Genomic DNA, 221,896 nt, shown 5'->3' on the forward strand with positions numbered 1-221,896 from the left:
GATCCAGCCGAGGAAGCGGATCATCACGGCCGAATCGCCGACCTCCACGATCCGCGCCTCCGGCGCCGGCTCTGCCAGCATGAAGGGCAGGGCCTCCAGCGTGGTACGGCCCAGCTCTGCCGCGGCGGTCGCATCGTCGTCAGCATCCACGCCCAGCGTGAAGTCGAAGCGGCGCTGCGGATTGCGGGTGAAGTTGACGATCACCGCCTTGAACACGGCCGAGTTGGGGATGCGCAGATGGTTGCCCTCCAGCGTCATCAGCACGGTCGCGCGGCTGGTCAGGCGCACGACGCGCCCCTCGAACGCGTCGATCTGGACCAGATCATTGGCCCGGAACGGCTGGCGTAGCGAGAGCATCAGCGAGGCGACGTAGTTCTCCACCGTGTCGCGCATGGCGAAACCCAGTGCGATGCCGATCACGCCCGCCCCGCCCAGCACCGCGCCGAGCAGCGCGGTCGCCCCGATGATGTCGAGCGCGATGACCGCGGCGAAGATGATCGCGATGAAGCGGATCGCGCTCGCCACCAGATCGGCGAGGAAATCATTGGGCGTGACGAGCCGCCAGAGGAACTTGAGCGAGGCGAGCAGGTATCCCACCAGCAGGATCGCAAGCCCGATCAGCAGCGCGACCCCGATCAGCGGCAGCATGCCCGCCGCGGCGCGCAGCCGGTCGATCAGCGCGGTGACGATATCCGCCGTCCCCTCCAGCGAGGTGTCGCGCGCGATCTCGTTCTCGACCGTCACCACATCGAAGCGCGCGGCGATCGCGCCGGCATCGTCGATCGCTTCCTGGCTGGGGGCGGAGCCGGTCAGGCGCACCACGCCCTGATTCACCGCGACCTCGACGCCGGAGAACGCCTCGACCTCGGCATAGATGTCGCGCAGGCGAGTGGCGATGCGGCTGTCGGCCTGCGGATCGCGCTCGTCCGACAGCGCGCCGGTGGCGGTGGGCGTGGGCTGCGGCTCGGCCTGTTCGGGCACCAGACCCGGCAGCGCGGCGGCCAAGGGCGTGGCCACGGGCGCGGCGAGACATGCCAGCCAGAGCGCGGCGAGGAGTCGCAGCAGCATGGTCAGCCCCGCATAACCCGGCCAAGGCCGCGTGCGGGCATCAACCGGGGAAGGCCGTGCCGAATCCCAGCGCGAGCAGCATAGGCACGCCCACGGTCAGCAGCCACAGCGCCACCTGATCGCGCCGGAACGCGCCCTTCAGGGCTGGATCGTGCGCCTTTGCGTCGTCGATATCGGTCCACCGCTTTTCGAAAAATCGCAGCACAGGGATGAAGGCGCCGACCATGATGACCAGCAGCAGGTAGACAGTGATTCCGTCGAACGCGTGCTTCATCTTGGGCATGGTGATGAAGATCAGCAGCGCGGTGGTGATCAGCAGCGCCCAGGCGATATTGTCGCTGATCGCAGCGGGCCAATCGGCCTCGGGCCGCGTGTCAGCTGCAGTCTTGGTCCAGGTGTTCATGTGCGGCATCCTCTCGATCGCCCCCGTGCCGGGCACGATAGGGCGAGTGGCCCGCGCGCTCAAGCATGGAGGCCAAAGGCAGGCGCTTGCCTATTGCGACTTTCGCCGCGCGCCCCATCTGCTAGGCGTATTGCCATGGCAGAGATCGACCCCGCCGACATTGTCCAGAAGCCTTCCGAAGTGGAGGCCAACGCCGCCCCGCCGATTCCGCAGGGCGGGCTCGAAGTCGTGTCGATCGCCAAGAGCTACGACAAGCGACCGGTGCTGACCGATATCTCGCTGTCCGTCGGCAAGGGCGAAGTGCTCGGCCTGCTCGGCCCCAACGGCGCGGGCAAGACGACCTGCTTCTATTCGATCATGGGGCTGGTGAAGCCCGATAGCGGCCGCATCCTGATGGATGGCGAGGACGTGACCGGCCTGCCGATGTATCGCCGCGCGATCCTGGGCCTCGGCTACCTGCCGCAGGAAACCAGCATTTTCCGCGGGCTGACCGTCGAACAGAACATCGCCACCGTGCTCGAACTGGCGGAGCCCGACCGGCAGGCGCAGCGCGACGGGCTGGAGCGGCTGCTCGACGAATTCGGCCTGACCAAGCTGCGCAATGCGCCCGCGATGGCGCTTTCGGGTGGTGAACGGCGGCGGTGCGAGATCGCTCGCGCGCTGGCGGCGAACCCTTCGATCATGCTGCTCGACGAACCTTTCGCGGGGATCGATCCGCTCTCGATCAGCGACATCCGCGATCTGGTGATCGACCTCAAGAAGCGTGGGATCGGCGTTCTGATAACCGATCATAACGTTCGGGAAACGCTCGATATCGTAGACCGCGCCTGTATCATCTACGGAGGCCAGGTTCTGTTCGCGGGCACCCCGCAAGACCTGGTCGCAGACGAGAACGTGCGCAGGCTCTACCTTGGCGAGAATTTTACCTTGTGATTTTCCGGCGGTCCGAAACGTGATCGCGCATGGAAAACTCGGGTCCGCCGGGGCGGCACCAGCCGGGCGCAAGGGTCGGCGCAAGTCGAACCCGGATGGACGCCAAACCTGATGTCACTCGCTCCGCGCCTCGACCTGCGCCAGTCGCAATCGCTGGTGATGACGCCGCAGCTGCAGCAGGCGATCAAGCTGCTGACGCTGTCCAATCTCGAGATCGAGGCATTCATCGGCGATGCGCTGGAAGCCAATCCCCTGCTTGAACTGGGCGAGGCACCGCGCGCGGAGCGCAGCGATGGCGACAGCGGCGACATGGCTGAAACCCCGCGCGAGGAACGCGAGGCCGATACGCTGATCGCGGAAGGCGCGGGGCAGAGCGACGCACCGACCGACCTTTCCTCCGCCGAGCTGGAGATCGACCGGGATACCGGCGACGGCAGCTGGGGCGCGGCCGAAGGCTTTGCCGGCGACGGTGAGGAGGGGCTGGGGATCGACCAGCGCGGCGCGGTCGAGCTCTCGCTGGCCGAACATCTCCATGCCCAGGTCGGGGCAATGGCCTACAGCCCTGCCGAGGCCTTCATCGCGCGCGCACTGATCGACCGGCTGGACATGGCTGGATACCTGCCCGATCCGCTGCGCGAAGTGGCCGAGGCGCTGGGCGTCCCGCTGGCCGAGGTGGAAGATGCGCTGATCCTGGTCCAGTCGCTCGATCCATCGGGCGTGGGCGCGCGGGATCTCGCCGAATGCCTCGCCATTCAGGCGCGCGAGGCGAATCGTTACGATCCCTGCATGGCGCGGCTGATCGACAATCTCGATCTGGTTGCGCGCGGCGAGATCGCCCGGTTGCAGAAGCTGTGCGAGGTCGATGCGGAAGATCTGGCCGAGATGCTGGCGGAACTGCGCGGATACGACCCGCGCCCCGGACATGCCTTTGGCGAGCAGGCTGGCGGCGCGGTGGCACCCGATGTGCTGATCGACCGCGCGCCATCGGGTGGCTGGCGAGTCGCGCTAAACGAGGCGACGCTGCCGCGTCTCGTGGTCAACCGCCCTTATCTGGTGGAGCTGCGCGACGGCTGCCGCGATCGCTCCAGCCGCGCATGGCTGAAAGACAAGCTGGAAGATGCGCGCTGGCTGATCCGCGCGCTCGACCAGCGGCAGAAGACCATCCTCGCCGTGGCGAGCGAGATCGTCACCCAGCAGGAAGGCTTCTTTCTCCACGGCGTCAGCCACCTGCGCCCGCTGACGCTGAAGCAGGTCGCCGAAAAGATCGAGATGCACGAAAGCACCGTCAGCCGGGTGACCAGCAACAAGTTCCTCCACTGCCCGCGCGGCACCTTCGACCTCAAATACTTCTTCACCAGCGGTGTGGGTGGCGGCGAGGACGGCGAAGGCGCGAGCGCGGCGGCGGTCAAGGCGCGGATCAAGGCGCTAACCGATGCCGAGGATGCCAAGGCGATCCTCTCGGACGACAAGCTGGTGACGCTGCTCAAGGCCGAAGGGTTCGACATCGCGCGGCGCACGGTCGCCAAATATCGCGAGGCGATGGGAATCGGCTCCAGCGTGGAGCGGCGCCGGGCGAAGAAGCTCGCCGCGATCGGCTGAGCCGGGCTTCAGTCGCGCCGCAACACCGCGAAATAGGTCACATTGTCGTCGGTGTCCTGCACGTCCGCTGCCAGCACATTGAGGTTGTACAGCTGCGCCGCACGGGTCGAGGCGAGTGCGGCGCGGGTAAACTGCCGTGCTTCAGCCACCTCGCTTGCGGCCCCGGCGGTGTCGCCCGCTTCCTCTGCCCGTGCGCCGATCTGCGCCAGGAAGCGCGTGCATTCGGCCAGCGCCATCGGATGGCTCGCGACCACCTCCACCTCTTCCAGCCGGGTGCCGGGCACTGCGAGGCAGTGGAACACGACCGGCTGGGGATGCACGTCGAGCCGGGTGACGGGGAGCGAGGCGAGCAATTGCTCCACCCCCGGCACCGCGCCCGCAATCGAGTTTTCGAACGGGATGACGGCCCTGTCGCAGGTGCCCGCGATCAGCGCGTCGCACGCGGCGCGGAAATCCCTGTAACCAACCGGCTCGGCGCCGGGGAAGCGGCCAAGGCACGCAAGTTCGCCGAAGGCACCGGGGTGCCCTCCATACGCAATACGCATCTCGGTGTCCGGATCAGGCGGCGCGGCGGGCCAGCGGGACGACCCGCTCGATCGCGCACAGGTGCAGGTCGCCGGAAACTGCGATCGGGCACACTGCTTCGCCCCGGCCCAGCCGGGCGGCGAGTTCGCTCTGTTCGAGCACGGCGTAGCTGCGATCCTTGCACAGCCGGTCACGCGATAGCCGTCCGACTGCCAGCGCGGAACCACGCCCGCCTTCGCCCAGCAACCCGTCGATGATGGTCAACTCGGGGTCGCCGGCCAGCGCGGTCCACCAGTCGCCATCGCCGATCTCGATCATGGCGATCGCCTTGCCCGTGCGCGCACGCTCCAGCGCCGCTTCGGGCGAGGCGCTCTTGCGCACCGGGATGATCGTGCCGAACCGGGCGCGTGCCATCAGCTGCATGCGTTCCGGGTGGCGGGTGGCGTGCAGCGCGATCTCGATCGGGCGCTGGGCCTGCAGATTAATCGCCATCAGCTCGCGCCAGATCGCGGTCAGACTGACTTCGGGGATGCGGCGGGTCATTGCGTCGAGCCGGGCGATAATGCTCGCCTCGCGTGCGGGCCGCAGCAGCAGCTCGTCGCTATCCTCGTCTGTAACATCTTCCGATTTGGCGCTGGCGATCGAGGCGGCAAGGTCGAGCCGCTTCTCGATCAGAGCCAGCAGTTCCTCGTCGAGCGTATCGATCTCCTGGCGCAAAGTATCGATGGTGCGGTGATTGGCGGCATTGGCAGACATGGTGAATTCGCTTTCGGTTCGTCACCGGCGCGCGACGCAATGGGTCGGCACGGGTGGTTATCGTTCGTTTGTCTCGATGGTGGCCGCTTTTCGCGCAGGGCCTCGCGCGGGTCCCGATACGCCGCTCAGGCGTACCGGCCGCTAAACGAACCGAAATAATAGCCGTAATAGGAGAAACGCGCGCCAAGCGGCACGGAAAGCTGTGTCGGGGCCGAAGCGGGGATTGCGAGATCCCGATGCTTGGTCATGACCAAATTGCTCCCGAGGCAAGGATTGAAATCAAAGCGCTGCCTCCCACGCCTTGTGCGTAACGAAATAACGCAAGCTTTGCCGCACTGCAACCTCGTATATCGCACAGGCGCGATGCTGTGGCATTCGGGTGACTCACGCAGCGCCCGACCCACCCGACTCGCAATTCTGCCGTTTCTTCGTGCGACTCGCCGGTTTTTCACGCTTTACACGATGTTAACCTTTTCCGTTCAGACCTTATGTGGTTAATAAGCGCAACACCTTCTGCGGGGGGCGTTGCAGCACATTCATCGGGCCAAAGGGGGCGACCCAATGCGCGTATTGCTGATCGAAGACGAGCCGAGCACGGCGAAGGCGATCGAGCTGATGCTCACGACCGAGGGGTTCAATGTCTACAGCACCGATCTGGGCGAGGAAGGCCTCGATCTGGGCAAACTGTACGATTACGACATCATCCTGCTCGACCTGAACCTGCCGGACATGCACGGTTACGACGTGCTCAAGAAGCTGCGCGTCGCCAAGGTGCAGACGCCGGTTCTCATCCTCTCGGGGATTTCCGAGATGGACAGCAAGGTCCGCTCCTTCGGCTTCGGGGCCGACGATTACGTGACCAAGCCGTTCCATCGCGAAGAACTGGTCGCCCGGATCCACGCCGTGGTCCGCCGTTCCAAGGGCCACAGCCAGTCGGTCATCCGCACCGGCAAGCTGGCGGTGAACCTCGACGCGAAGACCGTGGAAGTCGACAGCGCGCGGGTCCACCTGACCGGCAAGGAATATGCGATGCTGGAGCTGCTCAGCCTGCGCAAGGGCACCACGCTGACCAAGGAAATGTTCCTCAACCACCTGTATGGCGGGATGGACGAGCCCGAACTCAAGATCATCGACGTGTTCATCTGCAAGCTGCGCAAGAAGCTCAGCCATGCGTGCGACGGCGAGAATTACATCGAAACCGTGTGGGGCCGCGGCTACGTGCTGCGCGATCCCAACGAAGAGGCCGAAGCCGCGTAAACTACGGCATCGCTAGGTTTTCAGGACATTGATGGGGGCGTCGTGGTTTCACGGCGCTCCCATTCTTTTAGCGTGCGCGGGCTGGAGAGGCGGGCGAAGTCGACCCCGCTGGGCTCCTGAAACACGCGCAGCCCGAATTCGGGCAGGATCGCCAGCAGGTGGTCGAAAATGTCCGACTGGATCGATTCGTATTCCGCAAACTGGGTGGTCGCCGCGAAGGTGTAGATCTCCAGCGGCAGGCCGGCTGGCGTCGGCTCCAGCTGGCGGACCAGTGTCGTCATCTCGTGATTGATCTGTGGGTGGGTGCGCAGAAAGGCGAGCACATAGGCGCGGAAGGTGCCGATATTGGTGATCCGCCGCGCGTTTACCGGATTGTCCTCCCCCGCCATTTCACGCGCGTTCCAGTCGCGCAATTCCTGTTCCTTGCGGTCCAGATAGTCGCGCAGCAGGCGAAAGCGGCGCAGATCGGCCAGTTCCTGTTCGGTCAGGAAACGCAGCGTGTTCTGGTCGAGATGGATCGCGCGCTTGATCCGCCGCCCGCCCGATTCGGCCATCCCGCGCCAGTTGCGGTAGCTCTCGTTGATCAGCTTGTAGGTCGGGATGGTGGTGATCGTCTTGTCGAAGTTCTGCACCTTCACCGTGTGCAGCGCGATATCGATCACATCGCCATCCGCATTCTGCTGCGGCATCTCGATCCAGTCGCCGACCCGTAGCATGTCCTGTGCGGACAGCTGGACCGATGCGACCAGGCTGAGGATCGTGTCCTTGAACACCAGTAGCAGCACCGCCGCCATCGCGCCGAGGCCTGACAACAGCAGCAGCGGCGACTGCTCGATCAGCGCAGCGACGCCGAGGATTGCGGCGGCGGCGAAGACCAGGATCTTCACGACCTGGAGGAAGCCCTTGATCGGACGATTGCGCGCTTCGGGACGACGCTTGTACAGCTCGTTGACGTAGGTCAGCCCGGTCGTGATCGCCAGCGCGACGACCAGCACGATGGTCGCATTCGCGACGTTGGAGATCACCGCCTCCAGCTCTTGCGGAAGGTGGCGAACGAACACGATCCCGCGCGAGATGATCAGCAGCGGAATCGTGGTGACCAGCCAGCCGACCGCCTTGTCCGGCGTCTTGGTCCGCTTGTCGAGGAAGGGTGCCGCCAGCCGCAGCACCACCTTCTTGAGCACCAGATTGACGAGGAAGGCGATCCCCAGCAGCAGCGCCACACCGCCCAGTGCCTCGACCAGCGGGGGTTGCCCTTCGAGATAGGTGAACATTTCGCGCATCGTGCACGCCGCCTAACGCGAACCGCCCGGCTGCGTCACCCCCGTCCGTCGGCGCACACAAGAAATGCTTTGCGCGCAGCCAGCCGATTTCGCTTGGAAACCCCTGTCGCGTCTGCGCATTTGCTTGGCGCTACACAACCTTTCGCAGGGCCCTATGTCGTTTCTGTCTGACTATTCGGCCCAGATCGGGCTGGTGGTGCTGGTCCTCACCTTCATCGCATTCCTGATGGAGCGGCGCCCGCCGGTGGTGATCGCAGTGGTCTCGGGCGCGGTGATGCTCGCGCTCGGCTATCTTCCGCCCAAGGAAATGCTGGCGACCTTCGCCAACTCGGCACCGATCACCATCGCGGCGATGTTCATCCTGACCGGCGCGCTGCTGCGGACGGGCGCGCTGGAGGAAGTCTCCGGCTGGGTCATCCGCCGGACCACGCAGAGCCCCCGGCTGGCCACCGCCGAGATCGGGCTGGGCACGATCGCCGCCTCGGCCTTCATGAACAACACGCCGGTGGTCATCGTGATGATCCCGGTGGTCAAGAAGCTGGCGCAGGTGCTGAAGACGGGCGCGACCCGGCTGCTGATCCCGCTGTCCTACCTGTGCATTCTCGGCGGCACGATGACGCTGATCGGCACTTCGACCAACCTGCTGGTCGATGGCGTCGCGCAGCAGGCCGGGCAGGCGCCTTTCGGCATTTTCGAGATTACCGCAGTCGGTTTCGTCGGGATGATCGCCGGGGTCGCGGTGCTGCTGGTGCTGGGCCCGCTGCTGCTGCCCAACCGCGGCCCGCGCATGGGCGACGAGACGCGCGAGAGTGACATCTACCTCACCCACCTGACGCTGATGGCGAGCAGCAAATATGTCGGCCGCGCGCTGGCGGAGAGCAATATCGGCAGGCGCCCCGGCGTGCGCGTGGTCGCGATCCAGCGCGGGACCGACCTCTACCGGCGGGATCTGGGCGCGTTCGAACTGGCCGCCGACGACCAGCTGATCGTCAGCGCCAGCCCGGAGGAGATCACCTCGCTCGCCGAAGCGCCCGATTTTCGCACCGGGCTCGTTGGCCTCGGAGGCGGGGTCGAAACCGCCCGCGACAAGCGCCCGGCGGACCTCAAGGTGATCGAAGCGGTGGTTTCCGCAACCCACCCTGTCGTCGGCCAGCGGCTGAAGGAAATCCCGCTGCTCTCACGCCTGAGGGTCCGCGTGCTCGGCATCGCGCGTCCGCACCATCTGCCCGGCCCGTCTTTGGGCGAGACGCGGGTGCGCGCGGGCGACCGGCTGCTGATCGCGGCGGGGCCGGACGCGGCGCAGGCGCTGCAGGGCAATGTCCAGCTGACCAATGTCGGCCTCACCTCGGCGCAGTCCTTCCGCCGGACGAAGGCCCCGATCGCAATTGCCACGCTGGCCGCAGTGGTGGTGGGCGCGGCGGTGTTCGGCCTGCCGATCGAGGCGCTGGCGGTGGGCGGCGTGGCGCTGGTGCTGGCGACCCGCTGCATCGAGCCGAGCGATGCCTGGGCCAGCCTCGACGGCAGCACGCTGGTGCTGATCTTCGGGATGCTCGCGTTTGGCACCGGGCTCGACAACGCGGGCACCGTCAAGCTGATCGTCGACACGCTCCAGCCGCTGCTCGGCACGAGTTCGCTGCTGGTGCTGATCCTGCTGGTCTATGGCGTCACCAGCACGCTGACCGAGGTGATCACCAACAACGCGATCGCGGTGATCATGACCCCGCTCGCCATCGGCCTCGCCGATGCCGCGGGGCTCGATGCGCGGCCGCTGATCGTGGCGGTGATGTTCGGCGCCAGCGCCAGCTTCGCGACCCCGATCGGCTACCAGACCAACACGCTGGTCTATGGCGCGGCCAACTACCGATTCTCCGACTTCGTGAAGATCGGCCTGCCGATGAATATCGTGGTCGGGCTGGCAGTGTCCTTCGCGATCTGGATTTACTTCGGCTGAGGCGCTAGCCGCACCCGCATGACCGCATACAAGGACGGCGATCCCACCACCCTCAGCCGACTCTACGGCCGCAGCGTCGGCAAGCCGCTGCGCGCGCGCCAGCAGGCGCTCGTCGACGATCTGCTGCCCAAGATCTCCGTGCCCGAAGAAGGCCCGGTGACGGCAGAGCGCCTGTTCGGCGAGGATTGCCCGCTGCATTTCGAAATCGGCTTCGGCGGGGGCGAACATCTCGCCTACCGCGCCGACCTGCTGCCCAATCACGGCTTCATCGGGGCCGAGCCCTTCCTCAACGGGGTCGCGCAGGCGCTGACCCATGTGGAGGAACAGCGGCTCCCCAATATCCGCCTGCACGCGGGCGACGCGCTGGAGGTGCTCTCACGCGTCCCCGACGGCGCGCTGACGATGGCCTATCTGCTCCACCCCGATCCCTGGCCCAAGGCGCGCCATGTCAAGCGGCGGATGATGAACGACGGGCCGGTGCAGATGATCGCCGACAAACTGAAGCCCGGCGGCGAATTCCGCTTCGGCACCGATCACCCGGTCTACGTGCGCCATGCGCTGATGGTGATGCGGCGCTTCACCGATCCGGCGACCGGCCCGTTCGAGTGGGTGGTCGATGGCCCGAAGAGCTTCCAGCAGCGCCCCTCTGGCTGGTGCGAGACCCGCTACGAGAAGAAGGCGCGCGAGCAGATGGGCCACGAGGTGTGGTACTTTCGATTCAGGCGACGCTAGACTACGCTGATGTTGTAAAAACAACGACTTAGCGCAAAACACTTACGCCAGAATTGCCTCCAATTCGCCCCTTTTTCCGCTTGCGTGATTACCCGGTGATTGCCAGAAAAGGCCACGAGGTATCGCATGGCAACAGGAAAAATCAGCAAGCGCACGGTCGATTCGCTCCCGGTTGGACCAAAGGAAAACTATCTTTGGGACACCGATCTCAAGGGCTTTGGCGTCAAGATTACAACTGCTGGATCAATCAGTTACATAATCCAGTTCCGAATGGGCGGACGAGAAGCGAAGACCCGTCGTTTCACGATCGGATCACATGGATCGCCTTGGACACCGACTACTGCACGCTTGGAAGCTGAGCGATTGTTGGTGATTGTTGCGCAGGGCATTGATCCGGTTGATGCGGAAAAGCAGCGCCGCCGGGAAGCTGTCGACCTCGCCTTCTCGAATTACGCTGACCTCTTCACTCGCTCCTGCAAACGCGAGGGATGGCGTCGCCTCGTGGAGCGATCCATTCGCCTCTACCTCAAGCCCACATTCGGAATGAAGGCGCTGCCAGCGATTACGAAGATCGACGTCGTTTCGGTTCTCGATCAGATGCCGCCCAAGCAGGTGGCAAACCGGCGAAATGTCTTTGCCGTTATGCGCCGCCTGTTTCGCTGGGCCGTCAGTCGCGGAGATATCGATCGCAATCCGATGGAGGGCATGGAAACGCCGCCTCCGGTCAAGCCACGAGAGCGCTGGCTCAAGGATGGCGAACTCCGCCATATCTGGAATGCGGCGCCGGAATGTCATCGCTGCTTTGGTCCAATTGTCAGGCTTCTGATCGTAACCGGACAGCGCCGTGAAGAAGTCTCCGGGATGCACTGGCAGGAGCTCAGTCGCAGCGAAAGATTATGGACCCTGCCCGGATCTCGAACCAAGAACGGAGAACCTAACTCCATTCCCCTCAACGATCTTGCAATCGCCGAGCTCGACCGGGAGGCTCGCGGCGAGAGGTGGCCGCGTAAGGGCCGTGTTTTCGCGACAGCTAGCGGGGCGGGCTTTACGGGATACGCCAAAGGGAAGGTGAAGCTCGACAGCCTGATTGAGGAACGTTGCGAAGAGCCGCTCGAAGCCTGGCGCCTTCATGATCTACGACGAACCCTCGCAACGAACTTCCAGCGGCTTGGCGTTCGGTTTGAAGTCACCGAAGCCGTTCTCAACCATGTGGGCGGATCTCGCGCCGGAGTCGCCGGCATCTACCAGCGCCACGACTGGAAGGACGAAAAGCGCCAGGCGCTCGATGCCTGGAATGACCACCTCGCGACGGTTCTGTCCGAGAGTGGGGAGACGACCTAAAATATTGGCGAGGGCTAGGGCGTCTGCTGGTTCAAACGTCCGACAAGAGCGGGTACCAGATCCTCAATGTGTTGATGATATGCGCGTACCGCTCGGTTTGAGCCATCGAACCCTTGCTGCGCTTTTCGCTCAATTTGCTCAAGGGCATGCGGCGCGCCAGGCCAAATCACCGGCTCGAGTTCACGTAGCGGCTGGAGTCTGTCGCTAATGCGTTCGACCAAATGTACGCGAAACCGATTGCCTGAGCTTGCCGCGATGTCTCTGAAGGCGCGCGCCAATCGGTCGGCATAAGCACCTCGCGTGTCGTTTGATCCTTCGTTGATTGTCAGTGATTTGTGATCGTTGTCGGGAGCCTGCTCCAAAAGCAGGGCGTTGACTTGCAGAATGTCGCGCAAGGCCTGTTCGGTAAGCAGCGGTACGCGAAATCCTTCGCCGGGCGTGAGGTCGACCAGCCCTTCACCGACAAGCTGGTTCAGGCTGTCTCTTACCGGCGTCATGCTCACTCCGAAATCGTCAGCGAGTCGCATCGCCTCAAGCTTCGTACCGGCCCGGAAGCGCCCTTCCAGCAATGCATCTTTCAACCGCCTGTACGTAGGCTCGAGGACGTGAGCGGGACTCATCGTCCGCCGCGGCGCGTCTTGGCGAACTCACGAACCGCTTCTTTCTGGTCGGGGCGCAGACTATCGGTTGCCTGAGGGAATTCGGGCACCTTGTCGCTCAGCAAAACCGACGGGCATTGCCCTTCGAAATTACCCAGGTTCGGACGGTGCTGCACATATCCGGCGAGCTCGGCGAGTTCGGGAGAGAACTCTTTTGCTACTGCTGGTGGATAGGCCAGCCAGAGATTCTCGTAGGGTTTGAGCCAGCCGAGACTGTAGCCGATTACGACACCGCGGCGGACATCCTCGGTCTGGTTTGGTCCCGCTCCATGGACGGTGGAGCCGAGAAAGCAGATCGCATCGCCGGGCTTGCAAACAGCTACTATGGGATCGTCGAGACTTTCGAGATTGTCGACAGGCTTCCTGTGCGTCCCGGGGTAGATGCGTGTCGCGCCATTGAGGCGAGTAAATTCGGTCAGCGGCCAGATGACGTTGAGAAGATATTCGTGATCGCCCTTGCGGCCTGCCCACATATCCTGATCGCAATGCGGAAACTGTTCTATCTCGCCGGGATGGATCGCGATCGCCTGGGCGACATTGAGCTGTATCCGGTCGCAGGCGCTGCCGAGAATTGCGCGGGCGAGCGATAGGACTAGCGGCTGCAGGACTAGATCGCCTGCGACCTGCGACCGGCGAAGCAGGCTTCCAAACCGTTTGGTCCGATGGCCATAGAAGTCTCCCTTGCCGAGGGGCGCCTGCGCAAATGCACCTTCCAGGTCGGCATCGAGTGCGGCGATCTGTTGCTCGGCGACAAGCTGCGGAATGATGCAATAGCCATCCTCTTGCAGCTGATCGAGCCAATGCGCCTCCCTCGGCCCAGTCATGCTGCCAGCTCCATGCCGCCATAGGCTTCCGGCTTAGGATTGCGGCAGTAGATCCCTGCGTTGGCGAGTTGCGCGCGTGTATCTTGGTCGATGTCGATCCGAAGAGCGACAAGCTGCTGCCCATCGATAGAAACGCACGGTCCAAGCTGCTGGCAGCGCCAGCCGAACTGGGCGATCTGACGGAACCAGGGCACTGGGGCGACCGCCGAATAACCAGAGATCCCTTCCGATATTGCAAAATCGGCGAGTGCGGAGACGAGCTGGTTGCGGACACTCCGGCGATCAGCGCGCGGCAACGTGGGATCGATACAGAATCGGGTAATCTCGCGAAATGCCTCATCCTGCGGAACAGGTCCGGTGCACAGCTGCGGAAAGAGATCGCGTAAGATATGAGGTCCATCAGAACGCAGGAGCCGGGCCGATGCGCGATGCTCGCACTTTTCGCCGGTGAGGACGAGATAGGCGGCCGAGGGCGTATCGAACTGGTCGATTTCAAAGGTCCCGTCGAGCACCGGAACGTCCCACCCAAGAAGATCCACGAACACGCGCTTGCGCGCCTCGAACATGGCGCGAAGTGCCGGATCGACCAAGTTTGCACCATTTATACCGCTGCTTTGCTGCATGAAGATTACCTGTGAACTTGATGACTGCTCGCATCTCATCAAATCCGGATAGGCAGCGACATACCAAGAACTGGGGAGGGCCACATCTGGCGCTCTACAGGGGAGAGTTTACTGGCCATCCCACCTTTGCGATGAGCGTCAGCGTTTGAAAATCATCAAGATACGACAGGTATCTTATCGGTCCGATTCTGTTCATCCCGGGAAGGTCACAAGCTGGCTATGAATGCAAAAGTCATCACGAACTTCCAGCTTGGCAGCCGCGAATCCTCTTCGGCGCCTGATGTCTTGCCCCTCGCTACAGAGCATGCGCTGCAATCCGCCGGAGCTGCTTTCCATGCGCTCGCCGACACCATGCCGCAGATGGTATGGTCGACTCTTCCCGACGGCTCCCACGATTATTACAATGCGCGCTGGTATGAATTCACGGGTGTCCCTGTCGGATCAACCGACGGCGAAGGATGGGCCGGGATGTTCCATGAGGATGACCAGGCCGACACATGGAAGAAATGGAACCACAGCCTCGCTACCGGCGAACCGTACGAGGTTGAATATCGCCTGAGGCATCACAGCGGCGATTATCGCTGGATGATCGGTCGTGCGCTGCCGATCCTCAACGAGGAGGGTGAGATCCAGCGCTGGATCGGCACTTGTACGGATATCGACGAGCAGAAGCGCACCGCCCTCCAAAACGAAATCCTGAGTCAAGAGCTCAGCCATCGCATCAAGAACATCTTCGCGATTGTTTCCGGTTTGATCAGCCTGACAGCGCGCGCAAATGAAGCGTTCGGTGAAGCGTCGCGCGACCTGCTGGGCCGGATTTCCGCGCTGGGGCGCGCGCACGAATTCGTCCGGCCCCACAGCGAAAAGTCCCAGCCCGAGGGCAAGGAAGTGACCCTCGCCACGCTGCTTGCGACGATCTTCGAGACCTATCCTGCCTTTTCCGAAAGAAGGATTGCTATTTCCGGCCCCGATATCGCGGTCGAAAGCCGCGCCGCCACGCCGGTTGCATTGGTGTTCCACGAGCTGGCTACCAACGCGATGAAGTACGGAGCTCTGTCCAATCCCGAGGGAAGGATTTCGCTGGACCTTTCAACCGAGGACGAGATGGTCCGCTTCCGCTGGAGGGAACACGGAGCTCACATCGACAAGGCGAGTGAGCCTCAAACGGGTTTCGGAAGTCGCCTCATCGAGTTGGCCGTGAAGCAACAGCTAGGAGGCAATTACGAGAGAACCTGGCATGACGATGGCGTTGAACTCGTCATGGATGTCCGAAAAAGCAGGTTGCAGGAGCCTAGTTAAAGAAGAGCCTAAGACGGGCTGGCGGATCGATTTTTTCGCCCTTCCGGACCGCAATGACATAGTCGAGAACCTGCTTGAGAATGCTAAGATCGACCGGTTTTTCCAGCGCGCCCAGCGTTCCGCTCACCCCTTCGCCGAGTTGTGCGGGATTGGCGGTTACGAAAATAACCTCGATCCCGAAATCCGCAGCAAGCTTCTCGCCGATCCTCGGACCAGTGGCTCCATCGGCCAGATTGACATCGACGAGCGCCACATCGATCGCGTCTGAAGCCTTTGCCAATGCCGATTGCATGTCGTCGGCTATGCCTGCGGATTCATGACCGAGATCGTGAACCACCGCCTCCATTTCGACAGCTATGAGGAATTCGTCTTCGACAATCAGAATGGTGGTCGGCATGGAAAGCTATCAAAAGTTAAATGACGAGGCTCTGTAGTGAGGGGACGGACAGGGCGCATATTCGTTCCCTCGCCTCGTCGCATCCGGCTTCGATCGAAATAGCTTCAAGACGCGCACCCGTTCCGACGGCATAGCTTCACTATCGGGCGCCAGGACCACGACCAAAGAGCGTATCTATGATGGGGCATTCCGGAACATCACCGCCTTCGCAGCGGGCTGATACATCGGCTAGCGTGCGCTCCAACCTAGTCAAATCAGCAATTTTAGCTCGCACGCTGGCCAGATGGTTATTGGTCAGATCCCGAACCTCGCCGCAGCTGTAGGGGTGCGAATCAACGAGGCTGAGCAGGCTTTTGAGCTCCTCGATCGAAAAACCCAGATCGCGGCCGCGCAAGATAAAGCCGAGCCGCGCCTGGTCGCCGGGTGGATAGAGCCTGTGCCCGCTTGCCGTACGCTCGGGAGGCTGAAGCAGACCGATGTTCTCGTAGTAGCGGATTGTCTCAAGGTTGCAGCCCGACCGTCTGGCCAGTTCTCCCCGTTTGATCACTTGCGATGCTGTCATGAGCCATATGCCAATTAGTGCTTGAACCTGTAGTTACTACAGGGAGTACATTGGTTTCCATGGTCGATCAAATGCACAAGAACGCGCAGCGCTTATGGGCGAGCGGCGGGACGCTCGGCGCGATACTCGCCTCGTCCTGCTGTATTGCCCCGCTGTTATTGCTGAGCCTTGGCATCAGCGGCGCGTGGATCGGCAATCTCACTGCGCTCGAACCGTACAAATGGGTATTTATCGCCATTGCGGTTGTCTTTTTGGCCCTTGGATTCCGGCACGTCTATTTTCGGCAAGCCGAACCTTGCGAAGACGGAACATATTGCGCGCGGCCCGGAGCAAACCTGCTCGTCAAAAGCTCCCTGTGGCTGGCGACCGTATTGGTCGCTGCCTCGTCCACGGTCGAGTGGTGGGCGCCGCAATTCTACTAGGAGTTCGAAAGATGAAGAAGACGATGATCGTCGCAGTTGCGATACTGGGACTGGCCGGAGCGGGTATCTGGGCAGCGACCTTGTTTCCGCCAAACTCCGACGAACGGGTTCAACAAAATTCCGCGCATCTGCAATCGGCAAGTTTTGCGGTCGAGAATATGACCTGCGCGACCTGCCCGATAACGGTTCGGCGCGCGATGGAAGGCGTGGCAGGCGTGCACGAGGTGACTATCGATTACGAGACCAGGACGGCGACTGCGCAGTTCGATCCTGAGCGAACAACCACAAGCGCGATCGCCGCGGCGTCGACCGAGGCCGGATATCCGGCGATCCTTTCAGAGAGCGCGCTATGATCGAACTGAAGTCCGAGATCACATGCCCTACTTGCGGGTACAAAAAGCTCGAAAGAATGCCGACGGATGCCTGCTGGTTTTTCTACGATTGCAATGGTTGCGGTGTGAAACTCCGCCCCAATGCGGGCGATTGCTGTGTCTTCTGCTCATTCGGCACCATCCCCTGCCCGCCGATCCAGGAAACGCGTGCCGATCGCAAGGGCGCCACATGTTGCGGAGGGCGGTGAGATGAGTACGCGAAACTTCGATCTTATAGTGCTGGGTGTTGGTATGGCGGCCGTAAATGCCGCCAACAAATGCGCCTCAGCCGGTTGGTCGGTCGCGGTGGTCGACGAACTGCCTTATGGCGGCACCTGCGCCCTGCGCGGCTGCGATCCGAAGAAAATGCTCCGCCGCGGGGCGGAAATCATCGACGCAGCGCGGCTCATGCACGGCAAGGGCATCGAACCGAACGACATCGCCATCAACTGGCCCGATCTGGTCGCCTTCACGCAGACGTTCACCGACAAAATGCCCGGTCGGATCGAAAACGGTCTGGAGAGCAACGGCGTCACTACCCTTCACGGGAAAGCGCGCTTCGTCGGCGAAGATACCGTCGAAATCGACGGCGAGGGGCAGTTTCAGGCAAACCATTTCCTGATCGCAACGGGTGCCAAGCCGCGGACGATAGATGTTCCCGGCTCCGAACACCTTACCGACAGCACCGAGTTCATGCGGCTCGATGCGCTGCCCGAACGCATCCTGTTCATCGGCGGCGGCTTCATCTCGTTCGAGTTTGGCCATATCGCAGCACGCGCCGGCAGCGAGGTGTGCATGATCGATCGCGGCGAGAGACCGCTTAAAGGTTTCGATGCCGATCTTGTTGAAAGACTCGTCGCGCGAGGCGAGGAAGTCGGCGTCCAACTGCGACGGCGCACGTCACTCAAATCCATCAAGAAGGACGGGACGGACTTTCTTGTCACGGTAGAAACGGGTAGCGAAACGAAAGATTTGCGCGCCGATCTCGTCGTCCAAGGCGCGGGCCGCGTCGCGGCAATTGATCAGCTCGATCTGGCCGCAGCCAATGTCGAGGCAGGTGACAAGGGCGTTGCGGTCAACGCCTACCTGCAAAGCACGTCCAACCCGAAAATCTACGCTGCCGGGGATGCCGCCGATACGCAGGGTGCCCCGCTTACGCCTGTCGCGGTTTTCGAGGGCAAGGTAGCTGCGTCCAATATGCTCAAGGGCAACCGGACCAAGCCGGATTATTCGGGAGTTCCGAGCGCTGTATTTACCGTACCGGAGCTAACCCGCGTTGGCATGCTCGAACAGGATGCACGAGAGGCCGGGCACGATATCCGCGTCGTCGAGAATGACACCGGCGACTGGTATTCCAACCTTCGCGTTGGCGAAAGCTGCGCTGCAACCAAGGTTATAATCGATAAGGACAGCGACACTATCCTGGGCGCCCATCTGCTCGGACCCGAATATGGCGAAATCATTAATTTCTTCGGTTTGGCCATCCGACTTGGACTGACAACAAGCGATCTCAAGAAAATGGTATCGGTGTATCCGAGCGTGGGCTCCGATCTTGGCTCCATGCTATCGTAGTTGCGCCTCGCTTGGTCCAGTAAAGCCATCAACCGGGTAATCCCGTTTGCGATCGACAGTCGAAATCTCGATAGAGGTCAGATGATGACCTTTCTCGCATATCTCGGTGCTGCAATTGCTGAAATTGCGGGCTGTTTCGCTTTCTGGGCGTGGTTGCGTATGGACAAGTCGGCTTGGTGGCTCGTTCCGGGCGTGGCTTCACTCGTCCTTTTTGCCTATTTGCTAACGCTGGTCGATGCCGAGCATGCAGGTCGAACTTATGCTGCCTACGGCGGGGTCTACATTCTGTCCGCGCTTTTGTGGCTTTGGATCGCAGAAGGCGTGAAGCCCGATCGGTGGGACACTCTGGGCGTGGCGATCTGCCTTGTAGGCGCCGGCGTCATCTTGCTCGCCCCCAGACCGGTATGAGGCACATCCGCATCAAGCCAAAGGGAATATACCACGCGTCCGATTGGCGATCGCTACCAGCGACAACATGACAGGCACTTCTACGAGGACGCCTACCACCGTAGCCAAAGCAGCTCCGCTCCCTAGGCCGAACAGGCCGATCGCAACCGCCACCGCCAGTTCGAAAAAATTGGACGTGCCGATAAGAGCGCAGGGCGCGGCTACTGCGTGCGGGACCTTCCACGCTTTGGCCCAGCCATAAGCGATGAAGAAGATGCCGTAGCTTTGGACAACAATGGGCGCTGCAATCAGCGCGATCAACAGCGGTCGGGCGACAATGGTTTCCGCCTGGAAGCCGAACAGCAGCAACACCGTCAGCAGCAGGCCGATGATCGAGAGCGGCTTCATGCGCCCCGTGAATTCGGACACCGCCGCTTCATCGCCGCCATGGGTCGCGAGAAGCCGATGCCGCACAATGGCACCGGCTGCGAGCGGCACGACCACATAGAGCGCGACCGAGAGCAGCAGCGTCTCCCACGGGACCGCAATGTCGGTCACGCCCAGCAGCAGCGCGACAATGGGCGCGAAGGCCACGATCATGATGAGATCATTCGCCGCGACTTGCACCAGCGTATAGGCAGGATCGCCCCTGGTGAGCTGCGACCATACGAAGACCATCGCGGTGCAAGGGGCCGCACCCAGCAGGATCAGCCCGGCGATGTATTGCTGGGCATCGGCAGGCGCGATCAGGTCGGCAAAGACGACCTCGAAGAACAACACGCCAAGTGCAGCCATCGTGAAAGGCTTGATGAACCAGTTCACTACCAGCGTGATGATCAGGCCCTTTGGCTTGTCACCGACGCGACGCACCGCGCCGAAATCGACCGCCACCATCATCGGGAATATCATCGCCCAGATCAGTACTGCGACGACAAGATTGACCGAGGCGTATTCGATGCCCGCTAGCGAGGCGAATAGCTCTGGCGCTGCATTGCCGAGCGCAATCCCGGCGAGGATCGCGCCGCCGACCCAGACCGAAAGCCATTTCTCGAACAGGCCTAGCCCCGCCGCGCGGGCGTCCATGTCAGCAGCTGCAGCGGTCATTGTTCATCCGCCTCGTGGCCAATGGCTTGCAGCTTTTCGCGCAGGGCAATCTGCTCGAAGCTGGCAATCGGCAGCGCCAGCATCAGGTCGATACGGCGCTTCAGCATGCGAAACGCATCGAGGAAGGCCGCTGCCTTCTCTGCATCGCTGCCCTCGACCGCCGCCGGATCAGGAATGCCCCAGTGCGCGGAAGTCGGACGACCCGGCCATACTGGGCAAGTCTCGGCCGCCGCGCTGTCGCAGACGGTGAAGATCAGATCGAATTCTGGTCCTTCGGCAAACTCGCTCCAGCTCTTTGAGGAATAGCCATCTGCCGGATAGCCCAGTGTCTTGAGCGTATGGATCGCCCAGGGATTCACTGTGCCGATCGGATTGCTTCCGGCGCTGTAGGCCTTGAATCGACCCTCACCGTCTTGGTTGAGGATTGCCTCACCCAGGATCGAACGAGCGGAATTGCCCGTGCACAGGAACAGCACGTTCAGCGGTTGATCTAACATCAGTTACCTCAGCAGCAGGACGTCTTGGCAGGTGCCAGTTGCGGCGCGCAGCAGGCGCCCAAAGTGGCAATGGCAGATGCGAGCTGGTCGAGGTCAGGACTGCCGCCATAGGTCGTGCTCTCGCCATCGGTCAGAAAAGCTTCCCAGACGACGCCATCTGGATCGGCGATCCAGCTCTTTTCCGACTGCGCGTAGCAGCAAGTCGTCGCGCCTTCTTCGAGCACCGGGCGGTCAGCAGCCTTGAGGCGGCCATAGACCTCTTCGAGTTCGCTCTTGTCCTCGACCTGCAAGCCGACATGCTCGATGCCTTTGGCAGCAGCCTCGCGCATCGAAATCGCGAAGTTGATGCGCGGATCTTCCAGCATCCACTTGGCATAGTCGGCCTTCACCACGTCGGGCTCGGCACCGAACAGGCTTGAATAGAAGGCAATAGAGTGGTCGATGTCGGTCACGCCGACATGCACGTGAAAGCGTTTCATCAGGCGCTCTTTCGTTGAGGAGAAGGAAAGCATTCGGTATCCTGGGAACAGGACATGCCGCCGCAGCAGTTCTCGGTGAGGTAGCCCATCAGGCCATTCATCGCGGCATAGTCCGCCGAATAGATGATCGAGCGGCTTTCGCGCCGCTGGGTGACCAGCCCCGCATTGCCCAGTTGGGCAAGGTGAAAGCTCATTGAAGACGGAGGCACTTGGAGTTTCTCAGCTAGCACCCCAGCGGCAACGCCTTGCTCCCCGGCCTGCACGAGCAGGCGGAATGCGGCGAGGCGATGCTCCTGTGCCAGAGCAGATAGGGCTCGGATCACGCGGTCGGCTTGCATCGCTCACTCCAATGATTCGATAACTATTAAAATATCGAAATGCCGAGAGAAGTCAAATTGCTTTCTGAACGGTTGCGAAATAGGCAGTACGGCCATGTTCGAGTGATTGAGAGGCAGTGGCGCGAAAACTAGCCTGTGTCCCGCCAACGGATAATGTCGGCAAACCCGATCAACCCGTCGAACAGCGCCGCGACGACGAGGGACTGTTTACAATGGACCTGGTAGCGCTCGCGGGCCATCTTAAGATGCTGAATGACGGTTTCGGTGCTGATTTCGAGTATCATGGCCGTTTCAGCTGCAGTCTTCCCTCTTGCAACCCAAAGCAGACACTCCCGCTGCCGATCGGTCAGGGAAGGGACCTTCTCATCGAACTTTTCTGAACTCAGGCCCAGCGCACAGCTCAAAGCCAGCGTCCCGATCATTTCCGCGACGGCGAAGCGCCGTCGGGGCAGTTCTCGCTCGGGTCGAACAGCAAAGGTGCAGGTGCCGCGCCCTATCCCGGGCAAATGCCGCGGAACAGTATAACCATTGCCAATTCCGCATTCCCGGCCGACATTGAGCATTTGACGGTCGCCGCGCGTGAGAGGGACGAGTTCGTCAATCCAGTCCCAGGCGAAACCGATGATGGTCTTGTCACAGGCTCTTCGCACCGGATCCTGCCCTGCGAGGTCGAAGGCAATATAGACTTTCGCCCATTCGTCGGGATAGTCGTGCAATAGCAGGCCCGGTGCCTCGCACGATGTCGAACGCATCTCCAGGCTAAGCGCGAAGTGGTCGAAGCCAAGGCGCCGGGAAACCTGTTTAAGCGCACCGTCGAGTTCAGTGTCCGAACGGACATTGATAAGTTCAGTTGCGAATTCCTCCGCGAGATATGCGTACATAGACCTGCCGTTCGATCGGCAGCACGCAATCCAACACGCCGCCACCTGACCGCCTGCTCGGTGCCGGATCAGACGGTTCCATTCCACCTGTTCCAGCAGTTGCAGTTGCGACCCTCAAGGTCCGGTTCCAATCCGGGCGCGCCGCAAAATTCAGCAGCATGCCCCACGAAAAACCATAGTGCATTCAGTGCGTTTGAAAAGAGCGGAGCCGGCTTTGGCGAAGCAAGCCGAGATAGCCGTGCGACGCCATTCGCCGCGCCTCAACCACGAGACGCTGGGTCTGGCGGCGTTGCGATGACGATTTCCAGTCAATGGCGCGCTGCGCGGACAATCCCCGATAAACAATGGTTCCAGCGATATCTTTTAGCATAACACCCTCAGGCGCCCGGGATAAAGCATCAAGTATGGCGAGCAGCAAGTGGAAGCGGTGGGACTGATAGGCAGTGGGCTGCAACTGGTTTCGCACGCTGGGAGCAGCGGAACCATCTACACAGCAGTGAAACGCATCGAGCGCCGCCAGCCTGATCGGAAACGACTGGTCCCGAGGGATCAGATAATTGTCTCCACCCAACCGGGCGGAGGCCATAACGAGCAGCCGATGGCGAGCGCCACCACCGGCGAGGACCAGATGATCTCCCGCATTGCTGGTTCGCTTGGAGATCAGGTCGCACGTTGCGCGCGCCGCCTTGACTGCGCGCCCACCGCCAAGAATTACCACATGAGCGTTTTCCTCGGCTTGCCAGATCGCCGGATGGCTGCGAGCTGAAAGGTCGGGATCAATCGGGAAATTCAAGGCCCCATGAACGCGCCATTCGGCGGCAAGCTGGGGATTGCGGGTCGAAACCGCTTTCGCTGGCGATCCGTGCGTATTGTTGCCGGTACGCGGCATTGCGGCGCAGGAATTCCTGCGCGAAATCCGAATAGTCGAATGCGCCTGTCCGGTCGTTGCTGTCAAATGGTCGATCCATGGAGCACCTCCTTTCTCGCCGATTTCGCTAGAGGCGCCAGCACCGCGCCGACATTCCATGACCTAGGGGGCCGCCTCCCCAATATTGGGCATATTTGATCAGGCGCTCGCCGAGACCGTTGCTTTCTTAGGGAAGGCGACGACCGCCGCCACAAGCGGGTCCAAAACGGCTCTACTTACCTCTTGCAAGCCATTCCTATGTTGGGCAGATTGACAGCGCGCGGATTGATATTCTGGCACCATCCGCGTGGATCTTTCCGCCGGACATCATGCACGCCGGTCCATCGCAGGCCCGGCGGCCGGACCGATCAAGGGGCACAAACTAGGCCCCGGACGGCGGCACAGACCTGGAACCCGCACGCAGTTCGCCACGGCGAACTCAGGTTGCGGTCGCCTCCAAGTTCGAAGCATGACTCAAATTGCCGCCGAAATTCGGCACCAATCTCCCCAGTGCGTGGGTCCCGCATATTGCGCTGCAAAGGTAAGCCGAACGGTCGGTCGCCGCCGCACACTCGATGCCCTCTACCGCGAGGAACGGGCTGGACTGATCGCCTATCTTGCGCGCCGCGTGGGCTCCGAACGCGCCCGCGACCTGGCACAGGACGTGTTCCTGCGTGCGGCGACCAGCAAGCAGCTGACGGAACTCGTCAATCCGGCGGGCTTTCTGAGGCGGATTGCATTCAACTTGATGGTGGACGAGGCGCGGCGGCAAAAGTGCCGGGTCAGGACCCAGCCACTTCTGGAGAACGCAGACGCGCCAAGCCGTGCTGCGCAAGAAGATGCCGTGCATGTCCGTGAAACCCGGCAAGCGCTGGAAATCGCGCTCGCAGAGCTCCCCGAAAAGTGCGCGCGTATCTTCGCGATGAACCGCTTCGAGAAGAAATCCTACCGAGAGATACATATCGAACTCGGCATCGCACTGCCGACGGTCGACTATCACATGATGAAAGCTCTTGCGCATTTGCGTCAAGCGCTGGGTCACAGTTGGTGACTGCAGGCATCCGGCCAAAAGGGACCACTCAAAATTTAATTTCAATTGAAACTAAGGTGCTCGCAAAAGTGAGCGTCATCTTCTGTAGCGGCCGGTCCGCGCCAAAACAGGGAGATATCAATGTCGTCGACAATTCGCACACTTTCCGTCCTTCTAACCGGGGCAGCATTTGCAGGTGCCGCTCCTCCTCTTTTCGCCCAAGACAGTCCAGGCGAACAGGCACAAGATGACGCTGCCGAGGTTGGCGATACAGCTTTGGACGAAGAGAGTTCCGCGATCGTTGTCACGGGAACGCGTATCCGAGGCGCACGGGTCGTAGGTGAAGTCATCGAGCTTGATCGCGAGACGATCGTCGAGACGGGCCAGGTGGACCTCGGCGAAGCGATCCGCAACCTACCCCAGAATTTCTCGGGCGGTCAGAACCCTGGGGTTGGTTCGGGCGGCGGCATCGGCAATGAAAATGTAAATTCAGCATCGTCTCCCAATCTGCGCGGGCTTGGGCCCGATGCGACGCTGACATTGCTCAACGGTCATCGCCTTCCATACAACTCGGCGTCCCAGGGCGTCGACATCTCCGCCATTCCGCTCGCCATTGTCGACCGGCTCGAGGTCGTCCCCGATGGAGCTTCAGCGCTCTATGGCTCGGACGCGGTTGGCGGCGTTGTGAACGTCATCCTGCGCCGCGACTTTGAGGGCGTGACAACCTCGGCCCAGATTGGAGCGAGCACCGATGGAGGCAACTTTCGCCAACAGGCCGACATAGTCGCAGGCACAATCTGGAACAGTGGCGGCTTCGTCTTCGCCTACGACTTCGCGAACAATTCCGGGATTGAGGCGAGGGAGCGCGCCTATGCAGGATCACTGCTACCGGAAACCTTGCTTTATCCCTCAAACCGGCGCCACGCCGTAACATTTTCGGCGCACCAGAGCTTGTCAGAAGGCGTGGAGGCCAATCTCGACGCGCTCTATTCGTATCGCGAATCAACCACCATTGATGGCACGCCGGCCCAGCGCATTCGGCGTGAGCCCGACCTCGAGACCTTTTCCGTAGCGCCGTCGCTGCAGTTTGACCTTGGGCCGAGTTGGAAGGCCAATCTCGCGGGTGTCTTCGGGCGCGATCGAACCCGCTTCCAGACCAGTTTCATTCCAGAGACAGGTCCGGCGCGCGTCTCTACGGGAAGCTACCTGCATCAGATCACCTCGCTGGAAATGGGTGCGGAAGGCCCGGTTATCACTCTTCCCGGCGGCGAGACGCGCTTGGCTGTCGGCATCGGATTTCGTAACAATCGACTCGAGTACTCTCTGGAAAGCGCGATCCTCAATGCGCAATTCGATGCAACGCAGCGGGCTCGCTTCGCCTATGCGGAACTGTATGTTCCATTCGTGTCGGGTCGGAACGCCGTCGATGGAATCGAGCAGCTAACGCTATCCGCTGCAGTTCGCTACGAAGACTATCCCGGACTCGACCAGCTCGCCACCCCGCGCCTTGGGATTACCTATTCGCCAAGTGGTGATCTGATGTTCAGAGCGAGTTGGGCACGCTCGTTCAAGGCTCCCACGCTTTTCCAGCAAAACATCTTTTCTCAGGCCATTCTGGTGCCTGCTGCGGTGTTCGGAGCGGGCACCGGCTCCGACACAGTCTTTCTGAGCGGGGGCGGCAATCCCAACCTCCGTCCCGAGCGCGCCCGAAGCTGGACGGCGGGATTCGAGTTCCAGCCTGCGGCAGTCCGAGGATTGACCGCCTCCGCGACGTGGTATGATATCCGCTATGACAACCGCGTCGTTGCGCCGATCGCTGGATCGATCGCAGCTGCTATCAACAATCCGGGCTATGCCAGCCTCATCGATTTTTCACCTGATCCGGCCGATTTGGCCGAACTCATCGCGGGTGCCCAGTTCGGATTGGAGAACTTTACAGGCCGCCCGTTCGATCCTGCAGATGTTGTCGTTCTGTTCGATAACAGGAACATCAATGTCGCGGCGTGGAGCGTAGAAGGGCTGGATGCCAGGATTGCCTGGAACCGCGATCTCGGGAATGACCGCTCGATAGGATTGGATCTCAACGGCAGCTGGTTGCGCAGCAGGCAAACCATCACATCCGAACTACCTGAAGTCCAGCTTGCCGGTACGACTTTCAACCCGCCCCGCTACCGCGCGCGTGGAGCAGCAAGATATCGGGCAGGCCGCCTTACCGCCAATGCGGCAGTCAGTTATATCGGTGCGCTCGTCGACAGACGGCTTGCAACCGTGCAGCGGCTGTCACCAAGCGCAACTGTCGATCTTGGCATGCACTATGCGGTCATTCGCGGCGACGACCGTGATCCCGGCCTCGAGTTCTCGTTGACCATTCAAAACCTGTTTAACGATAAGCCGGACGTGATCGGCCAAACCGGTCCCAACACAACACCCTACGATTCAACCAATTATTCTCCGATCGGGCGCTTCATCGCGTTTGGCGTAAGGAGGCATTGGTAATGACTGCGCTCCTTACCCTAGCGCTCAGCCTGACGATCGTGCCGACAGCTGAAGATCCGCCATCGGCCGAAGATCCGTGTGATGCACTGCCCATCGCCCAGGAAACGGCAAATGCGGAATTAGGTGAGTGGACAGTGGACGGACAAGTCCGGATTGCGGATATTGGCGCACCGGTCGGAACTCCCAATCGAAGTGTATTTGGCATCTCGCCTGACGACAGCCAAATTGCCTTCACCGTCCGTCGCGCAATTCCCGAGACGAATAGCTATTGCCAAAGACTGCTGGTCGCGCCGTTGAACGGCGAAGGTTCTCCAATCGAGGTGGCGCGCGGCGGGGAATTCATTCGCGACGATTTCCGGCTTCGCGACTTCACCGCGATACTGGCCGGTTGGCCTAGGACAAGCGCGCCGCGATGGTCGCCGGATGGCATGCGAATTGCGTATCTGAGGAGAGAAGCCGGTTCGACACAGGTTTGGTTGGCCAGCCCAACCGGGCAAACGGGTGCGGTCCGAGCAACCAATCTGGCCGACGATGTCGACGATTTCGCCTGGGCTCAGGACGGAATGGGTCTCATTGTCAGCACAAGGCCTGCAATTCGCCTCGCCGCCGCGGCAATCGCCAGCGAAGGCAGACGCGGCTTTCTCTTCGACGCGCGGTTTGCGCCGCAGGCAGCCGACCGACCGATACCGACCGGCCATGCCGATCCGATCTATACATGGGTTTCGCTTCGGGACGGGTCATCGCGACCTGCAACCGAAATGGAGCAGGTGCTTATTGCCCCGCCGCGACCGGCAGCGATACCGGACAACGCACGAAATGTTCGATCAGGAGAGGGCGGATTTTCGGCCTGGCTCGAAGCAGAGTTCCCCGAGCGTCTCCTCAGCCCGACGCGGCTGGTTCTGGCCGCTCCGGACGGCAGCCGAAAAGTCTGCCCTGTCACGCAATGCGACGGCATCCGAGAACTGTTCTGGTCGGCCTCGGAGCGCGCCCTTTTCCTCGTCCAGCGTACTGGATGGGCCGACAGCCAGACGGCATTGTTGCGCTGGGATCCCCGCGATGCTGCGCCTCGCCAAGTCCTGATTTCCGATGATGTGTTCATCGGGTGCGCCCCTCATGCCAACGAACTTATTTGCGGGCGTGAGGGCAGCACACAGCCTCGCCGATTAGTGGCGCTCGACATGCGAACGGGATCAGAACGACTGATCCACGATCCAAACCCGCAGCTTGAGAACATGGAGTATGGCTCCGTCCAGCGTTTCCGCTTCCGCCTGGCAAGCGGTGTCGAGAGTTTCGCCGACCTTGTCCTGCCGCCCACTCATCGACCTGGCGAACTGCATCCCCTGATCGTGGTGCAGTACCGGAGCCGGGGCTTCCTTCGCGGAGGAACCGGGGACGAGGTTCCGATCCAGCCTCTCGCCGCACGCGGATTCGCGGTCCTCAGTTTCGACCGGCCTGATTTCCCGCCAGAGGCGTATCTGGCAACAACCGATGCAGAAATACGGACATTGAGCGAAGATGACTGGGCGGACCGGCGCCAGGTGCAGGAAGCACTAGAGCTCGCTGTACGACGCGCCGTCGAGACTGGTGCGGTCGATCCAACGCGCATGGGGATCAGCGGATTCAGTGATGGCGGATCGACCGTCCAGTGGGCGCTGATCAACTCGGACCTTTTCCAGGTCGCTTCGATGGGATCGTGCTGCGAGGATCTCTACTCCTTCGCTCTCGCTGCAGGGCCACGGTTTACCGAGTATTTGCGGGACATGGGTTATCGCTATTTCGAGCCCGGTGCCGAAACATTCTGGGAGCCCATGTCGCTCATACTCAATGTGGACCGGATCGATGTTCCAATTTTGATCCAGGCAGGGGACAGCGAGTACGAAGGCAGCCTCGATGTCGTTGAAACCTTCTCGCATAACAATAAGGCTATCGAACTCTACGTGTTCCCCGATGAGTCTCATGTCAAATGGCAATCGTCGCATCGCCTGGCGATGTACGAGCGCGTCGTCGAATGGTTCGAGTTCTGGCTTATGGGCAGGCTGAACTGCAATCCTTCAAGAGAAGCACAGTACGCCCGCTGGAGCGCCATGGAGGGTGCCCCGCCCACACGCGACCTTCGCTGCCATGCTGAACCATTAGCGGGTCCATGAGCGAGCCCAATTCTCGGCTTCGAGCAGGTCAAGTATGCGACCGAACATGCTGTTGTCGTCTCGTTCATCAGTGCGCAGCGCGGCTTCCACGGCATGGCGGTCGATTACCCCGTTCGCGGCGAGCAACCCATCCAGCAAGCGCTCGGCGATCGAATTTCGGTTCAGGGCGAAAATTTGCCTTACGAAGCTGTCGGGTCCGGCCTTCGATGTTCTGGCCAGCACGGCAGGCGGCAATTCCTGTGCGAATGCCGCCCGGGCCAAAGCGCGGTTCCTGCCGCCGTGTGCCCATATCCAAGTCGGAACACCGAGACAAAACTCCATGAGCGGCTGACTCATTAGTGGCGAAAATCGAGGCGGGCCGGCGGCCAGTCCATGAATGTGGTTCTGTGCCCGCATGATCAGGACCATATGGTCGCGTTTTCCCGAACCTGAGATCCCTAGAGGACTCAGCCAGGGCACGAGTGGCTCGCTGTACGCAGCGTCAGTTCCGCAGGTAAGCAGACTCGCATCGACCGGCCAGCTTTCCCTCGTTCCCTTACCAAGCCGTCTGCGAAGAACTGCGGCGACCATGGTGGGGACCGAGCATCCGGTGATATGGCACATGTCAATCAGGGAGCGCAGCACGCCTGTCCCCAGACCCTCCGCTGCCAGCCGGTCGGCTACCGGCGCAGAGGAATGGAGGAAACAGAACAGATTGTCGCCTCCGTTGCCATCGTAGATGACCGAGGCGCCGAGGTCCGCCATCGCATCGACAAGCAAGGCGTCAAGAATGTGCTGGAATGAACGTCGGGCCGGTCGCGGCAACCCCCGGGAGGAAGACCTCGAAGGATCGTAAAACGCCGGGTCGTATATCCGTTCGACACACCGAACCCCGAACCATTCCGCCACGCGATTGGCGTATATGCGCTCGTCGCCGGACGGATCCGGAGTGGCGAGAGTAACGCAATCGAAGCGTTCGCCCGAATGGGCCAGAGCAGCGCAAATGAATGACGAATCGACGCCGCCCGATGCCGCTACGCTTGCTCTTCCAAACATGCCGCTCCAGCTTTGCAGCACTGCGGCGCCGAGCTCCTTCAGTTGCGCGGCGTAATCCGTGAATGCCGGGATCGGCATTCGTGGGAGAAAGTCGGTTGCATGCCATATCCTACGGATCTGCAAACCCTGGCGCGCGGCTTGGTGCGGCTGATGTCGGAGGGCGGGACGACGAGATAGAGTGTGACCGGTCGGCCCTGTGCCACCAGGTCCGCGATACGCCATTCGCAATGCCGGGTGACCCTGGCGATCACCGGATCGCGGTACAGCCCAAGGAACGACATGGCGGTCGAGAGCACGCCCGAGCGTTCGTTCTCCGACTTGTTGAGCAATTCTCTCGCCGCGCTCGCGACAACCGGATGGATGCCGTCTTCCCCCAGATGCGGCGTGTGCATCATGGCGGTCAATGTCGCCTCGATCGATCGGCGCGGATCGGAGAGGAAGTTCGCCACACCGGCGAGCGTCTTGTCAGGCTCGGCATAAAGCACATGCAGAATGGCCCCGACGAGAAGCGCATGGCTGGTCTTTTCCCAATGGTTGCGCCGTTCGAGCGAGCCTTCCGGGTCGACCAGCACGTCGGCAATGTTCTGGACGTCGCGCACCTCGTTGATGCCGCGCCGCACTTCCATCAGCGGATTATAGGCTGCCGACGCTTCATTGGTCGGATCGAACAGAAGCGTGCGGCTGAAGCTGGACCGGAAACCAGCGGTCAGCTCCCAGTTCTCGCCCTTGATGTCATGGACGATCGCCGAGTGCGGCCAGGTCAGCAGCGTCGGCACGACAAGGCCGACCCCCTTGCCGCTGCGCGTCGGTGCGAAACAGAGTACATGTTCTGGCCCGTCGTGGCGAAGATAGAGATTGGCGTGTTGGCCGATAATGACGCCCTTGCCCGCCAGAAGGCCAGCGCGCGCGATTTCGGAACGGGTCGCCCAGCGCGCCGAGCCATAGGTCGCGCTGTTCCTGATTTCTCGGGCGCGCCAGACCGACATGCCGATCGCGACCACGACCGACACGAGACCGCCCGATGCAGCAATCATTCCGCCGGTTTCGAAGATGCGCGGCGCATAGGCTTCGTAGCTGAACCACCACCAGAAGATGGCATAAGGCGGATAGACAGGCGCTCCGGAAACACTGAACCACGGCGCGCCCAATTGCGCCTGATAGCCGAGCGCGTATGCCGTCCACTGAGTGCCCGCCCAGACGCCTGCGAGCGTGAGAGCGAAGACGACGAGTATCTGACCCCACAATATCCGGGTTGCCGACAAGGCTGTCTCCTTTCGTGAAAGGCAGCACGGCGGCTTTGCATCGCATATTCAAGTCAGAAGCTGCGTGATCGCAGGCTGGCGTAGCGAAAGCGGGAAGCGGCTAGATTGCTTCCCAATCAAAGGCAGGATTGCCGGACCAGGTCAGGCGATACATCGCCCCTTGCGCGACCGATTGCACGACATTGGGCCACAAGGCCGCGATGCAGGTTCCGCCCGCATGGCGGACCGAAGAATAGATAATCCCGTTATGGCCGGCGGCGCGCGCCTGCGCCGCTAGAGCATTGCCGACCGGATAGCCTTTCGTCTTGTCCGGATCGAGTGCGGGGTGATCAGGCACGCCGCGCAGATCGATAAAGACCCCCGCCATGCTGGCGATCATCTCGCCATATTCGACAACGGCATCGAAATCGTCGGCATCGGCGAGCGCCTGCGTCAGGTGATGACCGACCTCGGCGATGCAGGTCTCGACATCGAGCGCGGCATACCATGCGCCGCGGTTCGCGGGGTTGAAGCGATTGGGCTCGCGCGGCTTGGCATAGGCGAAGCTCGCATTGATAAATCTGGCATGCGGCACGCCGTGAACCAGCTCGTCGGCTGTCAGCCCGCCAAGCCCGCGCTCTTCGGCGATCAGGCGCGAACTCGTCGCCCCCTCGATTTCAGCGAGCAGCGCAAGCTCTTCACCATTGTCGGCTAGCGGAGCCATGACCGCTTCGCGCAAACGCGCGCTGGAAACGAGCCGGACCGTCCGCTCGAAGGCTTCGCGGATCTGCGGCGGCTCGCCCTCCTCCTCAGAGCCCGCCACGAAGCGCGTCGATATATTGCCTAGTCTCTAACATGCGCGGAATACCGCCTTCGATCATTGCCTGGATGGGCGAGCGGCGATCGAAGACCGGAGCCCTGTTTTCGAGTTTCGGCCAGCGGTCGGCCATGTCGTTGGCAAACAGCAGGTGCAGCCCCTTGAACAGGCCGATCAGCGCCGACGCGCGGGTCAACTGGTCCTGACCGAGCGAGCCCTCCCATGTTCCGGCTTTCATCCGGTCCCAGGTGCTTTCGGACACGCCGAGCAGTGCAGCACCGTCGGCGTTGCTCGCACCCCAAGCCTCGATGAGCCGCAGCACGGCTTTTACCGCAGCGCTGGTGAGGCGGCTGCGATCACCGTCGCTTGCAAAGGTCTGAAGCCCCGGGGGAGCTTCGGCATGTTGAATCGCTGCACTTACCATATCGCATCTCCTGATGCGTTTATAAGCATCATATGGTGCGTTTGTCAAGATTTCCGTTTAGATGCCGGTGCTCATCAAACCGCCGGCCCGCGCGAGCGCGCAAAGTTCCAATCGACACCGCCGCGTGCATTAACCTTGCCAGCGACTTCTTTTCCAAGATGCCGCTCGAGGTCTTGCCTCCAGGGCACGAGCTGGAAACCCACTCCGTCATCGATCATGGCGAAGCGACCCGACGCCAGCGAAATGCGCTCGCGGTAGATGCCGGAAATGTGATCGCCTTCCGTTACCGGATTTGCCAGACGACCATGACGCGCAGCCAGCGCTTTACCTGCCGCGTCCAGTTCCTGCTTGCGGAGCGCTCCGAGAAGGTTGCGCACCAAGGTCACGCTCCTACCATGTCGCTTCGCAAGACTTTGATCGACGAGCCAGTCACGGCGCTCGTCAAGAGCCTTCCGGACTTCATTGCCGAAGCCGCCTCCCAGCGACGCGGCTCGTGCCGACAGCAGCTGCCGGTCGAGCCAGGTCGCCCCGCGCGCGTCAATCTGCCGCTCGAGCGGCAGGTCCGAGCGCACCAGCAGGCTTTCGCGCCGCCGCCCCTTGCGGTCGGTCCATTCGCTTGTCTCGACGATCGCGCCGGGTGCTGCATCGCTCGTCTGGTCAAGATCGGGGAAGCGAAGATAGTGGGCGCGACCGTCCACTCCTTCGACGATCGCATAAGCCTCGCCTGTCAGCTCGTTATGGAGACCGCGCTCGACCAACCTGCCGATGACTCGGCGGTTCTCGTCTTCTCCATGCAGCGCTAAGGATGCAAGGGCGCCTTGTGCGCCGCGTCCACTCATCGCCTTGTGCAAGGTCTTGATGATGTCGCCGCGCTCGCCAAGCGCGCGCAAGGTCGGTTCGAGATCTGCGGCCAAGGTCCAGCGCGCCGCCCCGATCCGCTCGGCCAATCCCATGCGTTCGAGCGTTCGTGCGCGGCCGATAAGGAATGCGCGGTTGCTGCGCCGTGTCGCATCGACTTCGGGGGACAAATCGACCACGCCGAGATCGTCGCGTTGCTTTTGCAGCCGGCGGTCGAGTGAGGTCCAGCGCTCGGCATCGACCTCGCGGCGAAGCGCTAGCTGAATATCGCGCTCGCTGCGCGGCCCGAGTTCGATAGTGACGCGCTCCTGGGCACGGGCCCGCATGCCTTCGCTGATATAAGAGCGATCAATCACCAGGTCCCTGCCATCCGAGGCAACGCCGCGGACCAGAACATGGACATGCGGGTTGTCGGTATTCCAGTGATCGACCGCCACCCAGTCGAGGCTGGTGTCGAGGTCGCTCGCCATATCTTCAAGGAGCTCGCGCGTGAAAGCGCAAAGGTCAGCCATCTCGCTCGCGTCTTCCGGCGACACGATGAAGCGGAAGTGATGCCGGTCGTCTCCGCAGCGCGCGGCGAAGGCATCGCCATCGACCTCATCCGACGAGGCATCGAACATCTGGGCATCCGATCCGTCACGGGTGACGCCGTCGCGTTCGAGATAGGCGATGTGGCGAGCGAGCGGTGCAGAGCGGAAGCGGCTGCCGCCATGACGAACGACGCGCGCCTTGATGATGACCCGCCGCTGGAAAGCATGGGGGCGGCCTCGGAACGCAGCCCTTTTGCCGCGTCCCAGATGTCCGGTTCCGCCGCCAGCCCGGCCTCGCGTGAGCGGTGTATAGCCTGACCGGCGCGAAACCTGCAGCACGCGTCCGACCAGCGAACCGGCCTTGCGATAGGCGCGCGCATCGCTGTCTCGCGACTGACCCGGCCTGATGTTGATTTCATCGTCAGCCATAGACAGGAAAATCGGCAGACGGCGCTTTCAGCATTGAAAAGCCTAAGGATTTCGGTCCAAGCGCCTGCAGGCGCACAGCAGAGATGGCGCATAATCTCCCGCAAAACCAACCACCTGCACCCCGACCGACGGCGGTGCTTTTATCTCGCCATCCCTCCTTTCTTTTGATGCGTAAGTCTCCGCTTATACGCCCGGTTTCGCCTGGAAACGCATGCCTGCGCGAAGGTGCGAGGCTCGCTTTCATTGGGAGGAGACCGTCGAAGCAGGCGCGAATAGATCGTGCGCGGGCTGTTCCGGACGCGCGAAGGGGTTCGCTGCGGGACCGGGCATAGCCACCTCGTCCAACTCTTCTCGCCCAGCGCGGGGCGCCTGCAAGACGCCAGCCGGAGCATTCCCGGCTTGTAAAGGCACCGCCGCAAACATGCGCTCGGACTGCAACAGCGGCGCAATCCGGGCGACATAGAGGCGTGTTTCGAGTGGCAGCGAACGCCGTCCGGCAAGCCAGTCTTCGTAGCGTCCCGGACCCGCATTGTATGCAGCGAGGAAGCCTTGCGCGCCGTAGCGATCGTACATTTCGCGCAGGTAAGACGTGCCGGCCAGAATGTTGTCGCGCGGGTCGAACGGGTCTTGCCCGAGGGAGAACCGGGCGCGCTGCCGCGACCAGGTTCCGGGCATGAGCTGCATGAGACCCATCGCTCCTGCTCTGGAAACCGCCCGCACCCGGCCCGCACTTTCGGCGCGGATCACCGCGTAGATCCAGTGCTCGGGAATGCCGAATTGCTGCGATGCTTCGCTGACATGCGTCGCAATCTCGACGCGCGGGGAAGGTCGGACAAACTGCTCCGATTGTGCAAAAGCCTGCCCGGGACTCGCCGCCAGCATGGCGGCCAGGATCCCCGGCAGAAGATGCGGGCGGAGCACGGAATCAGTCCTTTGCCGGGCGGCGCGCGCCGCGCGACCATATCAGGACATGGCTCTGGTCGTCAGAACTGAACAGATTGGCGCGCAGGGGCCGCGGCAATACCGGATCGTCGATGACGAGCGTGACGAAATCGCCTGCCTTGTCGCCGACATGTTTCCAGCCTGCACCCACCTCGTAGGTTTCCTCGCCTTCGCCTGCCATGATGCGATAGTCCGGGGCGTTCTCGGTGTCGCCGGGGTCGGCGGCCACCAGGGTCAGCGGTGCGTCGATGGTCAGGGTTTGCAGCCGCCCTTCAAAGCCGTCGGGTGTGGCTGCAAAAGTGCCGATACAGGTCATTGTGCGTCTCCATCATTTACGTTGGGAATGGGAAAGTCGGCGGGCGAGGCGAGCAGGACATAGTCCCCGTCGCCCGCTTCGTTGGTCCAGACGGGCCGCGCGCGCCCGATGACATCGGCGCGTGCGACCGGGCCGAAATAACGCCCGTCAAAGCTGCCGGGGGCGCGCCTGTTCATCACGAACAGTTCATCCGCAGCGATAGTCCGGCATCCTTTCCAGACGGGCAGTTCGCGTCCAAGGCTGTCGCGCCGACGCGCCGAGCCCGCAGGTGTCCCATTGATCTCGATGAGCAGGTCGCGCCGGCAGACCGTATCCCCGCCAAGCGCCGCAACCTCCTTGATGAGCGGAACGCCCGCAGGAAGATAGCCGCGCGAGGCGAGGTATTTCTGCAGCCTGAAAGCAGGATCGATCGCGACGCGGTCGCCCCTCTGGAGACCGGTCTTTCCGCCGATTGAGTACAGTCCAACCGGCACGCTGGCCGTCACGTTCCAGACCAAAAGTCGCGAGAACGGGATTGCGATGCTGGCCAGTGTCGCTGCCGCGACCATGCCTGCCAGAAAGGCGGTGCGCCGCCTCATGATTGCAGCTTTCGCCGCCGCAGCCAGTCGCGATGGCGCGCAGGGGAATAGAAACGTACTTGCATGCCCCCTGCCAGCCTGTTGTGGACATGATGCCAGTGGTCGGGAGCTACATCGCAGGGATCGATGCCAACGTCCTCGATCGCATCGATCAGCGCAAAGACCTGGCGAACCTTTGGCCAGCTTCGCACCGAGAGCAGGATTTGCGCGCCAGGATCGACCTGCGGCAGAGTGGTGAACGGCTCGCCGAAACCGGCGGCTTGGGCGATCGTGAGTGTGGAGCCAACGGTCCCGTAGTCGTTCGAAGCCCACCGAACCAAGGCAAAGACCTGTCCCGGAGCATAGCTTTCGATACGCGTCCGGCGATCGAGGATGCGCTCTGCAACGGGCTTGCCGAACCGAAGCCAGTCTTCCTGCACGCCGCCGCGCCACACCAGCGTGACATGCGTAAGTGGCGGATCACCGGAACCTGCCTCGACCGGTTCCGGAGGCGGAAGCGAAGCGCGCGCTGCGCTTTTGCACAGGCGTGGCTGTGTTAGCAGGAATCTGAAAGATTCCTTGTTAGCATTGTTAAGGGCTTCGCAGGCGCCGCGTTTTCGGCGAGTCGCGCAGGCTCCCGGTTCCCGATAGTCCGGGAATAGGGTTCCCGATCGTCCGAACGTCATGGTTCCCGATAGTCCGAACATCACGCACCCTTTTCCACAGGGGGCAGCCCGATACGGCGCCGCGCGGACGCGAAGGGATCGACAGGCGCTGCAACGAACAGGAGCCGCTCGCGGCCGAACTGGTGCTCAAGAGCGAGATTGTAGCCGGGGAGCGACTGGCGGCGAACGATGGCCCGCACTTCGAAAGCGAAACGCTTCAATGGCGAGAGCGCGCCGGACTTCAAATGCAGGTGCGAAATGTCGAAACTCCACCCGCCCTTCTGCTTCCCGCCATGCTTGCGTACGATGCGATAGAGCCAGCGCTCAAGACCGCCGGTAAGCGCGAAATAGGCCGGGTCGATGGTCAGGACGAGCGCACGATCGAGCACGCCCTCGTAGAGCCAGTCCGGCACGATCATTTCGATGCCGAGCGCGCGCCCGTTGTCGTCGAGCCGTTCGCGCCATTCGTTGATCCAGGAAAATCGTCGGCGGCGTCGCGCCCCGGCCTGCCGGATGGAGGTGGCAATGCTGGTCGACTGCAAGCGGTCGAGCGCCGCCTTCAGGCGCTCGTAGCCAGCCTTTCCGGTTCCGCGCCGGGTGAAGGTAAGGATTTCATGGGGCGTCGCCGCGATAAGGCGCGAGGTGGCTTTGCCGGCATCGCGCGCCTCGACGATCTGGCTCGCTACCCAGATCAGTACATCGGCGTCCCAGATGGTGGCCATGCCATGTTCGGCGGTCGCTTCGACCAGAATGGCGACCTCGCCCATACGAAAGTCGATCGGCTGCACCCGCTTCGTCTTGGCGAGGCTGAAGAAAGGCCAGGCCATCAGATCCTGCGCATCGCGCGCGGCGATGTCGCTGCCCGCGCCGACGAACAGGTCGAGCTGTCCGGCCCCGCCGTCCGATGTCTTCAAGGAGCGCATGGTACCGCTTCAGCGCCGGACCGGACCGGTGTAGCCGTCGATCCGCTTGGCAGGATGAACGACGCCCTTGCCCGGATCGCTGGTGGAACGGCGCAAGCCCTGCTCGGCCCAGGCGTCGAGATCTTCGGGCCGGTAAACGATGCGGCCGCCGAGCTTGTGGTAGACCGGCCCTGTTCCATAGCATCGGTGCTTTTCGAGCGTGCGCGGCGAAAGCCCCAGATGCACCGCGGCATCCGGGGTGCGCAGGTAGCGGGGACGGACCGGATCGGGAACGGCGGGCATGGGGTTAGCTCCAGGAGGCTTGGGTGGCTGCGGCTAACTGCCGCTGATTGCGGAGGGTGATGGCGCATGCCCTGGCAATGGGGGGAGCGACACGATGCCGCGTTCGGATTTGTCGCCCCTACCGATCTGAGCTCGGCAGGATCGAGGAGGGGCGGCATCCGCGCAGAACCCGACGCTATCGCGCTGCCCGGCAGGCTTTCGGCTGCAATGCCGAAGGCTCAGAGCAATGAACCGCACCTGCGAGAGAGGCAGTGGCCAAGGGCCTGTGGGAAGCAAGGCAAGCGGGACCTGTCGCGGCCGTAGCTTCCCGCTCGCCCGACCCGCTGCCGGTTCGCAAGTGCATGCGGGGCCCCAAAAACACGTAATGCCGCACCCTCAGGAGCGTATCGCCAGATGCGCGGGACAGAGTGCGTCCCCAGCCCCGCTCCATTTATCCCGATCGCCAGTTGGCCAAGCCGATGTTTGGAGAACCGCCGATTGCTGCTGGATCGAAACTTGAACCTGTAGCTCAGCCCATAAGAGACACGAAAAAAGGGCAGGAACCGCTGCCGGTCCCTGCCCTGCAGAATGCCTCAGAATTCGTCGAGCATTCCGCCATGGACGGTATGAACGACCCGGATCGCAAGATGCGGGGGCAGCGCATTGTAGTCGCCTTCGTCGACCGCGCGATATCCGAGTTCGTCATCCTCGATAACATGCTGGTCGAAGAAGCTGTGCAAGGCCCGTTGCTCAGCTGTTTCCAGAGCCTCGAAATAATTGCGCGAAGGCAGTGTGCATTTCGTGAAATAGGTCATGATAATCCTCCTGAAATCTGTCGCGAGACGACAGGAGGTTGGCCGATGGGCCCGGGCAGACCGGGTCACAGGATCGCCTGACAGGGCGACCGCGAAGCGGCGCAGGGGGAAACGGTTTTGTCCGGTGCCGGATGCAATCCGGCGGCGGACAAAATGGTGGGGCCCCTGCCGTCCTTGATGCGGGCGGCGCGGGACCATCATGCTGGAAATGCGGTAAGCCAGGCCAATCCAGTCCACCTCAAACGACCGTTTCAGATGATCGCTGCCATAATGGGTCGGGCCCTCCGGGCAGCGCCTGGCTATTCCCCGGAGAAAAGACCGAGCGAAAGGAAGGGTGAACAGCGAAAGAGGCCCTGCCGTTTCCGGCAGAGCCTCCTTTGGCTGGTTCGATGGCGCCGGATCAGTCGATCGGAGGGGCGTCCTGGTTGTCGCCGCCATTGGCCCGCGAGAGGAAATCGACCTTGTCGGCAAGGATCTCCGAGCCATACCGCGTCACACCGTCCTGGTCTTCCCACTGCGTGTAGTGGATGCGGCCCTGGACCGAGACCAGCTGGCCTTTCGAGCAGTACTGACCGACGGTCTTGGCGAGGCCGTTGAAGCAGGTCACACGGTGGAATTCGCTGTCCTTGGCGGTGTAGCCGTTCTCGTCCTTGTAGGTCTTGCCGTCCTTGTCGCGTGCAGGACGATCGGTGACGACGGTGATCCCGGTGACGCTGGTGCCGCCCTTGGTCTCGCGGGTGTCGGGATCGCGGGCGATGCGGCCGGTGAGGATTGCGATATTGGTCATGATGAAATTCCTTCAGTTCCTCAAACCGGAGACCATCTCCGGCTTGCGAACATCCAGAAGAAGCAGGGCATGGGAGGACTGCACCGCAGGCCTGAAGGGCCGAAGGGAAACCTGTTCATGACGAGTGGTGCGGGCAGGCGGCGAAGCCGCCAACACGGCCGGAAAGGAACGGGTTGCGGCTCCTCAGCTGACCTGGTTCAGGACTGTTCGCGAAGAAAGCCGGATGGGTATCGGGTGCGGGTCTGAAGGTGCCAGGACCCTGCTGCAATCAGCTTACCTCATTGCCTTCCGATGCCGCCAGGAGATCCATGAAGTTGCGGGCTGCTTCCCGGTCTTCCTCGTTCTCGAAGGCCACGTCGAGGTCGGGGGCAGACCCGAGCAGGTAGAGCATGGCCCACAGGGCAAAGCGTTTTCCCCGGTCCTGCTCCAGACCGAGATCGACCTGGCATCGCTCGATCCCCGAGGCCAAGGTTTCTGCGCCAACCGCTCCAGGATCGGCAGTGCCAAAATAGCGCATGAGAAGCGTATCGAGGTCCATCGCACTCTTTTCGGATCATCGGTCGGGCCGCGGCGAGGAAGGCCAGCATTCGTGGCCCGGTCATGCGTCGCTCAATCAGCGGTGGGTTGCTCGCGAAGCCGCCGGGCGCGCTCGACGAAGTGCTCCATCTGGGTGGCGGCATGCAGGGTAAGCGGATGCGGCTTCGCATCGGCACGCGGGGATATGAATTCCGCGATTTCTTCGATTGCTGCAAGCTGATCGGCGCTGGCCTTCGACAGAAGGCCGAGCACCATGTTCTCAAGGGCGATCACCCTGATGCGCAATTGGATGATCTCGGCATCGGAAAGTGGCGGAATATCCCATTTCTCGCAATCGGCAGCGAGCGCTTCCTGCGGCCCGCAGGGCAATGCCCCGCCTTCGTCTTCCCAGCGCGACAGCGCCCCGGCTTTTCCCGTTTCCGACATATGCGGTTCCTTTCATAGCCAACGAGGCGATCGTCTGCACGCTGCTCACATAGCACAAAGCCCTACCGGGATGCGCCTGGCACGGCGACAGCGAAGCCGGGCAAACGGAACCCCGCGCGGGTTGGTCTTCACGCGGGGTTCCTGAACGACCCCTTGGGGGCACCTGCGACCCGCAGGGCTTCGGGGGGAGGCGGGGCCGTCCTTTCCTGATCTTGCGTTGTTCGTTGCGGTTTCCTGCCCAGGGTATCTCCTGAATAGCCGTGTCACCGGGGAACGCGCCCGATCACATGCTGTCCATGTCGTGATCGGCCATCGAGGACATGTCATGGCCCGCATGGGGATCGGCGGGCGGGGTCGCCTCGCTCGCGGGTTGCGTGCGCGTTGCTGGCGCTGCGGGTGTGGCAGTTGCGCGTGATGCGGGCGGGACAGCGCGCCGTGACGCAGGCGTGGCGGCGCCAATTGTCGAAAGAGCGTCCTGACGTGCGGCCGCTGCCTCATTTTCGGAGGGAGAGGTTGCCGGGTCTGCAAGACCCGCCTCGGGTGCCGTGCCAGGCATCACCGCAGTTCCGCCCATAGGCGAAACCTCAGCAGCCGGTGTGCTCTCCTGCGCTTGGTCACAAGCGGCGAGAGCGAACGTCAATGGCGCGGTCGCGAGAAATGCTATCGCGGTGTTCGATTTCAGAATTCGCATGTTATTCAACTCCTTCAGAGCCACGAAACGCCAAGATGGTCCGGTCCGTGCGCGAGCTCGCCGCCAAGGAACCCCTGGATGAGAACGAGTGCCGCCATGGAGAAGATCGACGCGCGCAACCATGCGCGGCTCTGGCTCGGCCTGCTCGCGAGGTATGCCATCGCAATACCGAGAACCGCGATCAGCATACCGGTCCATCGATGGACTTGCATGACAGTATCGCCGCCGAACCACAGACCGGTGTGAATCCATCCGAACAGAACTGCGACGACTGCGCCGATTGCTCCGCCGTAGACGAGTACGCGCACCGCACTTTCCAGGCCCGCTCCTTTCCGGCGCATCACGAACAATTCGGTGGCCGCAGCCATGAGAAACAAGGCGATCGGGAAATGGATCGTTGCCGGATGCAGCTTCTTCAGTACGGCCATGACGCCGGCTTCGCCCTCATTCGCATGGCCACCGGCCTCGTCATGACCTCCGCCCGCTTCATCGTGCGCGCCGGAGGACTCGCCAGCATCCGCAGTCTCGCCCATCTGCGCCATGGCCGCCTGGTCGTGCACATCGCCATTGGTGGCAGCAGGCGCGGCGCTCGCCTCTTCGCCGTGCTTTTCGTCGCCATGAGCCTGAACTGGTCCGACGAAGAGCAGGCTTGCGGCGAGCAGCGCCAGAAATGAGGGGGCTTTCATGTCTCGTATGTCTTCCGACCCTGCAGTTAAAGTGCGACCTATGTGCCTGATACGCACGGCAGCCGCGTGCCCCTCACATTAATTTGATGGTATTGGCGCGACAGAAGAGCGTCTGCGGGATCAGGTCCGATGCCGGCACGATCGCGATCGTCGAACGCATTCGGCTCCTGGCCCGTTGGGCCTGGCGAACGGGGGTAAGGCGTTCGCCCACGCACATTAGCCCCATGGGCTCAGGCGAGCTTGCTCTTCTTTGCGCGGCGGCGCAGCCTCGGCATCCGGTTCGCCAGCAGGACGAAACCCGACAGGGCTATGATCGTGCCGCCAATACCGAACAGGAGCAGCCACCAACTGTTGATGCGGTCGCGCTCGGTCCAATCCATGATGTGGAGGCCCCAGATGAAATCGAACAGGCGCCATGTATCACTACGCGCCGGCCCGAGGGTACCGCTGCTGGCATCGATGTAGAGGCGCGTCGAAGCCTCGTCAGCATAGGTGACCTGCCAGGCCGGAAAAGGGCCGCGAAACTCGGTTCCGACGGGGTCATCGACGATCCGTGCGGCCTCGATGGTCGTGCGCGGCCCGGTCCATGCGCGCAAGGCGATGGATTTTGCCGTTGCCGCCGAGATGGGGGAGAGTTTACGCCCAGTCACCGGATCGTGGAGGCTCACGCTACCGTCAACCTTGCGGACCTCGGTCACGGCATCGCCGTCGAGCGAACGTGTCGTTACCGCTGCAAGAGTACCGTCGTTTGCGACCCAGGCCGGGAGCGGGGCATCGGCGGGCAGCGCCTCTTGTTCACGCGAAACGACATGTTCGGAGCGAACTTCTTCCAGGTCGAGAAACGACATGAGGGCGCCGGTTCCCATCCACAAGAGAACCTGGACACCGACGAAAATCGCCAGCCATTTGTGGATCTTGCTGCCGAGCACATGCAGGCGCAGCTTCAGCGACGGCGTTGCCAACCGGTGCTACCTCTTCGAAAGCCGTAATCAGTTGCGCGGCGCGCGCGACGAGGAATGGTACTGGACGATTCTCCAGCCGTCCGCATCGTGAGCAAGCACCGATGTCGCCACGCCGTCGCGCTCTATCACCCGGCCATCGGTAAGTTCGATGCGATAGCCATACGTCTCATTAGCATGGGCCATGTGCCCCATCCGGGTGACGGTCAGCGTGGGGTCGGTAAAGGTGAAGCTCACAATCGCGTCGAGCTCGGGGCCCAAATGGTGCTCCATGTAATTGGCAAAGCTTCCTTCCGCCTTGCCATTCTCGAAGATCGCCGAGTCCTCGTCGAAGAGCGCACGCATTGCCTGCGCGTCGCGCGCTTCAAGAGCGGTGCGATAGGCCTTGAGGGTTTCTTCAGCGCCCGCGACATCGTCCGCCGAAGCGTCCATCGCGTGCATCTGATGGTTCGCATGGGAAGAGTGGTCCATCTGCTGCGCGAAGGCTGGCAGCGGTATCAGCGTGGCAACAAGCGCAGTCGCCGCGATGCGTGTCAAAGTCTTGGTCATGGAAGTTCTATCCTTTTTGAGATTTCAGAACCAGAATCGCACACCGACGACATAATTGGTGACGCTCGGATCCTCTCCGGCGGCCCGCGCAAAATCCGCGCTGTCGCCGATGCGCCATTCCTGGGAAACGCCGACATAGGGCGCGAATTCGCGTGCGAACTCGTAGCGAAGACGCAGACCTGCCTCGATCCGGTCGAGGCCAGCGCCAATGCCGAGTTCGGGAATATCCTGAGCGGAAAGTGCGATTTCGGCACGCGGTTGAAGGATCAGCCGCTGCGTGATGCGCTGATCAAGTTCGCCCTCAAAACGCGCCGTCACATCGCCCTTGGTGGAGACGAAGGCCGCGGCATCGACCTCGAACTGGTAAGGCGCGATCCCTTGGATACCGATAACCGCGTGCGTGCGTTCCGGACCGGTCAGGTCCTGGCGAACACCCGCCTGGAAATCGAAGAAGGGCGCAATGGCGCGGCTCCAGAGCGCCTGGACCTCGGCGCCTTCTATGGGTTCGCCGAAGCTGCCCTCACCCTCGGACTTGAACCAGAATTTGTCTGTGTCGCCGCCATAATATCCCTGGATGTCCCACAGATATCCATCCTTCCCCTCGCGGGCGCGGTACTCGAGCCGGTCGCCCTGAAACCAGAAGCGCATTCCTCCGTCGGTCTCGCGGACAAGCTCGCGGCGCGCTTCGTTCATGGCTTCCTCGCCCCAGATGGCGACCGCCGCGCGCGCTGGGCCGCTCCCTGCTTCTGGAGGAGGCGGCAGCAGCGGGATATCATCGTCCGAGCCCATCTGCATCGCCGAATGGTCCATGCCCTGCCTGTCCTGCGAAGGCGTCTCCCCATGGTTCATCTGGCTGTGATCCATCTGCCCATGGTCCATCGACGAACTGGCCTCCGCCTGACCCATCTCGCCGTGATTCATCTGCGAATGATCCATCGCGCCTTCGGCGGGCTTGCCCTGCGGCATCGAGCCGTGATCCATTCCTTCATGACTTTCGGGCGATGCCTGTGGACGGGCAGCGTCCACAGGCATTGTCATGCCAGAATGGCCATCCTGAGCGGTCATCGCACCATGATCCATGGTTGAGTGATCCATCTGCGAGCGGTCCATGGCGGCTTCAGGTTGAGCAGCCGGTTCGCATGCTCCATCTGCAACCGGATGCCCCATCGCGCGATGGCGCTCGGCTTCTTCCTCGCACTTCGTCTTCGCGTCAGCCTGCGCCTCGGCGCTTTGCTGCGGCTCCGCCGGCGAATGACCGGCATGCTGCGCCGCCGCGGGGGAGGCGAGAACTGAGCCGGCTGCGACCGATGCGAGCAGGCTGACAATACGAATTTTCATGCTTCGCTCCCGTCGGGATTGGCGACCGTGACGATCTGAAACATCCCGGCATGCATGTGGTAGAGAAGGTGACAGTGGAAGGCCCAGTCGCCCGGCTCGTCCGCCGTCAGGTCGAACTGCGCGCTGCCACCCGGCTGCAGGATTACCGTGTGCTTGAGCGGTTGACGATCGGCCGGCGCGCCATTGACCAGCTCGAAGAAATGACCGTGCAAGTGAATGGGGTGCGCCATCATCGTGTCGTTGACGAGCTTCACGCGCACGCGCTCGTTATAGGCGAAACGGATCGGCTCGTCTGAGACGGCGGAGAACTTCTTGCCGTCGAACGACCACATGTAGCGCTCCATATTGCCGGTCAGATGAATTTCCATTCGCCGGGACGGCGTGCGGCCCTCGCGGTGTGGAGTCAGAGCGCGCAGCTTGCGATAGTCGAGCGTACGATGCGGCACATCGGCGAGACCGATGCCGGGATCGCCCATGCGGTCGACCGGGTTCATCGAGACCATGTCGAGACCGGGCCCGACCTTCACATCGGGCGGCAGAAGCGACGTGTCGCGCATCTGCATCCCCGACATGCCGGCCATGCCTGCCATCTCGGATTGGCCGGACGAACCATGATCCATCCCCGCCATGTCGCCGCCACTTCCGTGGTCCATGCCCGACATGCCGGCATCGCCAGACGAGCCGTGGTCCATGCCGCTCATGCCCATGTCGGCCATGGTCAGAAGCGGCGGATCGCGCAGCGGCGGAATGGCGGCGCGCGCGCCGGGTGCGCTCGCGAGTGTGGCAATACCCATGCCCGAGCGGTCCATCGACTCCGCGACCAGCGTGTAGGCTTGTTGCGCGCCCGGCGTCACGACGACGTCGTATGTCTCGGCCACACCGATCTGGAACTCGTCGACCTCCACCGGCTCGACGTTCTGCCCGTCCGCCTGAACGATGGTCATCGGCAGGCCGGGAATGCGAATATTGAAGAAGGTCATGGCGCCGGCATTGATGAAGCGCAGCCGCACGCGTTCGCCCGGGCGGAAGAGGTATTCCAGATTGTCGAGCGGGCCATGGCCGTTCAGAAGATAGGTATAAGCCGCGCTCGACACGTCGAGGATGTCCGTCGGCATCATGCGCATTTTCGCCCACATCCGGCGATCCTCGCCCGAAAGCGGGTAATCGTCGGTCCAGGTGTTCTGGTTGTAGTTGAAGTAGCCTTCGCCCTTCTTGAGCTTGTCGAAAATCGTGTGGGGCGACATTTCGCTGAATTCGCTCAGCACCACGATATATTCGCGGTCGGCCTGGACCGGATCGGGTCCGGCGGGGTCGACCACGATCGCGCCGTAATGCCCGGCCTGTTCCTGCAGGCCGCTATGCGAGTGCCACCAGTAGGTACCCGACTGGCGAACCGGAAATTCGGCGGTGAAGGTCTCTCCCGGTTTGACGCCGGGAAAGCTCACGCCAGGCACTCCATCGAGCTGAAACGGCACGAGCAGACCGTGCCAGTGGATCGAGGTATCTTCCTCGAGCTGGTTATGGACATTGAGCCGGACGGTCGTGCCTTCCTGCAATCGCAACAGCGGACCGGGGATCGTGCCATTGACGGCGATCGCGCCGCCGCGCCTGTTGCCGGTCGCGAAGGCCGATCGGGCAACGGTGAGGTCGATATTGGGGCCGGATATCTCGTCCAGCCCCTTGCGGGCGTTACCTGCGAGGATGTCCGCGCCCCGTGCCCAGGCAGGCATCGCCCCGGCAAGGCCGAGCAGACCCATTCCTCCTGCTCCGGCTCCGAGAAACTTGCGTCGATTGACGGCGATCATAAAGGGCTCCTGACTTGGCGTTTACCGTTACTTACGCGCGCGCCCAGCCAACCCCTCAAAGTTTTTCGAAGCGCTCCTTCAGCCTGTTGCGCGCGCGATATACGCGGGTTTCGATCGCCTTTTCGGTCGTTCCGAGAAGATCGGCCGCCTCGGCCTGGCTACGCCCCTCGATGGTCACGAGCACAAGCGCTTCGCGCAGCCTTACAGGCATTCGCGCGATCTCGGCCTGAACGAGATTGAGCTCTTCCCTGGAAACGGCCAACGCTTCAGGACCCGGCAAATCGTCGGCGATGGAATGGAGTTCGTCATCACCCGACAGTCCGAAAAAGCCCGCGACCTTGCGCCTGCGCAAACGGTCCCGGCAGCGGTTGAGGACGACGGTTGTCAGATAGGGTCCGATCGGCTTGTTCGGATCGAGCCGATGGCGCGTCAGCCACACCGAAGCGAGGCTGTCCTGAACAACGTCCTCTGCCTGAGAAGGAGAGGAAAGCATGCGTGTCCCCAGCGCGAGAAGCCGACCCGTTTCATACTCGACGAGTTGGCTGAAAGCCCGCTTGTTTCCAGCCCTCGCCTGCGAAACAAGGGCCTCATCTGGATTGTCGCCCGCCCCCGACATGGCGCTTCAGTCGCGCGGGTCGCGGGTCAGGGCGTCGGAGACCTTGCGGTCGAACTGGCGTTGCTGCTCGGGTTCGAGAATTGCACGCATGTCGAAGACATGGCGCACCGTTGCCTTCTGCAGATCGCCCATGCGTGCATGCACCTCGTCGATCGCGGCCGAGACCTCGGGGCCGTATTCGTGCTCGCTTTCCATCGCCTGGGCGAGCCGGGCATTGGCTGCGCGCGCCGATCCTTCGAGCCGTGCCCTTTCGACCGCGAAACGGGCCTCGAGCGCATCGAGACGCTGCTCCTGGTCGGCCGTCAGGGTGAGCTCGTCGTGCACGAAATCGTGGAGGCCGGAGCCAGCCTCGTGATTGGCCCAGCGATCCGCGGCAATCGCGCCGAGGCATCCTGCAAGTGCTGCGAGAAGCACCGCGAGAACGATATGCGTCGTCTTCAAACCTTATTGCTCCACATGGAGGAGCGCCGATGGGGACAGCTGTTCGCCGAGGATAAGACTCTCGCCAAATGACGCGGAAGACGTGCCATAGCCGCCGGGCCAACCGCTCGTTCCGGCGCCAGCTCCAAGCCCGACGACGAACAGACCGACGAACAGAGCCGTCCTGCGGCGTCGGTCGGCGATTTCGCCAAGCTGTCCGGCGCGCTGCCAAACGCCATCCATGAAGTCGGCGGGGACCTCGCTGGTGGTGGTGGCGGAAAGGGTTCCGAGCACCGCATCAAGAGAGTGATTGTCACGCATCCGAAAAACTCCTGTGGGTTCCACGTGCCCTATACGCGCTCGCCTGCACAATCCCTTAGAGCCTGTCTTCAAAAGTAGTTGGGAGATATCAGCTGGTTGCGCTTGACGCGCTGGTGCATCGCTGATTCCGGGGTTTCGCCAGAAACGACCGAGGAATAAGCGATGTGGACCGATACCTCCCGGCAGCAGCATAGCCGCCCGGGTCTACGTTATCCAAGCGATTTGCGCGATGCCGAGTGGGCCTTGATCGAGCCTCTGTTGCCGCCCGCGAAACCTGGCGGCAGGCCGCGCTGCGCCGACCTGCGCGAGGTGATGAACGCGATCCTCTATCTGGCAACAAGCGGTTGCCAATGGCGGATGCTGCCCAAGGATTTCCCTCCGCTCTCGACGGTTCAACGCTATTTCTATGCCTGGCGCGACAGCGGCCTATGGCAGACGATCAATCACCTGCTGGTGATGGCTGCGCGCCAGATCGAAGGGCGCGAGGCCAGCCCCAGCGCCGGGGTGATCGATAGCCAGAGCGTCAAGACCACCGAGAGTGGCGGCCCACGGGGCTACGATGCGGGCAAGAAGATCATGGGACGCAAGCGTCACATCATCACCGATACGCTCGGACTGATGTTGTTCGTCACCATCCACGCTGCCAGCATTCAGGATCGCGACGGGGCGGTCGATCTCATCAAGGCAATCCGCTACCGCTTCCCGTGGCTGCGCCACCTCTTCGCCGATGGGGGCTACGCAGGCGACAAGCTCATCGGCGCGCTTCAAGGGCATGGGCAATGGACGCTCGAGATCGTGCGCCGCTGCGACACCGCCAGGGGCTTTGTTCTGCTCCCGCGCCGCTGGGTGGTCGAGCGCACCTTCGCCTGGCTCGGCAGATGTCGACGGCTCGCAAAGGACTGGGAAAGAACTATCGAAAGTTCCACCGCATGGACTACCATCGCCCACATCCGCCGCCTCACCCGCCTCATCGCAAGCCACTGCCAGATCGCATAAACTTCTGAGTCAGGCTCTTAAACTTCTTTTTTTTGAGGGAATGTCCCCCGCCATACGTAATCGAGACGGGTCTGCCAGAATCGGGTCGAACCCGGGATGAATGGGAGCGAACGCGTGAACAATATCACCGCGCCTGAAGATCACGGCGAATTCACGCCTCTTCTTGGCAAGAGCTTTCTGACGCCGCTTTACGACCGGGCGCTCGGTCTGTTCACCCGCGAACATCTCTGGCGACAAAAGATTGTCGAAGAGCTGCACCTTGTCCCCGGCGACCGGGTGATCGATGTCGGCAGCGGAACCGGTACACTTCTCAAGGCCTTGATGACGGATTGCCCGGAAGCGGGTCTGATCGGTGTCGAACCCGACCAAGAGGCGCTCGCGCTTGCGCGGCGCAAGTTTGGGGCGGGAGCCGATCTCGTCAAATGGCACAATGGCTTTCTCGAAAGCCTCGAGCTGCCCGCAGGGTGGCAGCCGAACAAGATCGTCAGCAGCCTCGTCCTTCACCAAGTTCCCTTGCGCAAGAAGCAGGCAATCCTGGAAATTATCGAAAGCTTGCTCGTGCCAGGCGGAACCGTCTTGATCGCCGATTATATGAAGCAGGAGAGCCCACTCATGCGGAGCCTCTTCCGGGCGACCGTCCAGTCGCTTGACGGCATTAGCGACACGCAGCCCAGCGCCGACGGCGAAGTCGAAAAACTGTTCGCCGAAATCTTCACCGAGCCATGCCTGCTCCACCGGCTCCCGACGGTGACCGGGACGATCTCGCTATGGCGCGGATACAAGAAAGGAATTGCACAATGATCTGGAAAAAGCCTGCCCTGTTCCGGCGATCGGTTAGCGGCGCGGCCTTGCTCGTGCTGGCAGCCTGTTCGAACGTGGCTCAGGCAGCGACCTATACGATGTTTAGGGACCCCGGATGTGGATGCTGTCTCAACTGGGCAGGCCATCTTGAAGATGGGATGAACGCGAAGGTGGCATCGGTCGATAGCAACGACATGGCGGCGATCAAGACAGCGCGCGGCGTACCGGAAGAATTGTGGTCGTGCCACACGATGGAGGTCGATGGATACATCATCGAAGGTCACGTGCCCGCCGAAGCCGTCGCCCGACTTTTGCGCGAGCGGCCCGACGGCGTTGCCGGTCTAGCGGTTCCGGGAATGCCTCTGGGATCGCCCGGCATGGAGGCCGGAAACCGGATCCAGCCCTATGAGGTCATCGCCTTTGGTCCGACCGGACAGAGCGTCTTCGCATCTTATCGGTGATTGTAAGGAACTGACGCCAGTGGCCGCGCGAGAAATAAGGGCGATGTCTCGTTGAAGAACAATCGCGCGAGAATAACACAGAAGCCCGGGACACCGGGACGGGCGCTAAGATGCCTGTCGATCATCCCGCTGGGTCCGGGGCCGGCTGCCCCGACGGTCCCGGACCCTTCCGTTTGCATAATTTTAGGACGCACGAAGTGGGAGAAATGCGATGGTAAAAGGATCAATCAAGAACTCGATATTCGCATGGGGCTGGACGCTCAGCGTGTTCCTGCTTGTCAGCTACCTCCTATGCATTGCCTTCGGAGTCCTCGCACCCGAGCGGTTTCACATGCACCAAGCCTGGGCTCCGTTGCTGCCATGGTTCGAATGGCTGACCCTGTCGGGATTTCTCGCAGGAGCGGTGGGCAGTTTTCTCTACGGCTGGTACATCGCACTCATCGCGGTCCCGCTGCACCGGTTTTTCCAGGCCCGGTTTTCCTGATTTGACGCGCTGAATATTAGGCGCACTCAGCGTGGACTGCCGTGCCTTGACGCGCCGCCATCGGCATCGCTGCAGGAAGAAAGAGCGCGCCGCCGGAAATCGATAGCTCATCGCGATTCCGGGGCCAGCCCAAGGATGGCTCATGCCCCGCCAGAAAATTTTTTGAGGGGTGAGCCGCTTCGCAACGTACTGCTTGTCGTGATGTTTCTCGGACGGGAGGACATCGACAGGGGAAAGACTTGCAGACAGATGGCAACGATCAACATGGGAAGAGTGCTGGATCGATAACGCTGCTTGGCGGTGTCGCAATGGGAACCGGCGTCATGATCGGCGCTGGTATTTTCGCACTGACCGGCCAGATTGCCGAACTGGCTGGACCGCTATTTCCGCTTTCTTTCATAGTCGGCGCCCTGGTCACTTCCCTAGCCGCCTACAGCTACATCAAGATGTCGAACCGCTGGCCCTCCTCTGGCGGCATCGCGATGATTCTTCAGAAGGCCTACGGACCGGGTGTTGTTGCAGCATCGGCATCGCTCCTGATGGCGCTGTCGATGGTCATCAACGAAAGCCTGGTCGCTCGGACCTTCGCGACCTATGCCTTGCGGCCCTTTGGGCTCGAGAGCAGCGGCATTCTGGTTTCCGTCGCAGCGCTTGCGCTCATCGTCTTCGCCTATTTCGTGAATGCGGCAGGCAACAAATCGGTCAGCGGTTTCTCTCTCGTCATGTCGGCGATCAAGATCGGCGGCATCGCCCTGTTCGCGATTGCGGCGATCTGGGCCAGCGGCTTTTCGGGCGGCGCCTTCTCAGAGCCAGTCGCGCTTTCAGGTCTCGACGCGTTGCTCGCGTCGGTCGCCTTCTCGATCCTCGCGTTCAAGGGTTTCACCACCATCACCAACAGCGGCGGCGAAATCATCGATCCGCACCGAAATGTTGGCAGAACCATTATCATTTCGATCACAGTATGCGTGGTCGTCTACCTTCTGGTCGCGGTGGCGGTCGGAGCCAGCCTCGGCACTTCGGAAATAGCCCAAGCACGCGATTACTCGCTTGCGGCAGCTGCGCGCCCCGCGCTCGGAGAGCTTGGGTTCTATTTCACAGTCGCAATCGCGATCGCAGCCACGACCTCGGGTGTCATCGCCAGCGTTTTCGCCGTTTCGCGAATGCTGACGATGCTGACCGAAATGAAGATGATCCCGCATAGCCATTTTGGGATGAAGGGACCGATCCGCAGTCACATGCTGGTCTATACCGTCGTGGTCGCCGGCACGCTCGCGGTCCTGTTCGATCTTTCGCGGATCGCCTCGCTCGGAGCGTTCTTCTATCTCGTAATGGACATGCTCGTGCATTGGGGCGTGCTGCGCGGTTTGCGGGAAGAGATAGGCGCGCGTGCCTGGATCCTCTGGTCGGCGCTCATGGCGGACGGCGTAGTCCTGACAGCTTTTGCCCTCGCCAAGCTTAAAACCGACCCTGCGGTCGTTGCCTATGCGGTCGCAGGTATTGCCGCAGTGTTCGGAGCCGAATGGTTCTATCTACGTCGGAATCCTGCGCTGCGTGAAATGCCCGCCACAGACGATGGAGATCATCGATGATCGCCGCACTAATTCTCGCCATTGCACTTTTCCTGGCCTCGGTCGGCGTGCATCTGTCGATCCTCGGCGCCGGGCATCGCCTGCTCCACGCACCCGGAAATTTCTCCGCCAAGCTTCGGGTCGCGCTTCTCGTCCTGGCATCGCACCTGCTTGTCGCGACGCTCTTCGCTGGCGGTTTCTGGCTGGGCGCGGAGCTGGGCCTCGGCGGGTTCGACAAGACGCCGGCGATGAGTGCGATGGACTATTTCTATTTCTCGCCGATCAACGTGACCACGCTGGGGCTCGGCGACATCTACCCGACCGAGCACCTGCGCGTCATTGCCGGCGTCGAAGCCTTGACCGGCTTCGCGCTCATCAGCTGCTCGGCACAATTGTTCTGGACCATGATGAAGGAAGGAGAAAACGCATGACTGAAAGCTCATCCCACTCGGATAAGGGAGGGGGCGGCAACTACTGGCGGTTTATGGCCATGGTATCGACCTCGACCGTGATCATGTTCTTCCTGATGTACGCCAACAGCTTCGACATGGACGACGTGTTCTGGAGCGAGACGCGCTTCTGGATGATGTTCGTCATGGGCGCGATGATGATGGTGGTCATGCTGCTCTTCATGTGGGGCATGTACAAGGACCGGACCAAGAATTTAATCATCCTGGGTGTCGGAGCCGTCGTTTTCGCACTCGCGCTATGGCTCGTACGCAGCCAGACCACGGTCGACGACACCGAATACATGGCGGCGATGATCCCGCACCACTCGATCGCGATCATGACCAGCGAGAGAGCGAGCCTGAAGGATCCGCGTGTCCGCGAACTTGCTCAGGCCATCATCGTCGCGCAGCGGCGCGAGATCGCCGAGATGAAATATCTCATCCAGGACATCGAGGAGAACGGTCCGCGCACCGAAGAACGCCTGCCCGAGGAGATGCAGCAATGAACAAGATCGCACTTCTGACGCTTGCAGCCCTCCCGCTGGCGGCCTGCAACACCAATACCGCCATCGGCAATGATCGCGAAGCGCAGCTCGATCCTCCGGCAACGGCGGCGCCGATAGAGAGTGCTGCGAGCGCTCTTGCCAATCTCAGCCCCGGCCTCATGTTGCCCGAAACGATGAGCGACGCGGATCTTACCGCGCTGGGAGCCGAGAACACGTGCCAGTTCCGCCTGACCGAGGTCGCGTTCCCGTCGTTCGTCTACGACAACAGCGGTCGCGGGGCGATCAAGATCAATGGCAAACTGATCCCGGTCACGGCAAGCGCTTCGGGTGAGTATGCGGATGGTGAGCTTCGTATCCGTACGCGCCTTCTCGATGACGAGGGAGACGCGGGCCTGCAGATGCAGGAGCTGATCGTCGCCGGACCCCGGATGAAGGACGAGTTCGGGTTCTGGGGTTACACGACCTGTGGCAACAGCGAGGCGTGAAGACGAGCGAGCGGGCGCTAGCGTCCGTCGGTGCCCGCTCCACGATCACGATCAGCCCGGCACGCGCCGCCGAATTCATAATGAGGTACGACCGTGGAAGCTGAACCTGTGACCGATGCAGCCCCCCTTGCGGTCTTCGGTGCCGGAGGAAAGACCGGCACGGAAATATTGCGCCATGCGGTCCGCAAGGGCATCGCGGTACGAGCGTTCGAACACACCCTGCCCGAACCATCGGACAGGGTCGACAATGTCGAGTATTTCCAGTGCGACGTTCTCAATGACGACTTCAGCAGCGAGCTCGAAGGTTGCCGTGCGGTCATTTCCGCACTCGGTATAGGATTTAGCCCATCCACGGCGATCGATCCGCCTCCGCTTTACACGGAGGGAACCCGCAGGCTGGTGGAAGCGATGTCGGCGACCGGCATTTCCCGGATCGTCGTGATATCGGCGGCGTTCGTAGAGCCGCAGCCCAGCGTTCCTGCATGGTTCGAGCTCACAGCAAGACCAGCCTTGCACAATATTCTCGAACAGATGCGCGCCATGGAAGATCTTCTGGAGCGCGCGACAGGCCTGGAATGGACGGCGGCGCGACCGGGCTGGCTCCTCGACGAACCCTATACGGGCGAAGCCGTCATTTCCGACGAGCGTCTTGCCGAGGGTTGCTTTCGTTGCCGGCATGCCGACCTCGCGGCAGCGATGCTCGAATTCGTCTGCGAGAACACCTGGGTCAACGCCAAGCCCGCTATCGCCCGGCCAGAAGCAGACCGCTTCGAGAATGTCTCGGCACTCAAAGCCGAACTCGGGATCGACTAGATCGACGCGGTCTCACGGAAACACTCCAACAACGAGGCAAAATATGCTGCTCGAGAAGATAAAGACCCCCGGTCTCTCCCACCTTTCCTATCTGATTGGTTCGCAGGGCAAGGCAGCGGTCATCGATCCGCGCCGGGACTGCGAGATTTATGTCGAGCGTGCCCGCGCCGAAGGGCTGGAGATCACGCATATCTTCGAAACGCACAGGAATGAGGATCTCATCACGGGATCGCCGGTATTGGCCAAAATGACCGGTGCCCGCGTTCTGCACGGTCCAAACCCTGCGGACGAGATTGTTTTCGCCGACACCGCGCGAGAGGGCGACGCTTTCGAGATCGGGAAGTTGCGGATTTCGGTGCTCGAAACTCCCGGTCACACCGACGATCATCTCGCCTTCGTCTTTCACGACGACGATTATCCCGAAGGACCGGTCGGCGTCTTCACCGGCGATGCGCTCTTCGTGGGCGACGTCGGCCGAACCGATTTCTATCCCGAGCGCGCGCGGGAGGTCGCGGGCCTCCTGTACGATTCATTGCAAAAGATTTGCGCTCTGGGTGACCAGACGATCATTTACCCCGCGCATGGTGCAGGCTCCGTCTGCGGTTCGGGAATGGCGGACCGCGAATTCTCGACCATAGGCCACGAACGTCGCAATAATCCGCGGCTCCAGATCGCCGATCGCGAGGAATTCATCGAGGCGAAGCTCGCCGAGCATCATTATCAGCCGCCCTATTTCAGGCTGATGGAACGCCTGAATGTCGAGGGAACATCTCCCGCGCCACGGATCCTGCGACCAAAACGCCTCATGCTCTCGGACATTCGCGAAATCGACGCCGATCATGTCGTCGACGTGCGGGATCCGCTTGCATACGCAAGCGGGCATCTGCCCGGTTCGATATGCCTTCCGGTCGGCATGATTTCGGCGTTTGCGGGCTGGTTCATCGGAGAAGGCGACACAATCGCACTCGTCGGATCGGCGGAAGACCAGCTGGCATCGGTCATGACGCACCTCGTGAGGATCGGGCTCGATTCGATCGTCGGCGGCTATGTCGGTATCGTCCCGGCTGCTGCGCAAGGAATGGAGATAGCGAGCCTGCCGATGATCGGGACGAGCGAGGTTCAGGATCGTCTCGAGCGCAAGCGCGACAACTGGACCTTGCTCGACGTGCGTGACCTCGATGAGCGGCGCAGCGGCGCGATCGAGGGATCGAAACACATCTACGTGGGCGAGCTCAATTCCCGCTTCGCCGAGCTCGATCGCGAACGCGCCTATACCGTCATGTGCGCCAGTGGCATGCGTGCCAGTGTGGCTGCGGGCTGGCTGCAAAGCAAAGGATTCGAAAAGCTCGACGTATATCTGGGCTCGATGGGTGCCTGGCAGCACGCGTCGTGATGAACCAGCGCACCGGACTGGAGGTCCTTGTCTTGCGCTCCTCAAAGCTTTACGCCCTTTTTATGCGAGTCTTGCGCTCCCTTGGACTGTTACTGATCGCTTGCGGGCTGTTCGTTCAATCGGCAGCGCATGCGTCTGCCCTGCCTCAGGCGCTCGATGCAGGCAAACCGACCTGCGCCGAGATGGAGATGATGGCGGGAGCAGCTTCCATGGACGATCATGACGGCGTGCCTTGCAAGAACCTTCGGCTGGATTGTCTCGTGGCATTCGGCTGCATCCCGCCCCTCGTTCCAGGGGGTGATGCGAGCCTGGTCGGAGAAAGACCGGCGCAGGCTGCTCAATTCAGCGGTTTGATCTCCAATTCGCTCGCAGCCATAGGACTGGGGCCAGAGCCGCCACCTCCGCAATTTCCGGCATGACCCGCGTGCAGGCTTAAGCCTGCGCGCTCCTGCCTCTGGATGAACGGCCTGCGCTTGACGCGAGCCGGTGATCCGGAACGCGTGCCTGACGCGCTCCTTTTGCGGATGAATGATCATGAAACGAATAAGCTGGACCGCGCTTCCGGTCCTGCTGGCCCTCGCGCCGGCGAGTAATGCCCAGTCGGTGGGCTATGAAGAAGCTTTGCGAGCAGCAACGAGCAACCAGCCCCAGGTTCGAACAAGTGAGCTGCGACTGGACGCCCGGCGCGAGATCGCCGACGCTGCCGATGAACTGCCAGACCCGCGCCTTCGCGCGGGCATCCAGAACCTGCCGGTAAGCGGGCCGGCTGCGTTCGAGCTGGATCGCCAGCTCCCTACGCAAATCCAAGTCGGTATCGAACAGGAGATCCCCAATCTCGCGAAACGTCGGGCCCGGTCCGGAATCGCGGACGCCGACATCGACCTTGCCGCAGCACAGTTGCGTCAAACAAGTTACAGGGTGCGCGTCGGAGCAGGAATGGCATGGATTTCGTTGGCTTATGCCCAACGGGCTCTGACGGTCGCCGACGATGCACTTGCTGAAATCGAGAGGCTCCTACCATTCGCGCGCAGTTCTGTCGCCGCCGGTTCGGCCAGACCCGCCGAAAGTCTGGAAGTACGCCGTGCCGTGCTCGAAGTCGAAGACATGCGGACCAGGATCGAAGCCGACCGAGAGACCGCTCAGGCCATGCTGTCGCGCTATACGGCTCTGTCGAACGCTACCGCGACCGGAACCATTCCTTCGGCCGATCTCGATCCCGAAGGTTTGCGGGCCATGCTTCAAAGCAATCCGGAGCTTGTCGTGGCGCTTGCGCAGGTCCGTCAGGCGGAAGCGAGAAGTGATCTTGCACGATCGGAAAGGCGTCCGGATTTCGGCGTCAACGTGAGTTATGGGCGGCGCGATCCCGACTTTGGCGATGCGATCTCGCTGATGGGTTCGATCACGCTCCCGATTTTCGCCGACCGGCGCCAAAACCCGCGCATAGCCGCCGCCGAAGCCGAAGCGGCTGCGGCACAGTCCGCCAGAGCCGACCGGCTGCGTGAACTCGAAGCCCAGTTCGAGACCGATCTCGCCGCATGGCGCAGCGCTTATCGACAATGGCAGCGCGCGACGGACGAATTGCTCCCGCTTGCCGAAAGCCGCGTGGACCTCGAGCGCGCGAGCCTTGCCGCGGGCCGGGCCGAACTGCTCGATGTCGTCGACGCCATCAAAACGCTCGCCGTGCTGCGGGTGGACATTCTGCAACGCGAGGAGGCGACCGTCGAAGCCGCCGCGCACCTGCGACTGACCTATGGGGAGTATGGCCGATGAGAGCCACAATGGGAGCCGCGTGGCACAGGCTGTCGCCGCGCCAGAAATCCTGGACGATGGCAGGCACAATCGCGCTCATTAGTCTTGCCGCCGGCTATGGTCTCTCGCAGCTCGGTGAAGGCCAGGGTGGTGCAGGCGACGCGGGCGGCAGTGCGACCGAATGCGAGGAGGTCCTTTACTGGTACGACCCGATGGTACCGGGGCAGCACTTCGACGAGCCGGGCAAGTCGCCCTTCATGGATATGCAGCTGGTGCCAAAGTGCGCGGGCGAGGAGGCAACCGCAGGTGTCAGGATCGATCCCGGCCTGGTGCAGAATTTCGGCATCCGCACCGCCGAAGCCGAGTACGGTGTTCTCGAGCCGGAAGTAACCGTCACCGGCGTTCTGGCCTACAACGAACGCGACGTCGCGATCGTCCAGCCACGTGCCGGAGGCTATGTACAAAGAACCTATGGCCGCGCGCCCGACGATGTCGTTGGACGGGGCGCTCCGCTCGCGGATATTTTGGTTCCCGAATGGGGCGGAGCGCAGCAGGAGTATCTGGCTGTCCTGAATAGCGGTGATCAAGAACTTGCGCAGGCCATGCGCGAACGCATGCGCCTTTTGGGCATGCCTCCAGGCCTGATCTCATCGGTAGGGCGCAGTGGACGTCCGCAGTCCACGATAACCGTTACCGCGCCGATTGGAGGTGCTATCACATCGCTCGGCGTGCGACCGGGGATGACAGTCATGGCCGGACAGACGCTCGCCGAGATAACCGGTTTCTCACCGATCTGGCTCGAAGCCGCGGTGCCTGAAACGCAGGCGGCGAATGTACGCGTCGGGCAACCTGTCAGCGCGACGCTGACCGCATTCCCCGAGGAACGCTTCTCCGGACCCATTGTCGCTATCCTGCCGAGCGCGGAGGATGCAAGCCGTACGATCACCGTTCGTGCGCAACTGCCCAATGCATCCGGTCGCCTCAAGCCGGGCATGTTCGCACAGGTCTCGCTGACCCCGGACACACGCCGCGCGCTGCTGGTGCCGTCCGAAGCCGTTATCAGGACCGGACGTCGAACCATCGTGATGGTGAAGCAGGACGAGGGCGGTTTCATGCCCGCCGAGGTCCGGATCGGCCGCGAAGCGGGTGGCAGGACCGAGGTTCTGGCCGGTCTGTCGGCCGGCGAACAGGTCGTGACATCGGGTCAGTTCCTGCTCGATTCCGAAGCAAGCCTTACCGGACTCGACGTCCGTCCGGTCGATCAGGCAGATGACGCTTCCACCGGCGGCGAGGACGAACCAGCGACCTTCGGTGCCACCGGCACGATCCAGTCGATCGCCAATGGTTCGGTGACGCTGCGGCATGGTCCTGTGCCCCGGCTCGATTGGCCCGCGATGACCATGACCTTCCGCACGAAGAGCGCGGCGCAAATGCGCGGGCTCGAGACGGGCGACAGGGTGCGCTTCACCTTCACCCAGCAGGATGCCGGCCCCCGGATCGAGTCTATCACGAGGGCCGGACAATGATTGCTCGGATAATTGATGCCTCGATCGCCAACCGCCTGTTTATCGTTCTCGCCGCCGTCGCGGTAACGCTGGCCGGTTTCTGGGCGGTGCGCACGACGCCGGTCGACGCGTTGCCCGATCTGTCCGATGTGCAGGTTGTGGTCCGGTCAAACTATCCGGGGCAGGCCCCCCGGATCGTCGAGGACCAAGTCACCTACCCCCTGGCAACGACCATGCTTTCGGTGCCGGGGGCGAAAACCGTCCGCGGCTACTCGATGTTCGGCGACAGCTATGTCTATATCATCTTCGAGGACGGTACCGACCTCTACTGGGCGCGATCGCGTGTGCTCGAATATCTCAACCAGGTGCAGAACCGCCTGCCCGATGGCGTCACGAGCACGCTTGGGCCCGATGCAACCGGTGTGGGGTGGATCTACGAATATGCGCTCGTCGACCGGACCGGCGGGCACGACCTTGCCGGACTGCGCAGCCTGCAGGACTGGTTCCTGCGCTACGAGCTCAAGACGATTCCCGGCATTGCCGAGGTCGCCAGCGTCGGCGGAATGGTCAAGCAATACCAGGTCGTGCTGGAACCTTACCGGATGGCATCGCTCGGCGTGACTCACGCCGAGATCGTGAGCGCAATCCAGGCCGCCAACCAGGAAGCGGGCGGCTCGATCGTCGAGATGGGCGAAGCCGAATATATGGTCCGCGCCTCGGGCTATCTCGGCGACCTCGAGGATTTTCGGCAGATTCCACTACGCACTGCGAGCGGCGGCATTCCGGTCACGCTTGGCGACGTAGCGACAATCCAGGTAGGCCCCGAGCTGCGCCGTGGCATCGCCGAGCTCAATGGCGAAGGCGAGGTTGCCGGGGGCATCATCGTTCTGCGGCAGGGCGCGGATGCGCGAAGCGCGATCCAAGCCGTGGAACTCAAACTCGACGACTTGCAGGCAAGCCTTCCCGAAGGCGTCGAGATCGTCACGACCTACGATCGCTCTCAGCTCATCGATGCGTCTATAGAGAACCTCACCACGAAGCTCATCGAAGAGTTTATCGTCGTGGCGCTCGTATGCGCGCTGTTCCTCTGGCACGCGCGTTCGGCACTTGTCGCCATCATCACCCTGCCTTTGGGCGTGCTCGCGGCCTTCATCGTGATGCGCATCCAGGGCGTTAATGCCAACATCATGTCGCTGGGTGGAATAGCCATCGCGGTCGGTGCGATGGTCGATGCCGCCGTCGTCATGATTGAGAACGCGCACAAGCATCTCGAGCGATGGGAACACGAGAATCCCGATACCGCGCTCGCGGTGAAGGAACGCTGGCGGATCATCGCCGATGCATCGAAGGAAGTGGGACCGGCGTTGTTCTTCAGTCTGCTGATCATTACGCTGTCGTTCCTACCGGTCTTCACCCTGCAGGCGCAGGAAGGGCGGTTGTTCGCTCCGCTCGCTTTCACCAAGACCTATGCCATGGCGGCCGCGGCCATTCTGTCGGTAACGCTGGTGCCGGTAATGATGGGATGGCTGATCCGTGGGAAGATCCCTTCGGAGGATTCCAATTTTCTCAACCGCTGGCTGACGAAAATCTATCGTCCGGGGCTCGACTGGGTCATGCGGCGCCCAAAGGCAACGCTGGTGATCGCGGCGCTGATCTTCCTGACCACCGCGATCCCCTTCACCCGGCTTGGCGGCGAGTTCCTCCCGCCGCTCGATGAAGGCGATTTGCTTTATATGCCGAGCGCGCTGCCCGGCCTTTCCCCCGGCGAGGCTTCGGCGCTGCTGCAGCGCACCGATCGCCTGATCAAGTCGGTCCCCGAGGTGGAAACGGTGTTCGGCAAGGCGGGGCGCGCCGATACAGCGACGGATCCGGCTCCCCTGACGATGTTCGAAACGACGATCCGCTTCAAGCCGCGCGAGGAGTGGCGCGAGGGAATGACGCCCGATCTGCTGGTCGAGGAACTTGACCGGGTCGTTCAGGTGCCGGGCCTCGCCAATGTCTGGGTGCCGCCGATCCGCAACCGGATCGACATGCTCGCGACCGGGATCAAGAGCCCGATCGGGGTCAAGGTTTCAGGCGACGATCTCGATCAACTCGAACGCGTTGCACTCGATGTGGAGCGTATCGCCAAGACCGTGCCTGGCGTGAGTTCCGCCCTGGCGGAGCGCCTGTCGAGCGGTCGCTATGTCGATGTCGATATCGACCGGATGGCGGCCGCGCGATACGGGCTCAACATTGCCGACATCCAGCAGATCGTCTCTGGTGCAGTTGGCGGTGCCAATGTCGCACGGACGGTCGAGGGGCTGGCGCGCTATCCGATCAATGTGCGCTATCCCCGCGAAATCAGGGACAGCGTCGAGGAACTCAGGGCCTTGCCGGTTCTGACGCCGTCCGGCCAACAGATCACGCTTGGCACTGTCGCCCGTATCGCCGTCAGCGACGGTCCGCCCATGCTCAAGAGCGAACAGGGCCGACTGACCAGCTACATCTACGTCGACGTCCGGGGCCGCGATCTTACTTCGGTGGTCGCCGATCTGCAGGAGGTCGTCGCCGCGGGTGTCGATCTTCCTGCCGGCGTCAGCCTGTCCTATGCGGGCCAGTTCGAATATCTGACGCGCGCCTATGAGCGACTGAAGGTCGTGGTTCCCGCGACGCTTGCGATCATTTTCCTGCTGCTCTATCTCATTTTCCGGCGCTGGGACGAAGCCTTGCTGATCATGGGCACGCTGCCCTTCGCGCTGACGGGCGGATACTGGTTGCTCTATCTGATGGGCTACAACCAGTCGGTGGCGACTGCGGTCGGTTTCATCGCGCTTGCCGGCGTCTCCGCCGAATTCGGCGTAGTGATGCTGATTTACCTGAAAGCCGCACTGGAGCGGCGACGCGGTGATCTGAGCGCCGAAGAAGTAGACGAGGCCATCCGGGAAGGCGCGCTCCTGCGCGTGCGGCCCAAGGCGATGACCGTCGCAGTCATCCTTGCGGGTCTCTTTCCGATCCTGATCGGCACCGGCGCGGGCTCGGAAGTCATGAGCCGCATCGCCGCGCCGATGGTTGGCGGCATGATCACCGCCCCGCTCCTGTCCATGTTCCTGCTTCCCGCCGCCTATCTGTTGTTGCGGCGCCCCCGTCCGGAAAAACCGGCCAACCCTCAAGGAGAAGAAGAGTGCGTACCCCAACCTACATGATCCTGCTCGCGGCACCGCTGGCGCTTGCAGCCTGCGACGCTGCAGACGACAGCTCAGAGACCATGATGTCAGACGACATGGCGAACTCGGACAGCATGCCCATGTCAGGCGAAATGCCGATGGCGGAGGAGACCGGCGGCGAGCAGAGCGCCAGCGCGGAGGGAACGGTTACAGCCATCGATTCCGAGGCGGGCACGGTGACCATCGAGCATGGTCCGGTCGAAAGTATCGGATGGCCCGCGATGACCATGACCTTCGAAGCCGACGCGCAAATCCTCGAACAGGTCAGTGTCGGTGAGGGAATAGCCTTTGAATTTCGTACTGGAACCGAAGGCAGCGTCGTTACCTCGGTAACGCCGCGATAGGACGGTGGGTGGGAGGCGCTCGGTTGCGCCGGTGCCTCCCACGCAAAAACAGGTGAATATGCCAGGTATCGACAGGCCCGACTTTAAGGATCGCCGCGACTTCATCAAGAGCGCCGGCCTCGCGGCGACGGGTTTCGCCGCGCTGCCGCTGCTGGGTTGCGGTACGCAAAGCAGGATGTCGCTCGATCAGGGAGGCGAAAGCAATCCTCTTGCCATACCTCGGCTACAGGCAGGAACGATCGAACGGGGCGAGCGTGTCTTTCGCCTGTCCCTGACACCGGGCGAGAAAGAATTCGTGCCCGGCACGGCGTCACCGACGATCGGTATCGACGCATCCTATCTCGGCCCGACCCTCGAAATGCGCCGCGGCGAACAGGTTCGCTTTCACATCGACAACAAGCTTGCCGAAGATGCGACCGTTCACTGGCATGGTTTCGAACTTCCCGCCACAGCGGATGGCGGGCCGCACCAGCTCATACGGCCCGGTGAGCGCTGGAGCCCGTCCTTCGAAATACGCCAGCGCGCTTCGTTATACTGGTATCATTCGCATCTGCATCGCCGGGCCGGACCACAGGTCTATGCCGGACTTGCTGCCCCGATCTACGTGCGCGACGAGGAAGAGGATCGCCTCGATCTGCCGAGCCGGTACGGTGTAGATGACATACCGCTCGTCGTGCAGGATCGCGTGATCGACGGCGCGGGCCGCCTTGTTTACCCGCTCGATATGCACTCGCGGATGATGGGGGTGATGGGTGAGCGCATCTATGTGAACGGAACGGCCAATGCCGTTTTCGAGGCCGCCGCCGGTCCGCTGCGCCTGCGGCTTCTCAATGGATCGAATGCGCGGTTCTACACCTTCTCGCTCGAAGGTGATCGTCCGATGCAACTCATCGCAAGCGATGGCGGCCTGCTTGCCGCGCCAAGCGAGGTTCGCAGTCTTACCCTTGCCCCAGGCGAACGCGCACAAGTGATCGTCGATCTTTCCGAAGGGCGCCCGCTCCGGCTGATTGCCAGCAGCCCTGCTAACGCCATGGGCATGATGGGCGGGCAAGGCGGGGGTATGATGGGCGGCGGAATGATGGGAAACCGGGCCGATCGCGAGAGGCAGGGGCGCACGTTTTCGATCCTCGATATGCGCCCCTCAGGCGCGTCAACTCCAGTAATGCTCCCGCCCACTCTGGCCGCGCTTGCTGCGCCAGACCCCTCACTCGCCGTTCGCAGCCGCCGTTTCGTGCTCGATATGGGCATGATGGGCCGGGGCATGTCGATCAACGGCGAAACCATGGACATGGACGTCATCAATCAGCGCGTACCGGTGGGTCAGTGGGAAATATGGGAAATCGCCAACGCATCGATGATGGCCCATCCCTTTCATATTCATAACGTGCAGTTCCGCTTGCTCGACCGGGACGGTCGGCCTCCGCGGGCGGAAGAGGCGGGCTTCAAGGACACCGTAATCGTCAACCCGCGTGAACAGGTCAGGCTGCTGTTGCGGTTCGAAGAAAATACCGATCCCGACACTCCCTACATGTATCACTGCCATATCCTCGAGCACGAGGACGCAGGCATGATGGGGCAGTTCGTGGTGATGGCCAATTAGGGGAGAACGACAGATGAGCGATGGGCACAATGCAATCGAGGGTATGGCGACCGACCCCGTTTGCGGAATGAGCGTGAAGATGGACGGCGCCCGCTTCGTCGATCGACACGAGGGTGGCGACCATTACTTCTGCTCCTCGCGCTGCCTCGACAAGTTCCGCGCGGATCCGGAGATGTATCTTTCGAAGGCGCACCTCGATGCTGTCGAGGATGTCCCGGAAGGTACCATATACACCTGTCCGATGCATCCGGAGATCCGGCAGCCGGGGCCGGGCTCTTGCCCGATATGCGGGATGGCCCTCGAACCCGAAACGGTCACTCTGAACGAGGGCCCCGATCCCGAACTCGTCGACATGCGGCGAAGGTTCTGGTGGAGCGCGCTCTTCACGCTGCCGCTCTTCGCCTATGCGATGGGCGACATGATCCCGTCGCGACCGTTCGATCAGGTCATCGAACCCGCTATCGCGCAGTGGCTGCAGCTCCTGCTGGCAACTCCGGTGGTGCTTTGGGGCGGCTGGCCCTTCTTCACCCGCGCGCTGCAATCGGTCCGGACCATGAACCTCAACATGTTCACCCTGATCGGCTTCGGCGTCGCCATCGCCTATCTGTTCAGCCTTGTGGCAACCCTCGCCCCGGACATCTTTCCCGAGGCATTCCGCGATCATGCGGGCCGGGTCGGCGTCTATTACGAGGCCGCAGCGGTTATCACGACCCTCGTGCTGCTCGGGCAGGTGCTCGAGCTCAAGGCGCGCGGATCGACATCGAGCGCCTTGCGAGCGCTTCTCGAACTCGCACCCCCGACCGCGATGAAGATCTTCGGTCGCGGGGACGAGCGCGAAGTACCGCTCGATGAATTGACGTCGGGGGACCTGCTGCGCGTGCGTCCGGGCGACAAGGTCCCCGTCGATGGCACGCTCGAGGATGGAAGCAGTGCCATCGACGAATCCATGATCAGTGGCGAACCCATTCCCGTCAAGAAAAGCGCGGGCGATCCCGTGATCGGGGGCACCGTAAACCAGACCGGCAGCTTCACCATGCGCGCGACGCAGGTCGGCGCGGACACCATGCTCTCGAAGATCGTGCAGATGGTCGCGGAGGCCCAGCGCAGCCGGGCACCGATCCAGCGGCTCGCCGACCAGGTCACCGGATGGTTCGTACCCATCGTCGTCCTTGTCGCTATCGTGAGTTTTGTCGTCTGGGCCATCTGGGGACCGGCACCGGCCCTTGCCTACGCGCTCGTCAACGCGGTCGCCGTTCTGATCATCGCGTGTCCCTGCGCGCTCGGACTGGCGACGCCGATGTCGATCATGACCGGTACCGGCAAGGGCGCGCAGCACGGGATCCTGATCAAGAACGCCGAAGCGCTCGAAACGCTGGAAAAGATCGATACGCTGGTCGTCGACAAGACCGGAACGCTGACCCGGGGCAAGCCTGATCTTGTCGACGTAAAACCGCAGCCAAATTTCGACGAGCAGGAATTGCTGAGCCTTGTCGCTGCCGTTGAGAGAGGAAGCGAGCATCCGCTCGCCCACGCGATCGTGGAAGGGGCTCAAAACAGGGGCGCTGCCATTCTCGACGCTTCCGATATCGAATCCGTGACCGGCGAAGGTATCCAGGCAAATGTCGACAAGCGCCTGGTCGCGATCGGGAATGAAAAGATGATGGAGCGTATAGGGGCGCTCGAAGAAGGCTGGCGGTCAACGGCGGACGAAGGCCGAAGCCTCGGACAGACGGTGATGTTCGTGGCCGTGGACGGGGCACCGGCAGGCCTTATCGCGGTCGCCGATCCGATCAAGGCAACCAGCCGCACCGCTATTGCCGCGTTGCATGAGCGCGGCATCAAGATCGTGATGCTTACCGGCGACAGCGAAGCCACCGCGCGTGCGGTAGCAAGCCAGGTCGGTATCGACGAAGTCGAAGCGAACGTCTCGCCCGAGGACAAACATCGCAAGATCGAGCAGTTGAAGAGCGATGGTCGCCGGGTCGCTATGGCCGGCGACGGCATAAACGACGCACCCGCGCTTGCCGCTTCGCATGTCGGCATCGCGATGGGAACGGGTACCGATGTCGCGATCGAAAGCGCGGGCGTGACATTGGTGCGCGGCGACCTCGTCGGCGTTGTTCAGGCGCTCGTCCTGTCTCGGGCCACTATGCGCAACATCAGGCAGAACCTGTTCTTTGCCTTTGCGTATAATGCGCTCGGCATACCGGTCGCAGCAGGTGTCCTCTATCCATGGACCGGGTTGCTTTTGAACCCGATGATCGCGGCCGCAGCGATGAGCCTGTCTTCGGTATCGGTGATCGGCAACGCCCTGCGCCTGCGCGGCCTCGCTCTTCCCAAATTCGATACCTGAGCGATGGGGACGGGACGGAGATCGCAGGAGTGACGAATCAGACGATGCAGGATCAGGACCAAATCTCTGAGGAATCGCGCGAATGGCGCGGTGCTCATCCAGCCCTCTGGATCGCGATATTCGGAATTCTCATCGCTTTCGCCTGGGAGATGCTCCAGCTTCCTTTCTACCAGTCGGGAGGTCTGTCGCCTGCCGAGGCAGCACGTCGCTGCGGCCTGGCCTCGTTCGGCGATGCCGGGATCATGGTGGCCGCTTATCTCGGCGCCTCTGTCGGCAGTGGTAAAACGCCGTGGCTCGTAGACTGGCCGATCTCGCGTTTTGTCGTGTTCCTGGGAATCGGCCTGGGCATTACTGCCATGGTCGAAGTGCTGGCTGTCGGTGCCGACTGGGGGTGGTCCTATAGTGCAATCATGCCGCTGGTGCCCGGAACCAAAATCGGTCTCATACCGATCGCGATGTGGGTCGCGGTTCCCACAGCCTCCTTGTGGCTCGCGCGCCGTCTCGGCACCGGACCCCGCTGATCGCAAACCGGGATCACCTATCCCTCGACAGCTGCCGGCTGCGGTCCCGATGGTGATCGACTTATCCGAAATCCGGCAATCAGAGCGAGCAGCGTGAGCAATTGCGCGCCGATCGTCTCGACAGTCGGGAAGAAGCCGAGTTCGGCGAGGCGCGGCAAGCCGGCAATGAAAGTGGCGGAAAGAACTCCGGCCTCCTGGAAAGCGCCCACGCCCTTGCCCGCGAGAATGACCGCAAGGATCGCAATCAGGATAGCACTATAGCGGAAGAACTGGGTGATCGGCAGTTTGCGGCTGTAGCGCAGCATAACCCATGCGATGAACGCTAGCAGCGCGACTGCGGACAAGGCACCTGCCAATATGATGCCGCTGCTCTGCGGGTTCCACAGGGCAGCGTAGAACAGAATAGTCTCGAACGCTTCCCGGTAGACGACCACGAATGCAAGACCAAAGAGAAACCATGCCGATCCGCGCGAAAGCGCCTTGCCCATTTTTTCCTGGATATAGCGCCGCCACTCCTCGGCCTGGGATTTGCCGTGCATCCAGATCCCGACCGATACGAGAATGACAGCCGCAAGCAGCGCGCCGATCCCTTCGGTCATCTCGCGGCTCGCCCCGCTGATGCTTACGAAGTAGGTTGCTACGACCCAGGTGGCGACACCTGCGAAAAGAGCAGCGATCCACCCACCATGGATATAGGGCAATACCTCGGAGCGCTGCGACTTTTTCACAAAGGCGATCATGGCGATCACAACCAGAATTGCTTCGATCCCCTCGCGCAGGAGAATGGTGAACGCCCCGAGAAAGGTCGAGATTTCGCTGGCCGCCTCAGGAGCCAACGCTTCCTCGGCTCTTGCCAGCAGACTATCGATGCGAGCCCTTAGTTGCTGTAGTTCGGATGGATTCGCACCGGACTCTATTCCGGCCCGGAATTGCCCGAGCGCCTGTTCTACCTCCCGCATCAAACCGCCATCGCGCGTTGCCAGGAGGGCCTCCAGGGGTTCAAACCCGTCGAGATAGGCAGACAGGGCAAGCTGCCGCGCTTCCTCTCGGTTGCCAGCCCGATAAGCTGACAGGCTGCGATCGAGCGTATCGCGAACGAAGGCGAGCGAACCTGCGTCATTTGCCTGTCCCACCGCATCGGGATTGGCGCGAAGATAGGCCATGACGGCGAGCGCACGGTCCTCACCGATCTGCTCGGCCAGACTTTCCGGTGTGAGCGCGGCGAGCGTCTCGAGATCGGGGACAAGCTGGCGTATGCCATCATCTTCCCGCCAAATACGCTCGCCCTTGGCCACATCTTCAAAAGCAATGCTGCCGGCATGGAATGCAAGCGCCCAGCGATCCTCGTCGGACAGCGATGCGAAGCTGGCCATGGACGTTCCTTCCAGCCCTTGCGTGATGACCTGGTAAAGCCCGAACGCACTGCGCTGCCGCGCCCGGTCGATATCGGTGAAGTCGATCGGCGGGGGATCAAGTGCCTGCATTGCGGCCGGTGGCGCACTTCCGGCGGCGCCGTGACACGAGGCGCAGTTCTGCGCGAAGAGAGTGCGGGCGCGGTCAAGGTCGGGCGCTTGCGAAGGGGCAAGCGGAACCGGGTAGGCTGTCAGCAACGAGGCTGCCAGCGCGCGCGCTAAGCGCCCAACTCGCTCGGCGGGTTCCTTATTGGCGATCAGAGCTCGCAGCTGGTCCGATCGGCGGATGAGTGCTTGATTGTCTTTAGTATCCGGCAATGCAGCGATCTGCCGCGCCACGACATCGGAAAACTCCACCATTTCGCGATATTCGAATTCGTCGGCAACACGTCCCTCGGAAACGGCGGAGGCGTAGTCGACCGCGATATAATCGAGCAGACGCCATGTGGTTCGCACGTCGGGTTCTTCCGCGTTCGCGGTGACGGACAGACACAGCGCAAGCGCCAGCAGAATGAGCCGCAGTGCCGGATGGACGGTGGCGGAGACGATGCGATGCATGAGGGGTCTCTATATCTGTTGCAATTAATTCGCAATAGCAGGGTGTAGACGGAAATGTATTTCCTCCAACCCCCGATCGCGGGGATATTCTGGAGTTTAGGTAGAGCGCAGTTCGCCACGGGCCTGTTTGGAGACTTCGGCACTTCCCCACACCGCCAGTCCTGCCATGATGCTCGCCACAACCAGATCGGGCCACGCACGGCCGGTGCCGAAAACGCCAATCGCTGCCGCCAGCACGGCGATATTACCGATCGCGTCGTTGCGCGAACAGATCCACACCGAGCGCATGTTCGCATCGCCCGAGCGATACCGGAACAGCATCGCGGCGACGGCGAGATTTACCGCCAGAGCAAGAGAACCGATGGCGCCCATCGTTCCCGGGTCGGGCGACGCCCCGACAAAGAAACCCCAGATGGCCGAGCCGAGCACCCACAGGCCGAAAGCCAGCATGGTCGCCGCCTTTACGAGAGCCGCACGCGCGCGCCAGACGAGCGCCATCCCCGCTACACCGAGACTGATAGCATAGTTTGCCGCATCACCGAGAAAGTCGAGCGCGTCGGCCTGCAAGGCGCGCGAATCCGCAGCAATGCCTGCCACGATCTCCACGCCGAACATGATTGCATTAAGGCCCAGTGCGATCCACAGAATGCGCCGCCATGTCGGATCGTTGTTGTTTGCACCGGCCTCATCGGGGCCGCAGCAGGTCTTTCCCATTTACTCGACTCCTTGCGTCGATCCGCCCTATGCGCCTTGTAGTAACTACAAGGTCAAGCGGCAGGAGCCTTTGTCATGAGAATTGGTCAACTTGCCCGGATAACCGGCGTCAAATCCGAAACAATCCGCTTCTACGAGCGTGAGGGTATCCTCGCTGCCCCTCCACGCACGCGGGCCAATTATCGCGATTATGGACCAGCAGAGGAAGCGCGCCTTAACTTCATACGGCGCGCGCGTGATCTCGGCTTCTCCATGGCACGCATCAGGGAATTGCTCGATCTCTCCGATGATGCCGACCGGTCCTGCGCGGGCATCGACGCTCTGGCCAGAAGCCATCTCGGCGAGGTCGAGCGCAAGATCGCGAGCCTGGAGGCGTTGCGGACGGAACTTGGGCGTATGATCGCTGCCTGCGAGCAAGACACTGTAGGCGATTGCCGCATCATCGATGCACTTGCGGGTACCGCCGAGCCTTGATGTCCGCGCCTCGTGCGCCAGTTCGGTCAGGCTCGCCAATGCACGGCTTTTGTCGGCCGCCCATAAGAGACTTAACTTCGGGAAAGGCCGACGAGTGCGAAGCTGCCCGTGTCGCCATCCCGGGTCTGTCGAACGGGCTATGATGCCGCCGCAGGCCAGTTCCAGACGGCCATTTTTTCAATGCTCATATCCGCCATAGTGTAGGGGATCCCGCCGACGCCAAGCCCGGAGCGGCGCAGCCCTGCAAAAGGCATCCAGTCCACGCGGAATGCCGTATGGTCGTTCACCATCACAGCCGATCCCGCCAGAGACTGTATGCAATGATTGGCGATTGACAGCCGATCGCTGAATACAGCGGCCTGAAAGGCGTAAGGCAGGGCATTGGCCTGCTCGATAGCCAGGTCGATATCGTCATAGCCATACACGCAGATCACGGGGCCGAAGATTTCTTCCCGGGATATCTTGGCACTTTCGGGAGGATCGACAATGACGGTCGGGGAGAAAAGAGTGTCACTCAGACGGCTTCCCCCGCACACCAGGGTGCCTCCTGCTGCGATGGCTTCATCGACCCAGCGTTCGACGCGGTCAACTTCCTCCGTTCGGATCAGGGGTCCGCATTGGGTCTCAGCATCGGCGGGATCGCCCACTACCAGCTTTTCGGCAGCTCGCCTTAGGTCATGAGCGAAGTCTTTCAATTCTGCAGCAGGGACGTACACGCGCTGCACGGAAACGCAGACCTGACCCGAATGATAGAACCCGCCTTTGAGCAACGAGGCGATCACTGCTGCGCGCTCCACGCCGCTGTCCACGATTACCGGCGCCGCGCCGCCGTGCTCGAGAGCAATGCGGGTTCCCGGCGCCAGCTTCGAGCGAAGCATCCAGCCGATCTTCGCAGAACCGATGAATGAGAAGAACTCCGTGCGCGGATCGGTTACCATTCTTTCGGCAATATCGTTGCCGCAAGGTGCGAACCGGCACCAGGCCTCGGGCAGGCCGGCTTCATGAAGAATGCTCACAAAGCTCTGGCATGACAGAGGCGTTTCCAGCGCAGGCTTGATGAGAACGGGGCACCCGGCTGCTACCGCCGGTCCAACCTGATGGACGATCAGGTTGAGCGGGTGATTGAATGCCGAGATCGCCACGACAGGACCGATCGGCTCGCGGAAGGTATATGCCGTCCTTCCCGCACCCGCTTCTGTCAGGTCCATGGGGATCTCGTGACCGCCGCCATCGCTGAGCGCCTGAACGCATAAGTCGACGCTGTTGATCGCGCGACCGGCTTCCACGCGCGCATCGACCAGCGGTTTGCCGCCCTCCCTGACGATCTGGAGAGCCAGATCCTCGGCTCGTTCGCGCATGATATCCGCAGCCCGCCGGAGGATGGCGACACGCTCGTGCACGGCAAGCCAGCCATGGCGGTCGCGGTGGAGCAACTGCGCTTCATTCAGCCATTCATCGATTTGAGGCCAGTCGACAAGCGGCACTTCTGCAACCGGCTCGCGGTCGAACGGATTGTGAACGATCGTCTTCATAGCTCGCACACCTTTGCGCCGAGTTCGTCGATCAGCACCTTCTTGTTTTCGGAGTAGTCGACGGGCAGATCGACAAGGTGCACGCCGCCCGCCTCGAATGCGGCGTTCAGGACCGCCACAAGATCTGCGCTCCGCTCGACCCGGTGACCGGTCGCTCCATAGCTTTGTGCGTAGGTGACGAAGTCGGGATTGGAAAAGGTTAGGCCGTAGTCCGGAAAGCCGAGCTGGTCCTGCTTCCAGCGGATCATGCCGTATGCCGCATCGTTCAGGACGAGTACGACGAGGTTCAGGCCCAGCCTGACGGCCGTTTCCAGCTCCTGCGAGTTCATCATGAACCCGCCATCGCCGCATACCGCGAGCACTCTGCGCCCCGGCGACAGCATCGCCGCCATCATGGCCGATGGAAGGCCTGCGCCCATCGTCGCCAATGCATTGTCGAGAAGGATGGTACCCGGTTCATTCGCAATGTAGTTTCTGGCGAACCAGATCTTGTAGATACCGTTGTCGAGCGCAACGATATCATCGCGCGCCATTACGCTGCGTACGTCGGCAACCACGCGCTGGGGGACCATCGGAAAACGTTCGTCGTCGCTGGTCTCGGAAATGTGCGAAGCAATCTCGTGGTGCAGCACAGTGTAATAGCTGCGATCGCACTGCAGCTTGCCATCCAGACGGTTTCCCAGCCGCTCGACCGATCCGGCGATGTCGCCGATGACCTCGAGCTGCGGGAAGTAGACCTGATCGACTTCGGCTGCCTTGTAATTGATATGGATGACGGTCTGCCCGCCCGGCTCCATGAAGAAGGGCGGCTTCTCCACCACGTCGTGACCGATATTGACGATCAGATCGGCCTTTTCGATTGCGCAGTGAACATAATCGCCCGACGATAGCGCCGCGGTGCCCAGATAGAGCTCGCTATCTTCATCGACCACGCCCTTGCCCATCTGGGTGTCGAAGAATGGAAAGCCGGTATCAGACACGAACTTGCGCAACGCTTTCGAAGCGCGGCGGCGGTTCGCTCCGGCACCGATCAGGAGCAATGGCCGCTCAGCCGCGATGATGCGCTCGGCCGCTTCGTCGAGCGCAGCATCTCCGGCGACCGCATAACGCCTGTAATGCGGAGGTATGACCGGTTCGATCGTTTCCTCTTCAGCGATATCTTCCGGCAGCTCGAGCAGTACAGCGCCCGGCCTTTCTTCCTGCGCCAGACGGAAACCTTCGCGAACGAGCGAGGGAATGCGATTGCCGTTCACGATCTGGGTCGAAGCCTTGCAGAGCGGCGTAAACAGGGAAACGACGTCGACAATCTGGAACTGGGCCTGTTTCGATGTCTTGATCGGTTTCTGCCCAGTAATAATGACGAGCGGAAAGGCCCCGAGCGCGGCATAGGCCGCCGGTGTGGTCAGGTTCGTGGCACCAGGCCCGAGCGTTGCCAGGCACACACCTGCCTTGCCGGTCAGGCGGCCATAGGTCGCCGCCATGAAGCCAGCGCCCTGTTCGTGACGGGCCAGAACCAGCGTGATGGCGGAAGTTCGCAGCGATTCCAGGAGATCCAGGTTCTCTTCGCCTGGAACGGCGAAAACATATTCGACGCCCTCGGCCTCGAGCGCGGCGACCATAAGATCGGAAGCTTTCATTCGTTGGTCCTCATTTTACGGGTTGCAGGGCGGTTCATGTCGTGCGCTGCCAAGCAGCTTACCCACAGCGACCGACCCGATCGCCGCGCTTGTCAATGGTCGCGGTCATGGTCGTGATGATGGTTCTTCTCGACCTGATGGTCCGGGATCATGTCGGGATCACAGTCTGCAGCGAGACAGGCTTCGAACGTTGCATGGGCGATGGCGTGCTGCGTCTCGAGCATACCGCGAGCCCGCGCCTTCACATCCTCGAAAGCCTGCAACGAAGATTCGGCAGGAACGATATGCGCCTCAAGCGCGCGATAATGCTCACTGATGCTCCAGACATGGACGTGATGGACGTCGGCCACGCCTTCTGTGTCACGCAGGTCGCTCACAATGCGATCGAACTCGCTTTCGTCCGGCACCGCACCCATCAAGAGCCGCACCGTGCGAGGCAACAAAGTGACGCCCTGCCAGATCACATAGGCAGCAATGACCACAGTGATGATCAGATCGGCAATATAAAGTTCGTATCGCAGAATGAGTACGCCAGCCACGATCACACCGACCGACGCCAGCGCATCGGACACATTGTGCAGAAAGGCGGCTTTCATGTTGAGGGAGTTCTTCGAGCTGGCGTAAACCATCACCGCCGTAACCACGTCGATCACCAGCGCTATCCCGGCGACCCAGATTACGGTCCACCCCTCAACGGGTTGAGGGTCTGCGAAACGGTTGATCGCCTCGACGAGCAGATAGAAACCGATGATAAGCAAAGTCGTCAGATTGATGAGCGCCGCCACGACTTCCGCACGAGCATAGCCGAAGGTCATAAGCTTGTCGGCTGGCCGGCGCCCGATCCGCCTCGCAAACAGAGCCAGTCCAAGCGATGCCGCGTCGCTGAAATTGTGCAGCGCATCGGCGATCAGTGCGAGCGAACCCGACAATATCCCCCCGATGATCTGGGCGACAGTCAGCAGGACGTTGAGGGCGACGGCCAATACAAGGCGGCCGTCGCTCATGCTTTCTTCGCCGTGACTGTGCCCGGCATGACCGCCCGATTGTGCCACTACCTGCCTCCTTTTTCTGTTCTCTTGGTCGTCGTAACGGACTGCGCGGGGGAATGCTGGAACGTGCTGTTCGAGACATCGAGTTCGCGCGACAGTTCTCCAAGCGCCGAGATCGCGAGGCCGAGCAGCGCGAACCCTCCGACGAATGCCAGGAGCGTAATATGATTGGCGGCGACCGATCCGGTTCCCATGCGAAGCAGCGCGCGCGCCGATGCAACTATAAGAAAGCCCGGGATAATAGCCGCTAGCCAACCTCGCCCGTTGTCGGTGAATCCGTGCAGCGCCCAAAAGGTCAAGAGAGCGATCCCGATGAAAAACAGGGAAAAGAGGACAAGTAGCGCAAGCTGGTCCATCCTGCTCACTTGGGCGGATCGGTATTCATCGATCGCCTGGCGTCCTATTTCCAGGTTCGCAAAAACAAGCGCTGCAGACACCGCCATTGCTGTCGTCGCGGATGCAGCAGCGGCAGCACCCAAGATAACGCTGTAAGGCAGGATATCGGACGCCATCGACACCGAGATGCGACGTACCAGGGTTGGCCTATCGGAGCATCGCTCAGGTCCGTCATCATCCGGTCTGAGTTTTGCGTATCGACCAAGCTCGTTGAAAATCAGAAGCAGCAGGCCGCCCGCCAGCATCAAACCAGTGAGTGTCCAGCGGGTGAGAGGAGATTGTCCCAGCGGAAGAGTTAGCAAGACGGCAAGGGCGGCAAAAGCACCCGAAACGCCGCCCGGCAGGAGCGGATGCAGGAAGCTCCAACTGCCTTTTGCCAATTTGCCGCCAATCATGACCCCGATGCCTGATAGCATCGCCAGGACAAGGACCCGCGAAAGGTCCTGCGCGGCAAACAAGGTATCGATTAGCGTCAATTCCTCTTCTCGCCGTGGACGGTTCCCGCCTCGTCGTGCACATCCATATGCGTATCGCGCAGGATCTGCACTCCGCCGTAAAGCGCTATGCAGGCGACCGCTATTCCGACCACTAGGTCGGGCCAGTTGGCACCGGTAATCAGCACAACGATGCCGGCGATGATGATCCCGCCATTGGAGATGAAGTCGTTGAAGCTGAAGGTTGTCGCCGCCCGCATATTGACGTCCTTGTTCTCCACCTTCTGCAACAGGCGCAGGCAATAGAGATTCACCAGTCCCGCGACGAACGCCATCGCCATCATCAGCATGCCGCCCGGATCGGAACCTTCCACGAACCGTCGGTAAGCATCGAAAATGACCCCAGCGGAGAAGACCAGCAGCATGATGCCGGAGAAACGCGCGGCCCCGCGTTTCCAGGTCCGCGAGCGGGTTAGCGCAAGCAGGCTGAGCGCATAAACGATTGCATCCGATGAATTATCGAGGCCGTTTGCCAACAGCGCGTTGGAATCGGCAAAATATCCGACCGCGAAGAAGCCGATCGCGATGGCGACGTTAAGCCACAGGACAACCCACAGGGTCTTGCGCTTTTCGGGCGACCCGGCATCGACCTCATGACCGCCACTCATGCTGTGTCCTCCCCGGTTCGTACCCAGCTTTCCGCATGACTACGCTGTGATGGCCGGAAGAACTTCATTTCGGCGCGGAAGAGCGAGGATGACATTTTCGTGCCCCACTCTTCCCATTTGCTGTCGCCGATTATGGCGATCCGGCCGAAGCAGTCCTTATGCCGGACGTCGAACTTGAGATCGCGCCAGAGACCTCCGAGGTCCCAGCCCGAAAAGTCAGGCGCGAGCTCGATTACCATCGGGACGGTGCCGGCCTCGCGCTCTGCGATACGTTCGAATTGGGGAACAAAGCGGTCATAGTCTTCATCCCCAAGCCTGCCTCCGGCGCGTATCCAGAGCAGTCCGTTCTCTTCCTTCAGTGCCAGCACCGTATTCTCCTTTCCCGATCGGTCATGCGATGTCCTTCAGCTCGGCCTCTTCATCGCTCGTCACATTGCGACGCGGACGGTCCCACCACTTCTCGCGCCAGCTCCGCCCGTCGTCGGAACGGTGCAGTACAAGCCGCGCGATTGCGGGTAGGACGAACAGCGTGAGCGCGGTCGCCGTGATCAGACCGCCAATGACGACCGTAGCCAAAGGACGCTGCACTTCGGCCCCTGTTCCGGTTGCGAGAGCCATGGGTACAAAGCCGAGCGAGGCCACCAGCGCGGTCATCAACACCGGCCTCAGGCGCGCGAGCGCACCATCGGCGATTGCCTCATCAAGCGGCATACCGCTTTCAAGGCGCTGCCGGATTGCAGTCATCATGACGAGACCGTTGAGCACAGCCACACCGGACAGGGCAATGAAGCCAACCGCCGCCGATACCGAGAAGGGCATGCCTCTCAACACGAGAGCAAACACACCGCCCGCCAAGGCCATCGGGATGGCGCTGAACACCGCCAGGGCCGGAACCCATCCACCAAGCGCCATGTACAGCAGGAGCAGGACAACGGCGAAGCAGATGGGCACCACGATCGCGAGCCGAGCCTGCGCTTCCTGCAGGTTCTGATACTGCCCGCCCCACTCGATGAAGGAGGCAGGGGGCAGATCGACCTGGGCCGAAACACCTTCCTGCGCTTCTTCGACGAAGGAACCGAGATCGCGTTCGCGGACGTTGGCGGAAACGATGACGAGCCGGCGACCCTGTTCGCGCCGGACTTCGGCGAGACCATCAACAACCTCAAAATCGGCCAGCGTTCGCAGCGGAACCGTGACGCCGTTTTCAAGGACGATCGGCAGGGCTCCTAGCTGGTCGAAATCGTCGCGCGTTGCGTCTGCCAAGCGGACGACGACATCGAAGCGGCGGTCGCCTTCGAACACCAGGCCCGCCGGTCGGCCGCCAAGCGCGATGGCAACGGATTGCGCCACGTCCTCGACCGTGAGACCGTACCGCGCGATGGTGGGACGATCGAAAGCGATGTCGAGCGTCGGAAAGCCCGTCACCTGCTGCACCTTCACATCGGCCGCACCCTCGACAGCGCGAAGTACGCCTGCAACGTCGCCCGCCGCTTCGGTCAGTGCGGTGAGATCGTCGCCGTACAGTTTGACCGCCACATCGCCGCGTACGCCTGCGATCAGTTCGTTGAAACGCAGTTCGATAGGCTGACTGAACTCGTACAGGTTCCCGACAAGACCGCCAAGTGCACTCTCCATCTCGCCAACGAGTTCATCCTTTGGCAAATCCGGGTCTGGCCACTCCTCACGCGGTTTCAGAATGACATAGGCATCCGATGCGTTGGGCGGCATGGGATCGCTGGCGACCTCTGCCGTACCGGTTCGCGAGAAGACCAGCTCGACCTGCGGAAACTCCTCGAGCCTGTCTTCGACCCGCCGCTGCATCGCCAACGAGCGTTCAAGCGAGGTCGAAGGAATCCGAAGCGATTGCACCGCTATGTCGCGCTCGTCGAGCTGGGGAGTGAACTCACTGCCAAGAAAGCCGAACATTATTGCCGCGACTGCAAACAGGCCAGCACCAGCACCGATAACCGGCCAAGGGCGCGCAATGGTCTTGCGAATAGCGGGACCGTAGCGACCCTTTGCCATACGGATCGGTTTCACCTCCTTCTCGGTCAGCTTCTTGTTAAGCAGGACCGCGATCATGGCGGGCACGAAGGTGAGTGACAGCACAAAGGCCGAAGCCAGCGCTAGCATGACCGTAATCGCCATTGGCGAAAACGTCTTGCCCTCGACCCCGGTGAAGGTGAGCAGCGGCGCATAGACCAGCAAAATAATTGCCTGTCCGTAGACCGTCGGCTTGATCATCTCCTGCGCGGCAAGCCGCGTCTCGGTAAGGCGTTCGCCCAGGCTGAGCAGCCGGCCTTCGCGATGCTGGCGCGCGGCAAGCCGCGCGACACTGTTCTCGACGATGATCACCGCGCCATCGACGATCAGGCCGAAGTCGAGCGCGCCGAGGCTCATCAAATTGCCCGAGACGCCCAGCCTGTTCATGCCGATGGCCGCCATCAGCATCGAGATCGGGATGACCAGGGCCGCGATGATGGCGGCCCGGATATTGCCGAGCAGGAGGAACAGCACCGCGATAACCAGCAAGGCGCCCTCGACTAGGTTTTTTTCGACCGTGGCGATCGTCGCATCGACAAGCGAAGAGCGGTTATAGACAATTTCTGCCACCACGCCGTCGGGTAGCGATGCGCGCACCTCTTCCAGTCGGTCTGCCGCCTGAGCCGATACGGTGCGGCTGTTCTCTCCGCTGCGCATCAACACAGTGCCGACGACCGCTTCCTCGCCATTCAGCGAAGCAGCCCCCGTGCGCAGATCGCCCCCGATTTCGACATTCGCTACATCGCCGATGCGGATGGGTACACCCTCGCGCGTCGCGACGACAGCCTCCTCGATATCGGCGATTCCGCCCAGTCGGGCATCGACGCGAACGAGCAGGGCTTCATCGGCCCGGTCCACGAAATTGGCGCCCGCCGCGAGATTGGCGGCCTCGAGCGCATTGATCAGGGAGTCGAAAGACAGGCCGTAGCCTGTAAGCCGTGCCGGGTCGGGCTGAACGAGGAATTGCTTCTCGAATCCACCGATGGAATCGACCCCGGCCACGCCGTCGATCGAGCGCATGAGGGGTGCCACGACCCAGTCCTGCACAGTGCGCAGATAGGCAGCCTTGGCGACCTCGCTTTCCAGCCGGTCGCCGCGCTCGGTTATGAAGCTGCCATCTCTTTGCCAGCCAGTCTGGCCGCCTGTGGTCGCTCCCTTGCCGCCGGGATGCTCGTATTCGATCGTATACATGAGCACTTCGCCAAGCCCGGTGGAAATTGGCCCCATGGTCGGCTCCGCCCCTTCAGGCAGCGAGGCGCCGATCGGCGCGAGACGTTCGTTCACCTGTTGGCGAGCGAAGTAGATGTCGGTGCCTTCCTCGAAGATGGCGGTGACCTGGCTGAAGCCGTTGCGCGAAATCGATCGGGTCATCTCCAATCCCTCGATCCCGGCAAGCCCGGTTTCGATTGGAAAGGTCACCTGCGTCTCCACCTGCGAAGGCGAAAGCGCAGCCGCGCTGGTATTGATCTGCACCTGTGTGTTGGTGATATCCGGCACCGCGTCGATCGGCAGGCGCAACAGATTGAATGCGCCATAGATTGCCGCGAAAATGGTGAGGACGATAATCGCCCAGCGGAATCGCACGGCAACATCGAGAATCATCCCGATCAGGCCATGGTGGTGGCTACCCTCGTCCGAATGGGACGACGTTTGATCAATGGCCATGTTCTGCGCCCTCCTTTTCGAGCTCGGCTTTCAGCAGGAAGGCGTTGGCAGTTGCGATCTGCTGGCCCGGCTCAAGCCCGGACAGGATCGTCACCATTCCAGCGGAACGGCTGCCAGTTTCTACCGCGCGCGCCTGGAAGCCGCGACGCGTTCGGACAAACACGACGTCGCGTCCCTCGAACGCCTGCACTGCATCTTCAGGAACCGCGATAAGGGTCTGATCCACTTCTCCCGAAGGGCGGATACGAGCCTGAAGGAACGAGCCAGGCTGAAGACCTGGAACAGCGCGCGAGATGCTGAGAACAGCTGTCGCGCTTCGGCTTTCAGGATCGAGCGAAGGCGTGACAGAGCGTACGCGCGCGCCGATCTCGCGACCATCGCCAACAATCAGTGCTGCCTCATCGCCGGGCTGGATGCGCGAGGCATCTTCCGAAGGTAGTGCGACTTCGACCTGGAGACCGTTCGGATTGACGATCTGATACAGTTCCTCGCCGGCATCGACGAAGGAGCCGAGTACGATCGGCGCAGCCGTGACGCGTCCGGATAGGGGACTAGTGACGGCGAGCGACCGACCGTCACCGCTTACCCCGGCAGCGCTGACCGCGGCCTGGGCCCGGTTAAGCTCGGAACGGGCAACATCGAGGTTGGCACGGGCAGCTTCGAGATCCTGCCGGGCAGTTACATTCGCTTCGAAAAGGCGACGTTCACGATCAAATGCCGACGACAGTTCGGTCACGCGAGCACGAGCTGCACTGAGCTGCGAGGCGAGCGCAGCAGCATCGGCGCTTTCAATCCGTGCAACGGTCTCGCCCTGGCGGACATAATCACCAAGCGTCTTGCCCACAGTGCGTACCACACCCGATGCGCGCGCATCGATACGCGCACTTGCGGTCGGACTAGCGGCTATCGTGGCCGGAAATACCAGGTCGACGGATGCACCATAACGTACAGTACCGATTACAATTTCGGCAGCCCGAATCTGTTCTTCGCCGATCAGAACGAGGCCCTCTGGCAATTCTGTGTCGGCTGCTTCTTCGACGCCACCGGTTTCGACTTCACTGTCAGGCCAGAGCATCAGCAGCAAAGCTGCAGCGAGAATGACGATTCCGGCGATGATCGCCAGTTTCTTGCGGTTCATTTGAATATTCCTCATTGTGCGGCCAGCCGGATCAATTCGGCAGCAGCCTGCCCCCGGTCCTGCTGGGCAGCGATCAAGGCTTCACGAATTGCATCGCGCGCTTCGGCAGCGCTCAACACCTCGATCAACGGAAAGCGGCCGTTGCGGTAGCCGATGCGGACAAGCCGCAGCGCCTCTTCGGCCTGGGGCAGCGATGTCCGGGAAAGCGTTTCGACGCGCGCCTCAGCAGCGAGATACTGCGCCCGCGCCCGGGTTACTGATTGTTCAAAATCCGCCAGTGCCACGGCCTCGCGTGCATTTGCGGCTCGAAGCCTCGCTTCTGCAGCCGCGATATTGCCCTGATTGCGATTGCTGAACGGAAGCGGGATCGAGACGCCTACAAGGAATGCGCTGTCGTTGCTTTCTTCGAAACGGCGCACACCGGCGGAGACGACCGGATCGGGAACGCGCAAGCTGCGCTCACGATCGATATCTGCCGCAGCAGCCCTGCTTTCAGCGCGCGCCACCCGCAACTGGAGCCCGCTCGCCGCAGCCAGTGCAGCTCCAGGTGGCCGGATGTCCGGAAAGTCCGCCGGGACTACAGGGGGCACGTCCTGAACGCCCCAGAGAGAAGCGAGAGCAGTGCGCGTCGCGAGACTGGCCGCTTGAGACGCTTGCAATTCGGCGCGCGCCTCTGCCAGGGCCGCCTCTGCACGCAAGGCGCGCAAAGGTGGCTCACGGCCTACTTCGACCAGCAGTCCTGCAATGCGGGCGAGCTCTTCGTTCCGTTCGACCACATCGCGGGCCAGTTCCACGCGCGATGCAGCGGCCGCCGCTGCGACATATCGCTCGCGGACGAGGTAGCCGAGTTCGACATCGGACAGGTCGGCGCGAAGGTTTGCAAGCTGTGCTTGCGCCCGGGCAGCTTCGACCCGGGCCCCCCGCTTGTTGCCAAGTTCAAGGCGCTGCCCCACCGCAAGCGTGTATTCGGTAGCCCGCAGTCCGGAAAAAGCGCCGCTTCCGGCGATATTCTCGACCTCGAGCGAAACTTCGGGGTTCGGTCGGAGACGCGCCTGCCTGACGAGCGAGCGAGCGGCATCCGCTTCGGCGCGCGGTCCCACCATACGCGGGTTCGCGGAGATTGCATCGACTTCGCCCGTTACACCTGAGCGGCTCAGCGCGTCTTCAAGCGTCAGAAGCTCCTGCTCCTGCGCGGCCACGGACGTGGCTGTTGCGACGAGAAACAACCCTGCAATCAGGGTGTCTCGCCAATAAATGGCTGACATTTTGGAAGAATTCCTCTGCTAACAATCGAACGGGCGCTGCACCGGGGCAGCGCAACGACGATTGTCAGTCGCGAGGAGGACGTTTCAGTCGGGTACTGACATCCGAGACGGATGCCGCAACAGGAGGCGCTGCAAGAATGACCGACGCAAGTGGAACCTGTTCTTTGTGGATTCCGCCAGCAAAGCTCGCGCCGTGATGACAATGACCATGACCGCAAACGCCGTGTTGATCGGCTGGCACTTCGGGATCGCCCTGATCGCCATCGACATCTGAGGTTGCCGATCCCTCGTCAGCTGCAATCCATGCCGCCGCATCGCCCGGAGCCACTTCCGAGCCGCAGGCAGCTGCATCCGCCGCAGTCGCAAAGATCATCGCGACCAGCATGAGCAGGACGACGAGCGGGTTGAGGACAAGGCGGCGATAACTGTAAGTCATGAATTTGGGCCGCCATTAGCAAAGACAAACCGAGCTGCCTAGTGTAATATTCTGTCAGCGTAGATCCATTATTGTGATACTATAACACAACACCAGTGCTCTTATATTGTCGAAGGAGGACCCGGCGGGGGCGTAAAGCCAGGCGAATTTGCATCGGACTGCAAGAGGCAGCTGGCCTACCGCACGAAACAAGAACCAATTAGCGCGCCAGCGACATAATCGTCGCCGGCGCGTAGCAAGTTCGACGTTCAATCATATCGTTTTGGGATGCTTGCACCCAAGCTGCGCCGGTCAACGACGGTGATACGCCGGGCCTTGGCGTCAATCACTAGACGCTCAAGAACGCCATTGCCGGGAAGCGCGACCACATAGCGCGGATTCATCTGAAGCATCTGCTCATTGCGCTTGAACCCGGCTCGTGCCCCCAGCCGTCTGTCGAGTGAAAATACCAATTGCTGTATATCGTGCCGTTCGGCCCAGCTGGCCGCAAGCCGATCAACGCCTTTGGTGTCGCCGCCGTGCACCAGAAACATGTCGGGCACATGATCACGTACCTTGTCGAGCGTTGACCAGACCTTGGAGGCGAAAGCCTTGGCGTCTTCCGCGGTGGCAAACGAAGACCGGCCACCGGAAAAGACGATTGGCGTGCCTTGCGGTGTATTGGCATCCCGGCGGCGCTCTGCACGAGCCCGCAGGAAGTCACGTGCATTGACGACAGCGGACGTCATATGGGCAGCGTGGTTCGAACGCGAACCGGTCGTGGGACGCCAGGACGATCCGATCTCTTCAAGATAGAGCGTAGCGGCGGTTTCGCGCATTTTCTCGAATGCGACCATGCTGGCTTCGGCGGCCTGGGCACGTTCGACCTGCTCTTCCAGATTGCTCGTGTGTACTTCCGAGCCGTCGGCAGAAGCTAGCAATGCTCGAATTTCGTCGCTGGCGCGGTCGAGCCGCGAAGACTTCCGACTTGCTGCACGGTGGAAGAGATTGACGAAACCCCAGGCGATATCCTCGGCATCCGCCTCCAGGGCCGTGTCGGAAAAGATCGCGAAGAGGTCGGACCATACGGCGCCAAGCGTCTGCTCGATCGCGTCCTCGCACGGAAAGTCGGTCTGGTTGAAGGGGGCCGGCCTGATGCTGAGGCCTGAAAGGTCAAGGCCGCTCAATTGATCAATGAAGCTGTCGTACATGGGGTGTCTCCTGATCGCGCGGACATGGAGAGGAGGCACCATTGCCTCGGCCCTGTCCGCCGGAGCCCGATCAGGGCCGGGACAAGGGGCATGACGCACCGCGTAGCGGGAAACCTGCGGCCCTAAGGCTGGCGCGGGCAACACGGGCCGACGGGCCGCAGGTTGCGGCGCGCCCCGACCGGCCCAAGGGCCTCTCCCGGCGGACAGGGATGAGGCAGGATCAGGACCCGACGTCGCTATCAGGGCAGGAGCGCTCGAAGATCGCTTCGCCATTCGAGAACCGACCTACCAGGCGCAGCTCGCCGAACAGGTCGATGAACCTTCCTGACACCTGGGCGAGCCAATGCCGTGCCCTCGGCACGCGCGGGTTGTAGAGATCGGCTTCCCAGTAGCGAGCGTCATCGCGCTCGGCGAGCCAGATCGCGGCGAGCCCGCAATATGTCGATATGCCGCAATCGGCGAAGGCGTTCCGCAGGAGGATGCAATCCTCGCGGCCGCGCCATCCTTCGAAGCGTTCAAAGGAAGGAAAGGTCGCCTTCGCAGTATCGATGATCTCGTCGACGAGGCACTCGTAGGCCCAGTCGACATCTGCGTCTTCGCCGTCGTCGAGCAGACGAAAGGCAACCACGGATCCGGCCGGATAACTGACAGAACGTCCCATCTCACTGCTCCTCAGGCTGCATCAGCGAGATCAATGTCGGGCTCGCTTTCGTTGGATTGGTGACCCCCAAGGTCAAGCAACAGGCTGGCCGCTTCCTCGGCCTTGGCCGCAGCGGTCAGGATCGCGCGCTCATCCGATTTGAGGATCTTGAGCCAGGACGCGATGTAGCTGGCGTGATGGTCGAGGTGGGTGACCGGCAGACCCAGTTCTGCCCCAAGGATGGCCGAGGACAGTTCGGCGATCAGTTCTTCGGCAGCATAGGCGTCGCTGCCGAAGCGGTTCTTGAGATCGCGGTCGAGCCGCGAGGAATGCCCCGTCCAGTGCGACAGCTCGTGTGCAAGCGTCGCGTAGTAGTAATCATAGGCTTCGAAGAGTTCGGCTGGCGGCATCGTGACGCGGTCGCGCAGCGGTTCGTAGTAGGCCTGGGCACCATGATGGCGCAGGTCTGCGCCGACTTGACCGAAGAAGGCATCGAGCCGGTCTTCGCGTCCTTCAGGCTCGAGCGCGGCAACCAGCGGCTTGGGATGATAGAATGCGGGGAGGCCGTCGCACTGGTCCGCGTTGAACACGGCATAGGCCTTGAGCACGCGCCGGTTCTCGGTGTCCGTGTCGCCTTCGGCGTTCTCGACCTCCTTGGTATAGCTCTTGTAGAAGATCGCGATGGTCGATTTCTCGCCCTTGCGGACCTGTCCGCCTAGCTTCTGGCACTGGCGGTACGTCATCCAGTACGGCGAAGCGAAACCGCAGCCATCGGCCACCATCCAGAGCCAAAAGGTGTTCATTCCGCGATAAGGCGTCCCGCAGGAGCGCAAGGGCCGCGAGACGGGCACACCGCGCCACGGCTTGACCCAGGGCTTTGTGCCTTGCTCGAGCTTTTCGATGATCGCGGCGGAGATGCGCTGGGCAGGCGATGTCGAAACGGTGCGGCGGGACTTGGTCATGGGAGATCTCCTGATCGCCGGAACGGAGTTGTCCCGGCTCAGGAAGAGCAAAGCTCCCTCCTCTCTCCTTCAATGATGACCGCAATGCGCCCTCAATTCGGGACGTTCAGGCTTCCTGCGGATGCCTGAAAGCGGCCCGGCAGCTTTGCTCCGGTAATGATTACCGCGAATGTCCGATTAGGACTCGTTTGCAGTCGGGCCGCTTTTGCAGTCGGGCCGCTTTTATCGTGTGTGTGCGATTAGCGGACAATCAGCTTTGAGGCGCTCCGACAACACGCGGAAAGGTCTGAAACGGGGGGAACGGAATGTCTAATTTGTTGTTTATTTTGGTCAAAGCAGACATAAAAACACCTACCAGTCAGTTTTGAGGACCTACAGTGAACATCGAGATCGAGCGGAACCCTTCGAAAGCTGAGGCGGACCTGCTCAGTCGCGGGATTAAGTCATTCAACGAAGAAACCGTTCGCGATCTCGAGCCGGCCGAGGAAGAGAAGCGGTTTCACGTGATGGCTCGAGATGACGAGGGATCATTACAAGGTGGCATCCGCGCAACATGCTATTGGAATACCCTTCACATCGAACTTCTTTGGATTTCCGAGACTGCGCGCGGCAGTGGAATCGGGCGTAAGCTGATACAGAAAGCCGAGGCTTTTGCGCGCGACAATGGTTGCGAAAATGCTTTAGTTGAAACGACCAGCTGGCAGGCAAGGCCATTCTACGAAAAGAACGGCTACAACCACATGGCGACCCTTTCCAACCGACCCAAGGGACACTCTTCGCACTATCTCAAGAAGGTGCTGATTTGATTTTCGGGCGTCCGCTTTCGAGGTAGTTTCCGCTCAAGTTAAACAACCGCGCTTAGGGTCGTTAGCCGAACGGCAGCTTTCAGCATTCAGCCACCTAAAAGCGGACCGTCTTCAACCGGCCGAAAATTTGACATGGAAAAGGCGGCCCGTCCCGATTGGGACGGACCGCCCGCCGAGTGACCTAGACCTGTCAGGAGGGGTCAGGCAGCCTGCTCGGCAATTTCGTCAGTCGCGTCGTCGCTGACCGGCTCGTCACCTTCAGCGGCAACCGGTGCGACCTGCTCGGAACCGGCGAAACGCATCATCGGCGGAACCCAAGCCTGTGCCCGTTCCTTGACCTCGGCCTCACCGATGAAGTTGCCGGAGAATATGCGCTCGGCAGCGCTCGCCAGTTCGGCCTTCTTCGATGCGGCATAGCGACTGACGAGTTCGGGACCACCGGCGGCATCGAGCGCCTCGAGCGTGCGAGCCTTGGCCACACGATCGAAGTAGTTCGCCGCCGTGGGACGCCACCAGTGTGCGGTCTCGATTTCGAGCAGTGAGCCCAGCTCCTCGTGCAGTGGCACCGAGCGCTCCCCTTGGCAGGCAAGGCTGGCAACCAGAGTGCGCGAGACGACATGGCCAAGCCAGTCCGAGCGTGCCTCGTCGGAAAGCGCCCGGAACCTGGCAAACCGCTCGACATCGCTTTCACCAGCACGCCAGCTTTCATCGAGCGACCCGGCGAACTCGGCCAAGGCAGCGCTCGCCGGTGCATCCTTGGCCTCGAACCCGGTGACAGGCCCAGCCGCAACCGATCCGACCAGCGTCGACGCATTCTTGGCGCGCCAGTCGTGTCCATCTGCATCTGCGAGCGTGAAGACCATGAAGTCGAGCGCCAGTGCCGGATCGTTGGCGAGGTGGATCGCCAGGATATCGCGGCGCTGCATGGCCAGTTCGTCGAGTAGGCGTTGCGACAGCGAACTTCCTTTGGGCTTTGCCGCGCCACTTTCCTCGATGGCCTCGACAACGCCTTCGTCAGCGATGACTTCGGTTTCGGTGTAGTACTGTGGGACCAAGGTCGGCTCGCCATTGCGCGAGAGGACGAGGAAGGCGCCGGCCTCCGGTTTCAGTTCGTCGGCGAGTACCGGCGGCCGGTCATTGATCGCGCGCATGGCGCGGTCGATGACGACGAGTTCCTGTTCTGCCTTGGCGACCTGGTCCTCATCGCTTTCCTCGTCTTCGAGCACGGCGGCGACGCGGTCGCAGTCGGCCTCGAGCTCGCCGAGCTCCTGCACTTCCCGGTCGGTCATTGGCGCAGGCTCGCAGGGCAAGCGATTGAGGCCGTCGACAAGGTCATGACTGACATAGGTGCCAAGCGTCGGCCGAACCCAGGCAAGGCCATATTCGATCGCGACCTTTTCTGCGGCTTCTTCCATGGCCTTGTGTGCGAGGTCCTCGAGCAGCGCGACATCGATCCAGCTTTCGCTGGCATCGTCGTCGAACAGTTCGCGTTCGATCCGGCCACCCGCAGTGAGGTAGGCATCGCGTCCGACGAGAACCGCTCGCGGATCGGAGCCACGAACAGTTGCGTCGAGCACCATGCGGCGGATCGTGTCAGGCGTGATCTGGTACCAGGCGTCCTGCAGCTCGGCATAGACATGCGCTTGGCGCTCCACGTCGGAGATCGCGCCGTAGGCTTTGGCCATGTCGAGCGTAATCGTGCCTTCGGCGAGCGCTTCGAAGACGCAGGGTGCGAGACTTGCTAAGCGCAGACGCCCTTCGACGAATCGGACGGTGAGGCCGAAGCGGCGCGCCACGTCTTCGGTGGTAGCGCCTGCCTCGATGATCGCCGCGAAAGCCTGCGCTTCGTCGGCCGGGTTCATCGCGAGACGCTGGAAGTTCTCGGCAAGGCTGGCCTCGCGAACTTCGCTTTCCTCGCCTTCGATGACGAGGCAGGTGACCTCATGGCTTTCGGACAAGGGGCCCTCTTCGGCCAGTGCCTGCAGCGCGGCGAGACGCCGGCCGCCGGCCTCGACCTCGAACTTGCCGCGCTTTCCTTTGCGCACGACGAGGTTCTGCAGCAGACCGCGCGCACCAATGTCTGCCCGCAGCTGGAGGTCAGCCAGCACATCGCTCGACTTGCGAACGTTGCGCGGGCTCGGGACGAGCTTCTTCAAGGGAATCGACTGGATCATGGGTGTTCTCCTGATGGAATGAAGGCGCAGGTGAGGATCACGAGGCCCACAAGCCCAAAGGGCTCCCTCCACTCTCTTCAATGGCTGTGGCGACCATCTATACGACCGGGATGGGGCGATCAGGGATCGGCTGAGATCCGTCCATGAGAGCAGTTGTTCTCGATGCGCGAACTCATCCGCAGGCCAGTCAGCACCGGGCACAGGCAGATTAGTCGCCCGGACTTAAGGAAGGACGTGATCAGGCTCTGACGCTACGCGACACGGGAACTTGTCGATTCATTCAGTCACACGGAGGGGAGGAGAGGAAGGGAAACTAGGGCGCAATCGGAGGCAGCGCTCAGATTCATTCGGACCCTGACCTCTTTGGCGGAGCCTATGCCTGTCCGCTGCTGAGCAAGCGCTCTTCGAGAAGCGTCCGAAAATCCCGACGCGCATCAGCAATTACGAACACGGTCACCTGACCGGGTGCTGGCTCAGGCTGATACCCGTAGATGATGCGGAACGGAAAGCGCGACAATTGCCGAAAGTCGGTGATCCCGAGAGCCTCAAGTTCCGGTGGAACCGGTCCTTTCTCAGGATTGTTCACAAGGGAGCCGATAGACGCGACAAGGTCATCGAGCAGTGCGTCCGCACCATCGTCGCCATCCGGCCCGCGCTGCGTCAGGCGGCGCTGCCAGATACCCACCAGATCGCGCTCCGCACCGGAGGTGATCTCGATCGCTACAGCGGCCGCCATCATTCAGTTTGACTTACCTCGTACGCGATCCGCGAGGCCTGCCACCGGGCGGGTCCGACCGGCGGCAACATCGGCCTGTCCGAGCGCCAGAAGTTTAAGCAGAGCGAGCGTTTCTTGTGCGCGCTCGTAGCTGGCGACATCCTGCAGAACTGCCTTGGCTTCGCCATTCTGCGTGATGACCATTGGCCCGGCGCCATCTCCAATCTCCCGGATAATTTCGGCGCTGTGGGCCTTCAGATAGCTGATCGGTTTGATGCGCTGGTCCAGCTTCATAGAACACCTTAGGACTGAATTTGGTCTCTATATAGACCAGTTTAGGGCAAATGAGAAGTTCAAGGCTCGATTGCGATGCTTTGGAGGATCTCGCTTGCTCTCGACACCGGTGCAAATAGCCGCGTGCGGTAACGGATGATCTCGGTGAAGCAGCCCTTGCCCTTGTACCAGTCGAGGCGTTCCGGCGAGAATCCGGTCAGTTCAAGGCGCTGCTCGCCTCCCACCAGCGAGCGCTTTACGGTCAAGGCATCGTGGCTTGCGAGGCCCAGCGGTTTGCCGCTGACGAGGACGAGGTCGCCGATTTGCTCTGCCGATGGTCCGGTAACTCCGGAAAGGCCAAAGGTATCGGCGATCGAAGCGAGATCGATATCGAGCACTTCGCGGCCGATGATCGACTGGCCGTCCTCGGCAACGAGCCGGGTGACGCGGACATGATCGCCGGGCAACCGTTTCCAGACTGGCAGCAGCAGCCCTGTGGCGAGATGGACGCGCTCGGTTACAGGCGAGGTGACAGCCTCCTCCTCCTCAGCCCGCCAGGCGCTGGTGAACGCGGTGACGCCGATTTCTTCCCAGGGGCTCTCACCGAGTGCCTCAAGGGTCCAGTTGGCTGACTTGAGCGGTCGGAGCAGGCGCCGACGTTCAATCACGGCCCCGTCGTCGGCGATGAGGAGCCGGGCTGGAACAGACAGTGCGACCTTGCCCGAGCGCGCATTGCGCATCGGGATTGCATGCGGGCCCCCGATCTCATGCATCCGCATCAGGCGCTGCAAGCGCAGAGGGCGCAGGTGTCTGGTCACTTCGAGCGAGACGAGGCGGGTTTCCGCTCCAGTCACAGAGTCTGTGCGCAGGAGTTCATCGGCGAGGACCGTAAAACGATCGACCCTCACGGTTTCCAGTCCCTGGTCGAGCGTTCCAGCCTCGCGCGCGGCTTCGATCCGCGCTTCGACGAGGCCGAGATATTCATCGAATATGGCGTTCTGGAGCGCAATCGGCAGCGCGAGGATGCGATTGAGCCAGCGCTGGATCGTGGGGAGACTGTCGGTCAGCCCGCCATCGGGGTTTTCAAGCCGGAGGCCGGTGCGCTCGACGAAGTTGCCAAAGGTGGTGGCTTCGAGCTTACCGTCATAGAGCAGCTGGAACCAGCGGCTGAGCGCGTCGCGCGCATAGTGGCTTTCAAGATTGTCGGCCGGGTCAAACAGGTTCTGTCCGCCGGTCTGGCGCTGGCCGCGCGTGAGCGCGCCCAATGCGTCGAGCCTTCGCGCAATGGTCGATATGAAGCGGCGCTCGCCCTTCACGTTGGTGGTGACCGGGCGGAACAGCGGGGCGGAGGCCTGGTTGGTACGGTTGGTGCGGCCGAGCCCCTGGATCGCGTTGTCGGCGCGCCAGCCCGGCTCGAGCAGGAAGTGAACCCGGCGCTGCTGGTTCCGGCAGCCAAGGTCGGCATGGTAGGAACGCCCCGTGCCGCCCGCGTCCGAGAACACCAGGATGCGCTTGGTTCCTTCCATGAAGCTTTGGGCTTCGGCAACATTGGCGCTGGGGCTACGCCGTTCGAGGCGCTGCTCACCATCGCGGCCCTGAACCAGCCTCCGGGTCCGGCCCGTGACCTCGGCGACGGCGTCGGTTCCAAAGTGCTCGATAATCGCATCGAGCGCAGTGGCGATGGGCGGCAGTGCGCAAAGCTGTTCGATCAGCGCTGCGCGCGCAGCAATGGCGCGCGGGCAGAAAACGGGATTGCCCTTCTCGTCGCTCATCGCTTCCGAGCGGAGGTTGCCGTCCTCGTCGGCGAAGACCTGCATCAGTCGCACCGGGAAGCTCTTGGCGAGATAGTCGATGACGTATTCACGCGGGGACAGGTCGATATCGAGCGCTTCGCGTTCTTCCAGGGTGAGATCGGCAAGACGTCGATCGAGCATGGCCTCGGCGGTCGAGACCAGCTGCACGACAACCGAATGGTCTTCGCCAAGCGCTGCTTCCATCGCAGGGATCAGGCTCGGCAGTTTCATCGAGAGCAGGAGCTGGGCAAAGAAGCGCTGCTTGGTGCCTTCGAAGATCGACAGCGTTGCCGCCTTGGCGTTGCGATTGAGCGTATCGCCGCTGTCCTCGTCGACCACGCGGGTTGCTTCGAGCGCAGCTTCGAGGTTGCGGTGAATGATTGCCCAAGCATCGGCATAGGCATCATAGATCCGCACCTGTGCTTCGGTCAGGCTGTGTTCGAGGATTTCGTGCTCGACCCCGGCGAAGGACAACGCACGGGCGAGATAGAGGCCCTGGGCCTTGAGGTCGCGGGCGACAAGCTCCATCGCCGCGACGCCGCCGGCGCGAATTTCGGTCATGAACGCTTCGTGGGTCGGAAAGGCGGTCTCGGGTCCCCAAAGGCCGAGCCGGGAGGTGTAACCGAGATTGGCGATATCCGAGGCACCTGTGGCAGACGCGTAGAGCACGCGGGCGCGCGGGAGATGGTTCTGCAGCCTGAGGCCCGCCATCCCCTGTTCGGAGCCCTTGACCTTGCCGCGGGCCGACGAGCCGCCGAGAGCATTGGCCATGGCGTGGGCTTCGTCGAAAGCGATCACGCCGTCGAAATCCTCGCCCGCCCAGGCAAGGATCTGGTCGAGCCGCGTATCCTCGGCGCGGCCCGAGCGCAGCGTCGGATAGGTGACGAAGAGAATGCCTTCGGACATCGTTACGGGCTGGCCGAGTTTCCAGCGCGAGAGCGGCTGGAGATCGAGCGGCAGCCCGCCAAGCGCTTCCCAGTCGCGGCGTGCATCTTCGAGCAGCGCCTCGTTCTTGGTGATCCAGACATGTCGGCGCTCGATTGCGAGCCAGCGATCCATGATGACCGCGGCGATCTGCCGTCCTTTGCCCGCTCCGGTTCCGTCGCCGAGGAAGAAGCCTTGGCGGTAGGAGTGTCCGTCCTCGGAGAGTTCCAGCGAGGTGCCTTCCTGGCTCACCTTGAACTGACCCGGAAGATCGCGCGCAAATGCCTGGGCAGCGTAGACCAGTGTCTCGCATTGCGCTTCGGACAGCAGGCCATCGGCCTGCCAAAATGCGGGAAGGCGCGGGCAAACATCGGGCTGCGGTGCCGCGACCGAACCCATGGCGACCGATTCCACGAGCGGGGTGGGATGAACCGGCGCGCCTTCGAACGTGATGCGACTGGGCCGGTAAGGTAGGTAGATGCCGGTCTGTTCAGGTACCGGCGCGGGGTCGGCCAAGACCGAATAGGCAAGATTGGTCGCATTCGCTTTAGCTGCTGGTGTCGCGGCGAACGGCGCCACCGGCCGGACCGGCGCGCGATGGGTCGACGTCTTGCCCACGAGGCGCACTGGCTTGCCGACTGGCAGGCGATGAGTCCTGGCGGATGTCTGCGCACGGGGCGGAAGCGCAGTGACAAGCTCGTGGAGCGCGATCAGGTCGGCAGTATCTCCGTTGATTGCGGGGGAAGACGCAACCGGCGTCTTGCCGAACACGACCAGGCGAACGGCTATCCCCGTCCCTGCGCGGCGAAACATCTGCTGCAGCCGGACATCGAGGAACAGCGACGCTTCATCCTGTACCTTGGCGAAGGTGGAAGCGTCGAAGCCTTCAGGCATGATGGCGACAATCCTCGCCCCATTGGCAACGGCCCGGATCGCGCTGCGCAGGTGGCGCTGCGCCGTCTCGCCGTCCTTGCCGCGTTCCTGGCTGCGGGCGAACGGCGGGTTCATCAGCACGACCGACGGAACATGGCCGCGAAGAAGGTCGGCAATCAATTCCCCGTCATGCGCAGTGGTTGTGGCCAAAGGGAAGATGTGCGCCAGGCCGTCTCGTCTTGCCAGGTCGATCTCGTTGAGGAGCAGCGAAGCGTTCTGAACGCTGCCCCAAAGGGCAAGGGCGCCATTGCCTGCGGACGGTTCGAGCAGCGTGTCTTGCGAAGAAACAGCTGCGGCCTTCGCCATCAGCCAGGCCAGCATCGGCGGGGTCGAGAACTGCTGGAGCTCGACCTGTGCTTCGCTGCGCACATGCCGCGGCGGCAAGGCTGATTCGAGCCAGTCGAACCGCGCTTCGGCTTCGTGCACGCTTGTTGCCTGATCGATGCGTGAAGCTTCACGTAGCCAGAGTAGTGCGCCGATCTCGACTGCGTTGTTGTAGTCATCGGTGGTCCAGGCGCTTCCCCAGTCCAGGGCGCCGGTTTCCGCGGCGAAAAGCCCGGAAATGTCGGCACGGGTAAGATGACGCCCCGAGGCAAGAAGCTCGGCAATCCTGACGCCGACGGCGTAAGCCAATGGCACTGACGAAAACTGCTCGCCGGCGGGAAACAGGTCTGATTGAAACATGGCAATTCGTCCTCCTGATGAGGGCATCGGGACACGCCCTCTGCCGGATCAGGAATTCGAGAAGCCCACTCTCCTCTACGGCGCCGCCTTGCGGCGCAGCCATGCTGCCAGTTCATCGTTCCAGTCGGTGTCGCGAGAGGATGGTTTGCGGACTTGGATCGTCCGTCCATCGCGGGCATAGGCGGCCAGTCCACGCGACGCGGCCAGCTCGCCGCCCGCATCATGATCGACGAAAAGGTGAAGCTCGGTCACGCTCTCGGGCACGCTGACGAGACCGAAGCGCTCATTGCCCAGGGTCGCCCAGACGGGAATACCGGTGAGCGCATAGGCCGACATCGCGCTTTCGATGCCCTCGGCGAGGCCGAGTTTGCCGGAGGCCGGAGCAAAAAGACGGACAGCAGCTTCACCGAGCGCGCCGAGCGCGCGCTTCGGCTTGTCGAAATCGGCCTTGGCATTGCCCGAAAGGAATGTGCGATGGACGGCGATCGGCCCCTCGTCGAGGCTAACTGCCGCAATCATGGCGGGCAAAAAGCGAGTGCTTCCCTTTGGACCAAGCGGCGTTCGTGGATGGAAGCGGAGCGCCGGAGATGCGGCGAGGATGCCGCGGCTCTCAAGATATGCCTTTGCCGGGCTGGCACGCAGTGGTTGAGCATCGCGCCAGATCCTCAGCGCTGCCGCCGAGGGCTTGCGCGTTCTGGTCGGCTCGGGACCGCCGGTAGTCGCAGAACTTGAAAAGAGCGAGGTTGCGTCGACACCTTCACTCGCCAGAGCAGCCAGCACGCTCTGCTGATCACATCCCGCAAAACAATGGAAAAGGATCGCTTTTTGGCCGAGCGACACACCGAGTGACGGCGTACGGTCGTCATGCGCAGGGCAGCAGGCCATGCCCTTTGTGCCGGACCATTTGCCGCCCCGGTTTTCACAGATGCGGCGGGCGGCTTCTTCCAAAGAGCTTATCTTGGCGGAATATAGGTGGGACATGGCACATCGCGATCCTTTCGGCTCGCTCACAAAGGCCCTCCTCCCCTCCAGCCTTCCTGTATTGTGAGAGCAGGTTGGAAAGGAGTCACTTCTGCGTTTCGACCCCGTCGGTTTGAGCGTCGCATCGCCATTGCCGCTCAGCCGCGAGGTATACCTATCTGCCGCGGCGGCTTCTCACTTGCGCCATTGATTCTTATTGCTGCCCCATGTCTGGGTCAGTTCAGATCATGTGATAACTTGGGCCCCCTATCGAGAATTTCGATCCGATCTTTCCTTCTGTAAAGCGCGTCGCGCCTTCGGAAGGTAGTCACGCCAAGTCCGCAGATGAGTGATATGGCTGATTTTTTTGGGCTTGCTCATTCCCGCCATCGCAGCAATCGCCATTCTGCCATGACCAACCTTACCTGCCTCACGAGCGAATAATGTCTTCGCGCGTTCGATTTCCTCGTCTGAATAATGCATTCGATGCTCCATCGGGTTGAACCTGCAAGAGCGTTCGAACGAAATTCGGCGAACCCTCTGCAGGGTCCGCCGGTTAACCTCCAACTGGAGGACGGGACCTCGGAATTCTTCCGAGGCTGTCGGCTTGTGCCGACATGCGTGACGTTTGCGATATAGTCGCCGAGACAATTCGTGCAACTGCACAGCGACTTTTGAAGCACAATGGTCAAGCCACGGCCTAGCGACCGCTCACCAGCGCCTCTCCACTCAGCCATGGCCATTGTAAGCCTCGTGCAGGAGGCGTTGAAGCATCTTCCTTCGGTAAATCTGCTTCGAGCGAAAGAGCACAAAAACATGACATATCATTTCCATTTGCGGAATTTCACATGATATGTCATATATCGGGTCATGCCCCGTTCGTCTCGTGCTGCTAGCGGACTACCGCCCCAGAGCCAACGTGCGATTACACGGCTAGGCAAGGATATCGCCCTGGCTCGCCGCCGGAGAAAACTTCCCCAGCGTTTAATGGCCGAGCGCATGATCGTCTCGGTTCAAACGCTGCAACGCCTCGAAGCGGGAGATCCTACCGTGGGCCTCGCGGTTCTGGCGAGCGCCCTACATGTCCTTGGGATGACACAGCGCCTTGCCGAGCTGGTAACCCCAGACAGTGACCGGGCTGGCATCAGCGAGGATTTGTCCCGCCTGCCCCAGAAGACCCACGCTGTCAGCGACGATGATCTGGATTTCTAGCAAGCCGTGACGACCATCCGCACCTATGTCTTCGTGCATCTTGAGGAGGGGCCTGTTCCGGCAGGCCTTCTCACGATGACCGACGAACCGCGCAACCAGTTTGCTACCTTCGCTTACGGGCGGCGTTATCTGGAACGCGCTGACCGTATTGCGGTCGATCCTGTAGCTCTGCCGTTGCACGAAGCTGGAACTTCTCGAACATTCAGGACGGAAGAAGGCTTTGCCGTGTTCGGTGGCATTCGGGATGCTGCTCCCGATGGCTGGGGCCAATACCTGATGTACAAGGCGATGGGCGATCGCTTGCCGAGCGAAATCGATCTCATTCTGGCCTCGGGCGAACATCGTGTAGGGGCGCTCGCCTTTGGGCCGACATCCGCCCAGCCGGAGAGAATTACGCCATGGGGGGGTGGCCCTGCTCCGGGCGAAGAGTTCACGCTCGCAGAGCTAGCGGAAGCCGCCGAACGCGCGCAGCATGTCGACGAACTCGACGAGAACTTAAGAGCCTTGCTGGCAGCCGGATCATCTCTGGGCGGCGCCCGGCCGAAGGCTGCTACAAAAATCGGCGACCAACCCTGGATCGCGAAATTCCAGAAGCGGGGAGACAGCTTTCCCGAATGCAGGGTCGAACTAGCGACAATGCGGCTTGCCAGCGAGTGTGGTCTCGACGTTCCGCCACTCGACTTCCGCTGTGTCCTTGATCGCGACATCTATCTGATCGAGCGGTTCGATCGGATTCCTCACGGCAACTGGCTGGAACGCAGGCCCTTTGCTTCGGGGCTCACAATGCTCGGGGCGCATGAGAGCGAGGTCAGCAGCTTCAGCTATGCGGATCTCGCAGGAGCGATCCGGCAATTCGGAACCGAAGTGCGCCAGGATCTACATGAGCTATTTCGTCGAATGCTGCTCAATATCCTCGTCACGAATGATGATGATCACCTACGTAATCATGGCTTCCTGTTCGATGGTGAGGGTTGGCGGCTATCGCCGCTTTACGATGTAGTGCCGAAACCGCAGCTGGGACTGGAGCGACGGCTCGTCCTCGGCGTGGGGCCGGAAGGCCGCAATGCAACGATCGAGAATGCTCTCGCCGGTGCCGCGGTCTTCGACCTCAGCCATGATGACGCGAAAGCAATCGCCGAAAACATGAGCAGAACCGTAGCGACACGGTGGGAACAGCTGTTCACGGAGGCTGGGATAAGCGCGGCTGACCGCAAGCGTTTCGCAACCTGCTTCCGATTGGCAGCGCCTGCATCATGATCGCAATCGCAGAAATCCGTTCATGGCGGCGCGTGCTTACCAAATTTGGCATGGTGATTACCCGGTGATTGCTAGCCGAAAAAACAGGGATCAAAAAATGCTGATTAGTGATTATATATCAGTGTATTATGATAGTATGATCACTAAGGTGTGGTACTTCCGCTTCCGGCGAGTTTAGGTCAGTGACTTAGCTTAAAACGCTGCGTCAAAACCTCGAAAACGGGGAGGCCGAAGCTCTGCGGGAGCACCCGCCGACCATCAGCCGGCAGAAGGCATCGTGAGATAGCCAAGCACTGCGCGCCGAACCCGCTTCGCCAGTGCGTGCTGGTCGGTTTCGCCCCGTTCGCCGGCGGTGTCGACCATTCCGCGCAGGATCGCCGCCACATCGGCGGTGACGACATTTAGATCCTCTTGGCGCGGCATATCCTCTCGGGCGAGGATGCCGCCGAGAATGGCAGAAAAACGTGCCCGGACGGCTTGGGTATCGGCATCGAGCGGCAGGCGAGACTCCTCGAAGTCGAGCAGCCGCGCCAGGCGTGGGCGCCGGACCTGGTGGCCGACCGCGGCCCGGATCACGGCGTCCAGCGCTTCGCGTCCCGAAAGCGCCCTTGCCGCGCTTTCCACTTCCGCTAGCAACCGTGCGGTCTCGCGCCCGATCAGCGCGCCGAGCAGCGCATCCTTGTCCGGAAAATACTGATAGAGCGTGCCTATGCTGACGCCGGCGCGCTCTGCCACGGCATTGGTGTTGAAGCCGCCATGGCCATGCTCCTCCAGAATGCGAGCCGCGGCCTCGACAATCGCGTCAACGGTGTGACGCGCGCGCGCCTGCGAGGGCTGTTTGCGAGGGCGTGCGCGCTGATCGGTGGCATGATTGGTCATGAGGTCCAATGCGAGTAGCGTAACTGAGCATCCGCTCGCATTTTAATCGTGGCAATCAACGACACAAGGATGCTCCAATGAACACGCAACCCGCGCAGTTCGAAGCTGCGCTCACCACCTTCTTCATGGTCAAGACCTCGCCCGAATGGCTGGGCTTCTCGTTCGAGACGCGACTGTCGCACGCCCGCGAGACGTTCCAGCCCATTCTCGACGAGTTTCGGGGCCGGATCCGGCTGAACTGGTACGATGTCGAATTCTACACCGCGAAAATCAGCGATATCTGGACGATCGAAGCGGCCGACCACCACAGCTATCAATTGTTCTGCGAGAAGCTGCGCGAGACCCCGTTCTGGGACCGGTTCTTCCTCGTGCATGATATCTTCCCCGGCGAGCTGAACGCCTGGGCGAAGAATTACGAGGTGGAAGCGCTGCGATCTTGAGGTCGGGTACGTCCGCTACCGCTGCACATGACGCGAAAGGCCGCCCGGTTGCCCGGACGGCCTTTTCGTAACTGCTGAAATGGCGATGCGTCAGAAGCGCAGGCCGACACCCGCGACCACCTGATTGGTGGTCACATCGCCAACATCGCCGCCTACATCGCCATAGCGCGAACGGCGATATTCCATCCGCGCCTCCAGCGGCCCGGGCAGATCCAGCTGCACGCCGCCGCCGAAGCGGAAGCCGGTGGCGTTTTCCTCGACATCGGCGAAGGAACCAGCGGTAGTGAACGAACGCGTGTCGAGCGCGGTATAGCCGACCTTGCCATAGGCCGAGATCGCCCCGGTGATCGGGACACCCGCGCGGGCACCGAGATAGTACTGCCCATCCGATTCCAGCCCGTCGCGCGCCCCGGCGAAGCTGTCCGGAAATTCGGTCGAGCTGCCGCTGGCCGAATATTCACCCTCGACCCCGACGAACACGCCGCCGAGCGAGAGATCGTAGCCGGCAGCAATACCATAGACGACCGAATCCGCGTCTGCGGTCACGGTATTGCCGCTCGATTCGACCTCGACGCCTTCATAACCGGCGATGGCCTGGACGTAGAGACCGCTAGGTGCAGCATTCCCGTCCTGCGCCAGCGCCGGTGTCGCAGCCAGCGCAGCGGCGATGCCGGCCATCGCTGTGCCAATCTTTGCAGTGGTGCTTTTCATCTGCGTCCCTTTCGCATGGAAGTATCGCTTGGCCGCACTTGTGAACGAAGATGGTTTCCAGGCGGTTAACCAGTGCCCGCCGCGCGCCGCGCCGATCCCGCCGTTTCGGAACAAGCAACCGGGTTCATGCGCTTTTCAGGTATACCCCCAAGGAGAGAGACACATGGCCCTCAACACCCTCAAAGACGTCTACATCGACCAGCTGCAGGATCTTTACAGCGCCAATCGCCAGTCGATCGAGGCGACCCGCAAGCTGGCCGACAAGGCAAGCGACGCCGAGCTGAAATCCGCGCTGAAGGATGGCGTCGACGGCATCGAGCGCGGGATCGAGACCCTGAAGCCGATCATCGAAGGCCACGACGCCAAACCGACCGGCGAATTCTGCAAGGGCATGGAAGGCATCGTCAAGGAAGTCGACGCGCATGTCCTGAACACCGATTTCGGGGACGATGCGGTGCGCGATGCGATGATTATCAGCCAGTACCAGCGGATGACCCACTACGCGATCGCCGGCTACGGCTGTGTGCTCGCGTTCGCCAAGCGGCTCGAACTGGCGGGCGAAGTGACCAAGCTCGCCGAATGTCTCGATCAGACCTACGAAGGCGACCGGCGGATGACCGCCATCGCGGTCAACGACGTCAACAAGGTCGCCGCCTGATCGGGCCTGACCGACATTATCTCGCGGGCGTCCGGCAATCCGGGCGCCCGCTTCGCATCCAGCAACCGAAAGGATCGGCATGAGCGACACCAGGAAAATTCTTATCATCGGCGCATCGCGCGGCATCGGGCTGGGCCTGACCCGCGAATTCGCGGGCCGCGGCTGGCATGTCGTGGCGAGCGAACGCACGCCCAGCGATGGCCTGCGCGATGCGGCGCAGAGCCACGAAAACGCCGTCGAAATCGTCACGGTCGATGTGACCAAGCCCGACACCTACCAGGGGCTGGCGAGCAAGCTGGGCGAGGGATCGCTCGACGCGATCATCGTCAATGCGGGGATCACCGGCGCAAAGCACCAGTCCGCCGAACAGGCGACCGACGAAGAGATCGCCCATGTGATGCAGACCAATGCCTACGGCCCTGCAAGGGTCGGCAAGGCGCTGCTCCCGCTGCTCAAGGACGGCGGCACGCTCGCCTTCATGTCCTCGCTGATGGGATCGATCGCGGACAGTTCGGGCGGGTACGAGTTCTACCGCGTGAGCAAGGTGTCGCTCAACATGCTCGCCAAGGGCATTTCGGAGCAGCAGGCTAAGGAGCGCAGCATCGAAGTCCTCTCGCTCCATCCCGGCTGGGTGCAGACCGATATGGGCGGGCCCAATGCGTCGATCACGGTTGCGGAAAGCTGCACCGGCCTTGCCGATGTGGTCGAGAAGGCCGGTGGCGGCGGTTATCGCTTCGTCGACTACAAGGGCGAAGCGATAGCCTTTTAGCTTTACGAGCGGTTCCTGCGGCTCCCGCTGCAAACCGCCTAGTCAGTCGAGAGGATCGGCGGCAGGCAAGTCCCCAGGCGGAGGATACCCGATCTTGAAGATCGTTCCGCCTTGGGGATCGTCGGCGAAGCTGATCAGGAACGCCTCGCTCTTCCCGCAGAGATCAACGTCCCAACGCTCGTAGGCGAACGCATCTTCGGTGCGATAGGTGGTGTTGGCCGGGACGTAATCGGGCAAGGTCTTCACCGCGACCGTTCCGATATCCCGGCAGCCGTCCCTCGCGAAAGCGAACTCGGCGATCGTCTGCAGAGTATCCTTGAGCAATACCGAATCCGCAGTCGTCGTCCCGACTATCCTCACCTGTTGCTGGGCTAAAAGAGGGGCGGGTGCAGCGAGCGCAACGCATGCTGCCATGACCAAATTCGCCCCGCTGCGCCTCACTCCACGATCCCCGCCGCCGCCAGCACTGCCAGCGTCAGCACGTCGGGCACGTTGGCGGTCACGGGGACGATCTGGACCGGCTTTTCCATGCCGACCAGGATCGGGCCCACCGTCGCATCGCCGCCCAGTTCGCGCAGCAGCTTGGCCGAAAGGTTGGCCGATTGCAGGCCGGGCATGATCAGCACGTTGGCCGGGCCCGACAGGCGGCTAAAGGGATAGAGCTTCATCACCTTCTCGTTCAGCGCGGCGTCGGGGGCCATTTCGCCCTCGTATTCGAAGCCGGGCTGCATCTCGTCGAGGATGTGGACCGCGTTGCGGATGTTCTCCAGCCACTTGCCCGACGGATTGCCGAAGGTGGAGTAGGAGAGGAAGGCGACGCGCGGTTCATGCCCCATGCGCCGGGCAACCGCTGCGGTCTCGCACGCGATATGGGCGAGATCTTCCGAACTGGGCCGCTCGTTGATCGTGGTATCGGCGAGGAAGGTGGTGTGGTTCTTCCCGATCATCATGTGGATGCCGAAGGAAATCCCGCCCGGCTTGGGGTCGAGCACCCGGCCGATCTCGCGCGCGGTCTGTGCATAGGTGCGCGTCAGGCCCGAGATCAGCGCATCGCCGTGGCCCAGCGCGACCAGCAGCGAGGCGAAGACGTTGCGATCCTGGTTGACCATCCGGCGCACGTCACGCTCGGTATAGCCGCGCCGCTGGAGGCGCTTGTACAGGAACTCGACCATTTCGGGCACATGCTCGCTGTCGGCCGAGTTCTGGATCTCGAAACTGCCCGGGTCGGAGACGCCGAGCATATGCATCTTGTCCGCGACCGCCTTGGTCCGCCCGACCAGCACCGGGGTGCCGTAGCCGAAATCGCGGAACTGGATCGCGGCGCGCAGCGCGACGTCCTCTTCCGCCTCGGCGAAGACAACCCGCTTGGGATTGGCCTTCGCCTCCTCGTACACCTGTGTCAGCACCGAGGTCGTGGGGTTGAGGCGCGACTTGAGCGCGAGGCGGTACGCCTCCAGATCCTCGATATGGGCCTGCGCTACGCCCGACTTCATCGCCGCTTCGGCCACTGCGGACGACACGACTTCCATCAGACGCGGGTCGAACGGGGCGGGGATGATGTAGTCCGTGCCGAACTTGTGGCTCTTGCCATAGGCGGCCGCGACTTCCTCCGGCACGCGTTCACGCGCCAGCGCGGCGATCGCTTCGGCGGCGGCGATCTTCATCTCTTCGTTGATCGCGGTCGCCCGCACGTCGAGCGCGCCGCGGAAGATGAACGGGAAGCCGAGCACGTTGTTGACTTGGTTGGGATAGTCCGACCGGCCCGTGGCGATGATCGCATCGGGGCGCACGGCCTTGGCGTCTTCGGGCATGATCTCGGGCACCGGGTTGGCCATCGCGAAGATGATCGGCTGGTCGGCCATCTTCTTCACCCACTCCGGCTTCAGCGCGCCGGCAGCCGACAGGCCGAGGAAGATGTCGGCCCCCTCCAGCGCCTCTTCCAGATTGGTCGCCTCGGTCGGCACCGCATGCGCGCTCTTCCACTGGTCGACATCCGCGCGGCCCGGCGTGATCGGGCCCGAACGGTCGCACACGATCACGTTTTCATGCGGCACGCCCATCGCCTTGATCAGCGCGGTGCAGGCGAGCGCGGAGGCACCCGCCCCGTTGACCACCATCCGGCAGTCCTTGAACTTGCGCCCCGTCAGGTGGCAGGCATTGATCAGCCCCGCCGCCGCGATGATCGCGGTGCCGTGCTGGTCGTCATGCATGATCGGGATGTTCATCCGCTCGCGCAGAGCCTGCTCGATGATGAAGCATTCGGGCGCGGCGATGTCTTCCAGATTGATCCCGCCGAAGGTCGGCTCCATCAGCGCGACCGCTTCGATGAACTTGTCCGGGTCTTCGGTGTCGAGCTCCAGATCGATCGAATCGACGTCGGCGAAGCGCTTGAACAGCACCGACTTGCCTTCCATCACCGGCTTGGCCGCGAGCGCGCCGAGATTGCCCATGCCCAGGATCGCGGTGCCGTTGGTAATCACCGCGACGAGGTTGGAGCGCGCGGTGTACTTTGCAGCATTCGCCGGATCATCGGCGATCGCCTGCACCGGCACGGCGACGCCGGGCGAATAGGCCAGGCTCAGGTCGCGCTGGGTCGCCATCGGCTTGGAGGCGATGATCTCGATCTTACCGGGCCGCCCGCTCTCGTGATAGAGCAGCGCCTCGCGCGTTTCGAAATCGGCGTTGGGCCCGGCGGCGGGCGCAGCCCCGGGTTCGGTGTTGGGTGCCCCGTTGTCGCCGGTGCTCTTTTCGTCAGCCATGTCCGCCCTCGTGCAATGCGTGTTCGGCCCCGCCCTAACCTCGCAAGCCGTAAAGGCATAGGGCCAAAGCCGGTGTTTGCATTCGAATGGCGTCCGACCGGACGAACGAAACGCGACAGCCCGATTTTTCCCCAAGACCAAGCATCGGGGCGATGACCGCACGGCGCGGACGCGGTAGGCCACGATCCGATGGCGGCCAGCAAACCCACTCCGATGATGGAACAGTACCACGCGCTCAAGCGCGAGGCGGGCGAGTGTCTGCTGTTCTACCGCATGGGCGACTTTTTCGAACTGTTCTTCGACGATGCGAAGATCGCCGCCGGCGTGCTCGACATCGCGCTGACCAGCCGGGGCGAAAGCGGCGGGGAGGCGGTGCCGATGTGCGGCGTGCCGGTGCATTCCGCCGACGGCTATCTCGCCCGCCTGATCCGCGCCGGGCACCGCGTCGCGATTGCCGAGCAGGTCGAGACGCCCGACGAAGCCCGCGCGCGCGCCAAGGCAGAGGGCAAGCCTTCGTCCAAGGTGCTGGTCGCGCGTAAGATCATCCGCTTCGTGACCGCAGGCACGCTGACCGAGGATACGCTGCTCGAACCGCGCCGCGCCAATCAGCTGGCGGCATTGTGCGAGCTGCGCGGGCGCGTGGGAATCGCGGCCTGCGACATCTCGACCGGACGCATGGAGCTGGAGGAGTGCGAGGCCGACGGGGTGGCCGCCGCGCTCTCCCGCCTCGGCGCGCGCGAGATCGTTGCGCCCGAAGACTGGGCCGATGCGCCTTACGAGGCCATCGCGCGCGCGCCCGGCGACTTCGCAAGCGAGCGCGGGCGCAAGCGGCTGGAAGAGCTGCACGGGGTCGCCACGCTCGACGCGTTTGGCACGTTCTCGCGCGCGATGCTCGCCGCGGCGGGAGGCCTGCTCGCCTATCTCGACCATGCCGGGCGCGGGTCCATGCCCTTCCTGCTGCCGCCGACGGTCAACGAAACCGGCGCAGTGATGGCGATCGACGAGGCGAGCCGCACGAGTCTGGAGATTACCGCGACCCAGAACGGAGAGCGCGCGGGCAGCCTGCTGGGCACGGTGGACCGCTGCGTGACCAGCGCGGGCGCGCGCCTGCTCGCCGAAGACCTCTCCGCCCCGCTCGCCCGCCGGACCGCGATCGAGGCGCGGCTCGCGCTCGTGCGCCTGTTCCACGAGGACCCGATCCTGCGCGGCGACACGCGCGAGGCGCTGCGCGCGATCCCCGACATCGCCCGCGCGCTGGCGCGGCTGGTCGCCGACCGGGGCAGCCCGCGCGATCTGGGGCAGGTGCGTGACGGGCTGGCGCAGGCGCGCAGGCTCAACGATGCGCTGACCCGGCTGCGCGATCACCCGCCGCTGCTCGACGAACTGCTCCCGCAGCTGACCGGCCACGGCGCGCTGGTGGACGAGCTGTCGCGCGCGCTGGTCCCCTCCCCGCCGACCGAGCGCGGCAATGGCGGATTTATCGCCGCCGGATACGACGCCGCGCTCGACGCGCTGCGCGAGACAAGCGGCAATGCGCGCCGCGCCATCGCGGCAATGGAGGCGCGCTATCGCAGCGAAACGGGGATCTCCGCGCTCAAGATCAAGCATAATGGCGTGCTGGGCTATTTCATCGAGGTGCCCGCGCGCCATGGCGACGCGCTTATGGGGCCGGACAGCGGCTTCACCCACCGCCAGACGATGGCCAACGCGGTCCGCTTCAACTCGGTCCACCTGCACGAGGAGGCGAGCCGAATCGCCGAGGCGGGCGGGCATGCGCTGGCTGCCGAGGAGGCCCATTTCGAGGCGCTGGTCGAAACCGTGGTCGCCGCACGCGAGCGAATCGCGCAGACCGCCGATGCGCTGGCGCGGATCGATGTCGCCGCAGCGCTCGCCGAGCGCGCGGCGGAGGGGGACTGGTGCGCGCCGCAGATCGACGATGCGCCCTGCCTCGAAATCGTCGCCGGGCGGCATCCGGTGGTCGAGGCAGCGCTGGCCAAGGCGGGCGAGCGCTTCGTGCCCAATGATTGCGGGCTCGCAGAGACGGACCGCCTGTGGCTGATCGGCGGGCCGAACATGGGCGGTAAATCGACCTTCCTGCGCGCCAATGCGCTGATCGTGCTGCTAGCGCAGGCGGGCAGCTACGTGCCCGCGACATCCGCGCGGATCGGGCTGGTCGACCGCCTGTTCAGCCGCGTCGGCGCGAGCGACAATCTCGCGCGCGGACGCTCCACCTTCATGGTCGAGATGGTCGAGACCGCCGCAATCCTCGCCCGCGCGAGCGAACGCAGCTTCGTGATCCTCGACGAGATCGGGCGCGGCACCTCGACCTACGACGGGTTGGCGCTGGCCTGGGCCGTGGCCGAGGCGATCCACGAGAACAATCGCTGCCGCTGTCTGTTCGCGACCCATTACCACGAGCTCGCCCGGCTGGCGGAAAGCTGCGACGCGCTCTCGCTCCACCATGTGCGTGCACGCGAATGGCAGGGCGATCTGGTGCTGCTGCACGAAGTGGCCGAAGGGCCTGCCGACCGCAGCTACGGCCTCGCGGTGGCCAAGCTGGCCGGCGTGCCGCCCGAGGTGGTCGACCGCGCCAGCGCAGTGCTCGCCAAGCTGGAGAAGGGGCGCGAGGAAACCGGCGGGCTCGCCGCAGGGCTCGGCGATCTGCCACTGTTCTCCGCTGCGGTTCAGGCCGAGCAGCAAGAGTGCGACAGCCTGCGCGACACCCTGAGCGCGCTGGACGTCGATGCGCTGTCCCCGCGCGAGGCGCTCGACATGCTGTACCAGTTGAAGCGCGAGGCGGGCGAAAGCTGATCTTGCGCAGATTTGCCATCGCGCGCGAGGCCGCTAGGTTCTGAACGCATGGCACAGGACGATCCCCCCGAAGATCCGGACAAGAGCACGCAGTGGGCGGAATTCCGCACGGATCTGGCTGAGGATCGCAACATCATGGCGATGGAGCGGACTTTCGCGGGCTGGATGCGCACCGCCTTCGCCGCGATCGGCATCGGGCTGGGGTTTCGTGCATTGTTCGGCAGCTGGGACCCGTCATGGATGCCCAAGCTGATTGCCAGCCTGTTCATCCTGGGTGGCGGATGGCTGGCAATCACGGCGGAAAGGCGCGCGTGCAAGACGCTGGAGCGGCTCAGCACGCACGAATTCGCGCCGATCCCGACCCCCAATTTCCGCGTAATGGCATATGGGGTCGCGATCGGCGCGATCGTCGTCACGGTCGGTCTGTGGATTTTGGTGGAAGGCTGAAAAGCTCCCCGGCGCGTATCAGGTGCCGTCGCCGCGCAGACCGTCGAGCTTCGCAGGCTTGCCGTACTTGTCGACATTGTCGTCGTGGTTCGGCTCGCCCCGATAGGCCGACATGTCGACCGTGTTGCCGCGCTCCATCTGGTTCATGTGGTCGACCACATCCTGCGCGTCCGGCGCGGTCAGGCCGCTGGGCGCATGCTCGCTGTCGGAATTGAGGATCGAGGTCGAAACACCCTGCGCCTGATCGGCGACGGTCTGGGCCTGGTCATAGGCACCGACCTGCTCCGAATTCTCGTTCTCGGGCGCAAGATCGTCGGTCTGGCGACGCTCGCCGTCGAAGTCGGAAGGCAGGGTTTTCTTGTTGTTGTCGGCCATGAGGAATCTCCTTTCCTCATGAACGGGCGGAGGGTTTGAGCGGTTCCTTGCGGATTCAGTGTCGCGGTACCAGCCCTCGCCCCTGCCCGGCCGACCCATCGATGGTATCCTGTGGGTTGGCCGGGCGGGGGTGAGGGCTGGTACCGTAAAAATCAGCGCGTCGGCACGGGCGCATCGCCCGTATAGTCGTAGAAGCCGCGGCCCGTCTTGCGACCCAGCCAGCCGGCTTCGACATATTTCACCAGCAGCGGCGCCGGGCGATACTTGGTGTCGCCGGTGGTGTCGTGCAGCACGCGGATGATGTCGAGGCAGGTGTCGAGCCCCACGAAGTCCGCCAGTTGCAGCGGGCCCATCGGGTGATTGAGGCCTAGGCGGCACCCCAGATCGATATCCTCGATGCTGGCGGTCGACTGGCCGAGCACGAAGATCGCCTCGTTGATCATCGGCAGCAGGATGCGGTTGACGACGAAGCCCGGCTCGTCCTGGCTCAGCACCACTTCCTTGCCCAGCAGGTGGGCGAATTCGATCGTCCGGTCGGTCACGTCCTTGTTGGTCGCGAGGCCGGGGATCACTTCGATCAGGCCCATCACGGGCACCGGATTGAAGAAGTGCAGGCCGATGAAGCGGCCCGGATCGGGCGACCAGTTGGCCATTCGCGTGATCGGGATCGAGCTGGTGTTGCTGGCGAGGATCGCGCCCTCGCCCAGCACCTTGCCCGCGTTCTCGAAAATGCCCTGCTTGATCGCTTCCTTCTCGGTCGCGGCTTCGATGATCAGGTCGGCCTCGGCCATCGGCGCAAGTTCGCCGGTGGGGGTGATGCGGGCGAGCGTGGCTTCGGCCTCGGCCACTTCCATCTTGCCCTTGCCGACCAGCTTGCCGAGCGCGCGCTCGATGCCCTTGTGCGATTCTTCCGCGATGGCGAGATCGCGGTCGCTGAGGAATACTTTGAGCCCGTGCTGGGCGATGGTCTGCGCGATGCCCGAGCCCATTTGGCCCGCACCGATGACACCGATGGTCTGCATGAGATTGTCCGTCCTTCGCAACTGCAGCAAGGACGGCTGGCTAGCGATCAAGCCGCCCGCTGGCTAGCTGTCAGTTTTAGCGATTGGCTCCGGGCGTCCAGGTGATGTCCGCCTTGCCACCATCATTGGCCGCACGGGCAAGCACGAACAGCAGGTCCGACAGGCGGTTGATATAGTGCAGCGCCGCCGGGTTGACCGGCTCCAGCTCCGCCAGCGCGGTCATCGCGCGTTCCGCCTTGCGTACGCTGGCGCGCGCGACATGCAGCCGTGCCGCGGCCTCGCTGCCGCCGGGAAGGATGAAGCTGGTCAGCGGTTCGAGATCTTCATTGGCCGTATCGATCGCGCGCTCGATCCAGTCGACTTGGCCGCCCACGATCCGCAGGACCATTTCGCCCGGTTCGAACCCTTCGCCATCGAGCGCGCCCTTGGGCGTGGCGAGATCCGCGCCCAGATCGAACAGGTCGTTCTGCACCCGGCGAAGAGCCGCGACCCCATCATGCCCGGCGTCCAGCGCGCAGATTGCGAGGCCGAGCGCGCTGTTCGCCTCATCAACCGCGCCGATCGCTTCTATACGGGCGGCGTGCTTGGGGCTGCGCGAGCCATCGACGAGGCCCGTCGTGCCGTCGTCGCCGGTGCGGGTGTAGATCTTGTTGAGCTTGACCATGCGGGCCGAATGGCCGCGTTACTGCGACACTGCAAGCAGGATGGCGACCACCAGGATCGCCAGACCCTGATACTTGATCCGGTCGAACATCGCCTTGTTCTGCATCAGCTGCATCTCGCTCACCGTCTCGCCGGTGTTGTTTTCCAGATCGATCTTGGTGGTCTTCAGGAACGCGACGACGCCGCGGATCAGCGACACGACGACCATGATCGCAAGGAAGATGATGGCGATGACGAGAAGTGTTTGCATATCCTATATATGGGGCTTTCCGAGCGAAATTCCAATCGGCCATTCCCCCCGCCTCAGCCGCGCTGCCCACGCGGGCCCATCCTCGCCCGCTTCGCGATGGTCCGCAAGGGCGGGTGAGCCACGGCGCTTGGCGAGTTTGCGCCCCTCTTGGTCGAGCAGCAGCGGGTGATGATGCCAGCGCGGCACCGGCAGGCCGAGCAGCGCCTGCAGCACGCGGTGGACCGGAGTCGCGTGGAACAGGTCGAGCCCGCGGGTGACCAGCGTGACGCCATCCGCCGCGTCGTCCACCGTCACCGCGAGGTGGTAGCTCGCGGGCAGATCCTTGCGGCGCAGCACCGGATCGCCCAGCCCGTCCGGATCGAGAGTCTGCTCGCCCACGATGTCGTCATGCCAGCAGAGCGGGCCGGTGATCGCCAGTGCCTTGCTCAGGTCCATGCGCAGCGCGGCGGGGGCATCGGTCGGCACGTCCCGGTGCCTGCAGGTGCCGGGATAGATCGGCCCCTCCGGCCCCGCCTCGCTCGCCGCAGCCGCGATTTCGGCGCGGGTGCAGGTGCACGGATAGAGCACGCCGAGCGCATCGAGCTTGTCCAGCGCCGCCTCGTACCGCGCCAGCCGCGTGCCCTGTGCGGGCACCTCGTGCCATTCGAGACCCAGCCAGGCGAGATCCTTGCGGAACTCCTCTGCCAGTTCGGGGCGACTGCGCGGTCCGTCGATATCCTCGATCCTCAACAGAAAGCACCCGCCCGCCGCGCGCGCCAGATCGTGCGCGACGATAGCCGAATAGGCGTGCCCCCAGTGCAGGGGGCCGTTGGGGCTGGGGGCGAAGCGGGTCACGGTCATGGCTTGACGTCTTTAGCGGGCATCGCGGCCAAGTCGTCAAAAAGGACTGTGGAAACCATCTTTGTAACAGGCTTGACGCTTTTGCGAGCAAATGGTCCTTTCATCGCATCAGGGAGGACACAAGCAAGTGTTCAAAGCCGATCTGATCGACCGCGCGGCCACGTTCCGCAGCGTAGATGAAGACCCGACGAGGAATTTGTCGGCGTGCCCGACTCTGGTTCTCAACGCGGACTACACCCCGCTGTCCTATTACCCGCTGTCGATCTGGCCGTGGCAGACCGCGATCAAGGCGATCTTCCTTGAGCGGGTCGATGTGGTCGCGAGCTACGACCGGCAGGTGCATTCGCCCTCGCTCGATATGAAGCTGCCCAGCGTCATCGCGCTCAGGCAATATGTGAAGCCGTCTGAATTCCCCGCCTTCACCCGCTTCAACCTGTTCCTGCGCGACCGCTTCATCTGCCAGTATTGCGGCAGCCCCAGTCACCTGACCTTCGACCACGTCGTCCCGCGCCGCCTCGGCGGGAAAACCACGTGGGAGAACATCTCTACCGCCTGCGCGCCGTGCAACATGAAGAAGGGCGGACGCACGCCGAAACAGGCGGGCATGAAGCTGATGGTCGAGCCGATCAGGCCGACCAACTGGCAGCTGCAGCAACACGGCAAGAGCTTCCCGCCCAACTACCTCCACGAAACCTGGCGGGACTGGCTCTACTGGGACATCGAGCTGGAGGAGTGAGAGGACCGCTGCGTCCGCTTCCAATCCGCCGATTCTTGCGGGTGGCAACCGATCCCATTACCCTTCCTCCCAACAGGAGGTAATCGTGACACAGCACCCCATCCTTGTTGCTACCGATTTCAAACCCCGTTCGGACCGCGCCGTGGATCGCGCCGTCCAGCTTGCCCGGGAAACCGGACGCGAACTGGTGGTCGTCCACGCGGTCGAAGACCCGGACGTCATCCGGGTCGGGCCTTCGCTCGAGGAACGGGTGGCCTCGGTCATGCCGGAGAATGTGGGCGATTATCGCTGCCTGTTTCCCGAGGGATCGGCGCCCGCCGCCATCGCGCAGGCGGTGGAGGACGAGGATCCCTTCTGCCTCGTCATCGGCGTCGCGCGCTACAATTCGGTCGGCGACTTCTTGCTCGGCACAGCGGTCGACATGCTGCTGCGCCGGTCGCCCTATCCGGTGCTGGTCGCCAAGGAACGGCCGCGCGCAGCTTACGAGCATATCGTCATCGGGACCGACCTGTCCGACGCCTCGAAACGCGGCGTGGAGGCGGTCGTCCGCATGTTCCCGCAGGCGCAGCTGCACCTCGTCCACGCATTCCACGTCCCCTATGAGGCGTGGCAGAACGCCGAATATGTGCGCAATGAACTGGCAGCCGCGGCGCAGGAACAGTGCGACGGCTTCACCGAGCAGCTGGATATTTCGCAGGCATGCCGTGAGCAAATGACCATGGAGCAGGTCGAAGGATCGCCGCTCACCGCCATCAACAGGACGATTCGCAAATACGACGCGCATCTGTGCGCGCTGACCTCGCATGGCTACGGCGGCTTGCGCCAGGCGCTGATCGGCAGCACGGTCAGCGATCTGCTGAAGACCCTGACCATCGATACGCTGGTCATCCATCCGGAGCATGAGAGCGCGGCCTGACGGAAATCTGGCCCGCCCGGCTGGTGCCGCCAGGCGGGGATAGAGTGGCCTCGCCCTACAAGCGCACCATCCGCATCCCGCGTTCGCCGTAGCGATCGCCCTGCGCAGCGCCGGGAGGGACCGCTGCCGACAATTCCGCCAGGTCGGCGTCCGACAGTTCGAGATCGGCGGCGGCCACCGAGTCGCTCATCGTGGCGATGCGCTTCACGCCGGGGATCGGCACGATGTGGTCGCCCTGCGCGATCAGCCAGGCGAGCGCGACCTGAGCCACGCTGGCCCCGTTGCGATCGGCGATGGTGCGGATCGTATCGACGATCGCGAGATTGGCGTCGAAGTTCTCCTCCGACCAGCGCGGGTCCTGCCGCCGCCAGTCGCTCTCGCCCAGATCGTCGCGGCTGCGGAAATTGCCGGTCAGGAACCCGCGGCCGAGCGGGCTGTAGGGCACGAAGCCGATGCCCAGTTCCTCGCAGGAGGGCAGGATGCCGTCCTCGACGCCGCGCTCCCACAGCGAGTATTCGCTCTGCAGCGCGGTGATCGGATGGGTCGCGTGCGCGCGGCGCAGCGTTTGCTCGCCCGCCTCGGACAGGGCGAGGTGGCGGATTTTCCCCTCCGCCTTCAGGTCCGCCATCGTGCCGACGACATCCTCGATCGGCACGCTCGGGTCGACGCGGTGCTGGTAGAACAGGTCGATCGTGTCGATCCCCAGCCGCTTGAGCGATGCCTCGCAGGCGCGGCGGATATTGGCCGGGCTGCTGTCCGCACCGGTGATCTGGTCGCCTTCGAAGCGAAAGCCGAACTTGGTCGCGATGACGAGGTTGTCGCGCTTGCCGCGAATCGCGCGGCCGACCAGTTCCTCGTTCTGGAACGGCCCGTAGATTTCGGCGGTGTCGAAGAAGGTGACGCCCAGGTCGATCGCGCGGTGGATCGTCTCGATCGCGTCGTCCGCGTTCGCCTCGCCGTAGACGATGTTGCCGCCCGCAACCATCGGCATGCAGCCGATCCCGATGGCGGATACTTCGAGGCCCTGGCCCAGCGTGCGGTACTTCATCGGTCTTTTCCTCAGGTAACGGCGGCTCTGGTCGCAAATTCGTCGCGCTGCCACTCGCCGCTTTCCAGCACTTGCGCGAGATGGCGCGCGGCTTCCGCAATATCCTCGAACCGCAGGTACGCCGGAGCGAAGCCCAGCCGCAGGATATCGGGATCGCGAAAATCGCCGATCACGCCGCGCGCGATCAGCGCTTGGCTCAGCGCGTAGGCGTTTTCGTGGCGGAAGCTCAGCTGGCTACCGCGTTGCGCAGGGTCGCGCGGGCTGACCAGATCGAGATCGAGGCCGGCCACGCATTCGCGGAAGAACTCACTCAGCGCGCGCGATTTGGGGACCAGCGCCTCCATTCCGATCTCTGCGATCAGCTCCACGCCCGACTCCAGTGCCGCCATCGCCAGTACCGGCGGCGTGCCCGCGAGCAGGCGTTTGACGCCTTCGCCCGGCTCATACTCATCGGAAAAGGCGAAGGGCTGCGCGTGGCCGAACCAGCCGGTCAACGGCTGCGAGAAATCGCCGTGGTGCCGCTCGGCCACGTAGGCGTAGGCGGGCGCGCCGGGGCCGCCGTTGAGGTACTTGTAGCCGCATCCCACCGCGAGGTCGGCATTCGCGCCGTTCAGATCCACCGGCACCGCGCCGCCCGAGTGCGACAGGTCCCACAGCACGATCGCGCCGACATCGTGCGCGGCCTTGGTCAGCCGCTCCATGTCGAACATTTCGCCGGTCTTGTAGTGGACGTGCGTCAGCAGCAGCAGCGCGACGCTTTCGTCAAGCGCCTCGATTATCTTGTCGCGCGCGGCCAAGCGCTGTTCGACCTGCGGCTGACCCTGGATCATGTAGAGGTCGGTCGGGAAATTGCCCGGCTCGCTGAGCACCACCTTGCGGCCCGGATTGAGCGACAGAGCCGCGCCGATCAGCTTGGCGAGGTTCACCGAGACCGAATCGCACGCGATCACTTCGTGCGTCTGCGCGCCTACCAGGGGCGCGATCTTGGCACCCACACGCTGGGGCATTGCGATCCAGTCGCCGCCGCCGCCAGGCAGTTCGTTCCAGCTGCGGATCAGACCCTCGCCCCACTCGGCATCGATCACTTTATGCAGGCGTTCGCGGCTTGCCTTGGGCAAAGGGCCGAGCGAATTGCCGTCTAGGTAGATCACCCCCTCGGGCAGATCGAACCGATCGCGGAAATGCGCGATGGTATCGGCGGCATCGAGTGCACGCGCACGCTCAAGCATCGGGCAGCTCCCGCAAAATCGCGCGGCACAGGCCCGCATCGCCGCCGCCGACCTTCAGCGGCAGAGCGATCAGTTCGTACAGGCCCGCAGGCACGTCATCGAGCACCAGCCCTTCGAGGATGCGCATGTCGTGCTTCAGCACCGCGAGATGCGCGTCCATCGTCTTGCTTTCCTGCGGATCGACCGAGGGCGCGTCGGTCCCGATCAGGACCACGCCCTGCGCCGCGAGCCATTCGATCGCCTCGGCCCCGATGGGGAGCCAGTCGCTGCGCCATTCCTCATGCGGGAAAGCATCCCAGGTGCGGAACAGCACACGGTTGGCATATTCGAGATCGGGCAGGTCGCCGATATCGATCTCCCCTTCGACGCCGCGCGCATCGACCACGATGCAGGTGCCGAGATACGGATCGAGGCTCATGCTGGCTGCATCCGCACCATCCGCCGCGTAGTGCAGCGGCGCGTCGGCATGGGTGCCCGAATGCGTGCTCATGGTCATCCGGCCCACGTTGACCGGCGATCCGTCCTCCATCTTCCACGTCCGCTCGAACGCGAAGTCGGTATCGCCCGGCCACACGGGCAGGCCCGGACGGAGCACCTGCGAGATGTCCCAGATCTTCACAGAACTGTCCTCACGGACAGCAGCTCGGGGAAGAACACCTCCTTCAGCACGCCTTCGAGATAGCCGACGCCCGAGGTGCCGCCGGTGCCCTTCTTGAAACCGATGATCCGCTCGACCGTCTTCAAGTGCCCGAAGCGCCAGCGCTGGAAGTGGTATTCCAGATCGACCAGCTTTTCCGCCAGCTCGTACAGGTCCCAGTGGTCGTGCGGGTTCTGGTAGATCGTCACCCATGCCGCCTCGACCGCATCGGATTTCTCCCACCGCTCTTCGCGGTCGCGGTTCAGCACATCTGCGGGAATGTCGAAGCCGCGCTTGGCGAGCAGGCGCACGGTCTCTTCGTAGAGGCTAGGCTTGGCCAGCTCCGCGCGCAGCTTCGCAGCCACTTCGGGCACCGCCTCGTGCATCGTCACCATGTTCGGTTTTCGCCCGCCGAGGATGAATTCCATCAGGCGGTATTGCGCGGACTGGAAGCCGCTGGAGGTGCCCAGATGCGGGCGGACCAGCGAATAGTCGTGCGGGGTCATCGTGCTCAGCACGTTCCAGCTCTGGATCAGCTGCTCCTGCGCGCGCGCCACGCGGGCGAGCATCTTGAACGCGGGGCGCAAGCGGTCCTCCCGAATCGCCTCGCGCGCGGCCTCCAGCTCGTGCAGGCACAGCTTGAGCCACAGCTCGCTCGCCTGATGGACGATGATGAACAGGAGCTCGTCCTGCGCATCGGAGCGCGGATGCTGCGCGGCGAGAATCCGGTCGAGATCGAGATAGGAGGCGTAAGTGACGCCGTCATTGTCGGTCGTGTCTGGCATTCACCCGCCCTAGCGGCTTGCACGCGCGGCGCAAAACCCGCTCAACGATCGACCACCGTTACGTGCGGGTGATGCTTGGACAGGTAGTTCTTCACGATCTTGAGATTGCGCGAGTTGGAACGGAAGGCGAAGTCGGCCACGTCGCCCACCAGCGGGACGAAGCCGATCACCCCGTCGACCGCGACGTTCCCGATCATCCGCGACATGTGCCACTTGGACATGCCGAGATTGCGGGCCTCCCACACGATGTAGGCGCCCATGGCGACACCGAAAATGTCGCCCACCACCGGGATCAGGCCGACGATCGCGTCCATCCCGACATCGTAGTTGATCCCCGGGATGGTCATGCTGCGTTCGGTCAGCTGTTCCATCATCTGGATCCGCCGATAGACCGATGCAGGGTCTTTTCCGGCAGGCATCTCGATGCCCATCAGGTTGATCGTCTGCGTCTCACCCATTGGAAATGTCCCCGTTCTACCAGGCCTCTACCCCTGCCAACGCATAAATGGGGTGTCTGGACCACGAGTTCTCGGAAAAACCTTCCAGCCCGCTGCGGACCAGCGACCAGCGGACCGGCGCGCCCAGCGGAATATACACCTCGCGCGCGATCAGCGCACCCTCGGCCTCGGCCAGAAGCGTCGCGGAGCCCTCGCCCGGCTCCGGCCGCAGCGACTGCGTCACCAGCTCGTCCGCTTCGGGCGAGCAGGGGCCGCGCAGCAGCTCGCAATTGAACTGGTTGAGGAACCAGCGTGCGCTGGGATAGCGCGCCACCCGGTCGATCATCACCAGATCCGCCCCTTGCGGAAACTGGACCCGGCGAAGCTCCACCCCGATCGTCGCCAGGTCGAGCGAGAGCGCGCGCACCAGCACGTCGCTGCCCGGCCCCTCGGGCACCCACAGGCGGACGCGCGGTGCCTGCCCGGTGCGGCGCTGCCAGTCGACCACCTGCTGGCGCGCGCGATCGCGCCGCTGATCGATCGAGAGCGACGCCCAGCGTTCTCCGGGCGACACCGTATTGCCCGGCAGGCCGACGGGCACGACTCGGGTCGAGGGCTGCCATCCACCCAGACTGAACCCCTCGGCCAGTGCCGCGCGGTCGATCGCCATGGACAGCGCCTCGCGATTCTCGACCTCGGCGAAGAAGCCCTGTTCGTTGCTCACCAGCATCCCGAACAGGCCCAGCGCGGGGTCCAGCCGGATGGTCCCGCGCGACAGCGGGCCGGTATCGGCCAGCGGGAGGGTGAAGACCGTCCCGTCGAGCAGCGCCGCCGCCTTCCCCTGGCTGAATGCCTCGTTGGCCTGCACCCCGGGCAGCGCCCGCAGGCGGACGGTCTTGCCCAGCTCCTCGGGCTCGCGCTCGGGCAGACCGATCGATTCGGGCGGGGTCGGACGCAGGATCGCGAGGTCGCCTTCACGCTCCAGCCGCATCGGCGCGATCGATTCGCCGTCATGCATGATCGCCAGTTCGGGCTGAGCGAGCAGTTGCAGGAATTCGGGCATCGGCCCCGTCAGGCGGATTTCGATCACCCGCGCGGTCATCGCGCGCACATCGTCGATCTTTCGCAGGTCGAGGCCGAGCGAGGTGCCGCGCAGCTGGCGGATCGTCGCCAGCAGGCTGGCGCGAGCGTCCTCTGCGGTCAGTGGTTCGCCATCGGACCAGGTTAGCTGGCGCAGCCGGAAGATGTAGCTGCGCCCATCCTCGGTCACGATCCAGCTTTCGCCCAGCGCGGGCACGACCTCACCCTCCGCATTGAGCGCGACGATGCCCGACGCGGTCGCATCGCGGACCAGCTGCGCCCCGGGCGAGAGGCGCAGACCGTCTTCGAAAATCGAATCGGGGGCACCGATGACCACCACCGGCAGGCCGTCTTCTTCCCCCGTATCGCCGCATGATCCCAGCGCGACCGCCATCAGCGCGGCGGCAAGCCACCGCAAGCCAGGTGGGGGACGCCCGGCGGGCGCGAAACGATTGGGGATGAACTGGCTCGGCACGGCAACCGGCCCTTAGCAGGCCGACGCGCCGGGGTCAGCGCGGTTTCGTGCTAGATCTTGCGGATCGAACGCGGCGAGGCCTGTTGGGCCGACGGCGGCGCGATCGAGGAAGGCCGGGTATAGCGCGGCGTGCTGTCGCCCGCGGGTGCCGGAGCCTCGCGAACCTTCTTCGAATCGATTTCACTGTCGAACACGATGCCGAAGCGGTTGTCCTGCGTCCACGCGACCGAGCCGGTGACGCGGCCCACATTGCGCAGGTCCACGGCCAGACGCATGCCCCGTTCGACGTACAGATCGGCCTCTGCCATCATCCCGCCGTCGGAAAGGTTGCGCACCTTCACGCGAGTCGACTGGCCTCCGTCGGCCAGGGTCAGTTCCGCCGTCAGGAACAGGCTGTCGCGCTTCACAGATCTGGTATCGATGGCGTTCATTCGGTCGTCTCGGTCTGTCCGGGTCGCAGTGAGGGGCCTGTGACGGCCCTTTGCTGCATCTAGCGCGAGACAGGCTAAGAAAGTTTAAACACCGCTTTACCGCAATTCCCCGCGGCCCGTGGGCGGGATCAGTCGTTGCGGGAGATTTTCTCGCGCCGCTCGTGCGCTTCCTGCGCCTCGACCGTCATGGTCGCGACCGGGCGCGCGATCAGGCGCTGCAGGCCGATCGGATCGCCGGTGACTTCGCAATAGCCGTATTCACCCGCGTCGATCCGGCGTAGCGCGGCGTCGATCTTGGCGATCAACTTGCGCTGGCGGTCACGGGTACGCAGCTCGATTCCCCAATCGGTCTCACTCGACGCGCGATCGGTCAGGTCGGGTTCGCGCAGCGGCGCATCGGCAAGGTTCTGCAAGGTGCCGCCCGCTTCGGTGCGCAGCGAATGCTTCCATTCGATCAGCAGCTTGCGAAAGAACTGCTGCTGCCGCTCGTTCATGTATTCTTCGTCGTCGGAGGGCGTATAGTCGTCCGGCAAGGCCTTGTTCGCCTTGGCCAGAATTTCGCTTTCGCTGAGCGCTTCTGCGGCCATCACGTCCTCTATCTCTTCCGGTCCCACCCGTGACCGGCTCCTCTCATTGCCGTCAAGGCAAGCAGCGGAGCCTATGGCGGCGGCTCTTAGCAGGCATGCGATGCCGAACAAGCGCTTATCCCCGAAAGTGAAACTAAGTGTCGCTGCGCGAACGAATGCACGCCGAACCGAACCTGCGCATCCGTCGCGGCTGTACCTTGCGCAACCGGCAGAAAGAGGCGCGGCCATTAACGGCCTGTTTACCATGACCAGCAAGAAGTGAACGGGCGGGCTGCAACCCGTCTAGAAGGGGATAATGAGGACAGGGGAATTACCATGCGACTGACCAGTGTAGAAATCGAGACGGCCACACCGGCCACCGACCAGATTGCCGACCTAACGATCGCGCGGCTGATCGCCGCTGCCGCCGATGGCGATGGGCAGGCGTGCTACGAACTGGGCGTCATCTGGTCGACCGGGGGCCACGGGCTCGACTGCGACCTGATCGAAGCGCACCAGTGGTTCAACCTCGCCGCCGCAAGGGGCCATCAGGAAGCGGCCTGGTGCCGGGCTGACATTTCCGACGAGATGACCGCCCGCGAAATCGCCGAAGCACAGCGCCGCGCGCGCCAGTGGATGATCGAACATCGCAAGAGCGCCTGACGACTAGCTTTTCCTGAAGGGCGTTCGCTCTTCGAGGAAGTTCTGTTCCGCCGCGATGCCCTGCCGCTCGCGCTCGAGGAACTCAGCCACCGCGGCGCGCAGGCCCGGATCGGCTATATAATGCGCCGAGCGTGTCTGCACCGGAGCATATCCGCGCGCGAGCTTGTGCCCACCCTGCGCCCCTGCCTCCACACGCGACAGCCCGCGCGCGATCGCCGCGTCTATCGCCTGATAATAACACAGCTCGAAATGCAGGAAGGGGATGTCGACCAGGCACCCCCAGTAGCGCCCGAACAGCGTGGTCCCGCCGATCACGTTCATCGCGCCCGCAACCGGCTGTCCGTTCAGATACGCGAAGATCAGCAGGATCTGCTCACCCATCCGCTCGCCCAGCAGGGTAAAGGCCTCGCGCGTCAGATAGGGCGTGCCCCATTTGCGCATTCCGGTATCCTGATAGAATTCCCAGAACGCGTCCCACACATCCTCGGTCAGGTCGGCGCCGGTGAGGTGGCGAATCTCGACCTGCTCTTGCGCCTTCGCGCGCTCCTTGCGCAGATTCTTGCGCTTGCGACTCGCGAGCGTATCCAGAAACGCGTCGAAATCCTTGAATCCGTCGTTTTCCCAGTGGAACTGCAGGTCGCTGCGAATCAGCCACCCGGCACGCTCGAACAGCGGGACCTGATCGGGTGAGAGGAAGGTCGCATGCGCGCCCGACAGGGAATGTTCGTGGCACACCTGCTCGGCCGCGTTCAGCAGCGGCGCGGCGAACGCCTCGTCTTCGAACAGCAGGCGCGGGCCCGTGGCCGGGGTGAAGGGCGCGGCGATCTGGAGCTTGGGATAATAGCGCCCGCCCGCGCGCTCGTACGCGTCGGCCCAGCCCTGGTCGAACACGTATTCCCCGCGGCTGTGGGACTTGAGGTAGGCAGGCAAGGCGGCGTGGATCGTGCCGCCGTCGTCCGCAATCGTGATCGGTGCAGCCTGCCAGCCGGTGCCCGGTCCGACGCTGCCCGAATCCTCCATCGCGGAGAGGAACGCGTGGCCGACGAAGGGATTGTCCTCGCCCGCCACCCGGTCCCACGCCGCCGCGTCGATACCGGCGACCCCGCCGTGGATGCGTGCCGTGAGCTCTCTATCCGCCATTATCGCCGATATGGGAACGCATGGGGCGCTTCGCGAGCCGCTAGTGCTGCGGGCGCAGCGCGATGATCGCGTCGACCTCGACCGCCGCACCCAGCGGCAGGACCGGCACGCCGACCGCTGCGCGGGCATGGCGGCCCGCTTCTCCGAACACGTCGAACATCAGTTCGGACGCGCCATTGGCGACCTTCGCCTGATCGGTGAAATCGGCGGTAGAATTGACGAACGCGCCGAGCCTGACGACACGCTCCACCCGGTCGAGCGAGATGCGCGCGCCTTCCAGCTGGGCAAGAATCATCAGCCCGCATGCCCGCGCGGCTGCAACCCCGTCTTCCAGGCTCACGTCATCGCCCAGCCGCCCGGTGACCAGTTCGCCATCGACGAAAGGCAATTGCCCGGAAAGATAGGCGAGGCCGCCATGCACCGCGACCGGCACATAGCTGGCAACGGGGGCGGCAGCCTTGGGCAGGGTGATCCCCAGTTCGTCGAGGCGGGCCTGGATGGTCATGCGGGCTTCTCCAATCGGTTGAGTATCCATGGCAGCGCTTCGTGCCACGTATCGATTCGGGCGTGCGCATCGCCCGCCTTGGCTCCGCATGCAATATGCGGGGCGAGGCCGGGCTCGCCGCACAGGTGCAACCGGGCAATATCGGGCGCATGCTCGCGCGCCGAGCTGTGGTGCTGCGACAGATCGTCGATGAACACCGCGCGGCTGGGGGAGTATTCCTCCAGAATCCGGGCGATCGCCCCGCCCTTGGGGCCTTGGTTGGTGTAGACCTTCACGTCGATACCGTGGCGAGCGAGCTGGCGCGCGCGATCCTCCTGCCGGTGGTCCAGCAGGTTGGTCAGCACCACCACATCGGCCTGCTCGGCCAGCGTGCCATAGGCCTCCACCGCGCCCGCGATCGGCTCCTGCCGTTCCATTTCGGTATCGAAGAAACCGTTGAGCAACCGCCAGATGTCCTTCTGCTCGACCGTCTCGCCGCTCTCGCGGCGGGTCAGCGCGGTGGTGAAATCGGGCGCGTCGAAGGCGAAGTCGATGGCGTGCGCCTCGCCCAGCCAGTCGCGGAAAGGCGCGACCATGTGCAGCAGCACTTCGTCGCAATCGGTGATGACCAGCGGGCGGCTCATGCAGACAGCTCCCGGTGCGCGGCGATGATCACCGCCGGATCGACATTGAGCGCATCGGCGGCGAGGACCAGATCGGGCTCGTGCGCGGCGAGGAATTCGAGGACCGCAGCCTGCACGCTCTTGTCCTCGATCCCGTGGCGCAGCCGTTCGGGAGTCAGTCCGGTCAGCGAGAGGAGACGGTCGGCCCGCCGCTCGTCGGTCAGGATCCAGCCCAGCGCGCCCAGTGCCAGCGCTTCGGCATCGCTATGACCGCCGTGGGAGGGGTCCGGTGTCGTGGGCGTTGTCATAGGGGGGGCTGGTGGCCTATCCGATAGCGGGGGAAATCAGGAGTTGGGCGAGACGTGGCAAAACGCATCCTTGTTGTCGAGGACAACGATCTCAACCGCAAATTGTTCTGCGATGTGCTGCGCGCCAAGGGCTACGAGGTGCTGGGCTGTGCGGATGGCAATTCGGTGATCGCCTCGGCGCACCAGTTCCGCCCCGATCTCGCGATCATGGACATCCAGCTGCCGCATGTCTCCGGCCTCGACCTGATCGCGCAGATGAAGGCCGATCCCAAGCTCGCGGGCGTGCCCGTGCTCGCGGTGACCGCCTATGCGGGCAAGGGCGACGAAGACCGGATCCGCGCCGCAGGCGCAGAGGATTACCTTGCCAAACCGGTCTCCATCGGGCCCTTCTCGGCCAAGGTTCTCGCGCTGATCGGCGAGTAGCGCCGCCTCGCGAAAGCTTGACAAATCCGGGCCGAAAGCGCTTTGGCGGGCCCTTCCCCAATTCTTCTTAGAGGATGCCCGCGATGGACCGTGCCGAGATCGACCGGCGAATCCGCGACCTGATCGAACCGTTCAACAAGAACGGGGTCACGATTACCGATGCGACCACCTTTCAGGGCGACCTCGAATTCGACAGCCTGACCGTGATGGACTTCGTCGCCGCGATCGAGGACGAGTTCGACATCATCATCTCGATGAACCAGCAGGCCGAGATCGAGACCTATGGCCAGCTGGTCGATGCCGTGAAGAAACTGGTCGACGCAGGGTGATCGCACGATGAGTGAAGGCATCAGCCAGCCGGACGCGCCCGTAGTGCGTGAAGGCCGCGCCAAGGGCGATCTTTTCGCCAAGTTCGACGATCTGATCGCAATGCGCGAAGGCCTGCTCGCCAGCGGGGTGGAAGATCCCTTCAACCTGGTGATGGAAAAGGTCCTCTCGCCCACCCGAGCGATCTGCAACGGGCGCGAGACGATCCTGCTGGGCACCTACAACTACATGGGTATGACCTTCGATCCGGACGTGATCGAGGCGGGCAAGCAGGCGCTGGAGGAATTCGGTAGCGGGACCACCGGCAGCCGCGTGCTCAATGGCACGTATCAGGGCCACAAGGAGTGCGAGGACGCGCTCAAGGAATTTTACGGAATGGACCATGCGATGGTCTTTTCCACCGGCTACCAGGCCAACCTCGGGATCATCTCGACCATCGCCGGCAAGGGCGATTACGTGGTGCTGGATATCGACAGCCATGCCTCGATCTACGATGGCTGCGCGATGGGCCGGGCCGAGATCGTCCCCTTCCGCCACAATGATATCGAAGCGCTCGAAAAGCGTCTGAAGCGCATTCCCGCCGACGCGGGCAAGCTGGTCGTGCTCGAAGGCGTCTATTCGATGCTCGGCGACGTCGCTCCGCTCAAGGAGATGATCTGCGTCTCCAAGGATGCCGGCGCGATGGTGCTGGTGGACGAAGCGCACTCGATGGGCTTCATCGGCGAGCATGGCCGCGGCGTTGCCGAAGCGCAGGGCGTTCTCGAAGATGTCGACTTCGTGATCGGCACTTTCTCGAAGAGCGTCGGCACGGTGGGCGGCTTCTGCGTATCCAACCACCCCGATTTCGAGATCATGCGGCTGGTCTGCCGCCCCTACGTGTTCACCGCCAGCCTTCCGCCGAGCGTGGTCGCCACCGCCGCGACCAGCATCCGCAAGCTGATGCACGGCGGCAACAAGCGCGCGCACCTGTGGGAGAATTCCCGCACGCTGCACAAGGGCTTGAAGGACCTCGGCTTCCAACTCGGCACCGACGAGCCGCAGAGCGCGATCATCGCCGTCATCATGCCCGACCTGACCAGGGGCGCGCAGATGTGGGAGGCGCTGCTGAAGGAAGGGCTCTACGTCAATCTCGCCCGCCCGCCCGCAACGCCCGCCAACATGACGCTGCTGCGCTGCTCGCTGTGCGCCGAACATAGCGAGGAAGAGGTCGCGACCATCCTCGGCATGTTCGAGCGCGCGGGCAAGGCGACCGGGATTATCTGATCAGCCGGCATCCAGCGCATGGCGCACCGGCTTGATCGGAATGCGCAGATAGGAAACGCCGTTGTCGGTCGCTTCGGGGAAGCGGCCGGCGCGGATATTGACCTGGACCGAGGGTAGCAGCAGCCGCGGCACGGCAAGGTCGCTGTCGCGCGCCTCTCGCATGGCGACGAACTCGTCCTCGCTCACGCCGTCGTGCACGTGCACGCTGCTGCGCTTCTGCTCGCCGACGGTGGTCTCCCACGCATAATCGTCGCGCCCCGGTGCCTTGTAGTCGTGGCACATGAAGAGGCGCGTCTCGGCCGGCAGCGCCAGCAGGCGGCGGATCGAGTGGTAGAGCTGGTGCGCATCGCCGCCGGGGAAGTCCGCCCGCGCGGTGCCGAAATCGGGCATGAACAGCGTATCGCCGACGAACACCGCGTCGCCGATCTTGTAGGCAATATCCGCCGGGGTGTGGCCCGGCACATGCAGCACCTCGACGGTGAGCGAGCCGATCGCGAAGGTCTCTCCATCGGCGAACAGGTCGTCGAAATCGGACCCGTCGGCCTTGAGGTCGTCCATCCCGAAGACCGGGCGGAAGATCTTCTGCACGTCGCGAATATGCGCACCGATGCCGATACGCGCGCCGGTCTTCGCCTTGATGAAGGGTGCCGCGCTCAGATGGTCGGCATGGGCGTGGGTTTCGAGCACGCGCTCGATCGTCACGCCTTCCTCTTCGGCGGCGGCAAGGATCGCTTCGGCAGAGCGCACGTCTGCCTCGCCCGAGGCGAGATCGAAGTCGAGCACCGGGTCGATCACCGCGCCGTGGGCGGTGTCCGGATCCCAGACCAGATAGCTGACCGTGTTGGTCGGTTCGTCGAAGAAGGCGCGAATGCGGGGGTTCGTCATGATGAGTCTCCGTCGGGCTTGCTGTTGACGCTTGACATATATTAGCGATTGCTTATTTAGCAAGTGCTAATGGAAAACGATACTCTTCTCGCCCCCGCAGACCTCGCCACGTTCGAGGCCAATGCATCTTCCGTTGCCGAGCTGCTCAAGGCGCTCGGCAACACGCGTCGCCTGATGGTGATGTGCAAGCTGGCCGAACATGGCGAGATGCGGGTGAACGCGCTGGCCGAGGAGGTCGGCCTGTCCCAGTCCGCGCTCTCGCAGCATCTTGCGAAGATGCGGGCAGAGGGCCTGGTCGACTCCCGGCGCGAGGCGCAGACCGCCTGGTACCGCATCGCCGACCCGCGCTGCCGCACCCTGCTGGCGACCCTTCACGATCTCTATTGTCAGGAGTGACCCCCATGACTTCTACCCCCAACACCCCCAAAACCGTCTCCCCCACCGAGGCACGGCGCATGATGGCCGAAGGCGCAAGACTGGTGGATATTCGCGGGACCGACGAGTTCGCCCGCGCCCGCGCTCAGGGCGCGGAGAATCGCCCGCTGGACCAGATCGAGCGGATCGATTGCGACGGCCCGATCGTGTTCATGTGCCGCTCCGGCATGCGGACCGGCAGCAATGCGCAGCGGCTCGCCGCCTGCCATGATGGCGAGGCCTTCCTGCTCGAAGGCGGGCTGGAAGGCTGGCGCAAGGCCGACCTGCCGGTGGAGGAAGACCGCAGCCAGCCGATCGAGATCATGCGGCAGGTTCAGATCGCTGCCGGATCGCTAGTCCTGCTGGGCGTGATCCTGGGCCTCGTGGTCGCGCCGGGATGGTTCGCGCTGTCGGGCTTCGTCGGCGCGGGGCTGGTCTTCGCAGGCACCACCGGCTGGTGCGGCATGGCCTACCTGCTCGCAATCATGCCGTGGAACCGGCAGGCCGCAGCGGCCTGACGCGATCCATGGACCTGGCTCATATCCTCATCACGCTGCTTTCCGGCGGTGTCATCGGCTTCGTGCTGGGGCTGGTCGGCGGCGGGGGCTCGATCCTCGCCGTCCCGCTGCTGGTCTATGCGGTGGGGATGAAATCGCCGCACATGGCGATCGGCACCGCCGCGGTGGCGGTCGCGCTCAACGCGCTGGTCGGGCTGATCGGCCACGCGCGCAGCGGCAATGTCCGCTGGCAATGTGCGCTCAGCTTCGCGCTCGCCGGGTCGGCGGGTGCAGCGCTGGGCGCGGAGGCGGGCAAGGCGGTCGATGGTGAAAGCCTGCTCGGCCTGTTCGGCGGGCTGATGGTGGTGGTCGCGCTGCTGATGCTGCGCGGTCGCTCGGCAGCCGAGAACCCGCTGGTGCGGATGACGCGCGAGAATGCGAAATCCATGCTCTCGCGCATCCTGCCGATCGGCTTCGGCACCGGTCTGCTCGCGGGTTTCTTCGGGATCGGCGGCGGCTTTCTGATCGTGCCCGGGCTGGTCTTCGCGACCGCAATGCCGCTGTCCCTGGCGATCGGTAGCTCGCTGGTCGCGGTCAGCGCCTTCGGGATCACCACCGCCGGGTCCTACGCGCTCTCGGGCATGGTCGACTGGACGATCGTCGCCTGGCTGGTCGCGGGCGGGATCGGCGGCAGCGTGCTGGGTCGCGGCGCCGGGGCGAAGCTCGCCACGCACAAGCGCGCGCTGGAGATAGGATTTGCCGTTCTGGTCGCGGCGGTGGGCGTGTGGGTGATCGTCAAGTCATTCGGCTGAGATAGCGCGGAACCGCTCGCGCCGCCTTTCGTCTGACAGGGCAGAAGGAGATTCTCTAATGGCGAATATCAGCACTGGCAGCGCAAAGTACGAAGGCTTCGGCAAGGACGGCAAGGGCCATGTCTCGACCGGGTCGGGCGCGCTCAAGGACCAGCCCTACGGCTTCAAGACCCGGTTCGAGGATGAGCCGGGCACCAACCCCGAAGAACTGATCGCAGCGGCGCATGCCAGCTGCTTCACCATGGCGCTGTCGTTCCAGCTGGCGGGCAAGGGCCACTCGGACGGCACGATCGAGACGACCTGCAAGGTCACGCTCGAAAAGGATGGCGAGGGCTTCAAGGTGAGCAAGTCGGCGCTGTCGGTGACCGGCGGCGGCGACGGGCTCGACCAGGCGACGTTCGAGGAATGCGCCAAGACCGCCAAGGAAAACTGCCCGCTGTCCAAGCTGCTCGATACCGAGATCACGCTGGACACCACTTTTAACGGCTAACCGTCTTCCCCCGTGGGCGGGTCGGCGCTGAGCCATCCGCCCACACCCACCGCGAGCATCATGCCCACCAGCTGCGCGGCGATGAAGCCGGGCACGTCGACCGGCGCGATCCCGGCGAAGGTGTCGCTGAGCGAGCGGACCGCGGTGATCGCGGGATTGGCGAAACTGGTCGAGCTGGTGAACCAGTAGGCGGCGGTGATGTAGAGGGCGACGCTCGCAGGGACGGACCCGGGCAGCCGCTTCAATGTGACGAGGATGGTGAGGACGAGGCCGAAGGTCGCGATCGCCTCCCCCGCCCATTGGCCAACGCCCGTGCGCGCCTTGGTCGATAGCTGCAGGATGGGCAGGTCGAACATCAGGTGGACCGCCAGCGCGCCCAGCGCACCCGCCAGCAGCTGGACGAGGATATAGAGCAGCGCGATGCGCACCCGCGTCTCCCCGCGCAGCGCGAAGGCCATGCTGACGGCAGGGTTGAAATGCGCGCCCGAGATCGGCCCCAGCATCGCAATCAGCACGTAAAGGATTGCCCCGGTGGCGATCGTGTTGGCGAGCAGCGCGACGGCGACATTCCCGTCCATCAGGTTTTGCGCCATTACGCCCGAGCCAAGCACGCCGGCGAAGAGGAAGAAGCTGCCGATCGCCTCCGCGGCGAGGCGGCGTGACAGGGCGTGCTCCGCTGGCGGAGCCGCCTCGGCGACGGCGCTCACAGATCCTCGATGCTGTGGACCGCGGCGCACGGATCGTTGGCGTCGGTTTCGTCACCATGGCCGACTTGGGTCAGCACCAGCACTCCGCCGATCACCAGCGCGACGAACGCGGCGGTAACCCACGGCAGGTATTTGTCGATGAAGACCTTGATCGGCGCGCCGAAGATGCGGAACAGCAGGCCCACGGTGAAGAATATCATCCCGCGCCCCACCAGGCTGGCGAGGATGAAGGTGACGATATTCATGTTCACGAACCCGGCGGAGATCGTCAGCAGCTTGAAGGGCACCGGAGTCGATCCGGCGACCACGATCGCCTCCCAGTCGTATTCACGCAGGTAGCAGGCGGCGCGCGGGAAGCTGTCGGTCATCCCGATCACGCCGATCAGCCATTCGCCGACCAGATCGTACAGGCCCCAGCCGATGAAATAGCCGAACAGCCCGCCCACAACCGAGGCAAGCGTGGCGATCACGCCGAAGCGAATCGCCTTCTTCGGCTCGGCAAGGCACATCAGGCCCAGCAGCGGGTGCGGCGGGATGGGGAAGAAGCTGGCCTCGACGAAGCAGAAGAACGCGAGCCACCACTGCGCATAGGGATGCGCCGCCTTCTCCATCGTCCAATTGTACAAACCGCGCAGCATCGCCGCTCCCTCCCAGATTTCGCCAGCGCTTAGGCCAGCCGCCCACCCCGCGCAAGCGCGTGCGTGGATCGGATAATTTACCAGATAGGTTATTTTAGCATTGACATCGTGACGCTCTTTGGTTAGAGGTAGGCGATTGCGTACTTTACAAACCCAACCCTTCCCGCTATAACCAAACGGGTAAGGAGCAAGCAGAATGTCGGTACTTTCCAGCCCCCATTTCCACGACGAAGCCAAGGCGTTTGAATACCTTGAAAGCATCGTGTGGGCGGATGGCGTAACCTGTCCGCATTGCGGCACGGTTGGAGGCCGCGTTTACGACCTATCTGGCGTTCGCACGAAGCCGAGCAAGAAGAACCCGGAAGGCAAGCTGCGCCACGGCCTCAAGAAGTGTGGCGAGTGCCGCAAGCAGTTCACGGTGAAGGTCGGCACGGTATTCGAACACGCCCGCCTGCCGCTCTACAAGATGCTACAGGCCGTTCACCTCATGGTGTCGAGCAAGAAGGGCATCAGCGCCCACCAGATGAGTCGCATTCTGGAAGTCCAGTACAAGAGCGCGTGGTTCCTGATGCACCGCATTCGTGAAGCGATGCGCTCCGGCGATCTGGCGCAGCCGTTCGGTAACGGCGGTGGCGCTGTCGAAGTTGACGAAACCTACATCGGCTTCAAAGCTGGCGTATCCACCCGCCGTGGTTGGGCGCACAAGCGTGCTGTTGTCGCGCTGGTTGATCGCGACAGCGGCAAGAGCAAGTGGTTCCACGTTTCCGGCACCACCGCTGCCGACATTCACCCGATAGTGCTTGATAACATCCACCGCGAAGCCCGTCTCATGACGGACGAAGCCAAGATGTATCGCAAGATCGGTCGCCGCTTTGCCGAGCATGGCACCACCATCCACGCGACCGGCAACTATGTGGACCTCAAAGACCGCACCATTCACACCAACACGGTTGAAGGCGCGTTCTCGATCTTCAAGCGCGGTATGCGCGGCGTGTACCAGCACTGTGCCGAACACCACCTGCACCGCTACCTCGCTGAATACGAGTTCCGCTACAACACCCGCACCGCCAACGGCTTCGATGATCGCCAGCGCGGCGCGGAAGCGGTGAAGGGCATCGTCGGCAAGCGTCTCACGTATGGGGTCGCTAACTGATTGCGGCCAAGACAGCCGGAAGACTGAACGCAAGACTGCCAGAAGAGCGCGACGGAATGGAAGATGGCGAACGGCGCGACGGTTATAACCGAAAGTTAGTTCTGGGGACTAGCGCGTGGAAGAAGTGCAGACACGCGCTTGACCGCTCGCGCGAATCATGCGTAGATGCATGAAAGCCCCAAATCCCACTTAGGGACTCGGGGCTTCCATACGGTCAAAGCGCTGTCCGGAAAAACGACGCGATGACCGGCTTGTTCTAGCGAGGTTATTATGCCCGATGCGCTTGACTCCGTCAAGGCGTTCGCCCTTGAAATGCGCCGTTCTGCCCAGTCTGTGGAAATCGAAGACCCGCCGCGTGGTAAGCGCCTTTTGGAGCGTGCTGACCACTTGGACTCGGTCGCCTCCGAACTGGAAAGCGCCCGCAAGCGCTTACGCGCCGTGCCGACTGATTACGGCGACTTGTCGGACCTCCCCCCAGAAGTGATGGAACAACTCAACTTGTCCAAGGTGGATGAGCTTGAGCAACAGATGCGCGATATCATCGCTTCAGCGAATGGTGAGGAAATCGGCATCGATCCAATCATCATCGAACTCTACCGCCGCCACAAGGTGGTGCAGGAGCGTCGCTTCATCATGAACAAGCTGTACCGAATGGGTCAAAAGGGCCTCATCCATAGCGTCGATGGCAAGAAGGGCGTCTACTACATTCCGAAGGCCCCCGCCCAATGGGGGGCAACCAACTACGACGATCTAGACGAGGATATACCCTTCTGATGTGCGAACGCCCCGTCACTAGGACGGGGCGCTCTAGAGTGGGGCTGACCTGGTGTGGGGTAGTGACTTCCCATCTCCGACCCCGGGGGTTCGATTCCCCCCAGCTCCACCGCTCTGGCTCCTATATAGACGAACCATTAATGCCCCGCAACGCGAACAAGGACACCTCACCGTGACGGAGAAGCCACAGATCGAGAAGTTCAAGGAAGCTGCACGCGAGCTTGAATGCGACGATGACGAAAGGCGGTTTCGCGAGCGCCTTGGCAAATTAGCCAAGTCAGATAAAACAGCCGCCCAAACGAAAAAGCCCCGGCATTAGCCGGGGCTCCCGCTAACCTGAGAGCAGGTCAGCATCGATGCTGGGGCATATAGCGTGAGTGATTCGGAAGGTCAAGAGTCGAAAGAGCGGAGGGCGGCGCTCTACGTGGATGGATTCAACCTATATCATCCGATCAAGGAAAGCGGCCAGAATCACCTAAAATGGGCATGCCTCTGGAAGCTTGGCGAGATGCTAGCGACTGGCGAAAACTGCCGATTGGTGAAAGTGGTGTTTTGCACTGCCATGCCCCTGCATCTGCCAGAATCTCTAGCCAGACATCAGTTGTTCAATGCGGCACAAATTGCCCGCGGTGTGGATGTAATAAAGGGGCACCATGTGCCTGTAGGTGATGGGTACTCCGAAAAGCAATCTGACATAAACGTGGCCCTATCGCTCATCTGCGACGGGGAAGACGACATTTATGATGTCGCCTTTCTTCTATCCGCAGACTCCGATCAAATCGCCACCGCGCGGTTCTTTCGGAAACGCTTGGCCCCCAAGGGCAAGGCCCTCTTCGCAGCGATACCACCCGACAAGACAGTTCCTGTGGAATATAAGAGTCTCGGGGTGCCGAAGCGTCAAATCTCCTTCGTGATGATGGAGCGCTGCGTAATGCCCGCTCAAGTCCAAGGGAAAGCTGGCTTGATTAATCGCCCCTCGGAATACGAGCCTCCGCAGGGCTGGGTGCATCCGGCTGACCGGCCTAAAGTCAGGCCGCCCAAACTGAAAGCCGGAACTCGATGGAAAACCGTCGCCAAAGGATAGCGCCTAACCGCCCTTGTAAAAAGTTCTGTCCTACAGCGTCACGTTCGGGTCTGGATCGCGCGATGTGCAAACCTGACCGATCCGAACTTGAAGCGACGATGCTGGCATTCATTCTGCTGGCACCGCTTGGGTACTGGATAGTGCGGACAGCCTTTAGCCTGATTGGTTAGCTGACTCACGCATTTCTGCCATTCTCAGGCTTGGGTTCGTAAAAGACACAATCGCCTAGAGGTACGGAACATCGCGATGGTGCGGGCGGCAGCGGGATCGACCGCCGTACCAATCGCCAGCCCCCGGGGTCATCATGTCATGACAAAAACACCACTGGGCGCGCCTGCAAGGGAGCGCGCCAAACGCTCGCGCCTGATCGACCGACAGACGGGCGCGCCGGCGGAAGGCCCGGTCAGCACCCACTGGCGGACCTATTTCCTCGAAGCGCTGGCCGCGACCTCCAACGTGTCCGCGTCGGCAAGGGCGGCGGGCGTCTCCCCCAGCCGCGCCTACAAGACCCGGCGCGAACATGCGGATTTCGCCGCCGCATGGCGTGGCGCGCTGTACGAGGGATACGAGCATCTGGAGATGGAAGTGCTGGCAAGCCTGCGCGGCCACGATCCCGACCGCAAGCTCGACATCACCAGCGCAATCCGCCTGCTCGCCGCACACCGCGAGGCCATCGCCACCGAGAGGGCGAAGCGCCACGGGCAGGACGAGGCGGAGGTGTTCGCCTCGCTCGAAGCCAAGCTTGCCACGATCCGCGAGCGCCTCGCCAAGGACGGCGCCGCATCGCAGACCGATGGCGGCGATGGGCGCTGACTGGCTGGGCGACCTGCTCAAACTTGCCCCAGAGGCGCGGCTCGACTGGTACGCCTCGCTGAGCAAAGGAGATGCCCACGCGATCGCCCGCTACTGGCCGCTCTGGGCGCGGGCGGAACAGATGCCGCCGACAAGCGACTGGCACACGTGGCTGATCTGCGCCGGGCGCGGCTTCGGCAAAACGCGGGCGGGTGCCGAATGGGTGCGCATGCTCGCGCGCACCGATCGGCACGCCCGGATCGCGCTGGTCGGTGCCTCTCTGGCCGAGGTGCGCAGCGTCATGATCGAAGGGGAGAGCGGCATCCTCGCGGTGTCGCCGCCGGATTATGCTCCGCAATGGGAGCCGAGCCTGCGGCGGCTCTCGTGGCCTGGCGGCGCGCGCGGCTATTGCTACTCCGCCGCCGAGCCCGAATCCTTGCGCGGTCCACAGCACAGCCACGCGTGGTGCGACGAGATTGCCAAGTGGGACAATGCAGGCGAGCGTGCCACGGCGGCGTGGGACAACCTGCAGATGGGCCTGCGCCTGGGTGAGCACCCCCGCGTCGCTGCGACCACCACACCGCGCGCCGTGCCGCTGGTCCGGCGACTGCTGGAGGAGGCCGAAACCGGCGACGTCGCGGTAACGCGCGGGACGACATGGGACAACGAGGACAACCTCCCCACCCGCTTCGTCGACCGGATGCGCCGCCAGTTCGCCAGCACCACGCTGGGGCGGCAGGAACTCGACGGCGAACTGCTGAGAGATATCGAAGGCGCGCTGTGGACCCGCGCCATGCTGGAGATGTGCCGCATTCCTCCCCCTCCCCTTCAGGGGAGGGGGTCGGGGGGTGGGGCAGCGACCAAGACCAACGGTCTCACCCGCATCGTCATAGGCGTAGATCCCCCCGCCAGCGCCCACGGCGACGCTTGCGGCATCGTAGTCTGCGGCATCGACGAAGAAGCGCTCGCCATCGTCCTCGCCGACGAAAGCGTGGAGCGCGCCTCGCCCGAAAAATGGGCCCGCGCTGTCGCACGAGCCGCCGAGAAGTGGGAGGCCGACCGTGTGATCGCCGAGGCCAACCAGGGCGGCGCGATGGTCGAAAGCGTGCTGCGCGCGGCGGATGTGTCGCTGCCGGTGAAGCTGGTCCACGCCAGCCGCGGCAAGGCCGCCCGCGCCGAGCCGGTCGCCGCGCTCTACGAAGCAGGCCGCGTGCGCCACGCCGGGCTGTTCGCGAAGCTGGAGGACCAGCTGTGCGGGCTAATCGTGGGCGGCGGCTACGAAGGCCCGGGCCGCTCCCCCGACCGCGCCGACGCGCTGGTCTGGGCGCTGAGCGAGCTGATGCTGGGGAAGAGCGGAAGGCCGCGGGTGCGGGGGATGTGAAAGAGCCTACCTCGCAGCTAGCCCTTCAGACCTTCCACACACGTCCGGAACGCCTTGAACTCGGGAATGTCCTCGCTCGTGTCCGCCTCAATGCGCTGCGCCGTTCCGCCGACCGCGTAGGAAAAGCGCCCGGGCGTCTCGCTCAGCATCCATGCGAGGTCGTCCACGCTCATGTCGGCGATGTAGCCCTGGGCGTAGTCGCCCGCGAAGCCGTCGCGGTAGGTCACCGGGCCGCCGGTCGAGAAGTCGAGACGCATGTAGAAATAGCCTTCGCGCTGGCGTCCGGGCGTGTCGACCGCGGCCTTGAACATGAGGCCGATGATCGCCGAACCGTCCGTATCGGCGCGCATCAGCAGCGCCTTGGACCCATTGCCCACCTCGATGCGGCACGTGGCATCGGAGACCTCGACCACGCGGTCCTGCGCGAGCGCAGGCTGGGCCATGGCCGCTCCAGCCATCGCTGCCAGAACGATTGATAGACCTAATTTCATCGCTTCCCCCTTTCGGGCCAACCGCCCGGGGGACTGCCTGATCCCGGGAGACGCCATGTCCATGTTTACCGACCTGATCTCCGCCTTCAAGGGCGGGGGGAGCGCCCGTGTGCCTATTGCGCGCGGGTTCGCCTCGCCTTGGGCGAGCGCGCTGGAAAGCCACGCGCCGCCGTTCGATTATTCGACCAGCCTGCAGGCGGGCTATGCCTCCAACCCCGTCGCGCAGCGCGCGGTGCGGATCGTGGCCGAGGGCGTCGGGGCCGCACCCGTTTCCACCGATGCGGACGAGCTGCTCGCGCTCGTCACCGCGCCCAGCGCGGGCCAATCGCTGGTCGAGACGATCGCGGCGCACCTGTTGCTCCACGGCAATGCGTTCATCCAGATCCTGAAGGACGCAAGCGGCAGGCCGGTCGAGCTGTTCGCGTTGCGGCCCGAGCGGGTGGCGATCCGCCAGCGCGCCGATGGCTGGCCCGAAGCCTTCGCCTATCATCTCGGTGCGCAGACGCATGTGATCCCGCTGGAGGACGAGGATGGGTGGCTCGAGCTGATCCACCTCAAATGCCTCAACCCCGGAGACGATCACTATGGCGCGGGCGCTCTGTCTGCCGCCGCGCAGGCCATCGCGATCCACAATGCGGCGAGCCGCTGGAACCATGCGCTGCTGGAAAACGCGGCGCGACCCTCGGGCGCGCTGGTCTACCAGCCGGGCGACGGACAGGGGCTGACGGCGGACCAGTTCGAGCGGTTGAAGGCCGAACTCGCCAGCGCCTTCCAGGGCCAAGGCAATGCCGGGCGGCCCATGCTGCTCGAAGGCGGGCTGAGCTGGCAGAGCATGGCCCTGAGCCCCGCCGACATGGACTTCGCCACGCTCAAGGCGGCGGCGGCGCGCGACATCGCGCTCGCCTTCGGGGTGCCGCCGATGCTGCTCGGCCTGCCGGGCGACAACACCTATTCCAATTACCGCGAGGCGAACCGCGCGCTGTGGCGCCTCACCCTCCTGCCGCTGGCGGACAAGATCTTCGGTGGGATCGCCGCGGGGATGGCGCCGTGGTTCTCCGATGCGCAGATCGCGGTCGATCTCGACCGGGTGCCCGCGCTTTCCGAAGATCGCGAGCGTTTGTGGAAGCAGGTTAGCGAGGCGGATTTCCTCACGCCCGAGGAACGCCGCGCAATGCTCGGCCTCGCTCCGCAGGAGAACCGGTCATGACCACCGAAGACATGCTTACCGCGCTGCTCTCGCAGGCGCGGGCCGAGGGCGCGGAGCTGGTCACGCTGCGCGCGATTGCCGAGGAAGCGGGTGAGCTGGGCGCGGCGCGCGCGCTCGCCCGGATCGGCCTGTCGGACGAGGCTGCCTCGGGCGATATCGACGAGCTGCGCGAGCTGCTGCAGGCCTGGCGCGATGCCAAGGCGAGCGCGTGGAAGGCCGCGATCGAGTGGCTGGTGCGCGGCGTGTTCGCGGCGCTTCTGGTCGGGATCGCGGTGCGGCTCGGTGTCGCGGAGCTGGTGCGATGAGGATCGCCGGCTATGCCGCGCTGTTCGACATTGCCGATGCCGCGCGCGACACCATCCGCCCCGGTGCCTTTGCCGCCACTCTGGCGCAGCGCCGCGATCCCCTGCCGCTGCTGTGGCAGCACGACCCGCGCCAGCGGATCGGCTGGGTCGAGCGGGTCGGCGAGGATGCGCGCGGCCTGCGCGTGGTCGCCGCGATCGACCGGCCCGCCAGCCGCGCGGCTGCTCTGCTGGCGGCACGCACGGTGTCCGGCCTCAGCTTCGGGTTCCGCGCGCGGTCGGCGCATAGCGGACCGCAGGGGCGCGAGCTGATCGCGCTCGACCTGATCGAGATCAGCCTCGTCACCCACCCGCTCCAGCATGGGGCGCGGGTGCATCTGGTCGCCTGACTTCCTCCGACCCCGTCAAACCTCGCCTGCCCCACCCCAACCCCCTCCCCTGCAAGGAGAGGGGGTCTTTCCCGTGCCAACGAAAGAGAGATCGCCATTATGGACATGCCCTTCCCCACCACTGCCCCCGCCGCTCAGCCCGCTCCCCCATCCAGCGCGGACACCACCGCGATCGACGCCAGCTTCGATGTCGTCGCCCGGCAGGACCGGGTGGAACAGCAGGTCGAGGATCTTCGCACCGAAGTCGACGAGGTTAAGCTGCGGGTCGACCGGATCGCCCAGGGCGCACAACGTGCGGCGCAGCGCCCCGCACTTGCCGCCACCAGTGCCGCCCAGACCGAGGTGAAGGGCTTCGTCGATGGCTATCTGCGGTGTGGCAATACGCATGAGATCAAGTCGATCTCCGGCACCAGCCCGAGCGATGGCGGCTATGCCGTGCCGCGCCAGATCGATGCGATGATCGCCCGCCAGCTGACCGAGATCAGCCCGATCCGCGCGCTGGCGCAGGTCGTCCAGACCGGCAGCGCGGGCTATCGCAAGCTGGTCGCCACCGGCGGCACCGCCAGCGGCTGGGCGGGCGAGACGGCCGAGCGGCCCGAGACCGACACGCCCAGCTTCGCGGAAATCGCCCCGCCCAGCGGCGACCTCTACGCCAACCCGGCGGCGAGCCAGGCGATGCTCGACGACGCAGGCTTCGATCTGGAATCCTGGCTGTCGAGCGAGATCGCGATGGAGTTCGCCCGCGCCGAAGGTGCCGCCTTCGTCAACGGCTCCGGCACCAACCAGCCCAAGGGCTTCCTCAAGGCCCCCACCAGCACGCTGGGCGATGCCGCGCGCACCTTCGGCAGCGTGCAATATGTCGGCACCGGCGATGCGACCGGCTTCGGCACCGATCCGGAAGAAAAGCTGATCGACCTCGTCCACACGATGAAGGCGGGCCACCGCCAGGGCGCAAGCTTCGTGATGAACTCGACCACGCTGGCCGAGGTGCGCAAGCTCAAGACCAGCGACGGCGCATTCCTGTGGCAGCCCGGCCTGATCGAGGGCCAGCCGGACCGGCTGCTGGGCTATCCGGTGGTCGAGGCGGAGGACATGCCGGACATTGCGGGCGGCGCGTACCCGATCGCCTTCGGCAATTTCCGCCACGGCTATCTGATCGCCGAACGCAGCGCGACGCAGGTGCTGCGCGATCCCTTCACCAACAAGCCCTTCGTCCACTTCTACGCGACCAAGCGGATCGGCGGGCAGGTGCTCGACAGCGCAGCGATCAAGCTGCTGCGGATCGAGGCCTGACGCCGGGCGGCGCGGGCGGGCCCTTCCCGCAACCGCGCCGCCGCGCCCGCGTCGGCTCCCCCATTCCCCCGGCCGACGCGGGCGCCCTTTTCACGACGATCATTTCAGGAGACCGCCATGATACGCACGGTGCTGGCGACCGGCGATCTCGCGCCCGCGCTGGCCGAGCTCAAGCATTGGCTCGGCATCACCCGCCCGGCCGACGATGCCCAGCTGACCGGCCTGATCGGGGCCGCGATGGAGGCGTGCGAGCGGTTCACCACCCTCACTCCGATCGCCTCGACCATCGAGGAGGTGATGGAGGCGAGCCATGAATGGACGCGGCTTGCCAGCCGACCCATCGCGCGGCTCACGAAGATCGAGCGGCTGGCCGATGACGGCACCCGCACCGCGCTGGGCGAGGAGGATTACGACCTGCATCTGGCGGGTGACGGCTCGGCGCAATTGCGGCTGCGCAGCGGTCCTTACCTGAGCCGCGTCGTGGTCACGCTGGAGACGGGCCTTGCGCCCGACTGGCCCGGTCTGCCCGATGGCTTGCGCCACGGCATCCTGCGCTTCGCCGCCTTCCTCCACCGCGAGGGCGAGGCTGCGGGCGGCGAGCCACCCGCCGCGATTGCGGCGCTGTGGCGGCCCTGGCGCGTGCTGAGGCTGGCGTGATGGCCGGGATGATCCGCGTGCGGATGCCCGCGCTCGACCGGCTGGCCCATGCGCTGGAGCGGCGGGCGCTCAAGCGCCTCGAAGCTCGCGCCCGGGCCCACAGGCTGAGCGGCGATCCGTGGCGCTCGCCCGACCGGCTCTGGCCTCATTTCGGAGACGACTGATGGAAACCCGGCTGCGCGCCGCGCTGCTCGATCACCTGCGCGCCGATCCGGCGCTGATGGACGCGATCAATCTGGTCGACGAGGCGGAGGTGGAGCGCGCCTCGCCCCCGTGGCTCGCACTGGTCGCCTCCGCCTCGACCGACTGGGGCACCAAGACCGAGGCCGGGCGCGAGGTGCGCATCGCGCTCGAACTGCGGCTGCACGGCGACGATCCGGCGAGCGGCGGGGACATCGCCGCACGGGTCGATGCCCGCACGCTCGCCCTGCCTGCGCAGCAGTCCGGCTTCCGCGTGGTCAGCGCCGCCTTCCTGCGCGGCCGCGCCGAACGCCGCGCGCTCAATGCCCGCGCATTGCTGCGCGAATACCGTTTCCGCCTGCTCGCTTCCGACTGATCCCGAAAGGACATCCCATGACCGCACAAAGAGGCTCCGCCTTCCTCCTCAAGATCGGCGACGGCACCCAAGAAAACGGGGGCCCGCCCGCCTACCAGACTGTCGCCGGGCTGCGGACCACGCAGCTGGCGATCAACGGCGACAGCGTGGTGGTGACGCACAAGGAATCGGGCGGCTGGCGCGAATTGCTGTCGGGCGCGGGCACCCGCTCGGTCTCGGTCAGCGCGGGCGGCATCTTCCTCGGCTCGGATGCCGAGGCGCGGGTGCGGACCCACGCGCTGGCGGGCACGATCGATGACTATGAATTGTCGTTCGAGGATGGCGCGCGGCTGCGCGGGCGCTTCCTCGTCCAGCGGCTCGACTATTCGGGCGATTTCAACGGCGAGCGCAATTACACGATCCAGCTCGAAAGCTCGGGCCCGGTCGTCCCGGCATGACCCCGGAACAGGTCCGGGGTGACGAACCCAATCCGCCCCCCAACCCCCTGCGCGGGGAAGCGGCGATCCGCATCGCGGGCGAGACCCATGTGCTGCGCCCCAGCCTCACCGCGCTGGTCGCGGCGGAGGAAGAACTCGGACCGCTATTCGCGCTGGTCGAGCGTGCAGCCAATGGCGAGCTGCGCCTGGCCGAAATCGCCGCGCTGTTCTGGCACTGCCTGCAATCGCGCGAGGGGCTGACCCGCGAGGCTGTGGGCGAAGCGATTCTGGCGGGCGGGCTTGCCGCCGCCACAAAGCCGCTGCGCGCGCTGCTCGGCGCGATTCTGCAGGGCCGATGACCCGCGCCTTCTCCCCCGGCGTGCCGCCGCTGGCAGCGCTCGCCGCGCAGGCGCTGGGCTGGACGCCGGACGCGTTCTGGCACGCCACCCCCGCCGAACTCGCCGCCGCGCTCGGTCCGACTTCGCCCGTTGGCGATGGCGTTGACCGAAGCGACCTCGACAGCCTGATGGAGCAATATCCCGATGCCTGACCTTGCAGCCGACCCGGTCGACGCAATGCTGATCGACGTGCGCGCCAACACGCGCGGCTTTGCCGAGGATGTCGCCCGGATGCGGCAAGACCTCAACGGCGAACTCGTGGCCGGGTTTTCACGCGCGGGCGACGTTCTCGAACGCAGCCTGCTGAAAGCGATCCGGCGCGGCAGCCTCGGCTTCGAGGATTTGCAGGCCTCCGCCAGCAAGGCGATCGACCGGATCGCGAGCCAGGCGCTCAAGCTCGGGATCGGTCAGATCTTCGGGGCGAACAATCCGCTGGGCGGGATCGTCGGCACTTTGCTGGGCGGTGTGCTCGGCCTACCCGGCCGCGCGACCGGCGGCCCGGTGAGTGCGCAGCGCGGCTATCTGGTCGGTGAGCGCGGGCCCGAACTCTTCGTGCCTCCGTCGGATGGGCGGGTCGTGCCGCTGACAGCGCATGGCGGCGGTGCGCGGCGGGTCGAGGTGGCGATCCAGCTGGCCGCGCCTGCGGGCACCGCCGCGCCGATCGCGCTCGAACGCTCCAGCCGGCAGATCGCGGCGGCGGTGCGCCGGGCGATGGAGAACAGCTGATGGCCTACTGGCTTTGCGCTGCCCGCAACGGGCAGGAGCACGACCATATCCAGCGCTTCGACCCGCGCTTCTGGACGGTCAATTTCCCCCGTCCGATGATGGCAAGCGTGGTCACCACCGCGCCCGATGCGCTGCGGCTGACCTGCGAATTCCATCACGCGGGCGAACTCGCGGGGTTGATCTGGGAGAGCGTGGATAGGCTCGACCATCCGCTGCATCGCTACGCGACCGACCGCGATTATTCGCACACGGTCCTGTCCTTCCGCTGGCGCAGCGGCGGGATCATCCCGCTCGACGCAGTCAATGGGCCGACGCTGACGATCGAGGGGCGCGATGCGAGCGGCACTGCGCGCAGCTGGTATGTCCGGCTGTGGAACTACGCCGAGGGGTCGCCCGAGGACGCGCGGGTGACGCTGCCGTTTTCGGCACTGGTGAGCGGCTTCACACTACCCGGAGAGCCCGTCCATCCGCAGGACATCGACCGCATGTTCATCTCGCTGGTGCCGCCCGGCTACGTGCCGGGCAGCGCCGATCCGCTGGCCCAGCGCGCCGATGGCTGGGTCGAGCTGAGCGATATTGCCTGCGACGGCGCGCATGCGATGCTGGAGATCGGCGAGAGCATGCTGCCCGAGCATGGCGAGCAGATCGCGACCGCCTATGACGACTGCTTCAACCAGACGCCTGCGCGGCTGATCCGCCAGATCCGCCAGCTCGGCTATCGCGGGCGGGTGGTCCACTATGTCGGGATGAGCCATTATTTCCGGCTCGAACCGCTTGGCAGCGGGCATTACGTCAGCCTCGCGGGCGGCGTGCTCAACGATGCCTGCGCTGCGTGGCATCGGGCTTTTGCCGAGGAGGCGCAGGCCGCCGGGTTCGAGGTCATCTGGTCGCTGTCCTACGAGTTGTTCGACGCGCATTGCTGGAACGACTGGAAACAGCGAGCCTACGATGGCGCGCCTGCGCAGACCGGGTGGGAGCCGCCCTCTGCGCTGCTCTCGCCCGCGCATGCAGGGGCGATGGGCTACCTGCGGCAGGTCGCGTCGGCGTTCGTGCAGATCGCGCAGGCCGCCGGATTGCCGGTTCTCTTCCAGATCGGCGAGCCGTGGTGGTGGGTCATACCGGGCAGCTTCGGACCGTGCCTCTACGACGATGCCGCAAAGGCCGCGTTCGGCGGCGATCCGCCGGTGATCGCGGATATGCGCGCACCGCTGGATGAGGCGCAGAAGGCACTGCTCGATCAGGCGGGAGCGCTGCTCGCCGCCTCCACCGCCGCGCTGGCGCAGGCGGTGCGCGATGCTGCCGGGGGTGAGGCAGAGGTGCTGCTGCTCGCCTTCACGCCGACGATCCTCGACGGCCAGATGCCCGAGATCGAGCGTGCCAACCTGCCGACCGGCTGGGCCTGGCCCGCCTTCGATCGCTTGCAGTTGGAGGATTACGACTGGCTGACCGCCGGTGCCGATGCCCGCCGCCGCGCGGCTCACGCGCATGTCGATGCGCGGCTCGGCTACCCGATCGACCGGCAGGACTATTTCGCGGGCTTCGTGCTGAACGCCGAAGATGCGCCCGCCTACTGGGCGCGGATCGACGCCGCGCTGGACGAGGCGCGCATGCGCGGCGTGACCCAGCGGTTCGTCTGGGCGCTGCCGCAGATCGCACGCGACGGATACACCCGGCTTGCCCCGCCCCAGCCCGACCAGCGCGAGGACCACATGCAGAACTTCGACGACGTCCCCTATCCGCTCACACTCGGCACGGATGCCAGCGCGAGCCCCGAATTCTCGACCTCGGTGCTAGTCACCGCCTCGGGCCACGAACGCCGCACCGCGCAGTGGGCGGACGCGCGGTTGCGCTTCGATGTCGGACCTGGGATTCGTTCGGAGAGCGAGCTGGCAACCCTGCTCGGCTTCTTCCGCGCCCGCCATGGCCCCGCACGCGGCTTTCGCCTCACCGATCCGTTCGATTTCTCGTCCAACGGCACCACGGGCGCGCCGACCCCTGCCGACCAGCTGCTCGGCCTCGGCGATGGCGAGACCACCCGCTTCGCGCTGGCCAAACGCTACGGTGAGGGACCCGAGCCGCAGGTCCGGCGGATCACCCGGCCCCACAGCGGCACGGTGCGCGTCTCGGTCGGCGGTCAGGAGACCGCAAGCTTCACGCTCGATCCGCTGGGCTTCGTGGTGCTCGACGATGCCCCGGCGGACGGAGCGGAAGTGCGCGCGGGCTTCCTGTTCGACGTGCCCGTGCGCTTTGCCGAGGACCGGCTGGCGATCAGCGCCGCCGGTTTTGCCGCCGGGCAGGCACCCAGCGTGCCGCTGATCGAGATCAGGGAGGCGGCATGAGCGAGGTATTCGAGACGGACCGCCTCGCAACCCGCGCCTTCTTCTGGCGGATCGAGCGGCGCGATGGCGTGACGCTGGGCTTCACCAGCCACGACCGCGACCTGATGCTGGAAGACGTGCGGCTGCGCGCCGCGCCCGGCATCCGCCCCGCCGCGCTGCGCCTGACGGGCGAGATTGCAGGCGACGACGCGCAGATGGACGGCGCGATCACGCACGACGCGATCTCGGCGGCCGATCTGGAAGCGGGCCGCTTCGACGGCGCAGCGGTGACGATCGGCAGCATCGACTGGCAGAGCGGCGAGGCCCAGGCGCATTACTGGGGCACGATCGGCCAGACGGAAGCCGTCGCCGACGGTTTCTCCGCTCAGCTGCATTCGGCCAAGGCTGCACTGGAGGAAGACCCGGTCCCGCGCACCAGCCCCGGATGCCGCGCGCGCTTTTGTGGGCCCGGCTGCAACCTGTCGCCCGTACGCTTCACGGTAGAACGGCAGGTCGCGACGATCGAAGCAAGTGCCAATGCGGTCGGCTTTGAAGAGCTCGCGAGCGCGGATTTCGTGTTCGGGGAGCTGCGCTGGCTGGAAGGGCCCGCGCTCGGCCTGCGCCAGACCATTATCGCCGATGAGGCCGGAATGCTGGTGCTCGACAGCAGCATTCCGGCCGGAGTGCGCGAGGGAACCCGCGCCCAGCTGCGCGAGGGCTGCGACCGCACTATCGCCACCTGCTCCACCCGCTTCGCCAATGCGGTGAACTTTCGCGGCGAACCCTTCCTGCCAGGCAACGACCTCGTCGCCCGCTACCCATCGCGCAGCTGATGGACAGGGCATCCCAGATCGCACGCGCGGCGGGCGATCTGGTCGGCACACCGTTCCGCTTGCAGGGGCGTGATCCATCGACCGGGCTCGACTGTATCGGGCTGGTGCTGGCCAGCCTCGCCGCGGCGGAGATCACTCTCGCGCTGCCAGCGGATTACCGGCCGCAACGCCGAGGCTTCGCGCTTCCCTATGAAGCGCTGGCAGCAGCGGGCCTGATCGCAATTCGCGCACCACGCCGCGCGGGCGATGTCCTGCTTCTGGAGACCGGCCCGGCGCAGGTCCATGCGGCGGTCGCCGTAAGTCGGCACCGAATCGTCCATGCCCACGCCGGGCTTCGCCGGGTCGTCGAAAGCCCGCTGCCCGATCACTGGCGCGTGCTCGCCTGCTGGCGGCCCGCTGCCAATCCGCAAGGAGATACATGATGGCAACGCTGATCCTGTCCACGGTCGGCACCGCGCTCGGCGGGCCGATTGGCGGGGCGATCGGGGCGGTGCTGGGCCGCGCGGTCGACAGCGCGGTGATCGGCACGCCGACCCGCCAAGGCCCGCGCCTGACCGAGCTGGCGGTGTCCACCTCCAGCTACGGCCAGCCGGTGCCGCGCGTGTTCGGCACGATGCGGGTGCCCGGCGCAATCATCTGGGCGACCGAACTGGTCGAAAGCAGTCAGACGAGCGGCGGCAAGGGGCAGCCGAAGACCACCACCTACAGCTACGCGATCTCCTTCGCGGTCGCGCTGTCGAGCCGGCCAGTCGCCGCGATAGGGCGTATCTGGGCCGATGGCGCATTGCTGCGCGGGAGCGCGGGCGACCTGAAAGTCGGCGGGGTCATGCGGCTGCACAAGGGCACCGGAGACGACGAAGTCGATCCATTGATCGTCGCAGACAAGGTCGCGCAGGGCTGTGCCTTCCGCGACCTCGCCTATCTGGTGTTCGAGGACCTGGAGCTGGCCAGCTTCGGCAATCGCATCCCAGCGCTCAGCTTCGAGGTGACCGCGCCCGACGGTACGCTCGACGTCGTCGACCTGCTTGAAGACATCCCGCTTGCGGCTGGCGCTAGTGCTCCGCTGGCGGGGCTGCGGGGCTTCGCCGATCAGGGCGGGTCGCGCGCGGACCTGCTGGCGCATGTGGGACAGGTTTTCCCGCTGACGCTTGGCGCGACCGCCGAGGGCCTATCCCTGTCGCCGGTGGAGGTCGGCGAGCCGATCGCGCTGCCACCGCCGGTGGTCGGTCGGCTTGATGGGGAGAATCGCGCCGAGCCTCGCGTGCGCCGCGACGCGTCCAAGCGCGAGGTGCCAGCGGCCTTGCGCTATTACGATCCCGCGCGCGACTACCAGCCCTCGCTCCAGCGTGCGCCGGGCGTCGGCGGGGCGAGCGAGCAGATCGAGTTCCCCGGGGCCTTTGCCGCACCGGACGCACAGGGACGGATCGCCGCGCTGCATCGCCGCGCCCTGACCGCACGCGACAATCTCGAATGGCGGATCGCAGAGCCCGCGGCGGGAATCGTGCCGGGGGCCGTGGTGACGCGCGCTAGCCACGGCGATGTCTGGCGCGTGAGTAGCTGGGAATGGCACGCCGACGGGATCGACCTGGGGCTGGAGCGGATCGCGCGGCTCCCTGCGGGGCGCTCGGTTGCTGATCCGGGCTCCGGCCCGCCCCCGCTCGATGAAGTGCCGGGCGAGCTCGTGCTTCGCTATGTCGAACTGCCGTGGGACGGATCGGGCGATCCGGCGACGCCGCAACGCTACGCCGCGCTCAGCATGGCGGGTACTCGCAGCCCGATCGCGCTGTCGGCGGTGGAGGGCGATGCGCTGCTTCCGCTCGGGCAGGTGGGCCGTGGCGACACGGTCCAGGGTGCCAGCGTTGCACCGCTCGCGCCCTCCCCCAGCCTGCTGTTCGAGGCGGAGGCCACGCTGGAGATCGCGCTGGTCTCGGCCGGCATGCAGCTGCAATCGGTCGACATGCCCGCGCTGCTGGGCGGCGCGAACCGGCTGCTGCTGGGCGAGGAAGTGCTCCAGTTCCGCCAAGCCGAACCGCTCGGCGATGCGCACTGGCGCTTGACCGGCCTACTGCGCGGGCGCGCAGGGACCGAACATCACGCAGCTGCAGGCCACCCGCAGGGCACTGCCGCAATCCTGATCGACCACCGGCTGGTCGCGCTCCCGGCGCAGGATCACATGGAGATCGCTGCGCTTCCCGGTGTCGGCTTGACCGAGCCCGTCTACGCCGCGCTTGGCTCTGCCGGCGTCACGCAGCGCCCGCTCACCCCTGTCCACCCGCGGGTCGATCTCACAGCGGCGGGCGATGCGATGTGGAGCTGGGTGCGCAGGGCACGCGGAGGCTGGCGCTGGCAGGACGGAGTGGACATGCCGCTGGTCGAGGAGCGCGAAACCTATCAGGTCGGCCTCGGTTCGCTCGAAACGCCACATGCGCTGTGGGAGGTGACCGGGCCGAGCTTCTCCCTAACCCAGACCCAACGGGCAGACTTGCGCGCACTCCACCCGTTAGCGGCGCTGTGGGTTCGCCAGATCGGCACCCGTGGTCTGTCGCCCCCCGTCCGCCTTCCCACCGCCCCATCCCAGGAGACCAACTGATGTCCATCCCACTGGAACTCGCAGCGCGATCGCCGCGCAACGCTCTGCCTTTCCTGGTCGTCGCCCAGGCGCAGAAGGAAGCGACCGTGAACGAGGCACTTGCGCGGATCGACGCGCTGCTGCGCCCCGTCGTGGAGGGGGAAAGCGATGCACCTCCGGCGGAGCCTGCGGAGGGCACGGGCTGGATCGTGGGTGCGGGAGCACAGGGCGAGTGGGCGGGGCTTGAGGGCGCGCTCGCGTTCAGGGTCGCAGGCAGCTGGATATACGCGCAACCTTCGGAAGGCACCGTTGTATTCGACCGCGCGCTGGGCGGCTTGCTTCATTGGCGCGATGGCTGGCAGACGGTCGCGTTGCCCACAATCCCCACTGGCGGTGCAACGATCGACACGGAAGCGCGCTCCGCGATCGGGGAACTGATCGCACAACTTCGCGCCTTCGGCCTGGGGATTTGAGAGCGCCGCCGGGAACCGCCGGTTTGACGAAGCGTTGGCGGGCCGGGAGGAACAGGGATTGATCCCGGCTTCCATCAAGAGACGTTCTCGCTGATGAGGCAATCTTGCAACAGTGTCTTCGCTTTACGGAAACGAGGGCCTGTCTGCTTGCCTCGGAACTGGGGAAAAGTTAAGTGGGGGCCTCCTGGTGGCTCCCAATCATTACAAAGGGGAATTACAGTAATGCGCAATATCGTCATCGGAATGGCGATGGCTTCGACGATGCTCGCATCGCCGGCACTTGCACGTGACAGCCAATGGTACGTGCAGGTCGAAGGCGGTCCGATGCTGGTCGAAGACCTCGACTTCGACGTCAATGGCGTCGAAGACCAGCTCACCCAAGATTACGACGCCGGCTATGACTTCGGCGGTCTCGTTGGTTACGATTTCGGCCCGGTCCGGATCGAAGCCGAAGCGAGCTACCGTGAAGCCGACGCCGACCAGCTTATCGTCGGCACGCTCGGCTTCCCGGCCGGTGCCGGTACGCGCCTCGCACCCGCAGGCCAGTTCCCGGCGAACGGCTACGTCAACTCGCTGAGCTTCATGGTCAACGGCTTGGCCGACTTCGGTCCCGATGACGGCCTGCAGGGCTTCGTCGGTGGCGGTGTCGGTGTCGCCCGGACCAAGGTCCAGACGACCATCAACACCAACGGTGCGCCGGGTCTCGACGATTCGGACACCGGGTTTGCTTGGCAGATCCTCGCGGGCGTTCGCGCTCCGGTGACCGATCGCATCGATGTCGGCCTGAAGTATCGCTTCTTCAACGCCCAGAACATCGAAATGGTCGATCGTCTTGGTGACGTGCTCGAAGGCCGCCTGCGCTCGCACTCGCTGATGGGCACGGTGACCTACAACTTCGGCGCACCGCCGGCACCGCCGCCCCCGCCGCCGCCGCCGCCGCCGCCGCCTCCCCCGCCGCCGCCGCCCCCGCCGCCCCCGCCGCAGGTGCAGTGCAACACGGGCCCGTACATCGTGTTCTTCAACTGGGATCGTTCGGACATCACTCCGGAAGCAGCCTCGGTTCTGAACAACGCGATCTCGGCTTACCAGAACTGCGGCAACGCTTCGGTCATGCTGGCCGGTTACACCGACCGTTCGGGTACCGTTCAGTACAACCTCGGCCTCGCGGCACGTCGTAACGCTTCGGTCCGTCAGTACATGACCGGCCGTGGTATCCCCGACGCCCGCATCAGCAGCGAAGCCTTCGGTGAAGCGAACCCCCGCGTTCCGACCGCCGACGGTGTCCGCGAACTGCAGAACCGTCGCGTGGAAATCACCTACGGTCCGGGTTCGGGCATGTAATCGAGCGGACTTCCGCGACGAAACACTGGAAGGGGCCGGAGCAATCCGGCCCCTTCTTCGTTGGGCAGGTGAAAACGGAGGAGATCACCTGTCATGACACGTCTTTCCAGGCTCACACGCGTTGCCCCGGCCGCGCTCGGGCTCACCTGCGCCGCCGCACTCGCTGCATGCGCGACCACACCGGTACCCGGCGAAGAACTGCTCGCCACCGCCACCCTGCTCGACACGGACGGCAACCCCACGGGCGAAGCGCGCCTGCTGGGCGTTGGGGACCGCGCGGAGCTCGCCGTCACGGTCGAGGGGCTCACGCCGGGCGAGCACGGTTTCCACCTGCACACCACGGGCCGCTGCGCCCTGCCCGACTTCAAGTCGGCAGGCGGGCACCTCAATCCCGCCAACAAGGGCCACGGCCTGCTCGATAATGACGGCAGCCATCTGGGCGATCTGCCGAACTTGGTGGTCGCAGCGAACGGCACGGCGAGCGTGCAGGTGCCGCTCGACGGCACACGCACTTACGTGATCGACCAGATCTTCGATGCAGACGGCACCGCCGTGGTCATCCACGCGGACGCCGACGACGGGCGCACAGACCCGTCGGGCAATGCCGGTTCGCGCGTGCGCTGCGGCGTTCTCGAACAGGCCTGACAAGCAGAAGGGGCGAGGCCAACACGGCCCCGCCCCAACGCTTCACTTACAGGATTTTCAGGCTTCGGACTGGCCCGCTGCGAGCACGCGCTCCTGCGCGGCCGGAACCAGCTTCAGCGCCGCAACCAGCAGGACGAGCCCGATCGGCGCGACCCACAGGGTGCTCAGCATACCCAGGCCAAGATTGCCATCCGCCTTGGACGAAACAAGCCCGGCGAGATACGGCCCAAGCGCCAGCCCAACCAGCGTCGTCGCCAGGAAGAATGTGGCCGTCGCCACCCCGCGCATACGGGGCAGAACCAGCGACTGGCTGGTCGCGGCGGCGGCGCCAAGCGCGCTCGACGCGAACAGCTGGGCAACCGCCGCTAGCACCAGGAACAGCGCTTTGCTGTCGGTAGTAAACATCACCCACACCACAGGCACCGGCGCGAGCAGCCCGAACAGCACGACATAAAGCCGCCCGCCGGGCAGCTTGGTAAACAGCCAGTCTGCCATCCGGCCGCCGGCGATGACTCCGAGGAACCCGGTTACCGCTGCCGGCGCACCCAGCAGCAGGCCCAGCTCGCTCTTGGAAATCTCGAACACCCGTTCGCCGTAAGGCGCGCCCCAATAGGACGTGGCGTAGGAGATGAAGGCAACCGTGCCGTAACCGAGGATGGTGCACAGGAAGGCCGGCGAGCCCCAGGTCAGCGCGAAGGTCTGCGGGTCGCGTGACCGCAGCGCGCTCGCCCAGCTGAAGATCGCGTAATAGCCGACCGCCAGCAGGAACCACTGGTCCGATATCGCCAGGTCGAAGCCCATCCCGCCCATAATGAAGCCCTGCCCCGTCTCCGCCAGCAGGGTGATCAGCCACGCGGCGGTGAAGAAACCAACCAGCCCGACGAGATTGATCGCCAAAGCCGTGGGGCTGCGCCGCGCTGCGCCCAGAATCGTGAAGGGCGGAATGATCTGCAGCAGCTCCTCGAAGAAACCCCGGAACGGCTTTTCGACCGGCTCTGCCGGCATCCCGTCGATAAGTCCGCGCACCGGCTCTTTCAGCGTGAAGACCCAGATCGCGAGCAGAATGCCAGGCAGGCCGACGGCGATGAAAGCAGCCTGCCATCCGGCGAGGCCCAGCGGGCCTCCATTCGGATAGGCCGCGTTCCAGTTCTCCACCACCAGCGCGCCGATCACCAGCGAGATGCCGCCGCCGACATACAGGCCCGAGGAATAGATCGCGAGCGCGGTGGCGCGAAGGCGCGCGGGGAACCAGTCCGAGATCAGCGAGTAGGCAGACGGGCTCGCAGTCGCCTCGCCAATCCCGACCCCAACGCGCGCGCCGGACAGCATTGCGGCGTTCTTCGCGAAGCCGGACGCCGCGGTCATCAGCGACCACAGCCCCAGACCGATCGTCATAAGCCTGACGCGGTGCCAGCTGTCCGCCAGCTTGCCCAGCGGAATGCCGAAAAGCGCGTAGAAGATCGCGAAGGCGGTGCCGTAGAGGAAGCCCAGAAACGCGTCGTCGACGCCCAGATCCGCCTTGATGTCGTTCGCCAGGATCGAGAGGATCTGGCGATCGACGAAGTTGAGCACGTAAACCAGCACCAGCACGCTGAGCGCGTACCAGCTATAGGCGGGCACCTTGGCATCTGGTGCCGATGCGGGCTTGTCCGTCGCGTCCATTCATCCCCCTCGTCGTTTTTCTTATGTATCCGCCGGATAGGTCAGCCCGTCGGTCAGCCCCGCATCGGCGAAACCCTTGCGGCGCAGACGACAGCTATCGCACAATCCGCACGGCAGGCCATCCCCTCTCGGGTCGTAACACGACCAGCTGAGTGCAGTATCGAGCCCAAGCCGGTTCGCCTCGCTCGCAATCTCGGCCTTGCCGAGGAACTGGAGCGGGGCATCGATCGCGAAACCGCCGCCTTCGATCCCCGCCTTTGTGCCCAGTCGCGCCGTTTCGGCGAAGCTCGCGATGAATTCGGGGCGACAGTCCGGATAGCCCGAATAGTCGAGCGCATTGACCCCGATCACGATCCGCCCTGCGCCGATGCTTTCGGCAAAAGCGGTGGTCAGCGCGAGGAAGACGAGATTGCGGGCGGGCACATAGGTGACAGGGATCGTGCCATCGACGCCATCCTTGGGCACGTCGATATCGGCGGTGAGCGCCGATCCGCCGAACTTGCGCAGGTCGAGCGTGATTTCGCGATGGCTCGCAAGTCCCAGCGCCTTGGCGATTTTGCGCGCCGCCTCGATCTCGCGCACGTGGCGCTGGCCGTAATCGATCGTCAGCGCGTGGACTTCGTGCCCCCGCTCGCGCGCCAGAGCGGCGGCAACCATGGAGTCGAGCCCGCCCGAAAGCAGAGCTGCGGCGACATTGTCAGGATTTGTGCCCGTCATAGGCTTCGCGCTAGCGGCTTGCGCAATCGATCCGCAAGCCCGAACAGCGCGCGCGCATCACTTGCAGTCGCCCACCCGCCGGCCTTCCGCGGCAAAGGCGAAAGGCGAACCACGTTCGATCCCGGTGGTCCGCAGCTGGATCAGCTCGGGCGATTCCCACCGAATATCGGTCTGGCCATAACCATTGCCGTTGCAGCTGTAATGGACGGTCGCGCTGACACCATTGTCGTCGATCACGTTGCGGCTGCAGCGCATCCCGCGATGGCGCAGCTGGACCAGATCGCTTTCGCGCCGGAGACAGATCCGCCGCGTGGTCGCGCCTTCGCCCCGCTCGCGGATTTCCCACGTGCCGAGATGGAGCTTGCCGAACAGGGTGGTGGAGCCGCCCTGCGCGGCAAGCGGCGCGGCAAGGCCCACGCCCCCCGCGAGGGCGAGCGCAAGGGAGATGGTGATCCCGCGTCTCGTCATTGCCCTATCCCTTTCATATTCGACGATTCCATAAAATAGAGACGCATTTATACACCTCATTGCCCGCATGGGACATGAACGGGCTAGAGGTCGATTGTGAAAATTCGCGAACAGAATGCACAATCGACGAGTATCTCGCCCGCTTCATTGCGCATTTCGACGCGTTCTTCCTCGGGAAATCGACCAATGACCGATGTGTAATGTTCGACACTGCATCGGCAACCGCGCTTCAGCTCACTTCCCGGAAAGACACGGACTTCGTCCTCTTCATGGAACAGCCGCCAGACCAGCGCTTCGAGCGGGAGCGCCTCGTCGAGCAGTTCCTCGTGCCGGATCGAGCCTGCCATCGTCTCGACATGCTCCCAGTGCGGGTGGGAGACGCGAACATGCAGCCGTTCGCGCCCGACCTCGCCATCGGGAAGATGCTGCGCGAGCAGGCCTGCAGCGAGCGTGCGCTCGCCTTCGGTCTTCACCGCGACGCGCACCAGCGTGGGGAGCTGTTGCGACTGAAGGAAATAGCTCTCGCACGCGGCAGCGAGGCTTTCGCCCTCCAGCGGCACGATCCCCTGATAGCGCCCGCCACGCTTGGGCACGTCGAAGGTGATCGCGAGATAGCCTTTGCCGAACAGCGCCGGGAGCGAGGGATTGGCGCCCAGCTTGGCCAGCGCCTCGGCGTCGAAATCGGCATAGCCGCGCACCGCGCCCTGGCGAAAGTCGCAGACCAGCAGCTTGACGATGCCCGCCTCGGTCTGGGCCTGCATGGTCATCTGGCCGCCGCCTTCGCCCTCCGCGCTCTCTTCGTCATCCTCGTCGATCAGCGCACCGACCAGCGCGGCAACCACGAGCGCTTCGGCGAGCAGGTTGCGGATCGCAGGGGGATAGTCATGCGCGGCGAGGATTTCGTCGAGCGTGCGGTCGAGCCGCACGAGCCGCAGCCGCGTATCCCGCGAGGGGATCGACGCGCCCAGCAGGTGGTCGGAGAAGGTTTCGCTTGTTCGGAGAGTATCGGTCACGGCGGGCTATATAAGAACGCCCGCCGTCTCCCCAAGACCCCCCGCGATTCAGAGCTTGCCGAAAGCCCAGAGAAGCACGGATTTCTGGGCGTGGATGCGGTTCTCCGCCTCGTCGAACACGCGGCTTTGCGGCCCTTCGATCACACTTTGCGTCACCTCGTCGCCGACATGCGCGGGCAGGCAGTGGAGGAAATCCGCCTCCGGCTTGGCCAGCGCCATCAGCGCGTCGTTGACCTGAAAAGGCTGCATTGCGGCGATCTTGCTCGCGGCATTCTCCTGCCCCATCGAGACCCAGGTATCGGTGACGATCACGTCCGCGTCCCTCGCGGCGGCCTCAGCATCCTGCGTCAGCGTAATCGTCGCGCCGCCCGCGCGGGCCGCTTCGACGAACGCCGCCTCGGGCTCGAAACCTGCTGGCGTGGCAACACGCACGTTGAACTTGAAGATGCCGGCGGCCTCGAGGATCGAGTGGAGCACGTTGTTGCCATCGCCCAGCCAGGCCAGTTCCAGCCCCGGCAGCGCCTTGCCATGTTCGATGATGGTCAGCAGATCGGCGACGATCTGGCACGGGTGCGACGCGTCGGTCAGCCCGTTGATCACCGGCACGCTGGCATGGCGGGCCATTTCCTCGACCTTGGCGTGATCGTCGGTCCGGATCATGATCGCATCGACCATCCGGCTGAGCACGCGCGCGGTGTCGGCGATGCTTTCGCCGCGGCCGAGCTGCATCGAGCCGCTCTCCATCACGATAGCGCTGCCGCCCAGCTGGCGCATCGCGATGTCGAAGCTGACCCGCGTGCGGGTCGAGCTTTTCTCGAAGATCATCGCCAGCACATGCCCGGCGAGAGGTGCATCGGCATCCGCCTTGCCCTTGGGCCAGGACTTGCGCGCACCCTTGCGGTCGATCGCGTCGCTCAGCATCGCGGCGAGGGCATCGCCGCCTGCGTCCGAGAGGTCGAGGAAATGCCGCGTGCCCATCAGCTGGCGTCCGGCACTTCGTAGTCGGCCGCACCGGCAGACAGCTTGTCGAAGAACTCGTCGATCTCCGCATCGCCCACCACCAGCGGCGGAAGCACGCGCAGCGTGTTGTCGCCTGCCGCCACGGTCAGCAGCTGGTGCTTGTCGCGCAGGTGCTGGAAGAACGGGCGGCTTTCGACCTTCATCTTGATGCCGAGCATCAGGCCTTCGCCCCGGACCAGTTCGAACAGGTCGGGATAATTGCCGATGAACTGTTCCAGCCGCGCCTTCAGCCGCGCGCCCTTATCGCGCACGCCCTGAAGGAATTCGTCGTTGGCGACCGCTTCCATCACCGCGACGCCCGCCGCCATGGCGAGCGGGTTGCCGCCGTAGGTGGAACCGTGGGTGCCGAAGGTCATCCCGCGTGCGGCATGTTCGGTCGCAAGGCACGCGCCCAGCGGGAAGCCGCCGCCGATGCCCTTCGCGCTCGCCACGATGTCCGGCTTCACGCCGTAGAGTTCGTGGGCGTAGAACTTACCCGTGCGCGCGACGCCGCACTGGACCTCGTCCAGCACCAGCATCAGGCCGTGTTCGTCGGCCAGATCGCGCAGACCCTGCATGAACTCCTGGCTGGCGGGGCGGATGCCGCCCTCGCCCTGGATCGGTTCGACCAGGAATCCGGCGGTCTGCGGGCCGATCGCGGCCTTTGCAGCGGCCAGATCGTCGAACTCGCAATATTTGAAGCCCTGCAGCAGCGGCAGGAAGCCGTGGTGCATCTTGGCCTGGTTGCTCGCGCTGATCGTCGCCATCGTGCGCCCATGGAACGCGCTGGTGAAGGTGATCAGTTCGGTCCGGGCGGGGTCGCCATCCTCGTGCTGGTGGAACGCGCGCGCGGTCTTGATCGCGCATTCGACCGCCTCGGCGCCCGAATTAGTGAAGAACACCGTATCGGCGAAACTCGCGTCGACCAGCATCTGCGCCAGCTTTTCCTGATGCGGGCTGCCGTAGAGGTTGGAGACGTGCATCAGCGTCTCGGCCTGGCGCTGGATCGCGCCGATCAGCCCTTCGTGGCTGTGGCCGAGCAGGTTGACCGCGATGCCGCTGGCGAAGTCGAGATAGCGCGTGCCATCCTCGTCGATCAGATGGCAGTGCTCGCCCTTCACGGGGCGGACGTCGCAACGGGGATAGACGGGCATCAGGGCGGGGATCGACATGGCAACTCCGGAAAATTCAAAACGGTGAACGACAAATGGCGGCCCCGCGAGGGAACCGCCATTCGCGAATGACCGGCGATCTATTGCGTCAGCCGGGCCGGGTCAAACTGGTGAGCATGACCCGGGCCGGTGCGCGCCTTATTCCTGTACGGGAACGAGGTTGACCGCCGAATACTTGCCTCGTCGGTCGACTTCGAGATCGAATTCGTAGCGTTCGCCCTCGTTGATCTGCGACAGGCCCGAGCGCTCGACCGCGCTGATGTGCACGAAGGCATCGGGCTGGCCGTCGTCGCGCACCAGGAAGCCGAAGCCCTTCATCGAATTGAAGAACTTGACCGTGCCGGTCGCCTTCTCGCCCGTCAGCTCGCGCCGCGGAGCACCGCCGGCCGCGCCGGGGCCGCCATCGCGGGGAGCGGCTACGGCACCACCGGTGACGGGGATGACGTCGCCCACGACCTGCAGATCCTGCGCGGAAATCTTGCCGCCACGATCGACCAGGTTGAATTCGAGCTCCTGCCCTTCGGCAAGGCCTTCAAGACCGGCGCGTTCGACGGCACTAATGTGCACGAACACGTCGTCTCCGCCGCCTTCCTGCTGGATGAAGCCGAAGCCCTTCTGGCCGTTGAAGAATTTCACCTGGCCCTTGCCGGTGCCGACGACCTGTGCGGGCATGCGGTTGAAACCGCCGCCACCGCCAGCGCCGCCGCGCGGACCACCGCCGCCGCCGCCGAAGCCGCCACGGCCACCGCCGCCCGGTCCGCCGCGATCCTGGAACCCGCCACGGTCCTGAAAACCGCCGCGATCCTGGTAGCCACCGCCACCGCGATCGTCGAATCCGCCGCGATCCTGGAACCCGCCGCCGAAATCACCGCCGGGAAACGGCTCGAAACCGTCTTCTCCGATGTTGTCCCGCTTGTCGCGCCCGCGACGACGCCCTTTATCGTAACCCATAACTCGCCAAAAACCTTGCTACTTCCACCCGCCCGCAAAACGAAATCCCGTAAAGGCGCAGACGGCCGCCTCCCGGCATTGCTGGAGTGGCAAACGATCGACGTTCATGCCGCCAGTCCCCCACCAACTGGCCCCACCCTTATCGCAGAATGCGCGCGGGCGCGAACCAATTCGCAATAGGATACTTGATTCCGCAAGATTATGACAATTTCGAAGGCTTGCGCGGCTTTGGGAGAGCCTGCATGTCTCGTCCGGGATGGAGGGGCCGATGCGCTCGATAGACTTGGCAGGACGCGCAGCGCACACCGCAAAGAGGCGATTCGCCCCCAAGCCCGGCGGGAGCGATTGAGCGCCGATGGACAGTCAGCTTCTCCAACTGGGCGGATCGCTGCTCGCGATTCTGGTGCTGGCGGGAATCGCCTGGGCGCTCAAGCTCGGCCAGCCGCGCACCATCGATACCGCCGAGCGGGCTCTCACCCTCGCCCGCGAGGCGGATACCGCCTTCGATCCCAGCGAAGCTGCGGTGGGGCGCGACGGCTCCGCCGCGATCCTCGCCGATTCGGCCGGCCGGATCATGGTGCTGCGCCGCCATGGCACCCACTTCGCCGCGCGCGTGCTGGAGCCGGGCACCCCTGCGAACAGTGAGGGCGATATCCTCACCATCGTGCCGCGCGACCGCCGCTATGGTCCGGTGGTGCTGGATCTCGGCCCCGAGGCGCAGGCTTGGGCCTCGCGCATCGAGGCGCTAGGAAGGGCGGACCATGCCTGACTTTTCGCCCGTCGATTACGCCATTCCCGGCTTCGTCCTGCTCGTTCTGGCAGAGATGCTGTGGGCGCGGTTCAAGGCGCCGCATTCCTACGAGCCGAAGGATACGCTGGTCAGCCTCGCCTTCGGCCTTGGCAGTACGGTCGCGGGATTGCTGCTGGGCGGACTGGCGCTGGCGGTTTTCCTCGCCGCCTACGAGGTGCGCTTCTTCACCATCGGCTGGGAATGGTGGGCGTGGCCTTTGTGCTTCGTGCTCGACGACCTCAAATATTACTGGGTCCATCGCTTCGGCCACCGCAGCCGGTGGTTCTGGGCGAGCCACGTGAACCATCATTCCAGCCAGCACTACAACCTCTCCACCGCGCTGCGGCAGACCTGGACCGGCGCGTTCACGCTCGGCTTTCTCTTCGCGCTGCCGCTGGTGCTGCTGGGCTTCCACCCGGCGATGATCGCGATCTGCGGCGGGTTCAACCTGATCTACCAGTTCTGGATTCACACCGAAGCGATCGACCGCATGCCGCGCTGGTTCGAGGCGGTGATGAACACGCCCAGCCACCACCGCGTCCACCACGCGACCAACCCGCGCTATCTCGACCGCAATTACGCGGGCGTATTCATCGTGTGGGACAAGATGTTCGGCACCTTCGAGGCCGAGCGCAGCCACGAGGAAGAGCCGATCCGCTACGGCATCGTCAAGCAGCTGGGCAGCTTCAACCTGCTATGGGCGGTGTTCCACGAATGGATCGGAATGCTCGGCGACATCTGGCGCGCGCCCTGGAAGCACAAGCTTTCCTACCTCCTGCGCGAGCCGGGCTGGAGCCACGATGGCAGCCGCGAGACATCGGACATGATCCGTGCGCGCTGGCAGGAGCAGCAACAGCGTGCAGACGCCGCGCCGGTCGAGACGACTCAGGACAAGCCGCAAAAGCCGATTGCGGGGCCACGCCGCGCAGCCTAACCTTTCCGTAAACGGAGAGAATATTCCGTACACGAGAGAGGACGGGCGCATGAACCAATACGACTATATCGTCATCGGCGGCGGCAGTGCGGGGAGCGCGGTCACCGGGCGGCTGGCGGTGGACGGCCATCGCAGCGTGTGCCTGATCGAGGCGGGCGGACGGAACAACGACTTCCGCGTAAAGACGCCCGGCATGATGCCCTTCCTCAGCGGCAGCCAGAACTACCGTTACGAAACCGTCCCGCAGAAGGGGCTCGGCGGGCGCACCGGGTTTCAACCGCGCGGGCGCGGGCTGGGCGGCTCCAGCGCGATCAACGCGATGATCTATATCCGCGGCAATGCGTGGGATTACGACAACTGGGCCGCGATGGGCTGCGATGGCTGGGCCTACGACGACGTGCTGCCGTGGTTCAGAAAGGCCGAGGCGAACGAGCGCGGAGAGGATGAATATCACGGCGCAGGCGGCCCGCTGTTCGTATCGGACCAGCGCTGGACCAACGAGACCAGCCGCGCCTTCGTGGCAAGCGCCGCCTCGCTCCAGTATCCCGAACGAGACGATTTCAACGGCGAGAAACAGGCAGGCTTCGGCATCTATCAGGTGACGCAGCGCAAGGGCGAACGCTGGTCCGCCAGCCGCGCCTATGTCGAGCCAATCCGCAACCAACCGAACCTCGATATCCGTACCAAGACTCTGGTCGAAAAGCTGGTGATCGAGAATGGCCGGGTGACCGGCGTCATGGTTCGCAAGGGCAAGCATCGCGAATATCTCAACGCGAGGCGGGGGGTGATCCTGTCGGCGGGTGCGTTCAACTCACCGCAGATCCTGATGCTGTCGGGCATCGGCCCGGGGCGGCACCTCAACGCAATGGGGATCGAGGTCGCGCTCGATCGCCCGGCAGTGGGAAGCAACCTGCAGGACCATATCGACTACGTATCGAGCTGGGAGAGCGAGAGCCGCGTGCCGATCGGCAACAGCCGCGAAGGCACGCTGCGCATGCTGGGCGCGATTGTCGAGCACCGGCGCAAGCGCACCGGGGTGATGACCACCCCCTATGCCGAGGCGGGCGGATTCTGGACCGTGATGCCCGATGCCCCAGCGCCCGACGTGCAGTGGCACTTCGTCCCCGCAATGCTGGAGGATCACGGGCGTGAGAAGGTGAACGGCCACGGCGTCTCGCTGCACGCCTGCGTGCTGCGCCCGGAAAGCCGCGGCACGGTGCGCCTCACCAGCCCCGACGCGGCAGACGCGCCCGCGATCGATCCCAACTTCCTCGACGATGATCGCGATATGGCGGTGCTGCGCGAAGGCGTGCGCCTGTCGCACCGGATTGCCGAGACCGCGCCGCTGGCCGATTACGGGCTGACTGATCGCCATCCGGTCGACCTTACCGACGATGCCGCGCTCGACGCGATGATTCGCAGCCGCGCGGACACGGTCTACCACCCGGTCGGCACCTGCCGGATGGGCTCGGACGAGGAAGCGGTGGTCGACCCGACGCTCAAGGCGCGCGGGATCGAAGGGCTGTGGATCGCCGATGCCTCGATCATGCCCAGGCTGGTCTCGGGCAACACCAACGCCCCCTCGATCATGATCGGGGAGCGGTGTGCGGACTTCGTGATCCAGGCGGAGAAGGCAGGCTAGCGCCGCCTACCCATCGGGGAAGGCTGCGTCTAAATCCCGCTCGTCTCGCTCGCCCCCTGCGGCGCGAGCCGGGGCAGGCCAAGCTCGGCGAAGAAGTCGCCGCCGGTCTCCAGCGGCGGCGGGGTCGGGTCGATCGGGCGGCACGTGCCCGGCTCGATCGAGGTCTCCAGACACACGAAGCGGTTGTAATCGAACCGTGCGCGTGCCCATGCACGGGCGCCGTCGATCGTGTTGTATTCGCCGTAGACCGCGTAATCCGGGCTGTTCTTCTTCTCGCTCTCACGCTCGACATTGCGGAGCGTGCCGGGGCGATAGCCTTGCCCCTCGGCAACGAAATAGCTGTTGAGCCGCAGCAGCGCGTCGAGCCGCGATTCCCCCGCCCCCTCGCCGAAGGCAATGCCGCCGAACCGCTCATACGCGGCGATCAGCTCGCGCGTGCGCTCCTGCTCGAAGAAGTCGACCGCGTTGACGCCCACGGCTTCGAACGCCAGGTCGATCTGCTCGGGCGCATTGGCCACGCTGCGCACCGTGCCGACAAAGGCCTCGCGATCGCAGCGGCCATTCCATACCGATCCGTCGGCAGTGTCGAACAGGCGGCAATTGGCACCGTTGCGGCGGCCGATCAGGCTTGAGGGGCGCATGCCCCCGGTGCCGCGATACTCGCCCTTGACGATGTCGCCGTCGAATTCGAGTTCGGCCTGGAAGCTGCCGCCGATCAGTTCGGGGCAGCCGCCTTCGCGCTTGGGGCACTTGGTGTCGGTGCGCCGCGGCGTGCCGGGCACGGTCGCGACCACTTCTCCGCTGTGATTGCCGAAATACTGGATCTTGCCGTGGAAGTCGGCGGGCAATGGATCGGATGCGGCGGCATTGGCCACCTGGGCCGCAGCAGGGGCGGACCCCAGCGGGGCGAGAGATCCTGCGAAAAGCGAAATTGCGAGTATCAACGAACGCATGTGAGGCTCACTCCCGATCATTGCTGTCGGCGTTAACCATACCATGGCGCGCTTTGCGGCAGAAGCGCTGGTTCGCCCGGCAGCCGATTGGGCCCGCCGGGTGATGCGGATCAGTCGAGCGGCGTGCCTGCAATATAGCGATCGGTGGCGCGGGTGGGCAGGCCATCAATGCTCGACGTGCGCCCTGCCATCTTGGCCTCCCATTGCTCCGGATCGGCCTGTGCGTGGGCTTTCTTGAGCGTCGGCCGCTCCGCCTCGTAGGCCATGAAGGGCACGCCCCAGCCGCACGAGGTCTGCACGCTTTCGACGTCGATTACGAAGATCTGGCGCGTGCCGGGCAGCAGCGTGAAGTGCCCGGCCAGCCGGGCCCACTCGGCATCCTGCGGCAGCACGGGACGGCCCCGGCCGTAGATCCGCAGGATCAGCGCGGGCTGCTCGAAATTGCAGAACATCAGCGTGATGCGGCCGTCAGCCGCAAGGTGCGCATGCGTCTCGTTGCCCGAGCCGCCTAGGTCGAGATAGGCGACCCGGTCCGGCGCGAGCACTCGGAATGCGTCGTAGCCCTTCGGGCTGAGGTTGATCCGCGCGTCTTCTGCCGCAGTGGTGACGAAGAACACCGGCTGCTTCGCGATCATCGCGATATGCTTGGCGCTCAGCGTGTCGAAGAAGTCGGCCATGGGGCAGATTTATCCTACCCCCAACGATCCGTCACCCCCGCGCACGCGGCAATGACACGGGCATTACCGCTCCTTGGTCGCGGAGAACTTCAGGTCGGGGTTCTTCTCCGCCTGGTAGTTCACATCCCACGGGCTCTTGGCGAGGAAGACCATGTCCCCGTCGCGATCCTTGGCCAGGTTCGCGCGGTTGAACTTCTCGAACTCGTCGAGCGCCTTGTCTTCGCCCTTCACCCAGCGCGCGGTCGCGAAGGGTGCGGGCTCCAGCGCGGCCTCGACCTTGTACTCGGCGGCGAGGCGCGAGATCAGCACTTCGAGCTGCAGCTGGCCGACCACACCGACGATGTGGTTCGCGCCCAGCTCCGGGTAGAACACCTGGATCACGCCCTCTTCGGAGAGGTCGTCGAGCGCCTTGCGCAATTGCTTGGTCTTGGTCGGGTCCTTCAGCTGCACGCGGCGCAGGATTTCCGGCGCGAAGTTGGGCAGGCCGGTGAAGCGCACCTCGTTCTTCTCGCTCAGCGTATCGCCCACGCGCAGCGTGCCGTGGTTGGGGATACCGATGATGTCGCCGGGGTAGGCATTGTCCGCGATCTCGCGGTCCTGTGCGAAGAACAGGATCGGCGAATGCACCGCGATCGGCTTGCCGAGGCCGCTGGGCGTCAGCTTCATGCCGCGTTTGAAGGTGCCCGAAACCTGCCGCATGAACGCGATCCGGTCGCGGTGGTTGGGGTCCATATTGGCCTGCACCTTGAAGATGAAGCCGGTTACCTCATCGCGGTCCGGCGCGATCTCGCCCTCGTCGGTCGGCTGCGGGCGCGGGGCGGGCGCGTATTTCGCAATCGCATCGATGATCGCTGTGACGCCGAATTCCTTGAGCGCGGAGCCGAAATAGACCGGCGTCAGGTCGCCATTGCGATAGGCCTCGAAATCGAATTCGGGGTAACCCTCACGCGCCAGAAGCCCCTCCTCGGCCACCCGCGCGACGCCGTCTGCGCTGAGATATTCGCCCAGCTTCTCGTCCTCGGGCCCGTCGACCTTGACGGTCTTGCCCTGGAATTCCTTGCTGTCGCCCTCGGGCAGATACAGCTCGTTCTCCTCGAAGTCGTAGACGCCTTCGAACAGCCCGCCCATGCCGACCGGCCAGCTCATCGGCGCGGTGTCGAGCGCGAGCTTTTCGGCAATCTCGTCGAGCAGTTCGAACGGCTCGCGCCCCTCGCGGTCGATCTTGTTGATGAAGGTGATGATCGGGACCGAGCGCAGGCGGCAGACCTCGAACAGCTTCAATGTTTGCGCCTCGATACCGGCGGCGGCATCGAGCACCATGATCGCCGAATCGACCGCGGTCAGCGTGCGGTAGGTATCCTCGGAGAAATCCTCGTGCCCCGGCGTGTCGAGCAGGTTGAAGGTGATCCCGTTCCGCTCGAAGGTCATCACCGAGGACGTGACCGAGATGCCGCGCTGCTGCTCGATACTCATCCAGTCGGAGCGCGCCCGCCGCGCGGCCCCGCGCGCCTTGATCTCGCCCGCAAGATGGATCGCCCCGCCGCGAAGCAGCAGCTTCTCGGTCAGCGTGGTCTTACCCGCGTCGGGGTGCGAAATGATCGCGAAGGTACGGCGTTCGGAGGTCATGTGTTCAGCGCAATCTGAGTGAGGGGCAGTTGATATCGATGATGTCGCGCAATGCCTCTTGCTGGATGAAATCGTGGAGGAGAAGCAGCGGCGCGAGGCCTGTGACTAACAGGTATGCGGTCCAGTGTCGTAGGCGAATAGCGGTAACACCAGCCGCAAAGAAGATCGCCATTCCGACCCAGACATAGGATGCCGGGCCCATCACAGATTCCGAGCAATCCGAGATCAAATGGGCACCAGTCGAACTGAGCGCGAAGCCAAACGCTGCAAGCGCAATCAGCGAACAGAAGATGGCTAGTAAAGTACGGCCCATCAATCCCGCGCCACGCGGAAGCCCGCGAAGTCCTGCGTCACCGGCATGATTTCCAGCCGGTTGACGTTGAGATGCGCGGGCAGTTCGGCGACCCAGCGGATCGCTTCGGCAATATCCTCGCCCGTCATCGGGTGCGCGCCGGAATAGAACTCGTCGGACTTGTCCTGGCTGCCGGTGCGCACGGTGGTGAATTCGGTTTCGACCATGCCCGGCTCGATGCTGGTCACACGCACGCCGGTGCCGTGCAGATCGGCGCGGATCGCCAGTGTGAAGTGGTTCACGAAGGCCTTGGAGCCCGCATAGACATTGCCGCCGGGGTAGACGTAGCTGCCCGCGACCGAGCCGATATTGACCAGCGCGCCCTTGCGCTCGATCAGGCCGGGTAGCATCTTGCGCGTCAGCCGGACCATCGCGGTCACGTTGGTGTCGATCATGGTCTGCCAGTCGTCGAGATCGGCGTCCTGCGCAGGATTGAGGCCCTTGGCGAGGCCTGCATTGTTAACCAGCAGGTCGATCCCGCGCCAGTCCTCCGGCAGCCCGTCGATCGCCGCATCGCGCGCGGCATCATCGGTGATGTCGAAGGCGAGGCCGAGGAAGCGATCTGCGCCCAGCTCTTCAGCCAAAGCCTCGAGCCGCTCCTGCCGTCGCCCGGTGCCGATCACGCGCCAGCCGTTTTCGACCAGCAGCCGCGTGGTGGCCTGGCCGATCCCCGCGGTCGCTCCGGTAATCATGGCTGTCTTCATGCTCTCAACTCCGCTCCGGTTTTCCCGGCGGCCTTCACGACCGCGTTGGAAATCGCCTTCAGTTCCTCGTCGGTGAAGCTTTTCTCGCCCGGCTGGAGCGTGACTTCGAGCGCGAGCGAGGTCTTGCCCTCTGGCACGCCCTGCCCGTCGAACCGGTCGAAGATGCGCGCATCGACGATCCGCTGCTTGTCCGCGCCGCGCACCGCCTTGACCAGATCGCCAGCGGGCATTGCGCTATCCACCAGGAAGGCGAAGTCGCGCGTCACCGGCTGGAGCGCGGGCGGGCTGTAGGTCGAGCGTGCGAATTCGGCGTTCTTCTTGGCGGGGATCGCGTCGAGGAAGATCTCCGCAGCGACCACAGGCCCGTCGATGTCGAACGCCTTGAGCGTGGCGGGATGCAGCGCGCCGAAGCGGGCGAGCACCTTCTTGGGGCCGAGCCTCAAAGTCGCCGACTGGCCGGGATGGAACTGCGCACCCGCTTCCCCCATCACCATCAGGTTGTCGACCGGAGCCCCTGCGGCTTCGAGCAGGGCGAGCGCCTCGGCCTTCGCATCATAGGCGTCGAACCCTTGCGCCTTGCCATTGGCCCAGCCGCGCGGCGTCTTCTCGCCCGCGAGGACGAGGCCGAGCGTCGCGCGCTCGTCGCTATGGCCGCCCTCGCCCCGGAAATAGCGCCGCCCGATCTCGAACAGCCGCGCACCCGCCGCGCCGCGATCCGCCGCGCGCTTGGCGGCGGTCAGCAGGCCCGGCAGCAGCGAGGGGCGCATGGCCTTGAGGTCTTCGCTGATCGGGTTGTCGAGGACCCACAGATCCGCCCCGTCGGCGAAATGCTCCGCCTCGGGGACGGGGAGGAAGCTCCACGTCACCGCCTCGTGCAGACCGCGCGCAGCCGCCCCACGGCGCAGCTTGCGCTGGACCAGCTGCTCGGGCGTGGCGGTCGGCTTTGCGACACCGGGCGCGCGCGTCAGCGGGACGCTGGCGACCTTGTCGAGCCCCTCGATCCGGACGACTTCCTCGACCAGATCGGCAGGCCCTTCGATGTCGTGGCGGCGCGGCGGGCAGGTGACGGTCCAGTCGTCGGCCACCTTGAAATCGAGCGCAGTCAGGATCGCGCGCTGGCGATCCTCGGCCACCTCGACCCCGCCCAGCTTCGCGGTACGCGCCGGGTCGAACTGGACGACCTTGGGCTCGACCGGCGGCTGACCAGCGCGCACCACCTCGGTGGGAGTGCCGCCGCAGGTCTTCACGATCAGCGAGGTCAGGATCGCGAGCCCCTCGTCGAGGAATTCGGGGTCCACGCCCCGCTCGAACCGGGTGCGCGCATCGCTTGTCAGGCCCAGCTTGCGGCCGGTCACGCCGATCCGCGCCGGGTCGAAATACGCGATTTCGAGCAGCACGTCGGTCGTCGCCTCGGTCGCCCCCGAATGCTCGCCGCCCATGATCCCGGCGACATCGTGCACGCCGGCATCGTCGGCGATCACGGTCATCGTGTTATCGAGCGTATAGGTCTTCTCGTTCAACGCCTCGATCTGCTCGCCATCCTTCGCGCGGCGGGCAACCACCGGGCCGGAAAGCTTGGCGAGATCATAGACATGCGCAGGCCGCCCGAAGGCGAGCATCAGGTAATTGGTGCAGTCGACCAGTGCCGAGATCGGCCGCTGGCCCGCTGCCTTGAGCCGCCGCTGCATCCACTCAGGGCTCGCGCCGTTGCTCACGCCGCGAATCACGCGGCCGTAGAAGGCGGGGCAGCCCTCGGCATCGTCGGTGCGGATCTCGACCGGGCAGGCGCCTTCGCCCGAGACATCGCCCGCTTCGACCGGCTTGAACCTGCCCAGACCCGCCGCCGCCAGATCGCGCGCAATGCCCATCACACCCATGCAATCGGGCCGGTCGGGCGTGATCGCCACGTCGATGATCGGCGAGGCGGCGTGATATTCGGCAAAGCTAGCGCCGACCGGCGCATCGGCGGGCAGTTCGATGATCCCGTCGTGTTCCTCGCCCAGCTCCAGCTCGCGGACCGAGCACATCATGCCGTTCGATTCGACGCCGCGAATCTTGGACTTCTTCAGCTCCATGCCGTTCGCGGGCACGACCGCGCCCGGCTGGCCCAGCACGCCCTTCATCCCGGCGCGCGCATTGGGCGCACCGCACACGACCTGCAAAGGCTCGCCCTCCCCGGTGGAGACGGAGAGCACCTGCAGCTTGTCCGCATCGGGATGCGGTCCGGCGGTGAGCACTTCGGCGACGGTGAATCCGGCGAGCTTTTCCGCCGGATCCTCGATCCCCTCCACCTCGTGGCCGATCGCGTTCAGTGTGTCGGCGATCTCCTGCACCGAGGCATCGGTTTCGAGGAAATACTTCAGCCATTCGATCGAGAACTTCATGCGCGCGCTCCCACACCGCCCGAAAGCGTCGGTTGGTCGAAAGGCGAGAATCCGTAGTGCGACAGCCAGCGGGCGTCGCCATCGAAGAAGGCACGCAAGTCGTTCATTCCGTATTTGAGCATGGCGAGGCGATCGATCCCGAGGCCGAAGGCGAACCCCTGCCACTCGTTGGGATCATAGCCTGCGAATTCGAGGACGCGCGGATTGACCATCCCGCTGCCACCGAGCTCCATCCAGTCGTGCCCCTCGGCATCGCCGTGGCCACCGACGACGCGGCGACCGCCTTCGTTGGAATAGCCGACGTCGAACTCCACCGAAGGCTCGGTGAAGGGGAAGTAGGACGGGCGCAGGCGCAGCACGATATCCTCACGCTCGAACAGCGCCTTGAAGAAAGTTTCCAGCGTCCACTTGAGATGGCCGAGGTGGATGTCGCGGTCGATCGCGAGCCCTTCCACCTGGTGGAACATCGGCGTGTGGGTCGCATCGCTGTCGCTGCGATAGACGCGGCCCGGCGCGATGATCCGCACCGGCTCGCCGCCATTGGCCGACGCGGCTTTCATCGTACGGATCTGCACCGGCGAGGTGTGCGTGCGCAGCAGCATGCGGTTGCCGTCGCCATCGCGGTCGGGGAAATAGAACGTGTCCATCTCCGCGCGCGCGGGGTGCGTTTCGGCCATGTTGAGCGCGGTGAAATTGTGCCAGTCGTCCTCGATCTCGGGCCCGGTGGCGACCGCGAAGCCGAGGTCGGCGAAAAGCTCCGCGATCTCGTCCATCACTTGGCTGACCGGGTGGACGCTGCCCTGCGGCGCGGCGGGCGCGGGCAGCGTGAGGTCGAGCACTTCGGTGGCGAGACGCGCTTCGAGCGCGGCGGCTTCGAGCACGGCCTTGCGATCCTCGATCGCGTCGGCGACGCGCGCGCGCATCCCCTGCAGACGCGGCCCTTCGGTCTGGCGTTCCTCCGGGCTCATCTTGCCCAGCGTCTTCATCAGCGCGTTGAGCCAGCCCTGCTTGCCCAGCGCCTCCACCCGGATCGCCTCGACCGTGTCGAGATCGTCGGCGGCATGCAGCCGCTCCAGCGTCTGAGTGACTTGTGCTTCGTGTTGGGAAGAATCTGTCATGCTCGTCATTCCTGCGCAGGCAGGAACCCATCTCCATCGTTCAAGGCCGGTGTGACGGGATCGGTGGCAACATCGCGAAGCCCAGATCGACCGCCAGATCGCGCCAGTCGGCATTCTGCTCGCGAATGAGATTTATCTTCCATTCGCGCTTCCATTTCTTGATCCTTTTCTCGCGCAGGATCGCTGCGTCCATCGTGGCGTGCTGTTCGAACCAGACGAGACGCGTCACGCCGTAGTCTTTCGTGAACCCTTCAATCAACCCGTCGCGATGCTCGGCGATGCGTTTCCTGAGGTCCGACGTCACGCCGACATAGAGCGTGCCGTTGCGGCGCGAGGCGAGAAGATAGACCGTCGGCTGAAAGTCCCGCGTCATCCGCCACTCCCGGAGCTGGGTCCCTGCCTTCGCAGGGATGACGTGGGCGGACAAGAAAAAGGGCGCCGAAGCAATGCCTGGCGCCCTCGTTCATTCAAGCAGATTGGCTCGGGTTACGCCGGAAGCGCGTCCTTGGCCTGCTTGATGATCGCCTTGAAGGCCGCTTCCTCGTTCATGGCGAGGTCGGCCATTACCTTGCGGTCGAGCTCGATGCCGGCCAGCTTGGTGCCGTGCATGAACTGCGAATAGGTCAGGCCTTCGGCGCGCACGGCCGCGTTGATGCGCTGGATCCACAGCGCGCGGAAGTTGCGTTTCTTAACCTTGCGGTCGCGATAGGCGTACTGGCCGGCCTTTTCGACCGCCTGGCGCGCGACACGAATCGTGTTCTTGCGACGACCGCGATAGCCCTTGGCCTGGTCTAGGAGCCGCTTGTGCTTCTGGCGCGTGGTAACGCCGCGTTTGATGCGAGGCATGGTATTATCCTTTCAGAATTTGTTGTGATGCGAGGGGATTGCCCCTCAAGCACTCACTTCAGGCCGTAAGGGGCCCACTTTTTCACGTGGTCGACATCTGCGCTGGAGAGCACATCGGTCCCGCGGTTCTGACGGATATACTTCGCATTGTGGCTCATCAGGCGGTGGCGCTTGCCAGCGACACCATGCTTGACCTTGCCGGTCGCGGTGAACTTGAAGCGCTTCTTCACACCGCTCTTGGTCTTCATCTTGGGCATTTTCATCTCCTTGACAGAGACACGTCCGAACCAGCCCTGGCAGCCCTTACAGCCAGACCGGCGGTGAATTACGTGTCGGTGAAGGCGGGCGATCTAGCGATTCTCGCCAAAAACGCAAGTCAGAAGTGGGCGAGGTAGCCGCCGTCGACTGCGAGCACCTGTCCGGTGATGTAAGCCGCATCCGCCGAGGCGAGGAAGGCGACCGCGCCTGCGATTTCTTCCGGACGACCCCAGCGGCCCAGTGATGTCCGGCGTTTGAGATGCGCCGCGACCTCCTCGTCCGCGACCATCTGTGCATTGGTCTCGGTCGCGAAATAGCCCGGCGCGACGGCGTTGACCGTTATCCCGTGCGGGCCGAGTTCCGCCGCAAGCGCCCGGGTCAGCGCGTCGAGCCCGCCCTTGCTCGCCGTATAGGCCACGTCGCCGCGCGCGATCTGGCCCGCGATCGAGCTGACATTGACGATCCGGCCCCAGCCGCGCTCGATCATGCCCGGCGCGATCCTGCGGGCGAGGTCGTAAGGAGCGGCGAGGTTGGTCTCCAGCATGGCCGAGAAGGCATCGCGCGGCAGATCGGCCAACGCGCGGCGGTCGCGCATCCCGGCATTGTTGACGAGGATGTCGATCGCGCCCGCCTCGCGCAGCGCAGCCTCGCAGGCGCGCGAATCGTCGAGGTCGAACACCAGCGGCTGCGTCCCGCCGCCAACCGCGCGCAACGCCGCTACGTCGCGGCCCGAGACAAGCACGCGCGCCCCGTTTTCCGCCAGCCGCAGGGCGATCGCCTTGCCCAGCCCGCGCGCCGCACCGGTGACCAGCGCCGTGCGCCCGCTCAGATCGAGATGTCCCCCCGTCGTCATGGCTAGTGCTCGTAGATCATCTTCACCGTCATGCCACCATCGACGTTGATCGCCTGCCCGGTGACGAAGCCTGCGCCGATCAGCCAGTCGACCGTCTGCGCGATGTCCTCCGGGTTGCCGACGCGGCCCACGGGGTGCTGCGCCTTGTCCTGCTCGCGATGTTCGACCTGTTCTCGATTGGCCTGCTTCTGCCAGTTGCGCGTCTCGATCCAGCCGGGGCGGATCGCGTTGACGCGGATCTTCGGGCCGAGCGAGACCGCCATCGCATGCGTCAGCGCATCGAGCCCGCCCTTGGCGGCGGCGTAGCCGTAGGAATTGGGCTCGCTCATCACCGCGCGGGTGGAGGAGATGTTGACGATCGTCCCGCCGTCGCCGCGCCGCAGGAAGGGCAGGAGCGAGCGGCTGCACAGGAAGGCGGCGGTCAGGCTGGCGTCGATCCAGCTCTGGAAGTCGGCCAGCGACAGGTCTTCGAGCGGCCCGGCATAGGGGTTGGCGATACCCGCGTTGTTGACGAGGCAGGTCAGCGGCGTGCCGTCGAGCCATTCGGCCAGCCGGTCCGCCGTGTCGATCACATGCGCTTCCTTGCCAGCATCGCCTTCGACCAGCAGCAGATCGCCGTCGAGCCCCTCGCGCAGTTCGCCCAGCGCCTCCCCGTCCGGGTCCAGCCCGGCGACGCGCCAGCCCTTGTTGGCGTAGTGGATGGCCAGCGCACGGCCGATGCCGTTGCCGATGCCAGTGATGAAGATGCTGTTTTTGCTCATGGTCTGCCAACGCAGCGACGGCACGCATGTGCCCGCTGCGCTTGCCTTCGCCCGGGCGAAGACTAGAAAATCGGCGCATGGCAGAAACCGAAAGCACCGAGGATCCCCAGGCGACATACCCCTGGGCCGGGTCGGGGCGTCGGTGGGCGGGCGCGCTGCTGGTGGCGCTCGCATACGGGCTGGCGTGCTATTTCCTTGTCGATCTCGTGCGGCCCGACAGCGGCTACTTCTACGTCAGCTTCGCGATCCTCCAGCCCGCGGTGCTGTGCGCTTTCGTCGCCTTTGTCGGCGATCCGAAGTTCCGCCGCGAAGGGCGTTATTACAAGCTGGTGCCCCTATTCCTCCTGCTTGGCATGGTGGTAATCTCGCTCGCGGTGCTGCGCGAAGGGACCGTGTGCGTCATCATGCTCGCCCCGATCTGGTACGTAAGCGGCCTGACCGGCACGATGCTGCTGGAGTGGCTGCGAAAGCGCGCGGGCGATGGCGGGGGCAAGCCACGCGTATACGCGCCCGGCATCCTCGCCCTGCCTCTTGTGATCCTGCCGATCGAGGCCAGCCTGCCCGTTCCCGAAGCGCATCAGCGGGTCGAGCGTAGCGTGATCATCGATGCGCCCGCACAGGCGATCTGGCCGCTGATGCAGGGCATAGGCGACATCCAACCGGATGAAGGCAAGACCAATTTCTCGCAGGACGTTGTCGGCCTGCCACGCCCGCTCGAAGCGCGGCTCGAAGGCCGGGGCGTGGGCGCACGGCGCGAGGGGTATTGGGAGAACGGCGTACACTTCGCCGAAGTCGTCGACCGGTGGAGGCCCGAACGCGAAATCGGCTGGGCCTTCGATTTCTCCGACAGCGGCGGGTGGGAATTCACCGATGTCCACCTGCACCCGGCGAGCGAACACATGCAGATCGTGCGGGGCGGATACCGGCTCGACCCGCTGGCCGATGGCCGCCAGCGGCTGACGCTGCACACAGACTATGTGGCGCGCACGCACCTCAACCCCTATGCCATGCTGTGGGGAGAGCTGTTTCTGGGCGACATCTCGGCCAATCTGCTGACCACGATCAGGGACCGGGCAGAGGGGCGCGATTGATCCGGTGCCAGCGCGGCTGAGTCAGGTAGTCGCGGAGCTGCGCTCGCCAATCGCGCTGCGCCCGGTCTCGCGCAGCCATGCGCCGAAATGGCCGCCGGGGATCGGCTCGGCATCCCCGGGCAGCTCGCGCACGTAGCAATAGGCGAAGGCGCTGGTCGCGGCCCCGTCGCCAAGCATCACGGCCAGTTCGCGCCGGGCATATTCGGCATCGGGCCCGTCATGCGCATCCTCGAAATCGTCCATCGCGGGCCAGTCGACGCCGCTGGCATCGTGGAGCATCCCGTGGACGGTGCCGCCATCGGCATCGGGCAGGAGGATCGGATACCACCCGCCATCAGGCCCGCGCAGCCCGTAGAGCGTGCCGCGCACCGTGGCGGGCCGCCCTTCGTCGAGCGGGCCGATCAGCTCCGCCGCGCGGCCCTTCGCCAGTTCGCGATTGAGCACGCCGTAGGCGAACAGCCGCATCAGTGGTCTTCGTGCGAGTGCCCGGCCAGCGCCTCCAGCACATCCTCCAGCCGGGCGGGGTCGCCCAGCGCGATCACCGATCCGTCGCTTTGCGCGTCCAGCGGATTGCCCTGCCAGTCGCTCATCGTGCCGCCCGCACCCTCGACCACCGGGACCAGCGCGGCATAGTCGAACAGCTTGAGGCCCGATTCGCACACGATGTCGATCTGCCCGCCCGCGAGCAGGCCGTAATTATAGCAGTCGCCGCCATAGACGATCATGCCCTGCCGCTTGTTGCCGCCGACCGCATGGGCGAGCCGCATGTAGCCATCGGCACCCTCGGCATCGAAATAGTGCGGGCTGCTGGTGGCGAGGATTGCCGCATCGAGGCTCTTGCAAGAGCGCGTGCGGATTTCCTTGCCGTTGAGCGTGGTCGGCATGCCGATTCGCCCGACCCAGCGCTCGCCCGTAATCGGCTGGTCGATCAGGCCCAGCACCGGCCAGCCATCCTGCATCAGCGCGATCAGCGTGCCGAAGATGGGCCGCCCGGCGATGAAGCTGATCGTGCCGTCGATCGGATCGAGCACCCATTGGCGGCCAGATCGGCCCTCATGCTCGGGATATTCCTCGCCCACGATCCCGTCCTGCGCGTATTCGGACATCAGGATCGCGCGCATCGCGTCCTCCGCCTCGCGGTCGGCGATGGTCACGGGCGAGGTGTCGCCTTTGAACTCGGGCGAGACTTCGCGGAAATGCGGGCGAATCGCCTCGCGCGCAGCATCGGCCAGCCGGTGGGCGACCGCCAGTTCGTCGTCGAGTTTCATCGCGCGGCTCTCCTTTATGGTGCCCGCCCTAGTCGAACAGGCTGGAAACCGAGCTTTCATCCGCAATCCGCCGCACCGCTTCGCCGATCAGCGGGGCGATGGTGAGATAGCGGATGCGCTTGGCGTCCTTGGCGGCCTCGGCCGCGGGGATCGTGTCGGTCACCACCAGTTCGGTCAGCTGCGAGGCATCGACCCGCGCCACCGCCGCGCCCGAAAGCACGCCGTGGGTGATATAGGCCGCGACCGAGGATGCCCCCTGTTCGAGCAGCGCGTCGGCCGCGTTGCACAGCGTCCCACCCGAATCGACGATATCGTCGATCAGCACGCAGTGGCGGCCCTGCACGTCGCCGATGATGTTCATCACTTCCGATTCGCCGGGCCGGTCGCGCCGCTTGTCGACGATCGCCAGCGGCGCATTGTCGAGCCGCTTGGCCAGCGCGCGCGCGCGGACCACGCCGCCCACGTCGGGGCTGACGACCATCAGGTCGCGGTCGCCGTAACGCGCCTGAATGTCGGCAGCCATCACGGGCGCTGCAAACAGGTTGTCGGTCGGGATGTCGAAGAAGCCCTGGATCTGGCCTGCGTGCAGGTCCACCGCCAGCACGCGGTCGGCCCCGGCCTGGGTGATCAGGTTGGCGACCAGCTTGGCACTGATCGGCGTGCGCGGGCCGGGTTTGCGATCCTGCCGGGCATAGCCGAAATAGGGGACCACTGCGGTGATCCGGCGGGCCGATGCGCGCTTGAGCGCATCGATGCAGATCAGCAGCTCCATCAGGTTGTCGTTCGCCGGGAAGCTGGTCGACTGGAGCACGAACACGTCTTCGCCGCGCACGTTCTCGTGAATTTCGACGAACACTTCCTCGTCGGCGAATCGGCGCACGCTGGCGTCGGTCAGCGGAATTTCGAGGTAGCCTGCGATCGCACGGGCGAGGGGCAGGTTCGAATTGCCGGCCATCAGTTTCATAAGGGAGGCGGTCCTTGTTGGAGGCGGGGCGGGGTCGGTTGCGCGGCTAAACCGCCGGTCACACGAATGCAATGTGTGGTTCGCGTGTGCGCCCCGGCTCGCGCGCTCAAAACGCTTTCCTACTGCTGCCCGTTCGTGGCTTAAAATGTGCGATGGCGAAGCCCAGTGCCCACCGATTGCGCCGCCGCCCCGGCTGGTTCAGCCCCGTGCCGCTGCGCACACGGCGCGACGGGTGGAGCGTGACGCGCCAGTGCGCCTTTCTCGTGCAGCTCTACCTCACCGGATCGGTCGCGGCAGCGGCGCGTCATGTCGGGATGAGCCGTGCGAGCGCCTATCGCCTGCGGGCACGGCCAGAGGCGCGATCCTTCGCCGATGCTTGGGACCGCGTGCTGACGCCGCCCGGGTCGGGGCGCGTGGAGGGGGTGCGCGAGGATTTCCGGAAGGTGACGGATACGCAGCTGTTCGCGCGGGTGAACCGCGGGCTGGTCAGGCCGGTGGTCTATCGCGGGGCCATGGTCAGCATCGCGCGCAAACCGGACGTTCCCGCGCTTTTGAGGCTGACGCGCAGGGTCGGCTCACCAGATCGCGATCGCCTGTCTGCGGGCCCGGGCAAAGGCGGAGCAAGTTTGCCATCCGGGCCCGGTAAATGTGTCACGCCAACGTCTCCCCGCAGACTACCGGATGCGGTGTTCGCCGCGGATCCAGCGCGAGTCCCTGTTCGGGGTGCGAAGGCCGTTGCGCTTACGCAAACGCCAGCGCCTCCCCGCGGACTACCGGATGCGGTGTTCGCCACGGATCCAGCGCACGGTGCCGCTCGACGCGCGCATCACCACGCTTTCGGTGGTCATGCGCCCACCCTTGCGGCGCTTCACGCCTTCGAGCAGCGATCCCGAGGTCACGCCGGTCGCGGCGAAGATGCAGTCGCCCTTGGCGAGGTCTTCCAGCTTGTAGATCCGGTCGAGATCCTCGATCCCCCACTTCGCGGCGCGGGCCTTCTCGTCCTCGTTGCGGAACACGAGGCGGCCGTTGAACTGGCCGCCGACGCAGCGCAGCGCGGCAGCGGCCAGCACGCCCTCGGGCGCGCCGCCCTGGCCCATGTACATGTCGATCGTGGTGTCCTCGTCGGTCACCGCGATCACCCCGGCGACATCGCCGTCGCCGATCAGCACCACGCCGCAGCCAAGCCCGCGCAGCTCCGCGATCAGGTCCGCATGGCGCGGGCGGTCGAGCACGCAGACGATGATCTCTTCGGGCTTCACGCCCTTGGCTTCGGCCACCGCGCGGACATTGTCGCTCGGGCTCTTGGCGAGGTCGATGATGCCTTCGGGATAGCCGGGGCCGACCGCCAGCTTGTCCATATAGGTGTCGGGCGCGTTGAGCAGGTTGCCCTTCTCCGCCGCCGCGAGCACGGCGAGCGCGTTGGGACCGGCCTTGGCGGTGATGGTGGTGCCTTCCAGCGGGTCGAGCGCGATATCGATCTTGGGCCCGGTGCCCGGCGCGCCGCCGACCTTCTCGCCGATATAGAGCATGGGGGCCTCGTCCCGCTCGCCCTCGCCGATCACCACGGTGCCGTCGATCTCGAGCTTGTCGAACGCCTTGCGCATCGCTTCGACAGCGGCGGCATCGGCGGCTTTCTCGTCCCCGCGACCGACCAGCTTGGATGCGGCGATCGCCGCTTTTTCGGTGACTCGTACCAGTTCGAGCACCAGCACCCGGTCGAGTTCGCTGGACGTGCCTGAAGTGTTCATCGGTGATTCAGCCCTTCTGGTATCGTTTGTCTTCTTCAAAGCGCCTAGTCGGGGAGCGGGCCTGTGTCGATACGAAGCGCTTTTGTCATCACGATTTGCGGCGGTGCCGCGCTGGCGGGGACACCCGCTGCGGCGCAGGATCGCGAGGATGTGGTCGGTCCGGTGCTGGAAGAGGCGCGGCGTGCCTACGCCGCGCCGGAGCCGGAGCGCGAACTGCCCGCCGACTGTCCCGAATCGGCCGACAACGAAATCGTGGTCTGCGCGCCCGTGGAACAGAACCCGGACCAGTACCGGGTGCAATCGCGGCTGGAGCGCGGCGACGAGAGTCATCTGGAGTGGACCGGGCAGGCGCCGGACGTCTCGGGCCCCGGCATCTTCAAGGGCCCGGCGACCGTCAGCGGCTGTATCAAGGGCATCAACTGCCCGCCGCCCCCGGCGTACATCATCGACTTCTCCGAGCTGCCCGAGGCACCGCCGGGGTCCGACGCGGACCGGATTGCGCGCGGTCTTGCTCCGCATGGCTCGGCCTATGATGGCGGCACCCCTGCCGACGGCCAGCCTTCCGATGAGCAGGCACAGGCGCAGGAGGCACCGCCGCCCTCGCCCGAAGGCTGAGGCGGATCAGTCCTGCAGGATCGGCATCGAGAGCGGCGGCTCGACGATGCTCTGCGATCCCTGCAACCGGGCCAGCGCATCGCGGATGTTGCGGGCAGGTGCGCGGTGGGTGGTGAGCGCGACCATGATCCCGCCGGCTTCGGGGTCGATCCCCTCGCCTTCCTGGATCAGGCTCTGGATGCTGACCCGCGCATCGCGCATCGCGGCGGCCAGCTCGGCGAGCACGCCGGGGCGGTCCGCAACGACGAAGCGCAGGTAATAGCGTGCCTCCCGCGCCCCCGAATCGGCCCGCTCGGCCACCGCCAGCTGCCCCGCCGGGACGGCGAGCGGCGCGCGCGCCTGGCCTCTGGCGAGCGCGACTACGTCGGCCACGATCCCGCTGGCGGTCGCCGCACTGCCCGCGCCCGCGCCCTGGATCAGTATCGGCCCCGACTGGTCGCCCAGCGTCAGCACCGCGTTGGTCGGCCCGTCGATTCCGGCAAGCAGGTGATCGGCAGGCAGCAGGCACGGGCGAACCCGCTGCAGCAGCGCCGGTGCCTCGCCCGGGCGATCGACCATGTCCGCCATCGCAACCAGGCGGATCTTGTAGCCCAGCCGTTCGGCCTGGGCGATGTCGGCGGCGCGCACGTCGCGGATGCCGTTCACCTCGACGCCCGCGAAATCGGGCCGCAGGCCGAAGCCGAGTGCGGCGAGAATGGCGAGCTTGTGCGCCGCATCGCCGCCATCGACGTCGAGCGCGGGATCGGCCTCCGCGTAACCAAGCCGCTGTGCCTCGGCGAGCGTCTCGCCAAAGTCCTCGCCCGAGCGCTCCATTGCGGAGAGGATGTAGTTGCTGGTGCCGTTGAGAATGCCTTCGATCCGGTCGATCCGGTTGGCGCAGAGCCCGTCGCGCATGGTCTGGAGGATCGGCGTGCCCGCGCACACCGCAGCTTCGAACAGCAGCGCCGCGCCGGAGGTTTCCGCCGCCTGCGCCAGCTCGAACCCGTGGGTGGCGATCATCGCCTTGTTCGCGGTCACCACGCTGCGCCCGGCAGACAGGCTGGCGCGGGCGAGATCGAGCGCGGGGCCGTCGGTGCCGCCCATCACCTCGATCACCGCGTCCAGCCCCTCGACCTGCGCCAGATCGGCCGGATCGTCGCACCAATGGTATCCGGAAAGGTCGATCCCCCGGTCCCGGCCACGCGTCCGCGCGCTAACCGCGACCACCTCGATCGGGCGCCCGGCGCGCGCGGAAAGGAGATCGGCGTTGTCGTCCAGCAGGCGCAGCACCCCCGTACCGACCGTGCCGAGGCCTGCAAGGCCCAGTTTGAATGCATCGCTCATGAGCGCGAGGGCTTAATGCCGCGGCGCACAATGGCAACCACCCGCGGCACCTGCCTGACCGATTCAGTAGCGGATGGTCGGCACCTCGCGCAGCCGCGGGCATGGGCCCAGCTGGGCGATCACGTAGCGATAGTCATCACTCGCCCGCGCACGGTCGGCGGGTTCGCGCGCCAGGTTGGCCTCGCTCGGCAGGGTCCGCGGCATCGCGCAGGCAAGGCGATAAGCGGCCAGCGATCCGCGCGGCGGGATCCGCACCGCCTGGTCGACGATCTCGGAGAAGGACACGCCCCACACCGGCTCCATGCCCGGGCGACGCACCACGCTGATTGCGGCGGGGGCATCGTCGACCGTCTCGAGGAAGATCTGCGTTTCCGATTCGCCCGCCAGCGTTCCCGCGACCGAAAGCGCATCGCGCACCCCGGTGATTCGCGAGGGCGCATCGGGGGCGACCAGCTGTTCCAGAATGAGACGCGCGCGGCGTTCCAGATCCGCGTCCCAGCGCAGCTGCGCGTCCGGTGCGACCAACTGCAGCTCGCCCGGGCGGCCCGCAACGGGGCGCGCGAACAGGAGTACTTCGGCATTGCGCAGGCTGGGCTTGCGGCCCCGCGCGTCGAGCGGGAGATCGACCAGATAGCGCACCCTCTGGCCAACCGGGGTGGCGCCCGCCAGCAGGCTCTGCGTTTCGGCCTCGATGTAAAATCGGGTATGGCCCGGTTGCAGACCCGGCGCGCGCTCGGGCTTAAGTTCGCTTTGCCGACGGACCTTTGCGCGCAGCACGAGGTCTGCGTAATCGGCCAAGTCGATCAGATCGGCATCGGTCGCCTGCTGCGGCACGGCTGCCGTCTGCCCGGTAGCGTCCTGCGCGTGCGCGGAAACTGCGATGCTTACCGGCCCGATCGCGAGTGCGGCGAGGGCAGTGACAATGATCGGCCTCAGGAACTTCAATGCGCTCTCCGGTATTGAGATTGGACGGACAAGCCGCCTTCCCTATTAGTAAATTTTCACGATGCAGACACATTGGCTAGTGAATTCCAACTGAACCGACAAAGGGTTTGCAGTGGGTTTGCATCCTGTCTAAGACCCGACCCGTCTGGGTGGACGGTACGGAAATTACCCGGACACGGCCCCACTGGCTCGTGACATTGCGCCTTCCGCCTGCCGGGAGACGCAATCGAATTGGCTAACGGGTCGTAAACTATCGCCGTCCGGTGCAGCCGCCGGACATGATCGCCGGGCCGCGCCCGGTGCTTGATGGAGTGATGCGACTGCATGGCTTATTCAGATCAACAGATGAGCGGCAACAAGATTGTCGCGATCATCATAGTCGGTCTTATTCATGTCGCCATCGGCTACGTCCTCATTACCGGCCTGGCCTATTCAGCCGTCAAGAAGGTCGTGGAACGGGTGACGACAGTCGATATCGAAGAACCGCCGCCCCCTGAACCCGAGGAAGAACCGCCGCCCCCCGAGCCGCAGCCGGATACTGCTCCGCCGCCGCCCGTGGCACCGCCGCCGCCGATTTCGGTTGCGACGAATCCGCCGCAGGTGCGCACGCAGCAGACGATTCCGCCGCCCGCTCCGCCGGCGCTGCGGATTCCCCCGGCCGCACCGGTTGCGCCTCCCGCGCCGCCGCCGCCGCCTCCCCCGCCTCCGCCGCCGGCCAATCCGCCGCGGCCGTCGAACGGGAACTGGATCACCGATTCAGACTACCGGTCGAGCTGGATCAGCCGCGACTACTCGGGCACCGTGTCGTTCACGCTGTCAATCGGCAGTAATGGCCGGGTTTCGGGCTGCTCGATCACCGGCGGGAGCGCGCCGGGCGAGCTCAAGGACGCGACCTGCCGCCTGATCGAGCGTCGCGCTCGGTTCCGGGGTGATGCCGGGTCGTTCTCCGGAACGGTTCGCTGGGAAATTCCCAACTGATTTGAACGGCGCGCCCCCTGCTGCAGGGCAGACCGGGGGCGCGTCGAGGTTACTGGTTAAGACATTTTTTTTGGAGACTTCGCGATGTTCATCAATCTTATGGCGGCTGCCGGTGACGCAGGTCCGCAGACTGAATTCGGCTTCATGGAAGCTATGGAACAGGGCGGCCCGATCGCCTGGACCATTCTCGCCGTGCTCGTGATCATGTCGGTCGGTTCGTTCTACATCCTGATCACCAAGCTGCTCGAGCAGAACAAGGTGCTGGGTCAGTACAAGAAGGTCCGCAGCCAGTTCTGGCGTGCGAACAGCCTCGAAGAAGGCGCCGGCAAGCTCGACAAGAACAGCGCATGGCGCCAGATGGTCGACGACACCGTCGCGGCCCAGGCTTCGCACGGCAAGATGACCGACAGCATGGAAGCACATGACTGGATGCACGGTTCGCTGGCCCGTTCGCAGGATGCGATCATGTCGCGCCTCAACGGCGGCCTCGCCTTCCTCGCCACGGTCGGTGCGACCGCGCCGTTCGTCGGTCTGCTCGGTACCGTGATCGGGATCTATCGCGCGCTGATCAACATCGGTCTCGCCGGTTCGGCCTCGATCGACAAGGTTGCCGGCCCGGTCGGTGAAGCGCTGATCATGACCGCGATCGGTCTGCTCGTCGCCGTGCCTGCGGTGTTCGCCTACAACTGGCTGATGTCCCGCAACAAGCGCATCGCCGAGCTGCTGACCGGTTTCTCGACCGACCTGCTGGCCTACGTCAACTCGAACGGCTCGGTTCGCCCGATGACTGCCGCTTCGACGCAGCAGGCTGCCAAGACCGTCAAGAAGTAAGTCGACAGGGGCCGCCCATCGCTGGTGGCGCGGCCCCCTTCGCTCACTTCTCTGGTCATATAACGGAATAGGACGCAAACCATGGCGATTTCCACGGGAGGCGACGGCAATACGCCGATGGCAGACATCAACACCACTCCGCTGGTGGACGTGATGCTGGTGCTTCTCATCATCTTCCTGATTGCGGTTCCTGTCGCGATCCAGACGATCGAGAAGCTCCAGATTCCGGTCTTCGAATCGGAAGAATCGAAGGACAAGGTCGAGAACCTGCAGCTCACCGTGAGCACCACCGATGCCAACGGCAACGCGGCCGGTGATCCGGGGTACAGCGGTGCGGTTCGTGACGGCGAATGCCGGGTCTACTTCGGCAACACCACGCCGGTGAGCTCGGAAGAGCTGTACGACCAGGCGTTCGAGCGGCTCGACAGCATCGTGCAACGTGCAGGTGGCCCGGAAGCCATCAAGGCAGAGCCCGACCTGATCCCGCAGGTGCACATTCGCGGCGACGTGAACGCACCCTGGCGGTGTGTCGCCGGCACGATCTACAACGTGCAGGCAGCAGGCTATCCGACCGTCGGGTTCATCTCGAACCCGGTCGATCCGAACGCCTGATCCGCCGCAGACAAAGATTTAGGAGACCACACCCATGGCTATGTCAGGCGGTTCCGATGATGGCGCCCCGATGATGGACATGAACATGACGCCGTTGATCGACGTCCTGCTCGTGCTCCTCATCATGTTCATCATCACCATCCCGGTGGCGACCCACGCGGTCAACATCGACCTTCCGCAGCCCAACCCCAACGATGCGCAGCAGGAGATCGACCCGGTCAAGAACAAGATCGTGTTGACCCAGAACGGCGAGATCCTGTGGAACGGCGAGGCCATCAATCAGGGCCAGCTGGTCCGCAATCTCCAGCTGACCCGCGATATCGAGCCCGAGCCCGAACTGCAGTTCGAGCCCGAGCCCCTCGCCAGCTACGACCTCTCGGCCAAGACGCTGAACATCATCAAGGCCTCGGGCGTGACGAAGTTCGGCTTCGTCGGCAACGAACAGTACCGCACCTTCGGCAAGTAGGTCCGGTTACATATTTGGCAGCATTGCAATGCAGCCAGTCGATCAGGGGGCGGAGCGATCCGCCCCCTTTTTCGTCCGTACTGGCCAAGCACGATTGATTGTTATACTATCTCTCTTGCGAGCTACAAAAGTGGCCGCCCCATGGGAGACAAGATGATGGCCAGTGCTGCAATCGACCGAGCCGTGAAAGCCCCCGCCCCGGTGGGCGAGATCAACATGACCCCGCTGATCGACGTCCTGCTGGTGCTGTTGATCATGTTCATCATCACCATCCCGATCGCGACCAACGCGGTGGATATCGAGGTCGGCGTTGGCGAGGGCAGCCCGATCGACCCGGTCATCAACAAGGTGGTGGTGACCGAGGGCGGCGCAGTCCTGTGGAATGGCGAGGCCGTCTCCCAGCGCGAGCTGGCGACCAACCTCACGCTGGCCAGCCGCGTGGCGCCCGAGCCCGAATTGCAGTTCGAGCCCGAAGCCAATGCGAGCTACGACCTTTCTGCCCGCACGCTCGCGCTCATAGAGGCCTCGCCGGTGACGAAGTTCGGCTTCGTGGGCAACGAGAAGTATCGCAAGTTCGCGACCGACTAGCCCCTCCGGCGCGCCCTAATCGGCGGGCCGCATCGCCTCGCCCGCAAGGCTTTCGGCCTCAAGCAGCAGTTCGTCGTCGACCGAGCCCTGCGGCAGGCTCTCGCGCCCGATCATCACCATCACCGGGACCGCAAGCGGGCTCACGCGGTCCAGCTTCACATGCACCAGATCGCCCTGCGCGCGGTCGAGCAGGTCGCCCAACCGCCCGACATCGGTCAACCGTGTGCGTGCGTCGGCCCAGGCGGCCTCGAGCAGCACATGCTCGGGCTCGTACTTGCGCAGCACGTCGTAGATCAGGTCGGTCGAGAAGGTGACCTGCTTGCCTGTCTTGCGCTTGCCCGGATGCTGCCGCTCGACCAGTCCGCCGATCACCGCCACCTCGCGGAAGGAGCGGCGCAGCAAATGCGAGTCCTGCACCCAGTCGACGAATTCGTGCGCCAGAATATCTGGCGATAGCAGCGGCGCTGGATCCTCTACGGGCTTGAGCCCCCACACCGCCAGCGAATAGTCGTTTGCAACGAAGCCGCCGGGCATCAGCCCGCGATCCTCCATCCGCTTGGTAATCAGCATCCCCAGAGACTGGTTCGCGTTCCACCCGGTGAAGGTGTAGTAGACCGTGTATTCGCGGCCACCGCGCGGGAAGCTTTCGACCAGCAGATTGTCCGGCCCCGGCAGCTCGCTGCGCCAGTCCTGCATCTCCAGCCACTCGCGCACATCGTCGGGAAAGCGCGCCCAGCTCGTCCGGTCGACCAGCATCGCCCTCACCCGGTCGGCCAGATGTGTGGTCAGCGGCATGCGCGCGCCGCCATAGCTCGGGATCATCGCCGACTTGCTCGACGCACGCACGATGATCTCCATGTCGCGCAGCTGCTCGACCTCCAGCGAAGTGCCGGCGAAGGCGAAGGTATCCCCCGGTGATAGCTGTGCGGCGAAATTCTCCTCCACCCGGCCCAGCGAACGGCCATTCCTGAAGCGCACCTCCAGCATCTGCGCATCCATGATGATGCCCGCATTCAGCCGATGGCGCGCGGCATGCTGCGGGTGGGTCAGCCGCCACTGGCCCGACCGGTCGCGCACGATCCGCTGGAACCGGTCATAGGCCTTGAGCGCGTACCCGCCGGTGGCGACGAAGTTCAGCACCCGCGCGAACACCTCCTCGTCGATCCAGGCATAGGGCAGGCAGCTGCGCACCTGTGCGAGCAGCTCAGCCTCCTCGAAAGGCGCCGCGCAAACGCAGGCCATCACGTGCTGGGCGAGCACATCGAGCCCGCCGGGCCGGAAATCCTCGCCATCGCGCTGCCCTTCGTCGACCGCATCCTTGGCCGCCTGCGCTTCGAGAAATTCGAACCGGTTGCCCGGGACCAGCAGCGCACGACTGGGCTGGTCGAGCCGGTGATTTGCGCGCCCCACGCGCTGCAACAGACGGCTGGAGCCCTTTGGCGCGCCCATCTGGACCACGCAGTCGATATCGCCCCAGTCCACCCCCAGATCGAGGCTGGCGGTGGCGACCAGCGCGCGCAGCTCGCCCGCCGCCATCGCCCCCTCCACCTTCTCGCGCGCCTCGCGGCTGAGCGAGCCGTGGTGAATGCCGATCGGCAGCTTGTCCTCGTTCACATCCCACAGGTGCTGGAAGATATATTCGGCGAGGAAACGCGTGTTGGTGAAGACCAGCGTGGTGCGGTTCTGCCGCAGCACCTCGTAGAGCTGCGGGATTGCCCAGGTCGCCGCATGGCCGCCCCATGGCACGCGGTTCTCGTCGGGCAGCAGGATTTCAACCTCGGGCGGAACGCCCGCCTCACCCTGCACCACGGCGACCCGGTCGATTTCGCCATGGGGAGCCAGCCAGGCTCGAAAGCCCTCTTCGTTGGCGACCGTGGCGGAGAGCGCAGCGCGCTGCATCTGCGGCGCGATGGCCTGCAACCGTTCAAGACACAGCGCCAGCAGATCGCCGCGCTTGCCGGTGGCGAAGGCGTGGATCTCGTCGATGACGATCCGCTGGCATCCGGCGAAGATGTCGAAGCTCTCGGGGTAGGAGAGCAGCAGGGAGAGGCTCTCCGGCGTGGTGAGCAGCACATTGGGCGGCTTGTCGCGCTGGCGGCGCTTGCGATCGGACGAGGTATCGCCGCTGCGCGTCTCGACGCTGATCGGCAGGCCCATCTGCTCCACCGGAGCGATCAGGTTGCGCTGCACATCCTGCGCCAGCGCCTTGAGCGGCGAGACATAGATCGTGTGCAATCCCTCCGGCGGCTTCGCATCGCCCAGCCGCGAGGGGATGAATGCGGCAAGCGTCGGCAGGAAGCCCGCCAGCGTCTTGCCCGCGCCCGTATCGGCCACCAGCAGCGCGTGATCGCCCCGATCGCTCGCCTCCAGCATCGCGCGCTGGTGATCACGGATGCGCCAGCCGCGCCCCGCAAACCAGGCTTCGATTTCAGGGGGAACGTCAGTGCCCGTCATGCCGCAACAATGCACGCGCAGCGGGAAAGAGCCGAGCTTCGTTACGCTCCGACTTCCTCCATCGCTTCCTCGAAGGCATCGGACGTCTCTTCGGTTTCGACATCGGGAATGGCCTGATCGTCATCACTCCACGCGTCATCTGCCGGTGCCCCGCCTTCGGCGGCTGCTTCCTCGGCCTCAGCCATGCGCGCACGGAGCGTCGGCTGGTCGACGCCGAGCAGCTCGGCCGCGCGGCGCTGTTCCGAAGGGGTGAGGTCGTCATACCGGCGCGGCGCGGGCAAATCGCCTGCAGCATCGCCTTTACCGCCGAAGAACGCGGGCATTTCCTGCATCAGCGCGGGCATCGCCTGCCCGACGCTGGCCATGATCTGTGGGTCGGTAAACATGATCAGGCTCTCGCCCGCATACTTCGCGCCAGCGGGAGTGGCGAAAAACGCATTGATCGCTTCCAGCTCGTCGGTGGAGAACCGCGTTGCCAGTGCCCGCGACAGACCTTCGCGCAGCCCCGGTTCCAGACTGCCGAAAACCCGCTCCATCATATCCGTCATCGCGGCCATCTCGGCCTCCATGCGTTCCTGATAAACGGGGTCGAAAATCGTGGTGAGCTCGCGCCGTTGCTCTTCAGTCAGCGCGTCGACCTCTTCGCCGTAGAGCCCCGTATAGTCGGCAAGATCAAGGCTGCTCATCGCATCGCCCTGCTCCAGAATCATGCCGAAGAGACCGCCAACGGTGCCGTCCATCATTTCGCGCATCATGCGCCCGTAAATGCCTTCCGGCACGAGCGCATTCGCAGCCGCGCCCGCTTCAGGCAGTCTGGCCTCCTGCTCCGCGGTCAAAGGCTCCGCACTGAAGATCGCGCCCATCAACTCGGCCAGGGCGACACCGGCGCTCTGGCCGGCCTCGTCCGGATCGGCTTGCTGAAGTTCGGCCTGGGTGTCTTCAGTCGCCTCTTCTGTCGCGCTCTCGTCCTGCGCCATCGCGGGCTGAGCCAAGGCTAGCGCGCCCATTGCGGCGACCAATGCGATATTCTTCATCGTGCTTCCTCACAGACTCCGGGAAACTTTCGCAAACCCTGCGTCCCGATCAATGCTCCGCCTGCGGCCCGCGTTCGAGGCCCGACAGCGCCAGTTGCTCGTCGATCTGCTGCATCAGTCGCGCAAGGCCCGCCTCGCTGTCGCTTTCGGCGCGCGCGACCAGCACGTCCTGCGTGTTCGAGGCACGCAGCAGCCACCAGCCGTCATCGGTGGTGACGCGGACACCGTCGGTCGCATTGACCTGAGCGGGTGAGTCGGCCAGCCGGTCGCGTACCTCCTCGACCGCAGCAAACTTGCGGGACTCATCGACCTGGAAACGCATTTCCGGCGTGTTGACCATGTCGGGCATCGCCCCGCGCAATTCGGTGACGGAATGTCCCAGCCGAGCCGATGCCGCGATCAGCCGGACCCCGGCGTAAAGCGCATCGTCGTAGCCGTAGTAGGTATCGGCGAAGAACACGTGCCCGCTCATCTCTCCAGCCAGCGGCGCGCCAGTTTCCTTCATTTTGGACTTAATCAGCGAATGCCCGGTCTTCCACATCACCGGCTTGCCACCATGCGCCTCGACATGGTCGAACAGCGCGCGGCTGGCCTTCACATCGGCGATAATCGTGGCCCCGGCCCGCCTTTGCAGCAGATCCTGCGCGTAGATCATCAGCAGCTGGTCGCCCCAGATCACGCGGCCCTCGCCGTCGATCGCCCCGATCCGGTCGCCGTCCCCGTCGAAGGCAATTCCGAAGTCGAGCTGCTTGTCCGCGACCAGCGCGCGAAGGTCCGCCAGATTCGCCTCGACCGTCGGATCGGGATGATGATTGGGGAAGGTGCCATCGACCTCTGCGTAAAGCACATGATGCTCACCCGGCAGCCGCGCGACGAGCTTTTCGAGCGCGGGCCCGGCCGAGCCATTGCCTGCGTCCCAGCCGATCCTGATATCCGCGAGCGAGGCGGGGTCGATCCCGTCCAGCCCCTCCAGCAACCGCTCGACATAGGCGTCGATCAGCGGGCGATCGATGACCGAGCCAGTGCCATCCTCCCACTCACCAGCGGCGGCCACTTCGCCGAGCTGCTGGATGTCCGCCCCGAAAAACGGGCGGCCCTGAAACACCATCTTGAAGCCGTTGTAATTGGGGGGATTATGGCTGCCGGTTATCTGGATGCCGCCATCCACATCATCGGCTGAAGCCTCTGCATAATAGAGCATCGGCGTGGGGCCGAGGCCGACCCGCACGACATCGCACCCGCTCGCGGTCAGTCCCTCGACCAGCGCATGTTCCAGCATTGGCGAGCTTTGCCGCCCGTCATAGCCGACCGCCACGCGCGATCCGCCGCTGCGCCTGAGCATCGAGCCGAAGCTGCGCCCGATCGCGCGGGCATCATCCGCCTCCAGCGTTTCGCCGATCACGCCGCGAATATCATATTCGCGCAGGATGGTCGGGTCGAAGGTGTGGCTCATTTCGCTCTCTCCCTTGGGGGAAGTTGGTCGATCAGTATGTCGCGCGCGGCGTTTGCCTCATGCACCTGGGCCGCGCTGCCACCCCGGTCCGGGTGGACCTGGCGTACCAGCCGCTTGTGCGCCTCGATGATCTGCGCGTGGCTGGCATCCGCAGACACATCCAGCAGCTTGCGCGCACGAAACACCGCCTGCGAACGGGTCGGGGCCGGCTTGAGGAAATCCCACGGCCATCGCCCGAACGCCCAGCGGCAAACGACGCTGAGCAGTGCGGCGATGATCAGGAACCGTATCATGCAGCTTCCAACGCCCGATCGGCCCCTTCTGGCACCGGCAGATTAAGATTCTGCACCAGTTGCCGCAGTTCCTGCCGCGCAACCAGGTGGCTGGTCCCCAGATCGCCCAGATGCCCCTTGTCGAGCAGGGTCAGGCCGGAGGGGAACAGCTCGCGATAGATCACGCGTTCGGACAGGCCGGAGGAGACGCGAAAGCCGACCCGCTTGCTCAGCTCGGTCAGCGCGCGTTCGATGCGCACCATGTTGCGCGCCTCGGTGTGGCCGGTGCGGTTTCGCACCACCACCCAGTCCATCTGCGGGCGGTTCTGCTCGATCGTGGTTTTGCTGCGCGCCAGCCGCGCCTCCCAGATCGCCTCGGCATAGAAACTCAGGCGGCGGACCTTGAAACTTTCAGCATCGACCTGGCCGATCAGGTCGAAATCGACGAAACTGTCGTTGAGCGGAGTGACCAGCGTATCGGCTTCCTTGGCCGCATGCTGCGCCAGCGGATCGTCGCGACCGGGCGTGTCGAACAGCAGGAAATCGGCGTCGGCAGCCAGTTCCTTCGCCTTTTCCTCCAGCGCCTCGGCACTTCCGCCCGCAAACACCTCGCACCGTGCGGTCGGCAGCGCGATGCCGCGACGGCGTGCAGTTTCGTCGCGGTTTTCGAAATAGCGGTCCATCGTGCGCTGACGGTGGTCGAGATCGATCGCGGCCACCCGCGCACCCTGATAGGCCAGCGCGACCGCCACGTGGACTGCGGTGGTCGATTTGCCGGTCCCGCCCTTTTCGTTGGCGAAGACGATGCGATGGGGGCGATGGCCAGTCACGTGCGCGGCGATCCTTTGCTGATTGCGGAACAGGGCCAGCCAAGGCTAGGCCGTCGCCAATCATCTATCGGAGGGGTCTGACCCATGCAATCGCTTCACCGGCTGGATCACCTGCGCAGTGCCATCGCGGCCTGGCGCGAGAAGGGCGAGCGCATTGCCTTCGTGCCGACCATGGGCGCGCTGCACGAAGGGCACCTGACTCTGGTGCGCGCGGCCCGCGAAAAGGCGGACCGGGTTGTGGTGTCGATCTTCGTCAATCCGACCCAGTTCGGCCCGAACGAGGATCTGGATGCCTATCCACGCACGCTGGAGGCGGATTCGCGGCTGCTGGAGGGCGAAGGGGTGGACGCGCTGTGGGCACCCAATGCGGAAGAGATGTACCCCGATGGTTTCGCGACCAGCATCTCGGTCGAGGGCGTCAGCGCGGATTTCTGCGGAGCGAGCCGCCCGGGCCACTTCGCCGGGGTCGCCACGGTGGTGTGCAAGCTGTTCAATCAGGTGCGGCCGGATGTGGCGCTGTTCGGGGAGAAGGACTGGCAGCAGCTCGCGGTCATCCGTCGCATGGCGCGCGACCTAGACCTTTCCTTCCCCCACGCCAACGCGATCCTTGGCGTGCCGACCGTGCGCGAGGCGGACGGGCTCGCGCTGTCGAGCCGCAACCGGTATCTCGACGAGACCGCGCGCGCGCAGGCCGCGGTGCTGCCCGCAGCGATGCGGCAGGCGATCGCCCGGATCGAAGCGGGCGCGCCCGTGGGCGCCGCTTTGCGCGATCTGGAGCACAAGCTGATCGAAGGCGGATTTTCGAAGGTCGATTACGCCGCGCTCGCCGATGCGGCCTCGCTCGAAAGGATCGATACGCTGAGCAACCGCCCCGCCCGCCTGCTGGTCGCCGCGCATATCCTCGGCACGCGCCTGATCGACAATATGGCGGTGGATTCGGCCGGATAGGCACGGCCCGATCCGTTGCGCAGCGACGGCAAGGGCGACCGCCCGCCCGCAGCCGCCCCGGAGCCCGCTAGGGCGAACGGAATAGCGGCGAGGATCAGGGAAAAGGACTTCCAGATTTTCAGCGAAAATCTGGAGCGGGTAAGGGGAATCGAACCCCTCTAGCCAGCTTGGAAGGCTGGAGCATTACCACTATGCTATACCCGCCCGCTTCAGGATCATGCCTTTGCCATCGGCGATGGCGGGGCGTCAATCGCTTCTGGCGCTTCAAGCCATTCTATCTTGGCGCTGCGGGGATCACCGGCCATGTGAGGCCGCGATGTCTGCACTTACCCATCTCCAGCGCCTCGAGGCGGAGGCGATCCATATCATGCGCGAGGTCGTGGCGGAAACGCGAGCGCCCGTGATGCTCTACTCCGCAGGGAAAGACAGCGCGGTGATGCTCCATCTCGCGCGCAAGGCGTTCCACCCCTCCGCCCCGCCCTTCCCGCTGCTGCATGTCGATACGACGTGGAAGTTCGGCGAGATGTACGCGGTGCGCGACAAGTCCGCCGCAGACGCCGGGATGGAACTGCTGGTGTGGCAGAACGCCGAGGCGAAGGAGCGCGGGATCAACCCGTTCGACCATGGCGCGCTGCATACCGACATGTGGAAGACGCAAGGGCTCAAGCAGGCACTCGACCACTATGGCTTCGATGCCGCTTTCGGCGGCGCGCGGCGCGACGAGGAGAAGAGCCGCGCCAAGGAGCGCGTGCTGTCCTTCCGCACCGCGACCCACGCGTGGGACCCGAAGAACCAGCGGCCCGAATTGTGGAACCTGTATAATACCCGCAAGGCTCCGGGCGAGAGCATCCGCGCCTTCCCTCTGTCCAACTGGACCGAACTCGACATCTGGCAATACATCATGGCCGAGGGGATCGAGATCGCCTCGCTCTATTTCGCGGCTCCGCGACCCGTGGTGGAGCGCGATGGCATGCTGCTGATGGTCGAGGACGAACGCTTTCCGCTCGCGGACGGCGAGCAGCCAGAGATGCGCTCGGTCCGGTTCCGCACGCTCGGCTGCTATCCGCTGACGGGTGCCGTGGAGAGCGAAGCGGCGACCGTGCGCGACGTCGTGCAGGAAATGCTGCTGACCACCAGCAGCGAACGGCAGGGCCGCGCGATCGACAAGGACGAAGGCGGTGCCGGGATGGAGAAGAAGAAGGCGGAGGGGTACTTCTGATGGCCGACGCCGAAGACCGGACCTACCGCCCCGATGCGCTGATCGCGCGGGATATCGACGCCTATCTGGAACGGCATCGCGACAAGGGGCTGTTGCGCTTCATTACCTGCGGCAGCGTGGATGACGGCAAGTCGACCCTGATCGGGCGGCTGCTGTACGATTCGCGCGCCGTGTTTGAGGATCAGCTCGGCCAGCTCGAAAGCGACAGCGCGCGGGTCGGCACGCAGGGGCAGGACCTCGATTTCGCATTGCTGGTCGACGGGCTTTCCGCCGAGCGCGAGCAGGGCATCACGATCGACGTTGCCTATCGGTTCTTCGCCACCGAAAAGCGCAAGTTCATCGTCGCCGACACGCCGGGGCACGAGCAATATACCCGCAACATGGTGACCGGCGCATCGACAGCCGATGCCGCAGTCCTGCTGGTCGATGCGCGCAAGGGCGTGCTGGTGCAGACCCGGCGGCACGCGTTCCTCGCGCAGTTGCTTGGTATTCGCCACGTCATCCTCGCGGTGAACAAGATGGATCTGGTCGACTACGACCGCGCCACGTTCGAGGCGATCCGCGACGATTTCGCCGCCTTCGCGAAGGATTTCGGGTTCGAGGGTCTGACCGCGATCCCGATCTCGGGCTTCAGGGGCGACAACGTGGTCGAACGCTCGGCCGCGACAGATTGGTACGACGGGCCGAGCCTGGTCGAGGCGCTGGAGGCGGTGCCGCTGGCAGGCGAGGAGGCGCAGGCGCGCCCGTTCCGGATGGCAGTGCAGTGGGTCAACCGTCCCAATCAGGATTTTCGCGGGTTTGCCGGGCTGATCAGCGACGGCAGCGTTCGCCCGGGCGACGCGGTGCGCGTGCTCCCTTCGGGCGCGCAGGCGACGATCAAGGCGATCCACACCTTTGACGGGCCGCTGGAACAGGCAGTGGCCGGGCAGTCGGTCACGCTGACGCTGAACGAGGAAGTCGATTGCAGCCGGGGCGACGTGATCTGCGCTGCGGACGATCCGCCGCAGGTCGCCGACCAGTTCGAGGCGAGCGTGGTGTGGATGGACCAGACCGCGATGAAGCCGGGTCGCGGATACTGGCTCAAGATCGGTACGCGCACCGTCACCGCGACGCTCGCCGCGCCCAAATACGAGATCGACGTCAACAATCCCGCCGGTTCCGGCTCCCGGCTCGCGGCCAAGACGCTGGAGCTGAACGGGATCGGCGTGCTGGAAATGCGCACCGACCGCCCGATCGCGTTCGAGCCCTATGCCGACAGCAAGGCTCTGGGCGGGTTCATCCTGATCGACAAGGAACGCGATGCGACGGTCGCGTGCGGGATGCTCAACTTCGCGCTGCGCCGCGCGCAGAATGTGCACTGGCAGCCGACCGACATCGCCCGCGAGCATCATGCCGCGCTGAAGAACCAGACCCCGCGCGTGTTGTGGTTCACCGGGCTTTCCGGCTCGGGCAAGTCGACCATCGCCAATGCGGTGGAGAAGAAGCTGGCGTTGATGAACCGGCACACCTTCCTGCTCGACGGGGACAATGTGCGCCACGGGCTGAACAAGGATCTCGGCTTTACCGAGGCCGACCGGATCGAGAATATCCGCCGGATCGGCGAGGTTGCCAAGCTGATGGCGGATGCCGGACTGATCGTGCTGACCGCCTTCATCAGCCCCTTCCGCGCCGAGCGGAAGATGGTCCGCGACATGCTGCCCGAAGGCGAGTTCGTGGAGATTTTCGTCGACACGCCGCTGGAAGTGGCGGAGGAACGCGACGTGAAGGGCCTCTACAGGAAGGCGCGGGAGGGCAAGCTGAAGAACTTCACCGGGATCGACAGCCCTTACGAGCCGCCGGAGCAACCGGAGATCAGGGTGAACACCGTCGACATGAGCGTGGACGAAGCTGCCGACCACATCATCGCGCAGATCCTGCCGCTCAAATGAGCTTTGCCGAGGATATAAAGCTGGCGGCAGCGCTGGCCGAGGCGGCCGGGCGCATTGCGCTGGCGGTGCGCGCGAGTGGGCTGGTCGAAGGGCGCGGTCTGGGCGATGCGGGGGACAAGGCGGCCAATGCCTTCCTGATGCCCGCGTTGCGCCAGCATCGGCCCGACGATGGAATCCTCTCAGAGGAGAGCGAGGACAGCGCCGAGCGCCTCTCGCACAAGCGCGTCTGGATCATCGATCCGGTCGACGGCACGCGCGAATTTGCCGAGGGGCGCGACGACTGGGCGGTCCATGTCGGCCTGTCGATCGATGGCGAAGCGCAGGTCGGTGCGGTGGCCCTCCCCGATCTCGGGCTGGTGCTCTCCAGCGATCCGTCAAAGACACGGGCGGCCGAAAAGACCGGCAAGATGGTGGTCAGCCGCAGCCGTGCGCCCGCTCTGGCAGAGGAAGTCGCGCAGAAAGTCGGACTGGAGCTGGCCGGTATGGGCAGCGCAGGCGCCAAGGCAATGGCCGTGGTGCGCGGGGAGGCGGATGCCTACCTCCACAGCGGCGGGCAGTACGAGTGGGACAATTGCGCACCGGTCGCGGTGGCACAGGCGCATGGCCTGCACTGTTCGCGGATCGACGGTTCCGCGCTGCGCTACAATCGCGCGGAGGCGCTTTCGCCCGATTTGCTGATCTGCCGCCCTGAACTAGCCGAGCCTATTCTGAACGCGATCGCCAAGGCCGAAGCCACAGGCTGAGCAGCGCCGCGAGCGCTACCCTCCGGTGCCCGAAGCGCTCGGCCTGGGTGACGCTGTTGGCGCGGGCGAGGATGGCGGGCCGATGGGCGTCGGTGTCACGGTCGGCCCGGGATCGGGAATGGTTGCACCCTTGGGCACCAGAATGGTGATCTCGACCCGGCGATTGGCCGCACGGCCCCGCTCGTTGGGTTCGCCATTGGGCAGCAGGTTGGGCTGCACGGGGTTCTGTGCGCCGAACGCGATGATGCGGATCTGGTCCTCGGTCAGCCCCTGCTCCATCAGCCAGTCGGCGACCGCCTGCGCACGCTCTTCCGACACGCGCATGTTGACCCGGTCGGGGCCGCCCGCGTCGCTGTGCCCGCGCAGGATCACCCGCTCGACCTGCTTCCACTGATCGGTGTCGAGCAGGCCGTTGAGTTCAGCCATCGCGGTCTCGTCCAGCTCGGTACCACCGGCCCCGAAGGGGATCGTGGTCCGCAGCGGTTCGAGCGCGATCGGCGGCCGCTCCACTTCGATGTCGGGGCGGATGATCGAATTGTTTTCCGGCGGGCTGTCGCTCCCGGTCGCGCTCGGCGTGGGGGTCGGCGCGGGGCTCGGCTCCTCGCTGTTGCAAGCCACCAGCAGCGCGCCCAGCGCCAGCACAATCATCGGGCCACGCATGGCCACCCTCCTTCGGTTACCAGTTCGTATCAGCTCACTCATGCCGGTTTGGGCTTCCCGCCCGCCTGCCCGGGCTCGCGCTTGTCCGACGGCTTTTTGCCCGCGTCGTTCTGCCCCGCTTCGCGCTTGGCCGATTCGGCCTCGGCGCGCTTGAGGTGCTGGGGCGTATAGGTGATGACGATGTCCCCGGGGCGCGGTTCGGGCCGGGCCGCGTGAGTAAAGAAGCGCATGGTGCCGTTTTCGCGCAGCAGCAGCAGCATGTTGGCTTTCTCGCCCAGCTTCTCGCGCGCGTCGTCGATCGTGAATTCTTCGGTCAGCTTGGTCCTGCGGAAGACCCAGCCTTCCTTCTGCCGCTGATCGACCTCGGCCACTCCGAAACCCGATTCGAACAGAGCGCGGCCGCGCAGGCTGCCCGGCAGTGCGCGCCGGTCATCCTCGACCGCTTCGCCAAGCTGGTACACGCTGTCGCGCCCGATCTCGTGGGCGAACTCGTTGCAGACGAGCGCGTTGTAAGCCTCGTTGTCGGTCGCCGCGACGAGCACCTGATAGGGGTTGAGGTCGAGATTGTGCTCGGTCGCCTCATTGAGGAATTCGCCGTGATAATAGGGCAGGCCCTCGCGCCGCGCGGCGGCGAGCCGCTGCCAGCTCGAATCGACGATCATCACCGGGGTCTTGAGCGCGTGCATCTGCTTGGCCAGCGCGATCGTCCACGGTGTGCTGCCGGCAATGATCAGGCCGGGGCGATCGGTGCCCTTCACCTTGAGCAGCTTGGCAACCAGATCGACCGTAAAACCGTGCGCCACGATGGTCGCGACCACCACGGCGAAGCTCAGCCCGATCAGCACGTTGCCGTCGCCATAGCCGAGTTCGCTCAGACGCAGGGCGAACAGGCCGGAGATCGCGACCAGTACGATCCCGCGCGGGGCGATCCAGGCGAGGAACAGGCGCTCGTTCCACGGAAGCGGGCTGCCGAGCAGACTGATCAGCACGGTCGCCGGACGGACGAAGAACAGCAGCGCGAGCAGGAACGCACCGAAGCGCCAGTTGAGATATTGCAGGTCGTCGTAGCTGAGCGAGGCGGAGAGCAGGATGAAGATGCCCGAGACGAGCAGAACCGCGATGTTCTCCTTGAACGGGTGGATGCTGCGCAGGGATGAGACGTCCATGTTGGCGAGCGCGACGCCCATCACGGTGACCGCGACCAGCCCGGCCTCGTGCTCGATCATGTTGCACACGACGAACACCGCGATCACGAGTGAGAACAGCACCGGCACCTTGAGGTATTCGGGCACCGCGCCACGCGGGAAGAGGTACGAGATGATCCATGCCGCGGCATAGCCGATCAGGCCCGAGATGACCGCGGCCACGATCAAGGGTGGCACGACCTCGAACAGCGACGCGCCCGGCGATTCGGCGACCTTGCGGAAATATTCGTAGGCGATGACAGCGCACAGCGCGCCGGTGGGGTCGTTGACGATCGCCTCCCACTTCAGGATCGAGGCGGGCCGGGTTTGCACGTTGGACTGGCGCAGCAGCGGCAGCACAACCGTCGGGCCGGTGACCACCAGGATCCCGCCGAACAGGATCGCCACCGGCCACACCAGCCCGGCGACGTAATAGCCGGTGACCGCGCCTAGCGCCCAGCCGACCGCCACGCCGATCGTTGCGAGCCGCCAGACCGCGCTGCCCGAATGCTGCAATTCCCGGAAGCTGAGGCTGAGGCCGCCTTCGAACAGGATTAGCGCGACCCCGATTCCTATCATTGGCTCCAATAGGGAGCCGAAGGTTTCTTCGGGATCGAACAGGCCGAGGATGGGGCCCGCCAGAAAACCGGCGGCCAGCATCAGCACGATGGCAGGCCAATTGGTCCGCCACGCGATCCATTGCGCGCCGATGCCGAGCGCGCCGACCGCTGCGATTACAACTGCTGCCGTTTGCATGGCGAGATCAGACCCCCTTCGATCCGCTAGCAACGGTGCCCGAAGGCAATCCGTTCCACAAGTCCCTGAAGAGACGCGTGGTTGACGCTAGTCGCCGTCGAACGAAACCAGCGAGTGGACGGGGATGTCCGCATCGCGCAGCCGGGCCGAACCACCCAGATCGGGCAGATCGAGCACGAAGAGCGCGGCAGCCACATGCGCTCCGGTGAGCGTTACCAGCTCGGCTGCCGCCAGCGCGGTGCCCCCGGTGGCGATGAGATCGTCGACCAGCGCAACCCTTGCTCCGGGTGCCAGCGCGCTCGGGTCGAGTTCAAGGCGGTCGGTGCCATATTCCAGTGCGTAGTCGACGCCGATCGTTTCCACCGGCAGCTTGCCCGGCTTGCGGATCGGCACGAAGCCAAGCCCCGCATGGATCGCAACCGCCGCGCCGAAGATGAAGCCGCGTGCTTCCATCCCGGCGATTACGGTCGCTCCCTGATCGCGCGCCATATCCGCCAGCAGCGACACGCTGGTGCGCAGCGCAGCAGGCTCGCTCAATAGAGTAGTAATGTCGCGGAACTGGATGCCCGGCTTGGGAAAGTCGGGAACCGTGCGGATGCTGGCCCGCAGCTGCTCGAGATCGAGCGCTGCGGGAGCATTACTCACGGAAGCATCAGCCGGGATCGGCTCAGGCCTTTTTCGGCTTCACGCTCGACCAGACCTGCCGCTTCGCGAAATAGGCCAGAACCGTCGCGAACAGCAGGAAGACGAGGACTGCGAAACCGGTCTGCTTGCGCTCGACCAGCTTGGGCTCGGCCGTCCAGGTCAGGAACGCGGCGACGTCGGCCGACATCTGCGACACCGTGGCTTCGGTGCCGTCGTCGTAGGTCACCTGACCGTCCACGCCGAGCGGCGGAGCCATCGCCAAGTTGAGGTTGGCGAAATACGGGTTGAAGTAGAGCCCCGGCGGCGTCTGGAAGTCGGGGAACTCCTCCATCAGGCGCTTGCCGTCCTTCTCGAAGGTGGCCGGATCCGTGTAGCCGGTCAGCAGCGAATAGACGTAGTTGCTGCCGTGGTGGCGCGCCTTGGTCATCAGCGAAAGATCGGGCGGGATCGCGTTGTTGTTCGCTGCAGCTGCCGCCACCGCATTGGGGAACGGCGAGGGGAAGTAATCGGTCGGTTCACCCGGACGCATGGTGCTTTCGCCGGTGTTCGGATCGATCCCGGGCACCTGCTTGGTCGCGGCGAAGGCCTTCACCTGCGCTTCGCTGTAGCCGATCTCTTCCAGATCGCGGAAAGCGACGAACTTCAGGCTGTGGCAGGCCGCGCAGACTTCGCTGTAGACCTTGAGGCCACGCTGCAGCTGCGCGACGTCCCACTTGCCCACGGGACCGTCGAACGAATAGCCGCCTTCAGGGCCGTGCGCGTCGAGATGGAACTCGTGGTCGGCCGAATGCATGGGCTCTTCGGTCAGCCAGGTGGTCGCACCCATGACGAAGGCGAGCAGGACGACGCCTGCAAAGACGAGTCCGGCAAGGGCGGAAAGAATGCGGATCATCGGGTGTCCTTAACGTTTATCCGTCGTCACTAGGCAATCGGTGGCCGACCGTCAGGTCGCGGGCTGGGTGTTTTCGCCCAGCACGGCCTTCTTGTCGGACCCCAGCACCGCCTCGGTAATCGAGTAGGGCAGGGGCTTGGGTTTCTCGATCGAGGAAACGATCGGCAGGATCACGAGGAAGTGCAGGAAGTAGTACGCCGTCGCGATCTGGCTGATCATCACATAGGGCTCTTCAGCCGGCGCACCGCCGCAGTAGAACAGCACCGCCATATCAACCAGCAGGATGATGAAGAAGGTGCGGAACAGCGGGCGGTAATGGCCGCTGCGGACCGGCGAACGGTCGAGCCAGGGCAGCAGGAACCACAGCAGGATCGAGCTGAACATGGCGAGCACGCCCCACAGCTTCGCTTCGAGGATGAAGTCGAAGGTGAACGCACGCAGGATCGCGTAGAACGGGTAGAAGTACCATTCGGGCACGATGTGGGCGGGCGTCGAGAGCGGGTTCGCCTCGATATAGTTGTCCGGGTGGCCGAGCATGTTCGGCAGGAAGAACACGACCACGCAGTAGATGATCAGGAACACGCCGAGCCCGAAGCCATCCTTCGCCGTGTAATACGGGTGGAACGGCACGGTGTCGCTTTCGCTCTTCACTTCGACGCCGGTCGGGTTGGACGAGCCGGGGATGTGCAGCGCCCAGACGTGCAGGATCACGACGCCCGCGATCACGAAGGGCAGCAGGAAGTGCAGCGAGAAGAAGCGGTTGAGCGCGGCATTGTCGGGCGCGAAACCGCCCAGCAGCCAGATCTGGATCGGCTCGCCGACGAAGGGAATGGCGCTGAACAGGCCGGTGATGACCTTGGCACCCCAGAAGCTCATCTGGCCCCACGGCAGCACGTAGCCCATGAAGGCGGTCGCCATGGCGAGCAGGAAGATGACCACGCCGAGCAGCCAGATCATTTCGCGCGGAGCCTTGTACGAGGAGTAGAAGAAGCCGCGGAAAATGTGGAGGTACAGCACGAGGAAGAAGAAGCTGGCACCGTTGGCGTGCATGTAACGCAGCATCCAGCCCCAGTTCACGTCGCGCATGATGTGTTCGACAGTGCCGAAAGCGACCTGTGCGTTGGCGGCATAGTGCATCGCCAGCACCACGCCGGTGACGATCTGCAGCACCAGACAGAACCCGGCGAGGACGCCGAAATTCCACATGTAGTTCAGATTGCGCGGCACCGGATAGCCCGCGCCCACCGCATTGTAGACGAAGCGCGGCAGCGGCAGCTTCTCGTCAACCCACTTGGTGAACCCGTTTGCCGGGGTGTATTCCTTGGCCCAGGGAAAACTCATCGCTCTCGTCTTTCTCTTGCCTTAGCCGACGGTGATCGTGGTGTCGGAGCTGAACACGTAATCCGGAACCACCAGGTTCGTGGGCGCGGGGCCCTTGCGGATACGCGCGGCGGTGTCGTAGCTCGAACCGTGGCAGGGGCAGAAATAGCCGCCGAATTCGCCCTTGTTCTCGCCCTCGGCGGCACCCAGCGGCACGCAGCCCAGGTGGGTGCAGACGCCCATGGTCACCAGCATATCGAGGTGGCCTTCCTTGGTCCGGTCGGCCAGCGTTTCCGGATCGCGCAGCGCGGAAAGCGGCACAGCATCGGCTTCGGCGATTTCCTTCGGCGTCAGTCGACGCACGAACAGCGGCTGCTTGCGGAAGACCGCCTTGATCGCCTGGCCCGGTTCGATCGCAGAAACGTCGACCTCGGTCGTGCTCTCGGCGAGCACGTCCGCCGAAGGAGCCATCTGGCTGATCAGCGGATAGAGCACCGCCGCACCGCCGACTCCGGCTGCACTGACCGCAGCGATGTTGATGAAGTCGCGGCGACGAACGCCACCTTCTCCGGTTTCGCTGGTTTCGCCGATATTATTGGGTTCCGCAGCTGCGGCACCGGTTGCGTCTGCCATCGTTCCTGCCTTGTCGCGCGCATGATGGACGAAACGCCCACCTTGCGCGAGTTGCTTTTTCTCAGGGAAATTCGGGCGATCCGCTCGGCCCCGGTGGCGCGAAAACGCCTGCTGGGGGAGCTGACCCCTTCCCATCTGCGGGGGCTGTTAGCGCGTCAGGCCCGAACTGCCAATGGCCTTTTGTGAACGACGAGTTGCACGCCGCGCGGATCTAGCCGAGGCCGATGAACGCCCCCTGCCTGCCATAGGTCGCCTCACCCCGGTGGGTCGCGCGGCGGAACGAATAGAAGCGAGCAGAGTCGGCATAGGTATCGAGGCCCAGATTCTCGACCTTGCCGACACCTGCGGCGGCCAGTTGCGCGGCAGCGAAACCGGGCAGATCGAACTGGAAGTGGCCGGGCTTTCCAGCAGCGAAGAAGCGATCGCTGGCCGGATCGTCGGCCAGAAAGGCATCGCGAAAACCGGCATCCACCTCGTAGCTGGGCTGCGCGATGGTCGGCCCGATGGCGGCGGCGATCCGGCTGCGATCAGCACCTAGCGTCACCATCTGCGCGACCGTATTGGCCAGCACCCCCTCTTTCGCACCGCGCCAGCCGGCATGGGCGGCGGCGACCACGCCCGCCTGCCTGTCCGCCAGCAGCACCGGCGCGCAGTCTGCTGTGACCACCCCGACCAGCAGGCTGGGCGTGGCGCTGACCAGCGCATCGACGCGGGGCCGGTCGTCGCCCTCGACCGGCGCGGACACGACCGCCACGTCGCGCGAATGGACCTGAAAAGGCATCGCCAGCCCCGCACCGGGGAGCACGGCGGCGATCACCCGGCGGCGATTTTCCGCCACGAATTCCGGGTCGTCCCCGGCGCCGAAGCCGACCTGCAACCCGGCGACTTCGCCGGTCGAGACACCGCCCTGCCGGCCGAAAAAGCCGTGCGCCACGCCTTCCAGCGCAGCCGCGTGGATCGGTACGGGGACGCCGTCAGCCAAGGCTCGCCTCGACCTGTTCGGCGACATCGCGCGACAGCTTGCCCGCCTGCGAGATCCGCTCCAGCTCGGCGCGCATCATTGCGGCGCGCTTGGGCTCGATCCGGCGGAAGCGGCCCAGCGAGGGCACGAAGCGTGCGGCAAGCTGCGGGTTCCTAAGGTTCAGCTCCAGAATCAGGTCGGCGATCATGCGATAGCCGGTGCCGTCCGCCGCGTGGAATGCCAGCGGATTGCCCGCCGCAGCGGCATAGAGCGCGCGGACCCGGTTGGGATTGCTCATGGTGAAGGCCTGGTGCCGGGCAAGCTGTTCGATCTGCCCCAGCACATCCTCGCGCAGGGCCGAGGCCTGCAGCGTGAACCACTTGTCGATCACCAGCGCATTGTCCGCGAATCGGCTGTAGAAATCTGCCAGCGCCTCGTCCCGCTCGGGCCCGTTCAGCCCCGCGAGCACTGCGAGAGCGCCCTGCCGGTCGGTCATGCCCGGCGCATCGAGATATTGCGCGAGCCCGCGCTTCGCACCGTCCGCCGGGTCTGCGGCCGCAAGGTAGGCGAGCGCAACGCTGCGCATCCGCCGCGCCTGCTTGCCCGCCATGCCGGCCGCGCGCGAGGGTTCGGCGAGCGCGTCATGCAGGTCGGCAAACTGGTTCGCGAAGGTCTCGCCCAGCCAGGTCTTGAGCCCTTCGCGCTTATCGACCATCGCGCCCGGATCGAAGACTTCGGAGCGTTCGGCGAGGTAGGCGAAGGTCGGCAGGCCGAGCAGTTCGGCGCGCATTTCGTGGTCGAGTGCTTCGTCGGCCAGAATCGCGCCTGCCGCAGTGCCGATCGCCTCGCGCGCAGCCGCGTCGCCATCGCCCAGCAGATAGCCGAGCAGCAGCTCCTGCATCGCCTCGTGCCGCGCAAAGGCGTCGTCGTCGTGCGCGGCGAGGAACACCAGATCCTCGCGCGCAATGTTCCGCTCGATCGCGACCGGGGCGGTGAAGTTGCGGTTGATCGAGAGAACCGGCGGCTTGGCATGGCCATCGAAGGTGAAGTCCTGGCTTTCCTGCTTCAGCACGATCAGCTGCTCACCCGAATGCGTGCCCGCCTCGCGGTCGAACAGCGCGATCTTGAGCGGGATCGGCACCGGCAACTTGTCGGGCTGGCCCGGTGTGGCCGGAACCACCTGCGTCAGCGTGAGCGTGACCCGGTCACCCTCGTGCCGCTGCTCGACGGTGACCTGCGGCGTGCCCGCCTGTTCGTACCAGCGACGGAACTGCGTGAGGTCGAGCCTTGCGCCATCCTCCATTGCCTTGACGAAATCCTCGCAGGTCGCGGCTTCGCCATCATGGCGCTCGAAATAGAGGTCGCTCCCCTTTCGGAACGCCCCGGTGCCCGCCATCGAGCGCATCATGCGAATCACTTCGGCGCCCTTGTTATAGATGGTCGCGGTGTAGAAGTTGCTGATTTCCTTGTAACTATCCGGCCGGATCGGGTGCGCGAAGGGGCCGCTGTCTTCGGGGAACTGGACGCTGCGCAGCATCCGGACATCGCCGATCCGCTTGACCGCAGCGCCGTGCAGATCCTCGCTGAAGGTCTGGTCGCGCAGCACGGTGAAGCCTTCCTTCAGGCTCAGCTGGAACCAGTCGCGGCAGGTGATCCGGTTGCCCGACCAGTTGTGGAAATATTCGTGCCCGATCACGCCCTCGACCGCGTCGAAGTCTGCGTCGGTCGCAGTCTCTTCATCGGCCAGCACGTATTTCGTGTTGAAGATGTTGAGGCCCTTGTTCTCCATCGCCCCCATGTTGAAATCGCCGACCGCGACGATGTTGAACCGGTCGAGGTCGTATTCGCGCCCGTAGGTTTCCTCGTCCCATTTCATCGACCGCTTGATCGATTCCATCGCGTGTTCGGTGCGCGAGAGATCGGCTTCGCGGACCCACACGCCCAGCTCGACCTCGCGCCCGCCCATGGTGGTGAAGCTGTCCCGGCGCGCGACCAGATCGCCCGCGACCAGCGCGAAGAGGTAGGACGGCTTGGGCCAAGGATCGTGCCACTCGGCGAAGTGGCGGCCACCTTCGAGCTGGCCCTCATCCACCGGGTTGCCGTTGGACAGCAGCACAGGGAAAGCCTGCGCATCCGCCTCCATCCGTACGGTGTAGACCGACAGGACATCGGGCCGGTCGGGGAAGAAGGTGATCCGCCGGAACCCTTCCGCCTCGCACTGCGTGCACAGCATCCCGCCGCTGGCGTAAAGCCCCATTAGCTGGGTGTTCTCGGCAGGCGCGATCCGGGTGACGATAGTGAGCGTGTGCGGGCCGGAGGACAATGGCACGACCAGCGCCTCGCCATCGCGTTGCCAGTCGTCGCGCGGCTCGCCATCCACGGCTACGCTTTCGAGCACCAGCCCATCGCCATCGAGGCGGATGGCAGACGCGGCGCCTGCCTGCGGGTTGGGCTCGACACTCAGCGTCGCTTCGACCCGGGTGCTCTCGATACCCAGATCGAAGGCCAGCCGCACCTCCGGCACGCGCCACGGGAACGGCGTGTAGTCCTTGCGCCGGATGATGGCGGGCGCGTCGGGCTCGTGCGCGGCGTCGGGCAGCACGGGCGCCCCGGCGGGGGCATGGTCGGCGGCGGCGGGATTGCTGGGCTGGTCCATCGGTCCTCGTTTCTTCGCGCTTTTTCTTTTCGCGGCATTTGTGGCAGCAGGGCCGCCAATGCCAAAATTATTCATCTTCGGGCTTGGCTACAGCGCCAAGCGGATCGCGCAACGCGCGCAATCGCTCGGGTGGGAAGTGGTTGCGACCGGCAGCGAGGGCAAGCTTTCCTTCGACGATGCAGACGCCGTGCACGCCGAATTGTCGCGCGCGGATGCGGTGCTGTCCTCGGTCCCGCCCGACCGGGAGAGCGAAAGCGACCCCGTGCTGGAACGCTATGGCGCTGCGCTGGGCCACGCCTGGATCGGCTATCTCTCCTCCACCGGGGTCTATGGCGACCGGCAGGGCGCGTGGGTCGATGAAAGCTCACCCACCGGCGACGGACGGCGCAATGCGCGCATGGCCTGCGATGCGAGTTGGATGGAGCGCGGCGCGCGGGTGTTCCGCCTGCCCGGCATCTACGGCCCGGGGCGCAGCATTTTCGACCGGATTGCCGAGGGCAAGGCCAAGCGGATCGACCTGCCGGGGCAGGTCTTCAGCCGGGTGCATGTGGAGGACATCGCCAGCGGCGTGGCCACCGCGCTGGCGAGCGACGCGCCGCCGGGGGCGTACAACCTCGGCGATGATCTGCCCGCCAGCCAGAACGCGGTGGTGGAGGAAGCCTGCGCGCTGCTGGGCGTGGAGCCGCCACCGCTGGTGACACTGGAAGAGGCCGATCTCTCCCCCATGGCACGCGGCTTCTATGCCGAGAACCGGCGGGTCGCGAACCTCAAGGCGAAACGCGTGCTCGGCTGGAAGCCGCAATACCCGACCTACCGCGAAGGGCTGAGGGCGCTGCTCCCCTAGTCCGCCAAGAGAATCAGTGCCGCAGAGAGCCAGACTGCTGCACCTGCACGGCTTTCTGGCGCCGTGCGGTGAGCGCGATCACCATGCCGATCACCGCCAGCACCATCCCGCCACCGGTCAGCCAAGTCCAGCGATAGTCTTCGAACAATGTCGACAGCAGCATCGCGACCGAAATCGTCAGGATCGAATTATACGCGGTCCGCCCCGCCCCGATCTCGCGCACCAGGTTGTAGTGCAGCGGGAAGGTGACCACCGACCCGATCAGCGCGAGATAGACGATTCCCAGCCAGTATCCCGGCGCGCCCGGCAGCGGCGGCGGCCCCGTCGTCACCCAGGCAAAGGCGAAGTCGAACACCGTGCCGTACAGCATCGCCCAGGCGAGCAGGCTGACCATCGGCACCGCGCGGCCGGTCGGGTTGGCCTGCACCACATTGGCGACCGAGGCGGACAGGATGCCGAGCAGCGCGAGGCCGATACCCAGCACGACATTGCCGCCGATTACCCCCGCATCGGGGTTCGCCTGCCATTCGTGGATCAGCAGGAAGGACACGCCGATGATCGCGATGCCACTGCCCGCGATGAACCCGCCCTTCACCCGCTCGCCCAGGAAAAGCCGCGCGAACAGCGCGTTGGGCACCATCAGCAGGCCGAACATCATCGCGACGATGCCCGAGGTGACGTACAACTCGGCATGGTAGACGAACAGGAAGTTGCCGCTGAACTGGAACATGCCGACCACCAGCGCCAGCAGATGCTCGCCCCGGGTCAGCCGCAGCCGCCGCTTCATCAGCGCGGCCACCAGAAACAGCGCCGGGGTCGCGAGCGCAAAGCGGTAGAAGACCGACCATGCGGCAGGCACATCGGCAATCTGGCCGGTGATGACCAGCCAGGTCGATCCCCAGATTGTGCCCGTGATCAGGAAGGGCAGGATCACGCGGGGTCGCAGCATCCCGCCGCTGCTATCGCTCATAGGTCGGCAATCGCCTGGCCGAGCGCGCGCGCCTCGCCCGGATCGCTGTCCCACGAGGCGACGAAGCGCGCCGCGTCCGCACCCCAGTCGTAGAACTGGTAGCCGATCCCGCGCAGCATCTCGCGCTCGTCGGGAGAGAGGCGGATGAAGGCCTCGTTCGCCTCGACCGGATGCATCAGCCGCTCGCCGCCGCGTTCGGCGATCGCCTGCGCCGCGGCATTGGCGGCGCGCGCATTGTCGAGCCACAGGTCGTCCTCGACCATTGCGAGCAGTTGCGCGGCGAGGAAGCGGCCCTTGGATTGCAGGTGGCCCGCGCGCTTGCGGCGATAGCGTGCGACGTCCGCCAGCGCGGGGTCGAAGAACACGATCGCTTCCGCGCTCATCCCGCCATTCTTGACGCAGCCGAAGCTGAGCGCATCGATATCGCCCGCAGCCTCAGTTGCCGATCCCCCCAGAAAGGCGGTGGCATTGGCGAAGCGCGCGCCGTCCATGTGCAGCGCAAGGCCGCGTTCGCGCGCCAGCCGTGAAATCGCGGCGATCTCTTCGGGGCGATAGACGCGGCCATATTCGCTCGCCTGCGTGATCGAGATCGCGTGCGGCTGGACCTGATGGACATCGTCGCGGATCGGATCGATCACGTCGCGAATCGCCTGCGCGGTCAGCTTCGCGCCGTCGCCCCCATCGCTTCGACCGGCGAGAAGCAGCTTGGCACCATGGAGGTAGAAGCCGGGCGCCCCGCCCTCGTCCATCTCGATATGCGCCCCGCGGTGGCAGACCACGCCGCCATGCGGCGGGCACATCGTCGCCAGCGCAAGGCAGTTGGCCGCCGTACCCGTGGCGACCCACAACACGGTGGCTTCGCGCCCGAACAGCTCGGAAAATCGCGCGTCGAGCCGCTGCGACAGCGCATCGCCGTCATAAGGCGAATCGACCCCGTCGGCGGCGCGCAGCGCCTCCCACACCTTGGGGTGTACGGTCGCGGCATTGTCGGACATGAAACGCATTGGAACGCCCCTACGCAGCCCGGCGTTTGATGCAAGCATATCGCAAAGGACAGGACACCCATGGGCACTGCCACAATTACTCATCACGTCGTCGGCCAGGGCGGCAAGTATATCGCGCATCTGGAGGGCGAGGATGCGAAGGGCACGCTGGAGTGGGAGCCGGGCGACGAGGTCGACGGCAAGGAAGTGCGCATCGCGACCCACACGCTCGTCCCCGAAGCGATCGGCGGGCGCGGCGTAGCGGCCGAACTGGTCGAGCGGCTGGTGGCCGACGCGCGCAAGCAGGATTTCCTGATTCGCCCGGACTGCTCCTACGTCGCGAAGAAGTTCGAGGAGAACGACTGGGACGCTGTGCGCGCCTGAGCGGCTATTTCACCAGCCGCGAGAAATCGGTTTCGACCATGCTCGCCAGCAGTGCGCGGCGCAGCGCCTCGGCCTCCTCGCGCGGGAGGCCGGGCAGCGCGAAATGGCCGCCCGCCAAACCGAGGTTGAGCGTGACGTAGCCGAACATCCGCCCCAGCGGCCCGCGCGCGATCTCGACCGATTGCAGCTTCACCCGGTCGGCAATCTTGTACCCGGGCGCGAGCCAGCCGCTGCGCTTGTAGAGGTGCCGCGGCGAGATCGCGTGCCTTTCCACCCGCCACAGGAACAGCTGCTGGATGGCGGTAAAGCCCGCCATCACGGCCAGCGCCGCCGCCACCAACCACAGCCAGTCATACCGTTCGGGCACGAATAGGTGCGTCGCCACCGCGACCGCTGCGGCAAGCAGCACGAAGCTGACCGCGTTGATCAGCGCCGAAACCACGCGGTAGGATCGCGTGGTGCGATGCCATGAAAGGCCCCGGGGCGGGAGCGGGAAGCCCGCGACCTCCAGAATCGGGGTCAGCTCGGCAGCCTTGGCGAAAGGCGCGACCACATGGCTGGCATTGCCTGTATCCTGGGCCAGGCTGACCAGCTTGAGGCTCTTCCAGCCGAACCGGTGGCGCACCGCGCCGGTGCCTATCCGGACCGCCTGCACCCGGTGCACCGGCATGACCACATCGGTTCGGGTGAACAGCCCGCGCCGCCGGCGAAAGCCCTTGGGCGTGCGCTCCAGCCGGAAATCCCAGTCGCGTGCGAAGGTCTTCGCGATTCCGCTGACCACGCCGACCACCAGCAGGGTGATAATCGCAGCCACAGCGCCCAGCGCCTGCGCAATCGGGCCCAGCTCGGCGAGCTGTTCGCCCTGCCCCGCAACCAGCCCGCGCCAGAAATCGAAATCCCAGATGTCGAACGGCAGCAGGAAATCGAGCTGCTGCGCCGCCGCGCCGAGAAAGGCGACCAGCGCGAGCGAGAATTCGAACAGGCCGAACACGAACAGGCGTCGCGGGCCCATCGCGAACAGCAGCTGGGCGTCGGCCTCCTGAGCGCCTTGCGCCTCGCGCGCCTCCTGCGCAGCGGCGGGCGCGGCCACGCCATCGGCCTCGTCGCGCAGCTCGCGCACCAGTTCGCGCAACCGCTCGCCTTCTTCACTGGAGAGGTAGGCGAGCTTGATCTCGTCCGATCCGCCCGCGCCGGTTTCGAACTTGACGCTGGTCAGCCCGAACAGGCGCGGCACGAAACCCTGTTCGAGGCTGACGTCCTGAATCCGCTCGTAAGGCACAGAGCGGGCCGCGCGCGACAACACGCCGGTTTCCAGCCGGATGTCGCTGTCGCCCACGCGGTAGGTCTGCCGCCACCAGCCCAGAAACGTGAAAAACGTGATCGCCGCCAGCAACAGCACGCCGAGGCCGAGCATCACGGGCACCGCGAAAGACCCTTCGTCGCGGGTAGCGAGCGCCACCGCCACCAGCGGCACGATCGTGCGCGGGACGGTCTGGACCGCCTGGACCAGAAAGGTGCGCGGATCGGTCCGCCTGGGTTCCCCGTCGGTCGGTTCGTCCACGGCTGCGCTGTCGGGAGCGCCCTCGCGATTCGGATCGCTGGCGGAAAGCTCGCTCACAGCGATGCGCGCTTGATGTGGGCGCGGATCGTCTCGCGCATGTCCAGCGCATCCTGGTGCGCAAGGCCGGGCAGGCTGATCACGTCGCCGTGCGACCCTGCGGTATAGAGCTGCAGCGTGGCGAGCCCGTAATACCTCTCGATCGGCCCGCGATCGACGTCGATATGCTGGACCCGGCCGAAGGGGACGACGGTGTCCGAATGGAACATCATGCCCCTGACCACCCGCAACCGGTCATCGCTCAGCGCGTAACCGCGCACCGCATAGCGGCGATGCGGCAGCATGATGACTACCAGCAGCAGGATCAGCGCGACCGGTCCGGCGATCAGGAAATTGGGAAACGGGGTCAGATATTCGGCGACCAGCGCGCCGATCAGCAGCGGCAGGGCAACCAGCACTGCCTCGACCCGCATCGCCTTGGGATGGTTGGGATGGCCCTGCTGCAAAGGCTGTTCGTCGCCCTCTGTCGCCAGTGTTTCTGAGTGTGCCCCGTCTTCGTTCATGGCTGCGATGAATGGCCAAGCGGCAAAAGGCCCGCAAGCCCTTTCGGGCGAGTGGCCGAGGCGAATCGACGGGTGATTCGCGAGAGGGGGTAGAGAGGTGGTGCTGCTGGGGAGGATTGAACTCCCGGCCTCACCCTTACCAAGGGTGCGCTCTACCACTGAGCTACAGCAGCATAAGGGGGCGTGGGCGAACGCTATCGCCCGCCACAGGCCGCGCGCTATTGTCGCGTGCGGCGCACAAGTCAAGCCAAGCTTGCCTCGAAGCCTTCGCAATAGCATGGGAGCACACGATGAGCGAGCCCGACAGCCCCCCTCCAGCACCGCCCACAAGGGAGGAGCGCCTTGCCGCGCAGCTGCGCGCCAACCTGCGGCGGCGCAAGGCGGGCACGCGGGTCACACCGCAGGAACGCGACCTTTCCAAAGACGGTGAGGCCCGCTAACGGCTCGCAGCCTATCCGCAAGGGAGCACAAGAATTTGTCGACGCTGATCCTCGTCCGCCACGGACAGTCGGAATGGAACCTCGCCAACCGTTTCACCGGATGGTGGGATGTCGATTTGACCGACAAGGGCGTGGAAGAAGCGCGCGCCGCGGGCCGCCTGCTGAAAGACAAGGGCGTACTGCCCGATATTGCCTTCACCTCACTCCAGACGCGCGCGATTCGCACGCTCAACCTCGCGCTTGAGGAATGCGGGCGGCTGTGGATTCCGGTGACCAAGGACTGGCACCTGAACGAGCGGCACTATGGCGGCCTGACCGGGCTCGACAAGCAGCAGACGCGCGACAAGCATGGCGACGAGCAGGTCCATATCTGGCGCCGCAGCTTCGACACCCCGCCCCCGCCGATGGAGCCGGGCAGCGAATATGATCCCGGCGCGGACCCGCGCTACGAAGGGATCGACGTGCCCTATACCGAGAGCCTGAAGCTCACGATCGAGCGCGTGCTGCCCTACTGGGAAGAACACATCCTGCCCCAGCTGACCGGCGAGCGGACGGTAATCGTCTCCGCCCACGGCAATTCGCTGCGTGCGCTGGTCAAGCACCTCTCGGGCATTTCCGACGACGAGATCACCGGCCTCGAAATCCCCACCGGGCGGCCGATCATCTACCGGTTCGAAGATGGGCAGGTCGCGGGTGAACGCCGCTACCTGGACGAAACCTGATGTCGGGCGCCGCGACCGTCGCCATCGTCATGGGCAGCCAGTCCGACTGGCCGACGATGAAATGCGCCGCCGATGTTCTGGAGGATCTGGGGATCGCGCACGAGGCGCGGATCGTCTCCGCCCACCGCACGCCCGACCGGATGTACGATTTCGCCAAGGGCGCGGCGGACGAAGGCTTCAAGGTGGTAATCGCTGGCGCGGGCGGCGCGGCGCACCTGCCAGGCATGATCGCCGCGATGACCCCGCTTCCGGTGCTCGGCGTGCCGGTCCAGTCGAAAGCGCTGTCGGGCCTGGATAGCCTGCTCTCGATCGCGCAAATGCCCGCCGGCATCCCGGTCGGCACGCTCGCGATCGGAGACGCTGGGGCGACCAATGCCGCGCTGCTCGCCGCCGCGATCCTCGGCGCGCATGATCCGGCGGTGATGGAACGGCTTGTCGCATGGCGCGCCGCGCGCACCGCCAAGGTTGCGGAACGGCCTGAGTGATCGAGCGGTCATGATCAAACCGGGCGGCACGATCGGCATCCTCGGCGGTGGGCAGCTTGGCCGTATGCTGGCGATCTCCGCCGCGCAGCTGGGCTATCGCGTGATCGCCTACGCTCCGGCAGGCGATGCGGTGATCGCGCAGGTGTGCAACGAATATATCGCCGCCGACTGGCACGATGCCGAGGCGCTCAAGGCCTTTGCCGATGCGTGCGACGTGGTGACGCTCGAGTTCGAGAACGTCCCCGCCGCCCCGCTGGACGCGATCGCCGACAAGCTCGCCCCGCACCCCCGGGCCCTCGCGATCGCGCAGGACCGGCTGGCCGAGAAGCGCTTCGTCGCCGATCTGGGCGGCACGCCGGCCCCCTTCCACGCGGTCGATTCGCGCGCCGACCTGCTCACGGGGATCGAGGCTCTGGGGACACCCGCAATCCTCAAGACTCGGCGCGACGGGTACGACGGCAAAGGCCAGTGGCGGATCGGCTCGCGCGAAGAGGCCGAGGCGCTCGACCTGCCCGACGCGCCCTGCATCCTCGAAGGCTTCGTCCAGTTCGAATGCGAATTCTCGGTCATCCTCGCCCGGCGCGCGGATGGCACGGTGGCCTTCTGGGAAAGTTCGCAGAACGGCCATGAGGACGGCATTCTCGCCCGCTCGACCCTGCCCGGTGCGGCGATCATCGGCGAACAGGTGGGCGAAGCGCGCAGGCTAGCGCAGGCGGTGGCGAACAAGCTGAGCTATGTCGGCGTGCTGACGCTCGAATTCTTCGCCAGCGAAAGCGGCCCGATCTTTAACGAGATGGCCCCGCGCACGCATAATTCCGGCCACTGGACCATCGAGGGTGCCGCCACCAGCCAGTTCGAGAACCAGGTCCGCGCGATCTGCGGCCTGCCGCTGGGCGATACCCGCCGCGTCGCGCCGCGCGTGGTGATGGAGAACGTGATCGGCCCCGCCTCCGCGACCGCGCACGAAGCGCTGCGCGAGCCTTCGGCGCACCTTCACCTCTACGGCAAGACCGAGGCGCCCGAGGGGCGCAAGATGGGCCACATCACACGGCTCGAATGGCCCGAGGGAGACACCAGCTCATGATTCAGGATCAGCTCGTCCTCGTCTATGCGCGCGCCGCAAATGGCACGATCGGCAAAGATGGCGGCTTGCCCTGGCATATCCCGGCGGACCTCAAGCACTTCAAGAAAGTGACCATGGGCAAGCCGATGATCATGGGCCGCAAGACCTTCGAGAGCTTCCCCGCCCCGCTCCCCGGTCGCCGTCATATCGTGCTCAGCCGCGATTCGGACTGGCAGGCCGAAGGTGCCGAGCATGTGATGTCGGTCCCCGAAGCGCTCGCCGCCGCCGGGGGCGAGGAAACCGCGATCATCGGCGGGTCCGACGTATTCCTGCTGTTCGAGCCGCAGGCCGAACGGATCGAGCTGACCCAGATCCACGCCGATTACGACGGCGACACCTTCATGGACGCACCCGATCCCGAACGCTGGGCCGAGGTCGCGCGTGAGGACCACGAGGCCAGCGGCGACACCCCCGCCTTCTCCTTCATCACTTACGAGCGGCGCGCGTGAAGAAAACCGTACTGATTATCGTCGGGCTGGTGCTGCTGGTCGGCATCGCAGGCTTCTTCCAGTTCGGCCCCGGCATGGTCGAGCGGAGCATGAACCAGATCGACGGCGAACCGCTGATCGAAGTCTCCGACGAAGCGAAGGCGCTGCACGAGACGCTGACCATCGTCGATCTGCATTCGGACACCCTGCTGTGGAACCGCAACCTGCTCAATCGCGCGGACCAGGGCCATATGGACCTGCCGCGGCTTGAAGAGGGCAATGTCGCGCTGCAGGTGTTCTCCAGCGTCACCAAGACGCCCAAGGGCCAGAACTACGACGCGAACGATGCCGATAGCGACAACATCACCCCGCTGGTGATCGCGCAGCTGCAACCCACCCGCACCTGGAACAGCCTGCTGGAACGCTCGCTATGGCATGCCGAGAAGCTCGACCGGGCGGCGGCGAAGTCGGACGGCGAGCTGCTCAAGGTGGCTTCCATCAAGGATCTCGACCGCCTGCTGCGTGAACGGTCCAGCCAGACGCCCAAGCCGGTCGGTGCGCTGCTGAGCATCGAGGGATTGCAGAACCTCGAAGGCGATCTGTCGAACCTCGACGTGCTGAGCAAACAAGGTTTCCGCATGGCGAGCCTGACCCATTTCTTCGACAATACTCTCGCCGGGTCGATGCACGGAATGGAAAAGGGCGGGCTGACCGACAAGGGCCGCACCGCCGTCCGGAAAATGGAACAGCTCGGCATGGTGGTCGACATTGCGCATTGCAGTCACAAGTGTGTGGCCGACATCCTCGCGATGGCGGAGCGCCCGGTGGTCTCCAGCCACGGCGGGGTGCAGGCGACCTGCGACGTCAACCGCAACCTGTCGGACGATGAGATTCGCGGGGTCGCCAAGACCGGCGGCGTGGTCGGCATCGGCTACTGGGATGCGGCGGTCTGCGGCACGTCGCCGCGCGATGCGGCCAAGGCGATGAAGCATGTACGCGATCTGGTGGGGATCGATTACGTCGCACTCGGCAGCGATTACGACGGCGCCACGACGGTGCGGTTCGACACGTCGCAGCTGGTGCAGGTGACGCAGGCGCTGATGGACGAAGGCTTCACCGAGGACGAGATTCGCGCAGTGATGGGCGGCAACGCTCTGCGCGTGCTGCGTGCGGGAATCGTGCCGCAATGAGGTGGCTCGACCATCGCGAGCCGGTGCCCGCGCCCTTGCGCGGAGCCATAGTGGCGCTCGGCAATTTCGACGGGTTTCACAAGGGCCACCAGGCTGTCGCGGGCGAAGCGATACGTTGGGCGCGCGAGGAAGAGCGGCCGGTCATCGTCGCCACCTTCGATCCGCACCCGGTGCAGTTCTTCCGGCCCGACACCCCGCCCTTCCGCCTGACCAGCCTCGAACAGCGGCACGAACTCTATCTCGCCTTCGGGGCGACCGCGATGCTGGTGTTCCACTTCGATGCCGAGCTGGCGGGGACCAGCGCGGAAGATTTCATCGAGCATATCCTGGTCGAGCGGTTCGGCGCGCATGGCGTGCTGACGGGCGAGGATTTCACCTTCGGCAAGGGCGCCAAGGGCAATGCCGCGCTCCTGAAGGAGCATGGCACGAAACATGGGCTGGAAGCGCGCACCGTCTCGGCGGTGAGCGATGGCGACGCGGTCGTCTCCTCCAGCCGGATTCGCGATCTCCTCAAGGCAGGCGAGCCGCAGGCCGCCGCGCAGCTGCTCACCCGCCCCTTCGCGATTCGCGGGATCGTGGAGCATGGCGACAAGCGCGGGCGCACGATCGGCTACCCCACCGCCAACCTCGCGCTCGAGGATTACCTGCGCCCGAAGTACGGCATCTACGCGGTGACGGGCCGCATCCTGTCCTCGGGCGAAGAGCTGCAGGGCGCGGCCAATGTCGGCATCCGTCCGCAGTTCGAACCGGCCAAGGAGCTGCTCGAGCCCTATTTCTTCGACTTCTCGGGCGACCTCTACGGGCAGGAAATCGAGGTCGCGCTGCACCACTTCATCCGACCCGAAGCCAAGTTCGACGGGCTCGACGCGCTCATCGCGCAGATGGACCGGGATTGCGCGGAAGCGCGGCGGCTGCTGGCGGACTAGCGGTTGGCGATCAGCGCCTTCTGACACACCTGACACAGTGTCCTGGGGTCAAAAAACCGGCCTCTTTCGCGAGGGTAGATATCATCACGCGAGAGCCGATGAGCAGGTCCGTGGGGATCGACAGTCTCAAAGAGCGGCGGCGAAGCTAGCCGGTCGGCGGCATGTAGGACAGGTTGCGCGATGTCTCCGCGCGCCCCGTTCCTCCGCATATCCTCCGCGATCCCACACCGGGCATGGCAATCGAAAAATTGCGCGATGCACAAGGCCCCGCTAAGGCCTCGCGCCTGATGAGCGACGATACAAAGAAGGACTGGCGGGACACCGTCTTCCTGCCGAAAACCGATTTCCCCATGAAAGCCGGGCTCCCGCAGAAGGAGCCAGGCATTCTGGCCGAATGGCAGCAGGACGACCTGCACGGGAAGCTGCGCGCCGAGCGTGCGGGCGCGGAAAAGTTCATCCTTCACGATGGCCCGCCGTATGCAAACGGCGACATTCACGTGGGCCACTCGCTCAATCACATCCTCAAGGACATGGTCTGCCGCACGCAGACCCTGCTCGGCAAGGATGCGCCCTACGTGCCCGGGTGGGACTGCCACGGCCTGCCGATCGAGTGGAAGGTCGAGGAACAGTACCGCAAGAAGAAGCTCAACAAGGACGAGGTTCCGCGCGCCGAATTCCGCGCCGAATGCCGCGCCTACGCTCAGAAATGGGTCGATACCCAGCGCGAACAGCTCAAACGCCTCGGCATCCTGGGCGACTGGGACAATCCCTACCTCACCATGGACTACGACAGCGAAGCGACGATCGTCGCAGAGCTGATGAAGTTCGCGGAGGCGGGCAATCTCTATCGCGGCTCCAAGCCGGTGATGTGGAGCCCGGTCGAAAAAACCGCGCTCGCCGAAGCCGAGGTCGAGTACGAGGACATCACGAGCACGCAGATCGATGTGGCGTTCGAGATCGTCGAATCGCCGATCCCGGAACTGGTCGGCGCGCATGCGGTGATCTGGACGACCACGCCGTGGACGATCCCGGTGAACCAGGCTTTGGCCTATGGGCCTGAGGTGGACTATGTCCACATCGAGGAACTCGACGACATGGCGGAGCCGACAGGACGCAGGTTCCTGGTGGCTCGCGATCTCTATGACGGGTTCCGCGCAAGGCAGCGTGCGCAAGGCAGGCCTGATCAGAATTACTCTACGCTTGGGTTTGCGGTCGGAACAGACCTCGCCGGTACCAAGGTCCGCCACCCGATGCACAAGCTTGGCGGGTTCTACGAAACGCTCCGCCCCATGCTCGCGGGCGACTTCGTCACCACCGATAGCGGTACCGGCCTCGTCCACATGTCGCCCGACCATGGCGAGGACGATTTCTACCTGTGCCGCGAGAACGGGATCGACCCGGTCTTCGCGGTCGACGATGGCGGCGTGTACCGCGACGACTGGCCGTGGCTGGGCGGTGACGACGAGCGTCGCCGCGCGGTCATCAACCCCAAGTTCAACGCGCCCGACGGGCCGATCTGCTCGGACCTCTCCGATGCGGGCGCGCTGCTGAGCGCGAGCGCGGACTACAAGCACTCCTACCCGCACTCGTGGCGCTCCAAGGCGAAGATCATCTACCGCTGCACGCCGCAGTGGTTCGTGCCGATGGACAAGCCCCTGGTCGAAGCGAAGCATCCTGTCGACGCGCCGATCGTCGAGAGCGAGGGCGTTGGCCATGCAGAGGGAGCGCCCGGCACGCTGCGTGAGCGCGCTCTCTCCGAAATCGAGCGCGTGCGCTTCGTGCCCGAGCGGGGGCGCAATCGCATCCGCTCGATGGTCGAAGGGCGGCCCGACTGGGTGCTTTCGCGCCAGCGCGCATGGGGCGTTCCGATCACGCTGTTCGTCCGCAAGGACGGGACCTACCTGCAGGACGCAGGCGTGAACCAGCGCGTGGTCGATGCCATCCGCGAGGGCGGCGTCGATGCGTGGGACGAGGCGCGCAAGGCCGAATTCCTAGGGAGCGAGCACAACCCCGACGATTTCGAGATGGTGCACGACATTCTCGACGTGTGGTTCGATTCGGGCTGCACGCATGTCTTCGTGCTCGAAAGCGATCGCTGGCCTGCGCTGACTTGGCCCGCGAATCTCTACCTCGAAGGCTCCGACCAGCATCGCGGCTGGTTTCAGTCCTCGCTGCTCGAATCCTGCGCCACGCGCGGCCGTGCACCTTACGACCAGGTGCTGACCCATGGCTTCACCATGGACCAGAACGGGCGCAAGATGTCGAAGAGCCTCGGCAACACGGTCGATCCATTGAAGATCGTCGAGCAGTACGGCGCGGATATCCTGCGGCTGTGGGCGCTCAGCGTCGATTCGACGATGGATCACCGCATCGGCGACGAGATCCTGAAGGGCGTGGCGGACCAGTACCGCAAGCTGCGCAACACCTTCCGCTACCTGCTCGGCGCGCTCGAAGGCTACGAAGCTTCCGAAGCCGTCGATTATCTCGAGATGCCCGAGCTTGAGCGCTATACGCTGCACAAGTTGGCTGAGCTGGACGGCAAGCTGCGGCAGGCGATTACGGATTACGACTTCAACGAATACACCCGCCTGCTGACCGAGTTCGCGAACGAGGACCTCTCGGCCTTCCTGTTCGATATCCGCAAGGACCGGCTCTATTGCGACGATCCGCAATCGGTCGAACGGCGCGCCTATCGCACCGTGCTCGACACGCTGTTCCACGCTCTGGTCCGCTACGCCGCGCCGGTGCTGGTGTTCACCGCCGAGGAGGTTTGGAGCACACGCTTCCCCGAGGCGAAGAGCATCCACCTGCAGCAGATCCACCCGCTGCCCGCGAACTGGACCGACGAAGCACTGGCAACGCGATTCGCCGCCCTGCGCGAGCTTCGCGAGGACGTAACCGAGGCGATCGAGCCGCTGCGGCGCGAGAAGACCATCCGCTCGAGCAACGAAGCGGCGGTATCCGTGCCCGCGCAGGCCGTGCCGGAAGGGTTCACCCTCGACGATCTCGCCGAGCTGTTCATCGCCGCGTCAGTCGCCACCCACGATGGCGAAGGGGTGACCGTAACCCGTTCCTCCTGTAACAAGTGTGGCCGTTGCTGGCGCCTCCTGCCGAGCGTGGCTGAGGATGGCGACCTGTGCAGCCGGTGCGAAGAGGTGGTGAACTGATGGACCGTGCGTGGAATCGCCGCTTGCGCGGCCTTGCGCTGGCCGCGCTCGTCTTCGGGCTCGACCAGCTGGTCAAATGGCTGGTCACCGGCCCGCTGGGAATCGATTCCATCGGCGCGGTGAAGGAACTGCTGCCCTTCTTCGACCTGCGCTTCACCACCAATTTCGGCATTTCGCTCGGCCTGTTCGAGGCGCAGAGCGTGGAACAGCGCTGGCTGCTGGTGATGGGCACCGGGGCGATCGCGCTGATCGTGCTGTTCTGGATGCTGCGCGAGCGGACCAAGGGCGATATCTTCGGCCTCGCCCTCATTCTTGGCGGCGCGCTGGGCAATATCCTCGACCGCGTGCTCTACGGCTACGTGATCGACTATGCGGACCTGCACTTCGGCGCGTTCCGCCCGTTCATGATCTTCAACGTCGCCGATGCGTGCATCACCATCGGCGTCCTCATCATCCTTGCCCGTTCCTTCTTCCTGCGCGACAAGGGCGCGCAATCCGATATGCACTTGGCTGCGAAAGAGAGCTGAACATGCGCCACAAGAGCCTCATCATCCTCGCCACCTTCGCCATGGGCCTGTCCGCCTGCGGCAGCGGCGGCGGAATCCTGGGCCGCGACCGGCCGGACGAATTCGCAGTGCAGCGGCAGGCGCCGCTGGTGGTTCCGCCCGATTTCAGCCTCGCCCCGCCCGAACCTGGCGCACCGCGCCCCTCTGAAGGCACCGCCGCGGAACAGGCGCTGGACGCGCTGTTCGGCGGGCCGGCTCCGCGCAGCCAGGTCGAAGCTGCCGCGCTCAGCCGCGCAGGCGAGGCGGCTCCCGGCATCCGCTCCTCGGTCGGCGATCCCAAGACGCAAACCGTCGCCAAGGGCCGCGTGACGCGCGACATCCTCGCCGCGCCGCAGGGCGATGGCGGTTCGGCGCAGGCGGTCATCCCCGGCTGATCGCGGGGGCTTTGCCCCGCCCCCCTTTTTTCGAATCACCTGCAATGGCCCCGCCCGCATTTTGCCGGCGGGGCTTTTTGCGCTCCTGTCGTTGGCCGGACGAGATCGGCGGTTGATCCCCGATTCCGTAACGTCCGTCTAGCAATCACGCCTCCGGTCGAAAGCCGCGTGCCCCGCCGGGCATGTTGGGTCACTCCTGTGTCCGGCGGCGCACCAATCCCCCTGAACCCCGGTGCGCCGCCCTATAAAAGGAGGACCCCCAATGAAGACGTCTCTCGTACTGATCGCCGCCACCGCCCTCGCTCTGCCGGTGGTGCCCGCCATGGCCCAGAACGCGTCTGTCGGCGTACCCTATGCCGATCTCGACCTGAGCAGCCCCGAAGGTCGCGCCACGCTCGACAAGCGGATCGATGCGGCCGCGCGCAAGGTTTGCGGTATCGGAGAGCTGCGCACCGGCACCCGGCTGAACCCCAGCGCCGCGCGCAAATGTGTCGCCAGTGTCGACCGGCAGGTCCGTGCGCAGATCGCGGCAATGGAGACGGACGACAATCTGGGCGGCTGACGCCCCTCGCCCCTTCGCAAAAAGCCCCCGTCGGATCCCGGTCCGGCGGGGGCTTTCGCATGGGTGTGCATGTCACGCTAGCGCGAAGGCCGACGCGTGCAGTGGCGCTCCTAGCGGCCCGCCATGGCCTTCACCTTGGGCAGGTAGGTGCGACCGATCCGCAGCGTCTCGCCATCTTCCAGCTCGACCGACCAGACGCCCAGCCCGTCGTGACGCAGGCCCGCGATGTTGTCTTTGCGCAGGATCGTGCTGCGATGAATGCGGATGTATTCCTCGGGATCGAGCTTTTCCTCCAGCCCGGCGATGGTCTGCAGCAGCAGGTAGGTCTTTTCGCCCACGAACAGCCGCACATAATCACGCTCGGCATCGATCCGGCGCACGTCCGAGACCGACACACGGACCAGTTCGGACCGGTGCGGCACCCACAATTCCTGCAGCCACTTGGTGTCGCTGGTGCCCGCAGGCTCGCCCCGCTTCGCGATCGCGCGGCCGATCGCACGCTCAAGCCGTTCGGCAGCGACGGGCTTCAGCACATAGTCGACCGCGTCGAGATCGAAGGCTTCGACCGCGAAACTCTCGTGCGCGGTGACGAAGATGACCGCAGGCGGCGTCGTCTGTTCGGACAGTTTGCGCGCGACTTCGATCCCGTCGATCCCGGGCATGGTCAGGTCGAGCAGCACCAGATCGGGCGCGGTCTTGCCGATCACCTCCAGCGCGGCTTCGCCGTGATCGGCCTTGCCGACCACTTCGACGTCGGCAATCCGGCCGCACAGGGTTTCCAGACGCTCGATCGCGAGCGGTTCGTCGTCGACCAGTACGACGCGCAGGGGTCCATTATCGTCCATCGTTGAAATCCAGCGGCATGATGAGTTCTGTACGGTAGCCTCCGCCCTCGACCTTTCCGGAGCGGACTTGAGCGCGCGAGCCGAAGCGGGCCTTGAGCCGGTCGCGCACGTTGGAAAGGCCGATGCCGAAGCCGCCTCCGGTCCCCTCGGGAAGGCCGGGGCCATTATCGGCCACCACCAGATGCAGGCGCCCATCGGCGGCAAAGGCCTCGATCGACACGCGCACCGGGGTGGTCGAGCGGGCGACTGCGTAGCGGACCGAATTCTCGACCAGCGGCTGGAGGATCATCCCCGGCACGCGCGCACGCTCCAGATCGCCGGGCAGGTCGATCGCGACCAGCAGGCGTTCGGGGAAGCGGACCTCCTCGATCGCGAGGTAGTCGCGTTGCAGCGCGATCTCGTCCTCCAGCGCGACGTCCTCTGTCGGCTCCTCCGCCAGGCTGTGGCGGTAGAAGTTGGAGACCGCCTGGATCATCGCCTCGGCCCGCGTTTCCTTGCCGGTGATCACCAGCGAGGAGAGCGAATTGAGCGTGTTGAACAGGAAGTGCGGATTGATCTGGTAGCGCAGGGATCGGAGCTCTGCGGCCTTGGCGGCGGTTCGGAAGCGCTCTTCACGCACCTGTGACGCGCGGGCCTGTGCGCCCGCCAGCATCGCGAGATAAAGCGCAGCCCAGGCGAGCAGCAGGAAATAGCGGCCCAGCGCGATGTCGGACAGTTGCCGCCAGCGTTCCGCTCCCTTGGGTGCGGGGGCAAGCACGAAGGTCCGCCCCTCGCCATCGTCGAGGTCCATCTCGCGCCGGTCGGCCGCGGCACCGGTGGTGCTGGCGGTGCCGGTTCTCTGTGCGCGAGGGATCGGGGGGAATTCGACCAGCAGGTTGCCCGATTCATCGCGCCGGATGACGATCCCCTGCTCCTTGGCGTAATCCTGATAAATCCGGTCCTGCACGTCGGCGAAGACCATCTGGTTGACCTGCGCGATCATCAGCGAGGCGGGGAGCGCGACAAGCAGCGCAGTCGCGGTCTTTACCTGCAGCGATCGCGAATCGACCAGCCGCAGCACCAGCCACATTCCAAAGGTGACCACCGCGCCGACCAGGCACACGATCAGCCGGCGCCACATCAGCGCCTCCTGCAGGTCCAGCCCGACAACCAGCCCGCGCAGCGAAACGAGCACGTAATAGGTCAGCCACAGACCCGCGATGGACAGCAGCACGAGCCGCAGTGGGAGAACGCTCGATGTGCGGGCGGCGGGGATGTCGGGTGAGACGTCGGTCACGATCCGCCCTCATTGCGCTGCGCGCGCGCGCAAGGCCATGCCGCCGGTCGATAGCAGCCGGACACCGGTCGAGTGCCGCTCACGACTTTTCGAGCAGCTTTTCCTCCGCGATCCGCTTCTTCCACTGCGCCGGGGCGAGCGTGTGGACGTTGTTGCCCGCCGCATCGACCGCGACCGTCACCGGCATGTTCTCGACCGTGAATTCGTAGATCGCTTCCATGCCCAGTTCCTCGAACGCGACGACCTTCGCTTCCTTGATCGCCCGCGCGACCAGGTAGGCCGCGCCGCCGGTCGCCATCAGGTAGGCGGTCTTGAAGCGGCTGATCACTTCGACCGCGTCCGCGCCGCGCTCTGCCTTGCCGATCATCGCGAGCAGCCCGAGGTCGAGCATCATCTCGGTGAAGGTGTCCATCCGCGTGGCGGTGGTCGGGCCGGCCGGGCCAACGACTTCGCCCATCACCGGGTCTACGGGTCCGACGTAATAGATCGCGCGACCGCGGAAATCGACGGGCAGCTCCTCGCCCGCCTCGAGCATATCCTTGATACGTTTGTGCGCCGCGTCGCGCCCTGTCAGCATCTTGCCCGACAGCAGCAGGCGATCGCCATGCTGCCAGCTTTCGACCTCTTCCTGCGTCAGCGTATCGAGGTTCACGCGCTTGGCAGCACTGTCCGGCTGCCAGTTGACCTTGGGCCACTGGTCGAGATCGGGCTTCTCGAGATAGCTCGGGCCCGAGCCGTCGAGCGTGAAATGCGCATGCCGAGTCGCGGCGCAATTGGGGATCATCGCCACCGGCTTGCCTGCGGCGTGGCACGGCCAGTCGAGGATCTTGACGTCGAGCACGGTCGAAAGCCCGCCCAGCCCCTGCGCGCCGATTCCCTGCGCGTTGACCGCATCGAAAATGTCGATCCGCAGCTGCTCGATATCGGTCTGCGCGCCGCGCGCCTTCAGCTGGCCCATGTCGATCGGGTCCATCAGGCTCTGCTTGGCCAGCCGGACGCAATGTTCCGCGGTGCCGCCGATGCCGATGCCCAGCATCCCCGGAGGGCACCAGCCAGCACCCATCGAAGGCACCTGTTCGACCACCCAGTCGACGATGTTGTCGCTGGGGTTCATCATCTTGAACTTGCTCTTGTTCTCGCTGCCCCCACCCTTGGCGGCGACATCGATGCTGACCGTGTTGCCCGGCACCATCTCGACCGACAGCACACAAGGGGTATTGTCGCGCGTGTTGCGGCGGGTGAAGGCCGGATCGGCCAGAATGCTCGCGCGCAGCTTGTTGTCCGGGTGGTTGTAGGCCTGCCGTACGCCCTCATCGACCACGTCCTGCAAGCTGCGCTTGCTGTCCAGGCGGCAGTCCTGCCCCCATTTGACGAACACGTTGACGATGCCGGTATCCTGGCAGATCGGGCGATGCCCTTCGGCGCACATCCGGCTGTTGGTCAGGATCTGCGCGATTGCGTCCTTGGCCGCCGCGCCCTGCTCCGCCTCATAGGCCTCGCCCAGCGCGCGGATGTAATCCATCGGGTGGTAGTAGGAGATGAATTGCAGCGCGTCGGCCACGCTTTCGATGAGATCATCTTCGCTAATTATCGTCATGTCGCTCATCGACGGGCACCTCCTGCTGATCGAAACCGAAGCGCCACTAGAGCAGCACAAGCCTATGCGACAAGTGATGCGGGTCTTGGCGAGCCTTTCCGCCCCCTATAAGGCACCGCCGAGGCCCGCATCCGCCGATACACTCCGGCGACAGAAAACGAGACGAGAAACATGATCGCAACCGCGCACAAAGCACCCGACTTCACCGCCGCGCGCCGCCACATGATCGAAAGCCAGCTGCGCACCAGCGGGATCAACGATGCATGGGTGCTCGATCGCATGGCCGCGATCCCACGTGAAGATTACGTGCCCGAAGCCGCGCGCGCGTCCGCCTATGTCGACCGGACGGTTCCGCTGGGTGCCGGTGCCTTCCTCGCCCCGCCGCTGGCGCAGGGGCAGATCCTGACCCATGCGAAGCCGCGTGCGGACGAACGCACTCTGCTGATCGGCCCCGCGACCGCCTATCTCGCTGCGCTGATCCTGCCGCTGGTCGGCGAACTCCGCGAAGCGACGCCGGACGACGTGCTGTCGGGCGATGTCGACGGCGCGTTCGATCTGGTGATCGTCGATGGCGCGGTCGAGCATGTGCCCGCGCAGCTGGCAGCCACGCTGGCCCCGTCGGGCAGGCTCGTCACCGGAGTTGTTTCGCGCGGCGTCCCCCGCCTCGCAATTGGCCGCCATAGCGGCGCGGATGTTTCGCTGATGACGCTGGTCGAAAGCCAGCTTCCCCGCCTCCCCGCGTTCGACCGGCCGCAAAGCTGGACTTTCTGATCATGAAACGCACCGCCATCCTCGCCCTGACGGCGTCGAGCATTCTTGCTCTCGCCGCGCCCGCCTATGCGGATACGCTGAACGAGGCGCTGGCCGAAGCCTATCGCAGCAACCCCACGCTGCAGGCCGCGCGGGCCCAACTGCGCGCCACGGACGAGAATGTTGCGATCGAGAAGGCCGACGGACGGCCGAGCGTCACCGGATCCGCCGCGCTGACCGAAGTGCTGATCCAGAATTCGACGAGCTTCTTCGCGCCTGCCCGCTCGCTGAGCGCCGGGGTCGATCTGGGCGTGCCGATCTATTCCGGCGGTGCGGTCAAGAACTCGATCCGCGCCGCGGAGCAGCGGGTCGAGGCAGGCCGTGCGGATCTGCGCGGGACCGAGAGTGCAATCTTCAGCCAGGTCGTCGCCGCCTATATGGACGTGCTGCGCGGCGAAGCGCTGGTCGGCCTGAGCGCCAATCAGGTCCAGGTGCTGGAGGTCAACCTGCGTGCCACCAGCGACCGGTTCGAGATCGGCGACCTGACCCGGACCGATGTTGCCCAGTCGCAATCGCGGCTGGCACTCGCCCGCGGCGACCTGCGTTCGGCCCAGGCCGGACTGATCCAGGCGCGCGAAAGCTACATCCAGCTGGTCGGTTCCGCCCCGGGCGAGCTCGAACCGCCGCCGCCGCTCCCCAACCTGCCGGACGATCCCCGGATGGCGGTCGATGTCGCGCTGGACAATAATCCAGACCTGATCGCCGCGCGCGAACGTGCGCAGGCCGCAGGATACGATATTGATGTCGCCGGGGCGAGCCGCCTTCCCCGCCTGTCCGCTTTCGCCGGTTATGATTATCAGAATTTCCTCGGCTCGGTCCCCGATTCGCCGACCGGGCCCAGCCCCCAGACTGCCGACGCCTCGTCCGCCGGTCTGACTCTGTCGATCCCGATCTTCCAGGGTGGACGCCCCGCAGCGCTGCAACGCCAGGCACAGGCCCGCGCGTCCGCCGCGCTCGATCAGGTGATCGCCGCCGAGCGTGACGTGATCGCGCAGGTGCGCGCCTCATACGCGAGCTATTCCGCCGCGCTGGCGATTATCGACAGCTCGCGCGAGGCGGTTGCTGCTGCCGAACTCAGCCTCGAAGGCGTGCGCGCGGAAAACTCGATCGGCAACCGCACCGTGCTCGACGTGCTCAATGCCGAGCAGGAGCTGCTGCTCGCCCGCGTCGATCTCGTCACCGCCCGACGTAACGCTTACGTCGCCGGCTTCAGCCTGCTGGCCGCGATGGGCCGTGCAGAGGCGCGCGATTTGGGCATCGAAGGCGGCGCGCTGTACGATCCGCTGGCCAATTACGATCGCGTGTCGGACCGCTGGAGCGACTGGGATCGCGACCCCGAACCCGAAGCCGCCGGCACACGGACCGTTGACATTCCCGCCGCCGACGCGGAAGTCGGCACGGTCTACGGCCCGATGATCGAGCCGGAACGGAACTGAACGACCACTGTCGGGGGACGGAAACTTGCGGGACGGCGAAGCGTCGGTCGAGGAAATTCTCGATTCCATCAAGAAGGTGATCGCGCGCGACAATCGCGCGGGCGCGCTGGACGCGCGGCGGCGGCGCGAACGCGCCAGCCGCACGGAAGCGGTTCTTGAGGAAGAGGCCGACGAGGTGTTCGATCTGGCCGAAGCCGACCTGGTCGATGACGACGATGCGACGGGCGGCGGGCACGCCGCTGACCATGAAGACGAACAGGACGAACCTCTGATGAGCGCCACCTCGCGCGAATCCATGCGCGACAATCTCGCGACCCTCGCGTTACTGGCAGAGCCGGGCGCGCA

At 64.3% G+C, this 221,896-nt stretch carries 238 protein-coding genes, 2 tRNA genes and 2 pseudogenes (2 of these 242 cut by a window edge); 107 read left to right on the forward strand and 135 right to left on the reverse strand.

Annotation, left to right across the window (positions count from 1 at the left end; all coding sequences use genetic code 11):
• Together VO57_001365 and VO57_001370 are read right to left on the reverse strand one after the other, a co-directional pair.
• A protein-coding gene (locus tag VO57_001365) for a mechanosensitive ion channel family protein (protein ID XBL70016.1) crosses the window boundary here: on the reverse strand, positions 1-1,068 show its 5' portion. 327 nt of this gene lie to the left of the window's left edge; only the first 1,068 of its 1,395 coding nucleotides appear in the window; the start codon lies at positions 1,066-1,068; its stop codon lies beyond the left edge, outside the window.
• A 40-nt stretch (positions 1,069-1,108) separates the two neighbouring features.
• Complete coding sequence (locus tag VO57_001370; GenBank protein XBL70017.1) at positions 1,109-1,471, reverse strand: hypothetical protein; 363 nt, start codon at positions 1,469-1,471, stop codon at positions 1,109-1,111.
• Between the two features lie 135 nt (positions 1,472-1,606).
• Between VO57_001370 and lptB the strand changes: the two genes are divergently transcribed.
• Positions 1,607-2,404 (forward strand): LPS export ABC transporter ATP-binding protein, encoded by a 798-nt coding sequence (lptB, locus tag VO57_001375; protein XBL70018.1) that lies wholly within the window; start codon positions 1,607-1,609, stop codon positions 2,402-2,404.
• A gap of 111 nt (positions 2,405-2,515) precedes the next feature.
• Complete coding sequence (gene rpoN, locus VO57_001380) at positions 2,516-4,003, forward strand: RNA polymerase factor sigma-54 (protein ID XBL70019.1); 1,488 nt, start codon at positions 2,516-2,518, stop codon at positions 4,001-4,003.
• Positions 4,004-4,011: 8 nt separating this feature from the next.
• Here the strand turns inward: rpoN and VO57_001385 are convergent, their stop codons facing one another.
• From VO57_001385 to VO57_001395, 3 genes are all read right to left on the reverse strand, one after another.
• Entirely contained in the window at positions 4,012-4,548 is a 537-nt protein-coding gene (locus VO57_001385) for a prephenate dehydratase domain-containing protein (GenBank protein ID XBL70020.1), read from the reverse strand.
• 13 nt (positions 4,549-4,561) lie between these two features.
• Entirely contained in the window at positions 4,562-5,284 is a 723-nt protein-coding gene (locus VO57_001390) for a chorismate mutase (protein XBL70021.1), read from the reverse strand.
• A 125-nt stretch (positions 5,285-5,409) separates the two neighbouring features.
• Positions 5,410-5,532: a hypothetical protein gene (locus VO57_001395; protein ID XBL70022.1), complete on the reverse strand. Its 123-nt coding sequence runs from the start codon at positions 5,530-5,532 to the stop codon at positions 5,410-5,412.
• A gap of 313 nt (positions 5,533-5,845) precedes the next feature.
• Between VO57_001395 and VO57_001400 the strand changes: the two genes are divergently transcribed.
• On the forward strand, positions 5,846-6,541 hold the full coding sequence (locus tag VO57_001400; GenBank protein ID XBL70023.1) for a response regulator transcription factor: 696 nt from the start codon (positions 5,846-5,848) through the stop codon (positions 6,539-6,541).
• Between the two features lie 20 nt (positions 6,542-6,561).
• On the opposite strand, the gene VO57_001405 is transcribed toward VO57_001400, so the two are convergent.
• Positions 6,562-7,824, reverse strand: coding sequence for a mechanosensitive ion channel domain-containing protein (locus tag VO57_001405; GenBank protein XBL70024.1), 1,263 nt, complete (start codon positions 7,822-7,824; stop codon positions 6,562-6,564).
• 154 nt (positions 7,825-7,978) lie between these two features.
• On the opposite strand from VO57_001405, the gene VO57_001410 reads away from it, so the two are divergent.
• From VO57_001410 to VO57_001420, 3 genes are all read left to right on the forward strand, one after another.
• Complete coding sequence (locus tag VO57_001410) at positions 7,979-9,775, forward strand: SLC13 family permease (protein ID XBL70025.1); 1,797 nt, start codon at positions 7,979-7,981, stop codon at positions 9,773-9,775.
• An 18-nt stretch (positions 9,776-9,793) separates the two neighbouring features.
• Positions 9,794-10,507 carry a tRNA (guanine(46)-N(7))-methyltransferase TrmB gene (locus VO57_001415; GenBank protein XBL70026.1) on the forward strand — a complete coding sequence of 238 codons (714 nt, stop codon included), beginning with the start codon at positions 9,794-9,796 and terminating at the stop codon, positions 10,505-10,507.
• 126 nt (positions 10,508-10,633) lie between these two features.
• The gene (locus tag VO57_001420) at positions 10,634-11,848 is read left to right on the forward strand and encodes a site-specific integrase (GenBank protein ID XBL70027.1); all 1,215 of its coding nucleotides are present in this window, start codon (positions 10,634-10,636) and stop codon (positions 11,846-11,848) included.
• A 14-nt stretch (positions 11,849-11,862) separates the two neighbouring features.
• Here VO57_001420 and VO57_001425 read toward each other — a convergent pair whose 3' ends face one another.
• Genes VO57_001425 through VO57_001435 form a run of 3 tightly spaced genes read right to left on the reverse strand, consistent with a single transcriptional unit; the run spans position 11,863 to position 13,954 of the window.
• A complete protein-coding gene (locus tag VO57_001425; GenBank protein XBL70028.1) occupies positions 11,863-12,429 on the reverse strand; it encodes a GntR family transcriptional regulator in 567 nt (188 codons plus the stop codon).
• 35 nt (positions 12,430-12,464) lie between these two features.
• Positions 12,465-13,331 carry a phytanoyl-CoA dioxygenase family protein gene (locus tag VO57_001430; GenBank protein XBL70029.1) on the reverse strand — a complete coding sequence of 289 codons (867 nt, stop codon included), beginning with the start codon at positions 13,329-13,331 and terminating at the stop codon, positions 12,465-12,467.
• The gene (locus VO57_001435) at positions 13,328-13,954 is read right to left on the reverse strand and encodes an acyl-homoserine-lactone synthase (GenBank protein ID XBL70030.1); all 627 of its coding nucleotides are present in this window, start codon (positions 13,952-13,954) and stop codon (positions 13,328-13,330) included. Before VO57_001435 ends, VO57_001430 begins: the two co-directional genes overlap by 4 nt.
• A gap of 219 nt (positions 13,955-14,173) precedes the next feature.
• On the opposite strand from VO57_001435, the gene VO57_001440 reads away from it, so the two are divergent.
• A complete protein-coding gene (locus tag VO57_001440) occupies positions 14,174-15,253 on the forward strand; it encodes a PAS domain-containing protein (protein ID XBL70031.1) in 1,080 nt (359 codons plus the stop codon).
• Here the strand turns inward: VO57_001440 and VO57_001445 are convergent.
• Together VO57_001445 and VO57_001450 are read right to left on the reverse strand one after the other, a co-directional pair.
• Complete coding sequence (locus VO57_001445; GenBank protein ID XBL70032.1) at positions 15,246-15,650, reverse strand: response regulator; 405 nt, start codon at positions 15,648-15,650, stop codon at positions 15,246-15,248. The two genes, VO57_001440 and VO57_001445, sit on opposite strands and share 8 nt — an antisense overlap.
• A gap of 139 nt (positions 15,651-15,789) precedes the next feature.
• Positions 15,790-16,212: a helix-turn-helix domain-containing protein gene (locus tag VO57_001450; protein XBL70033.1), complete on the reverse strand. Its 423-nt coding sequence runs from the start codon at positions 16,210-16,212 to the stop codon at positions 15,790-15,792.
• Between the two features lie 59 nt (positions 16,213-16,271).
• Here VO57_001450 and VO57_001455 point away from each other — a divergent pair, with 59 nt between their 5' ends.
• The 5 genes from VO57_001455 to VO57_001475 all read left to right on the forward strand — a co-directional run bounded on the left by VO57_001455 (position 16,272) and on the right by VO57_001475 (position 18,985).
• Positions 16,272-16,634: a mercuric transporter MerT family protein gene (locus VO57_001455; GenBank protein ID XBL70034.1), complete on the forward strand. Its 363-nt coding sequence runs from the start codon at positions 16,272-16,274 to the stop codon at positions 16,632-16,634.
• 11 nt (positions 16,635-16,645) lie between these two features.
• Positions 16,646-16,987 (forward strand): cation transporter, encoded by a 342-nt coding sequence (locus VO57_001460; protein ID XBL70035.1) that lies wholly within the window; start codon positions 16,646-16,648, stop codon positions 16,985-16,987.
• The gene (locus VO57_001465) at positions 16,984-17,214 is read left to right on the forward strand and encodes a GDCCVxC domain-containing (seleno)protein (GenBank protein ID XBL70036.1); all 231 of its coding nucleotides are present in this window, start codon (positions 16,984-16,986) and stop codon (positions 17,212-17,214) included. The genes VO57_001460 and VO57_001465 overlap by 4 nt, the downstream gene beginning before the upstream one ends.
• A gap of 1 nt (position 17,215) precedes the next feature.
• Positions 17,216-18,577, forward strand: a complete 1,362-nt coding sequence (locus VO57_001470; protein ID XBL70037.1) for an NAD(P)/FAD-dependent oxidoreductase — start codon at positions 17,216-17,218, stop codon at positions 18,575-18,577.
• Positions 18,578-18,658: 81 nt separating this feature from the next.
• Positions 18,659-18,985, forward strand: coding sequence for a YnfA family protein (locus VO57_001475; protein ID XBL70038.1), 327 nt, complete (start codon positions 18,659-18,661; stop codon positions 18,983-18,985).
• 12 nt (positions 18,986-18,997) lie between these two features.
• On the opposite strand, the gene arsB is transcribed toward VO57_001475, so the two are convergent.
• From arsB to VO57_001510, 7 genes are all read right to left on the reverse strand, one after another.
• The gene (arsB, locus tag VO57_001480) at positions 18,998-20,068 is read right to left on the reverse strand and encodes an ACR3 family arsenite efflux transporter (protein ID XBL70039.1); all 1,071 of its coding nucleotides are present in this window, start codon (positions 20,066-20,068) and stop codon (positions 18,998-19,000) included.
• Entirely contained in the window at positions 20,065-20,568 is a 504-nt protein-coding gene (locus tag VO57_001485) for an arsenate reductase ArsC (GenBank protein XBL71371.1), read from the reverse strand. Before VO57_001485 ends, arsB begins: the two co-directional genes overlap by 4 nt.
• A 5-nt stretch (positions 20,569-20,573) precedes the next feature.
• Positions 20,574-21,044, reverse strand: coding sequence for an ArsI/CadI family heavy metal resistance metalloenzyme (locus VO57_001490; protein ID XBL70040.1), 471 nt, complete (start codon positions 21,042-21,044; stop codon positions 20,574-20,576).
• Positions 21,044-21,382: a metalloregulator ArsR/SmtB family transcription factor gene (locus VO57_001495; protein XBL70041.1), complete on the reverse strand. Its 339-nt coding sequence runs from the start codon at positions 21,380-21,382 to the stop codon at positions 21,044-21,046. The genes VO57_001490 and VO57_001495 overlap by 1 nt, the downstream gene beginning before the upstream one ends.
• A 128-nt stretch (positions 21,383-21,510) precedes the next feature.
• Positions 21,511-22,263, reverse strand: a complete 753-nt coding sequence (locus VO57_001500) for a LuxR family transcriptional regulator (protein XBL70042.1) — start codon at positions 22,261-22,263, stop codon at positions 21,511-21,513.
• Between the two features lie 184 nt (positions 22,264-22,447).
• Positions 22,448-22,849: a DUF2285 domain-containing protein gene (locus VO57_001505; protein XBL71372.1), complete on the reverse strand. Its 402-nt coding sequence runs from the start codon at positions 22,847-22,849 to the stop codon at positions 22,448-22,450.
• A gap of 190 nt (positions 22,850-23,039) precedes the next feature.
• Positions 23,040-23,231 (reverse strand): DUF6499 domain-containing protein, encoded by a 192-nt coding sequence (locus tag VO57_001510; protein XBL70043.1) that lies wholly within the window; start codon positions 23,229-23,231, stop codon positions 23,040-23,042.
• A 408-nt stretch (positions 23,232-23,639) separates the two neighbouring features.
• Here VO57_001510 and VO57_001515 point away from each other — a divergent pair, with 408 nt between their 5' ends.
• The 3 genes from VO57_001515 (at position 23,640) to VO57_001525 (ending at position 28,843) form a co-directional block, all read left to right on the forward strand.
• Entirely contained in the window at positions 23,640-24,221 is a 582-nt protein-coding gene (locus VO57_001515; GenBank protein XBL70044.1) for a sigma-70 family RNA polymerase sigma factor, read from the forward strand.
• 120 nt (positions 24,222-24,341) lie between these two features.
• Entirely contained in the window at positions 24,342-26,696 is a 2,355-nt protein-coding gene (locus VO57_001520; GenBank protein XBL70045.1) for a TonB-dependent receptor, read from the forward strand.
• Positions 26,696-28,843, forward strand: coding sequence for an Atxe2 family lasso peptide isopeptidase (locus VO57_001525; GenBank protein XBL70046.1), 2,148 nt, complete (start codon positions 26,696-26,698; stop codon positions 28,841-28,843). Before VO57_001520 ends, VO57_001525 begins: the two co-directional genes overlap by 1 nt.
• Here VO57_001525 and VO57_001530 read toward each other — a convergent pair.
• The 23 genes and pseudogenes from VO57_001530 to VO57_001640 form a co-directional block, all read right to left on the reverse strand.
• Entirely contained in the window at positions 28,829-29,956 is a 1,128-nt protein-coding gene (locus VO57_001530) for an asparagine synthase C-terminal domain-containing protein (protein XBL70047.1), read from the reverse strand. The two genes, VO57_001525 and VO57_001530, sit on opposite strands and share 15 nt — an antisense overlap.
• Before the next feature lie 56 nt (positions 29,957-30,012).
• A pseudogene (gene traG / locus VO57_001535) lies at positions 30,013-31,140 on the reverse strand (IncP-type conjugal transfer protein TraG).
• A gap of 100 nt (positions 31,141-31,240) precedes the next feature.
• A complete protein-coding gene (locus VO57_001540) occupies positions 31,241-31,942 on the reverse strand; it encodes an RES family NAD+ phosphorylase (GenBank protein ID XBL70048.1) in 702 nt (233 codons plus the stop codon).
• Positions 31,929-32,360, reverse strand: a complete 432-nt coding sequence (locus VO57_001545) for an antitoxin Xre-like helix-turn-helix domain-containing protein (GenBank protein XBL70049.1) — start codon at positions 32,358-32,360, stop codon at positions 31,929-31,931. The genes VO57_001540 and VO57_001545 overlap by 14 nt, the downstream gene beginning before the upstream one ends.
• A gap of 74 nt (positions 32,361-32,434) precedes the next feature.
• Positions 32,435-34,177: a DUF3363 domain-containing protein gene (locus VO57_001550; GenBank protein XBL70050.1), complete on the reverse strand. Its 1,743-nt coding sequence runs from the start codon at positions 34,175-34,177 to the stop codon at positions 32,435-32,437.
• 240 nt (positions 34,178-34,417) lie between these two features.
• On the reverse strand, positions 34,418-35,098 hold the full coding sequence (locus tag VO57_001555) for a lytic transglycosylase domain-containing protein (protein ID XBL70051.1): 681 nt from the start codon (positions 35,096-35,098) through the stop codon (positions 34,418-34,420).
• Between the two features lie 4 nt (positions 35,099-35,102).
• The gene (locus tag VO57_001560) at positions 35,103-35,435 is read right to left on the reverse strand and encodes a DUF736 domain-containing protein (GenBank protein ID XBL70052.1); all 333 of its coding nucleotides are present in this window, start codon (positions 35,433-35,435) and stop codon (positions 35,103-35,105) included.
• A complete protein-coding gene (locus VO57_001565; protein ID XBL70053.1) occupies positions 35,432-35,983 on the reverse strand; it encodes a S26 family signal peptidase in 552 nt (183 codons plus the stop codon). Before VO57_001565 ends, VO57_001560 begins: the two co-directional genes overlap by 4 nt.
• A gap of 26 nt (positions 35,984-36,009) precedes the next feature.
• A complete protein-coding gene (locus VO57_001570; GenBank protein ID XBL70054.1) occupies positions 36,010-36,699 on the reverse strand; it encodes a DUF2840 domain-containing protein in 690 nt (229 codons plus the stop codon).
• A complete protein-coding gene (locus VO57_001575; protein ID XBL71373.1) occupies positions 36,699-37,484 on the reverse strand; it encodes a replication initiator protein A in 786 nt (261 codons plus the stop codon). Before VO57_001575 ends, VO57_001570 begins: the two co-directional genes overlap by 1 nt.
• A gap of 105 nt (positions 37,485-37,589) precedes the next feature.
• Complete coding sequence (locus VO57_001580) at positions 37,590-37,862, reverse strand: helix-turn-helix domain-containing protein (GenBank protein XBL70055.1); 273 nt, start codon at positions 37,860-37,862, stop codon at positions 37,590-37,592.
• A gap of 572 nt (positions 37,863-38,434) precedes the next feature.
• Positions 38,435-38,656, reverse strand: coding sequence for a hypothetical protein (locus VO57_001585; protein XBL70056.1), 222 nt, complete (start codon positions 38,654-38,656; stop codon positions 38,435-38,437).
• A gap of 400 nt (positions 38,657-39,056) precedes the next feature.
• The gene (locus VO57_001590) at positions 39,057-39,443 is read right to left on the reverse strand and encodes a single-stranded DNA-binding protein (GenBank protein ID XBL70057.1); all 387 of its coding nucleotides are present in this window, start codon (positions 39,441-39,443) and stop codon (positions 39,057-39,059) included.
• A gap of 268 nt (positions 39,444-39,711) precedes the next feature.
• Positions 39,712-39,981, reverse strand: coding sequence for a hypothetical protein (locus VO57_001595; GenBank protein ID XBL70058.1), 270 nt, complete (start codon positions 39,979-39,981; stop codon positions 39,712-39,714).
• Between the two features lie 71 nt (positions 39,982-40,052).
• On the reverse strand, positions 40,053-40,406 hold the full coding sequence (locus VO57_001600; protein ID XBL70059.1) for a hypothetical protein: 354 nt from the start codon (positions 40,404-40,406) through the stop codon (positions 40,053-40,055).
• A gap of 705 nt (positions 40,407-41,111) precedes the next feature.
• Complete coding sequence (locus VO57_001605; protein XBL70060.1) at positions 41,112-41,783, reverse strand: DUF2231 domain-containing protein; 672 nt, start codon at positions 41,781-41,783, stop codon at positions 41,112-41,114.
• Between the two features lie 230 nt (positions 41,784-42,013).
• Positions 42,014-42,745: a PepSY domain-containing protein gene (locus VO57_001610; GenBank protein XBL70061.1), complete on the reverse strand. Its 732-nt coding sequence runs from the start codon at positions 42,743-42,745 to the stop codon at positions 42,014-42,016.
• A 27-nt stretch (positions 42,746-42,772) separates the two neighbouring features.
• Positions 42,773-43,291, reverse strand: a complete 519-nt coding sequence (locus VO57_001615) for a nuclear transport factor 2 family protein (GenBank protein ID XBL70062.1) — start codon at positions 43,289-43,291, stop codon at positions 42,773-42,775.
• Positions 43,292-43,315: 24 nt separating this feature from the next.
• Entirely contained in the window at positions 43,316-44,629 is a 1,314-nt protein-coding gene (locus tag VO57_001620; protein ID XBL70063.1) for a copper resistance protein B, read from the reverse strand.
• Positions 44,626-46,434: a copper resistance system multicopper oxidase gene (locus VO57_001625; GenBank protein XBL70064.1), complete on the reverse strand. Its 1,809-nt coding sequence runs from the start codon at positions 46,432-46,434 to the stop codon at positions 44,626-44,628. The genes VO57_001620 and VO57_001625 overlap by 4 nt, the downstream gene beginning before the upstream one ends.
• A 55-nt stretch (positions 46,435-46,489) precedes the next feature.
• On the reverse strand, positions 46,490-47,050 hold the full coding sequence (locus tag VO57_001630; GenBank protein XBL70065.1) for an RNA polymerase sigma factor: 561 nt from the start codon (positions 47,048-47,050) through the stop codon (positions 46,490-46,492).
• Between the two features lie 6 nt (positions 47,051-47,056).
• Positions 47,057-47,491 carry a periplasmic heavy metal sensor gene (locus VO57_001635; GenBank protein ID XBL70066.1) on the reverse strand — a complete coding sequence of 145 codons (435 nt, stop codon included), beginning with the start codon at positions 47,489-47,491 and terminating at the stop codon, positions 47,057-47,059.
• 3 nt (positions 47,492-47,494) lie between these two features.
• On the reverse strand, positions 47,495-47,791 hold the full coding sequence (locus VO57_001640; GenBank protein ID XBL70067.1) for a hypothetical protein: 297 nt from the start codon (positions 47,789-47,791) through the stop codon (positions 47,495-47,497).
• Between the two features lie 162 nt (positions 47,792-47,953).
• On the opposite strand from VO57_001640, the gene VO57_001645 reads away from it, so the two are divergent.
• The 18 genes from VO57_001645 (at position 47,954) to VO57_001730 (ending at position 67,025) form a co-directional block, all read left to right on the forward strand.
• A complete protein-coding gene (locus tag VO57_001645; GenBank protein XBL70068.1) occupies positions 47,954-48,787 on the forward strand; it encodes an IS5 family transposase in 834 nt (277 codons plus the stop codon).
• A gap of 96 nt (positions 48,788-48,883) precedes the next feature.
• Positions 48,884-49,588, forward strand: coding sequence for a class I SAM-dependent methyltransferase (locus VO57_001650; GenBank protein XBL70069.1), 705 nt, complete (start codon positions 48,884-48,886; stop codon positions 49,586-49,588).
• The gene (locus tag VO57_001655; GenBank protein XBL70070.1) at positions 49,585-50,049 is read left to right on the forward strand and encodes a DUF411 domain-containing protein; all 465 of its coding nucleotides are present in this window, start codon (positions 49,585-49,587) and stop codon (positions 50,047-50,049) included. The genes VO57_001650 and VO57_001655 overlap by 4 nt, the downstream gene beginning before the upstream one ends.
• 211 nt (positions 50,050-50,260) lie before the next feature.
• Positions 50,261-50,533: a hypothetical protein gene (locus tag VO57_001660; GenBank protein XBL70071.1), complete on the forward strand. Its 273-nt coding sequence runs from the start codon at positions 50,261-50,263 to the stop codon at positions 50,531-50,533.
• Positions 50,534-50,841: 308 nt separating this feature from the next.
• Entirely contained in the window at positions 50,842-52,122 is a 1,281-nt protein-coding gene (locus VO57_001665) for an APC family permease (GenBank protein XBL70072.1), read from the forward strand.
• Complete coding sequence (locus VO57_001670; protein XBL70073.1) at positions 52,119-52,532, forward strand: potassium channel family protein; 414 nt, start codon at positions 52,119-52,121, stop codon at positions 52,530-52,532. Before VO57_001665 ends, VO57_001670 begins: the two co-directional genes overlap by 4 nt.
• 59 nt (positions 52,533-52,591) lie before the next feature.
• Positions 52,592-53,056, forward strand: a complete 465-nt coding sequence (locus VO57_001675; protein ID XBL71374.1) for a DUF305 domain-containing protein — start codon at positions 52,592-52,594, stop codon at positions 53,054-53,056.
• The gene (locus tag VO57_001680) at positions 53,053-53,541 is read left to right on the forward strand and encodes a DUF6692 family protein (GenBank protein XBL70074.1); all 489 of its coding nucleotides are present in this window, start codon (positions 53,053-53,055) and stop codon (positions 53,539-53,541) included. The genes VO57_001675 and VO57_001680 overlap by 4 nt, the downstream gene beginning before the upstream one ends.
• A gap of 108 nt (positions 53,542-53,649) precedes the next feature.
• A complete protein-coding gene (locus VO57_001685; GenBank protein XBL70075.1) occupies positions 53,650-54,354 on the forward strand; it encodes an NAD(P)H-binding protein in 705 nt (234 codons plus the stop codon).
• 43 nt (positions 54,355-54,397) lie between these two features.
• The gene (locus tag VO57_001690) at positions 54,398-55,747 is read left to right on the forward strand and encodes an MBL fold metallo-hydrolase (GenBank protein ID XBL71375.1); all 1,350 of its coding nucleotides are present in this window, start codon (positions 54,398-54,400) and stop codon (positions 55,745-55,747) included.
• On the forward strand, positions 55,747-56,166 hold the full coding sequence (locus VO57_001695; protein ID XBL70076.1) for a hypothetical protein: 420 nt from the start codon (positions 55,747-55,749) through the stop codon (positions 56,164-56,166). Before VO57_001690 ends, VO57_001695 begins: the two co-directional genes overlap by 1 nt.
• 109 nt (positions 56,167-56,275) lie before the next feature.
• Complete coding sequence (locus tag VO57_001700) at positions 56,276-57,517, forward strand: TolC family protein (protein ID XBL70077.1); 1,242 nt, start codon at positions 56,276-56,278, stop codon at positions 57,515-57,517.
• A gap of 8 nt (positions 57,518-57,525) precedes the next feature.
• Positions 57,526-59,022 carry an efflux RND transporter periplasmic adaptor subunit gene (locus tag VO57_001705; protein ID XBL71376.1) on the forward strand — a complete coding sequence of 499 codons (1,497 nt, stop codon included), beginning with the start codon at positions 57,526-57,528 and terminating at the stop codon, positions 59,020-59,022.
• Positions 59,019-62,186 carry an efflux RND transporter permease subunit gene (locus VO57_001710; GenBank protein XBL71377.1) on the forward strand — a complete coding sequence of 1,056 codons (3,168 nt, stop codon included), beginning with the start codon at positions 59,019-59,021 and terminating at the stop codon, positions 62,184-62,186. Before VO57_001705 ends, VO57_001710 begins: the two co-directional genes overlap by 4 nt.
• Positions 62,165-62,551, forward strand: coding sequence for a copper-binding protein (locus VO57_001715; GenBank protein XBL70078.1), 387 nt, complete (start codon positions 62,165-62,167; stop codon positions 62,549-62,551). The genes VO57_001710 and VO57_001715 overlap by 22 nt, the downstream gene beginning before the upstream one ends.
• 58 nt (positions 62,552-62,609) lie before the next feature.
• Positions 62,610-64,151: a multicopper oxidase domain-containing protein gene (locus VO57_001720; GenBank protein ID XBL70079.1), complete on the forward strand. Its 1,542-nt coding sequence runs from the start codon at positions 62,610-62,612 to the stop codon at positions 64,149-64,151.
• A gap of 13 nt (positions 64,152-64,164) precedes the next feature.
• Positions 64,165-66,504, forward strand: coding sequence for a heavy metal translocating P-type ATPase (locus VO57_001725; GenBank protein XBL70080.1), 2,340 nt, complete (start codon positions 64,165-64,167; stop codon positions 66,502-66,504).
• A 29-nt stretch (positions 66,505-66,533) separates the two neighbouring features.
• Positions 66,534-67,025 (forward strand): hypothetical protein, encoded by a 492-nt coding sequence (locus VO57_001730; protein XBL70081.1) that lies wholly within the window; start codon positions 66,534-66,536, stop codon positions 67,023-67,025.
• A 17-nt stretch (positions 67,026-67,042) separates the two neighbouring features.
• Here VO57_001730 and VO57_001735 read toward each other — a convergent pair whose 3' ends face one another.
• Complete coding sequence (locus VO57_001735) at positions 67,043-68,995, reverse strand: cytochrome c/FTR1 family iron permease (GenBank protein XBL70082.1); 1,953 nt, start codon at positions 68,993-68,995, stop codon at positions 67,043-67,045.
• A gap of 96 nt (positions 68,996-69,091) precedes the next feature.
• The gene (locus VO57_001740) at positions 69,092-69,709 is read right to left on the reverse strand and encodes a cation transporter (protein ID XBL70083.1); all 618 of its coding nucleotides are present in this window, start codon (positions 69,707-69,709) and stop codon (positions 69,092-69,094) included.
• A gap of 75 nt (positions 69,710-69,784) precedes the next feature.
• On the opposite strand from VO57_001740, the gene VO57_001745 reads away from it, so the two are divergent.
• Complete coding sequence (locus tag VO57_001745) at positions 69,785-70,183, forward strand: helix-turn-helix domain-containing protein (protein XBL70084.1); 399 nt, start codon at positions 69,785-69,787, stop codon at positions 70,181-70,183.
• A 137-nt stretch (positions 70,184-70,320) separates the two neighbouring features.
• Here the strand turns inward: VO57_001745 and VO57_001750 are convergent, their stop codons facing one another.
• From VO57_001750 to VO57_001810, 13 genes are all read right to left on the reverse strand, one after another.
• Positions 70,321-71,715: an aldehyde dehydrogenase family protein gene (locus tag VO57_001750; GenBank protein XBL70085.1), complete on the reverse strand. Its 1,395-nt coding sequence runs from the start codon at positions 71,713-71,715 to the stop codon at positions 70,321-70,323.
• Positions 71,712-73,352 carry an acetolactate synthase large subunit gene (locus tag VO57_001755; protein XBL70086.1) on the reverse strand — a complete coding sequence of 547 codons (1,641 nt, stop codon included), beginning with the start codon at positions 73,350-73,352 and terminating at the stop codon, positions 71,712-71,714. The genes VO57_001750 and VO57_001755 overlap by 4 nt, the downstream gene beginning before the upstream one ends.
• Positions 73,353-73,444: 92 nt before the next feature.
• The gene (locus VO57_001760; protein ID XBL70087.1) at positions 73,445-74,404 is read right to left on the reverse strand and encodes a cation diffusion facilitator family transporter; all 960 of its coding nucleotides are present in this window, start codon (positions 74,402-74,404) and stop codon (positions 73,445-73,447) included.
• The gene (locus VO57_001765) at positions 74,404-75,273 is read right to left on the reverse strand and encodes a hypothetical protein (protein ID XBL70088.1); all 870 of its coding nucleotides are present in this window, start codon (positions 75,271-75,273) and stop codon (positions 74,404-74,406) included. Before VO57_001765 ends, VO57_001760 begins: the two co-directional genes overlap by 1 nt.
• Positions 75,270-75,899: a cation transporter gene (locus tag VO57_001770; GenBank protein ID XBL70089.1), complete on the reverse strand. Its 630-nt coding sequence runs from the start codon at positions 75,897-75,899 to the stop codon at positions 75,270-75,272. The genes VO57_001765 and VO57_001770 overlap by 4 nt, the downstream gene beginning before the upstream one ends.
• Positions 75,896-76,267: an STAS/SEC14 domain-containing protein gene (locus tag VO57_001775; protein ID XBL70090.1), complete on the reverse strand. Its 372-nt coding sequence runs from the start codon at positions 76,265-76,267 to the stop codon at positions 75,896-75,898. Before VO57_001775 ends, VO57_001770 begins: the two co-directional genes overlap by 4 nt.
• Positions 76,268-76,289: 22 nt before the next feature.
• Positions 76,290-79,553: a CusA/CzcA family heavy metal efflux RND transporter gene (locus tag VO57_001780; GenBank protein XBL71378.1), complete on the reverse strand. Its 3,264-nt coding sequence runs from the start codon at positions 79,551-79,553 to the stop codon at positions 76,290-76,292.
• A gap of 43 nt (positions 79,554-79,596) precedes the next feature.
• Complete coding sequence (locus VO57_001785) at positions 79,597-80,745, reverse strand: efflux RND transporter periplasmic adaptor subunit (GenBank protein ID XBL70091.1); 1,149 nt, start codon at positions 80,743-80,745, stop codon at positions 79,597-79,599.
• 11 nt (positions 80,746-80,756) lie between these two features.
• Entirely contained in the window at positions 80,757-82,010 is a 1,254-nt protein-coding gene (locus VO57_001790; protein ID XBL70092.1) for a TolC family protein, read from the reverse strand.
• Between the two features lie 64 nt (positions 82,011-82,074).
• Complete coding sequence (locus VO57_001795; protein XBL70093.1) at positions 82,075-82,446, reverse strand: hypothetical protein; 372 nt, start codon at positions 82,444-82,446, stop codon at positions 82,075-82,077.
• Between the two features lie 248 nt (positions 82,447-82,694).
• Positions 82,695-83,636, reverse strand: coding sequence for a DUF2493 domain-containing protein (locus tag VO57_001800; protein ID XBL70094.1), 942 nt, complete (start codon positions 83,634-83,636; stop codon positions 82,695-82,697).
• A 220-nt stretch (positions 83,637-83,856) separates the two neighbouring features.
• Entirely contained in the window at positions 83,857-84,297 is a 441-nt protein-coding gene (locus VO57_001805; protein XBL70095.1) for a hypothetical protein, read from the reverse strand.
• An 11-nt stretch (positions 84,298-84,308) separates the two neighbouring features.
• Positions 84,309-85,238 (reverse strand): zincin-like metallopeptidase domain-containing protein, encoded by a 930-nt coding sequence (locus tag VO57_001810; protein ID XBL70096.1) that lies wholly within the window; start codon positions 85,236-85,238, stop codon positions 84,309-84,311.
• Positions 85,239-85,615: 377 nt separating this feature from the next.
• Here VO57_001810 and VO57_001815 point away from each other — a divergent pair, with 377 nt between their 5' ends.
• Positions 85,616-86,044 carry a GNAT family N-acetyltransferase gene (locus VO57_001815; protein ID XBL70097.1) on the forward strand — a complete coding sequence of 143 codons (429 nt, stop codon included), beginning with the start codon at positions 85,616-85,618 and terminating at the stop codon, positions 86,042-86,044.
• 200 nt (positions 86,045-86,244) lie between these two features.
• Here the strand turns inward: VO57_001815 and VO57_001820 are convergent, their stop codons facing one another.
• From VO57_001820 to VO57_001845, 6 genes are all read right to left on the reverse strand, one after another.
• Positions 86,245-88,218, reverse strand: coding sequence for a ParB/RepB/Spo0J family partition protein (locus VO57_001820; protein ID XBL70098.1), 1,974 nt, complete (start codon positions 88,216-88,218; stop codon positions 86,245-86,247).
• Positions 88,219-88,591: 373 nt separating this feature from the next.
• Positions 88,592-88,957, reverse strand: coding sequence for a type II toxin-antitoxin system RelE/ParE family toxin (locus tag VO57_001825; GenBank protein XBL70099.1), 366 nt, complete (start codon positions 88,955-88,957; stop codon positions 88,592-88,594).
• A complete protein-coding gene (locus VO57_001830; protein ID XBL70100.1) occupies positions 88,958-89,227 on the reverse strand; it encodes a type II toxin-antitoxin system Phd/YefM family antitoxin in 270 nt (89 codons plus the stop codon).
• 59 nt (positions 89,228-89,286) lie between these two features.
• Complete coding sequence (locus tag VO57_001835) at positions 89,287-93,540, reverse strand: strawberry notch family protein (GenBank protein ID XBL70101.1); 4,254 nt, start codon at positions 93,538-93,540, stop codon at positions 89,287-89,289.
• A 75-nt stretch (positions 93,541-93,615) separates the two neighbouring features.
• On the reverse strand, positions 93,616-94,521 hold the full coding sequence (locus VO57_001840; protein XBL70102.1) for a toprim domain-containing protein: 906 nt from the start codon (positions 94,519-94,521) through the stop codon (positions 93,616-93,618).
• A gap of 246 nt (positions 94,522-94,767) precedes the next feature.
• Positions 94,768-94,983, reverse strand: coding sequence for a hypothetical protein (locus tag VO57_001845; GenBank protein ID XBL70103.1), 216 nt, complete (start codon positions 94,981-94,983; stop codon positions 94,768-94,770).
• 504 nt (positions 94,984-95,487) lie between these two features.
• Here VO57_001845 and VO57_001850 point away from each other — a divergent pair.
• A pseudogene (locus tag VO57_001850) lies at positions 95,488-95,553 on the forward strand (XRE family transcriptional regulator).
• A gap of 24 nt (positions 95,554-95,577) precedes the next feature.
• On the opposite strand, the gene VO57_001855 reads toward VO57_001850, so the two are convergent.
• Positions 95,578-95,751, reverse strand: coding sequence for a hypothetical protein (locus tag VO57_001855; GenBank protein ID XBL71396.1), 174 nt, complete (start codon positions 95,749-95,751; stop codon positions 95,578-95,580).
• Between the two features lie 36 nt (positions 95,752-95,787).
• On the opposite strand from VO57_001855, the gene VO57_001860 reads away from it, so the two are divergent.
• The gene (locus VO57_001860; protein ID XBL70104.1) at positions 95,788-96,969 is read left to right on the forward strand and encodes a HipA domain-containing protein; all 1,182 of its coding nucleotides are present in this window, start codon (positions 95,788-95,790) and stop codon (positions 96,967-96,969) included.
• A 258-nt stretch (positions 96,970-97,227) separates the two neighbouring features.
• Here VO57_001860 and VO57_001865 read toward each other — a convergent pair whose 3' ends face one another.
• The gene (locus tag VO57_001865; protein XBL71379.1) at positions 97,228-97,848 is read right to left on the reverse strand and encodes a TetR/AcrR family transcriptional regulator; all 621 of its coding nucleotides are present in this window, start codon (positions 97,846-97,848) and stop codon (positions 97,228-97,230) included.
• Positions 97,849-97,925: 77 nt separating this feature from the next.
• Here VO57_001865 and VO57_001870 point away from each other — a divergent pair, with 77 nt between their 5' ends.
• Positions 97,926-98,288, forward strand: a complete 363-nt coding sequence (locus tag VO57_001870; protein ID XBL70105.1) for a darcynin family protein — start codon at positions 97,926-97,928, stop codon at positions 98,286-98,288.
• A 90-nt stretch (positions 98,289-98,378) separates the two neighbouring features.
• Here the strand turns inward: VO57_001870 and VO57_001875 are convergent, their stop codons facing one another.
• Positions 98,379-98,966, reverse strand: coding sequence for an outer membrane beta-barrel protein (locus VO57_001875; protein XBL70106.1), 588 nt, complete (start codon positions 98,964-98,966; stop codon positions 98,379-98,381).
• 196 nt (positions 98,967-99,162) lie between these two features.
• On the opposite strand from VO57_001875, the gene VO57_001880 reads away from it, so the two are divergent.
• On the forward strand, positions 99,163-99,657 hold the full coding sequence (locus VO57_001880) for a ferritin-like domain-containing protein (protein ID XBL70107.1): 495 nt from the start codon (positions 99,163-99,165) through the stop codon (positions 99,655-99,657).
• Between the two features lie 79 nt (positions 99,658-99,736).
• Positions 99,737-100,426: an SDR family NAD(P)-dependent oxidoreductase gene (locus VO57_001885; protein XBL70108.1), complete on the forward strand. Its 690-nt coding sequence runs from the start codon at positions 99,737-99,739 to the stop codon at positions 100,424-100,426.
• Between the two features lie 42 nt (positions 100,427-100,468).
• Here the strand turns inward: VO57_001885 and VO57_001890 are convergent, their stop codons facing one another.
• Positions 100,469-100,750, reverse strand: a complete 282-nt coding sequence (locus VO57_001890) for a hypothetical protein (GenBank protein XBL70109.1) — start codon at positions 100,748-100,750, stop codon at positions 100,469-100,471.
• A 113-nt stretch (positions 100,751-100,863) separates the two neighbouring features.
• Positions 100,864-103,185, reverse strand: coding sequence for an NADP-dependent malic enzyme (locus VO57_001895; protein ID XBL70110.1), 2,322 nt, complete (start codon positions 103,183-103,185; stop codon positions 100,864-100,866).
• 189 nt (positions 103,186-103,374) lie between these two features.
• Between VO57_001895 and mutS the strand changes: the two genes are divergently transcribed.
• Together mutS and VO57_001905 are read left to right on the forward strand one after the other, a co-directional pair.
• Positions 103,375-105,996 carry a DNA mismatch repair protein MutS gene (gene mutS, locus VO57_001900; protein ID XBL70111.1) on the forward strand — a complete coding sequence of 874 codons (2,622 nt, stop codon included), beginning with the start codon at positions 103,375-103,377 and terminating at the stop codon, positions 105,994-105,996.
• Between the two features lie 48 nt (positions 105,997-106,044).
• Positions 106,045-106,443, forward strand: a complete 399-nt coding sequence (locus VO57_001905; GenBank protein ID XBL70112.1) for a DUF202 domain-containing protein — start codon at positions 106,045-106,047, stop codon at positions 106,441-106,443.
• 18 nt (positions 106,444-106,461) lie between these two features.
• Here VO57_001905 and VO57_001910 read toward each other — a convergent pair whose 3' ends face one another.
• From VO57_001910 to gluQRS, 5 genes are all read right to left on the reverse strand, one after another.
• Positions 106,462-106,818 carry a hypothetical protein gene (locus VO57_001910; protein ID XBL70113.1) on the reverse strand — a complete coding sequence of 119 codons (357 nt, stop codon included), beginning with the start codon at positions 106,816-106,818 and terminating at the stop codon, positions 106,462-106,464.
• 152 nt (positions 106,819-106,970) lie between these two features.
• The gene (locus VO57_001915; protein XBL70114.1) at positions 106,971-107,840 is read right to left on the reverse strand and encodes a 3-hydroxyacyl-CoA dehydrogenase NAD-binding domain-containing protein; all 870 of its coding nucleotides are present in this window, start codon (positions 107,838-107,840) and stop codon (positions 106,971-106,973) included.
• 76 nt (positions 107,841-107,916) lie between these two features.
• Positions 107,917-108,504, reverse strand: coding sequence for a cob(I)yrinic acid a,c-diamide adenosyltransferase (locus tag VO57_001920; GenBank protein XBL70115.1), 588 nt, complete (start codon positions 108,502-108,504; stop codon positions 107,917-107,919).
• Between the two features lie 18 nt (positions 108,505-108,522).
• Positions 108,523-108,753 carry a hypothetical protein gene (locus VO57_001925; protein ID XBL70116.1) on the reverse strand — a complete coding sequence of 77 codons (231 nt, stop codon included), beginning with the start codon at positions 108,751-108,753 and terminating at the stop codon, positions 108,523-108,525.
• Positions 108,754-108,756: 3 nt separating this feature from the next.
• Positions 108,757-109,593 (reverse strand): tRNA glutamyl-Q(34) synthetase GluQRS, encoded by an 837-nt coding sequence (gluQRS, locus tag VO57_001930; GenBank protein XBL70117.1) that lies wholly within the window; start codon positions 109,591-109,593, stop codon positions 108,757-108,759.
• Between the two features lie 127 nt (positions 109,594-109,720).
• Here gluQRS and VO57_001935 point away from each other — a divergent pair, with 127 nt between their 5' ends.
• Both VO57_001935 and VO57_001940 read left to right on the forward strand, forming a co-directional pair.
• A complete protein-coding gene (locus VO57_001935) occupies positions 109,721-110,329 on the forward strand; it encodes an HNH endonuclease (protein ID XBL70118.1) in 609 nt (202 codons plus the stop codon).
• Between the two features lie 85 nt (positions 110,330-110,414).
• Positions 110,415-111,245, forward strand: a complete 831-nt coding sequence (locus VO57_001940; GenBank protein XBL70119.1) for a universal stress protein — start codon at positions 110,415-110,417, stop codon at positions 111,243-111,245.
• A 55-nt stretch (positions 111,246-111,300) separates the two neighbouring features.
• On the opposite strand, the gene VO57_001945 is transcribed toward VO57_001940, so the two are convergent.
• The 8 genes from VO57_001945 to dksA form a co-directional block, all read right to left on the reverse strand.
• On the reverse strand, positions 111,301-112,293 hold the full coding sequence (locus VO57_001945) for an aldo/keto reductase (GenBank protein ID XBL70120.1): 993 nt from the start codon (positions 112,291-112,293) through the stop codon (positions 111,301-111,303).
• A gap of 11 nt (positions 112,294-112,304) precedes the next feature.
• Positions 112,305-113,522 carry a kynureninase gene (kynU, locus tag VO57_001950; GenBank protein ID XBL70121.1) on the reverse strand — a complete coding sequence of 406 codons (1,218 nt, stop codon included), beginning with the start codon at positions 113,520-113,522 and terminating at the stop codon, positions 112,305-112,307.
• Positions 113,515-114,141 carry an arylformamidase gene (gene kynB / locus VO57_001955; protein XBL70122.1) on the reverse strand — a complete coding sequence of 209 codons (627 nt, stop codon included), beginning with the start codon at positions 114,139-114,141 and terminating at the stop codon, positions 113,515-113,517. Before kynB ends, kynU begins: the two co-directional genes overlap by 8 nt.
• Positions 114,138-114,944 carry a tryptophan 2,3-dioxygenase family protein gene (locus tag VO57_001960; protein XBL70123.1) on the reverse strand — a complete coding sequence of 269 codons (807 nt, stop codon included), beginning with the start codon at positions 114,942-114,944 and terminating at the stop codon, positions 114,138-114,140. Before VO57_001960 ends, kynB begins: the two co-directional genes overlap by 4 nt.
• Before the next feature lie 41 nt (positions 114,945-114,985).
• Positions 114,986-115,402: a DUF4112 domain-containing protein gene (locus VO57_001965; GenBank protein ID XBL70124.1), complete on the reverse strand. Its 417-nt coding sequence runs from the start codon at positions 115,400-115,402 to the stop codon at positions 114,986-114,988.
• A gap of 16 nt (positions 115,403-115,418) precedes the next feature.
• A complete protein-coding gene (locus tag VO57_001970) occupies positions 115,419-116,936 on the reverse strand; it encodes an ABC transporter substrate-binding protein (protein XBL70125.1) in 1,518 nt (505 codons plus the stop codon).
• A gap of 50 nt (positions 116,937-116,986) precedes the next feature.
• Entirely contained in the window at positions 116,987-117,367 is a 381-nt protein-coding gene (locus VO57_001975; protein XBL70126.1) for a PilZ domain-containing protein, read from the reverse strand.
• A 128-nt stretch (positions 117,368-117,495) separates the two neighbouring features.
• A complete protein-coding gene (gene dksA, locus VO57_001980; protein ID XBL71380.1) occupies positions 117,496-117,954 on the reverse strand; it encodes an RNA polymerase-binding protein DksA in 459 nt (152 codons plus the stop codon).
• 315 nt (positions 117,955-118,269) lie between these two features.
• Here dksA and VO57_001985 point away from each other — a divergent pair, with 315 nt between their 5' ends.
• Positions 118,270-118,596 (forward strand): SEL1-like repeat protein, encoded by a 327-nt coding sequence (locus VO57_001985; GenBank protein XBL70127.1) that lies wholly within the window; start codon positions 118,270-118,272, stop codon positions 118,594-118,596.
• 3 nt (positions 118,597-118,599) lie between these two features.
• Here VO57_001985 and VO57_001990 read toward each other — a convergent pair whose 3' ends face one another.
• From VO57_001990 to VO57_002005, 4 genes are read right to left on the reverse strand one after another with little or no spacing between them, the layout of a single operon-like run.
• Positions 118,600-119,736, reverse strand: a complete 1,137-nt coding sequence (locus VO57_001990) for a GNAT family N-acetyltransferase (protein XBL70128.1) — start codon at positions 119,734-119,736, stop codon at positions 118,600-118,602.
• Positions 119,737-119,776: 40 nt separating this feature from the next.
• Positions 119,777-120,241 carry a RidA family protein gene (locus VO57_001995; GenBank protein ID XBL70129.1) on the reverse strand — a complete coding sequence of 155 codons (465 nt, stop codon included), beginning with the start codon at positions 120,239-120,241 and terminating at the stop codon, positions 119,777-119,779.
• Positions 120,238-120,864, reverse strand: a complete 627-nt coding sequence (locus VO57_002000; GenBank protein ID XBL70130.1) for an HAD family hydrolase — start codon at positions 120,862-120,864, stop codon at positions 120,238-120,240. The genes VO57_001995 and VO57_002000 overlap by 4 nt, the downstream gene beginning before the upstream one ends.
• Positions 120,861-121,151: a DUF3572 domain-containing protein gene (locus tag VO57_002005; GenBank protein XBL70131.1), complete on the reverse strand. Its 291-nt coding sequence runs from the start codon at positions 121,149-121,151 to the stop codon at positions 120,861-120,863. The genes VO57_002000 and VO57_002005 overlap by 4 nt, the downstream gene beginning before the upstream one ends.
• Positions 121,152-121,205: 54 nt before the next feature.
• Here VO57_002005 and VO57_002010 point away from each other — a divergent pair, with 54 nt between their 5' ends.
• The 3 genes from VO57_002010 (at position 121,206) to VO57_002020 (ending at position 123,164) form a co-directional block, all read left to right on the forward strand.
• Positions 121,206-121,574, forward strand: a complete 369-nt coding sequence (locus tag VO57_002010) for a response regulator (GenBank protein ID XBL70132.1) — start codon at positions 121,206-121,208, stop codon at positions 121,572-121,574.
• Positions 121,575-121,657: 83 nt separating this feature from the next.
• Entirely contained in the window at positions 121,658-121,903 is a 246-nt protein-coding gene (locus VO57_002015) for an acyl carrier protein (GenBank protein ID XBL70133.1), read from the forward strand.
• Positions 121,904-121,910: 7 nt separating this feature from the next.
• A complete protein-coding gene (locus tag VO57_002020) occupies positions 121,911-123,164 on the forward strand; it encodes an aminotransferase class I/II-fold pyridoxal phosphate-dependent enzyme (protein ID XBL70134.1) in 1,254 nt (417 codons plus the stop codon).
• Here the strand turns inward: VO57_002020 and VO57_002025 are convergent, their stop codons facing one another.
• Positions 123,165-124,049: an MBL fold metallo-hydrolase gene (locus VO57_002025; protein ID XBL70135.1), complete on the reverse strand. Its 885-nt coding sequence runs from the start codon at positions 124,047-124,049 to the stop codon at positions 123,165-123,167.
• Between the two features lie 69 nt (positions 124,050-124,118).
• Between VO57_002025 and VO57_002030 the strand changes: the two genes are divergently transcribed.
• The 4 genes from VO57_002030 to VO57_002045 are packed head-to-tail and all read left to right on the forward strand — an operon-like array spanning position 124,119 to position 126,262.
• Complete coding sequence (locus tag VO57_002030) at positions 124,119-124,445, forward strand: metalloregulator ArsR/SmtB family transcription factor (protein XBL70136.1); 327 nt, start codon at positions 124,119-124,121, stop codon at positions 124,443-124,445.
• A 5-nt stretch (positions 124,446-124,450) separates the two neighbouring features.
• On the forward strand, positions 124,451-124,981 hold the full coding sequence (locus tag VO57_002035; GenBank protein XBL70137.1) for a rhodanese family protein: 531 nt from the start codon (positions 124,451-124,453) through the stop codon (positions 124,979-124,981).
• An 8-nt stretch (positions 124,982-124,989) separates the two neighbouring features.
• Entirely contained in the window at positions 124,990-125,772 is a 783-nt protein-coding gene (locus VO57_002040) for a sulfite exporter TauE/SafE family protein (GenBank protein XBL70138.1), read from the forward strand.
• Positions 125,773-125,830: 58 nt separating this feature from the next.
• Positions 125,831-126,262, forward strand: coding sequence for an OsmC family protein (locus tag VO57_002045; protein ID XBL70139.1), 432 nt, complete (start codon positions 125,831-125,833; stop codon positions 126,260-126,262).
• On the opposite strand, the gene VO57_002050 is transcribed toward VO57_002045, so the two are convergent.
• Complete coding sequence (locus tag VO57_002050) at positions 126,259-126,927, reverse strand: aquaporin (GenBank protein XBL71381.1); 669 nt, start codon at positions 126,925-126,927, stop codon at positions 126,259-126,261. The genes VO57_002045 and VO57_002050 overlap by 4 nt on opposite strands.
• 38 nt (positions 126,928-126,965) lie before the next feature.
• On the reverse strand, positions 126,966-127,607 hold the full coding sequence (locus VO57_002055) for a YqaA family protein (GenBank protein ID XBL70140.1): 642 nt from the start codon (positions 127,605-127,607) through the stop codon (positions 126,966-126,968).
• A gap of 196 nt (positions 127,608-127,803) precedes the next feature.
• On the opposite strand from VO57_002055, the gene VO57_002060 reads away from it, so the two are divergent.
• The 6 genes from VO57_002060 to VO57_002085 all read left to right on the forward strand — a co-directional run bounded on the left by VO57_002060 (position 127,804) and on the right by VO57_002085 (position 132,791).
• Positions 127,804-128,760, forward strand: a complete 957-nt coding sequence (locus VO57_002060) for an IS1595 family transposase (protein XBL70141.1) — start codon at positions 127,804-127,806, stop codon at positions 128,758-128,760.
• A gap of 270 nt (positions 128,761-129,030) precedes the next feature.
• Positions 129,031-129,534, forward strand: coding sequence for a hypothetical protein (locus tag VO57_002065; protein ID XBL70142.1), 504 nt, complete (start codon positions 129,031-129,033; stop codon positions 129,532-129,534).
• 172 nt (positions 129,535-129,706) lie between these two features.
• Positions 129,707-129,853 carry a hypothetical protein gene (locus VO57_002070; GenBank protein ID XBL70143.1) on the forward strand — a complete coding sequence of 49 codons (147 nt, stop codon included), beginning with the start codon at positions 129,707-129,709 and terminating at the stop codon, positions 129,851-129,853.
• 54 nt (positions 129,854-129,907) lie between these two features.
• Positions 129,908-130,618, forward strand: a complete 711-nt coding sequence (locus tag VO57_002075) for an NYN domain-containing protein (GenBank protein XBL70144.1) — start codon at positions 129,908-129,910, stop codon at positions 130,616-130,618.
• A 309-nt stretch (positions 130,619-130,927) separates the two neighbouring features.
• Positions 130,928-131,431, forward strand: a complete 504-nt coding sequence (locus tag VO57_002080; GenBank protein ID XBL70145.1) for a hypothetical protein — start codon at positions 130,928-130,930, stop codon at positions 131,429-131,431.
• Positions 131,421-132,791, forward strand: a complete 1,371-nt coding sequence (locus VO57_002085; GenBank protein XBL71382.1) for a terminase family protein — start codon at positions 131,421-131,423, stop codon at positions 132,789-132,791. Before VO57_002080 ends, VO57_002085 begins: the two co-directional genes overlap by 11 nt.
• Before the next feature lie 17 nt (positions 132,792-132,808).
• Here VO57_002085 and VO57_002090 read toward each other — a convergent pair whose 3' ends face one another.
• Positions 132,809-133,234 carry a hypothetical protein gene (locus VO57_002090; protein ID XBL70146.1) on the reverse strand — a complete coding sequence of 142 codons (426 nt, stop codon included), beginning with the start codon at positions 133,232-133,234 and terminating at the stop codon, positions 132,809-132,811.
• Between the two features lie 103 nt (positions 133,235-133,337).
• Here VO57_002090 and VO57_002095 point away from each other — a divergent pair, with 103 nt between their 5' ends.
• From VO57_002095 to VO57_002180, 18 genes are all read left to right on the forward strand, one after another.
• Positions 133,338-134,489, forward strand: a complete 1,152-nt coding sequence (locus tag VO57_002095; GenBank protein ID XBL70147.1) for a phage portal protein — start codon at positions 133,338-133,340, stop codon at positions 134,487-134,489.
• On the forward strand, positions 134,486-134,794 hold the full coding sequence (locus VO57_002100) for a DUF6127 family protein (protein XBL70148.1): 309 nt from the start codon (positions 134,486-134,488) through the stop codon (positions 134,792-134,794). Before VO57_002095 ends, VO57_002100 begins: the two co-directional genes overlap by 4 nt.
• Positions 134,791-135,180, forward strand: coding sequence for an HK97 family phage prohead protease (locus VO57_002105; GenBank protein ID XBL70149.1), 390 nt, complete (start codon positions 134,791-134,793; stop codon positions 135,178-135,180). Before VO57_002100 ends, VO57_002105 begins: the two co-directional genes overlap by 4 nt.
• 105 nt (positions 135,181-135,285) lie before the next feature.
• Positions 135,286-136,473 carry a phage major capsid protein gene (locus tag VO57_002110; GenBank protein ID XBL70150.1) on the forward strand — a complete coding sequence of 396 codons (1,188 nt, stop codon included), beginning with the start codon at positions 135,286-135,288 and terminating at the stop codon, positions 136,471-136,473.
• Between the two features lie 117 nt (positions 136,474-136,590).
• A complete protein-coding gene (locus VO57_002115; GenBank protein ID XBL70151.1) occupies positions 136,591-137,130 on the forward strand; it encodes a phage head-tail connector protein in 540 nt (179 codons plus the stop codon).
• Positions 137,130-137,294 carry a hypothetical protein gene (locus tag VO57_002120; GenBank protein XBL70152.1) on the forward strand — a complete coding sequence of 55 codons (165 nt, stop codon included), beginning with the start codon at positions 137,130-137,132 and terminating at the stop codon, positions 137,292-137,294. Before VO57_002115 ends, VO57_002120 begins: the two co-directional genes overlap by 1 nt.
• Positions 137,294-137,686 carry a DUF3168 domain-containing protein gene (locus VO57_002125; protein ID XBL70153.1) on the forward strand — a complete coding sequence of 131 codons (393 nt, stop codon included), beginning with the start codon at positions 137,294-137,296 and terminating at the stop codon, positions 137,684-137,686. Before VO57_002120 ends, VO57_002125 begins: the two co-directional genes overlap by 1 nt.
• Positions 137,687-137,703: 17 nt before the next feature.
• Positions 137,704-138,123, forward strand: a complete 420-nt coding sequence (locus VO57_002130) for a phage major tail protein, TP901-1 family (protein ID XBL70154.1) — start codon at positions 137,704-137,706, stop codon at positions 138,121-138,123.
• Positions 138,120-138,461: a gene transfer agent family protein gene (locus VO57_002135; protein XBL70155.1), complete on the forward strand. Its 342-nt coding sequence runs from the start codon at positions 138,120-138,122 to the stop codon at positions 138,459-138,461. Before VO57_002130 ends, VO57_002135 begins: the two co-directional genes overlap by 4 nt.
• On the forward strand, positions 138,458-138,652 hold the full coding sequence (locus tag VO57_002140) for a phage tail assembly chaperone (protein ID XBL70156.1): 195 nt from the start codon (positions 138,458-138,460) through the stop codon (positions 138,650-138,652). Before VO57_002135 ends, VO57_002140 begins: the two co-directional genes overlap by 4 nt.
• On the forward strand, positions 138,645-139,226 hold the full coding sequence (locus tag VO57_002145; GenBank protein XBL70157.1) for a tail tape measure protein: 582 nt from the start codon (positions 138,645-138,647) through the stop codon (positions 139,224-139,226). Before VO57_002140 ends, VO57_002145 begins: the two co-directional genes overlap by 8 nt.
• Entirely contained in the window at positions 139,226-141,565 is a 2,340-nt protein-coding gene (locus VO57_002150) for a DUF2460 domain-containing protein (GenBank protein XBL70158.1), read from the forward strand. The genes VO57_002145 and VO57_002150 overlap by 1 nt, the downstream gene beginning before the upstream one ends.
• Positions 141,562-142,377: a DUF2163 domain-containing protein gene (locus VO57_002155; GenBank protein XBL70159.1), complete on the forward strand. Its 816-nt coding sequence runs from the start codon at positions 141,562-141,564 to the stop codon at positions 142,375-142,377. The genes VO57_002150 and VO57_002155 overlap by 4 nt, the downstream gene beginning before the upstream one ends.
• Complete coding sequence (locus tag VO57_002160) at positions 142,377-142,799, forward strand: NlpC/P60 family protein (protein ID XBL70160.1); 423 nt, start codon at positions 142,377-142,379, stop codon at positions 142,797-142,799. Before VO57_002155 ends, VO57_002160 begins: the two co-directional genes overlap by 1 nt.
• A complete protein-coding gene (locus VO57_002165; GenBank protein XBL70161.1) occupies positions 142,799-144,967 on the forward strand; it encodes a phage tail protein in 2,169 nt (722 codons plus the stop codon). The genes VO57_002160 and VO57_002165 overlap by 1 nt, the downstream gene beginning before the upstream one ends.
• Entirely contained in the window at positions 144,967-145,419 is a 453-nt protein-coding gene (locus tag VO57_002170; protein XBL70162.1) for a DUF2793 domain-containing protein, read from the forward strand. Before VO57_002165 ends, VO57_002170 begins: the two co-directional genes overlap by 1 nt.
• 222 nt (positions 145,420-145,641) lie before the next feature.
• A complete protein-coding gene (locus VO57_002175) occupies positions 145,642-146,760 on the forward strand; it encodes an OmpA family protein (protein XBL70163.1) in 1,119 nt (372 codons plus the stop codon).
• A 93-nt stretch (positions 146,761-146,853) separates the two neighbouring features.
• On the forward strand, positions 146,854-147,405 hold the full coding sequence (locus VO57_002180) for a superoxide dismutase family protein (protein XBL70164.1): 552 nt from the start codon (positions 146,854-146,856) through the stop codon (positions 147,403-147,405).
• 57 nt (positions 147,406-147,462) lie between these two features.
• Here VO57_002180 and VO57_002185 read toward each other — a convergent pair whose 3' ends face one another.
• The 7 genes from VO57_002185 to VO57_002215 all read right to left on the reverse strand — a co-directional run bounded on the left by VO57_002185 (position 147,463) and on the right by VO57_002215 (position 154,387).
• Entirely contained in the window at positions 147,463-149,067 is a 1,605-nt protein-coding gene (locus VO57_002185) for an MFS transporter (protein XBL70165.1), read from the reverse strand.
• Between the two features lie 21 nt (positions 149,068-149,088).
• On the reverse strand, positions 149,089-149,784 hold the full coding sequence (gene queC, locus VO57_002190; GenBank protein ID XBL70166.1) for a 7-cyano-7-deazaguanine synthase QueC: 696 nt from the start codon (positions 149,782-149,784) through the stop codon (positions 149,089-149,091).
• Positions 149,785-149,841: 57 nt separating this feature from the next.
• Positions 149,842-150,252: a hypothetical protein gene (locus tag VO57_002195; GenBank protein XBL70167.1), complete on the reverse strand. Its 411-nt coding sequence runs from the start codon at positions 150,250-150,252 to the stop codon at positions 149,842-149,844.
• Between the two features lie 83 nt (positions 150,253-150,335).
• Positions 150,336-151,265, reverse strand: coding sequence for an Hsp33 family molecular chaperone HslO (locus VO57_002200; GenBank protein ID XBL70168.1), 930 nt, complete (start codon positions 151,263-151,265; stop codon positions 150,336-150,338).
• Between the two features lie 48 nt (positions 151,266-151,313).
• On the reverse strand, positions 151,314-152,243 hold the full coding sequence (gene argF, locus VO57_002205; GenBank protein ID XBL70169.1) for an ornithine carbamoyltransferase: 930 nt from the start codon (positions 152,241-152,243) through the stop codon (positions 151,314-151,316).
• Complete coding sequence (locus VO57_002210; protein ID XBL70170.1) at positions 152,243-153,436, reverse strand: aspartate aminotransferase family protein; 1,194 nt, start codon at positions 153,434-153,436, stop codon at positions 152,243-152,245. The genes argF and VO57_002210 overlap by 1 nt, the downstream gene beginning before the upstream one ends.
• Before the next feature lie 138 nt (positions 153,437-153,574).
• Complete coding sequence (locus VO57_002215) at positions 153,575-154,387, reverse strand: cold-shock protein (GenBank protein ID XBL70171.1); 813 nt, start codon at positions 154,385-154,387, stop codon at positions 153,575-153,577.
• A 355-nt stretch (positions 154,388-154,742) separates the two neighbouring features.
• On the opposite strand from VO57_002215, the gene VO57_002220 reads away from it, so the two are divergent.
• From VO57_002220 to VO57_002230, 3 genes are read left to right on the forward strand one after another with little or no spacing between them, the layout of a single operon-like run.
• On the forward strand, positions 154,743-155,156 hold the full coding sequence (locus VO57_002220) for a hypothetical protein (protein XBL70172.1): 414 nt from the start codon (positions 154,743-154,745) through the stop codon (positions 155,154-155,156).
• Complete coding sequence (locus VO57_002225) at positions 155,149-156,111, forward strand: sterol desaturase family protein (GenBank protein ID XBL70173.1); 963 nt, start codon at positions 155,149-155,151, stop codon at positions 156,109-156,111. Before VO57_002220 ends, VO57_002225 begins: the two co-directional genes overlap by 8 nt.
• A 49-nt stretch (positions 156,112-156,160) precedes the next feature.
• Positions 156,161-157,753 carry a GMC family oxidoreductase N-terminal domain-containing protein gene (locus VO57_002230; protein ID XBL70174.1) on the forward strand — a complete coding sequence of 531 codons (1,593 nt, stop codon included), beginning with the start codon at positions 156,161-156,163 and terminating at the stop codon, positions 157,751-157,753.
• A gap of 29 nt (positions 157,754-157,782) precedes the next feature.
• On the opposite strand, the gene VO57_002235 is transcribed toward VO57_002230, so the two are convergent.
• From VO57_002235 to VO57_002290, 12 genes are all read right to left on the reverse strand, one after another.
• The gene (locus VO57_002235) at positions 157,783-158,628 is read right to left on the reverse strand and encodes a hypothetical protein (GenBank protein ID XBL70175.1); all 846 of its coding nucleotides are present in this window, start codon (positions 158,626-158,628) and stop codon (positions 157,783-157,785) included.
• A gap of 188 nt (positions 158,629-158,816) precedes the next feature.
• Complete coding sequence (locus VO57_002240) at positions 158,817-159,383, reverse strand: pyridoxamine 5'-phosphate oxidase family protein (protein XBL70176.1); 567 nt, start codon at positions 159,381-159,383, stop codon at positions 158,817-158,819.
• Positions 159,384-159,446: 63 nt separating this feature from the next.
• Positions 159,447-161,009, reverse strand: a complete 1,563-nt coding sequence (locus tag VO57_002245) for a peptide chain release factor 3 (protein ID XBL70177.1) — start codon at positions 161,007-161,009, stop codon at positions 159,447-159,449.
• Between the two features lie 4 nt (positions 161,010-161,013).
• Positions 161,014-161,325 carry a hypothetical protein gene (locus VO57_002250; protein XBL70178.1) on the reverse strand — a complete coding sequence of 104 codons (312 nt, stop codon included), beginning with the start codon at positions 161,323-161,325 and terminating at the stop codon, positions 161,014-161,016.
• Positions 161,322-162,065 carry an SDR family NAD(P)-dependent oxidoreductase gene (locus VO57_002255; GenBank protein ID XBL70179.1) on the reverse strand — a complete coding sequence of 248 codons (744 nt, stop codon included), beginning with the start codon at positions 162,063-162,065 and terminating at the stop codon, positions 161,322-161,324. Before VO57_002255 ends, VO57_002250 begins: the two co-directional genes overlap by 4 nt.
• Positions 162,062-164,449, reverse strand: coding sequence for a phenylalanine--tRNA ligase subunit beta (pheT, locus tag VO57_002260; protein XBL70180.1), 2,388 nt, complete (start codon positions 164,447-164,449; stop codon positions 162,062-162,064). Before pheT ends, VO57_002255 begins: the two co-directional genes overlap by 4 nt.
• Positions 164,446-165,567 (reverse strand): phenylalanine--tRNA ligase subunit alpha, encoded by a 1,122-nt coding sequence (pheS, locus tag VO57_002265; protein ID XBL70181.1) that lies wholly within the window; start codon positions 165,565-165,567, stop codon positions 164,446-164,448. The genes pheT and pheS overlap by 4 nt, the downstream gene beginning before the upstream one ends.
• A gap of 40 nt (positions 165,568-165,607) precedes the next feature.
• A complete protein-coding gene (locus tag VO57_002270; protein ID XBL70182.1) occupies positions 165,608-165,940 on the reverse strand; it encodes a GIY-YIG nuclease family protein in 333 nt (110 codons plus the stop codon).
• Between the two features lie 113 nt (positions 165,941-166,053).
• A complete protein-coding gene (rplT, locus tag VO57_002275; GenBank protein XBL70183.1) occupies positions 166,054-166,413 on the reverse strand; it encodes a 50S ribosomal protein L20 in 360 nt (119 codons plus the stop codon).
• Between the two features lie 53 nt (positions 166,414-166,466).
• Complete coding sequence (gene rpmI, locus VO57_002280; GenBank protein ID XBL70184.1) at positions 166,467-166,670, reverse strand: 50S ribosomal protein L35; 204 nt, start codon at positions 166,668-166,670, stop codon at positions 166,467-166,469.
• 119 nt (positions 166,671-166,789) lie between these two features.
• A complete protein-coding gene (locus VO57_002285; protein XBL70185.1) occupies positions 166,790-167,524 on the reverse strand; it encodes an SDR family oxidoreductase in 735 nt (244 codons plus the stop codon).
• Between the two features lie 2 nt (positions 167,525-167,526).
• Complete coding sequence (locus tag VO57_002290) at positions 167,527-168,285, reverse strand: SDR family oxidoreductase (GenBank protein XBL70186.1); 759 nt, start codon at positions 168,283-168,285, stop codon at positions 167,527-167,529.
• Between the two features lie 77 nt (positions 168,286-168,362).
• Here VO57_002290 and VO57_002295 point away from each other — a divergent pair, with 77 nt between their 5' ends.
• The gene (locus tag VO57_002295; GenBank protein XBL70187.1) at positions 168,363-169,376 is read left to right on the forward strand and encodes an SRPBCC family protein; all 1,014 of its coding nucleotides are present in this window, start codon (positions 168,363-168,365) and stop codon (positions 169,374-169,376) included.
• A 21-nt stretch (positions 169,377-169,397) separates the two neighbouring features.
• Here the strand turns inward: VO57_002295 and VO57_002300 are convergent, their stop codons facing one another.
• The 4 genes from VO57_002300 to glpX all read right to left on the reverse strand — a co-directional run bounded on the left by VO57_002300 (position 169,398) and on the right by glpX (position 173,356).
• Positions 169,398-169,841 (reverse strand): gamma-glutamylcyclotransferase family protein, encoded by a 444-nt coding sequence (locus tag VO57_002300; protein ID XBL70188.1) that lies wholly within the window; start codon positions 169,839-169,841, stop codon positions 169,398-169,400.
• Positions 169,841-170,644 carry an inositol monophosphatase family protein gene (locus tag VO57_002305; protein XBL70189.1) on the reverse strand — a complete coding sequence of 268 codons (804 nt, stop codon included), beginning with the start codon at positions 170,642-170,644 and terminating at the stop codon, positions 169,841-169,843. The genes VO57_002300 and VO57_002305 overlap by 1 nt, the downstream gene beginning before the upstream one ends.
• 28 nt (positions 170,645-170,672) lie before the next feature.
• Entirely contained in the window at positions 170,673-171,608 is a 936-nt protein-coding gene (locus VO57_002310; GenBank protein ID XBL70190.1) for a ribose-phosphate pyrophosphokinase, read from the reverse strand.
• A 770-nt stretch (positions 171,609-172,378) separates the two neighbouring features.
• Positions 172,379-173,356 carry a class II fructose-bisphosphatase gene (gene glpX / locus VO57_002315; protein ID XBL70191.1) on the reverse strand — a complete coding sequence of 326 codons (978 nt, stop codon included), beginning with the start codon at positions 173,354-173,356 and terminating at the stop codon, positions 172,379-172,381.
• A gap of 63 nt (positions 173,357-173,419) precedes the next feature.
• Here glpX and VO57_002320 point away from each other — a divergent pair, with 63 nt between their 5' ends.
• Positions 173,420-173,971 (forward strand): hypothetical protein, encoded by a 552-nt coding sequence (locus tag VO57_002320; protein XBL70192.1) that lies wholly within the window; start codon positions 173,420-173,422, stop codon positions 173,969-173,971.
• A gap of 6 nt (positions 173,972-173,977) precedes the next feature.
• Here VO57_002320 and VO57_002325 read toward each other — a convergent pair whose 3' ends face one another.
• Positions 173,978-175,294 (reverse strand): homoserine dehydrogenase, encoded by a 1,317-nt coding sequence (locus VO57_002325; protein XBL70193.1) that lies wholly within the window; start codon positions 175,292-175,294, stop codon positions 173,978-173,980.
• A gap of 63 nt (positions 175,295-175,357) precedes the next feature.
• Positions 175,358-176,239, reverse strand: a complete 882-nt coding sequence (locus VO57_002330; GenBank protein XBL70194.1) for a hypothetical protein — start codon at positions 176,237-176,239, stop codon at positions 175,358-175,360.
• 324 nt (positions 176,240-176,563) lie between these two features.
• Here VO57_002330 and VO57_002335 point away from each other — a divergent pair, with 324 nt between their 5' ends.
• From VO57_002335 to VO57_002355, 5 genes are all read left to right on the forward strand, one after another.
• A complete protein-coding gene (locus VO57_002335) occupies positions 176,564-177,217 on the forward strand; it encodes an energy transducer TonB (protein XBL70195.1) in 654 nt (217 codons plus the stop codon).
• A gap of 84 nt (positions 177,218-177,301) precedes the next feature.
• Positions 177,302-178,048: a MotA/TolQ/ExbB proton channel family protein gene (locus tag VO57_002340; protein ID XBL70196.1), complete on the forward strand. Its 747-nt coding sequence runs from the start codon at positions 177,302-177,304 to the stop codon at positions 178,046-178,048.
• Between the two features lie 81 nt (positions 178,049-178,129).
• The gene (locus VO57_002345; GenBank protein XBL70197.1) at positions 178,130-178,660 is read left to right on the forward strand and encodes a biopolymer transporter ExbD; all 531 of its coding nucleotides are present in this window, start codon (positions 178,130-178,132) and stop codon (positions 178,658-178,660) included.
• A gap of 34 nt (positions 178,661-178,694) precedes the next feature.
• A complete protein-coding gene (locus VO57_002350; protein ID XBL70198.1) occupies positions 178,695-179,126 on the forward strand; it encodes a biopolymer transporter ExbD in 432 nt (143 codons plus the stop codon).
• 156 nt (positions 179,127-179,282) lie between these two features.
• Positions 179,283-179,714, forward strand: coding sequence for a biopolymer transporter ExbD (locus tag VO57_002355; protein ID XBL70199.1), 432 nt, complete (start codon positions 179,283-179,285; stop codon positions 179,712-179,714).
• A 15-nt stretch (positions 179,715-179,729) separates the two neighbouring features.
• Here VO57_002355 and VO57_002360 read toward each other — a convergent pair whose 3' ends face one another.
• From VO57_002360 to VO57_002380, 5 genes are read right to left on the reverse strand one after another with little or no spacing between them, the layout of a single operon-like run.
• A complete protein-coding gene (locus tag VO57_002360) occupies positions 179,730-182,168 on the reverse strand; it encodes a ligase-associated DNA damage response DEXH box helicase (protein XBL70200.1) in 2,439 nt (812 codons plus the stop codon).
• A 41-nt stretch (positions 182,169-182,209) separates the two neighbouring features.
• Positions 182,210-183,202: a DUF2059 domain-containing protein gene (locus VO57_002365; GenBank protein ID XBL70201.1), complete on the reverse strand. Its 993-nt coding sequence runs from the start codon at positions 183,200-183,202 to the stop codon at positions 182,210-182,212.
• A gap of 49 nt (positions 183,203-183,251) precedes the next feature.
• Positions 183,252-184,655 carry a phosphomannomutase/phosphoglucomutase gene (locus tag VO57_002370; protein XBL70202.1) on the reverse strand — a complete coding sequence of 468 codons (1,404 nt, stop codon included), beginning with the start codon at positions 184,653-184,655 and terminating at the stop codon, positions 183,252-183,254.
• Positions 184,652-184,948 (reverse strand): J domain-containing protein, encoded by a 297-nt coding sequence (locus VO57_002375; protein ID XBL70203.1) that lies wholly within the window; start codon positions 184,946-184,948, stop codon positions 184,652-184,654. The genes VO57_002370 and VO57_002375 overlap by 4 nt, the downstream gene beginning before the upstream one ends.
• Complete coding sequence (locus VO57_002380; GenBank protein XBL70204.1) at positions 184,945-185,757, reverse strand: division plane positioning ATPase MipZ; 813 nt, start codon at positions 185,755-185,757, stop codon at positions 184,945-184,947. The genes VO57_002375 and VO57_002380 overlap by 4 nt, the downstream gene beginning before the upstream one ends.
• A gap of 84 nt (positions 185,758-185,841) precedes the next feature.
• Here VO57_002380 and panC point away from each other — a divergent pair, with 84 nt between their 5' ends.
• Entirely contained in the window at positions 185,842-186,705 is an 864-nt protein-coding gene (gene panC, locus VO57_002385) for a pantoate--beta-alanine ligase (GenBank protein XBL70205.1), read from the forward strand.
• Positions 186,706-186,835: 130 nt separating this feature from the next.
• Here panC and VO57_002390 read toward each other — a convergent pair.
• Positions 186,836-186,909: transfer RNA gene (locus tag VO57_002390), tRNA-Gly, on the reverse strand.
• Positions 186,910-187,021: 112 nt separating this feature from the next.
• Here VO57_002390 and cysD point away from each other — a divergent pair.
• Genes cysD through VO57_002405 form a run of 3 tightly spaced genes read left to right on the forward strand, consistent with a single transcriptional unit; the run spans position 187,022 to position 190,595 of the window.
• Positions 187,022-187,924 (forward strand): sulfate adenylyltransferase subunit CysD, encoded by a 903-nt coding sequence (gene cysD, locus VO57_002395; GenBank protein XBL70206.1) that lies wholly within the window; start codon positions 187,022-187,024, stop codon positions 187,922-187,924.
• On the forward strand, positions 187,924-189,852 hold the full coding sequence (gene cysN / locus VO57_002400; protein XBL70207.1) for a sulfate adenylyltransferase subunit CysN: 1,929 nt from the start codon (positions 187,924-187,926) through the stop codon (positions 189,850-189,852). The genes cysD and cysN overlap by 1 nt, the downstream gene beginning before the upstream one ends.
• On the forward strand, positions 189,849-190,595 hold the full coding sequence (locus VO57_002405) for a 3'(2'),5'-bisphosphate nucleotidase CysQ (protein ID XBL70208.1): 747 nt from the start codon (positions 189,849-189,851) through the stop codon (positions 190,593-190,595). Before cysN ends, VO57_002405 begins: the two co-directional genes overlap by 4 nt.
• Positions 190,596-190,610: 15 nt before the next feature.
• Here the strand turns inward: VO57_002405 and VO57_002410 are convergent, their stop codons facing one another.
• The 6 genes from VO57_002410 to petA all read right to left on the reverse strand — a co-directional run bounded on the left by VO57_002410 (position 190,611) and on the right by petA (position 196,685).
• Entirely contained in the window at positions 190,611-191,255 is a 645-nt protein-coding gene (locus tag VO57_002410; protein ID XBL70209.1) for an OmpA family protein, read from the reverse strand.
• A gap of 38 nt (positions 191,256-191,293) precedes the next feature.
• Entirely contained in the window at positions 191,294-193,195 is a 1,902-nt protein-coding gene (locus VO57_002415) for a sodium:proton antiporter (GenBank protein ID XBL70210.1), read from the reverse strand.
• A gap of 87 nt (positions 193,196-193,282) precedes the next feature.
• The gene (locus VO57_002420; protein ID XBL70211.1) at positions 193,283-193,840 is read right to left on the reverse strand and encodes an adenine phosphoribosyltransferase; all 558 of its coding nucleotides are present in this window, start codon (positions 193,838-193,840) and stop codon (positions 193,283-193,285) included.
• Between the two features lie 22 nt (positions 193,841-193,862).
• A complete protein-coding gene (locus tag VO57_002425) occupies positions 193,863-194,732 on the reverse strand; it encodes a cytochrome c1 (GenBank protein XBL70212.1) in 870 nt (289 codons plus the stop codon).
• A gap of 51 nt (positions 194,733-194,783) precedes the next feature.
• Positions 194,784-196,073 (reverse strand): cytochrome b/b6, encoded by a 1,290-nt coding sequence (locus VO57_002430; GenBank protein ID XBL70213.1) that lies wholly within the window; start codon positions 196,071-196,073, stop codon positions 194,784-194,786.
• 21 nt (positions 196,074-196,094) lie between these two features.
• Entirely contained in the window at positions 196,095-196,685 is a 591-nt protein-coding gene (gene petA, locus VO57_002435) for a ubiquinol-cytochrome c reductase iron-sulfur subunit (protein ID XBL70214.1), read from the reverse strand.
• A 24-nt stretch (positions 196,686-196,709) separates the two neighbouring features.
• On the opposite strand from petA, the gene VO57_002440 reads away from it, so the two are divergent.
• Positions 196,710-196,871 (forward strand): hypothetical protein, encoded by a 162-nt coding sequence (locus VO57_002440; protein ID XBL70215.1) that lies wholly within the window; start codon positions 196,710-196,712, stop codon positions 196,869-196,871.
• Between the two features lie 25 nt (positions 196,872-196,896).
• Here VO57_002440 and pgeF read toward each other — a convergent pair whose 3' ends face one another.
• Positions 196,897-197,667, reverse strand: a complete 771-nt coding sequence (gene pgeF, locus VO57_002445) for a peptidoglycan editing factor PgeF (protein ID XBL70216.1) — start codon at positions 197,665-197,667, stop codon at positions 196,897-196,899.
• Positions 197,660-200,302: an aminopeptidase N gene (gene pepN / locus VO57_002450; GenBank protein ID XBL70217.1), complete on the reverse strand. Its 2,643-nt coding sequence runs from the start codon at positions 200,300-200,302 to the stop codon at positions 197,660-197,662. The genes pgeF and pepN overlap by 8 nt, the downstream gene beginning before the upstream one ends.
• 58 nt (positions 200,303-200,360) lie before the next feature.
• Between pepN and VO57_002455 the strand changes: the two genes are divergently transcribed.
• A complete protein-coding gene (locus VO57_002455) occupies positions 200,361-201,146 on the forward strand; it encodes an SDR family NAD(P)-dependent oxidoreductase (GenBank protein ID XBL70218.1) in 786 nt (261 codons plus the stop codon).
• Between the two features lie 13 nt (positions 201,147-201,159).
• On the opposite strand, the gene VO57_002460 is transcribed toward VO57_002455, so the two are convergent.
• Positions 201,160-202,116, reverse strand: coding sequence for a DMT family transporter (locus tag VO57_002460; protein ID XBL70219.1), 957 nt, complete (start codon positions 202,114-202,116; stop codon positions 201,160-201,162).
• Entirely contained in the window at positions 202,113-203,120 is a 1,008-nt protein-coding gene (locus tag VO57_002465) for a beta-eliminating lyase-related protein (GenBank protein XBL70220.1), read from the reverse strand. The genes VO57_002460 and VO57_002465 overlap by 4 nt, the downstream gene beginning before the upstream one ends.
• 60 nt (positions 203,121-203,180) lie before the next feature.
• Between VO57_002465 and VO57_002470 the strand changes: the two genes are divergently transcribed.
• Positions 203,181-203,483, forward strand: a complete 303-nt coding sequence (locus tag VO57_002470; protein ID XBL70221.1) for a GNAT family N-acetyltransferase — start codon at positions 203,181-203,183, stop codon at positions 203,481-203,483.
• 4 nt (positions 203,484-203,487) lie between these two features.
• On the opposite strand, the gene VO57_002475 is transcribed toward VO57_002470, so the two are convergent.
• The 3 genes from VO57_002475 to VO57_002485 form a co-directional block, all read right to left on the reverse strand.
• Positions 203,488-205,101, reverse strand: a complete 1,614-nt coding sequence (locus VO57_002475; protein XBL70222.1) for a PH domain-containing protein — start codon at positions 205,099-205,101, stop codon at positions 203,488-203,490.
• On the reverse strand, positions 205,098-205,604 hold the full coding sequence (locus VO57_002480; protein XBL70223.1) for a PH domain-containing protein: 507 nt from the start codon (positions 205,602-205,604) through the stop codon (positions 205,098-205,100). Before VO57_002480 ends, VO57_002475 begins: the two co-directional genes overlap by 4 nt.
• Positions 205,605-205,702: 98 nt before the next feature.
• Positions 205,703-205,777 (reverse strand) — tRNA-Thr (locus VO57_002485).
• A gap of 117 nt (positions 205,778-205,894) precedes the next feature.
• Between VO57_002485 and VO57_002490 the strand changes: the two genes are divergently transcribed.
• The 11 genes from VO57_002490 to VO57_002540 all read left to right on the forward strand — a co-directional run bounded on the left by VO57_002490 (position 205,895) and on the right by VO57_002540 (position 215,587).
• On the forward strand, positions 205,895-206,044 hold the full coding sequence (locus VO57_002490) for a hypothetical protein (GenBank protein XBL70224.1): 150 nt from the start codon (positions 205,895-205,897) through the stop codon (positions 206,042-206,044).
• Positions 206,045-206,079: 35 nt separating this feature from the next.
• Entirely contained in the window at positions 206,080-206,766 is a 687-nt protein-coding gene (gene gpmA / locus VO57_002495) for a 2,3-diphosphoglycerate-dependent phosphoglycerate mutase (GenBank protein XBL70225.1), read from the forward strand.
• Positions 206,766-207,251, forward strand: a complete 486-nt coding sequence (purE, locus tag VO57_002500) for a 5-(carboxyamino)imidazole ribonucleotide mutase (protein XBL70226.1) — start codon at positions 206,766-206,768, stop codon at positions 207,249-207,251. Before gpmA ends, purE begins: the two co-directional genes overlap by 1 nt.
• A 10-nt stretch (positions 207,252-207,261) precedes the next feature.
• Positions 207,262-208,335: a 5-(carboxyamino)imidazole ribonucleotide synthase gene (locus VO57_002505; protein ID XBL70227.1), complete on the forward strand. Its 1,074-nt coding sequence runs from the start codon at positions 207,262-207,264 to the stop codon at positions 208,333-208,335.
• Positions 208,332-208,823, forward strand: a complete 492-nt coding sequence (locus VO57_002510; protein ID XBL70228.1) for a dihydrofolate reductase — start codon at positions 208,332-208,334, stop codon at positions 208,821-208,823. The genes VO57_002505 and VO57_002510 overlap by 4 nt, the downstream gene beginning before the upstream one ends.
• The gene (locus VO57_002515; GenBank protein XBL70229.1) at positions 208,820-209,992 is read left to right on the forward strand and encodes a dipeptidase; all 1,173 of its coding nucleotides are present in this window, start codon (positions 208,820-208,822) and stop codon (positions 209,990-209,992) included. Before VO57_002510 ends, VO57_002515 begins: the two co-directional genes overlap by 4 nt.
• Positions 209,989-210,918, forward strand: coding sequence for a bifunctional riboflavin kinase/FAD synthetase (locus VO57_002520; GenBank protein ID XBL70230.1), 930 nt, complete (start codon positions 209,989-209,991; stop codon positions 210,916-210,918). Before VO57_002515 ends, VO57_002520 begins: the two co-directional genes overlap by 4 nt.
• A 287-nt stretch (positions 210,919-211,205) precedes the next feature.
• Positions 211,206-214,085, forward strand: a complete 2,880-nt coding sequence (ileS, locus tag VO57_002525) for an isoleucine--tRNA ligase (protein ID XBL70231.1) — start codon at positions 211,206-211,208, stop codon at positions 214,083-214,085.
• Complete coding sequence (gene lspA, locus VO57_002530; protein XBL70232.1) at positions 214,085-214,612, forward strand: signal peptidase II; 528 nt, start codon at positions 214,085-214,087, stop codon at positions 214,610-214,612. The genes ileS and lspA overlap by 1 nt, the downstream gene beginning before the upstream one ends.
• A 2-nt stretch (positions 214,613-214,614) precedes the next feature.
• Positions 214,615-215,025: a DUF3035 domain-containing protein gene (locus tag VO57_002535; GenBank protein XBL70233.1), complete on the forward strand. Its 411-nt coding sequence runs from the start codon at positions 214,615-214,617 to the stop codon at positions 215,023-215,025.
• 262 nt (positions 215,026-215,287) lie between these two features.
• Entirely contained in the window at positions 215,288-215,587 is a 300-nt protein-coding gene (locus VO57_002540) for a UrcA family protein (protein ID XBL70234.1), read from the forward strand.
• Positions 215,588-215,697: 110 nt separating this feature from the next.
• Here the strand turns inward: VO57_002540 and VO57_002545 are convergent, their stop codons facing one another.
• From VO57_002545 to VO57_002555, 3 genes are all read right to left on the reverse strand, one after another.
• Positions 215,698-216,432 carry a LytTR family DNA-binding domain-containing protein gene (locus VO57_002545; protein XBL70235.1) on the reverse strand — a complete coding sequence of 245 codons (735 nt, stop codon included), beginning with the start codon at positions 216,430-216,432 and terminating at the stop codon, positions 215,698-215,700.
• On the reverse strand, positions 216,422-217,708 hold the full coding sequence (locus VO57_002550) for a histidine kinase (protein XBL70236.1): 1,287 nt from the start codon (positions 217,706-217,708) through the stop codon (positions 216,422-216,424). The genes VO57_002545 and VO57_002550 overlap by 11 nt, the downstream gene beginning before the upstream one ends.
• A gap of 79 nt (positions 217,709-217,787) precedes the next feature.
• On the reverse strand, positions 217,788-219,314 hold the full coding sequence (locus VO57_002555) for a fumarate hydratase (GenBank protein XBL70237.1): 1,527 nt from the start codon (positions 219,312-219,314) through the stop codon (positions 217,788-217,790).
• Between the two features lie 162 nt (positions 219,315-219,476).
• Here VO57_002555 and VO57_002560 point away from each other — a divergent pair, with 162 nt between their 5' ends.
• The 3 genes in view from VO57_002560 to VO57_002570 are tightly spaced (at most 25 nt apart) and all read left to right on the forward strand, a layout consistent with a single transcriptional unit that may run on beyond the window.
• Positions 219,477-220,076 carry a protein-L-isoaspartate O-methyltransferase gene (locus VO57_002560; protein XBL70238.1) on the forward strand — a complete coding sequence of 200 codons (600 nt, stop codon included), beginning with the start codon at positions 219,477-219,479 and terminating at the stop codon, positions 220,074-220,076.
• A gap of 2 nt (positions 220,077-220,078) precedes the next feature.
• Complete coding sequence (locus VO57_002565) at positions 220,079-221,551, forward strand: TolC family outer membrane protein (GenBank protein ID XBL70239.1); 1,473 nt, start codon at positions 220,079-220,081, stop codon at positions 221,549-221,551.
• A 25-nt stretch (positions 221,552-221,576) separates the two neighbouring features.
• Positions 221,577-221,896, forward strand: partial view of a DUF2497 domain-containing protein gene (locus VO57_002570; GenBank protein XBL70240.1) — the 5' portion only. The gene runs 157 nt beyond the window's last position; the window shows 320 of its 477 coding nt (coding positions 1-320); it begins with the start codon at positions 221,577-221,579; the stop codon falls past the right edge of the window.

Source organism: Citromicrobium bathyomarinum, assembly GCA_001306305.2.
GTDB classification, from domain to species: Bacteria; Pseudomonadota; Alphaproteobacteria; order Sphingomonadales; family Sphingomonadaceae; genus Alteriqipengyuania; species Alteriqipengyuania bathyomarina.

What these genes read in the sequence shown, in the direction of transcription:
- VO57_001370 (XBL70017.1), bottom strand. Translation starts at nt 1,471, where the DNA reads ATGAACACCTGGACCAAGACTGCAGCTGACACGCGGCCCGAGGCCGAT.
- lptB (XBL70018.1), top strand. Translation starts at nt 1,607, where the DNA reads ATGGCAGAGATCGACCCCGCCGACATTGTCCAGAAGCCTTCCGAAGTG.
- rpoN (XBL70019.1), top strand. Translation starts at nt 2,516, where the DNA reads ATGTCACTCGCTCCGCGCCTCGACCTGCGCCAGTCGCAATCGCTGGTG.
- VO57_001385 (XBL70020.1), bottom strand. Translation starts at nt 4,548, where the DNA reads ATGCGTATTGCGTATGGAGGGCACCCCGGTGCCTTCGGCGAACTTGCG.
- VO57_001390 (XBL70021.1), bottom strand. Translation starts at nt 5,284, where the DNA reads ATGTCTGCCAATGCCGCCAATCACCGCACCATCGATACTTTGCGCCAG.
- VO57_001395 (XBL70022.1), bottom strand. Translation starts at nt 5,532, where the DNA reads ATGACCAAGCATCGGGATCTCGCAATCCCCGCTTCGGCCCCGACACAG.
- VO57_001400 (XBL70023.1), top strand. Translation starts at nt 5,846, where the DNA reads ATGCGCGTATTGCTGATCGAAGACGAGCCGAGCACGGCGAAGGCGATC.
- VO57_001405 (XBL70024.1), bottom strand. Translation starts at nt 7,824, where the DNA reads ATGCGCGAAATGTTCACCTATCTCGAAGGGCAACCCCCGCTGGTCGAG.
- VO57_001410 (XBL70025.1), top strand. Translation starts at nt 7,979, where the DNA reads ATGTCGTTTCTGTCTGACTATTCGGCCCAGATCGGGCTGGTGGTGCTG.
- VO57_001415 (XBL70026.1), top strand. Translation starts at nt 9,794, where the DNA reads ATGACCGCATACAAGGACGGCGATCCCACCACCCTCAGCCGACTCTAC.
- VO57_001420 (XBL70027.1), top strand. Translation starts at nt 10,634, where the DNA reads ATGGCAACAGGAAAAATCAGCAAGCGCACGGTCGATTCGCTCCCGGTT.
- VO57_001430 (XBL70029.1), bottom strand. Translation starts at nt 13,331, where the DNA reads ATGACTGGGCCGAGGGAGGCGCATTGGCTCGATCAGCTGCAAGAGGAT.
- VO57_001435 (XBL70030.1), bottom strand. Translation starts at nt 13,954, where the DNA reads ATGCAGCAAAGCAGCGGTATAAATGGTGCAAACTTGGTCGATCCGGCA.
- VO57_001440 (XBL70031.1), top strand. Translation starts at nt 14,174, where the DNA reads ATGAATGCAAAAGTCATCACGAACTTCCAGCTTGGCAGCCGCGAATCC.
- VO57_001445 (XBL70032.1), bottom strand. Translation starts at nt 15,650, where the DNA reads ATGCCGACCACCATTCTGATTGTCGAAGACGAATTCCTCATAGCTGTC.
- VO57_001450 (XBL70033.1), bottom strand. Translation starts at nt 16,212, where the DNA reads ATGACAGCATCGCAAGTGATCAAACGGGGAGAACTGGCCAGACGGTCG.
- VO57_001455 (XBL70034.1), top strand. Translation starts at nt 16,272, where the DNA reads ATGGTCGATCAAATGCACAAGAACGCGCAGCGCTTATGGGCGAGCGGC.
- VO57_001460 (XBL70035.1), top strand. Translation starts at nt 16,646, where the DNA reads ATGAAGAAGACGATGATCGTCGCAGTTGCGATACTGGGACTGGCCGGA.
- VO57_001465 (XBL70036.1), top strand. Translation starts at nt 16,984, where the DNA reads ATGATCGAACTGAAGTCCGAGATCACATGCCCTACTTGCGGGTACAAA.
- VO57_001470 (XBL70037.1), top strand. Translation starts at nt 17,216, where the DNA reads ATGAGTACGCGAAACTTCGATCTTATAGTGCTGGGTGTTGGTATGGCG.
- VO57_001475 (XBL70038.1), top strand. Translation starts at nt 18,659, where the DNA reads ATGATGACCTTTCTCGCATATCTCGGTGCTGCAATTGCTGAAATTGCG.
- arsB (XBL70039.1), bottom strand. Translation starts at nt 20,068, where the DNA reads ATGACCGCTGCAGCTGCTGACATGGACGCCCGCGCGGCGGGGCTAGGC.
- VO57_001490 (XBL70040.1), bottom strand. Translation starts at nt 21,044, where the DNA reads ATGAAACGCTTTCACGTGCATGTCGGCGTGACCGACATCGACCACTCT.
- VO57_001495 (XBL70041.1), bottom strand. Translation starts at nt 21,382, where the DNA reads ATGCAAGCCGACCGCGTGATCCGAGCCCTATCTGCTCTGGCACAGGAG.
- VO57_001500 (XBL70042.1), bottom strand. Translation starts at nt 22,263, where the DNA reads ATGTACGCATATCTCGCGGAGGAATTCGCAACTGAACTTATCAATGTC.
- VO57_001505 (XBL71372.1), bottom strand. Translation starts at nt 22,849, where the DNA reads ATGGCCTCCGCCCGGTTGGGTGGAGACAATTATCTGATCCCTCGGGAC.
- VO57_001510 (XBL70043.1), bottom strand. Translation starts at nt 23,231, where the DNA reads ATGGATCGACCATTTGACAGCAACGACCGGACAGGCGCATTCGACTAT.
- VO57_001515 (XBL70044.1), top strand. Translation starts at nt 23,640, where the DNA reads ATGACTCAAATTGCCGCCGAAATTCGGCACCAATCTCCCCAGTGCGTG.
- VO57_001520 (XBL70045.1), top strand. Translation starts at nt 24,342, where the DNA reads ATGTCGTCGACAATTCGCACACTTTCCGTCCTTCTAACCGGGGCAGCA.
- VO57_001525 (XBL70046.1), top strand. Translation starts at nt 26,696, where the DNA reads ATGACTGCGCTCCTTACCCTAGCGCTCAGCCTGACGATCGTGCCGACA.
- VO57_001530 (XBL70047.1), bottom strand. Translation starts at nt 29,956, where the DNA reads ATGCCGATCCCGGCATTCACGGATTACGCCGCGCAACTGAAGGAGCTC.
- VO57_001545 (XBL70049.1), bottom strand. Translation starts at nt 32,360, where the DNA reads ATGGTAAGTGCAGCGATTCAACATGCCGAAGCTCCCCCGGGGCTTCAG.
- VO57_001550 (XBL70050.1), bottom strand. Translation starts at nt 34,177, where the DNA reads ATGGCTGACGATGAAATCAACATCAGGCCGGGTCAGTCGCGAGACAGC.
- VO57_001560 (XBL70052.1), bottom strand. Translation starts at nt 35,435, where the DNA reads ATGACCTGTATCGGCACTTTTGCAGCCACACCCGACGGCTTTGAAGGG.
- VO57_001565 (XBL70053.1), bottom strand. Translation starts at nt 35,983, where the DNA reads ATGGTCGCGGCAGCGACACTGGCCAGCATCGCAATCCCGTTCTCGCGA.
- VO57_001570 (XBL70054.1), bottom strand. Translation starts at nt 36,699, where the DNA reads ATGTTCGGACTATCGGGAACCATGACGTTCGGACGATCGGGAACCCTA.
- VO57_001575 (XBL71373.1), bottom strand. Translation starts at nt 37,484, where the DNA reads ATGGCCTGGCCTTTCTTCAGCCTCGCCAAGACGAAGCGGGTGCAGCCG.
- VO57_001580 (XBL70055.1), bottom strand. Translation starts at nt 37,862, where the DNA reads ATGCCCGCCGTTCCCGATCCGGTCCGTCCCCGCTACCTGCGCACCCCG.
- VO57_001585 (XBL70056.1), bottom strand. Translation starts at nt 38,656, where the DNA reads ATGACCTATTTCACGAAATGCACACTGCCTTCGCGCAATTATTTCGAG.
- VO57_001590 (XBL70057.1), bottom strand. Translation starts at nt 39,443, where the DNA reads ATGACCAATATCGCAATCCTCACCGGCCGCATCGCCCGCGATCCCGAC.
- VO57_001595 (XBL70058.1), bottom strand. Translation starts at nt 39,981, where the DNA reads ATGGACCTCGATACGCTTCTCATGCGCTATTTTGGCACTGCCGATCCT.
- VO57_001600 (XBL70059.1), bottom strand. Translation starts at nt 40,406, where the DNA reads ATGTCGGAAACGGGAAAAGCCGGGGCGCTGTCGCGCTGGGAAGACGAA.
- VO57_001605 (XBL70060.1), bottom strand. Translation starts at nt 41,783, where the DNA reads ATGAAAGCCCCCTCATTTCTGGCGCTGCTCGCCGCAAGCCTGCTCTTC.
- VO57_001615 (XBL70062.1), bottom strand. Translation starts at nt 43,291, where the DNA reads ATGACCAAGACTTTGACACGCATCGCGGCGACTGCGCTTGTTGCCACG.
- VO57_001620 (XBL70063.1), bottom strand. Translation starts at nt 44,629, where the DNA reads ATGAAAATTCGTATTGTCAGCCTGCTCGCATCGGTCGCAGCCGGCTCA.
- VO57_001625 (XBL70064.1), bottom strand. Translation starts at nt 46,434, where the DNA reads ATGATCGCCGTCAATCGACGCAAGTTTCTCGGAGCCGGAGCAGGAGGA.
- VO57_001630 (XBL70065.1), bottom strand. Translation starts at nt 47,050, where the DNA reads ATGTCGGGGGCGGGCGACAATCCAGATGAGGCCCTTGTTTCGCAGGCG.
- VO57_001640 (XBL70067.1), bottom strand. Translation starts at nt 47,791, where the DNA reads ATGCGTGACAATCACTCTCTTGATGCGGTGCTCGGAACCCTTTCCGCC.
- VO57_001645 (XBL70068.1), top strand. Translation starts at nt 47,954, where the DNA reads ATGTGGACCGATACCTCCCGGCAGCAGCATAGCCGCCCGGGTCTACGT.
- VO57_001650 (XBL70069.1), top strand. Translation starts at nt 48,884, where the DNA reads ATGAATGGGAGCGAACGCGTGAACAATATCACCGCGCCTGAAGATCAC.
- VO57_001655 (XBL70070.1), top strand. Translation starts at nt 49,585, where the DNA reads ATGATCTGGAAAAAGCCTGCCCTGTTCCGGCGATCGGTTAGCGGCGCG.
- VO57_001660 (XBL70071.1), top strand. Translation starts at nt 50,261, where the DNA reads ATGGTAAAAGGATCAATCAAGAACTCGATATTCGCATGGGGCTGGACG.
- VO57_001665 (XBL70072.1), top strand. Translation starts at nt 50,842, where the DNA reads ATGGGAACCGGCGTCATGATCGGCGCTGGTATTTTCGCACTGACCGGC.
- VO57_001670 (XBL70073.1), top strand. Translation starts at nt 52,119, where the DNA reads ATGATCGCCGCACTAATTCTCGCCATTGCACTTTTCCTGGCCTCGGTC.
- VO57_001675 (XBL71374.1), top strand. Translation starts at nt 52,592, where the DNA reads ATGGTATCGACCTCGACCGTGATCATGTTCTTCCTGATGTACGCCAAC.
- VO57_001680 (XBL70074.1), top strand. Translation starts at nt 53,053, where the DNA reads ATGAACAAGATCGCACTTCTGACGCTTGCAGCCCTCCCGCTGGCGGCC.
- VO57_001690 (XBL71375.1), top strand. Translation starts at nt 54,398, where the DNA reads ATGCTGCTCGAGAAGATAAAGACCCCCGGTCTCTCCCACCTTTCCTAT.
- VO57_001695 (XBL70076.1), top strand. Translation starts at nt 55,747, where the DNA reads ATGAACCAGCGCACCGGACTGGAGGTCCTTGTCTTGCGCTCCTCAAAG.
- VO57_001700 (XBL70077.1), top strand. Translation starts at nt 56,276, where the DNA reads ATGATCATGAAACGAATAAGCTGGACCGCGCTTCCGGTCCTGCTGGCC.
- VO57_001705 (XBL71376.1), top strand. Translation starts at nt 57,526, where the DNA reads ATGGGAGCCGCGTGGCACAGGCTGTCGCCGCGCCAGAAATCCTGGACG.
- VO57_001710 (XBL71377.1), top strand. Translation starts at nt 59,019, where the DNA reads ATGATTGCTCGGATAATTGATGCCTCGATCGCCAACCGCCTGTTTATC.
- VO57_001720 (XBL70079.1), top strand. Translation starts at nt 62,610, where the DNA reads ATGCCAGGTATCGACAGGCCCGACTTTAAGGATCGCCGCGACTTCATC.
- VO57_001725 (XBL70080.1), top strand. Translation starts at nt 64,165, where the DNA reads ATGAGCGATGGGCACAATGCAATCGAGGGTATGGCGACCGACCCCGTT.
- VO57_001735 (XBL70082.1), bottom strand. Translation starts at nt 68,995, where the DNA reads ATGCATCGCATCGTCTCCGCCACCGTCCATCCGGCACTGCGGCTCATT.
- VO57_001740 (XBL70083.1), bottom strand. Translation starts at nt 69,709, where the DNA reads ATGGGAAAGACCTGCTGCGGCCCCGATGAGGCCGGTGCAAACAACAAC.
- VO57_001745 (XBL70084.1), top strand. Translation starts at nt 69,785, where the DNA reads ATGAGAATTGGTCAACTTGCCCGGATAACCGGCGTCAAATCCGAAACA.
- VO57_001750 (XBL70085.1), bottom strand. Translation starts at nt 71,715, where the DNA reads ATGAAGACGATCGTTCACAATCCGTTCGACCGCGAGCCGGTTGCAGAA.
- VO57_001755 (XBL70086.1), bottom strand. Translation starts at nt 73,352, where the DNA reads ATGAAAGCTTCCGATCTTATGGTCGCCGCGCTCGAGGCCGAGGGCGTC.
- VO57_001770 (XBL70089.1), bottom strand. Translation starts at nt 75,899, where the DNA reads ATGAGTGGCGGTCATGAGGTCGATGCCGGGTCGCCCGAAAAGCGCAAG.
- VO57_001785 (XBL70091.1), bottom strand. Translation starts at nt 80,745, where the DNA reads ATGAACCGCAAGAAACTGGCGATCATCGCCGGAATCGTCATTCTCGCT.
- VO57_001790 (XBL70092.1), bottom strand. Translation starts at nt 82,010, where the DNA reads ATGTCAGCCATTTATTGGCGAGACACCCTGATTGCAGGGTTGTTTCTC.
- VO57_001795 (XBL70093.1), bottom strand. Translation starts at nt 82,446, where the DNA reads ATGACTTACAGTTATCGCCGCCTTGTCCTCAACCCGCTCGTCGTCCTG.
- VO57_001800 (XBL70094.1), bottom strand. Translation starts at nt 83,636, where the DNA reads ATGTACGACAGCTTCATTGATCAATTGAGCGGCCTTGACCTTTCAGGC.
- VO57_001805 (XBL70095.1), bottom strand. Translation starts at nt 84,297, where the DNA reads ATGGGACGTTCTGTCAGTTATCCGGCCGGATCCGTGGTTGCCTTTCGT.
- VO57_001810 (XBL70096.1), bottom strand. Translation starts at nt 85,238, where the DNA reads ATGACCAAGTCCCGCCGCACCGTTTCGACATCGCCTGCCCAGCGCATC.
- VO57_001820 (XBL70098.1), bottom strand. Translation starts at nt 88,218, where the DNA reads ATGATCCAGTCGATTCCCTTGAAGAAGCTCGTCCCGAGCCCGCGCAAC.
- VO57_001825 (XBL70099.1), bottom strand. Translation starts at nt 88,957, where the DNA reads ATGATGGCGGCCGCTGTAGCGATCGAGATCACCTCCGGTGCGGAGCGC.
- VO57_001830 (XBL70100.1), bottom strand. Translation starts at nt 89,227, where the DNA reads ATGAAGCTGGACCAGCGCATCAAACCGATCAGCTATCTGAAGGCCCAC.
- VO57_001835 (XBL70101.1), bottom strand. Translation starts at nt 93,540, where the DNA reads ATGTTTCAATCAGACCTGTTTCCCGCCGGCGAGCAGTTTTCGTCAGTG.
- VO57_001840 (XBL70102.1), bottom strand. Translation starts at nt 94,521, where the DNA reads ATGTCCCACCTATATTCCGCCAAGATAAGCTCTTTGGAAGAAGCCGCC.
- VO57_001845 (XBL70103.1), bottom strand. Translation starts at nt 94,983, where the DNA reads ATGCATTATTCAGACGAGGAAATCGAACGCGCGAAGACATTATTCGCT.
- VO57_001855 (XBL71396.1), bottom strand. Translation starts at nt 95,751, where the DNA reads ATGCACGAAGACATAGGTGCGGATGGTCGTCACGGCTTGCTAGAAATC.
- VO57_001860 (XBL70104.1), top strand. Translation starts at nt 95,788, where the DNA reads ATGACCGACGAACCGCGCAACCAGTTTGCTACCTTCGCTTACGGGCGG.
- VO57_001865 (XBL71379.1), bottom strand. Translation starts at nt 97,848, where the DNA reads ATGACCAATCATGCCACCGATCAGCGCGCACGCCCTCGCAAACAGCCC.
- VO57_001870 (XBL70105.1), top strand. Translation starts at nt 97,926, where the DNA reads ATGAACACGCAACCCGCGCAGTTCGAAGCTGCGCTCACCACCTTCTTC.
- VO57_001875 (XBL70106.1), bottom strand. Translation starts at nt 98,966, where the DNA reads ATGGCCGGCATCGCCGCTGCGCTGGCTGCGACACCGGCGCTGGCGCAG.
- VO57_001880 (XBL70107.1), top strand. Translation starts at nt 99,163, where the DNA reads ATGGCCCTCAACACCCTCAAAGACGTCTACATCGACCAGCTGCAGGAT.
- VO57_001885 (XBL70108.1), top strand. Translation starts at nt 99,737, where the DNA reads ATGAGCGACACCAGGAAAATTCTTATCATCGGCGCATCGCGCGGCATC.
- VO57_001895 (XBL70110.1), bottom strand. Translation starts at nt 103,185, where the DNA reads ATGGCTGACGAAAAGAGCACCGGCGACAACGGGGCACCCAACACCGAA.
- mutS (XBL70111.1), top strand. Translation starts at nt 103,375, where the DNA reads ATGGCGGCCAGCAAACCCACTCCGATGATGGAACAGTACCACGCGCTC.
- VO57_001905 (XBL70112.1), top strand. Translation starts at nt 106,045, where the DNA reads ATGGCACAGGACGATCCCCCCGAAGATCCGGACAAGAGCACGCAGTGG.
- VO57_001910 (XBL70113.1), bottom strand. Translation starts at nt 106,818, where the DNA reads ATGGCCGACAACAACAAGAAAACCCTGCCTTCCGACTTCGACGGCGAG.
- VO57_001915 (XBL70114.1), bottom strand. Translation starts at nt 107,840, where the DNA reads ATGCAGACCATCGGTGTCATCGGTGCGGGCCAAATGGGCTCGGGCATC.
- VO57_001920 (XBL70115.1), bottom strand. Translation starts at nt 108,504, where the DNA reads ATGGTCAAGCTCAACAAGATCTACACCCGCACCGGCGACGACGGCACG.
- VO57_001925 (XBL70116.1), bottom strand. Translation starts at nt 108,753, where the DNA reads ATGCAAACACTTCTCGTCATCGCCATCATCTTCCTTGCGATCATGGTC.
- gluQRS (XBL70117.1), bottom strand. Translation starts at nt 109,593, where the DNA reads ATGACCGTGACCCGCTTCGCCCCCAGCCCCAACGGCCCCCTGCACTGG.
- VO57_001945 (XBL70120.1), bottom strand. Translation starts at nt 112,293, where the DNA reads ATGAAGTACCGCACGCTGGGCCAGGGCCTCGAAGTATCCGCCATCGGG.
- kynU (XBL70121.1), bottom strand. Translation starts at nt 113,522, where the DNA reads ATGCTTGAGCGTGCGCGTGCACTCGATGCCGCCGATACCATCGCGCAT.
- VO57_001960 (XBL70123.1), bottom strand. Translation starts at nt 114,944, where the DNA reads ATGCCAGACACGACCGACAATGACGGCGTCACTTACGCCTCCTATCTC.
- VO57_001965 (XBL70124.1), bottom strand. Translation starts at nt 115,402, where the DNA reads ATGGGTGAGACGCAGACGATCAACCTGATGGGCATCGAGATGCCTGCC.
- VO57_001975 (XBL70126.1), bottom strand. Translation starts at nt 117,367, where the DNA reads ATGAACGCCATCGATACCAGATCTGTGAAGCGCGACAGCCTGTTCCTG.
- dksA (XBL71380.1), bottom strand. Translation starts at nt 117,954, where the DNA reads ATGGCCGCAGAAGCGCTCAGCGAAAGCGAAATTCTGGCCAAGGCGAAC.
- VO57_001985 (XBL70127.1), top strand. Translation starts at nt 118,270, where the DNA reads ATGCGACTGACCAGTGTAGAAATCGAGACGGCCACACCGGCCACCGAC.
- VO57_001990 (XBL70128.1), bottom strand. Translation starts at nt 119,736, where the DNA reads ATGGCGGATAGAGAGCTCACGGCACGCATCCACGGCGGGGTCGCCGGT.
- VO57_001995 (XBL70129.1), bottom strand. Translation starts at nt 120,241, where the DNA reads ATGACCATCCAGGCCCGCCTCGACGAACTGGGGATCACCCTGCCCAAG.
- VO57_002000 (XBL70130.1), bottom strand. Translation starts at nt 120,864, where the DNA reads ATGAGCCGCCCGCTGGTCATCACCGATTGCGACGAAGTGCTGCTGCAC.
- VO57_002005 (XBL70131.1), bottom strand. Translation starts at nt 121,151, where the DNA reads ATGACAACGCCCACGACACCGGACCCCTCCCACGGCGGTCATAGCGAT.
- VO57_002015 (XBL70133.1), top strand. Translation starts at nt 121,658, where the DNA reads ATGGACCGTGCCGAGATCGACCGGCGAATCCGCGACCTGATCGAACCG.
- VO57_002020 (XBL70134.1), top strand. Translation starts at nt 121,911, where the DNA reads ATGAGTGAAGGCATCAGCCAGCCGGACGCGCCCGTAGTGCGTGAAGGC.
- VO57_002025 (XBL70135.1), bottom strand. Translation starts at nt 124,049, where the DNA reads ATGACGAACCCCCGCATTCGCGCCTTCTTCGACGAACCGACCAACACG.
- VO57_002030 (XBL70136.1), top strand. Translation starts at nt 124,119, where the DNA reads ATGGAAAACGATACTCTTCTCGCCCCCGCAGACCTCGCCACGTTCGAG.
- VO57_002035 (XBL70137.1), top strand. Translation starts at nt 124,451, where the DNA reads ATGACTTCTACCCCCAACACCCCCAAAACCGTCTCCCCCACCGAGGCA.
- VO57_002040 (XBL70138.1), top strand. Translation starts at nt 124,990, where the DNA reads ATGGACCTGGCTCATATCCTCATCACGCTGCTTTCCGGCGGTGTCATC.
- VO57_002045 (XBL70139.1), top strand. Translation starts at nt 125,831, where the DNA reads ATGGCGAATATCAGCACTGGCAGCGCAAAGTACGAAGGCTTCGGCAAG.
- VO57_002055 (XBL70140.1), bottom strand. Translation starts at nt 127,607, where the DNA reads ATGCTGCGCGGTTTGTACAATTGGACGATGGAGAAGGCGGCGCATCCC.
- VO57_002060 (XBL70141.1), top strand. Translation starts at nt 127,804, where the DNA reads ATGTCGGTACTTTCCAGCCCCCATTTCCACGACGAAGCCAAGGCGTTT.
- VO57_002065 (XBL70142.1), top strand. Translation starts at nt 129,031, where the DNA reads ATGCCCGATGCGCTTGACTCCGTCAAGGCGTTCGCCCTTGAAATGCGC.
- VO57_002080 (XBL70145.1), top strand. Translation starts at nt 130,928, where the DNA reads ATGACAAAAACACCACTGGGCGCGCCTGCAAGGGAGCGCGCCAAACGC.
- VO57_002085 (XBL71382.1), top strand. Translation starts at nt 131,421, where the DNA reads ATGGGCGCTGACTGGCTGGGCGACCTGCTCAAACTTGCCCCAGAGGCG.
- VO57_002090 (XBL70146.1), bottom strand. Translation starts at nt 133,234, where the DNA reads ATGGCCCAGCCTGCGCTCGCGCAGGACCGCGTGGTCGAGGTCTCCGAT.
- VO57_002095 (XBL70147.1), top strand. Translation starts at nt 133,338, where the DNA reads ATGTCCATGTTTACCGACCTGATCTCCGCCTTCAAGGGCGGGGGGAGC.
- VO57_002100 (XBL70148.1), top strand. Translation starts at nt 134,486, where the DNA reads ATGACCACCGAAGACATGCTTACCGCGCTGCTCTCGCAGGCGCGGGCC.
- VO57_002105 (XBL70149.1), top strand. Translation starts at nt 134,791, where the DNA reads ATGAGGATCGCCGGCTATGCCGCGCTGTTCGACATTGCCGATGCCGCG.
- VO57_002110 (XBL70150.1), top strand. Translation starts at nt 135,286, where the DNA reads ATGCCCTTCCCCACCACTGCCCCCGCCGCTCAGCCCGCTCCCCCATCC.
- VO57_002115 (XBL70151.1), top strand. Translation starts at nt 136,591, where the DNA reads ATGATACGCACGGTGCTGGCGACCGGCGATCTCGCGCCCGCGCTGGCC.
- VO57_002120 (XBL70152.1), top strand. Translation starts at nt 137,130, where the DNA reads ATGGCCGGGATGATCCGCGTGCGGATGCCCGCGCTCGACCGGCTGGCC.
- VO57_002125 (XBL70153.1), top strand. Translation starts at nt 137,294, where the DNA reads ATGGAAACCCGGCTGCGCGCCGCGCTGCTCGATCACCTGCGCGCCGAT.
- VO57_002130 (XBL70154.1), top strand. Translation starts at nt 137,704, where the DNA reads ATGACCGCACAAAGAGGCTCCGCCTTCCTCCTCAAGATCGGCGACGGC.
- VO57_002135 (XBL70155.1), top strand. Translation starts at nt 138,120, where the DNA reads ATGACCCCGGAACAGGTCCGGGGTGACGAACCCAATCCGCCCCCCAAC.
- VO57_002140 (XBL70156.1), top strand. Translation starts at nt 138,458, where the DNA reads ATGACCCGCGCCTTCTCCCCCGGCGTGCCGCCGCTGGCAGCGCTCGCC.
- VO57_002145 (XBL70157.1), top strand. Translation starts at nt 138,645, where the DNA reads ATGCCTGACCTTGCAGCCGACCCGGTCGACGCAATGCTGATCGACGTG.
- VO57_002150 (XBL70158.1), top strand. Translation starts at nt 139,226, where the DNA reads ATGGCCTACTGGCTTTGCGCTGCCCGCAACGGGCAGGAGCACGACCAT.
- VO57_002155 (XBL70159.1), top strand. Translation starts at nt 141,562, where the DNA reads ATGAGCGAGGTATTCGAGACGGACCGCCTCGCAACCCGCGCCTTCTTC.
- VO57_002160 (XBL70160.1), top strand. Translation starts at nt 142,377, where the DNA reads ATGGACAGGGCATCCCAGATCGCACGCGCGGCGGGCGATCTGGTCGGC.
- VO57_002165 (XBL70161.1), top strand. Translation starts at nt 142,799, where the DNA reads ATGGCAACGCTGATCCTGTCCACGGTCGGCACCGCGCTCGGCGGGCCG.
- VO57_002170 (XBL70162.1), top strand. Translation starts at nt 144,967, where the DNA reads ATGTCCATCCCACTGGAACTCGCAGCGCGATCGCCGCGCAACGCTCTG.
- VO57_002175 (XBL70163.1), top strand. Translation starts at nt 145,642, where the DNA reads ATGCGCAATATCGTCATCGGAATGGCGATGGCTTCGACGATGCTCGCA.
- VO57_002180 (XBL70164.1), top strand. Translation starts at nt 146,854, where the DNA reads ATGACACGTCTTTCCAGGCTCACACGCGTTGCCCCGGCCGCGCTCGGG.
- VO57_002185 (XBL70165.1), bottom strand. Translation starts at nt 149,067, where the DNA reads ATGGACGCGACGGACAAGCCCGCATCGGCACCAGATGCCAAGGTGCCC.
- queC (XBL70166.1), bottom strand. Translation starts at nt 149,784, where the DNA reads ATGACGGGCACAAATCCTGACAATGTCGCCGCAGCTCTGCTTTCGGGC.
- VO57_002195 (XBL70167.1), bottom strand. Translation starts at nt 150,252, where the DNA reads ATGACGAGACGCGGGATCACCATCTCCCTTGCGCTCGCCCTCGCGGGG.
- argF (XBL70169.1), bottom strand. Translation starts at nt 152,243, where the DNA reads ATGGGCACGCGGCATTTCCTCGACCTCTCGGACGCAGGCGGCGATGCC.
- VO57_002210 (XBL70170.1), bottom strand. Translation starts at nt 153,436, where the DNA reads ATGTCGATCCCCGCCCTGATGCCCGTCTATCCCCGTTGCGACGTCCGC.
- VO57_002215 (XBL70171.1), bottom strand. Translation starts at nt 154,387, where the DNA reads ATGGGTTACGATAAAGGGCGTCGTCGCGGGCGCGACAAGCGGGACAAC.
- VO57_002220 (XBL70172.1), top strand. Translation starts at nt 154,743, where the DNA reads ATGGACAGTCAGCTTCTCCAACTGGGCGGATCGCTGCTCGCGATTCTG.
- VO57_002225 (XBL70173.1), top strand. Translation starts at nt 155,149, where the DNA reads ATGCCTGACTTTTCGCCCGTCGATTACGCCATTCCCGGCTTCGTCCTG.
- VO57_002230 (XBL70174.1), top strand. Translation starts at nt 156,161, where the DNA reads ATGAACCAATACGACTATATCGTCATCGGCGGCGGCAGTGCGGGGAGC.
- VO57_002240 (XBL70176.1), bottom strand. Translation starts at nt 159,383, where the DNA reads ATGGCCGACTTCTTCGACACGCTGAGCGCCAAGCATATCGCGATGATC.
- VO57_002245 (XBL70177.1), bottom strand. Translation starts at nt 161,009, where the DNA reads ATGACCTCCGAACGCCGTACCTTCGCGATCATTTCGCACCCCGACGCG.
- VO57_002255 (XBL70179.1), bottom strand. Translation starts at nt 162,065, where the DNA reads ATGAAGACAGCCATGATTACCGGAGCGACCGCGGGGATCGGCCAGGCC.
- pheT (XBL70180.1), bottom strand. Translation starts at nt 164,449, where the DNA reads ATGAAGTTCTCGATCGAATGGCTGAAGTATTTCCTCGAAACCGATGCC.
- pheS (XBL70181.1), bottom strand. Translation starts at nt 165,567, where the DNA reads ATGACAGATTCTTCCCAACACGAAGCACAAGTCACTCAGACGCTGGAG.
- VO57_002270 (XBL70182.1), bottom strand. Translation starts at nt 165,940, where the DNA reads ATGACGCGGGACTTTCAGCCGACGGTCTATCTTCTCGCCTCGCGCCGC.
- rplT (XBL70183.1), bottom strand. Translation starts at nt 166,413, where the DNA reads ATGCCTCGCATCAAACGCGGCGTTACCACGCGCCAGAAGCACAAGCGG.
- rpmI (XBL70184.1), bottom strand. Translation starts at nt 166,670, where the DNA reads ATGCCCAAGATGAAGACCAAGAGCGGTGTGAAGAAGCGCTTCAAGTTC.
- VO57_002285 (XBL70185.1), bottom strand. Translation starts at nt 167,524, where the DNA reads ATGACGACGGGGGGACATCTCGATCTGAGCGGGCGCACGGCGCTGGTC.
- VO57_002290 (XBL70186.1), bottom strand. Translation starts at nt 168,285, where the DNA reads ATGAGCAAAAACAGCATCTTCATCACTGGCATCGGCAACGGCATCGGC.
- VO57_002295 (XBL70187.1), top strand. Translation starts at nt 168,363, where the DNA reads ATGGCAGAAACCGAAAGCACCGAGGATCCCCAGGCGACATACCCCTGG.
- VO57_002300 (XBL70188.1), bottom strand. Translation starts at nt 169,841, where the DNA reads ATGCGGCTGTTCGCCTACGGCGTGCTCAATCGCGAACTGGCGAAGGGC.
- VO57_002305 (XBL70189.1), bottom strand. Translation starts at nt 170,644, where the DNA reads ATGAAACTCGACGACGAACTGGCGGTCGCCCACCGGCTGGCCGATGCT.
- VO57_002310 (XBL70190.1), bottom strand. Translation starts at nt 171,608, where the DNA reads ATGAAACTGATGGCCGGCAATTCGAACCTGCCCCTCGCCCGTGCGATC.
- glpX (XBL70191.1), bottom strand. Translation starts at nt 173,356, where the DNA reads ATGAACACTTCAGGCACGTCCAGCGAACTCGACCGGGTGCTGGTGCTC.
- VO57_002325 (XBL70193.1), bottom strand. Translation starts at nt 175,294, where the DNA reads ATGAGCGATGCATTCAAACTGGGCCTTGCAGGCCTCGGCACGGTCGGT.
- VO57_002335 (XBL70195.1), top strand. Translation starts at nt 176,564, where the DNA reads ATGGCTTATTCAGATCAACAGATGAGCGGCAACAAGATTGTCGCGATC.
- VO57_002340 (XBL70196.1), top strand. Translation starts at nt 177,302, where the DNA reads ATGTTCATCAATCTTATGGCGGCTGCCGGTGACGCAGGTCCGCAGACT.
- VO57_002345 (XBL70197.1), top strand. Translation starts at nt 178,130, where the DNA reads ATGGCGATTTCCACGGGAGGCGACGGCAATACGCCGATGGCAGACATC.
- VO57_002350 (XBL70198.1), top strand. Translation starts at nt 178,695, where the DNA reads ATGGCTATGTCAGGCGGTTCCGATGATGGCGCCCCGATGATGGACATG.
- VO57_002355 (XBL70199.1), top strand. Translation starts at nt 179,283, where the DNA reads ATGGCCAGTGCTGCAATCGACCGAGCCGTGAAAGCCCCCGCCCCGGTG.
- VO57_002360 (XBL70200.1), bottom strand. Translation starts at nt 182,168, where the DNA reads ATGACGGGCACTGACGTTCCCCCTGAAATCGAAGCCTGGTTTGCGGGG.
- VO57_002365 (XBL70201.1), bottom strand. Translation starts at nt 183,202, where the DNA reads ATGAAGAATATCGCATTGGTCGCCGCAATGGGCGCGCTAGCCTTGGCT.
- VO57_002370 (XBL70202.1), bottom strand. Translation starts at nt 184,655, where the DNA reads ATGAGCCACACCTTCGACCCGACCATCCTGCGCGAATATGATATTCGC.
- VO57_002375 (XBL70203.1), bottom strand. Translation starts at nt 184,948, where the DNA reads ATGATACGGTTCCTGATCATCGCCGCACTGCTCAGCGTCGTTTGCCGC.
- panC (XBL70205.1), top strand. Translation starts at nt 185,842, where the DNA reads ATGCAATCGCTTCACCGGCTGGATCACCTGCGCAGTGCCATCGCGGCC.
- cysD (XBL70206.1), top strand. Translation starts at nt 187,022, where the DNA reads ATGTCTGCACTTACCCATCTCCAGCGCCTCGAGGCGGAGGCGATCCAT.
- cysN (XBL70207.1), top strand. Translation starts at nt 187,924, where the DNA reads ATGGCCGACGCCGAAGACCGGACCTACCGCCCCGATGCGCTGATCGCG.
- VO57_002405 (XBL70208.1), top strand. Translation starts at nt 189,849, where the DNA reads ATGAGCTTTGCCGAGGATATAAAGCTGGCGGCAGCGCTGGCCGAGGCG.
- VO57_002410 (XBL70209.1), bottom strand. Translation starts at nt 191,255, where the DNA reads ATGCGTGGCCCGATGATTGTGCTGGCGCTGGGCGCGCTGCTGGTGGCT.
- VO57_002415 (XBL70210.1), bottom strand. Translation starts at nt 193,195, where the DNA reads ATGCAAACGGCAGCAGTTGTAATCGCAGCGGTCGGCGCGCTCGGCATC.
- VO57_002425 (XBL70212.1), bottom strand. Translation starts at nt 194,732, where the DNA reads ATGATCCGCATTCTTTCCGCCCTTGCCGGACTCGTCTTTGCAGGCGTC.
- VO57_002430 (XBL70213.1), bottom strand. Translation starts at nt 196,073, where the DNA reads ATGAGTTTTCCCTGGGCCAAGGAATACACCCCGGCAAACGGGTTCACC.
- petA (XBL70214.1), bottom strand. Translation starts at nt 196,685, where the DNA reads ATGGCAGACGCAACCGGTGCCGCAGCTGCGGAACCCAATAATATCGGC.
- VO57_002440 (XBL70215.1), top strand. Translation starts at nt 196,710, where the DNA reads ATGGACGAAACGCCCACCTTGCGCGAGTTGCTTTTTCTCAGGGAAATT.
- pepN (XBL70217.1), bottom strand. Translation starts at nt 200,302, where the DNA reads ATGGACCAGCCCAGCAATCCCGCCGCCGCCGACCATGCCCCCGCCGGG.
- VO57_002455 (XBL70218.1), top strand. Translation starts at nt 200,361, where the DNA reads ATGCCAAAATTATTCATCTTCGGGCTTGGCTACAGCGCCAAGCGGATC.
- VO57_002460 (XBL70219.1), bottom strand. Translation starts at nt 202,116, where the DNA reads ATGAGCGATAGCAGCGGCGGGATGCTGCGACCCCGCGTGATCCTGCCC.
- VO57_002465 (XBL70220.1), bottom strand. Translation starts at nt 203,120, where the DNA reads ATGCGTTTCATGTCCGACAATGCCGCGACCGTACACCCCAAGGTGTGG.
- VO57_002470 (XBL70221.1), top strand. Translation starts at nt 203,181, where the DNA reads ATGGGCACTGCCACAATTACTCATCACGTCGTCGGCCAGGGCGGCAAG.
- VO57_002480 (XBL70223.1), bottom strand. Translation starts at nt 205,604, where the DNA reads ATGAACGAAGACGGGGCACACTCAGAAACACTGGCGACAGAGGGCGAC.
- VO57_002490 (XBL70224.1), top strand. Translation starts at nt 205,895, where the DNA reads ATGAGCGAGCCCGACAGCCCCCCTCCAGCACCGCCCACAAGGGAGGAG.
- purE (XBL70226.1), top strand. Translation starts at nt 206,766, where the DNA reads ATGTCGGGCGCCGCGACCGTCGCCATCGTCATGGGCAGCCAGTCCGAC.
- VO57_002505 (XBL70227.1), top strand. Translation starts at nt 207,262, where the DNA reads ATGATCAAACCGGGCGGCACGATCGGCATCCTCGGCGGTGGGCAGCTT.
- VO57_002510 (XBL70228.1), top strand. Translation starts at nt 208,332, where the DNA reads ATGATTCAGGATCAGCTCGTCCTCGTCTATGCGCGCGCCGCAAATGGC.
- VO57_002520 (XBL70230.1), top strand. Translation starts at nt 209,989, where the DNA reads ATGAGGTGGCTCGACCATCGCGAGCCGGTGCCCGCGCCCTTGCGCGGA.
- ileS (XBL70231.1), top strand. Translation starts at nt 211,206, where the DNA reads ATGAGCGACGATACAAAGAAGGACTGGCGGGACACCGTCTTCCTGCCG.
- lspA (XBL70232.1), top strand. Translation starts at nt 214,085, where the DNA reads ATGGACCGTGCGTGGAATCGCCGCTTGCGCGGCCTTGCGCTGGCCGCG.
- VO57_002535 (XBL70233.1), top strand. Translation starts at nt 214,615, where the DNA reads ATGCGCCACAAGAGCCTCATCATCCTCGCCACCTTCGCCATGGGCCTG.
- VO57_002540 (XBL70234.1), top strand. Translation starts at nt 215,288, where the DNA reads ATGAAGACGTCTCTCGTACTGATCGCCGCCACCGCCCTCGCTCTGCCG.
- VO57_002545 (XBL70235.1), bottom strand. Translation starts at nt 216,432, where the DNA reads ATGGACGATAATGGACCCCTGCGCGTCGTACTGGTCGACGACGAACCG.
- VO57_002555 (XBL70237.1), bottom strand. Translation starts at nt 219,314, where the DNA reads ATGAGCGACATGACGATAATTAGCGAAGATGATCTCATCGAAAGCGTG.
- VO57_002560 (XBL70238.1), top strand. Translation starts at nt 219,477, where the DNA reads ATGATCGCAACCGCGCACAAAGCACCCGACTTCACCGCCGCGCGCCGC.
- VO57_002565 (XBL70239.1), top strand. Translation starts at nt 220,079, where the DNA reads ATGAAACGCACCGCCATCCTCGCCCTGACGGCGTCGAGCATTCTTGCT.